Annotated in this window: 227 protein-coding genes, 8 tRNA genes, 2 pseudogenes and 1 riboswitch (1 of these 238 cut by a window edge); of the genes and pseudogenes, 115 read left to right on the top strand and 122 right to left on the bottom strand. The window is 31.7% G+C overall.

Annotated features, from left to right (window positions below; genetic code table 11):
• From D6200_RS01185 to D6200_RS01150, 8 genes are all read left to right on the top strand, one after another.
• Window positions 1-955, top strand: the 3' portion of a protein-coding gene (locus tag D6200_RS01185; protein WP_073181195.1) for an ankyrin repeat domain-containing protein. It extends 539 nt beyond the left edge of the window; only the last 955 of its 1494 coding nucleotides appear in the window; its start codon lies beyond the left edge, outside the window; it ends in the stop codon at window positions 953-955.
• A gap of 109 nt (window positions 956-1064) precedes the next feature.
• Complete coding sequence (locus D6200_RS01180) at window positions 1065-1496, top strand: DUF2271 domain-containing protein (protein ID WP_394364652.1); 432 nt, start codon at window positions 1065-1067, stop codon at window positions 1494-1496.
• Between the two features lie 27 nt (window positions 1497-1523).
• On the top strand, window positions 1524-3701 hold the full coding sequence (locus D6200_RS01175; protein ID WP_206337264.1) for a PepSY domain-containing protein: 2178 nt from the start codon (window positions 1524-1526) through the stop codon (window positions 3699-3701).
• Window positions 3702-3914: 213 nt separating this feature from the next.
• A complete protein-coding gene (locus tag D6200_RS01170) occupies window positions 3915-4130 on the top strand; it encodes a hypothetical protein (protein WP_047789227.1) in 216 nt (71 codons plus the stop codon).
• Between the two features lie 32 nt (window positions 4131-4162).
• On the top strand, window positions 4163-5257 hold the full coding sequence (locus tag D6200_RS01165) for a hypothetical protein (protein ID WP_073181199.1): 1095 nt from the start codon (window positions 4163-4165) through the stop codon (window positions 5255-5257).
• A 146-nt stretch (window positions 5258-5403) separates the two neighbouring features.
• A complete protein-coding gene (locus D6200_RS01160) occupies window positions 5404-7434 on the top strand; it encodes a sensor histidine kinase (protein WP_164505154.1) in 2031 nt (676 codons plus the stop codon).
• 3 nt (window positions 7435-7437) lie between these two features.
• A complete protein-coding gene (locus tag D6200_RS01155) occupies window positions 7438-8187 on the top strand; it encodes a LytR/AlgR family response regulator transcription factor (protein ID WP_047789230.1) in 750 nt (249 codons plus the stop codon).
• 85 nt (window positions 8188-8272) lie between these two features.
• Window positions 8273-8830, top strand: a complete 558-nt coding sequence (locus D6200_RS01150) for a YqgE/AlgH family protein (RefSeq protein ID WP_073181203.1) — start codon at window positions 8273-8275, stop codon at window positions 8828-8830.
• A gap of 2 nt (window positions 8831-8832) precedes the next feature.
• On the opposite strand, the gene D6200_RS01145 is transcribed toward D6200_RS01150, so the two are convergent.
• The gene (locus tag D6200_RS01145) at window positions 8833-9663 is read right to left on the bottom strand and encodes an aminotransferase class IV (protein WP_073181205.1); all 831 of its coding nucleotides are present in this window, start codon (window positions 9661-9663) and stop codon (window positions 8833-8835) included.
• A 103-nt stretch (window positions 9664-9766) separates the two neighbouring features.
• On the bottom strand, window positions 9767-10150 hold the full coding sequence (locus D6200_RS01140) for an START-like domain-containing protein (RefSeq protein ID WP_047789233.1): 384 nt from the start codon (window positions 10148-10150) through the stop codon (window positions 9767-9769).
• Between the two features lie 104 nt (window positions 10151-10254).
• Between D6200_RS01140 and D6200_RS01135 the strand changes: the two genes are divergently transcribed.
• Window positions 10255-10328: transfer RNA gene (locus tag D6200_RS01135), tRNA-Met, on the top strand.
• Between the two features lie 36 nt (window positions 10329-10364).
• On the opposite strand, the gene D6200_RS01130 is transcribed toward D6200_RS01135, so the two are convergent.
• Window positions 10365-10796, bottom strand: a complete 432-nt coding sequence (locus D6200_RS01130; RefSeq protein ID WP_047789234.1) for a GNAT family N-acetyltransferase — start codon at window positions 10794-10796, stop codon at window positions 10365-10367.
• Window positions 10797-10825: 29 nt separating this feature from the next.
• Here D6200_RS01130 and D6200_RS01125 point away from each other — a divergent pair, with 29 nt between their 5' ends.
• Window positions 10826-11272, top strand: a complete 447-nt coding sequence (locus tag D6200_RS01125) for a GNAT family N-acetyltransferase (protein WP_047789235.1) — start codon at window positions 10826-10828, stop codon at window positions 11270-11272.
• 599 nt (window positions 11273-11871) lie between these two features.
• Here the strand turns inward: D6200_RS01125 and D6200_RS01120 are convergent.
• The 6 genes from D6200_RS01120 to D6200_RS01100 form a co-directional block, all read right to left on the bottom strand.
• On the bottom strand, window positions 11872-12888 hold the full coding sequence (locus D6200_RS01120; RefSeq protein WP_073181208.1) for a helix-turn-helix domain-containing protein: 1017 nt from the start codon (window positions 12886-12888) through the stop codon (window positions 11872-11874).
• Between the two features lie 40 nt (window positions 12889-12928).
• Window positions 12929-13051, bottom strand: a complete 123-nt coding sequence (locus D6200_RS15480; protein WP_255724871.1) for a hypothetical protein — start codon at window positions 13049-13051, stop codon at window positions 12929-12931.
• Window positions 13052-13240: 189 nt separating this feature from the next.
• Window positions 13241-13612 (bottom strand): hypothetical protein, encoded by a 372-nt coding sequence (locus D6200_RS01115; protein WP_073181210.1) that lies wholly within the window; start codon window positions 13610-13612, stop codon window positions 13241-13243.
• A 111-nt stretch (window positions 13613-13723) separates the two neighbouring features.
• Window positions 13724-15874, bottom strand: coding sequence for a sensor histidine kinase (locus D6200_RS01110; protein WP_073181212.1), 2151 nt, complete (start codon window positions 15872-15874; stop codon window positions 13724-13726).
• A gap of 2 nt (window positions 15875-15876) precedes the next feature.
• On the bottom strand, window positions 15877-16323 hold the full coding sequence (locus tag D6200_RS01105; protein WP_047789238.1) for a response regulator: 447 nt from the start codon (window positions 16321-16323) through the stop codon (window positions 15877-15879).
• 17 nt (window positions 16324-16340) lie between these two features.
• A complete protein-coding gene (locus D6200_RS01100) occupies window positions 16341-16883 on the bottom strand; it encodes a helix-turn-helix domain-containing protein (RefSeq protein ID WP_047789239.1) in 543 nt (180 codons plus the stop codon).
• 270 nt (window positions 16884-17153) lie between these two features.
• On the opposite strand from D6200_RS01100, the gene D6200_RS01095 reads away from it, so the two are divergent.
• The gene (locus D6200_RS01095; protein WP_073181214.1) at window positions 17154-17576 is read left to right on the top strand and encodes a pyridoxamine 5'-phosphate oxidase family protein; all 423 of its coding nucleotides are present in this window, start codon (window positions 17154-17156) and stop codon (window positions 17574-17576) included.
• Window positions 17577-17658: 82 nt separating this feature from the next.
• Here D6200_RS01095 and D6200_RS01090 read toward each other — a convergent pair whose 3' ends face one another.
• The gene (locus tag D6200_RS01090; RefSeq protein ID WP_073181217.1) at window positions 17659-18138 is read right to left on the bottom strand and encodes a sll1863 family stress response protein; all 480 of its coding nucleotides are present in this window, start codon (window positions 18136-18138) and stop codon (window positions 17659-17661) included.
• Between the two features lie 31 nt (window positions 18139-18169).
• Window positions 18170-18508 carry an arsenate reductase family protein gene (locus tag D6200_RS01085; protein ID WP_125064358.1) on the bottom strand — a complete coding sequence of 113 codons (339 nt, stop codon included), beginning with the start codon at window positions 18506-18508 and terminating at the stop codon, window positions 18170-18172.
• A gap of 215 nt (window positions 18509-18723) precedes the next feature.
• Between D6200_RS01085 and D6200_RS01080 the strand changes: the two genes are divergently transcribed.
• The 4 genes from D6200_RS01080 to D6200_RS01065 all read left to right on the top strand — a co-directional run bounded on the left by D6200_RS01080 (window position 18724) and on the right by D6200_RS01065 (window position 19443).
• A complete protein-coding gene (locus D6200_RS01080) occupies window positions 18724-19035 on the top strand; it encodes a hypothetical protein (protein ID WP_047789242.1) in 312 nt (103 codons plus the stop codon).
• Window positions 19036-19140: 105 nt separating this feature from the next.
• Window positions 19141-19213 (top strand) — tRNA-Gly (locus D6200_RS01075).
• A gap of 43 nt (window positions 19214-19256) precedes the next feature.
• Window positions 19257-19329, top strand: a tRNA-Gly gene (locus tag D6200_RS01070).
• A 41-nt stretch (window positions 19330-19370) separates the two neighbouring features.
• Window positions 19371-19443: transfer RNA gene (locus D6200_RS01065), tRNA-Gly, on the top strand.
• A gap of 33 nt (window positions 19444-19476) precedes the next feature.
• Here the strand turns inward: D6200_RS01065 and D6200_RS01060 are convergent.
• Window positions 19477-20118 carry a rhomboid family intramembrane serine protease gene (locus tag D6200_RS01060; RefSeq protein WP_047789243.1) on the bottom strand — a complete coding sequence of 214 codons (642 nt, stop codon included), beginning with the start codon at window positions 20116-20118 and terminating at the stop codon, window positions 19477-19479.
• 87 nt (window positions 20119-20205) lie between these two features.
• On the opposite strand from D6200_RS01060, the gene D6200_RS01055 reads away from it, so the two are divergent.
• On the top strand, window positions 20206-21114 hold the full coding sequence (locus D6200_RS01055; RefSeq protein ID WP_073181221.1) for a lysophospholipid acyltransferase family protein: 909 nt from the start codon (window positions 20206-20208) through the stop codon (window positions 21112-21114).
• Window positions 21115-21195: 81 nt separating this feature from the next.
• Here the strand turns inward: D6200_RS01055 and D6200_RS01050 are convergent.
• The 3 genes from D6200_RS01050 to D6200_RS01040 all read right to left on the bottom strand — a co-directional run bounded on the left by D6200_RS01050 (window position 21196) and on the right by D6200_RS01040 (window position 23516).
• Window positions 21196-21271: transfer RNA gene (locus D6200_RS01050), tRNA-His, on the bottom strand.
• A 55-nt stretch (window positions 21272-21326) separates the two neighbouring features.
• Window positions 21327-22043 carry a bacillithiol biosynthesis deacetylase BshB1 gene (gene bshB1 / locus D6200_RS01045; protein WP_047789245.1) on the bottom strand — a complete coding sequence of 239 codons (717 nt, stop codon included), beginning with the start codon at window positions 22041-22043 and terminating at the stop codon, window positions 21327-21329.
• A 63-nt stretch (window positions 22044-22106) separates the two neighbouring features.
• Window positions 22107-23516, bottom strand: a complete 1410-nt coding sequence (locus D6200_RS01040; RefSeq protein ID WP_047789246.1) for an MATE family efflux transporter — start codon at window positions 23514-23516, stop codon at window positions 22107-22109.
• A 152-nt stretch (window positions 23517-23668) separates the two neighbouring features.
• Between D6200_RS01040 and D6200_RS01035 the strand changes: the two genes are divergently transcribed.
• The 11 genes from D6200_RS01035 (at window position 23669) to D6200_RS00985 (ending at window position 36171) form a co-directional block, all read left to right on the top strand.
• Window positions 23669-24427: a Rossmann-like and DUF2520 domain-containing protein gene (locus D6200_RS01035; RefSeq protein WP_073181223.1), complete on the top strand. Its 759-nt coding sequence runs from the start codon at window positions 23669-23671 to the stop codon at window positions 24425-24427.
• Window positions 24411-24938 (top strand): KdsC family phosphatase, encoded by a 528-nt coding sequence (locus tag D6200_RS01030; protein ID WP_047789248.1) that lies wholly within the window; start codon window positions 24411-24413, stop codon window positions 24936-24938. The genes D6200_RS01035 and D6200_RS01030 overlap by 17 nt, the downstream gene beginning before the upstream one ends.
• Window positions 24939-24988: 50 nt before the next feature.
• Window positions 24989-25414 (top strand): DUF2147 domain-containing protein, encoded by a 426-nt coding sequence (locus D6200_RS01025; protein ID WP_073181225.1) that lies wholly within the window; start codon window positions 24989-24991, stop codon window positions 25412-25414.
• A 112-nt stretch (window positions 25415-25526) separates the two neighbouring features.
• The gene (locus tag D6200_RS01020; RefSeq protein ID WP_073181227.1) at window positions 25527-25967 is read left to right on the top strand and encodes an RrF2 family transcriptional regulator; all 441 of its coding nucleotides are present in this window, start codon (window positions 25527-25529) and stop codon (window positions 25965-25967) included.
• Window positions 25968-26034: 67 nt separating this feature from the next.
• Window positions 26035-26754, top strand: a complete 720-nt coding sequence (gene ric / locus D6200_RS01015; protein WP_073181229.1) for an iron-sulfur cluster repair di-iron protein — start codon at window positions 26035-26037, stop codon at window positions 26752-26754.
• A gap of 10 nt (window positions 26755-26764) precedes the next feature.
• Window positions 26765-28984, top strand: a complete 2220-nt coding sequence (locus tag D6200_RS01010) for a nitric-oxide reductase large subunit (RefSeq protein ID WP_073181231.1) — start codon at window positions 26765-26767, stop codon at window positions 28982-28984.
• 326 nt (window positions 28985-29310) lie between these two features.
• A complete protein-coding gene (locus D6200_RS01005; RefSeq protein WP_073181233.1) occupies window positions 29311-31449 on the top strand; it encodes an amino acid permease in 2139 nt (712 codons plus the stop codon).
• Between the two features lie 111 nt (window positions 31450-31560).
• On the top strand, window positions 31561-32376 hold the full coding sequence (locus tag D6200_RS01000; protein WP_073181235.1) for an AraC family transcriptional regulator: 816 nt from the start codon (window positions 31561-31563) through the stop codon (window positions 32374-32376).
• Window positions 32377-32576: 200 nt separating this feature from the next.
• Window positions 32577-32945, top strand: coding sequence for a VOC family protein (locus D6200_RS00995; protein ID WP_240627191.1), 369 nt, complete (start codon window positions 32577-32579; stop codon window positions 32943-32945).
• A gap of 226 nt (window positions 32946-33171) precedes the next feature.
• A complete protein-coding gene (locus D6200_RS00990) occupies window positions 33172-35013 on the top strand; it encodes a PLP-dependent aminotransferase family protein (protein ID WP_073181240.1) in 1842 nt (613 codons plus the stop codon).
• 159 nt (window positions 35014-35172) lie between these two features.
• Window positions 35173-36171, top strand: a complete 999-nt coding sequence (locus D6200_RS00985; RefSeq protein WP_073181242.1) for a glycosyltransferase family 2 protein — start codon at window positions 35173-35175, stop codon at window positions 36169-36171.
• Here the strand turns inward: D6200_RS00985 and D6200_RS00980 are convergent.
• The 3 genes from D6200_RS00980 to D6200_RS00970 all read right to left on the bottom strand — a co-directional run bounded on the left by D6200_RS00980 (window position 36163) and on the right by D6200_RS00970 (window position 38040).
• The gene (locus tag D6200_RS00980; RefSeq protein ID WP_073181244.1) at window positions 36163-36831 is read right to left on the bottom strand and encodes a ceramidase domain-containing protein; all 669 of its coding nucleotides are present in this window, start codon (window positions 36829-36831) and stop codon (window positions 36163-36165) included. The two genes, D6200_RS00985 and D6200_RS00980, sit on opposite strands and share 9 nt — an antisense overlap.
• 84 nt (window positions 36832-36915) lie before the next feature.
• Window positions 36916-37536: an L-threonylcarbamoyladenylate synthase gene (locus tag D6200_RS00975; protein WP_073181246.1), complete on the bottom strand. Its 621-nt coding sequence runs from the start codon at window positions 37534-37536 to the stop codon at window positions 36916-36918.
• A gap of 3 nt (window positions 37537-37539) precedes the next feature.
• Window positions 37540-38040 (bottom strand): IS1096 element passenger TnpR family protein, encoded by a 501-nt coding sequence (locus D6200_RS00970; protein WP_047789379.1) that lies wholly within the window; start codon window positions 38038-38040, stop codon window positions 37540-37542.
• Between the two features lie 58 nt (window positions 38041-38098).
• Between D6200_RS00970 and D6200_RS00965 the strand changes: the two genes are divergently transcribed.
• From D6200_RS00965 to D6200_RS00955, 3 genes are read left to right on the top strand one after another with little or no spacing between them, the layout of a single operon-like run.
• Entirely contained in the window at window positions 38099-38515 is a 417-nt protein-coding gene (locus tag D6200_RS00965; protein WP_073181248.1) for a PaaI family thioesterase, read from the top strand.
• A 1-nt stretch (window position 38516) separates the two neighbouring features.
• Window positions 38517-39368 (top strand): alpha/beta fold hydrolase, encoded by an 852-nt coding sequence (locus D6200_RS00960; RefSeq protein ID WP_073181250.1) that lies wholly within the window; start codon window positions 38517-38519, stop codon window positions 39366-39368.
• Window positions 39365-40402 carry a chorismate-binding protein gene (locus D6200_RS00955; protein ID WP_073181252.1) on the top strand — a complete coding sequence of 346 codons (1038 nt, stop codon included), beginning with the start codon at window positions 39365-39367 and terminating at the stop codon, window positions 40400-40402. Before D6200_RS00960 ends, D6200_RS00955 begins: the two co-directional genes overlap by 4 nt.
• A gap of 380 nt (window positions 40403-40782) precedes the next feature.
• On the opposite strand, the gene D6200_RS00950 is transcribed toward D6200_RS00955, so the two are convergent.
• Window positions 40783-41145 carry a PUR family DNA/RNA-binding protein gene (locus D6200_RS00950; RefSeq protein ID WP_047789260.1) on the bottom strand — a complete coding sequence of 121 codons (363 nt, stop codon included), beginning with the start codon at window positions 41143-41145 and terminating at the stop codon, window positions 40783-40785.
• A gap of 82 nt (window positions 41146-41227) precedes the next feature.
• Window positions 41228-42982, bottom strand: a complete 1755-nt coding sequence (locus D6200_RS00945; RefSeq protein ID WP_073181254.1) for an ABC transporter ATP-binding protein — start codon at window positions 42980-42982, stop codon at window positions 41228-41230.
• Window positions 42983-43137: 155 nt separating this feature from the next.
• Here D6200_RS00945 and D6200_RS00940 point away from each other — a divergent pair, with 155 nt between their 5' ends.
• The 8 genes from D6200_RS00940 (at window position 43138) to D6200_RS00905 (ending at window position 50069) form a co-directional block, all read left to right on the top strand.
• On the top strand, window positions 43138-44238 hold the full coding sequence (locus D6200_RS00940) for a Glu/Leu/Phe/Val family dehydrogenase (RefSeq protein ID WP_047789262.1): 1101 nt from the start codon (window positions 43138-43140) through the stop codon (window positions 44236-44238).
• Between the two features lie 77 nt (window positions 44239-44315).
• A complete protein-coding gene (gene nusB / locus D6200_RS00935) occupies window positions 44316-45254 on the top strand; it encodes a transcription antitermination factor NusB (protein ID WP_047789263.1) in 939 nt (312 codons plus the stop codon).
• A gap of 39 nt (window positions 45255-45293) precedes the next feature.
• Window positions 45294-45761, top strand: a complete 468-nt coding sequence (locus D6200_RS00930) for a DUF1573 domain-containing protein (protein WP_047789264.1) — start codon at window positions 45294-45296, stop codon at window positions 45759-45761.
• Complete coding sequence (gene yajC / locus D6200_RS00925; RefSeq protein WP_047789265.1) at window positions 45761-46081, top strand: preprotein translocase subunit YajC; 321 nt, start codon at window positions 45761-45763, stop codon at window positions 46079-46081. The genes D6200_RS00930 and yajC overlap by 1 nt, the downstream gene beginning before the upstream one ends.
• An 81-nt stretch (window positions 46082-46162) precedes the next feature.
• Window positions 46163-47092: a YbbR-like domain-containing protein gene (locus D6200_RS00920; protein WP_047789266.1), complete on the top strand. Its 930-nt coding sequence runs from the start codon at window positions 46163-46165 to the stop codon at window positions 47090-47092.
• A 1-nt stretch (window position 47093) separates the two neighbouring features.
• Entirely contained in the window at window positions 47094-47684 is a 591-nt protein-coding gene (gene coaE, locus D6200_RS00915) for a dephospho-CoA kinase (protein WP_073181256.1), read from the top strand.
• Between the two features lie 109 nt (window positions 47685-47793).
• Window positions 47794-49359, top strand: coding sequence for a sensor histidine kinase (locus tag D6200_RS00910; protein ID WP_047789268.1), 1566 nt, complete (start codon window positions 47794-47796; stop codon window positions 49357-49359).
• An 11-nt stretch (window positions 49360-49370) separates the two neighbouring features.
• Complete coding sequence (locus tag D6200_RS00905; protein ID WP_047789269.1) at window positions 49371-50069, top strand: response regulator transcription factor; 699 nt, start codon at window positions 49371-49373, stop codon at window positions 50067-50069.
• A gap of 67 nt (window positions 50070-50136) precedes the next feature.
• On the opposite strand, the gene D6200_RS00900 is transcribed toward D6200_RS00905, so the two are convergent.
• Entirely contained in the window at window positions 50137-50670 is a 534-nt protein-coding gene (locus D6200_RS00900; protein WP_073181258.1) for a hypothetical protein, read from the bottom strand.
• A 192-nt stretch (window positions 50671-50862) separates the two neighbouring features.
• On the opposite strand from D6200_RS00900, the gene D6200_RS00895 reads away from it, so the two are divergent.
• The 6 genes from D6200_RS00895 (at window position 50863) to uvrB (ending at window position 62964) form a co-directional block, all read left to right on the top strand.
• Window positions 50863-51759: an ABC transporter ATP-binding protein gene (locus tag D6200_RS00895; RefSeq protein ID WP_073181260.1), complete on the top strand. Its 897-nt coding sequence runs from the start codon at window positions 50863-50865 to the stop codon at window positions 51757-51759.
• Window positions 51760-51768: 9 nt separating this feature from the next.
• On the top strand, window positions 51769-52617 hold the full coding sequence (locus D6200_RS00890) for an ABC transporter permease (RefSeq protein WP_073181262.1): 849 nt from the start codon (window positions 51769-51771) through the stop codon (window positions 52615-52617).
• A gap of 50 nt (window positions 52618-52667) precedes the next feature.
• A complete protein-coding gene (locus D6200_RS00885; RefSeq protein ID WP_073181264.1) occupies window positions 52668-55517 on the top strand; it encodes a T9SS type B sorting domain-containing protein in 2850 nt (949 codons plus the stop codon).
• 11 nt (window positions 55518-55528) lie between these two features.
• On the top strand, window positions 55529-58141 hold the full coding sequence (locus tag D6200_RS00880) for a T9SS type B sorting domain-containing protein (protein WP_073181266.1): 2613 nt from the start codon (window positions 55529-55531) through the stop codon (window positions 58139-58141).
• Between the two features lie 70 nt (window positions 58142-58211).
• Window positions 58212-60938 (top strand): T9SS type B sorting domain-containing protein, encoded by a 2727-nt coding sequence (locus D6200_RS00875; RefSeq protein WP_073181268.1) that lies wholly within the window; start codon window positions 58212-58214, stop codon window positions 60936-60938.
• Between the two features lie 37 nt (window positions 60939-60975).
• Window positions 60976-62964 (top strand): excinuclease ABC subunit UvrB, encoded by a 1989-nt coding sequence (gene uvrB / locus D6200_RS00870; RefSeq protein WP_073181270.1) that lies wholly within the window; start codon window positions 60976-60978, stop codon window positions 62962-62964.
• A 58-nt stretch (window positions 62965-63022) separates the two neighbouring features.
• Here uvrB and D6200_RS00865 read toward each other — a convergent pair whose 3' ends face one another.
• Window positions 63023-63745: a hypothetical protein gene (locus tag D6200_RS00865; RefSeq protein WP_053056684.1), complete on the bottom strand. Its 723-nt coding sequence runs from the start codon at window positions 63743-63745 to the stop codon at window positions 63023-63025.
• A gap of 385 nt (window positions 63746-64130) precedes the next feature.
• On the opposite strand from D6200_RS00865, the gene hglS reads away from it, so the two are divergent.
• From hglS to D6200_RS00845, 4 genes are all read left to right on the top strand, one after another.
• Entirely contained in the window at window positions 64131-65561 is a 1431-nt protein-coding gene (hglS, locus tag D6200_RS00860) for a 2-oxoadipate dioxygenase/decarboxylase HglS (protein WP_073181272.1), read from the top strand.
• Between the two features lie 124 nt (window positions 65562-65685).
• Entirely contained in the window at window positions 65686-66144 is a 459-nt protein-coding gene (locus tag D6200_RS00855) for an Lrp/AsnC family transcriptional regulator (RefSeq protein ID WP_047789278.1), read from the top strand.
• A gap of 36 nt (window positions 66145-66180) precedes the next feature.
• On the top strand, window positions 66181-69078 hold the full coding sequence (locus D6200_RS00850) for an FAD-binding and (Fe-S)-binding domain-containing protein (RefSeq protein WP_073181274.1): 2898 nt from the start codon (window positions 66181-66183) through the stop codon (window positions 69076-69078).
• A gap of 63 nt (window positions 69079-69141) precedes the next feature.
• Window positions 69142-69594: a hypothetical protein gene (locus D6200_RS00845; RefSeq protein ID WP_047789280.1), complete on the top strand. Its 453-nt coding sequence runs from the start codon at window positions 69142-69144 to the stop codon at window positions 69592-69594.
• On the opposite strand, the gene ctlX is transcribed toward D6200_RS00845, so the two are convergent.
• Entirely contained in the window at window positions 69591-70526 is a 936-nt protein-coding gene (gene ctlX / locus D6200_RS00840; RefSeq protein ID WP_073181276.1) for a citrulline utilization hydrolase CtlX, read from the bottom strand. The genes D6200_RS00845 and ctlX overlap by 4 nt on opposite strands.
• A gap of 331 nt (window positions 70527-70857) precedes the next feature.
• Between ctlX and D6200_RS00835 the strand changes: the two genes are divergently transcribed.
• The 6 genes from D6200_RS00835 to D6200_RS00810 all read left to right on the top strand — a co-directional run bounded on the left by D6200_RS00835 (window position 70858) and on the right by D6200_RS00810 (window position 76524).
• Window positions 70858-71577 (top strand): DUF4272 domain-containing protein, encoded by a 720-nt coding sequence (locus tag D6200_RS00835; RefSeq protein ID WP_073181278.1) that lies wholly within the window; start codon window positions 70858-70860, stop codon window positions 71575-71577.
• Between the two features lie 326 nt (window positions 71578-71903).
• Complete coding sequence (locus tag D6200_RS00830) at window positions 71904-72458, top strand: GNAT family N-acetyltransferase (RefSeq protein WP_047789283.1); 555 nt, start codon at window positions 71904-71906, stop codon at window positions 72456-72458.
• Window positions 72459-73051: 593 nt separating this feature from the next.
• Window positions 73052-74068, top strand: coding sequence for a TQO small subunit DoxD (locus D6200_RS00825; protein WP_073181280.1), 1017 nt, complete (start codon window positions 73052-73054; stop codon window positions 74066-74068).
• A 198-nt stretch (window positions 74069-74266) separates the two neighbouring features.
• Window positions 74267-74710, top strand: a complete 444-nt coding sequence (locus D6200_RS00820) for a DUF6892 domain-containing protein (protein WP_073181282.1) — start codon at window positions 74267-74269, stop codon at window positions 74708-74710.
• Window positions 74711-74746: 36 nt separating this feature from the next.
• Window positions 74747-76009 (top strand): YncE family protein, encoded by a 1263-nt coding sequence (locus tag D6200_RS00815; RefSeq protein WP_073181284.1) that lies wholly within the window; start codon window positions 74747-74749, stop codon window positions 76007-76009.
• Window positions 75976-76524, top strand: a complete 549-nt coding sequence (locus D6200_RS00810; RefSeq protein WP_240627190.1) for a M23 family metallopeptidase — start codon at window positions 75976-75978, stop codon at window positions 76522-76524. Before D6200_RS00815 ends, D6200_RS00810 begins: the two co-directional genes overlap by 34 nt.
• A gap of 3 nt (window positions 76525-76527) precedes the next feature.
• On the opposite strand, the gene D6200_RS00805 is transcribed toward D6200_RS00810, so the two are convergent.
• Window positions 76528-76752, bottom strand: coding sequence for a hypothetical protein (locus D6200_RS00805; protein WP_073181286.1), 225 nt, complete (start codon window positions 76750-76752; stop codon window positions 76528-76530).
• Window positions 76739-78127, bottom strand: a complete 1389-nt coding sequence (locus tag D6200_RS00800; RefSeq protein WP_073181288.1) for an MATE family efflux transporter — start codon at window positions 78125-78127, stop codon at window positions 76739-76741. Before D6200_RS00800 ends, D6200_RS00805 begins: the two co-directional genes overlap by 14 nt.
• 114 nt (window positions 78128-78241) lie before the next feature.
• Between D6200_RS00800 and tpx the strand changes: the two genes are divergently transcribed.
• The 6 genes from tpx to ribB all read left to right on the top strand — a co-directional run bounded on the left by tpx (window position 78242) and on the right by ribB (window position 85000).
• The gene (tpx, locus tag D6200_RS00795; RefSeq protein WP_047789290.1) at window positions 78242-78739 is read left to right on the top strand and encodes a thiol peroxidase; all 498 of its coding nucleotides are present in this window, start codon (window positions 78242-78244) and stop codon (window positions 78737-78739) included.
• A gap of 6 nt (window positions 78740-78745) precedes the next feature.
• Entirely contained in the window at window positions 78746-79126 is a 381-nt protein-coding gene (locus tag D6200_RS00790; RefSeq protein WP_047789291.1) for a diacylglycerol kinase family protein, read from the top strand.
• A gap of 27 nt (window positions 79127-79153) precedes the next feature.
• Complete coding sequence (locus D6200_RS00785; protein WP_047789292.1) at window positions 79154-81622, top strand: DNA translocase FtsK; 2469 nt, start codon at window positions 79154-79156, stop codon at window positions 81620-81622.
• Between the two features lie 39 nt (window positions 81623-81661).
• Window positions 81662-82315: a LolA family protein gene (locus D6200_RS00780; protein WP_047789293.1), complete on the top strand. Its 654-nt coding sequence runs from the start codon at window positions 81662-81664 to the stop codon at window positions 82313-82315.
• A gap of 92 nt (window positions 82316-82407) precedes the next feature.
• Window positions 82408-83880 carry an LptF/LptG family permease gene (locus D6200_RS00775; protein WP_073181290.1) on the top strand — a complete coding sequence of 491 codons (1473 nt, stop codon included), beginning with the start codon at window positions 82408-82410 and terminating at the stop codon, window positions 83878-83880.
• Entirely contained in the window at window positions 83858-85000 is a 1143-nt protein-coding gene (ribB, locus tag D6200_RS00770; protein WP_073181292.1) for a 3,4-dihydroxy-2-butanone-4-phosphate synthase, read from the top strand. The genes D6200_RS00775 and ribB overlap by 23 nt, the downstream gene beginning before the upstream one ends.
• Here ribB and D6200_RS00765 read toward each other — a convergent pair.
• From D6200_RS00765 to D6200_RS00745, 5 genes are all read right to left on the bottom strand, one after another.
• Entirely contained in the window at window positions 84997-85959 is a 963-nt protein-coding gene (locus D6200_RS00765) for a TIGR03571 family LLM class oxidoreductase (protein WP_073181294.1), read from the bottom strand. The genes ribB and D6200_RS00765 overlap by 4 nt on opposite strands.
• A gap of 74 nt (window positions 85960-86033) precedes the next feature.
• Window positions 86034-86972 carry an aldo/keto reductase gene (locus D6200_RS00760; RefSeq protein ID WP_073181297.1) on the bottom strand — a complete coding sequence of 313 codons (939 nt, stop codon included), beginning with the start codon at window positions 86970-86972 and terminating at the stop codon, window positions 86034-86036.
• Window positions 86973-86976: 4 nt separating this feature from the next.
• On the bottom strand, window positions 86977-88182 hold the full coding sequence (locus D6200_RS00755; protein WP_083574745.1) for an MFS transporter: 1206 nt from the start codon (window positions 88180-88182) through the stop codon (window positions 86977-86979).
• A gap of 2 nt (window positions 88183-88184) precedes the next feature.
• Window positions 88185-88937 carry a type 1 glutamine amidotransferase domain-containing protein gene (locus D6200_RS00750; RefSeq protein WP_083574746.1) on the bottom strand — a complete coding sequence of 251 codons (753 nt, stop codon included), beginning with the start codon at window positions 88935-88937 and terminating at the stop codon, window positions 88185-88187.
• 122 nt (window positions 88938-89059) lie between these two features.
• A complete protein-coding gene (locus D6200_RS00745; RefSeq protein ID WP_073181299.1) occupies window positions 89060-89632 on the bottom strand; it encodes a Crp/Fnr family transcriptional regulator in 573 nt (190 codons plus the stop codon).
• Window positions 89633-89795: 163 nt separating this feature from the next.
• On the opposite strand from D6200_RS00745, the gene D6200_RS00740 reads away from it, so the two are divergent.
• The 16 genes from D6200_RS00740 to D6200_RS00665 all read left to right on the top strand — a co-directional run bounded on the left by D6200_RS00740 (window position 89796) and on the right by D6200_RS00665 (window position 103268).
• On the top strand, window positions 89796-90308 hold the full coding sequence (locus D6200_RS00740) for a VOC family protein (RefSeq protein ID WP_073181301.1): 513 nt from the start codon (window positions 89796-89798) through the stop codon (window positions 90306-90308).
• Between the two features lie 11 nt (window positions 90309-90319).
• Window positions 90320-91405 carry an L-dopachrome tautomerase-related protein gene (locus D6200_RS00735; protein WP_073181303.1) on the top strand — a complete coding sequence of 362 codons (1086 nt, stop codon included), beginning with the start codon at window positions 90320-90322 and terminating at the stop codon, window positions 91403-91405.
• A 430-nt stretch (window positions 91406-91835) separates the two neighbouring features.
• A complete protein-coding gene (locus tag D6200_RS00730) occupies window positions 91836-92756 on the top strand; it encodes a helix-turn-helix domain-containing protein (protein ID WP_073181305.1) in 921 nt (306 codons plus the stop codon).
• A 77-nt stretch (window positions 92757-92833) separates the two neighbouring features.
• The gene (locus D6200_RS15235; protein ID WP_083574747.1) at window positions 92834-93766 is read left to right on the top strand and encodes a nuclear transport factor 2 family protein; all 933 of its coding nucleotides are present in this window, start codon (window positions 92834-92836) and stop codon (window positions 93764-93766) included.
• Window positions 93767-93768: 2 nt separating this feature from the next.
• Window positions 93769-94791: an alpha/beta hydrolase gene (locus tag D6200_RS00720; protein ID WP_073181307.1), complete on the top strand. Its 1023-nt coding sequence runs from the start codon at window positions 93769-93771 to the stop codon at window positions 94789-94791.
• Window positions 94792-94900: 109 nt separating this feature from the next.
• Complete coding sequence (locus D6200_RS00715; protein WP_073181308.1) at window positions 94901-95338, top strand: MarR family transcriptional regulator; 438 nt, start codon at window positions 94901-94903, stop codon at window positions 95336-95338.
• Between the two features lie 69 nt (window positions 95339-95407).
• Window positions 95408-95887: a hypothetical protein gene (locus tag D6200_RS00710; protein ID WP_125064357.1), complete on the top strand. Its 480-nt coding sequence runs from the start codon at window positions 95408-95410 to the stop codon at window positions 95885-95887.
• The gene (locus tag D6200_RS00705; protein ID WP_073181309.1) at window positions 95884-96822 is read left to right on the top strand and encodes an NAD(P)H-dependent oxidoreductase; all 939 of its coding nucleotides are present in this window, start codon (window positions 95884-95886) and stop codon (window positions 96820-96822) included. Before D6200_RS00710 ends, D6200_RS00705 begins: the two co-directional genes overlap by 4 nt.
• Before the next feature lie 2 nt (window positions 96823-96824).
• Window positions 96825-97421 (top strand): short chain dehydrogenase, encoded by a 597-nt coding sequence (locus D6200_RS00700; protein ID WP_073181310.1) that lies wholly within the window; start codon window positions 96825-96827, stop codon window positions 97419-97421.
• A 10-nt stretch (window positions 97422-97431) separates the two neighbouring features.
• Window positions 97432-98502, top strand: a complete 1071-nt coding sequence (locus tag D6200_RS00695) for an ankyrin repeat domain-containing protein (protein WP_073181311.1) — start codon at window positions 97432-97434, stop codon at window positions 98500-98502.
• 114 nt (window positions 98503-98616) lie between these two features.
• Complete coding sequence (locus tag D6200_RS00690; protein ID WP_073181312.1) at window positions 98617-98934, top strand: hypothetical protein; 318 nt, start codon at window positions 98617-98619, stop codon at window positions 98932-98934.
• Complete coding sequence (locus tag D6200_RS00685; RefSeq protein WP_159432104.1) at window positions 98909-99844, top strand: FAD:protein FMN transferase; 936 nt, start codon at window positions 98909-98911, stop codon at window positions 99842-99844. The genes D6200_RS00690 and D6200_RS00685 overlap by 26 nt, the downstream gene beginning before the upstream one ends.
• Window positions 99841-101097, top strand: a complete 1257-nt coding sequence (rsxC, locus tag D6200_RS00680) for an electron transport complex subunit RsxC (RefSeq protein ID WP_073181313.1) — start codon at window positions 99841-99843, stop codon at window positions 101095-101097. Before D6200_RS00685 ends, rsxC begins: the two co-directional genes overlap by 4 nt.
• Window positions 101094-102185 (top strand): RnfABCDGE type electron transport complex subunit D, encoded by a 1092-nt coding sequence (locus D6200_RS00675; protein WP_073181314.1) that lies wholly within the window; start codon window positions 101094-101096, stop codon window positions 102183-102185. Before rsxC ends, D6200_RS00675 begins: the two co-directional genes overlap by 4 nt.
• A gap of 5 nt (window positions 102186-102190) precedes the next feature.
• Complete coding sequence (locus tag D6200_RS00670; RefSeq protein ID WP_073181315.1) at window positions 102191-102838, top strand: nitroreductase family protein; 648 nt, start codon at window positions 102191-102193, stop codon at window positions 102836-102838.
• 154 nt (window positions 102839-102992) lie between these two features.
• Window positions 102993-103268, top strand: coding sequence for a hypothetical protein (locus tag D6200_RS00665; protein WP_073181316.1), 276 nt, complete (start codon window positions 102993-102995; stop codon window positions 103266-103268).
• Window positions 103269-103334: 66 nt separating this feature from the next.
• Here D6200_RS00665 and D6200_RS00660 read toward each other — a convergent pair whose 3' ends face one another.
• From D6200_RS00660 to D6200_RS00650, 3 genes are all read right to left on the bottom strand, one after another.
• Complete coding sequence (locus D6200_RS00660; protein WP_073181317.1) at window positions 103335-104258, bottom strand: AraC family transcriptional regulator; 924 nt, start codon at window positions 104256-104258, stop codon at window positions 103335-103337.
• Window positions 104259-104657: 399 nt separating this feature from the next.
• Window positions 104658-104966, bottom strand: coding sequence for a hypothetical protein (locus D6200_RS00655; RefSeq protein ID WP_047789311.1), 309 nt, complete (start codon window positions 104964-104966; stop codon window positions 104658-104660).
• Window positions 104953-106266, bottom strand: a complete 1314-nt coding sequence (locus D6200_RS00650) for an NAD(P)/FAD-dependent oxidoreductase (RefSeq protein ID WP_073181318.1) — start codon at window positions 106264-106266, stop codon at window positions 104953-104955. The genes D6200_RS00655 and D6200_RS00650 overlap by 14 nt, the downstream gene beginning before the upstream one ends.
• Window positions 106267-106379: 113 nt before the next feature.
• On the opposite strand from D6200_RS00650, the gene D6200_RS00645 reads away from it, so the two are divergent.
• Window positions 106380-106814, top strand: coding sequence for a DUF7738 domain-containing protein (locus D6200_RS00645; RefSeq protein WP_047789313.1), 435 nt, complete (start codon window positions 106380-106382; stop codon window positions 106812-106814).
• Here the strand turns inward: D6200_RS00645 and D6200_RS00640 are convergent.
• The 8 genes from D6200_RS00640 to D6200_RS00605 all read right to left on the bottom strand — a co-directional run bounded on the left by D6200_RS00640 (window position 106809) and on the right by D6200_RS00605 (window position 118019).
• A complete protein-coding gene (locus D6200_RS00640; protein ID WP_073181319.1) occupies window positions 106809-107336 on the bottom strand; it encodes a hypothetical protein in 528 nt (175 codons plus the stop codon). The two genes, D6200_RS00645 and D6200_RS00640, sit on opposite strands and share 6 nt — an antisense overlap.
• Window positions 107337-107759, bottom strand: a complete 423-nt coding sequence (locus D6200_RS00635; protein WP_047789315.1) for a secondary thiamine-phosphate synthase enzyme YjbQ — start codon at window positions 107757-107759, stop codon at window positions 107337-107339.
• A gap of 9 nt (window positions 107760-107768) precedes the next feature.
• On the bottom strand, window positions 107769-108518 hold the full coding sequence (locus D6200_RS00630) for a LytR/AlgR family response regulator transcription factor (protein ID WP_047789316.1): 750 nt from the start codon (window positions 108516-108518) through the stop codon (window positions 107769-107771).
• A 2-nt stretch (window positions 108519-108520) separates the two neighbouring features.
• The gene (locus D6200_RS00625) at window positions 108521-111436 is read right to left on the bottom strand and encodes a sensor histidine kinase (RefSeq protein WP_073181320.1); all 2916 of its coding nucleotides are present in this window, start codon (window positions 111434-111436) and stop codon (window positions 108521-108523) included.
• 89 nt (window positions 111437-111525) lie between these two features.
• Window positions 111526-112851 (bottom strand): hypothetical protein, encoded by a 1326-nt coding sequence (locus D6200_RS00620; protein WP_047789318.1) that lies wholly within the window; start codon window positions 112849-112851, stop codon window positions 111526-111528.
• Between the two features lie 89 nt (window positions 112852-112940).
• Window positions 112941-115103: a choice-of-anchor D domain-containing protein gene (locus D6200_RS00615; RefSeq protein WP_082118647.1), complete on the bottom strand. Its 2163-nt coding sequence runs from the start codon at window positions 115101-115103 to the stop codon at window positions 112941-112943.
• 266 nt (window positions 115104-115369) lie between these two features.
• Window positions 115370-117277: a molecular chaperone DnaK gene (dnaK, locus tag D6200_RS00610; protein ID WP_047789320.1), complete on the bottom strand. Its 1908-nt coding sequence runs from the start codon at window positions 117275-117277 to the stop codon at window positions 115370-115372.
• A gap of 136 nt (window positions 117278-117413) precedes the next feature.
• Entirely contained in the window at window positions 117414-118019 is a 606-nt protein-coding gene (locus D6200_RS00605) for an NUDIX hydrolase (protein WP_073182644.1), read from the bottom strand.
• 7 nt (window positions 118020-118026) lie between these two features.
• Between D6200_RS00605 and pyrE the strand changes: the two genes are divergently transcribed.
• Both pyrE and D6200_RS00595 read left to right on the top strand, forming a co-directional pair.
• Complete coding sequence (gene pyrE / locus D6200_RS00600; protein WP_047789321.1) at window positions 118027-118677, top strand: orotate phosphoribosyltransferase; 651 nt, start codon at window positions 118027-118029, stop codon at window positions 118675-118677.
• 10 nt (window positions 118678-118687) lie between these two features.
• Window positions 118688-119077: an orotate phosphoribosyltransferase gene (locus tag D6200_RS00595; protein WP_047789390.1), complete on the top strand. Its 390-nt coding sequence runs from the start codon at window positions 118688-118690 to the stop codon at window positions 119075-119077.
• On the opposite strand, the gene D6200_RS00590 is transcribed toward D6200_RS00595, so the two are convergent.
• On the bottom strand, window positions 119072-119809 hold the full coding sequence (locus D6200_RS00590) for a biotin--[acetyl-CoA-carboxylase] ligase (RefSeq protein WP_073181325.1): 738 nt from the start codon (window positions 119807-119809) through the stop codon (window positions 119072-119074). The genes D6200_RS00595 and D6200_RS00590 overlap by 6 nt on opposite strands.
• 86 nt (window positions 119810-119895) lie before the next feature.
• Here D6200_RS00590 and rsfS point away from each other — a divergent pair, with 86 nt between their 5' ends.
• The 6 genes from rsfS to D6200_RS00560 are packed head-to-tail and all read left to right on the top strand — an operon-like array spanning window position 119896 to window position 124537.
• Window positions 119896-120264, top strand: a complete 369-nt coding sequence (gene rsfS, locus D6200_RS00585) for a ribosome silencing factor (protein ID WP_047789323.1) — start codon at window positions 119896-119898, stop codon at window positions 120262-120264.
• 25 nt (window positions 120265-120289) lie between these two features.
• The gene (ftsH, locus tag D6200_RS00580) at window positions 120290-122215 is read left to right on the top strand and encodes an ATP-dependent zinc metalloprotease FtsH (protein ID WP_047789324.1); all 1926 of its coding nucleotides are present in this window, start codon (window positions 120290-120292) and stop codon (window positions 122213-122215) included.
• Window positions 122216-122226: 11 nt separating this feature from the next.
• Window positions 122227-122817, top strand: a complete 591-nt coding sequence (locus tag D6200_RS00575) for a hypothetical protein (RefSeq protein WP_073181327.1) — start codon at window positions 122227-122229, stop codon at window positions 122815-122817.
• Between the two features lie 3 nt (window positions 122818-122820).
• Window positions 122821-123615, top strand: a complete 795-nt coding sequence (locus tag D6200_RS00570) for a phosphatidate cytidylyltransferase (RefSeq protein WP_047789326.1) — start codon at window positions 122821-122823, stop codon at window positions 123613-123615.
• A 26-nt stretch (window positions 123616-123641) separates the two neighbouring features.
• On the top strand, window positions 123642-123899 hold the full coding sequence (locus D6200_RS00565) for an acyl-CoA-binding protein (RefSeq protein WP_073181329.1): 258 nt from the start codon (window positions 123642-123644) through the stop codon (window positions 123897-123899).
• 5 nt (window positions 123900-123904) lie between these two features.
• Window positions 123905-124537, top strand: a complete 633-nt coding sequence (locus D6200_RS00560) for a YceI family protein (RefSeq protein WP_073181331.1) — start codon at window positions 123905-123907, stop codon at window positions 124535-124537.
• A gap of 57 nt (window positions 124538-124594) precedes the next feature.
• Here the strand turns inward: D6200_RS00560 and D6200_RS00555 are convergent, their stop codons facing one another.
• The gene (locus D6200_RS00555; RefSeq protein WP_125064356.1) at window positions 124595-126133 is read right to left on the bottom strand and encodes a peptide MFS transporter; all 1539 of its coding nucleotides are present in this window, start codon (window positions 126131-126133) and stop codon (window positions 124595-124597) included.
• 187 nt (window positions 126134-126320) lie between these two features.
• Between D6200_RS00555 and D6200_RS00550 the strand changes: the two genes are divergently transcribed.
• The 4 genes from D6200_RS00550 (at window position 126321) to D6200_RS00535 (ending at window position 131493) form a co-directional block, all read left to right on the top strand.
• Window positions 126321-127007: a TetR/AcrR family transcriptional regulator gene (locus D6200_RS00550; RefSeq protein ID WP_047789330.1), complete on the top strand. Its 687-nt coding sequence runs from the start codon at window positions 126321-126323 to the stop codon at window positions 127005-127007.
• Entirely contained in the window at window positions 126991-128661 is a 1671-nt protein-coding gene (locus tag D6200_RS00545; protein ID WP_073181333.1) for a peptidase domain-containing ABC transporter, read from the top strand. The genes D6200_RS00550 and D6200_RS00545 overlap by 17 nt, the downstream gene beginning before the upstream one ends.
• Before the next feature lie 6 nt (window positions 128662-128667).
• Window positions 128668-130029 carry an HlyD family secretion protein gene (locus tag D6200_RS00540; protein WP_047789332.1) on the top strand — a complete coding sequence of 454 codons (1362 nt, stop codon included), beginning with the start codon at window positions 128668-128670 and terminating at the stop codon, window positions 130027-130029.
• 66 nt (window positions 130030-130095) lie between these two features.
• The gene (locus D6200_RS00535; protein ID WP_073181335.1) at window positions 130096-131493 is read left to right on the top strand and encodes a TolC family protein; all 1398 of its coding nucleotides are present in this window, start codon (window positions 130096-130098) and stop codon (window positions 131491-131493) included.
• Here the strand turns inward: D6200_RS00535 and D6200_RS00530 are convergent.
• From D6200_RS00530 to D6200_RS00470, 13 genes are all read right to left on the bottom strand, one after another.
• Window positions 131488-132591, bottom strand: coding sequence for a hypothetical protein (locus tag D6200_RS00530; RefSeq protein ID WP_047789334.1), 1104 nt, complete (start codon window positions 132589-132591; stop codon window positions 131488-131490). The genes D6200_RS00535 and D6200_RS00530 overlap by 6 nt on opposite strands.
• Window positions 132592-133677: an amidohydrolase family protein gene (locus D6200_RS00525; protein ID WP_073181337.1), complete on the bottom strand. Its 1086-nt coding sequence runs from the start codon at window positions 133675-133677 to the stop codon at window positions 132592-132594. It abuts the gene before it with no gap.
• A gap of 20 nt (window positions 133678-133697) precedes the next feature.
• Window positions 133698-134225 (bottom strand): 3-hydroxyanthranilate 3,4-dioxygenase, encoded by a 528-nt coding sequence (locus tag D6200_RS00520; RefSeq protein WP_047789336.1) that lies wholly within the window; start codon window positions 134223-134225, stop codon window positions 133698-133700.
• Between the two features lie 97 nt (window positions 134226-134322).
• On the bottom strand, window positions 134323-135099 hold the full coding sequence (locus D6200_RS00515) for an SDR family oxidoreductase (RefSeq protein ID WP_073181338.1): 777 nt from the start codon (window positions 135097-135099) through the stop codon (window positions 134323-134325).
• A 2-nt stretch (window positions 135100-135101) separates the two neighbouring features.
• Entirely contained in the window at window positions 135102-135320 is a 219-nt protein-coding gene (locus D6200_RS00510; RefSeq protein ID WP_073181339.1) for a DUF6500 family protein, read from the bottom strand.
• The gene (locus D6200_RS00505; protein WP_073181340.1) at window positions 135313-136755 is read right to left on the bottom strand and encodes an aldehyde dehydrogenase; all 1443 of its coding nucleotides are present in this window, start codon (window positions 136753-136755) and stop codon (window positions 135313-135315) included. The genes D6200_RS00510 and D6200_RS00505 overlap by 8 nt, the downstream gene beginning before the upstream one ends.
• Window positions 136756-136823: 68 nt before the next feature.
• Window positions 136824-137237 (bottom strand): RidA family protein, encoded by a 414-nt coding sequence (locus tag D6200_RS00500; protein WP_047789340.1) that lies wholly within the window; start codon window positions 137235-137237, stop codon window positions 136824-136826.
• A 64-nt stretch (window positions 137238-137301) separates the two neighbouring features.
• The gene (locus tag D6200_RS00495; RefSeq protein ID WP_073181342.1) at window positions 137302-137820 is read right to left on the bottom strand and encodes a DUF1697 domain-containing protein; all 519 of its coding nucleotides are present in this window, start codon (window positions 137818-137820) and stop codon (window positions 137302-137304) included.
• A 1-nt stretch (window position 137821) separates the two neighbouring features.
• Window positions 137822-142660, bottom strand: a complete 4839-nt coding sequence (locus D6200_RS00490; protein ID WP_073181344.1) for a DNA repair ATPase — start codon at window positions 142658-142660, stop codon at window positions 137822-137824.
• A gap of 87 nt (window positions 142661-142747) precedes the next feature.
• On the bottom strand, window positions 142748-144817 hold the full coding sequence (locus D6200_RS00485; protein ID WP_047789343.1) for a Band 7 family protein: 2070 nt from the start codon (window positions 144815-144817) through the stop codon (window positions 142748-142750).
• A 27-nt stretch (window positions 144818-144844) separates the two neighbouring features.
• Window positions 144845-145555: a hypothetical protein gene (locus D6200_RS00480; protein ID WP_073181345.1), complete on the bottom strand. Its 711-nt coding sequence runs from the start codon at window positions 145553-145555 to the stop codon at window positions 144845-144847.
• A 2-nt stretch (window positions 145556-145557) separates the two neighbouring features.
• Window positions 145558-146271, bottom strand: a complete 714-nt coding sequence (locus tag D6200_RS00475) for a PspA/IM30 family protein (RefSeq protein ID WP_073181346.1) — start codon at window positions 146269-146271, stop codon at window positions 145558-145560.
• Between the two features lie 11 nt (window positions 146272-146282).
• Window positions 146283-146678 carry a type III secretion system chaperone family protein gene (locus tag D6200_RS00470; RefSeq protein WP_047789346.1) on the bottom strand — a complete coding sequence of 132 codons (396 nt, stop codon included), beginning with the start codon at window positions 146676-146678 and terminating at the stop codon, window positions 146283-146285.
• A gap of 242 nt (window positions 146679-146920) precedes the next feature.
• Here D6200_RS00470 and D6200_RS00465 point away from each other — a divergent pair, with 242 nt between their 5' ends.
• On the top strand, window positions 146921-147679 hold the full coding sequence (locus D6200_RS00465; RefSeq protein WP_047789347.1) for a helix-turn-helix domain-containing protein: 759 nt from the start codon (window positions 146921-146923) through the stop codon (window positions 147677-147679).
• Window positions 147680-147683: 4 nt separating this feature from the next.
• Here D6200_RS00465 and D6200_RS00460 read toward each other — a convergent pair whose 3' ends face one another.
• The 3 genes from D6200_RS00460 to kynU are packed head-to-tail and all read right to left on the bottom strand — an operon-like array spanning window position 147684 to window position 151533.
• A complete protein-coding gene (locus D6200_RS00460) occupies window positions 147684-149081 on the bottom strand; it encodes an FAD-dependent oxidoreductase (protein ID WP_073181347.1) in 1398 nt (465 codons plus the stop codon).
• Window positions 149074-150273: a S41 family peptidase gene (locus D6200_RS00455; protein ID WP_073181348.1), complete on the bottom strand. Its 1200-nt coding sequence runs from the start codon at window positions 150271-150273 to the stop codon at window positions 149074-149076. Before D6200_RS00455 ends, D6200_RS00460 begins: the two co-directional genes overlap by 8 nt.
• Entirely contained in the window at window positions 150274-151533 is a 1260-nt protein-coding gene (gene kynU, locus D6200_RS00450; protein WP_073181349.1) for a kynureninase, read from the bottom strand.
• Window positions 151534-151680: 147 nt separating this feature from the next.
• Between kynU and D6200_RS00445 the strand changes: the two genes are divergently transcribed.
• Genes D6200_RS00445 through D6200_RS00435 form a run of 3 tightly spaced genes read left to right on the top strand, consistent with a single transcriptional unit; the run spans window position 151681 to window position 153540 of the window.
• Complete coding sequence (locus D6200_RS00445; RefSeq protein ID WP_073181356.1) at window positions 151681-152457, top strand: IclR family transcriptional regulator; 777 nt, start codon at window positions 151681-151683, stop codon at window positions 152455-152457.
• A 4-nt stretch (window positions 152458-152461) separates the two neighbouring features.
• Window positions 152462-153028: a Crp/Fnr family transcriptional regulator gene (locus D6200_RS00440; protein WP_073181362.1), complete on the top strand. Its 567-nt coding sequence runs from the start codon at window positions 152462-152464 to the stop codon at window positions 153026-153028.
• Between the two features lie 59 nt (window positions 153029-153087).
• The gene (locus D6200_RS00435) at window positions 153088-153540 is read left to right on the top strand and encodes a DoxX family protein (RefSeq protein ID WP_073181363.1); all 453 of its coding nucleotides are present in this window, start codon (window positions 153088-153090) and stop codon (window positions 153538-153540) included.
• A 69-nt stretch (window positions 153541-153609) separates the two neighbouring features.
• On the opposite strand, the gene serA is transcribed toward D6200_RS00435, so the two are convergent.
• Together serA and D6200_RS00425 are read right to left on the bottom strand one after the other, a co-directional pair.
• Window positions 153610-155502 carry a phosphoglycerate dehydrogenase gene (serA, locus tag D6200_RS00430; protein ID WP_073181364.1) on the bottom strand — a complete coding sequence of 631 codons (1893 nt, stop codon included), beginning with the start codon at window positions 155500-155502 and terminating at the stop codon, window positions 153610-153612.
• Between the two features lie 169 nt (window positions 155503-155671).
• A complete protein-coding gene (locus D6200_RS00425) occupies window positions 155672-156481 on the bottom strand; it encodes a UbiA prenyltransferase family protein (RefSeq protein ID WP_073181365.1) in 810 nt (269 codons plus the stop codon).
• 131 nt (window positions 156482-156612) lie between these two features.
• Between D6200_RS00425 and gcvP the strand changes: the two genes are divergently transcribed.
• Window positions 156613-159468: an aminomethyl-transferring glycine dehydrogenase gene (gcvP, locus tag D6200_RS00420; protein ID WP_073181366.1), complete on the top strand. Its 2856-nt coding sequence runs from the start codon at window positions 156613-156615 to the stop codon at window positions 159466-159468.
• A gap of 50 nt (window positions 159469-159518) precedes the next feature.
• On the opposite strand, the gene D6200_RS00415 is transcribed toward gcvP, so the two are convergent.
• Window positions 159519-159806, bottom strand: a complete 288-nt coding sequence (locus D6200_RS00415; protein WP_047789357.1) for a hypothetical protein — start codon at window positions 159804-159806, stop codon at window positions 159519-159521.
• 647 nt (window positions 159807-160453) lie between these two features.
• Here D6200_RS00415 and D6200_RS00410 point away from each other — a divergent pair.
• On the top strand, window positions 160454-161323 hold the full coding sequence (locus tag D6200_RS00410; protein WP_073181367.1) for a M90 family metallopeptidase: 870 nt from the start codon (window positions 160454-160456) through the stop codon (window positions 161321-161323).
• Between the two features lie 313 nt (window positions 161324-161636).
• On the opposite strand, the gene D6200_RS00405 is transcribed toward D6200_RS00410, so the two are convergent.
• Window positions 161637-163268 carry an ABC-F family ATP-binding cassette domain-containing protein gene (locus D6200_RS00405; protein WP_073181369.1) on the bottom strand — a complete coding sequence of 544 codons (1632 nt, stop codon included), beginning with the start codon at window positions 163266-163268 and terminating at the stop codon, window positions 161637-161639.
• Between the two features lie 1147 nt (window positions 163269-164415).
• Here D6200_RS00405 and D6200_RS00395 point away from each other — a divergent pair.
• The 6 genes and pseudogenes from D6200_RS00395 (at window position 164416) to D6200_RS00370 (ending at window position 169864) form a co-directional block, all read left to right on the top strand.
• On the top strand, window positions 164416-164904 hold the full coding sequence (locus tag D6200_RS00395; protein WP_073181372.1) for a hypothetical protein: 489 nt from the start codon (window positions 164416-164418) through the stop codon (window positions 164902-164904).
• A gap of 129 nt (window positions 164905-165033) precedes the next feature.
• Window positions 165034-166275, top strand: coding sequence for a hypothetical protein (locus D6200_RS00390; protein WP_073181373.1), 1242 nt, complete (start codon window positions 165034-165036; stop codon window positions 166273-166275).
• Between the two features lie 324 nt (window positions 166276-166599).
• Window positions 166600-167202 (top strand): annotated as a pseudogene (locus D6200_RS00385) (YwqG family protein); the annotation flags it as partial.
• A gap of 216 nt (window positions 167203-167418) precedes the next feature.
• Entirely contained in the window at window positions 167419-168279 is an 861-nt protein-coding gene (locus tag D6200_RS00380; RefSeq protein WP_047789361.1) for a helix-turn-helix domain-containing protein, read from the top strand.
• An 80-nt stretch (window positions 168280-168359) separates the two neighbouring features.
• Window positions 168360-169250, top strand: coding sequence for a DMT family transporter (locus D6200_RS00375; protein ID WP_073181374.1), 891 nt, complete (start codon window positions 168360-168362; stop codon window positions 169248-169250).
• Between the two features lie 101 nt (window positions 169251-169351).
• Complete coding sequence (locus D6200_RS00370; RefSeq protein ID WP_073181375.1) at window positions 169352-169864, top strand: hypothetical protein; 513 nt, start codon at window positions 169352-169354, stop codon at window positions 169862-169864.
• Window positions 169865-169948: 84 nt separating this feature from the next.
• Here the strand turns inward: D6200_RS00370 and tssD are convergent, their stop codons facing one another.
• From tssD to D6200_RS00345, 5 genes are all read right to left on the bottom strand, one after another.
• The gene (gene tssD / locus D6200_RS00365) at window positions 169949-170206 is read right to left on the bottom strand and encodes a type VI secretion system tube protein TssD (protein WP_073181376.1); all 258 of its coding nucleotides are present in this window, start codon (window positions 170204-170206) and stop codon (window positions 169949-169951) included.
• A gap of 216 nt (window positions 170207-170422) precedes the next feature.
• A tRNA-Arg gene (locus tag D6200_RS00360) sits at window positions 170423-170496 on the bottom strand.
• Between the two features lie 8 nt (window positions 170497-170504).
• A tRNA-Pro gene (locus D6200_RS00355) sits at window positions 170505-170579 on the bottom strand.
• A gap of 24 nt (window positions 170580-170603) precedes the next feature.
• Window positions 170604-170685, bottom strand: a tRNA-Ser gene (locus tag D6200_RS00350).
• 91 nt (window positions 170686-170776) lie between these two features.
• On the bottom strand, window positions 170777-172819 hold the full coding sequence (locus D6200_RS00345) for an HD family phosphohydrolase (protein WP_073181377.1): 2043 nt from the start codon (window positions 172817-172819) through the stop codon (window positions 170777-170779).
• A gap of 207 nt (window positions 172820-173026) precedes the next feature.
• Between D6200_RS00345 and D6200_RS00340 the strand changes: the two genes are divergently transcribed.
• Both D6200_RS00340 and D6200_RS00335 read left to right on the top strand, forming a co-directional pair.
• Window positions 173027-174202 (top strand): acetyl-CoA C-acyltransferase, encoded by a 1176-nt coding sequence (locus tag D6200_RS00340; protein WP_073181378.1) that lies wholly within the window; start codon window positions 173027-173029, stop codon window positions 174200-174202.
• Between the two features lie 25 nt (window positions 174203-174227).
• Entirely contained in the window at window positions 174228-175001 is a 774-nt protein-coding gene (locus D6200_RS00335; RefSeq protein WP_073181379.1) for a C40 family peptidase, read from the top strand.
• Window positions 175002-175090: 89 nt separating this feature from the next.
• On the opposite strand, the gene D6200_RS00330 is transcribed toward D6200_RS00335, so the two are convergent.
• Complete coding sequence (locus tag D6200_RS00330) at window positions 175091-176329, bottom strand: tetratricopeptide repeat protein (RefSeq protein ID WP_073181380.1); 1239 nt, start codon at window positions 176327-176329, stop codon at window positions 175091-175093.
• 16 nt (window positions 176330-176345) lie between these two features.
• A complete protein-coding gene (gene gyrA / locus D6200_RS00325) occupies window positions 176346-178847 on the bottom strand; it encodes a DNA gyrase subunit A (protein ID WP_047789770.1) in 2502 nt (833 codons plus the stop codon).
• Between the two features lie 308 nt (window positions 178848-179155).
• Here gyrA and D6200_RS00320 point away from each other — a divergent pair, with 308 nt between their 5' ends.
• The 7 genes from D6200_RS00320 (at window position 179156) to D6200_RS00290 (ending at window position 189735) form a co-directional block, all read left to right on the top strand.
• A complete protein-coding gene (locus D6200_RS00320) occupies window positions 179156-181717 on the top strand; it encodes an ATP-dependent Clp protease ATP-binding subunit (RefSeq protein WP_073181381.1) in 2562 nt (853 codons plus the stop codon).
• Window positions 181718-181874: 157 nt separating this feature from the next.
• The gene (locus D6200_RS00315) at window positions 181875-182435 is read left to right on the top strand and encodes a helix-turn-helix domain-containing protein (RefSeq protein WP_047789772.1); all 561 of its coding nucleotides are present in this window, start codon (window positions 181875-181877) and stop codon (window positions 182433-182435) included.
• Between the two features lie 86 nt (window positions 182436-182521).
• Window positions 182522-184942, top strand: a complete 2421-nt coding sequence (locus D6200_RS00310; protein ID WP_073181382.1) for a heavy metal translocating P-type ATPase — start codon at window positions 182522-182524, stop codon at window positions 184940-184942.
• Between the two features lie 157 nt (window positions 184943-185099).
• A complete protein-coding gene (locus tag D6200_RS00305) occupies window positions 185100-185321 on the top strand; it encodes a heavy-metal-associated domain-containing protein (RefSeq protein ID WP_073181383.1) in 222 nt (73 codons plus the stop codon).
• Window positions 185322-186052: 731 nt separating this feature from the next.
• Complete coding sequence (locus D6200_RS00300; RefSeq protein WP_073181384.1) at window positions 186053-187546, top strand: RNA-directed DNA polymerase; 1494 nt, start codon at window positions 186053-186055, stop codon at window positions 187544-187546.
• Between the two features lie 181 nt (window positions 187547-187727).
• A complete protein-coding gene (locus tag D6200_RS00295) occupies window positions 187728-188255 on the top strand; it encodes a hypothetical protein (RefSeq protein ID WP_047789778.1) in 528 nt (175 codons plus the stop codon).
• Between the two features lie 673 nt (window positions 188256-188928).
• Window positions 188929-189735, top strand: coding sequence for a toxin-antitoxin system YwqK family antitoxin (locus tag D6200_RS00290; RefSeq protein WP_073181385.1), 807 nt, complete (start codon window positions 188929-188931; stop codon window positions 189733-189735).
• A 44-nt stretch (window positions 189736-189779) separates the two neighbouring features.
• On the opposite strand, the pseudogene D6200_RS15590 reads toward D6200_RS00290, so the two are convergent.
• Window positions 189780-189887: pseudogene (locus D6200_RS15590) on the bottom strand (IS110 family transposase); the annotation flags it as partial.
• A 51-nt stretch (window positions 189888-189938) separates the two neighbouring features.
• On the opposite strand from D6200_RS15590, the gene rlmH reads away from it, so the two are divergent.
• Both rlmH and D6200_RS00275 read left to right on the top strand, forming a co-directional pair.
• Window positions 189939-190412 (top strand): 23S rRNA (pseudouridine(1915)-N(3))-methyltransferase RlmH, encoded by a 474-nt coding sequence (gene rlmH, locus D6200_RS00280; RefSeq protein ID WP_073181387.1) that lies wholly within the window; start codon window positions 189939-189941, stop codon window positions 190410-190412.
• 168 nt (window positions 190413-190580) lie between these two features.
• Window positions 190581-191447: a coiled-coil domain-containing protein gene (locus tag D6200_RS00275; RefSeq protein WP_047789781.1), complete on the top strand. Its 867-nt coding sequence runs from the start codon at window positions 190581-190583 to the stop codon at window positions 191445-191447.
• A 58-nt stretch (window positions 191448-191505) separates the two neighbouring features.
• Here the strand turns inward: D6200_RS00275 and lgt are convergent, their stop codons facing one another.
• The 6 genes from lgt to D6200_RS00245 form a co-directional block, all read right to left on the bottom strand.
• The gene (gene lgt / locus D6200_RS00270; RefSeq protein ID WP_047789782.1) at window positions 191506-192366 is read right to left on the bottom strand and encodes a prolipoprotein diacylglyceryl transferase; all 861 of its coding nucleotides are present in this window, start codon (window positions 192364-192366) and stop codon (window positions 191506-191508) included.
• Window positions 192367-192477: 111 nt separating this feature from the next.
• A complete protein-coding gene (yidD, locus tag D6200_RS00265) occupies window positions 192478-192714 on the bottom strand; it encodes a membrane protein insertion efficiency factor YidD (protein WP_073181389.1) in 237 nt (78 codons plus the stop codon).
• Window positions 192715-194196, bottom strand: a complete 1482-nt coding sequence (gene cysS / locus D6200_RS00260; protein ID WP_073181391.1) for a cysteine--tRNA ligase — start codon at window positions 194194-194196, stop codon at window positions 192715-192717. It abuts the gene before it with no gap.
• Window positions 194197-194304: 108 nt separating this feature from the next.
• Window positions 194305-195762 (bottom strand): hypothetical protein, encoded by a 1458-nt coding sequence (locus D6200_RS00255; RefSeq protein WP_073181393.1) that lies wholly within the window; start codon window positions 195760-195762, stop codon window positions 194305-194307.
• Window positions 195743-196309, bottom strand: a complete 567-nt coding sequence (locus D6200_RS00250; RefSeq protein ID WP_073181398.1) for a hypothetical protein — start codon at window positions 196307-196309, stop codon at window positions 195743-195745. The genes D6200_RS00255 and D6200_RS00250 overlap by 20 nt, the downstream gene beginning before the upstream one ends.
• Window positions 196302-196850: an RNA polymerase sigma factor gene (locus tag D6200_RS00245; RefSeq protein WP_073181400.1), complete on the bottom strand. Its 549-nt coding sequence runs from the start codon at window positions 196848-196850 to the stop codon at window positions 196302-196304. Before D6200_RS00245 ends, D6200_RS00250 begins: the two co-directional genes overlap by 8 nt.
• Window positions 196851-196950: 100 nt before the next feature.
• Here D6200_RS00245 and meaB point away from each other — a divergent pair, with 100 nt between their 5' ends.
• Together meaB and D6200_RS00235 are read left to right on the top strand one after the other, a co-directional pair.
• Window positions 196951-198024, top strand: coding sequence for a methylmalonyl Co-A mutase-associated GTPase MeaB (gene meaB / locus D6200_RS00240; RefSeq protein WP_073181402.1), 1074 nt, complete (start codon window positions 196951-196953; stop codon window positions 198022-198024).
• Between the two features lie 82 nt (window positions 198025-198106).
• A complete protein-coding gene (locus D6200_RS00235; RefSeq protein ID WP_073181404.1) occupies window positions 198107-198448 on the top strand; it encodes a tRNA-binding protein in 342 nt (113 codons plus the stop codon).
• A 79-nt stretch (window positions 198449-198527) separates the two neighbouring features.
• Here the strand turns inward: D6200_RS00235 and moeB are convergent, their stop codons facing one another.
• From moeB to D6200_RS00180, 11 genes are all read right to left on the bottom strand, one after another.
• A complete protein-coding gene (moeB, locus tag D6200_RS00230) occupies window positions 198528-199580 on the bottom strand; it encodes a HesA/MoeB/ThiF family protein (protein WP_073181406.1) in 1053 nt (350 codons plus the stop codon).
• Between the two features lie 186 nt (window positions 199581-199766).
• Window positions 199767-199982: a four helix bundle protein gene (locus D6200_RS15585; RefSeq protein WP_431197051.1), complete on the bottom strand. Its 216-nt coding sequence runs from the start codon at window positions 199980-199982 to the stop codon at window positions 199767-199769.
• Window positions 199983-200052: 70 nt separating this feature from the next.
• The gene (gene thiH / locus D6200_RS00220) at window positions 200053-201225 is read right to left on the bottom strand and encodes a 2-iminoacetate synthase ThiH (RefSeq protein WP_083574751.1); all 1173 of its coding nucleotides are present in this window, start codon (window positions 201223-201225) and stop codon (window positions 200053-200055) included.
• A 42-nt stretch (window positions 201226-201267) separates the two neighbouring features.
• The gene (locus D6200_RS00215) at window positions 201268-202038 is read right to left on the bottom strand and encodes a thiazole synthase (RefSeq protein ID WP_073181409.1); all 771 of its coding nucleotides are present in this window, start codon (window positions 202036-202038) and stop codon (window positions 201268-201270) included.
• 10 nt (window positions 202039-202048) lie between these two features.
• Window positions 202049-202696 carry a thiamine phosphate synthase gene (gene thiE / locus D6200_RS00210; RefSeq protein ID WP_073181411.1) on the bottom strand — a complete coding sequence of 216 codons (648 nt, stop codon included), beginning with the start codon at window positions 202694-202696 and terminating at the stop codon, window positions 202049-202051.
• Window positions 202693-203448: a hydroxymethylpyrimidine/phosphomethylpyrimidine kinase gene (locus D6200_RS00205; protein WP_073181413.1), complete on the bottom strand. Its 756-nt coding sequence runs from the start codon at window positions 203446-203448 to the stop codon at window positions 202693-202695. The genes thiE and D6200_RS00205 overlap by 4 nt, the downstream gene beginning before the upstream one ends.
• A 33-nt stretch (window positions 203449-203481) precedes the next feature.
• Window positions 203482-204084, bottom strand: a complete 603-nt coding sequence (locus tag D6200_RS00200; protein WP_073181415.1) for a thiamine phosphate synthase — start codon at window positions 204082-204084, stop codon at window positions 203482-203484.
• A gap of 73 nt (window positions 204085-204157) precedes the next feature.
• Window positions 204158-206017 carry a phosphomethylpyrimidine synthase ThiC gene (gene thiC / locus D6200_RS00195; protein ID WP_073181417.1) on the bottom strand — a complete coding sequence of 620 codons (1860 nt, stop codon included), beginning with the start codon at window positions 206015-206017 and terminating at the stop codon, window positions 204158-204160.
• A 45-nt stretch (window positions 206018-206062) separates the two neighbouring features.
• Window positions 206063-206266, bottom strand: a complete 204-nt coding sequence (gene thiS / locus D6200_RS00190; protein WP_047789808.1) for a sulfur carrier protein ThiS — start codon at window positions 206264-206266, stop codon at window positions 206063-206065.
• Window positions 206267-206333: 67 nt separating this feature from the next.
• A riboswitch (TPP riboswitch) is annotated at window positions 206334-206428 on the bottom strand.
• Between the two features lie 97 nt (window positions 206429-206525).
• Window positions 206526-207479, bottom strand: a complete 954-nt coding sequence (locus D6200_RS00185) for an arginase (protein WP_231128385.1) — start codon at window positions 207477-207479, stop codon at window positions 206526-206528.
• A 62-nt stretch (window positions 207480-207541) separates the two neighbouring features.
• Window positions 207542-208828: a citrate synthase gene (locus D6200_RS00180; protein ID WP_073181419.1), complete on the bottom strand. Its 1287-nt coding sequence runs from the start codon at window positions 208826-208828 to the stop codon at window positions 207542-207544.
• A 384-nt stretch (window positions 208829-209212) separates the two neighbouring features.
• Between D6200_RS00180 and D6200_RS00175 the strand changes: the two genes are divergently transcribed.
• The gene (locus D6200_RS00175) at window positions 209213-210067 is read left to right on the top strand and encodes a neutral zinc metallopeptidase (RefSeq protein ID WP_073181421.1); all 855 of its coding nucleotides are present in this window, start codon (window positions 209213-209215) and stop codon (window positions 210065-210067) included.
• An 81-nt stretch (window positions 210068-210148) separates the two neighbouring features.
• On the opposite strand, the gene D6200_RS00170 is transcribed toward D6200_RS00175, so the two are convergent.
• From D6200_RS00170 to fusA, 34 genes are all read right to left on the bottom strand, one after another.
• Window positions 210149-210742, bottom strand: a complete 594-nt coding sequence (locus D6200_RS00170) for a hypothetical protein (RefSeq protein ID WP_125064355.1) — start codon at window positions 210740-210742, stop codon at window positions 210149-210151.
• A gap of 4 nt (window positions 210743-210746) precedes the next feature.
• Window positions 210747-211289 carry a hypothetical protein gene (locus tag D6200_RS00165; RefSeq protein WP_073181425.1) on the bottom strand — a complete coding sequence of 181 codons (543 nt, stop codon included), beginning with the start codon at window positions 211287-211289 and terminating at the stop codon, window positions 210747-210749.
• 154 nt (window positions 211290-211443) lie between these two features.
• A complete protein-coding gene (gene eno, locus D6200_RS00160) occupies window positions 211444-212733 on the bottom strand; it encodes a phosphopyruvate hydratase (RefSeq protein WP_073181426.1) in 1290 nt (429 codons plus the stop codon).
• A 72-nt stretch (window positions 212734-212805) separates the two neighbouring features.
• Entirely contained in the window at window positions 212806-213915 is a 1110-nt protein-coding gene (gene carA / locus D6200_RS00155) for a glutamine-hydrolyzing carbamoyl-phosphate synthase small subunit (protein WP_073181428.1), read from the bottom strand.
• A 97-nt stretch (window positions 213916-214012) separates the two neighbouring features.
• On the bottom strand, window positions 214013-214489 hold the full coding sequence (gene rplQ / locus D6200_RS00150) for a 50S ribosomal protein L17 (RefSeq protein ID WP_047789815.1): 477 nt from the start codon (window positions 214487-214489) through the stop codon (window positions 214013-214015).
• 62 nt (window positions 214490-214551) lie between these two features.
• Window positions 214552-215544 (bottom strand): DNA-directed RNA polymerase subunit alpha, encoded by a 993-nt coding sequence (locus tag D6200_RS00145; protein WP_047789816.1) that lies wholly within the window; start codon window positions 215542-215544, stop codon window positions 214552-214554.
• A gap of 99 nt (window positions 215545-215643) precedes the next feature.
• Window positions 215644-216249 (bottom strand): 30S ribosomal protein S4, encoded by a 606-nt coding sequence (gene rpsD / locus D6200_RS00140; protein ID WP_047789817.1) that lies wholly within the window; start codon window positions 216247-216249, stop codon window positions 215644-215646.
• A 136-nt stretch (window positions 216250-216385) separates the two neighbouring features.
• Window positions 216386-216772: a 30S ribosomal protein S11 gene (gene rpsK, locus D6200_RS00135; RefSeq protein ID WP_047789818.1), complete on the bottom strand. Its 387-nt coding sequence runs from the start codon at window positions 216770-216772 to the stop codon at window positions 216386-216388.
• Window positions 216773-216805: 33 nt separating this feature from the next.
• Window positions 216806-217171 (bottom strand): 30S ribosomal protein S13, encoded by a 366-nt coding sequence (gene rpsM, locus D6200_RS00130; RefSeq protein ID WP_047789819.1) that lies wholly within the window; start codon window positions 217169-217171, stop codon window positions 216806-216808.
• 2 nt (window positions 217172-217173) lie between these two features.
• Complete coding sequence (gene ykgO, locus D6200_RS00125; RefSeq protein ID WP_010181906.1) at window positions 217174-217290, bottom strand: type B 50S ribosomal protein L36; 117 nt, start codon at window positions 217288-217290, stop codon at window positions 217174-217176.
• 12 nt (window positions 217291-217302) lie between these two features.
• Window positions 217303-217518 (bottom strand): translation initiation factor IF-1, encoded by a 216-nt coding sequence (infA, locus tag D6200_RS00120; RefSeq protein WP_024740627.1) that lies wholly within the window; start codon window positions 217516-217518, stop codon window positions 217303-217305.
• A gap of 1 nt (window position 217519) precedes the next feature.
• On the bottom strand, window positions 217520-218839 hold the full coding sequence (secY, locus tag D6200_RS00115) for a preprotein translocase subunit SecY (RefSeq protein ID WP_047789820.1): 1320 nt from the start codon (window positions 218837-218839) through the stop codon (window positions 217520-217522).
• A gap of 12 nt (window positions 218840-218851) precedes the next feature.
• A complete protein-coding gene (gene rplO, locus D6200_RS00110; RefSeq protein ID WP_047789821.1) occupies window positions 218852-219301 on the bottom strand; it encodes a 50S ribosomal protein L15 in 450 nt (149 codons plus the stop codon).
• A gap of 12 nt (window positions 219302-219313) precedes the next feature.
• A complete protein-coding gene (gene rpmD / locus D6200_RS00105) occupies window positions 219314-219496 on the bottom strand; it encodes a 50S ribosomal protein L30 (protein ID WP_047789822.1) in 183 nt (60 codons plus the stop codon).
• An 11-nt stretch (window positions 219497-219507) separates the two neighbouring features.
• Entirely contained in the window at window positions 219508-220032 is a 525-nt protein-coding gene (rpsE, locus tag D6200_RS00100; protein ID WP_125064354.1) for a 30S ribosomal protein S5, read from the bottom strand.
• An 8-nt stretch (window positions 220033-220040) separates the two neighbouring features.
• On the bottom strand, window positions 220041-220391 hold the full coding sequence (gene rplR / locus D6200_RS00095) for a 50S ribosomal protein L18 (RefSeq protein WP_047789824.1): 351 nt from the start codon (window positions 220389-220391) through the stop codon (window positions 220041-220043).
• Between the two features lie 18 nt (window positions 220392-220409).
• The gene (gene rplF / locus D6200_RS00090; RefSeq protein ID WP_047789825.1) at window positions 220410-220955 is read right to left on the bottom strand and encodes a 50S ribosomal protein L6; all 546 of its coding nucleotides are present in this window, start codon (window positions 220953-220955) and stop codon (window positions 220410-220412) included.
• 15 nt (window positions 220956-220970) lie between these two features.
• Window positions 220971-221369 carry a 30S ribosomal protein S8 gene (gene rpsH, locus D6200_RS00085; RefSeq protein WP_047789826.1) on the bottom strand — a complete coding sequence of 133 codons (399 nt, stop codon included), beginning with the start codon at window positions 221367-221369 and terminating at the stop codon, window positions 220971-220973.
• Window positions 221370-221736: 367 nt separating this feature from the next.
• Complete coding sequence (gene rpsN, locus D6200_RS00080; protein WP_028890738.1) at window positions 221737-222006, bottom strand: 30S ribosomal protein S14; 270 nt, start codon at window positions 222004-222006, stop codon at window positions 221737-221739.
• A 4-nt stretch (window positions 222007-222010) separates the two neighbouring features.
• A complete protein-coding gene (gene rplE, locus D6200_RS00075) occupies window positions 222011-222562 on the bottom strand; it encodes a 50S ribosomal protein L5 (RefSeq protein WP_047789827.1) in 552 nt (183 codons plus the stop codon).
• Window positions 222563-222564: 2 nt separating this feature from the next.
• Complete coding sequence (gene rplX, locus D6200_RS00070) at window positions 222565-222879, bottom strand: 50S ribosomal protein L24 (protein ID WP_047789828.1); 315 nt, start codon at window positions 222877-222879, stop codon at window positions 222565-222567.
• A gap of 14 nt (window positions 222880-222893) precedes the next feature.
• On the bottom strand, window positions 222894-223262 hold the full coding sequence (gene rplN / locus D6200_RS00065) for a 50S ribosomal protein L14 (protein WP_047789829.1): 369 nt from the start codon (window positions 223260-223262) through the stop codon (window positions 222894-222896).
• 1 nt (window position 223263) lies between these two features.
• Entirely contained in the window at window positions 223264-223521 is a 258-nt protein-coding gene (gene rpsQ, locus D6200_RS00060) for a 30S ribosomal protein S17 (RefSeq protein ID WP_028890734.1), read from the bottom strand.
• 18 nt (window positions 223522-223539) lie between these two features.
• Window positions 223540-223731, bottom strand: a complete 192-nt coding sequence (gene rpmC, locus D6200_RS00055; RefSeq protein ID WP_028890733.1) for a 50S ribosomal protein L29 — start codon at window positions 223729-223731, stop codon at window positions 223540-223542.
• A gap of 12 nt (window positions 223732-223743) precedes the next feature.
• On the bottom strand, window positions 223744-224175 hold the full coding sequence (gene rplP, locus D6200_RS00050) for a 50S ribosomal protein L16 (RefSeq protein WP_047789830.1): 432 nt from the start codon (window positions 224173-224175) through the stop codon (window positions 223744-223746).
• A gap of 19 nt (window positions 224176-224194) precedes the next feature.
• Window positions 224195-224911 carry a 30S ribosomal protein S3 gene (gene rpsC / locus D6200_RS00045; RefSeq protein ID WP_047789831.1) on the bottom strand — a complete coding sequence of 239 codons (717 nt, stop codon included), beginning with the start codon at window positions 224909-224911 and terminating at the stop codon, window positions 224195-224197.
• Between the two features lie 11 nt (window positions 224912-224922).
• Complete coding sequence (rplV, locus tag D6200_RS00040; protein ID WP_028890730.1) at window positions 224923-225327, bottom strand: 50S ribosomal protein L22; 405 nt, start codon at window positions 225325-225327, stop codon at window positions 224923-224925.
• Window positions 225328-225336: 9 nt separating this feature from the next.
• Window positions 225337-225615: a 30S ribosomal protein S19 gene (rpsS, locus tag D6200_RS00035; RefSeq protein ID WP_028890729.1), complete on the bottom strand. Its 279-nt coding sequence runs from the start codon at window positions 225613-225615 to the stop codon at window positions 225337-225339.
• A 6-nt stretch (window positions 225616-225621) separates the two neighbouring features.
• On the bottom strand, window positions 225622-226446 hold the full coding sequence (rplB, locus tag D6200_RS00030; RefSeq protein WP_047789832.1) for a 50S ribosomal protein L2: 825 nt from the start codon (window positions 226444-226446) through the stop codon (window positions 225622-225624).
• An 11-nt stretch (window positions 226447-226457) separates the two neighbouring features.
• The gene (rplW, locus tag D6200_RS00025) at window positions 226458-226748 is read right to left on the bottom strand and encodes a 50S ribosomal protein L23 (RefSeq protein WP_047789833.1); all 291 of its coding nucleotides are present in this window, start codon (window positions 226746-226748) and stop codon (window positions 226458-226460) included.
• A gap of 8 nt (window positions 226749-226756) precedes the next feature.
• Complete coding sequence (rplD, locus tag D6200_RS00020) at window positions 226757-227386, bottom strand: 50S ribosomal protein L4 (RefSeq protein ID WP_047789834.1); 630 nt, start codon at window positions 227384-227386, stop codon at window positions 226757-226759.
• On the bottom strand, window positions 227386-228003 hold the full coding sequence (gene rplC, locus D6200_RS00015; RefSeq protein WP_047789835.1) for a 50S ribosomal protein L3: 618 nt from the start codon (window positions 228001-228003) through the stop codon (window positions 227386-227388). The genes rplD and rplC overlap by 1 nt, the downstream gene beginning before the upstream one ends.
• Window positions 228004-228293: 290 nt before the next feature.
• Window positions 228294-228599 carry a 30S ribosomal protein S10 gene (gene rpsJ, locus D6200_RS00010; protein WP_024740605.1) on the bottom strand — a complete coding sequence of 102 codons (306 nt, stop codon included), beginning with the start codon at window positions 228597-228599 and terminating at the stop codon, window positions 228294-228296.
• 5 nt (window positions 228600-228604) lie between these two features.
• Window positions 228605-230686 carry an elongation factor G gene (gene fusA / locus D6200_RS00005; RefSeq protein WP_240627188.1) on the bottom strand — a complete coding sequence of 694 codons (2082 nt, stop codon included), beginning with the start codon at window positions 230684-230686 and terminating at the stop codon, window positions 228605-228607.

The raw sequence follows: 230686 nt of genomic DNA, 5'->3' as shown, positions 1-230686 counted from the left end.
CCTTACTTCAAAAGGGTTGAGCGTACATAATGTTGACAAAGATGGGAATGGTGCTTTTAACTACGCTGCTAAAAAAGGTAATAAAGAAATTTTAACTCTTTTAATAAAAAAAGGATTGCCTTATAAAAACCTAAATAAAAAAGGAGGTAATGCTATGTTATTAGCTACTCAAGGTTCTCGTAGCGGTTATAATTCTTTGGAGTTTTTTAAATATTTAGAAAGTTTAGGTATCAAACCAAACATAACTAATAATGATGGAAAAACGCCACTTCATAATTTATCTCGTGGTAACAAAGATTTAAATACCTTTAACTACTTCCTTGATAAAGGTGTAAATACTAATCAAATTGACGATAACGGTAACACTCCTTTAATTATCGCATCTAGTAGAAACTCTTTAGAAATTGTTCAGTTATTATCAGAAAAAACAAAGAATATTAATCACACTAATAAAAAAGGACATTCAGCACTTACGTATGCTGTTGAATACGACTCAGAAGCTGTGGTAGATTATTTAGTAAAAAACGAGGCTGATATTCAAGTAAAAGATGATAAAGGAAACTCTTTAGCTTATTATTTAGTTAAAAGTTATCATCCTAAAAAAGTGAACGATTTTAATGAAAAAATGAGTCTTTTAGCCAATAACGGATTAAACTTAACACAACTTCAAGCCAATAAAAACACATTGTTTCATATTGCTGTAGAAAAAAACAACATCGATTTACTTAAAAAAATCAACACTTTAAAAATTGATGTGAATGCAAAAAACAATGAAGGTTTAACCCCACTACATTTAGCTGTTATGCAAGCTAATAATACTGATGTAATTAAATATTTATTAAGTATTGGAGCTAAAAAATCAATTACTACTGATTTTGATGAAACGGTACACGATTTAGCTAAGGAAAATGAAATTTTAAACAGGAAAAATATAGATATTAACTTTTTAAAATAAACTTATGTACCAAGTCGTGTGTAAATACAATTACACACGATTTGGTATTAAAATAAATCAATAAAAAATGAAAAAAATCATAGCTCTTTTTATTACTGTATTCACAATAATGGCTTTTAACATAAATGATAGTGCCACATATAAATGTATGATTCAGATGAAAAATTATACTGGTGAAGGTGCATATATTGCTATTTCATTATTAAACCCTAATGGAGAATACGAACAAACATTATACGTTCAAGGTGATGATGAAGAATGGTACTCTGACATTACCGAATGGTGGAAGTTCCAAGGAAAAGTTCGTACAGATATTGACGCTATCACAGGAGCGACAATTAGTGGAGGTAACAGAGCGATTACCGTATTAAAAATTGACAATGATAAAATTGACAAAGGGTATAAAATTAGATTTGAATCAGCTGTAGAAGATCAAGAATACTACAAAGACGATGTAGAATTTGAATTAACTACCAACAACCTTAAAGGTAAATTTGAAGGAAATGGATTTATTCGTTACATCCGTTTAATGCCTCAGTAATTTTATCAATAGAAATAGCTAACAAAAATGACCACTTCTATATGGAGATATAGCCACTTAACATTGGCTATATCTTCTTTTCTTTTTTTACTTGTTGCTTCATTAACAGGTATTATTTTAGCTTTTGAACCTATTTCAAAACAGCTTTCAGACTATAATATTTCTAACACAAAAGAAATTACACTTGCTCAAACAATTTCTGTACTGCAAAAACAATATGACGAAGTAATTTCTATCACTATTGATGAGAATGATTTTGTATCAGCTTCGGTAGTTACCAAAGAAGGAAAAAGTGACACATTTTATGTAAACCCAAACACAGGTGAAAAATTAGGTGATATCGAAAAAAAGAAACCAATTTTTCAGTTTGCCACGAGCTTACACAGATCTTTATTTTTGAAGTCTACAGGAAGATTTATTGTTAGCTTTATTTCTTTTTTACTTTGCTTAATTGCTATCACAGGACTCATTCTAATTACTAAACGACAAGGAGGCTTTAAAAAGCTTTTTTCTAAAATTGTAAAGGAAAATTTTGAACAGTATTACCATATTATTATTGGTCGTTACACGCTTATCCCTATCATTATCATTACATTAACAGGTGTATATTTATCGTTAGATAGGTTTTCTGTTTTACCTGTGGAAAAAATTAATCACTCTTATGATTTTTCTTTAGCTTCTTCAAAAGAAAAAATAACACTTCTTGAATTTCCAGTATTTAAAAACACTACTTTGAATGAAGTAAAAAGTGTTGAGTTCCCTTTTTCTGAAGATGAGGAGGATTACTTTTTTGTGAAACTAACCGATAGTGAACTAATCATTCATCAATATACAGGAACCATCATTAGTAAAGAAAATCTTTCGTTAACCAGCATACTTTTAAATTGGAGTTTGTTATTACATACAGGAAACGGAACTATTGTATGGTCAATTATATTGTTACTTTCTTCAATATCTATCCTGTTTTTTATCTATTCAGGCTTTGCAATGACTTTCAGCAGAACACAAAAAAGATCGTTACCTAAAAATAAAACTAAGAAAGACAATGCTGAAATTATCATATTAGTAGGCTCAGAAACAAACAACACCTACCCTTTTGCTTCCTCTTTACACAATGCTTTAATCAAAAAAAGCATCCCAGTTTTTATCGATATCTTAAACAATTACACTTCGTACAAAAATGCGAAACATCTAATTATATTAACTTCAACTTACGGAGAAGGTGAAGCTCCTTCTAACGCTTCTAAATTTTTACAACTATTTCAACAAACAGCTATTCAAAATAAGATTAACTATTCAATAGTTGGTTTTGGCTCCAGAGCATATCCTCATTTTTGTCAATTTGCTATTGATATAAATAGTAAACTACAACAACTCCCAGAGTTTACACCTCTGTTACCTGTTTATAAAATTAACAACCAGTCTTTTCAAGATTTTAAAACTTGGGGACATTTATGGAGTAAAAAAACTAACATACAGTTTGAACTAACACAAGAGGTAAAAAAGCATAAAAAACAACAAACTTTCACCACAGTTTCTAAAACTGATCTAAACAACGACGATTCTTTTTTAATCCGTTTACAGCCAACAAAAAAACTTCGTTTTAACTCGGGTGACTTGTTAGCTATAACTCCTAAAGAAGACAATATTGAACGTTTATATTCTGTTGGAAAAATAGATAATGACATCATACTAAGTATTAAAAAACATGACCTTGGAGTGTGCTCTAACTTACTTTATCAACTAGAGGAAAACGAAATAATTCAAGCAAGCATTCAACAAAATAAAGACTTCTATTTTCCTAGGAAAAAGAAAGAAGTAGTCTTAATTGCTAACGGAACAGGTATCGCCCCTTTTTTAGGAATGCTGCAACATAAAAACGGCACAAAAGCGCATCTATTCTGGGGTGGTAGAACTAAAGAGTCGCTAAGAATGTACGCTCCTTTGTTAAAAAACATAGAGAAAAATAACATTCATATTGCTTATTCTCAGGAAAAAGAAAAAGAATATGTGCAAGATTTATTACTAAAAAAAGAAACTACAATTACTACTGTTTTAAAAAACGGAGGAACTATCATGATTTGTGGTTCTATCAAAATGCTAAAAGGCGTTGAGAAGGTATTAGAACAAATAACTTCAACTAAACTAAACACATCTTTAGACTACTTTAAAAAGAAGAATCAAATTAAAACAGATTGTTATTAATAGATAAAAAACAGCTTCTCTGTTGGAATACAACCAAGATATTTAAATTACCCAATTATCAGGTTACTACTGGATAATTGGGTATATTTTTTCTACATTTAATTGCCTTTCCTATAAAAATCAACGAATTCTAATTTATCTACTACGAATTCTAATTTACTCCAAATCTACCTGTACTTCTGTGGTAATTTTGATCATATAAAAACAACAATTATGTGGTCAAACAACAATTATTCATCAGTATTAAAAATGTATTTAGAAAAATACACAAGTTTAAAATTACAAATAAACACAAGCGGATTAATCGCTTCCGTTGAAAAACAAGAAAACGGTCAGTGGATTAACGACCGAAACCTTCCTAACATCTTAAACAAACTATCAACTAGTATAAATTTAGGAAAGGATGTAACCATCATTCTACAACAATAACAGTAACTATATTAACCTTAAAACAAAAAACTATGAAACAAAACATTTTAAAAGTAGGTACAGTAATGGGATTACTACTACTAATCGGAGTATTTTCTAGTTGTGATAACACAAAAAATGACAACAAAAATCAAGAACAGGGAAACATTGCTACCACAGAGGAAACTATTGAAAAACTAGCTGTGGAATACAGAAAACCCATAGTATTTATTACAGGAAATGACAAAGGAAACAGCCATTTTTACGATAGTGCCAGAGTATATTTCAAAGAAAAAAACTACGAAATAATTAATGGCAAATATTCAGTAGAAGAAATTATTTCTTGGATGAACAACAACACTACTGAAAATCCTTACGGAGAAGTTCATATCGTAAATAACAACAACCCTTTTAGAGCAATGAACTTAGAAACTGTAGTTAATGGAGATAAAGTAACTGCTGAAACGTTACAAAAAACAATTACTAAAGGTGCATTACCTTCTGTAAAAAGTGAAGCTATTACTGATGACACTAGAATTATTTTTCATACCAATCAATTGGCAGAAAACACTGATTTAATAAACACTTTAAAAAGTGCTTTTATAACTGAAAACAAAATTCCTCAAGTAGTTGCATCACCATACTACAATGTTTTTGGAGGAGAGTTTTCTAACCATTATTTAGCTCAACCGTACTATGTATTTTATCCAACAGCAAACTCTCCTGGTAAAGTAGATTTATCAAAAGAAATCGCTAAAAAATATCCAGAAGAAAAAGAAATTGCTTGGTATGACGCTTTAAATAATGAAAGAGAGCGTTATGTGGGAGAGCCTTATACTATTCAGTATACCATTCCTGTAAATCTAGAGTTAGATTACCATAACTCTGATAACGAAATTCCTCACTTTGTAATGCAAGAAGAAATTATGGATTTTATTGCAAGCGAAGAAGCTTTAATGAAAGAAGTTGAAAAAACAAATATTCCTGTAGAGAAATTTAGATGGACCTATATTGTAAAAAACAGTCAGTTAATTATAAAAGGTAAATCTTCTGCTCTATGTGTTTTAAAACCTTTAACGAAACCTTATGGAGAGTTAGAACATGTAAAACCAGATACTAATAATAAGCGTTTATACGCTATGAAATAACTAATAATTGTTGAACAAACGTCATTACGAACCTAGGAAAACCTCATAATAAAAGTAATTACTTCAACCTCCTTCCCTTCGTAATGACGTTTTATTTAAGTACTTTTGTTATGATGAAAACCCAATATCATATTACAAAAACAGCTATGAGAAACAATTTTGTATTGAGTACTCAAAAACACTCAGTACAAAATTTTGTTTTTTTACTACTTTGCTGTTTTATCTGTGGTCTGATAAATGTTTCTGCCCAAAACCAACCTTTAAAAACCTATACAAAAAATAATGGGTTACCTAGTCTACATATAAATAGTGGCGCTCAAGATAAAACTGGTTATGTATGGTTAGCTTCTAACAACGGACTAATTCAATTTAACGGAAATGAGTTTACTACTTTTACTACAAAAAATGGATTAATTTCTAACAACGTTAATATCATTTCTTCAAAAGGAAATACTCTTTTTATAGGTACCGATAAAGGTTTAAGTATAAAAAAACATCATGGATTTACTAATTTTGAAGGCAACAATGTTAACTGCATTTTAACCGTTAAAAACCGTACTTTTTTAGGTACTAATAAAGGGATTGTTAGAGTTCGTGAAAACTATCTCTCTCCTCTTCGTACCAACTTTCAAATTGATTTAAATCAGATAAACGATATGTTATTTGATGGAAAGTTTTACTGGATAGCTACTAATAAATCTTTGTGGAAGCTTGATAAGCTTATCAATCCTAAAGTTTTAAAAAGAATTGATGTAAATAATTACACTTCTCTTTTAATTAACGAAAAAGCGATAATTGCAACCACTTATAACAAAGGCCTTAAATTCATTAAAAACAACGAAGTTGAAACACAAACCATCACTGCGCAAAATGTTATTGAAATTAAAAAAATTAATAATCAATTTTGGATTATCTCTGAGGATAATGGTATTGAAGTACTAGATGCTAATTTTAATTTCGTTAAAAATATTAATAAATATAACAGCTTAACTACCAATAAAATTACCAGTACCTTTCAAGACAACGAAAATAACACTTGGGTTTCTACAAAAGATAAAGGAGTTTACTTTATTAAAAGTGACAAACCAATACAAAAAAAGCCTTCCATTTCTTTTGAAAATATTGAGGTAGTTTTTACTCCTATAGATAGCATTAACATCAATAACTACGCTAAAACTCTAAAACTCCCTGCAGATAAAAACCATATCTCTTTTTATTACAAAACAATAAATATTAGTAACTCTAATAAATTGGAGTATCGCTATACGCTCAACAATCAAACCAGTCCTTGGAGTACTAAAAGCGCTATTGACTTAGCTTATCTTTCTCCAGGAAATTATACTTTTTCAGCTCAATCAAGAATTGGAAAAATAGAAAGCACTCCTATTGAGTTTAATTTTTATATTGATACTCCTATCTATAAAAAAAGTTGGTTTATTTGGTCTACCATTGGAGTAGCCAGCATAATTTTAACACTCATTGTTTGGTCATATATCAGAAGAATTCAAGCTAAAAATAAAGCTAAAGTTGCAAAGTTAAAACTGGAAAATCATTTGATATCTCTAGAGCAAAAAGCCTTACAACTTCAAATGAATCCGCATTTTATTTTTAATGTTTTAAATGGAATTAAGGCATTGGGTAACTCAGGAAAATCAGTTGAATTAAATACAACCATTAGTAAATTTGCTACACTTTTACGTGGTGTTTTACACAATTCTAGACAAGAAGAAATTAGCTTAGCTGAAGAAATTACCACACTAAAAAATTATATTGAGCTAGAACAGCAAATAAACTCAAATACCTTTGAATATTCAATAACCACAAATCTTTCTATTGAACCTGAAGAAGTTCTAATTCCACCAATGCTAATACAACCTTTTGTTGAAAACAGTATAAAACACGGAATCTCTTCTGTTGAAAATGGAAAAATTAGGATCAGTTTTTCTATAAAAAATAATCTTTTACATTGTGAAATAATAGATAACGGTATTGGTATTCATCAATCAAAAGAATTGAAAAAAATAAGCTCACATAAATCGGTAGCATTAAAAGTTACGCAAGAACGAATTCGAAACCTGTCAAAAAAGGGAGCTTTTTCCATTATTGAATTATATAATGAAGGAAAAGTAACAGGAACTAAGGTACTATTTGAAATTCCTTTAAAAACTGATTTTTAAAACATGAAAAAACTTTCTGCAATTTTAGTAGACGATATGTCAACAGCTTTAGAAATGTTACAAAACGATCTCATTAAATTTCATCCAGAAATTGAAATTATTGGTACTGCTAAAAGTGTGGTTGAAGCTTCAAAAGTTTTACGAAAGCAACAACCAGATATTTTATTTTTAGATATTATGCTGGGAGACGGTACTGGTTTTGATGTTTTAGAAATTCATCCAAACCTATCCTCAAAAATTATTTTTGTTACTGCAAGCGACGAGTATGCCATTAAAGCTTTTAAATTTGCTGCTATTGATTATGTATTAAAACCATATTCAAACGAAGATTTAGCAAGCGCAATTAATAAAGCAAAAAATCAAATTAAACCCGATAAAGAACAGCTAACAGTACTACAGCAATCCATTTCAAAACCAAATCAACGTCCTAAAAAGATCTCATTAAACACTTCTGACAAAATTATGGTGGTAAATTTAGACGATATTGTTCGTTGTCAGTCCGATAATAATTACACAGAGTTTTTTATGAATGATGGACAAAAAATATTAGTTGGAAAAACCTTAAAGCACTTTGCTGACATGTTGAAGGAATACGATTTTTTACGAGTTCACCAAAGTCATCTAATTAATATTCAATTCATTAAGGAATTCATAAAATCTGATGGAGGATATTTAGTTTTAAAAAACAAAACAACTGTTCCTGTTTCAGTTCGTAAAAAAAATGAAGTCATTAATGTTTTAGAAAGAATGTAGCCCTTATTTTTTTATGGTTTTTTAACACTTTTGTTAAAGTTTTATTAAAATTTTATTTACCTTAGTGTTTATAAACTATAAAAATATGGTTGCATTTAAGCCGAAAAAAGGTAGGTTATTAATTGCTGAACCAGCAATTTTAAATGATAGCTCTTTTAAAAGAACTATTGTATTACTTACTGAACATAATGAAAAAAGCTCTGTGGGTTTTATTTTAAACAGACCTTTAGACTATGTACTTAGCGATTTAGTTTCTGAAATAGACTGTGACTTTACAGTGTACCAAGGTGGACCTGTAGAACAGGATAATTTATATTTTATCCACAAAGCTCCACATTTACTACCTAACAGTATTGAGGTCGCAAACGGTATTTATTGGGGAGGAAATTTTGACCTGTTAAAAGAGTTATTAAATAATAAACAATTAAAATCTACTGATATTCGTTTCTTTTTAGGTTATTCTGGTTGGGGAGCAAACCAATTGGAAGAGGAACTATTAATGAACTCTTGGTTTATAGCAGAGAATGACTATGAAAATATTTTAACTGCGAACGATAGAGACTTTTGGAAAAACAAGTTACTACAAAGAGGAGGCAAATATAAAATTTGGGCTAACGCTCCTAGCGACATTCAAATGAACTAACCTTAGCTAGTTACTATGGCTAGTTTTAAGCTACTTTTAATTTTATTAGTTATCACTGTTGAAAACTCTTTTTTACGATAATTGGTAACTGGCTGAATTCCTACAATAGCATTGGTTATAAAAACCTCGTCTGCTTTTTGAATCTCAAAAGGAGAAATAGTTGTTTCATCTATTGTGTATTCTCCGTGTTTCTCAATAATTTCAATTACTTTTTTTCTAATAATTCCTTTGATACAGCCTTCAGTTAAGGCAGGAGTTTTTATTGTGTTTCCTTTTACTACAAAGATGTTTCCATTAATAGTTTCAACGACTCCCTTACGCTCATTTAGTAAAATACAGTTATCTAAATCGTTTTCTTCTGCAAAAACGGCTGCTAATGTATTTAACATTCTATTTGTTGTTTTTATTGTTGAAAGCAATCCTGAATAGTTATAAAAATCTTTAAAAACATCCATTCTATAAGTCTCTTTCTCTACATTTTCTATTGGAGCTCCTTCAATAATATAATCTATTTCATTTGTAACGGGTGCATATAAGCCACCATCTTTTCTAAAAACAGTTAATCGTACCCTATAAGTAGAAAATTCAGGTAATTGTTTTGTTACTTTAAGGATTTCTTCTTGTAAAAACTCAAGGGTAAACCTCATAGGTATCTTCATACGAAGCATTCTCATTGATGCCATTAATCTAAAGTAGTGATCTTCTACAAAAACAACTTTACCATTTAATACTTTAATTGTTTCAAAAATAGCATCGCCATACTTAAAAGCCCTATTCTTTGTTGAAATTTGCACTTCGTTATCAGAAACCAAAGTTCCACTAAAGTTTACCATTTCCTAAAATTTTAATTGCAAACTTACAATTTAGGTAAATATTAGCCATAAAAAACTCGACAAAATTGCCGAGTTTTTTTAAATACTTATTAATTATAATATGCTAAGCTCCTATTGTATGTTTTAACTCTTCTATTTGGTTTTGCCAAAGCATTTTTGCTTCCTCTACATCATCTTCATCATCTGCAAAATCTGTAACAATTACAGCAACATCTTTTGTTAATGGGTCTACTTGAATTCTGAATTCAAAATAACTATCATCACCCTCACTTTCAGTCCATTTAAACTTAATACGTTCATCTGCTTTTTTTGTTATTATTTTTGCTTCTTCTTCAGAATCATCCCAAATAAAGGTAATCAGTTTTCCTCGTGAATTAACTCTATCTGCAAACCACTCTTCTAATCCTGCTGGTGTTGCGAAGTATTGATATAACATACTTGGAGATGCATGAATAGGAAACTCTAATTCAAATTTAACTTTGCTCATTTATTTTTTTGTTTGAGTGCCAATATAGATAATTATTTTTTAAAAAAAAATTTAAATGTTTGTTGCTTAAAACCAAAAAGTAATTATATTTGCACCCGCAATCAGGCGAGGTAGCTCAGTTGGTTAGAGCGCAGGATTCATAACCCTGAGGTCGGCAGTTCAAATCTGCTCCTCGCTACAAAACCCAAATCTTTTGATTTGGGTTTTTTTTTATTTATACTTTACTGTACATTTTAAAATGAACACCTACCTTTTGCACCTTAAACTTCTCACCTATAATTACGAAATCTAAATTTTCATAAAACCCTACTGCTTCTTCTCTTGCATTACACCACAGAACGTCTATGCTTTTAGTCTTTAAAATGCTTTTTGCCTCTTCTAGTAGCAACTTTCCCGCCCCCATACCTCTAACTTCTGGCAAAGTAGCCATTCCTCTTAATTGATATTGCAATCCTTTAATAGCTTCTGTTTTATTTTGAATAAAAGAAGCTACACCTACCAACTTAGTTTTGTAAAAAGCTCCTAAATGAAATGTACTTCCATACTCATCTTCTTTAAACTTATAAGGTAAATCTATATTATTACGCAAAACCGTTAATCTAATATTATAAGTTTCTTGAGCTGATATATTTTTTATTTTTATCATCTAAAATTTCTTTAATCCAAAAATACAGAATGAATATAAAATTTAACCTCATTAGTAAAGAAGATATTCTTATTATCCTTCCTCTTTTACATAAAGTTAACACCACAACACCACATGATATTTTAAAAAACAGAGTGATAGAAATGGTAGCATACCCTAACTACGAATGTATAGGTGTTTATGACAACAACAAGCTTATAGGTATTTGCGGGCTTTGGTATAGTACTAGGCACTATATTGGTAAAAGTGTAGAGCCAGATCATGTAGTTATACATGAAACTTATAGAGGTAAAAGTGTTGGAAAACAGCTTTTCAAGTGGATATACAATTACACTAAATCTAAAGGGTGCGAGGCAGTTGAATTAAACACGTACACTGCTAATAGGAAGTCTCATAAATTTTATTACAACGAAGGTTTTGAAATTTATGGTTTCCATTTTTTAAAAGTTTTACGAGATGATAAAAACTTTTATTAAAGCCACAAAAATTACAATTTCTTATTTTTTAAAAGTATTATTCTTTTTATTCTATTATTCATTAAATTCTAAATATCTTTGTAATACTTAAGAGACGTCTTAAGTTCTTTTTCATAGCAATTTTCCCACTCAATATTTTGAGTGGGTTCTTTTTTATAATTTATACTACAATTTTATTTTTCTCTATTTTTAATAATTTTGCTCACATGTATAAAGTTTTAATAGATACATTATTCTTAATATTCTCTTTCTTTTTTATCAGAAAAGGTTCAAGTTTTCTTATAAATAGATCAAGAAACTTCCATAAAAAACATAAAACAACTCTAGCTGATAAAGACAAATTATTTAATTTTTTCCAATTCTTTTTCTATATCCTTTCATGGGGTACTATTATTTTAATCTTTATTATTTGGGTCAAGTTTCTTTATTCTTAATAATCTATAAATTTTAAACACAGTATAATCGATATTCTATTTATTATTTATTAACCCCCAACATGAACTATCTTTTAAAATAAAAGATAGTTCACTTAAAAGTTTGAGTATAAAAACAAAAAGAGGCTACATGTAGCCTCTTTTTGTCAAAAAAAATGAAATATATTATGCTGTTGCAGCTAACTTAATTCTAGATTTGTATTCTGTAGGAGTGCAATTGTATTTTTGTTTAAATATCTTACAAAAGTAACTTCTACTAGAAAATCCTACAGAATAAACTATTTGTGATATGTTTAAATCACTATTTTTTATTAATTCTTCTGATTTTTTTACTCTTTCTGTCCTTATAAAATCATTCACAGTTGTATTATGCATTAATTTAAATCCTTCTTGAAGCTTTGAGGAAGTTACTCCTGTTTTTTTACATAAATCTTCTATAGTAGTTGCTCTTTCTGGATAATTTTTTATGTACGTAGAAATTTCTTTTATCTCTTGCATTTCTCTTAACGTTAAACTCCCTGTAGGTTGTTTAGAATTCTTCAAATCCCTTTTGTACTGTTGTATTTCTAGAGCTAAAACCATATGTACTATACCTTCAATTAGTAAACTACGCATTACCCCATCTTCTTTTATCTTCGTTACTTGCTCTATTTTTTCTGCTATTTTTAAATTATGAGAACTAATAAAAACATTATTTTCTTTTTTATTTTTTACAAAAGTTTCAAACAACTCTTGATGAACTGTATTTTTTTTAACTGAAGCTGTTAATTCGTAAGCTGTTATAAGAGTAACAATTACATTTGTTTCTTTTTTAAAGTAAATGGTATTCTTAGACGATGTTATGTTTGACATAAAACCTATCTGAAACGGCTCTAATGTTGTTTTTTTGTTTTTCTTAGTAAACTGATGCGCTATTTTACCTTTACTACAATAAGCTATATTTACTGCTTTACTAATATTTGTATTTATATTTAGGTCTATATCTTCATTAAAAGTAACATTAAACTCTAAATATGAAATGTTATTTTTTAGTAAAACACCTCTCACTTCACCATAACCAATTTCATTATCAAAGGTTAAGCAATGCTCTTTGAAACATTTTTTATATGAAGCTGATAATTGCTCTTTCAATTGACCAAACGTTTTTACTATTGAACTGCTATTTATGTGAAGTGTTTTCATGTCTACTCTTTTTAGGTTAATAAATTAGTTTTTCTTTATTCTAACATTTTTTCTTTTTTGGTGTTTTTGCTTGTGAAGCTAAGTTTTGTAAATATTCTGTTTTAGCTACTATCTTACCTACTTTAGCATTTAACCCTTGCTTATCATATACTCTAGTCTTCATTATATTTCGTTATTAATTACATTACAAAAATGCAACCAATACACGCATTCTTCGTTACATAATTTTTGCTTTGTTTTATATAATTTTTAGAAACAATTAAAACACGTGTAATCATTGATGTTAAGATTGTTTTTAACAAAAAAAAAGATCTCTATGTAGAGATCTTTTTTTATCATTATTTATAATTTATTATCGTTTACAGTTTGCACTCCACGACTTCCCATCTTTGGCCATCTTTATATTTAAAGAACTTTCATCTATTACAATAAGACTAGCCTCATCCCAATCTAACTCAAACTTATTTTCACCTTTTTCTATTTCTAAACCACTAATTGATGGTATGTCGTCAGAAAAAATAAAATTGTATGTATCTCCTGTTTTAGCTACTGTAACACTTCCATTTTCTGCCGAAATTGAGTTTTCTCCATTATCATAAGAAACACTTCCTTCATATGTACCTACAAATAAATCATTATCTTTTGGATCATCACTTTCACTACATGCTATAACTGTTAATAAAACTACTCCTAAAATGCTTAATAATTTGATTAAATTCTTCATGTTTTTCTTGTTTTTAAATTATACTACAAAGATGCAGTGTATCTAAGAACCGTGTGTTATATAATTTTTACTTTGTGTTATATAATCTTTAGAATTCATTAAAAACTTAAACTATGCTGGTAAATATATTGTAAACACAGCACCACTACCCTTTATTCCTGTAGCTTGAATGTATCCTTGATGTTTTAATACAATTTTTTTACAAATAGCTAATCCTATACCTGTTCCAGAATATTCATGCTTTAGATGTAAACGTTGGAACATTTCAAAGATTTTATCTCTCATATTATTGTCAAAACCTATACCATTATCTATTACTTTAATTAAATAATATGTTTGATGATTTTTCACGAAAGGCTCATCAATATCAATAGCTTCAATTTTTTTAGAAGTTATGGTTACTTTTAGATCCTTTTCTTTATTACGATACTTAATTGCATTAGATATTAAATTGTTAAATAACTGATTTAACTGAAATTCTATCCCTTTTACAGCAGGCAATTCTGTATACTCTAAAACAGCATTAGCTTCTTCTATAGTTAATGACAAGTCATCTATTACATCTTGTAGTACATTATTTAAATTTACTAATGACAAATCGTCTTCTTTTCTATTTATTCTAGAAAAAGACAATAAATTATTTATTAATGTACGCATTCTTAAACTAGCGCTATTAGCCCTTTCAATATACTGTTTGTTTTTTTCTGATAACTCATCATCATTTGTGAGCCTTGACAGGTACATTTGTACTTTTCTTAATGGTTCTTGTAAATCATGACTTGCAATACGATTAAAAGATTCTAACTCTACGTTTTGATGTACTAATTCAGCATTTTTTTGTTGCAACTGCAATTCTGTTTCTACCTGTTTAGTTACATCTTGAATTATCCCAATCATCGTTATTTTGTTGTCATGTTCATTAAATGCTCCGTTTGTATACAAATGTTTTATTACATTTTCTTTCGTTATTACTCTAAAAATAAATTCAACCGCCTGCTCTTTTTGATAAGCTTCGTTTATATTCTTATCATAAAGCTCTAAATCATCTGGATGTACAAACTCCCTAAACTTTACAGAAGAAGAAGCGAACTCTTGTGGTTTATATCCTAAAATCCTATAAACATTATCTGACAAAATAGTATGGTCTACTTTCATAAACCATATATAACTCCCCATCTCAGCTATTTTCTCTGCTTCTTTTAATAAATCATTACTTAATTTTAATTCATGATTTAATTTAGATAAGTCTTTCTCATATTTTCTTGATTTTGATATATCTGATATAATCACTTTTATATCATCTTGAGAAGGGAAAAAACGTCTTAAATATGTTGTTTTTTCTTCATCTACATCAATTTCAGAAACTTCTTCTATTGATTTCTGTAAGGAAAAGGAATCTATTAATTTTTGTAATTCTCCTGATACTTTTAACTCAGGATAAACTTCAGTAACCAGCCTACCCAACAGTTCTTTACTATTGTAACCATATATTTCTTTCGCACTACTTGCATATTCAATTTTAAAGTCTATTACCTCTTTATTATTATCATAAACAGGAGTATAAACTCTAACTATATCAGTAGAAGCATTTAAAATACTTTTTAAAAGTGAGTTTGTTTTAAAGTACAACTTACGACTCACAAACAATCTATATAAAGAAAATAATAATAAAAGTAATGCAAAAGCAGACGATATAACCATCATCCTAATAACTGATTCATTCTTCTCTTCACGATAAGTTACTAGTTTAGAAATATCTTCTTTCTGTTGTTCTAAAATATGTTTTTTTATAGAGTCTATTTTATGTAAAGAAGAGTTTATTCCTAAAATTTTCTTCTTTTTTATACTATTTCTTAAAGAACTAAAGGTAGTATCTAACTCTACTAAATTACCAAATAGTTTATTTTGTTCTTCCGCTATTTTATTAATACGCTCTAACTGTTTAGGCTTATTTCTAAAATCAAATAACAAACCTTGAATACTTATATATATATCGTTATTTATAGTATACCATTTATCTGGGTCTAATTTTCTTCTTAAAATAGCCGCTTCTAAATGCTCGGTTTGCATTAATTTATATTTTTTTGAAAGCTCCTCTAGCTTTATATATTCATCATAATTAATTTTTGAAGAGTCTGTAGCATTTTGAAAGTCTTGAAAAAAAACATAAGACACTATAAAGACTACAAGTAACATACCTATAGCTATAGATGAAGTAACAACATAAGCTTTATTTGATTGAGTAAAACTATTTTCAAACATAGCTAAATTCTTAATAAAAAGTTATCTTTATTTAAATTTGAAGTTTGGTACTGCCAATTAATTTGCAGCACTTTTTTTATAACTTTCTTTAATTCTTTAAAAGATGTAGGTTTGTTTATGTATATATTAGCTCCATTAACAAACGCCTCTTCAATATCTTCTTCTGAAGAAGATGTTGAGTATATAGCTACTATTATACTTTGTAATTTTGGAGTTTTACGAATATCTATTAAGCATTCCATACCATTTTTAATAGGCATATTCAAGTCTAAAAAAATTAAATTAGGAAGCTCTTTACAATCATTACACAAATAACTCATTAAATCTTGTCCATGGTTAAATGTTTTTAGCTCTGAGGCAATATTTATCTCCTCAATAGCATCTTCAAAAAACATACGATCATCTATATCATCGTCTGTTAAAATAATTTTTAATTTATCTTTAGCCATAATTAACTAATACCTGATTATTGGTTACGTTTTTCCACTATACGTTTAAAAGTAGAAGTGGTAAGTCCAGTTACTTTTTTAAACTGCCCTGACAAATGAGCGACACTACTATAGTTTAATCTATAGGCTATTTCAGTTAATGTTAAATTACTATTTAACAATAATTCTTTAACTACATCTACTTTTCTTAAAATTATGTAGTTTTCTATTGAGGTGTGGTTTGATTCAGAAAACAAGTTAGATAAATAAGCATACGAATAATTTAACTTATCAGACAAATAATCAGAAGCATTCATCCTTGCTGCTGCTTCATCTTTCAACATCTCATCAATAATTATTTTTATTCGCTGAACAACATCTAACTTTTCATCGTTAGTAATATCTATTTTAAAAGGAGCTAATAATTCTTTTATTTTTTCTTTTTCATTTAAAGAAAGTTCCTTTTCAAAAACTACTTCTTGAGAGCTTGTTACATAAAAGGGCAAGCTTAACTCTTTTAAATGATACGTTAAAAAAGATTTTAAAGCTGTGTTAGCATCAAATTTTAAATAAATTTTCATGTCAATTTACATTATTAAATACTACTCTTCCCTCCAAACAATCAAAAGTAGTTTTTTTTAAACTTTTACAAAGCCTCTTAAATGATTATTTTACTTTTTATTTTTTAATGTAAAGTTAAAATGAACTTAAAAAACAATTTAAATTAATAAAGTATCTACTAAAAAACACTTAACATAATATTATATAAGCTCTTTTTTTTTCTTTTTGAGTTAAAAAAAAACTATACTTTCCTCAACTTTGTACATAATAATTTTATAAAGATTAGACAGATGAAAAAAAATGATTTAGTAGATAAAAATGCTATTGAAAGAATTCAGTCTATCCTAATAAACACCCCAACATGCATGTTAATTAGTTCGTTAAGTAAACCAAACCCTTCGATTTGCCCTATGACTGTTAAAACAATTGACAATGATGGAGCTTTGTGGTTTTTATCAGATAAAGAATCTGAACACTATAAAAACATTGAAAAAGATAATGACTTACTCTTAACTTTTACTAATAACACAGACAAACAATATTTATCAATCAGAGGTAAGGGCATTCATTACGAATCAAAAGGAATTATAGATAAGTTACTCTCACAACAAGACTTAAAAAATAACAACCTTCACACCATTATTATCCTTAAAGTTATTATAAACAGTGCATACTACTGGGATGTAAATTTGAAAAAATCTGTAACCATTTAAAAAGTTTTTATAATTATCACAAATAAAAAAAGCAGTTCGTTGTGAACTGCTTTTTTAGGATGGATCATTTGTAAAATGTATATTAACTATTTAATTCATCAGCTAATTTATCAAAAGCATTCTCTACATCATCATAAGCTTTCTCAAACCCTTTTTTCACATCATCCCAAGTATCTTCAGAACTATTCTTTAATTTTTCCATGCTTGCTTTAAGTTTTGTTCTTTTATTTTTTAAAGAAGCTAACAATTCTTGACGCTCTTTCTTTACACTTTCACTTGCATCATTATAACTATCACTTACATTTTTCTCTAATTTATCAATCTCAGCATCTAATTTATCTATTCCTTTGTTAATTGATTTTGTCACCTCACTTTTCTTTTCAAAAGTATAATCACCTAGGTCAGAAAAACTCTCTTCAATTTCATCCATTCCTTCTTCTACGCTCGCTTCCACTTCATCCATTTTTTCTTTTACCTGTTCTTTTTTTTCTTTTTTGTTTTCACAAGAAATCATTACAACTGCTGTTAATAATGTTGCTAAAATTAATTTTGATATTTTCATAATTATTCAGTTTAAATTTATACCTACTCTCTTAAAGGGTTTTCGGCTTACTCCCTAAAATTATTTTATAATTATCTAACACATTCATCATATCAGTTTTTTCTTTAATTCTCAAAGCTTTATCTGCATTAACAACAATAGGAACCTGTAACAAACTAGGTTTGCTATTTATTAATTTCAACCAGTCTGTCTCATCAAAGCTCGTTACATCTCCTACATTCTCAGCATTTGAGTGCTTAGGTGAAAACAACTCTCCTAATGTTACATTTAACATAGCAGCTATTTCTAACCATATTGTATCTGAAATTTTTTCTTTACAAATATTTATAATCTGTAGCTTTTTATCTACGGCAGAAGCATAAGCTAACATTTCTTTACTAAAACTGGATTCACAGGAGTAAATAAATAATAATTGCCTTTTATGTTTTGCTAACACAGTCATTAATTTAGTTTATTAATTTATTACAAAATTAGTTTCATATGGTTTTATAAATTAACTTAAATAGATTAATATTTAACTCATATAAGTTAATCTTGTTCTTTTTGATTCTATACTTTTGAATGTAACTTTAATACTCATACACTATGAATAACAATTCTAAACATGAAATAAATAAGATTGAATATTATAAAAACAAAGGATACACTGCTAGTTATCATCTTATTAATAATAAATTAATTGACGTAGATACTAAAAAAGAATATACCGTTAAAGACGTTACTATTGATGAAGAGTATAGGTATGAAGGTTATTCTAACCCTGCTGATTTAAGTATTCTTTATATATTAACAATGCACGACGGAACAAAAGGCACTATTTTAGCTGCTTATGGCCCAAGTGCTAATATTGAATTAACTTCTTTTTTAAATAAGTGTTCTTCTAAAAAAAATACTTAACTCATTATCTGATACTTATAAAAAGTGTGCTTTTTTTTTCATTTTTTTTTACAAAAAAGTCTTTGTAAATAACAAAAGCAGTATTATATTTGCAACCGCTTTACTGCGGGAGTAGCTCAGTTGGTAGAGCGTCAGCCTTCCAAGCTGAATGTCGCCAGTTCGAACCTGGTCTCCCGCTCAAATTTTTACATAATTGTAAGAAATTACAAAAAGTCTTTACCGCGGGAGTAGCTCAGTTGGTAGAGCGTCAGCCTTCCAAGCTGAATGTCGCCAGTTCGAACCTGGTCTCCCGCTCAAATTTTACATAATTGTAAGAAATTACAAAAGTCTTTACCGCGGGAGTAGCTCAGTTGGTAGAGCGTCAGCCTTCCAAGCTGAATGTCGCCAGTTCGAACCTGGTCTCCCGCTCAAAAAAAACCGAAACATTAGTTTCGGTTTTTTTTATTTATTTAGCTTATCTCCAAATAAAAACAATCCTAGAATAATTACTCCCATAATACCAACCATTATTGTATGATTTGTTATCACACCTGGTCGCAACACTAATGTTATCAAATATCCACCAATAGCACCTCCTAAATGAGCGGAATGACCGATATTACCTACTTGGTTTTTCATTCCGTAAATAGAATACAATAAATATCCTACACCAAAAACATATCCTGGAATTGGTATTGGTATTGGCAACATAACCAACTCCATACTTGGATATAACATTATAGAAGAAAATATTACTCCAGACACAGCTCCTGATGCACCAACTGCACTATAATAAGGCATTTTTTTATGTTGATACAACGAATACATACTTCCCGATATTAAACTTACAAAATAGATTAAAATAAAATTGAATGTACCAAAACTTGAGTCAACTACTTTTCCAAATAAATACAAAGCATACATATTAAATCCTAAATGCAACCAATCTACATGCAAAAAACCTGAAGTTAACATTCGTATTTTTTCTCCCCCTAATATTCTTTGAACTTGAAATTTATAACGATCAAAAAAAGCTGCATCACTAAATCCTTTTAAAGATACCAACACATTAGCTACAATTAGTATAATAATAATTTGACTCATAATTTATGTTTATCCACAAAAATAAACAAAAGTTAACAAAACAAATCATTCAGTAATTAATACGATATTTGTCAAAAATATCATTTAATGAAACTATTCTTATTTATTATTGTTTATCCACTAATATGGATGCTATCAATTTTACCCATGAGATTATTATATATAATTTCTGACTTTTTCCGTCTTATTATATTCAACCTTATAGGATACCGTAAAAAAGTGGTTGTAGAAAATCTAAAAAAAGTTTTTCCAGATAAAAGCGACAAGGAAATAAAAAACATTGCAAGAAAGTTTTACAAACACTTTGTCGATTTAATTTTTGAAAGCATTAAGTCTTTTACCATTAGTAAAAAAGAAATACATAAACGCTACAAATACAAAAACCCTGAACTAGTAAACAAACTAACTAAAGAAGGTAAAAGCATTGCTTTAGTAGGAGCACATCAAGCTAACTGGGAATGGTCTTTTGGACTTCCTTTAGTTTTGAACGGAGAAGTTTTTGGTGCCTATACAAGGCTTGCCAACAAATACTTTGAAAAAGCTGTAAAAACTTCAAGAACTAAATTCGGAATTATTGGTTTAAAAACTTCTGAAACAGTCAAAGGAATTCACAAAAATTACAAAAATAAAACACAAGGAATATACATATTATTAAGCGATCAATCTCCTCAAATACACAAAACTCATTATTGGGCTAAATTCTTAGGTATTAAGGTTCCAGTACATACTGGAGCTGAAATACTTTCAAAAAAATATAACTTTGCTGTAGTCAACTATGTTGCAAAAAAAGTTAAGAGAGGTTATTTTGAAGTTGAATTTGAACTGATAACAGAAAATCCAAAAGATTTCGAAAACTATCAAATAACAGACAAGTATTTAGAAATTACCGAAAAAAATATCAAAGCACAACCAGAGTTTTATTTATGGACACACAAACGCTTTAAACATAAAGACAAATACGCGCAATGGCTAGAAAACAGAAAAGCTTCTCAATAAACTGAGAGGCTTTTTTATTCAACACTAATTTTAAAAGTAAATTTAAAACACAAAAAAACCTTCTCAAATTGAGAAGGTTTTGGGTGAAAGACCGGGTTCGAACCGGCGACCTCCGGAACCACAATCCGGCGCTCTAACCAGCTGAGCTACAATCACCATGTAACTTGCGGGTGCAAATATACATTCTTTTTACATTGTGGCAAAACTTTTTTTTAAATTAATTTACTTAAATTTTCTACTGCCACGTAACGTTCTGATGTAAAGCCTTCTGCAAAATCAACTCCTATTAATCTACCCAAATCTCTTGCCCTATACTCTATACTATCGGTAAAGTTTTTACTAGTTATAGGCGTTTCTGGCTCATTACTTTTCGGATCAAAAAACTGTGATGAATACGCCATAACTGAACTTATTTTTTTGTCCATAAAACCAGTAACATCTACCACAAAGTCAGGTTCAATATTTTTCCATTGTATATAGTGATAAACTTGTTTCGGTCTCCATTTTTCTTGTTGAGCTCCATCTAACTCAGTTACTATTTTAAGCAAACCACTTAAAAAACAAGCATCAGACACTAACTGACTTCCTTTAGAATGATCAATATGGCGATCATCAATAGCATTACACAACACTATTTCTGGTTGATACTTACGTATCATTTTTATAACCTCTAGTTGATGTTCTTTATCATTTTTAAAAAAACCATCTGCAAAACCTAGGTTTTCTCGTATTGATACTCCTAAAATATCAGCGGCTATTGATGCTTCTTTATCACGCAATTCGGCAGAACCTCTTGTTCCTAACTCTCCACGAGTTAAATCAACTATCCCAACTTTTTTCCCTTCTGAAATTTCTTTAGATAAGGTCGCTGCACATCCTAATTCAACATCGTCAGGGTGCGCTCCAAAAGCTAATATATCTAGTTTCATTTATTGTATTGTTTTATATAGTACTTCCTTTAAAATAATTATAGCTAATTTACTAAATGAAGTTTACACTTTAACTGTTTTCCATTTTCCTTTTTTAAACATCCAAATACCAACAACAGCTATTAAAATTTCTGCTAAAGTTATTGCTAAAAAGACTCCTACAGGACCAAAATCTAACGTAATAGCCATTATGTATGCAAACGGTAATTGAAATAACCAGAAGCACACAAAGTTGATATAGGTTGGTGTTTTGGTATCTCCTGAACCATTAAAAGATTGAATTACAACCATTCCATAAGCATATGCTATGTATCCAGCTGCCATAATTTGCAAACACAAAGCTCCATTTTCAACAACTTCAGTCTTTTCAGAAAACCATCCTAAAAAAGTTGGAGCAAAGAATATATAAATCAATGAGACTGCTCCCATAAAAATTGCACAATATTTACTCGTTATCCAAACAGACTTCTCTGCTCTCTCTGGTTGTTCTGCTCCTAAATTTTGACCTACCAATGTTGCTGCTGCATTACTCATTCCCCAAGCAGGCATCAAGGTAAACATCATTATCCGAATGGCAATTGTATATCCTGCTAGCACTTCACTACCAAATTCGGACATAATTCGCATTAAAAATACCCAACTTGAAGTTCCGATAATAAACTGCCCTATTCCTCCTAATGATACTTTTATTAAGTTTATCATTACAGAAACTCTAACCACTAAATCTTTAAACGCTATTTTTATTTTACCTGCTCCAAAAAACAATACTCCTAATTGCGCTATAACTGCCGTCCCTCTTCCAATCGTTGTTGCAATAGCCGCTCCCTCTACTCCATATGCAGGTATTGGACCTAACCCAAAAATAAAAATAGGATCAAGTATAATATTTAATCCGTTTGATAAAATCAGCGTCCACATTGCAATGGATGCATTTCCCGCTCCTCTAAAAACAGCATTGATTAAAAACAATAACATTACTGTTATGTTTCCACCCAATAATACACGAGTATATCCGTAACCTTCAGCAATTAAATCAGGCTCGCCTCCCATAAGTGCTAATATTTCCTTCGGATATACAATTCCAACAATACTAATAAGGATAGAAATAAAAACTCCTAAAAATATAACTTGCACTGCTGTTTGATTTACTCCTTCTAAATCCTTCTCCCCTGTTCTTCTAGCGACTAAAGCTGTTGCTGCCATACTTAACCCTATGGCTACAGCATACACTAACGTAAGTACAGACTCTGTTAACCCTACAGTAGCTACAGCATTTACGCTTACTCTAGATACATAAATAATATCTACCAAGGCAAAAATAGATTCCATCAGCATTTCCAAAATCATCGGAATTGCTAATACAAAAATTGCTTTACCAATACTTCCTGTCGTAAAATCTTGCTGTCTTCCTAAAACAGCATCTTTAAAAAGTGAGAATATAGTTTGTTTTGATGTTTGATTGTTTTCAGTCATTATAAAGTTTTATAAATACATAAAATTGTCTTAAAAGAAATAAGACATAACTATTTGTTGCTCAAGCAACACAACTATTTGAGGTGACTTATACAATCATAATGGTACAAATATGCGAAAATAATTTTAATTAATTTCAATATCTTCGTGCTATGATTAAGGTTGCCATTATAGGAGGCGGTAATGTAGCTACACATTTAGCCAATGCTTTTAGTAAAACAAACGAAGTATCGTTAGTACAAATGTATGCTCGAAATATAGAGCAAATAGAGCATTTAAAAGAAGTTACTCCTATTACAAATAGTATAGAACTTTTAACAGAAGCCGATGTGTATATCATTGCGGTTTCTGATGATGCTATTGGTGATGTTTCTCGTAAAATTGAACAAAAAAACGGCTTAGTTGTACACACTTCTGGTAGTGTAGCTATGCAATCGTTACAAAACATTGGACGCAAGGGTATTTTTTATCTATTACAAAGCTTTTCTAAAGACAAAGATGTAAACTTTGATGAAATTCCTTTTTGTTTAGAAGCTGAAAACGAAGAAGATTTGCAGTTATTAGAGACCCTTGCTAAATCTATTGGAAAAAAGGTATATCGAATCAACTCGGAGCAACGTAAACGATTACATGTTTCTGCCGTTTTTGTAAACAATTTCACTAATCACATGTATAAAATTGGTGCTGATATTTGCAACGAATATCAAGTTCCTTTTGAAGTATTACTACCTCTAATTCAGGAGACAGCTCAAAAAATAACCGAATTGAGTCCTAAGGCAGCACAAACAGGTCCTGCCAAAAGAAATGACCAAAAAACTATTCAAAACCATTTAGCATTATTAAATGCTGAACAACAAGAAATTTATAAACTTATTACAAAATCAATCCAACAAAATGGAAAAGAGTTATAAAGAATACTTACCTCAAATAGATACCTTTATTTTTGATGTAGACGGAGTATTAACTAACGGAATCGTAACCGTTTTTCCTGACGGACAGCTTGTACGTCAAATGAATATTAAAGATGGATACGCCTTAAAAGCAGCTGTAAAAGCTGGTTATAAGGTTTGTATTATCTCTGGTGGAAAAAACGAAGGAGTGCGTACACGTTTAGAAGGCTTAGGTATTACCGATATTTATTTAGGAGCTCATGATAAGATTCAACAGTTTAATGAATTGGTTAAAAAATACAAACTAAACCCAGAAAACATAGTGTACATGGGAGATGACATCCCTGATTACCCTGTAATGAAACTCGTTGGTATGCCCTCTTGCCCTAACGATGCTGCTCGTGAAATACAACAAATTTCAAGATACATTTCTGATAAAACTGGAGGTAATGGTTGTGCTAGAGATATTATAGAACAAGTATTACGTGTACAAGGAAAATGGGATAGTAACTTTGATGCACAATACGATTAATTAATTGGAATACTTTTTGAGAATTAAAATACTATTAAAACTTTTAAATTATGAAAAAAATACTTTTTGCTTTATTATTTACAACCGTTAGCTTATCCATGAGCGCACAAACTATTTTCGGAAAATGGGAAAATCGTGACGAAGAAACCAACAAAGTTGACTCTGTAATAGAAGTATATAAAAAAGATGGAAAGGCTTACGCTAAAATTATTGAGATTACAGACAAAAATCGTCAAGAAGCTGTTTGTGATAAGTGTAGTGGAAAGCGTAAAAATAACCCTATTTTAGGAATGAATATTTTAACAGGTCTAAAAAAAGATGGTGATGAATGGAGTGGTGGAAAAATTTTAGATCCTAAAAACGGAAAAGAATATAAATGTTATATTAAACTTGAAAACGACAACAAGTTAAAGATTAGAGGCTACATAGGTTTTGCTGCCTTTGGTAGAACCGCTTACTGGTACCGAAAAAACTAAGTCTTAAAAGCATTCAAAAGCATCATTTTTTTATGATGCTTTTTTTATAAAAAATAAAAGACTTTAGTGTCTTTTATAAAAAAACTAATATCTTTGTAACATATTATTTTATATGTTTTCAAAATCTTGTGAATACGGTTTAAGAGCAACTATTTTTGTTGCAGAACAATCTAGCTTAGATAATAAAGTTGGTGTAAAAACTATTGCTGCCGCTATTGATTCTCCTGAAGCTTTCACAGGGAAAATATTACAAATTTTAACAAAAAATAATATCATTGATTCTATTAAAGGTCCTTATGGCGGATTTGTAATTAATAAAGCTGACCTTAAAAAAATTCGCTTAAGCGATGTGGTTCGTGTATTAGATGGTGATAGTATTTATACGGGTTGCGGATTGGGTTTAAAACAATGTGATGATAGCTCTCCCTGCCCTCTTCACTTTAAATTTGTAGAGATTAGAAATAACTTGAGAAAAATGTTAGAAGGAAACACCCTACATGATGTATTATACACCAACGACAAGAAAAATACTTTTTGGCTAAAACGAGAATAAAAAAATTTAGAATAATAAAAGATAAAAAGGTCTTTTTATAATTTATATAACATTAAATAAAAACAAAATGAAGATAAATAACAACTCAATAGTAGCAGACATAGTTGCAAATAACTATAAAACAGCTACAATTTTTAAACTATACGGAATTGATTTTTGCTGCAACGGTAACAGAACTATTCAAGAGGTTGCTAAAAAAAAGAACATTGCTCCTGATATATTAATCAATAAACTAACTCGCATTGATAAAGGTTCTAAATCTACTAACGATTATCAAAGCTGGTCCTTAGATTTTTTGTGTGATTATATCTACCAAAATCACCATACCTATGTGGAAAAACAAATTCCTGAAATTTTAGAATATTTAACCAGACTAGCTAAAGTACATGGTAACAACCATCCTGAGCTACACGAGGTTTTACAACTCTTTAAAAAAAGTGCTGGGGAACTTACTACACATATGAAAAAAGAGGAACTTATTTTATTTCCTTTTATTAAAAAGTTAGTTGAAGCAAGTAACTCAAACACTCCCCTTTCTCCTCCTCCATTTGGTACGGTAGAAAATCCTATAAACATGATGCACACAGAGCATGATAATGAAGGCAATAGATTTAGAATAATTGCAAAACTTACCAATAATTACACTCCACCTGAAGACGCTTGTAACACTTATAAAGTTGCTTTAGCAATGCTACAAGAATTTGAAGAAGACTTACACAAACACATTCATTTAGAAAACAATATTCTATTTAAAAAAGCAATCAAATTAGAAAATCAATTAAATTAAATAACTAATAATGAGAAAAATTTGGACTGGATTTATTGCAGTAGTGGTATTATCATTTATTGCATTAATATGGGTAGGTACAGAAATTTATCAAACCCAACCCCCTATACCTGAAACAGTAAAAGTTAACGGAAGTAATGAAACTATATACACTAAAAAAGACATACAAGATGGACAAAATGTTTGGGAATCTATCGGAGGAATGGAAGTCGGTTCTATTTGGGGTCATGGAAGTTATGTAGCCCCTGACTGGACAGCTGATTGGATTCATAAAGAAGCTGTTTACTTATTAAACTACTGGGCTAAAAAAGACTTTAACACCAACTATGATGCTTTAGATGAAGAAAACAAAGCTGCTTTAAAAGCTCGTTTGGTAAAAGATATTAGAACCAATACCTTTAATGAAAAAGACCAATCAATAACAATTTCTAAAGAGCGAAAAGAAGCCATTGAAGCAAACTCAGCGTATTATGCAAACATTTTTTCAAAAGGTCATGAACAATATGCCATTCCAGAAGGAGCTTTAACTGATACTGAAAAACTAGCTAAGCTTAACGCCTTTTTATTCTGGACTTCTTGGGCTGCCAGTACAGAAAGACCCAATCAAGACTATACCTATACTTCTAACTGGCCTCATGAACCGTTAATTAACAATACAATTACTCCCGATTCACAACTCTGGTCAGGGTTCTCAATAATTTTATTGTTACTATTTATTGGAGTGTTGACCTATTACTACATTCGAAATCATGAAAAAGGAGAAGCAGTAACAAACCCAAACAACGATCCTTTATTAGACTTAAAGTTAGTCAGCTCTCAAAAAGCAGTATTAAAATACTTTTTAGTCATCTCACTTCTTATTGTATTACAAGTTGTATTGGGTATTGTTACTGTGCACTATACGGTAGAGGGTCAAGCTTTCTTTGGTTTTAATTTATCAGAATATCTTCCGTATTCTATCTCTAGAACCTGGCATACACAACTTGCTGTATTTTGGATTGCCGCTACATGGTTAGCAACAGGATTATTCTTAGCTCCAATTATTAGTGGTAAAGAAATGAAGTTCCAAGTTTTCGGAATCAATTTCTTGTTTATCGCCTTGTTAATTATTGTTTTGGGTTCTATGTTGGGAGAATGGTTAGGTGTGCACCAATTTTTGGATTTAACTACTAACTTCTTCTTTGGTCACCAAGGATATGAATACATGGATTTAGGTAGATTCTGGCAAATATTCTTAGGTATTGGTTTAATATTATGGGTAGTTATGGTTGGTAGACACGTACTGTACGGTATCCGTAAAAAAGACGACTCAAAACATTTGCTTTCTATCCTATTAATAGCTGTAGTTGCTATTGGTATGTTCTTTTTCTCAGGATTAATGTATGGAGAAAACAGTTCACTACCTGTAATTAATTATTGGAGATGGTGGCTCGTACATCTATGGGTAGAAGGATTCTTTGAGGTATTTGCTACGGTGATTATTGCCTATATTTTCTCTCGTATGAAAATTATTTCTACCAAAACAGCAGGAAAAACAGCGATAGCCTCAGCTACCATTTTCTTAGCAGGTGGTATCATTGGTACCTTACACCATTTATATTATTCAGGAACTCCAGTACAAGCCATTGCCTTAGGAGCTACGTTTAGTGCTTTAGAAGTGGTACCATTAACGTTAATGGGCTTTGAAATTAGAGAAAACTGGAATTTATTGAAAAAGAATGCTTGGATTCAACGTTACAAATGGCCTATCTTTTTCTTTATTGCTGTTGCCTTTTGGAACATGGTAGGTGCTGGTGTTTTCGGGTTCTTAATCAACCCTCCTATTGCTCTATATTACATTCAAGGATTAAACACAACTGCTGTACACGCACATACCGCACTATTTGGAGTATATGGAATGTTAGGTATGGGCTTTATTTTAATCTGCCTACGCTTGTATTCAAACATTGCTTGGAACGAAAAGCTCGTAAAAAATGCATTTTGGTTTTTAAATGGTGGGTTAGTTTTAATGGTTGTATTAAGCTTACTACCTGTTGGTATAATTCAAGCTTACACTTCTATTACCAAAGGATATTCTTTTGCCAGAGATCCTGAATTATTATACAATCCAACAGTACAAACTTTAAAATGGATGCGAATGATAGGAGATATTGTATTCTCTTTAGGTATCGTATGTTTCTGCTGGTTTGTGGTAAGAACAACGATTAATGCAATAAAACAAAAATCGTAACCCCTCCTTATTTTTATAAAAAACCTGTGTAAAATAATTACACAGGTTTTTTTACCTCCAAAAAGATACTGTTTAAAACATCTTAAAAAAAGTCTGTTAGATTAATAACTAGCTACTAACTCTAAAAAAACTAATTAATTTGTTTACAAAACCTCTATATATTAAATATAGGTCTTTTGAATCTAATTCAATTCTATTTTCCTAAATATTGATTTTTGGTTAGTAGATATAAAACAAGTAAAGAGCCTCCAAACCTAAAAAGTGTAATTTTTTTCATATCTTCTCATGGTCTAACCACTTAATAATAAGCCTTAAACACAAAAGCCATGAGGAATAAACTAAAAAAAGACTTAGGATTATTTGATGTTTTTGCCATAAGTACTGGAGCCATGTTTAGCTCTGGTTTCTTTTTACTACCAGGAATCGCCTCACATTATACAGGCCCTTCTGTATTTTTAGCTTACTTACTTGCAGGTGTATTAATACTACCTACCATGTTTAGTATTGCTGAAATATCAACAGCTTTACCACGATCAGGAGGTGCTTACTTTTTTTTAGACAGAAGCTTAGGTCCACTCATGGGAACCATCGGCGGACTAGGTACATATTTCGCTTTAATGCTTAAAACTGCCTTTGCTATTATTGGTATTGGTGCTTATGCCGCTATATTTTGGGAAGTTCCTACCAAGGTAGTAGCTATTGTAGCCACCCTTTTTTTTATGGCACTAAACTTAGTAGGCGCTAAAAAAACCTCCGCCTTTCAAAAGGTGTTTGTCATATTCCTATTAGTCATTTTAATTGGTTTTATTGCAGATGGTCTTTTTTCTATATTCACCTCAGATACTATCACCAATGAATCTATTAACAAACAATTTACCCCCTTCTTTTCAAACGGATTTGGAGGGATGTTTACTACCATAGGTTTTGTTTTTGTGTCCTACCTAGGACTCACTCAAATAGTAAGCGTTGCAGAAGAAATTAAAAACCCTGAAAGAAATATTCCTTTAGGAATGATACTTTCATTAGTCGTTACAGGATTAATTTATAGTTTGGGTGTTTTTATTATGGTAACTCTTATTGAGCCTACTGCCTTTGCCAACGAATTAGCACCAGCTGCTACAGCTGCAGAACAACTTTTTAAATGGCTACCCGATAATGTGGGAGTCTTATTAATGTCGGTAGCAGCACTTGCTGCTTTTGCTTCTACAGGGAACGCAGGACTATTATCTGCATCGCGATACCCGTTTGCTATGGGACGCGATAAATTGTTTCCTGCTATTCTAGCTAGAATTGGTAAAAAAGGAAGTCCTATAGTCGCTATATTTTTAACTACAGCATTAATTATTGTATTCATTCTACTATTATCAGAAGAAGGTATTGTAAAGCTTGCGAGTACCTTCCAATTATTGATTTTTATCTTTATTAACTTCTCTGTTATTGTTTTTAGAAAAAGTAAAATAGAATCGTACGACCCAGGCTATTTATCTCCATTATATCCGTTTATGCAAGTTGTCGGAATTATTATTTCATTCATCCTTATTATTTATTTAGGATGGATGCCCGTACTTTTTACCTCTGGTATTATTGTTATTGGCTTACTTTGGTATCATTTCTATTCCAAAGGAAAAGTAAAACGAGAAGGAGCTATTTTTCATTGGTTTGCGCTTTTAGGAAGGCATCAATATGATGAATTGGAAAATGAATTAATGACCATTTTAAAAGAAAAAGGACTTCGTGAAGGGGATCCGTTTGATGAAACCGTAATTACATCGAAAATAAAAATACTTAAGGATACCACTAACTTTGACAAGGTTTTAAATATCGCTTCCGATTACTTTTGTAGAGAGTTAGACCTCAACAAAGAAGGAGTGCTCCACAAGTTTTTTCAGTCGATACCCGATGAATCTGTCATCACTTTACCAGGTATTTTGGTTTTTCATGCCAAGTTTAAGAGTGTTTCACATCCTTCCATGAAAATTGTGATTTCTAAAAAACCAATTGAAGGAACACTTCCCTCTGAAGACTATGAGTTTAAAAAGCCCTTACAAATCTGTGCTTTTCTAATTAATTCTGATGAAAACCCAAAACAGCAACTACGTATGCTATCGAGACTTCTTGATATTTTAGAACGAGAGCAAATCGTAAAAACCTTGCTTAAAATGAACAGTCACAGAGAAATTAAGGAGTTTTTACTACAAAACGAACGATTTGTAAGCATCAAACTACTCGAAGGAACTCCGCAAGACACCATGATAGGAAAACAGCTAAAGGATATTCAGTTACCAAAAGACGTTTTAGTGGCTTTAGTTGAAAGAAATGATAAAACGTTTACCCCTAACGGTTCAACTGTTTTACTAACAGATGATGTACTCACCATACTTGGAGAAACCAAATCTATCGCGAAACTGTATAAGGAATATATGAGTTATGAAATAGATAAACTGGATACTGAAGAGACTTCTTAACTTTTGGTTTGGTTATTTATTTTTATTGAACTTAGTTATCAATTTATATTTCTGATAGAAGTTATATCTTTGGTAAACCATATCTCATGCTGAAAAAGATTAAACGACAAAATGGACTACCAAACATACGAACCACATACAAATTTAAAGTCAATTATTAGTTGTTATTGGACGTTGGAAGTACCTATACATTCCGAACCACAAAAACAACGAATTGTACCAGATGGTTGTATAGAAATGGCATTTATTCTTGGAGACGATATCAAACGGTACACTTCCGAAAATAACTTTATACTTCAACCACGGGCAATGGTATTAGGGCAAATAATTGAACCTTTCTACATTGAACCAACAGGTTATGTCAATACTTTTGCCATTAGGTTTTATCCTTATGGATTTGCTAATTTTATCTCTGAACCAATCAACAACTTAGCAAACACAGAAACACCCTTGAATCTCCTTTTTGACAAGGAAACCGCAGATGGTTTGCAACAAAAAATAATCAACGCTAAAAATACGATACAACGTATAGAAATCATCGAAAAGTTTCTTTTGGATACGTTTAACGACCAAAAAACAATTCATAAAATTGTAAAAAGCACTGTTGATGCCCTTCTAACTACAAACGGAAGTGTTTCTATAAACTCAATCCTCGAAAACAACCTATCTAAACGAAGACAGCTTGAAAGAAACTTTAAAAAACAAATTGGAGTAAGCCCCAAACAGTTAGGAAAAGTAATTCGATTGCAAACAGCTTTAAAATTGATGCTTAACCAAAAGTCTAAAAACCTAACTGATGTTGCCTATAAAAGCGACTATTTCGATCAAGCTCACTTCATCAAAGACTTTAGAGAATTTACAGGAATAAACCCCAAAGAGTTTCTTACTGACGAAAGCTTGAAGCTTTCTACCCTTTTTTACAAATAAACTAAGGTGTCGCATTTTTACAATTTCAACTAATTTTCTGCTCTTAGTTTTGCATCAATAATACTAAGCCGAAAATGAAAAATAACACACTTATTACCATTATTACCCTATTTTTTTGCCTTGTGTCTTGCAAAAACAAAGGCACTTCAATCTCTAAAACAACACAATCTAAAGAATCAATCACTAAAAGTATACAACAGATGAAAAGTTATGTCTCAATTTTTGAAATTCCTGCAACCAACATTACACGAGCCGTTAATTTTTACAAAGAAATTTTAGGTATAGAAATTGAAAGATTCTATTTTCCAGAAATGGAAATGGGGGTATTTCCTTACGAAGGTCAAATGGTTACAGGAGTAATTATACAAGGCGAAGGTTATGAACCTTCTGCAAGTGGGGTTACTATTTACCTCAATGGTGGAGACAATCTGCAAACTATTATTGATAAAGTAGAAGAACATGGTGGTAAAGTTATGATACCTAAAACACCTCACGCTGACGAAAACGGGTACTTTGCCATTTTTCTCGACTCAGAAGGAAATAAAATTGGACTTCATTCGCCAAATTAAAAAAACAAACTTCTAACAATAAAGGGAAATAATAATGGTTTGGGTACTAACTCAAACCGTTATTTCTTTTTATTAAAGTGTCTTGAAAACCAATCCATAAATTTATAAAGTCAGCTACAGCTCATACATAAAACGAAAGTAAAACTCCCTGTATAAAACCATTCTCTCCCCCTTTCTAAAAAAATCTAATTAACGTATCTTGCAGTCTTATTAAAAGACACCTATAATGCAAGACAAAAACTTACATACTTATATAAAAAATGTTGTTGAAAATATGCCAGCAGATTGGTTAAACCTAACCACGCACCGTCTGGATATTTATGTAGAAAAACTAGCCAAAACCCAGTTTTTAGAGCAGTTTGAAGATTTGTATAAAAACAACAATGCTACTGCTTCAGCGTTAAGCGAGTTACCAACTGCATACGATTATATTCGTTTAGGGCATCCGCTATCATCTATATTAGAGTGGACGATTGCCAAACTATACAACACTAAAGCAGCAAATGTAATTAGTTTTTCATCACAAACGGTTCCTGTTTTGGCTGTGTTAAGAGCGAATTTATTTGCTAATAAAAACACGCAAATAGTGTATACCAATGAAATTCCTAGCTTTTTTGATGCTGAAGTAATTAAAAATGTATACGGATATCAATTTGAACTAAAAAAAGTGGATAGTGTTGAAGCTATTCCTGAATTTGATGGTAGTACCGTATTGATTGTTGAACAAGAAGCTATTTGCAACTTTACGATTGTACCAAACGTTGATTTTTACATCAACACACACACAGAATTAGGAAGCTTTTTATTAGTTAACGGTGAGCAAAACGATTCTTATATTTCAGACATTCAACATGTAAGAAGAAGAGAAACTATTGCCATGACTCCTGCTAATTCGTTAAAAGCATTAAAAAGTCTTATCGATGAGCCGTATGAGGTTACAGTAACTGACGTAGCACAAAACAAAGCGAAGGTTGAAAAACTCATCAATGAAATTACCAACACCAGTACAAAAGCGTTAGTAGCTTCAAGTGGACTTTCAATACAATATGCCATTTTAATGGGATTGATTGACGATGCTATTGAAAACCATAAGGGAAAAGCGATTAAAATTGTAGTACCTCCAAACTGTTACGGTGGTACAAACGACCAAGCAAGACGTGTTGCTGCTTGTTTAAACAACGTAGACATTGTTGATTTACCTGTTGATGGAGACAACGACATGGTAGAGAGCATTGATACCGTATTAGCCAACATTGCAGCACAAGATGCGGTTCCGTATATCATTGCAGAAATTCCGACCAACCCAAGAGTAGAAGTACCTAACCTTACCGATTTAAGAGATGTTTTAAGTAAAAAACGTACGACTCCAACGGGTGAAACAGCCGTTGATCCTGTGTTTATTTTAGACCAAACTTTCTGTCCGAATGTTCACTTTTTAGGAGATACAGACATGTTAGCCAATATTAGAACTATTTCGTTTGCAAGTGGATCTAAATTCCCTAGTGGTGGAAAATGTACTGCTGGATACTGTGTTGGAAATAAAACAACCAACGCGTTAATCAAAAAAATAGAAAAGCACTTACACATTTGCGATAACGAGGCTACACCGCTTCAATACGAAATATTAGCTGCACAAATGCCTTCGATGACGCAACGAATTAGTGATGCTTATAAAAATACACGTGAATTTGTAAACTTTATTCATGAAGTATTACCTGGTGCTAAAATCAATTTTGTTTCAGAAGAACTAGCTGCGCAAGGATTTACACCATCAGTATTTTCGTTAGACCTTCCTACCAAAGGGAATACTGCGGAAGAAAAAGAAGCCTATAAAAGAGCCTTAAACTTAAAGCTTATCAATTTAATGATTACTAAAATTCCGAATGAAAGTAAGTATTGTGTAAGCTACGGACAGTTAAAAGGTTGTTACTGGACAATTCCTGCAACCTCAACACAAGGAACTACTAAAGAAGGTGATAAAGATTATATTGCTCGTGTAGCACTTTCTCCTAATATGGATTTAGCGCTTCATAAAAAAGTTTTCCTTGATTTTGTAAAAAGTATCTAAGAACTACAAAACGTCATTTCAACCGTAGGGAGAAATCAAAAAAATTCAGCATAGCTAAATCTTAACGATTGGAATTTCTCTATTAATAAATTTCTCCCTTCGGTCGAGATGATTCTTTTTGATCTACAAAATTCATTTATAAACTGTAAATTTACCGTCTTGAAAATAGCTATCGTCATATTAAACTGGAACGGAAAAAAGTTGCTTGAGCAATTTTTACCTTCTGTCATAACTTTTAGTTCAGAAGAAGCTGAAGTGTATGTTGCAGACAATGCTTCTACAGATGATTCTATTGCATTTGTAAAGCAACATTTTCCTACTGTAAAAATTGTACAGAACTCAGAAAATGGTGGTTATGCAAAAGGTTACAACGATGCGTTACAACATATTGATGCAGATGTATATTGTTTGGTAAATTCTGACATTGAGGTTACCGACAACTGGTTAACTCCCATTATTGGTACTTTTAAAAAGGAACCTAACACTGCTATTATCCAACCGAAGATTTTAGACTTTAAAGATAAATCGAAGTTTGAATATGCAGGTGCTGGTGGTGGCTTTATTGATGCTTTTGGATATCCGTATTGTCGTGGTCGTTTGTTTAGTGACTTAGAAACTGATAACGGACAATTTAACGATACTACTGAAATATTTTGGGCGTCTGGAGCTTGTTTTTTTATCCGCTCTGAAGTTTTTCATCAACTACAAGGTTTTGATGAAGATTTTTTTGCGCATCAAGAAGAGATTGATTTGTGTTGGCGCGTTAAAAATAGTGAGCATACTATAAAATATGTAGGAGCATCCATTGTATATCACGTAGGTGGGGCTACATTAGACACGTTAAACCCGAAGAAAACCTTTTTAAACTTCAGGAATAGTTTACTCAACCTAGTTAAAAACTTACCCTCTGCTAAATTATTCCCAATTATTCTTTCTCGTTTAATCTTAGACGGATTGGCTAGCTTTAAATTTTTATTGGAAGGGAAACCTAACCACTTATTTGCTATTTTAAAAGCTCATTTTAGTTTTTATATGCATCTTCCTAAATTCATAAAAAAGAGAAAAGAATCTCCTAAAAAACCAAATTACTACGAGCACACATCTGCGGTTTGGCAGTATTATGCTAAAGGAAGAAAAAAGTTTACCGAATTACGTTAATTTTTGCTCGTCCTTATAGATATAATAGAGTAAAAAGAAAACTGCTATTCCGCCGAAAGTATGCCATAACCAGTGCGTTCCCATGGGCAATACAACTACTTTATTATCTAATGTCCTAAATAGTAAAGCTATTCCAAAAACTGCTCCTCCATATACAATGTATTTTACATTTCTCCAACGGGTCTTATAAGCATACCATATTAACGGGGTTATTACAGCAAATGCTGTTACTGCATATCCAAACGATGTTCTATATCCTGAAGGTATTGGTAAAAATCGTGAAAAAATAGACACTAAAAGTATAGCTACAATTATCGCTAATCGTTCCCACCATTTCTTTTTAATTTTTCCTATGAAATAAATAATAGCTCCTAAACATACAATCATGATAGGAACCCAATCTAACAACAACCAAAATTCATGACTTCTTGTACCGTGAAACATGGTACCACCTATCCAACTGATGAATATTACTGGAATGGCAAACAAAAAAAATGGGTATTGTTTAGGGTTTTGATAAATTCTTCTTCCGAAGTAAATCAGTAGAACAATAAAAATTAAGTTGCTAAAAGTATTGAAAGGCTCAACAGGCAATCTGCCTGCTATGGTTTCTTGATATATTGGTCCGCTGTCGTTGGGGAATCTATCCAGTAAAAACATATATCCTTTTTCTATTCTGTACTAAGATAGGGATTGTGTTTTTAATTAAAAAGTGGTTTTGTAAAATTTCAACTAAACTTTTTATTACAAAATATCTAAGCTTCCTTTTCCTTCACGAATTACTTCTGGTTCATCAGTTGTTAAATCAATTACAGTAGATGCATGGTTATCTCCGTATCCTCCATCAACCACAACATCAACAATGTTCTGCCATTTCTCGAAAATTAATTCAGGATCGGTTGTATATTCTAATACTTCATCTTCATCATGAATAGATGTAGATACAATCGGGTTTCCTAAAGCTGCTACAATGGCTCTTGCTATATTATTATCGGGTACACGAATACCTACTGTTTTTCGTTTTTTATAAGCTTTTGGTAGTGAATTACTACCAGGTAATACAAAAGTATATGGACCTGGTAAAGCTCTTTTTAAAATTTTATAAGTTGCAGTATCTATTTGCTTTACGTAATCAGATAAATGGCTTAAGTCGTTACAAACAAACGAGAAGTTGGCTTTTTCTGGCTTTACTTTTTTTATTCTTGCTACTTTTTCTAGTGCTTTAGTATTGGTAATATCACAACCTAAACCATAAACAGTATCGGTTGGATATATAACTAACCCTCCATTTTGTAAAACTTTTACAATTTTTTCAATCTCTTTTGGATTGGGGTTGTCATTATACAGTTTTATAAATTGTGCCATAGCTTAGTAATTATCAAAGTCAAAATCGTCTAGGCTTTCAAAGTTATTAAATTCATCATCAATTTCATCATCTATATTTTTTGAAAGATCTTCTGCCTTAAATTCTTTTTCTGGAGCTTGATCTGGGATTTCTCCTACAGATAAGATCATTTTTGTTTCAGTAACTTCTTCATTTGACTGTTCTATTACCTCTACATAAAACGTCCACATTTGTAAGAAATCGTACACATAAATCAACTTATCGTGTTGGTTTGGTAAGGCTTCATGCAAAATACATGTTGCCATTGAAATTCCTTCTCCTGCTTCTGACATATTGAATAAAGGAATTTCTTCACCTTGATTCCAATCTTCATCAGTACGGTAAAAAGATGCCATTTCTTGTCCGTTAAAACCAAACGCTTTTGCAATATCAAAGTGTAGGTTTTCTAATGAAGCTTTTTCGTTTACTAACAGGGTTCGTATTACATCTTCTTTCGTATCTAAAATTACGCGTACTTTATACATTCTATCATTTTTTGTCAGTACAAAAATACGTATTTTTGGGTGATAATTTTTAGTTACCATGAATAAGCAAGCATCTCTTACAGTCTTAAACAGTTACAACAAAAACACCTTGATGGAAACTTTAGAAATAGAGTTTGTTGATGTAGGAGATGATTTTATTACAGCAAAAATGCCTGTGACATCTAAAGTACATCAACCCTATGGAATATTACATGGTGGTGCTACAGCTGCTTTAGCAGAATCGGTTGGTAGTTGTGCTTCTGCATTTTTTTTAAGAGACTCTAATAAAATTATCAAAGGAATTGAGCTGAGTATCAATCATGTAAAAAGTAAGAGAGAAGGACATGTTTTCGCTACTGCTAAGGCAATTCATAAAGGTAGAACTACACATTTGTGGGAAGTGAGAATTGTTGATGAGGATGACAATTTGATTTCACTTTGTAAGATTACCAATATTGTTTTAGATAAACAATAGCATGAAGTTGCTAAAAAAAATCTTAAAAACCGTTGGAATTGCTCTCTTTGTGCTTTTCCTTGTTTTATATTATTTATTCTGGAATTTTTCTGCTCCTAAATCTGATATAAAAGTACTTGAAAAATTTTCAGGAAGCTCTGCTATTCCCGTCCTTACTTATGAAAACTTTAAAGGGTTTGAGTACAGAAAGCTTTCAATCATAAAAGATACTACTTTACCTACACTGGTTTTTGTTCACGGAACGATAGGTTCTTCTACTGATTTTGTAAAATATATGAAGGATAGCGCATTGCTTAATAAAGCTAATATGATTTCATATGACAGAATTGGTTACAATTATCAAGACAAAAATCCGGTTCAAGAAAGTATTGCTTTTGAGCGTGACATGCTAAAGAATATTTTACATAATATTAACCCCGATAAAACGATTCTTGTAGGTTATTCTTATGGAGGACCTATTGCCTTAGCTATACAAGAAAAAGTTAGAAAAGTAATTTTGCTGGCTCCTGCTATATATAGTGAAGTAGAACCCATGCCATGGTCTTTAAATTTATATAAATGGAAAATTACTCGATGGTTGGTTCCTCCAATATGGCAAGAAGCGAGCAAAGAAAAGTTATCTCATAAACAAGATTTACAACTATTTGAAAACAACTGGAAATCTACCCCTAACAACATAGTAAGTATTCATGGAACTAATGATTGGATTGTACCTTTTGAAAACTCTTTATTTTTAAAAGAACAGTTTCCTGAAAATCAGTTTGAGTTAATTAGCGTTCCTGATGCTAGTCATGGATTTATTTGGAGTAAATTTGACACGATTAAAGAACATTTAATACAACAATTAGATTGAGTATTTTTTTAAACATAAAAGAAGCCTTCAACAAAGAATTACCTTTTGTTACTTACAGAAAGCCTAACAGTTCTATAATTAAAGGGTGGTTTCAACAAAACAACGATGTAATTACTTCTGAAAATTATAATGAGAGTGGATTTATTTTTGCTCCGTTTGACAGCAGAGAAAAAGCTATTTTAATTCCTAGAAATCAATCTACTTATGTTGAAGAAAAAGTTACTATTGACGATACTCAAACTAACAATAATAATCATGCTCCTGATACTGCTTCCGAAGAGAACCATATTCAACTGGTTGAAAAAGGAATAGCCGCTATTAAAAATCAGCAGTTTAAAAAAGTAGTTCTTTCCAGAAAAGAAAAAATTGAGTTATCAGATTTCAGCCTTATTAATACTTTTCAAAAACTTCTGAATAACTACCCAACAGCTTTTGTATATGTTTGGTATCATCCTAAAATTGGGTTATGGTTAGGAGCTACCCCAGAAACTTTAGTTAGTATTAAAGATAAAAATTTTACTACTATGGCTTTAGCGGGAACACAAGTTTACAATGGCACAACTAATGTTACTTGGCAGCCAAAAGAATTAGAAGAACAACAATTTGTAACTGACTACATCACTGATAGGTTATCTGATATTTCCTTAAACATTACAACATCTGGTATTGAAACTATAAAAGCGGGTAAATTACTCCATTTAAGAACCATTCTTAATGGAAAGTTAAAAACGAATACTGCTTCTTTAATCAAAAGCTTACATCCTACCCCTGCCGTTTGTGGAATGCCTTTAGAGGCTTCAAAACAATTTATTTTAAATAATGAAAACTATCACAGAAGCTTTTATACAGGTTTTTTAGGAGAATTAAATACCGACAATAAGGAAAGTCATTTATTTGTTAATCTTCGTTGTATGGAGGTTTCTAACAATACTGTGTATATTTATGTTGGAGGTGGAATTACAAACGACAGTAATACTATAAAAGAATGGCAAGAAACAGTAGCAAAAACTACTACTATGAAAAAAGTTTTATAGGAAAAACACCTACTCTACAAAATACTTTACCCCAAAACAAACATAACCTGCTGAAATTCAGTTTTTTTTTATTATATTTAGGTGAACTCAAAACTCGCTTTCCTATGAAACAAAAATTACTTAGGATTAACCAGCGTGAAGACAAACTTAATAGTAGAGTGGGTAGAACTTTAACTTATAAGCAGCTGGTTGAATTCGCATCAAAACTACCAAACAAAATAAAATCGCTTATGTAAAAAATAAAACCACCAATTGCTGTGCAACAATTGGCAGTTTTCTAAGTGTAAATTGAATTTGAATTGATTTTTTTCTGCACATTATCATCTCTAAACACAAGTAATATCACTTGTGTTTAGAGTTATGCATAACAGTTTCTTCTGTTAAATATCGTCGAAAGAAACGTCTGTAAAGCTTTCTGTAGAAGCTACTTCTGTAGTTACGTTTTCTTCTTTTTTATAGTCTTTTTGATGACGTTCACTTATAACTTCAGATCCTTTTTCGTTTACAATAAAGTCTGTTGCCTTGTTCAACATCTCTTTAAAATCACTAAAATCCTCTTTATATAAGTAAATTTTATGTTTTTGATAATGAAAAGAACCATCATCATGAGTAAACTTCTTACTCTCAGTCACTGTTAAATAATAATCATCTGCCTTTGTAGATCTAACATCAAAAAAATATGTTCTTCTTCCTGCTCTTAAAACCTGTGAAAAGATTTCCTCTTGTTCTACTCTCTCGCTCATAATTCGTTACTTAAAATAATAGTTGGTTATTTAAATTTTCTCAATAAATCTAACAAAATATTTGACTTGACAATACGAAATGCTATATTTCTTTTTCTAAAAGCTGTTGTTCGTATAAATCTTTATAATACCCTTTTTCTTTTACTAATTGATTGTGAACACCTTGCTGAATAATCTTTCCTTCATCTAATATTATTATTTTATCTGCATTTTTTGCAGATGATACCCTATGGCTTATTATTATCGTTGTTTTATCACTAGAAACTCTTTCTAAATTTGATAAAATTTTCTCTTCAGTCTCAGTATCTACAGCTGATAGACAATCGTCAAAAATTAAAATTTTAGGATCTTTTATAATGGCTCTTGCTATAGAAGTTCGTTGCTTTTGCCCTCCAGAAAGCGTAACACCACGCTCTCCTAAAATAGTTTTATAGCCTTGTTTAAAATCGATAATATTATCGTGTATAACCGCGTTTTTGGCTGCTTCTATAATTTCTTCTTCTGTAGCGTCTTCTTTTCCAAATTTTATATTGTTTTCAATGGTATCTGAAAACAAGAACGGTTCTTGCGGCACAAAACCAATTTGATTTCTTAGATCATATAAATTGCAGGTTTTAATATCTTTTCCGTCCATTAATACAGTCCCTCCTGTAGTATCATACAAACGTGAAACTAAGTTGATTATAGATGACTTACCACTTCCTGTTTTTCCTAATATTGCTAGTGTTTCTCCTTTTTCTACCTTAAAACTTACATCTTTTAACGCTGTGATATTTGTGTCTTCATAGGCTAAAGAAACATGATTAAACTCAATATCTCCTTCAATGATAGTTTCTCCTTCATTTGCATTTTCAATTTCAGGAACTTGTTCTAAAAATTCATTAATTCTTTCTTGAGAAGCTTCAGCCTGCTGCACCATTGAAGTTACCCAACCAACTACAGCTACTGGCCATGTTAAAATATTTACATACATAACAAAAGCACCAATGGCTCCTACTTTAATTTCTTCATTAATATATAAAGTACCACCAACATACAAAACAATGATATTACTAATTCCTATTAATAAAATCATTAATGGAAAAAATAACGCTTGTACTTTATATAGGTTTATATTTTTATCTTTACTAGCATCTGCCAACGTATCGAAGTTATTAATCACAGCGCTTTCTATTGCATATGATTTTACTACATTAATACCAGAGAAAAACTCCTGATTAAACGTTGTTAATTTTGAAAGGTATTGCTGAACTACTGTACTTCGTTTATTAATCTGCTTGCTTAAAATAAATACTGATACTGATAAAACAGGAAAAGGTATCATTGTATACAAGGTGAGCTTTGGTGATATTGCATACATTTGAGTAAAACCGACTGCAAAAGACACTAACATATTTAATGAATACATGATAGCTGGTCCAAAATACATACGAACTTTAGAAACATCTTCACTAATACGGTTCATTAAATCACCAGTTCTATTTTGTTTGTAAAAATTAAGTGACAGTCGTTGATATTGCTGATAAATTTCATTTTTTAAATCAAACTCTATTAATCGAGACATTACAATTATAGTTTGACGCATTAAGAATGTAAAGAAACCACCTAACAGTGTTACCCCTACTATAAGCAAAATATTTGTAAAAAGGATACTTTTAACTTCTGATATTTCAGTTATTTTACCTAATTGATAATCTTCCACAACATTTAAAGAAGTTAACACATAATTAGGCACTTTTAATGTAAATATTTTAGCTAATACAGTTATAAAAACTCCTAATAATAACCTCCATTTGTATTTAACAAAGTACTTGTTTAAGTATTGTAATGCTTTCAATTCTATTTTATTATAAAAATTAAACTTTATAAAAGGGTCTTGTTAAAGATACCTTAATTGAGACCTCTTTTTTTGCTTATGTTTTAACGATTTCTTACTTTTGTCATCTAATTTTTGAGATTACCCAAATCATCTCAAATAAAAAAACAAAACAAATGACATCAGAAATCATTGATACTAAAGATCTTAAGAATGACCCAGTGTTCGGTCAGTTATCTTTTGACAATCACGAGCAAATCGTTTTTTGCAACGACGAAGATACAGGTTTAAAAGCAATTATCGGTATCCACAATACAACTTTAGGGCCTGCTTTAGGAGGTACTAGAATGTGGCAATATAGAAGTGAATGGGAAGCTTTAAACGATGTGTTACGTTTGTCTCGTGGTATGACTTACAAATCTGCTGTTACTGGATTAAACCTTGGAGGTGGTAAAGCAGTTATTATTGGTGATGCTAAAACTCAAAAAAATGACGCTTTAATGCGTAAATTTGGTGAGTTTGTTAATTCTTTAAGTGGAAAATATATTACTGCTGAAGATGTAGGAATGGAAACCCGTGACATGGATATAATCCGTGAAGTTACTCCACATGTAACAGGTGTTTCTGAAAGTATTGGAGGCTCTGGAAACCCTTCTCCTGTAACAGCTTATGGTGTTTACATGGGAATGAAAGCTGCAGCTAAATACAAGTTTGGAACTGATAACTTAGACGGTAAAAAAGTATTAGTTCAAGGTGTTGGTCATGTTGGAGAAACTTTAGTTAAACACATTACCGACGAAGGAGCTCAAGTTATTTTAAACGATATTAACGAGGCTCGTTTAGAAGAATTAAGTAAAAAATATGGTGCAAACGTAGTGTTAGGAAATGACATTTTTGGATTAGATGTTGATATTTACGCTCCATGTGCTTTAGGTGCTACTATTAATGATGAAAGTATCGCTCAATTAAAAGCTAAGGTAATTGCAGGTGCTGCTAACAACCAATTAGCAAATGAATTAAAACACGGTACAATGTTAAAAGAAAAGGGAATTGCTTATGCTCCTGATTTCTTAATTAACGCTGGTGGAATTATTAATGTATATGCTGAAGTTGTTGGTTACGATAAAGCTGAGAGCTTAAAAAGAACTGAAAACATTTACAATACTACATTAGAAATTTTTAATTTATCAGAAAAAGAGAATATCACTACACATCAAGCTGCTTTCAATATTGCACAAGCAAGAATTGATGCTCGCAAAAAAGAGCAAAATAGCTAGATAAAAAATAAAAAAGTTTTACTTTTGCAGAGCGTTAGAAATAGTTTCTATCGCTCTTTTTTTTAAAGTTCTTTAGAATGATTAACAGAAGACATATTCGTGTTAAAGTAATGCAGTCGGTTTATGCGATGCAGCAATCGCATAGCGATGATTTAGTTAAGGAAGAAAAATTCTTAAAACACAGCATTCAAAAAATGTACGATTTGTACGTTTTAAACCTTCAATTATTAGTTGAAGTACAAAAATTAGCTCGTAAGAGAATAGAGCTTTCTAAAAAGAAAATACTAGCTACAAAAGAGGAACTCAACCCAAATACAAAATTTATAGACAATAAACTTTTAAACTCACTTAATGAAAGTGTAAGTTTAGAAGGGTATGTTGAGCTTAACAAGCTTAATTATTGGGATCTTGATGATGAGTATGTAAAAATCTTATTAGATGAATTACAAAGAAGTGACCTTTATAAAAAGTACATGGACACTGTTGAAAACTCTTACAACATAGATAAAGCCTTTGTCATTGACTTTTTTAGAGATATAGTAGCCCCTAATGAAAAGTTAGCTGATTATTTTGAAGATAAAATGATTTCTTGGGTTGATGATATTCCTTTTGTAAATACTTGGATTCTTAAATCTTTAAACAAACAAAAAGTAAATAAGCCTTTCATATTAGGTAGTTTGTATAAAGACAATGATGATAAAGTTTTTGTTTCTGATTTGTTTACAAAAACAATGTTACATCAACACAAATACGAAGAGGACATTAAAGAGAAAACTCCTAACTGGGAAGCTGATAGGATTGCTGATATTGATATGATTATTATTAAAATGGCTATTACAGAATTTTTACACTTCCCTTCAATTCCAAGTAGAGTTACCATAAATGAATATATTGAGTTAGCAAAAGATTATTCAACAAACAAAAGTGGTTACTTTATTAATGGAGTTTTAGATAAATTAGCCAAAGACTATCTAAGTTCAAATAAGATGGTTAAAATAGGTAGAGGTTTATTATAATAAATTAGTATTTTTACAACAAACTAAAAATATTTTAAAATGAAGAAAATAGCAGTAATGGTAGCATTTGTTGTTTCTGCAGGAATGTTAGTTTCGTGCGGACAGGGGAATGCTTCATCAAAAGTTAAAAAAGAAAATCTTGAAAAAGCAGAAAAAAGAGATAGCTCTATAGGTTTAGGAGCTCCTGTGATTTCTTTCGATAAAGAAGAATTTGACTTTGGTACTGTTAACGAAGGTGAAGTTGTTAAAACCACTTTCGTAGTAACAAATACTGGTAAGAGTGATTTAATTATTACAAATGCGCAGGCATCTTGTGGTTGTACTGTTCCTGAATGGCCAAAAGAAGCTATTGCTCCTGGTAAAACAGGAAATATTAAAGTTAGCTTCAATACCAATGGTAGAGTTAACAAACAATCTAAATCTATTACTTTAACTACCAACACAGAAAAAGGAAGAGAAATTATTAAAATTTCTGGAATGGTAACCCCAAAAAACAATAACTCATAATGTTCGAAACTATCTTCTTACAAGCTAGCTCTCAAGAAAGCTTAATGAATATGCTTCCTTTTGTAGCAATGATTGCTGTTTTTTACTTTTTAATTATTCGTCCACAAATGAGACGTCAAAAAAAAGAAAAACTATTTCAAGCAGAAATTAAAAAAGGAGCTAAAATAGTTACCACCAGTGGAATTCATGGTAAAATTGTAGAAATTAATGATACCGATAACACCGTTACTATTGAAACAGGAGCTGGTAAAATAAAGTTTGAACGTTCAGCCATTTCTATGGAAATGAGTAAAAAACATACTTCAGAAGCTAAAAAATAAAAGAGATTAATTTTATAAAAAAAGTGGGCTTAAGAGCCCACTTTTTTCTTTTTTTAGTAGATTGCACTAATAAACAATTTCTTGAAAACAAAATTTAACATACCTAAAACATTTTTTGGCTTTTTAACCGTATCTATATTTTTCTGGTTGCTTATTAATTTATCAAAGGAGTATAATACAACTATAGTATATGATATTGAATACACACAACTTCCGCAACAAAAAACATTAATAGAAACACCAATAAAAAAAATTCCTTTAAAATTAAAAAGTAGTGGATACAATCTTTTAATTACTAGTATTAACCATACCCCCATTAAACTAGACCTAAAAAAAGCTTCAAAAAAAAGGGGTACAAATTACTATTTTTTATCGAAAAACCTTTTTAATGAAATTCAAGAACAACTAAAATCAAATATTGAATTAATTAAAATAGAAAAAGACACCATTCCTTTAAAAATTGGTTTTCTCAGCTCAAAAAAAGTTCCCTTAAAACCAAATTTAAACATTTCTTTTCAGCTAGGATATGACTTTTCTAAACCCATAACAATTGTACCTGACAGTGTTTTAATCTCTGGTGATGAAGCCTATGTTACTGAGACTAATTTTTTAAATTTAAAAAACATTACATTAGAAAACTTATCTAAAAATACTAGTATCAACTCTTCTATTATTTTACCGAAAGACTTAAAGCTTAAATTGAGTCATTCTACTGCACAAATTAACATTGCTGTTGATAAATTTACAGAAGGTGAAATTGAAGTTCCTATTTTTGTTAAAAATGCACCCAAAGGAATTAATATATTCCCCAAAAAGGTTAAGGTTATATACAAAGTGGGCTTGCAAAACTTTAATGACATTACCTCCGATTTATTTATAGTTGAATGTGATTATTTACAATCTAAAAAAAAAGAAATAAACTATCTTATTCCTAAAATAAAAGACATCCCTAAAACGGTAGATTTAGTGAGAATAGTTCCAGAAAAAGTTGATTTTTTAATATACAAATAGCATGGTAATAGGTTTAACAGGAGGAATTGGTAGTGGAAAATCTACTGTAATTAATATCTTTTCAGAATTTGAAAATATTGCTATTTATATTGCTGATGATGAAGCCAAAAAGTTAATGAACACATCAAAAAGGATAAAAGAACAATTAATCACTGAATTTGGAGAGGAAGTATATATAAACCACAAACTAAATAGGCCTTATTTAGCCTCAATAGTTTTTAATAACAAGAAAAAGTTAGCTATTCTTAATGCTATTGTACACCCTGCTGTTAACAAACATTTGCAACAGTTCTTAAAAAAAAATAGTATTAAAGATTATATATTATACGAAAATGCAATTCTTTTCGAAAACGGAAGTGACTCTTTTTGTGATAAAATAATTACAATAACCGCTCCAGAGCATATAAGAATTGAACGCGTTATCAAAAGAGATAGGACTACAATACAAGAGGTAAAAAATAGAATTAAAAACCAATGGAGTGAAACAAAAAAAATACTACAATCTAATTATTTAATTAACAATATTTCACTATTAAAAACAAAAGATGAAGTATTAAAAATCCATAATTATTTAACAAAAAGTAGAAAATAATTTACGTTTCAATAACCTTTTATGTTAAAATTGTCTTAATTTTATAGTAAGTTTGTTAATCTAAGTTAAAAGATTATACGCCTAAAATTTATTAATTTATTTTTGAGTAATGGGCAAGAAAATTTTTATTCTCATTGTTGTTTTAATGAGTATTTCTCTAATAGGTATCATCTCCATTCAAGTATATTGGATAAATGATGCTATTAAAAATAAAAAGGAACAATTTAAAAATAATGTAAAAATTGCTTTAGCTCGTACCTCCGAAAATATTAAGGAAAGAGAGTATTTAGAATTTAAGCAAAATTATAAAGATTATTTTGAAAACAATAAACTCAGAACAGACGCAGAAATAACAACTTTTCTTTTCCAACAAGTTGATACTGTAAGTAAAAAAAAGTTTTCATTTGGTAGTACTATTTTAGAAGAAAGTATTAAAATGCCTAACGAGTTTGTTGATAATGATTCTATCATTATAAAACGTTACTCAGGAAAAGAAGATATTTATTTTTCACAAATAATAAAATCTGAAAACAAAGATTTTAAACCTTTTTTAGACGAAAATCGTTATTCTTCTTTCAGAACATATAACACATGGAATGATGAAGTTATGGAACATGCTTTTAGAAGAAGTAAAGCTGTGTTTCCTATTAATCAAAGAATAAGTAATAAGGAGCTAAGTAATACTTTAGAGGAAGAGTTTGCTAAAATGAATATTACACAAGATTTTAAATATGTTGTTTATGAAGATGGTTTAGCTACTCAATTAAAATCTGGGTATTTTAATATACAACCAGAGGATATTAATTACCCTTTACTAGAAGATGAAGACGGAAATAGCAATTATAAGCTATATGTTAAGTTTCCTAATGAAAAAAAGAACCTGTTATCAGGTATGATGAAAATATTGATACTATCTTTATTTTTTATAGGAATTATTATTGCTGCTTTTTCCACCTCATTGTATCAGTTAATTCGCCAAAAAAAGATTTCTGAAATAAAAACAGATTTCATTAACAATATGACACATGAGTTTAAAACACCTATTGCTACCATAAACTTGGCTTTAGATGCTATTAAAAACCCAAGAATTATATCAGATGAAGAAAAGGTGAAACGGTATGTTCAAATGATTCGTGATGAAAACAAACGAATGCACGGGCAGGTAGAAAATGTATTACGAATTTCAAGGTTAGAAAAAAATCAAATAGAAATTAGTAAGGATGCAGTAGACATGCACGATATAATTGAAGAAGCTGTTGAACATATACAACTATTAACTGATGATAAAAAAGGAAGTGTTACAACGCACCTCAAAGCTATTTCTTCTGAAGTACTTGGTAATCAGTTTCATCTAACAAATGTAGTTGTTAACATGTTGGAAAATGCTTTAAAATATTCTGAAAGTGCACCTAAAATAGATGTATTTTCTGAAAACACAAATAAATACTTTATCTTTAAGATTAAAGACGAAGGTATAGGAATGAGCAGAAATGCTCAAAAGTATGTGTTCGATAAATTTTACAGAGAACATAAAGGGAATATACACAATGTAAAAGGTCATGGATTAGGTTTAGCTTATGTAAAAGAAATCATAGACAGTCACCAAGGTACCGTTTACGTTGAAAGTGAAAAAGGGAAAGGAAGCACATTTACAGTTAAATTACCATTAATATAAAATATTAAGAAATGGGGAGTAAAAAAATATTATTAGTAGAAGACGATCCTAATTTTGGAACAGTTCTTAAAGATTATTTAGCATTAAATGATTACAATGTTACACATGCTAAAGACGGAATAGATGGTTTAATTATGTTTAAAAATGCAGAATATGACTTATGTATTTTAGATGTAATGATGCCACGTAAAGATGGTTTTTCTTTAGCTGAAGACATTCGTTCAACTAACAAAGAAATTCCTATTATCTTCTTAACTGCAAAAACATTAAAAGAAGATGTTTTAAAAGGGTATCAAGTTGGTGCAGACGATTACTTAAATAAACCTTTTGATTCTGAAGTTTTATTACATAAAATTAAAGCAATTTTACAACGTAAAGAAACAGAAAAGACAAACGACAGTGATGAATTTGAGTTTAAAATTGGGTCTTTTGATTTTAACTCTAAACTACGTCATTTAATATATAAAGGTGGAGAACCTCAAAAGTTATCACCTAAAGAAAGTAAACTTTTACGAATGTTAGCTGTGCATAAAAATGACTTAATGCCACGTGAATTGGCGTTGACAAAGATTTGGCGAGATGACAACTATTTTACTTCTCGTAGTATGGATGTATACATTGCTAAACTTCGTAAATACCTGAAGAATGATGAAAATGTAGAAATTTTAAATATACATGGTGAAGGATTTAGGTTAATTGATAACAAATAATGTCATTTTAAATAAGAAAAGCTTAGGGTTTACCTAAGCTTTTTTTATTATCTATCCTATTTGTTTTCTAACTACGCTCTAATGATTTATCAACAGTACTGTACTTTCCGTTATAACTCCCTGTTACTACACTTCCATTAGCCTTTTTAACTTTGAATTCTAATGAAATATTAGTTTCATTAATTGAATTTATAGTTAAAGTAACTTCATCTCCTGTTTCATACTCCATTAACAATTGCTCATTATCATACTCTCCTAAAAACTCTCCATCCGTCATAAATTCATACCATAAACTGTCTGTTGTATAAGTTTTTGAAGTTAAGCCTTTATCACGAACAGTAATTGTAAATAAATCCACCTCAGTTAAAGCTGTACCAGAGTTTCGAGCAGCTTCTATATATTCTTCAGTAACATTCAATAAGTGTAAGAATACAGAAGGCGTATCTCCTTTCATGAATTTCTCTACCAAAATTGATTCTATCGAATAATTTTCACCTTCAATTATAAATTGATTTGGTGTTTCTTGAACATCATCAGATGAACAGCTTACATAAAAAACAGTTGTTAAAATAATTGCTAATAAGTAGTTTATTTTTTTCATAATTGTATAATTTGACATGCAAAACTACCTTAGTTTTAAAGCATCTAGTTAAATTTACTTCTGAATATATCATGTATTTTTCTAAAAAGCTAAACTTTCCTTTTAAACTATTTTCTACTACTTTTTTTATACATTGTAACAATAATTTACATCAATCGTCAAATACATATAATCAACAAAAACCAAAATAGCTTGGAAACAATTTTATCTATTCGAAACCTCGATAAAAAATACGGAAAAGTTCATGCCGTAAACAATCTTTCCTTCGATATACAAAAAGGCACAGTGTACGGAATTTTAGGACCTAACGGAAGTGGTAAATCTACTACTTTAGGTATTATTTTAAATGTAGTAAACAAAACCTCAGGGAGTTTTAGCTGGTTCAATGGAAACTTATCTACACATGAAGCATTAAAAAAAGTAGGAGCTATCATTGAACGCCCTAATTTTTACCCGTACATGAGCGCCGTTCAAAACTTGCAGTTAATTTGTAAAATTAAAGGAGTTTCGTACGATAAAATTGAAGAAAAACTCAAGATTGTTAATCTTTTTGAACGTAGAAATAGTAAGTTTAAAACTTACTCTTTAGGAATGAAACAGCGCTTAGCTATCGCTTCTGCCCTATTAAATGATCCAGAAATTTTGATTTTGGACGAACCTACAAACGGACTTGACCCACAAGGAATTCACGAGATTCGTCAAATAATTAAAGAAATTGCTAAAAATGGTACTACAATTTTACTAGCCTCTCACTTACTCGATGAAGTTGAAAAAGTATGTTCTCATGTAGTCGTAATAAGAAATGGTATAAAATTATATAGCGGTAGAGTTGATGAGATGACTGCTTCCAATGGATTTTTTGAACTTCAAGCAGATAATCAAGAAATACTTACTCAGCTTTTAGAAAATCATCCAGCAATAGGAAACATCAAAGAAGAAAATGGAATTTTAATAGCTAGTCTAGCTTCAGAATTATCTGCTTCAGAAATTAATACATTTTTATTTGACAAAGGAATTTCTCTTTCTCACTTAGTGAAACGTAAACCTAGTTTAGAGCAACAATTCTTAGACCTTACCAACAACCAATAAACTTACACCATGTTACGACTTTTAAATATAGAAATTCATAAATTAAAATATAACAGAGCTAGTAAAGTTCTTTCAATTATCTATTTCGCATTATTAACCTCTATTGCTTTAATTGCAGCAATAAAGTTTGATATTGGCCCCATTAAATTTCATTTAGCTGAACAAGGAATTTTTAATTTTCCATATATCTGGCACTTTAACACATATATGGCTGCCATATTTAAATTCTTTTTACTACTAGTTATTGTTTCCATGATGGCGAACGAGTACAGTTATAAAACGTTAAAACAAAACTTAATAGACGGTTTAAGTAAAAAGGAATTTATTCTATCAAAATTTTATACCGTTATAGCTTTTGCTTTTATTTCAACCATCTTTGTTTTTATTGTCTCTTTAATTCTTGGAGCTATCTATTCTGATTTTAATGAAATAGCCATCATATTTTCAGACTTAGATTATTTATTCGCTTTCTTTGTAAAATTATTAGGCTTTTTCTCCTTTGGGTTGTTTTTAGGTGTCTTGATTAAACGCTCTGCATTTGCTGTTGCTGCCATGATTGTTTGGCTAATTATAGAAAGTTTAATTAAAGGGTATTTATACTGGAATTTTAGAAATGTAAAAACGGGGGTTGAGGAAGCTGTAAACTCAATCATGCAATTTTTCCCGCTAGAGTCTATGGCTAATTTAATTAAAGAACCATTTACAAGATTAGGTGCAGTAAAATCAGTAGCTAATCAAATAGGAGAAAATTTCACTAAAGACTATTCTGTTAGCCTTTTCAATATAGCTATTGTATTAATTTGGACTGCTATTTTTATTTACTCATCATATGCTTTGTTAAAAAAACGAGATTTATAGAGGGTTTTATGTAGTTTAGTTGTTTTATTTATATAATCAAATTCATTTTGATGAAAAAACAACTACTTCTAGCATTTTTTATTATTGTCTCTATATCCCTTTATAGCCAAAAAGAAGCAAATGTTTGGTACTTTGGAAATAATGCAGGGCTCGATTTTAACTCAGGAAGTCCAATAGCTTTAAATGATGGATTATTGAAAACTGATGAAGGTTGTTCATCTATTTCTGACGAAAATGGGAACCTATTATTTTATTCAGATGGTATTAATATTTGGACGAAAAACCATGAACTAATGCGTTACTCTAACGGTAATTTAGCTGATGACCTGCAAGGTAACCCTTCAAGTTCACAGTCTGGTTTAATTATTCCAAACCCAGAAGATAAAAACCTTTACTATATTTTTACAGTGGGGACAGATTTTATTGGAAATCTTCCTTACCCTGACAATCCAGGGTTTAGGTTTTACACCATAGATATTTCTAAAGGAAATGGAGGAGAAATTATTTCTGGCCCTGTTAACCTTTCTAATGGTCGAGATAGAGAATGGTCTGAAAAAGTTACAGCCGTTCAAGGAAAAGACTGTAGAGAAATATGGATTTTATCTATCGTACAAGATACTTTTTACGCCTATAAAATTGATAAAAACGGAGTGGACTCTACAAACCCTATTACCTCATCTTCATCTTACTATTTAAGAGATAAAAGAGGATATTTAAAAACATCTCCAGATGGAAGTAAAGTAGCACTTGCTGACTTTACAAATGATGGAAGTGGAAAATTAGTTTTATACGATTTTGATAACGCAACAGGTAAAGTAGCTTCTAACGGGCTAATTCTTACAAGTGGTCCAACTGATGGTTCTCCTTATGGTGTTGAGTTTTCTCAAGAATCTACAAAACTATACTCTTCTTTATATCATGAAAACAGTAACTCTTTCAGAGTTTTTCAATATAATTTATTAGATGCTAACATCGCACAAACTAAAACTCAAGTCCATCAAGAGCAAGGTTATAGAGGTGCTTTACAATTAGCTCCAAACGGAAAGATATATGCTTCCATTCCAGATAGATCCTATTTGGGAGTTATAGAGAATCCAGAAGATAATGCTACTGATATTCAATATACTTCAAACGCTATAAACTTGGGTGGCGCCATGTCTTCACAAGGATTACCTCCTTTTATTCAGTCGTTTTTTGCACCTGTAAAATTAATCAATCTAGCTAATAATGAGGTTTTAAACAATAGCAACCAAGTTTTTTGTATTGGAGAAAGTTATCAAATTCAACCAGAAAAAAACAACCCTAGCGATACATATACATGGTTTAAAGATGGAAAAGAAATAGCCAAAACAAGAATATTAACTGTTGATAACACTAATTTTGGAAGTGGTTTATATGAAATAAAAATAGAATCTAATTCTTACTGTAAAAAAACATTCACTGGTAAAGTCCAAATAACATTTGAACCAAAACCTACAATTAACCCAATTCAACCTTATATACAATGTGATTTCGACAGTAATCCTATTGATGGTTTTACAACTTTTAACCTAGAAATATTAGAAAATGCTTTAGTAAATAACCTTACTGAAGTTACAATTGATTTTTTTGAAACATCTGATACTAGTTTTTCATCACCAATTAACAAAAATAATTACACTAATTTAATAGTAATAAACCACTCCATAACTGTAAAAGTTACAAATAACACTACTCAATGTTATCAAACGGATATTATTAATTTACAAGTAAACCCAACGGGATTAACTTCTTATAGCAATGAGTACATCCATGAATTAGATCAAAATGCATCTAATTCTGATGCTAAATTTAGCGTTGGCACTAACAACGGTTTTCTTGACTTCTCTTTGAAGACGCAACAAATAATTAATAATTCAGGAGGGTCCCTATCAGAAAATACTCACGATTTTCAATACTATAGAACAGCAGAAGATGCTTCCTTACAAATAAATCAAATTATCCCCCCATACGAAGATGACTTATTTACCAACAATTCTGATATATATATTAGAATTTCAAATAAAGGAGCTACATCTTGTGAAGCAGTTGGTAATTTTAAAATTTTTGTAGAAAAAATCCCTATCCCTAAAGGTAATTTAAATAACATTATCCTATGTGTTGATAACCCAAGGCTAAGCCCTCAACCACATACAGTTGAATTAAATGCCGATACAGGTAATGCTACAGACACATACAAATGGTATCTAGATGGTAAATTACTCTCTGGAGAAACATCAGCTGTATACAATGCTAATGCTTCAGGAGAATATAAAGTTGAAGCCTATAGAACTCACCCAAACATCACTTCCCCTTTTATGGGATATAATACATTCTTTGTAAAAGAGTCTAACCTAGCATTAATAGTAAATATTAAATCAGTAGACGATCAAGACAATCCTGATAGTAATAAAATAGAAATTACTGTAGATGGAATTGGTAATTATGAGTTTGCTTTAAATAGCACAGATCTTAGTGATTTTGCTAAAGGAGACGAAAACCTTACTTATACATTTACTAATATTCCTCCCGGACTTAACTCTATTTTTATTAGAGATCGTAACGGATGTGGAATTACTACATCTAATCAGGTTTCAACTATCTATTTTCAACGTCATTTCACCCCAAATAATGACGGACATTTTGATACATGGAAAGTTTTAGGTGTCGATAATGATTACTATGATGTTGTTAAAGTTCAAATTTTTAATCGCTTTGGAAAATTAATTAATGAAATTACTGATAAAAATAGTCAGGGTTGGGATGGTATATACAACGGTACTATTCTTCCTTCAAATGATTATTGGTACAATGCTGAGTTAATTGATAAAAGTGGAAGAACCCGAAAAAAGACAGGGCATTTCTCTTTACTGAGGAAATAATTTACACATTTATGAAAAAGACATTTTTTTTTAGTTTATTTTTTATTTGCTTACACGTATTTGCTCAAAATGATTGCTCAGATGCAATCGTAGTTTGTGGTAATAGTGGTTTTCAAAACTTAAATGCTACCGGTGTAGGTATTCAAGAGCTTTCAGGTTCAAATACATGTTCAAGCCAAGAAAATAATAGTTTATGGATTAAAATTAAAATTAATAAAGGAGGAACATTAGGTTTTACACTTACTCCTACCAACTCAAATGGTAGTCATAATACAGACATCAATATCGATTTTGATTTTTTTATCTTTGGACCAAATGTAAATTGTGGAAACATCGGTCAAGCCATACGCTGTTCTACTACAAACCCAGCAGCAAGTAACGAAGGAAATAACCTAACAGGTATTAGAGCATCTGAAACAGATATCTCTGAAGGTCCAGGTGAACTAGGTAATAGTTTTGTAAGTTCTTTAAACGTTAATGATAATGATTCTTATTTTCTTGTTATTGATAGACCTATAGGTAATAGTAGCTTTAAAATTGATTGGACTGGTACTGCTACTTTTAATAATCCTCCTGCAATTAATCCGCCAACTTATGGTCAGTCGTACGATATAGAAGAATGTGATAGTGATGGTGTTTTTGATAATAGTACACACTTTGATCTAACCAATAACAGCAATTCAATACTAAATGGACAAACAGATGTAAAAATTAGTTACCATCTAAGTAATAATGATGCTCAAACCAACAAAAACCCTATAGCAACTCCAAATACCTTTAAAAACACAAGCAATCCTCAAAAAATATTTATACGGTTAACAAACATAAAATCAGAATGTTTCTCTGTAACCGATTATAATATTATTGTAAACAACAATATTAATGTTACTCCTCCATCAGATTATATTGTATGTGATGATACTGATAGTGGAAGCAATACCGATGGTTTATATAGTTCTTTTTTACTCTCTTCAAAAGATAATGAAATTTTAGGTATGTTAGACCCAAATACACATACCATAAACTACTATCATAGTCTTTCAGATGCACAAAACAACTTAAACCCTATTAACAAAAACTCTCTTTATACTAATTTTTCAAAAAATACTCAAACTGTTTTTGTTAGAGTTGAGAATAATGTTGGATGCTTAAATACTTCAACTAGTTTTAATCTAATTATAAATCCTGTTCCCTCATTTATTATGTTACCTCCTTATCAGCAATGTGATTTTGACAACAATCCTGCTGATGGTTTTACTACATTTAACTTACAGAGTAAAGAAGCAGAGTTATCAAATAACGATACAAATATGACTGTTCTCTTTTTTAACGATCAAACTGATTTTGACAATAACAGACCAATAACATCACCACAAAATTACACTAACACTTCATCTTTCAACCAAACACTACTTGTAAAAATTATAAATAATACAACACAGTGCTTCAATACAGGAAGCTTAGATTTAGTTGTTAACTCATCTGGTCTAGATACTTTTGACGACATGTATTCTTGTGAACTAGACATTAATGCTTCTAACCCTAATGCTACTCAAAGTATAGGTAGTCAAAACACATTCTTTAATTTTGATATAAAAAAGAATGATATTATTACAAAATCAAATGGCGCGTTAACAAGTAACACCCATTCTATTGAGTTTTATAGAACAGCAAACGATGCCTCATTACAAACAAACAAAATTCTACCTCCATATGATGATGATTTATTTACTAATAACACAGAAGTATTTGTAAGAATTATATCAAAAAATAACAACGCTTGCGAAAGTGTCGGTAAGTTTACCCTACATGTTATAGATTTGCCTGTTCCTCAAGGAAACCCTGATAATATTATTCTTTGCGTTGATAACCCTAGGCTCCCCTCTCAACCTTATACAGTTCCCTTAAATGCTGGTACTGGAAATCCAACAGATACTTACAAGTGGTATTTAAATGGTAGTTTGCTCTCTGGAGAAACATCTACTATCCATAACGCTAACACTGAAGGGGAATATAAAGTTGAAGCTTATAGAAGTCATCCTAACATTTCGGAAAATTGTATGGGATATAATACATTCTTTGTAAAAGAATCCAATCAAGCCTTAGTCATAAATATTAAATCAATTGACGATCAAGATAATCCAGATAATAATAAAATAGAAATTACTGTGGACGGAATTGGTGATTATGAATTTGCTTTAAATAGTACAAATCTTAGTGACTTTGTTAAAGGAGATGAAAATCTCTCATACACATTTACCAATATTCCTCCTGGGCTAAATTCTATTTCAATTAGAGATCGTAACGGATGTGGAATTACTACATCTAACAAAATTTCAACTATCTATTTTCAGCGTCATTTCACCCCAAATAATGACGGACACTTTGACACATGGAAAGTTTTGGGTGTCGATAATGATTATTATAATCTTGTTAAAGTTCAAATTTTTAATCGCTTTGGAAAATTAATTAATGAAATTACGGATAAAAACAGTCAAGGTTGGAATGGCTTATACAATGGCGCCATTCTTCCTTCAAACGACTATTGGTACAATGCTGAGTTAATAGATTCTAATGGAAAAGTTAGAAAAAAAACTGGGCATTTCTCTTTACTGAGGAAATAAGCAATAAAATGATTATAAATACGGAAAGTTATTTTTTTGTAAATTAGCTTCTTACTAAAATTAACTAGCTATGACCAAGCTAATATTTGTTTGTTTATTTATTTTTTCTATTTCATGTTTTTCTCAAAGAGAAACTGATAATTGGTTCTTTGGAGATAAAGCAGGAATAGTTTTTAACAATGGTAATCTTAGTATTTCTAATAAAGGGCAAATAGTTACCGAAACTGGTTCATCTTCTATTTCAAGTAATCAAGGGAATTTATTATTCTATACTAACGGAGCAACTATTTGGAATAGAAACCACAAAATAATGGAAAACGGAGAGGGTTTAATAGGGGAGTCTGAAGCGTCTCAACCTTCAATAATCATACCTAAACCTAATAGTAATAGTATTTATTATGTGTTTACCACTAGAAAGACTAAAACAGAAAACCCTTCTTTGTTTCCTGGTATTTACTTTTCTGAAGTTGAAATATCAAATAAATACCCTTTAGGTAAAGTAACTCAGAAGAATATAAGACTTGAAAATTCTACTGCTCAAAGAATTACCGCAGTACATCATAAAAACGGAAAAGATATTTGGGTTATAACATATGGAAGTAATTCTTACAATGGTCCAGATGAAATTTTCTTTGCATTTAGAGTAACTGATAAAGGTGTTAATTTTCGTCCTGTAAAAACTAAACTAAACGAAATAAAAAGCTCCTTATCCAAAGGAGAAATAAAAGCCTCTCCAGATGGAAGTAAAGTTGCTCTTTCAACTGGCTCTAATTTATACATTTATAACTTTGATAATGAAACAGGGGTGTTTTCACGTTTTAAATTATTAAATTTACGACTAAACTTTACTGATGGGTATACATGTAATGGACTAACTTTCTCTTCAAACTCTAAGATTCTTTATTATTCTTCTTTTTACTATGAAAGAGGAAATAACGACAGTTATAATATTATGCAATTAGATCTTGACAATACAGATCAATTCTTTTTTGGTGAATCTATTTTTACAACTACACCAGACAGAGCAAGTGCCTCTGCCCAATTAGCCTCTGATGGAAAAATCTATATTGCTCAAATAAACTCTGAAAGACTTTTTGATTATGGTGGACAACCTATCGGCTTTGATTTAACCCCTTTCAATACCTTGGGCGTTATCAACGATCCAAATAAACTAGGTGTTGCATGTAATTATGAACACGATGCAGTTAACTTAGAGGATGGTTTGTCTTATTTTGGCTTACCTAATTTCATTCAATCTTACTTTAGAAACAGAATAACGACAGAAAACCAATGTGTTTTTGATACATTCACTTTTTCTCTTGATTCTTATGCCCCTATAAAGAGTGTCGTTTGGGATTTTGGAGATGGAAATAAAAGTAATGATATAACTCCTAAACACACATATACATCCGCAGGCGAATATAATGTTACTGCCGTAATCAATATTAATAACCAAGATATTCCTCTCTATAAAAAAATCACTATTTATCCACTACCAAATTTATCTCCTAATCAAGAAATTATTCAGTGTGATGACAACAATGATGGTATCAGTTTATTTAACTTGAACAATATTGCTAATAAAATCTCAACCGATAATACCCTTACCTATAAGTTTTATAAAAACTTATCTGATGCTGAAAATAACGTAAATGAAATTTTAGATCCTGAAAACTTTTATAATGAAAGTAATCCACAAACCATTTATACGAAAGCAACTAGTATATATGGATGTTCTGATATTGAAAATTTTTCTATTAGAACTTTATTTAAACCAACCCTTACTATTCCTTCTATAACAGTTTGTGAAAATTCTAACAATAAAGGTATCTTTAACCTAGAAAGCAAAAAAGCAGAAATCATAAATACTTTTGGTTTAAACACTCTTGATAAAATTTCTTTCTTCTCTTCATTAGAAGATGCTCAAAGAACAATTACCCCCCTACCTCCTGAATTCCTTTCTCCATCCTCAACCATTTGGGTAAAAATAGAAAATGAAAAAGGTTGCTTTGGTATATCTCCAATTGACTTAATCGTAAATTCTCCTCAAATTAACTTAAAGGACAGCTACACTATTTGCGTTAGCCCTTCTGATCATCCCCCTATTACATTAACAGCTGACTCTTCTAATAATCGTTTCGAATGGAAAGATGAAAATAACAATACCATTAGCACCAGTAACAGTTTTCCTTTAACTAGAGAAGGTGAGTTTTCTTTAACCGTTTACAAAACAATAAATGGTATAGAATGTTCAAACTCTAAAAACTTTACAGTTAAGTACCCTCCTCCTCCTGATGTTTTAAATATTGAAGTAAATATTCAAAGCGAAACCGACAACAGTGTTTACATAAGTATTGATGGAGATAGTAGCTATGAGTTTTCCCTAGATGATACTAATTATGTTGGAAATGGAACCTCCCACTCTTTTAACAATGTACAACCTGGTATTGCCACTATTTATATAAGAGATATTAATAAATGTGAAAGCCCTACTAAAACCTCAGCAAGTATAATTGGTTACCCTAAATTTTTAACCCCAAACGATGATGGATTTAATGACTACTGGAAAGTTTACGGAGCAAATACTAATTTCTTTAAAGAAATTAATATCAAAATATTTAATCGTTTTGGTAAAATCTTATATGTTATAAATGATAAAAACATAGAGCTTGGTTGGGACGGAACTTACAATAATATAAAATTACCTTCTAATGACTACTGGTTTCATGCTAAATTAACTGATATTAATGACAATAAAATAGACAAAAAAGGGCATTTTACTCTCAAAAGAAATTAAAATTCATCACATAAATAACTATCCGTATTTTTGTTGAATGAACTTTGAATTAAACTCAGAATTTAAACCTACAGGAGATCAACCTCTAGCTATTGAACAACTTTCAAATGGTATTTTAGCTGATGAAAAGTACCAAACACTTTTAGGTGTTACTGGTTCAGGAAAAACATTTTCTGTTGCCAACGTAGTTGCAGAAGTAAATCGACCAACACTTGTTTTAGCCCATAACAAAACCTTAGCTGCTCAATTATACTCTGAGTTCAAGCAGTTCTTTCCTAACAATGCTGTGGAGTACTTTGTTTCATACTATGATTACTACCAACCCGAAGCTTATATTCCTGTTACGGGAACGTACATTGAGAAAGATCTGTCTATCAATGATGAAATAGAACGCTTGCGAATTAGTACTTCCTCTTCCCTTCTTTCAGGACGTCGAGATGTATTGGTGGTAGCCTCGGTATCTTGTTTGTATGGTATTGGGAATCCTACTGAATTTAAAAAGAATGTGATTACGATTGAAGTTGATCAACAAATTTCTCGCACCAAATTTTTACATCGCTTAGTAACCAGTTTATATGCCCGTACAGAAATTGAAATAAAAAGTGGAACTTTCAAAGTGAAAGGTGATGTGGTTACCATTTATCCGTCGTATGGAGATAATGGGTATAAAATTCATTTTTTTGGTGATGAAATCGAAGAAATTGAGACCTTTGACATAGAAACTAATGAAATTATTACACGTTTAGAAAAACTCAATATTTATCCTGCCAATTTATTTGTAACTTCTCCAGATATACTACAAAATGCCATTCATCAAATTCAGGAAGATATGGTAAAACAAGTAGATTACTTTAAAGAAATCGGTAAACATCTAGAAGCAAAACGTTTACAAGAGCGCACCGAATTTGACTTAGAAATGATTCGTGAACTGGGATATTGTTCAGGAATTGAAAATTATTCTCGTTATTTAGACGGTCGAGAAGCAGGTACACGACCTTTCTGTTTGTTAGATTATTTTCCTGATGATTATTTGATGGTGATTGATGAAAGTCACGTAACTGTACCACAAGTTCACGCTATGTACGGTGGAGATAGAAGTCGTAAAGAAAACTTGGTAGAATACGGATTCCGTTTACCTGCCGCCATGGATAACCGTCCATTAAAGTTTGAAGAATTTGAAGACTTGCAAAATCAAGTGATTTATGTTTCGGCAACTCCAGCTGATTACGAATTACAAAAAACCGAAGGTCTATTTGTAGAACAAGTGATTCGACCAACAGGACTGTTAGATCCTGAAATTGAAGTTCGACCGAGTTTAAATCAAATTGATGATTTAATTGAAGAAATTCAAATTCGTATAGAAAAAGACGAACGTACTTTGGTTACCACACTTACCAAACGTATGGCAGAAGAATTAGCCAAGTACTTAACTCGTATTCAAGTACGTTGTCGTTATATTCATTCTGATGTTGACACCTTAGAACGTGTAGAAATTATGCAAGACTTACGTAAAGGCTTGTTTGATGTACTCATCGGAGTAAACTTACTTCGTGAAGGATTAGATCTTCCAGAAGTCTCTTTAGTAGCTATTTTAGATGCTGACAAAGAAGGTTTTTTACGTTCACACCGTTCGTTAACACAAACCGTAGGGCGTGCTGCACGTAACGTAAATGGAAAAGCAATTATGTATGCAGATAAAATTACCAATAGCATGCAACTCACCATTGACGAGACCACTCGTAGACGCGAAAAACAAATTAATTACAACACAGCACATGGAATTACACCAAAGCAAATCAACAAAAGGATAGACAATACTTTATCTAAAAACGCGATTACTTCGTATCATTACGATAATGCCACACAAAAAGCTGCTGAGCAGGATTTAGAATACCTACCAAAACAAGAAATAGAAAAACGCATACGTAACAAACGTAAACAAATGGAAGAAGCTGCTAAAGCTTTAGACTTTTTAGTAGCAGCACAACTCCGAGATGAAATTGAGACCTTAAAAGAGAATTTATAACTAAAAACCCTGTAAAAATTATTTTCACAGGGTTTTTACATAGAATTAATTCTGAAGATTAATCATCTAATAACTCTGCTGTTTGTTTAAGCTTTTCTTTTAATTGATCAGCTAAATCTTTGTTTCCATCTACATCTTCTGGACTAATTTCTATAGTACCATCTCCATTACCATCAATAGCAGAAGATAAATCTACTTGACTTAGCATTGCATCTAGATCAAAGTTTATAGTAACCTCAGTTAAGCCTTCAGAAACAATAATATCAGTTGCTTCATTTTCAAAGTCTACTTCAATTTCTTCTTCAAAATCATGCCAAAAGATAAATGGTACAGTATTTATAGTACCTTTAACAACAACCGTTTTATTAAACATATCGCTAGACTCGTCTGTATTTTTATCAAATTCAAACTCAATCTCCTCATAATCAGCTTTTGGAAGTTCTAAAGTAGTAATATTTGATGTTCCAGTTAACAAATCTAACTGAAATGGTCCTCTTAACTCAATTTCATCATCAGAACTTATGATACTGTCATTCATAGCATCTTGGTATTTATCATCAAACTCTAACTCTATTTCTGTGATGTTTAGTTTAAATTCAGAAATGGTTACTTCTGCATTATTTACATTTTTTGAAGCTCGTTTGCTTTGATTAAATGTATTATTTGAAGATGCCTTAATTCTTAAATTTTCATTGTTTCCATCTTCACTAGTACAAGAAGTTCCTAATAACATTAATGAAGTTGCACTTAATAATAATACTGTTTTTTGTAATGTTTTCATAATTTTACTTTTTTCATTTATAACCTTAAGACAACCATATATCTCCTCTCCCTACCATAAAATTTATTTTTTTCAAGATAAAAACATTAACCACTAATAATGAGTCATTTGTAGTCAGAGTTTTTACAAAAAAATTAAAACAAAACTTATCGTTACCAACATCTAATAGAATTAAAACTCTGAAATATTTTATTAAGGCTTATTGAAACAAAGTCAAATTGACTTTTAAGAAACACTTTTTTAGTAAAAAATCGTCTTTTTGGTTTAAAAAAACGCACCTATAAAATCAAATAAACTCAAAATAAACATCAATAAAACAAAATTCATTTTTACATATGCTAAAAAAAATTAAATTCATTTAATTTGTAGTAAATCTCAATAAACTATGTCATCAAAAAATAAACTAGAAAGTTTTACTAATACAACTGAAGAATTTGTCTCTCCAGAGTACATTCGTAACCGCTTCTCTAAAATTATGTCTGATATGTACAAAAATGAGGTACCACTTTATGGTGAGTTACTTGATTTGGTTCATGATATCAATGATAATGTTCTTTCTGAGTCTAAAGAAATTGAAGAGCAGTTAGCACATACTGGCGAATTAACTCGACTAAATATGGAACGCCACGGAGCAATTCGTTTAGGCAAACCCTATGAGTTATTTACGATGAGACGTCTGTTTAAAGTAATGGGAATGTATTCTGTTGGCTACTACGATTTAGCCCCAGCTGGTGTTCCTGTTCATTCTACAGCATTTAGAGCTATTGAAAGCACCGCCCTTAACCAAGCTCCATTCAGAGTTTTTACCTCTTTATTACGTTTAGATTTAATTGATGATACTCAGCTTCGTAATAATGTTGAAACTATTTTAGAAAAACGTCAAATTTTTACAGAAAAAGTTTTACAACTCATTGATAAGTCTGAAAAAGAAGGAGGGTTAAATAAAGAAGAGGCCGAAACCTTTGTTCAAGAAGCATTAGAAACTTTTCGTTGGCACGATACTGCTACCGTAGATTATAAAATGTACGAAGCTTTACTAAATCAACACAGATTAATTGCTGATGTAGTTGCTTTCAAAGGGCCTCACATCAACCATTTAACTCCTAGAACTTTAGATATAGACAAGGTGCAAACAAGTATGGAAACTCGTAATATTCCACCAAAAGATAATATAGAAGGACCTCCTGCAAGAAAATGCCCTATTCTATTACGTCAAACAAGTTTTAAAGCATTGACCGAAAAAGTAACTTTTAAAAACAATGCTGAAAAAGAAGAAATAGGCGAACACAAAGCTCGCTTTGGTGAGATTGAACAACGTGGTGTAGCGTTAACTCAAAAAGGACTTGACTTGTATCACGAGTTATTAGGTAAAACACGTAAAGCTATTGGTGGATCACCAACTGCCGAAAATGCCTCAGAATACAATAAATTATTAGCAGAAAATTTTAAAGTTTTTCCTGATAACTATGAAGAGCTACACTCAAAAGAGTTGGCATATTTCCATTATTTCACTACCGATAAAGCAAAAACTTTATCTAAAGAAAAAGTGTATACAAAAGCAGATGTAAACCAATTATTAGAGGTTGGCTATTTAAGCATAGAACCTATGGTTTACGAAGATTTCTTACCTGTAAGTGCAGCAGGAATTTTTGCTTCAAACTTAGGAACAGATGATGCTAAACGCGAATATGAAGGCACTTCAAATCAATCATTATTTGAAAAAGATTTAGGTGAACCTGTTTATAAGTTAACAAAATGGTATGAAGACATGCAAGATGAAAGCATACAAAACTGCTTAGCAGTAATAAATGCTTAAGCATAAAATAGAATATTGAAAAAGTGTAGCCGTATATTTGCATTATCGGCTACACTTTTTTTTCGTTAAAAACGATTGTTTATCTTGTAGCTTATATTAAGTTTATTCTAACAAAATTATTCTTTTGGAAAATCAATTTGATTATATAGACAAACAAATACTTTCAAAATTACGTTTAGATGCTCGTAAAGCCTATTCGCAAATTGCGGAAGAATTAAAAGTTTCCAATTCCTTAATTCATCAACGCATTAAAAAACTAACCGCTGAAGGTGTGATTAAAAATGCGGAGTTTGTTTTAGAAGAAAAAAGCTTAGGCTATAAAACCAAATCATACACAGGTATTCGATTGCGTGAAGCTCGCTTTGCTAAAGAAGTAATGCACGAGTTGGAAAAAATACCCGAAATAACCGAATGTAACTTTGTTTCTGGTTACTACGCTATTTTTATTTTAATATTTGCTAGAGACAACGAACATTTACAAAAAATACTATACGATAACGTACATTTAATCAAAGGAGTAGCAGGAACCGATACTTTTATATGTTTCGATACCTGTTTTAAGCGTCACATTCCAATAGAATAATTAACAACACTACCCACATTTTAGGTATTTAAGATAATGGTACAAACAACACAACTAGAAACGTTCAAAAAATCATTAACTGGCGAACTATTTTTTGACGACCTACATAAAAACATTTACGCAACCGATGCTTCGGTATATCGTAAAATCCCACTAGCAGTTGCATATCCTAAGAACATAGAGGATATTCAGCTATTAATTGATTTTGCTACTAAAAATAACATCACCTTAATTCCGCGTACAGCAGGAACTTCATTAGCAGGACAGTGTGTGGGAGATGGAATTGTTGTAGACGTTTCTAAACACTTTACCAACATACTGGCTTTTGATGAGATTAACAAAACCATTACGGTAGAGCCAGGAATTATTCGTGACGATTTAAACCGCTTCCTAAAACCATTCGGGTTATTTTTTGGTCCGAATACCTCAACCTCTAACCGTTGTATGATTGGCGGAATGGTAGGTAATAACTCTTCAGGAAGTACTTCTATTCGTTATGGAGTAACTCGTGATAAAGTAATTGCTATTCAAGGCTTGTTAAGTGACGGTAGTGAAGTTACTTTTTCTGAAATTACTTCAGCTGAATTCAATCAAAAGAAAATAGAAAATTCGTTAGAAGGAAATATCTATCGTGCTATTTATACAGAACTTTCTCAAGAAGCTGTTCAGCAAGAAATAAAAAAAGAATTCCCAAAAGAAAGCATTCACCGAAGAAATACAGGATATGCTGTTGATGAATTTTTAACTTCCGATTTATTTGGTGGGGCAGAACCAACTATCAACCCTGCTAAATTTTTATCAGGAAGTGAAGGAACTTTAGTGTTTTCAACAGCTATTACAATTCAACTAGACGACCTACCTCCTACACAAAGTATTATGGTATGTCCGCATTTTACTAGTGTAAACGAAAGCTTAAAAGCTACTGTTACTACCATGAAGCATACACTCTATGCTTGTGAATTAATGGATAAAGTAATTTTAGATTGTACTAAAAATAACCGTGAACAAGCCAAAAACCGTTTCTTTTTACAAGGAGATCCAGAAGCTGTGTTAATGTTAGAAGTTTCGGCAGACACTATAGAAGAAGCTGAAATATTAGCCGATAAACTTATTGAAGATTTAAAAGCAAACAATTTTGGGTACCACTATCCTAAAGTATATGGCGAAGACATTGCTAAAGTACATCAACTACGAAAAGCAGGTTTAGGATTATTAGGAAATATTGTTGGAGACGATAAAGCGGTAGCTTGTATTGAAGATACTGCCGTAGCCTTGGAGGATTTACCTACTTATATTGAGGAATTCACCAAAATTATGGATAAATATCAGCAAAGAGCAGTGTATTATGCACATGCAGGAGCTGGTGAGCTACACTTACGTCCTATTTTGAATTTAAAGAAAAAGGAAGACGTAGTATTATTTAGAAAAATAACTACTGAAACTGCTGAGTTAGTTAAGAAGTATCAAGGATCGTTTAGTGGTGAACATGGTGATGGTATTGTGCGTGCGGAATTTATTCCGTTGATGATAGGTGACAAAAACTACCAATTATTACGAAGAATAAAAAAAGCATTTGATCCGAACAATGTGTTCAACAAAGGAAAAATTACGGATGCTTTTCCAATGGATCAAAGTTTGCGCTATGAAATTGACAGAAATGAACCTGAAATAGAAACCATTCAAGATTTTTCAGATAGTGAAGGTATTTTAAAACTAGCTGAAAAATGTAACGGTTCAGGTGATTGCCGTAAATCTCCCGAAGCTGGCGGGACTTTATGCCCTAGTTATCGAGCAACTCGAAACGAAAAAGAAACTACCCGTGCTAGAGCCAATACACTTCGTGAAGTTTTAACGAATAATACCGCTCAAAACAAGTTCAATTCTAAAGAATTAAAAGACATCCTAGACCTATGTTTGAGTTGTAAGGCTTGTGCTAGCGAATGTCCGAGTAATGTAGATATTGCTTCGATGAAAGCAGAATTCTTGCACCAATATCAAGAAACAAACGGATATTCTTTCCGCAGTAAATTATTTGCTAACAATGCTAAATACAATAAATTAGGAAGTAAGTTCCCTGTACTAACAAATTTCTTTACCAATACTACTCTAGCTAAAAAGGTTATGGGAGTTGCCACAGAACGTTCTGTTCCTAAGTTAGCAAAACAACCTTTAAGTACTTGGTTAGAAAACCATAAACCAATAGCTTCTAAAAAAACAGTGTATTTATTTAATGATGAGTTTACCAACTATTATGATGCAGAAATTGGAAAAGACGCAGTTGTTGTATTGGAAAAACTAGGATATGAAGTAAAAACCGTGAACCACGAAGAAAGTGGGCGTAGCTATATCTCAAAAGGTTTTTTAAAAGAAGCTAAAGAAATTGCTAATAAAAATGTAAACACTTTTAAAGAACTAATTTCTGAAGAAACTCCATTAATTGGATTAGAACCTTCGGCTATTTTAACCTTTAGAGATGAGTACTTACGTTTAGCAGATGATAAAACAACAGCCAAAAAGCTTTCTGAAAACTGTTACACTATTGAAGAATTTTTAGCTAAAGAACATACTAAAGGCTCTATAGACACCACTAAATTTAGCAATGAAACTAAAGAGCTTAAAATACATGGACATTGTCACCAAAAAGCTTTGTCTAGTACACACGCTTCTTTTTCTATTTTAAACATTCCTAAAAACTACAAGGTGACCATTATGAATACTGGTTGTTGTGGTATGGCAGGATCTTTTGGGTATGAAAAAGAACACTATAAAGTAAGTATGCAAGTGGGGGAAGATACGTTGTTTCCTAAGGTTAGAAACTGTTCGGTTGATACAGAAATAGTCGCTGCTGGTACTAGTTGTCGTCATCAAATTTATGACGGAACAAAGCGTTTAGCAAAACATCCTGTAACTATTTTAAAAGAAGCTTTGTTATAAATAATTGATTTTCATTTCTTTATTTTGTATTTTTAAGACGTTTAACTCTTAAAATGCATTATTATGTCGAGCAATAAAATCATCTTTAACAATGCAATGCTAATTTTTACGGGTATTGTTTGCTTTTTTTTAGTTATGAAAATTTTTGGATTAGAAGATATATCCGAACTACGTTTTTTAAACTTTGCTTTCGTTCTTTATGGTATTAACAGGGCTATAAAAACCAACATTGTTAAAAACCATGAGTCGTTATATTTCAGTAATTTTTTATTAGGAATTGGAACCTCAATAATTGCTGTAGCCTTAACTGTTTTTGGGCTAATTATATATGTAGATTTTATTGATGCTAGTTTTATGACAATACTTGAACAATCTTCTTTCTGGGGGCAAAATTTAAGTTTACCACTAGTTGTATTTGCATTAGCTATTGAAGGAATTGCTTCTTCAGTTATCTGTTCTTTTATTTTAATGCAGTATTATAAAAACTATAAAATTTCAAATACAATGGTTGCTTAGGCTTTTGGCAAAAAAACCTCAGCCATCATACAACGAGCACTTCCTCCACCACAGGTTTCTATAGTTTCTAGAGAGCTGTGCAGTATTTTACAGTGTTTTTCTATAGCTTTAATTTGATTTGGGTTTAATGATTTAAAGGCGGAAGAACTCATTACTAAGTAACGCTCGTCATTTACTCCTTTAACTTGTAACATATTTCCTGCAAATTGTGTTACTTGTTGCTCTGAGATGGCAATAACTTCTTTTCCATCCGACTTTAAGTGTTTTAATAAGTTTTTCTTTTCTTTTTTATCATCTATCGAATCTAAACATACCACTGAAAAACTTTCCGCAACACACATCATTACGTTTGTATGATAAATAGCTTCTCTCCTTCCTTTAACTGTTTGATTTGCTGTAAAAATTACAGGTGTGTATTCAAAATCTTCACAAAACTCAATAAACAATTCTTCATCTGCACGTGGTGATAAGGCACAATAGGCTTTTCTATTGTATCTATCTAAAATCATACTTCCTGTTCCTTCTAAAAAAATCCCTTCCTCTTCTGCTTCTGAATAGTCTACAACATTTTCAATTACAAAACCTTTCTCTTCTAGTTTTTCCAACACGTCTTCTCTACGTTCTAAACGCCTATTCTCTGCAAACATCGGGTAGATAGCTACGTCTCCGTTTTCATGAAAAGAAATCCAGTTATTTGGAAATAATGCATCTGGTGTATTAGGCTCTTTGGTATCTTCAGTAACTACTACACTAACTCCTACAGCTCGCAATTTTTCTACAAAAGCATCAAACTCTTCTTGTGCCTTAACATTGATTGATGCAGGTAACATTCCTGACAACTCTTGCTGGTAATAATTATTTACTGCTGTTTGCTCATTCATCCTAAAGTTTGCGGGACGGACCATTAAAATTGTATTTGTTGTTTGTTGCATACTGCGAAGGTAATAGATTTTTAAGTTTTTATTACAGCACAAAAACAACTAAGTTTTAGTTACGCTATGTTAATTTATCTTACCTATTCTAGGTCTACTACTAAAAAACGTTGAACACTTATTTATAACACATTAAATAAAAATTACTTAAACTTTATTTATTAAGATAATAATAATGTTACCAAACAGTTTAAACCTATGAAAAAAGTAGTAACATAAATTTCTTATCAATCTTTACTATATTTTAACAAATTCTATAACAACACCTATTACTATTATGAATATTTTCACCAAAAATAAGCTATAAACTTACAAACATAAAAAACAAACTATGGGATGGTTTAACAGAAAAAAAACTTCAACGAATAATACTCAAACAACTCAAAAAGATTCTTCAATAGTTAGATCTCAATCAATTACTACTTGTCTAAACGCCGGATTTCATCCTGCAAGTTCTCTCCCTACAATTAGAGAAACAAAGTTAAGACCTGCTGATGAAATTGCAGGAAGACTCCACGCTATAAAAGCTCTTGTTTTATGGCTTATGGTGCCTTCAGAAAATTTACCCGACGAAAAAATAATTAACTTCATTAATCAAAATAAACTTTCTGGTTACATGACCCTAGAGGAAAAAGAAATACTTGATGCTTCTAGAAATGATATTGAGTTAAGAAATTCTATTGGTTGGAAGTTTGAAAACGCATGGCCACTTGCTTGGTACTTTGGTTATGACGAGCCTGAAATTTCTGGTCAAATGATGACTGGTGAGCAAATGCAGGAAATCTTTATAAATTACACTTGTTCACTTGATACTTTAATTAGTGATTGGCTTCCTCAACAACACACTCTAGAAGAAGAAAAATTAGTAGAAAAAGAAGATTTATTTTACTGTTTGCATAATGCTGTAAGAAGTGCTCAACTAGGAGGAAACACTACTCCTGATGGCTTCGACCCTATTGCGAATGGAGGAGTTATACATGAACGTAGACATTCGTTAACATGGATGCTTTCTAACGGTACTGAATGGGAAGATACCGACCTCAGCACATAAACTTGAGAAATAAAGGAAAAGTTAATCATAGACTACATAAATTTGTAAAAATTGAATTTTTAAGAATTTGAGAATCTTTATACTAGTATTTTTACTACTTAGCTTGTGTTCATGTAAAAAAACAAACAATGACTCTACTTCTTTCTGGGGAAGTGAAGCTTATACTTTTTGAAACGTTACAATACTTAATAAAAATATTACTAGTTATAGTAGTTTTAAAAAAGGGAGTTCTATATCTAGAAACAAAGTAAAAATTATAACATATAAAAAGTCTTTCGGTATGAATGTTAAAATAGTTAGAAATAAAATTAATTAAAGAACTCACCATGATTATAAGAAAAGCCACTACTAAAGACACTAAAGAAATTGCTTCTTATATGTTATTAGCAATGGAAGACATTGTTTATAAATTTATAGGAGAAAGTTCTACAAAAAAAGCACTTGCCTTTTTAGAGGCATTAATTATTCAAAAAAACAACCAATACTCTTATGAAAACTGTTGGGTTATAGAAAGTGACAATAAAACTATTGCTGCAGCTAACATATATGATGGTGCAGATTTAAAAAAACTTAGAAAACCAGTAGCTGCATTAATAAAAACCATGTTTAATAAAGAACTAACATACGAATACGAAACCCAGCCTGGTGAGTATTATATTGATTGTATTGGTGTAAACCCTAGCTACCAAGGTAAAGGTGTTGGTTCTAAAATACTAACCTTTTTAATTGATGAATATGTTCATAAAAAGAGTGAAACATTAGGTCTTTTGGTTGATAAAGATAACCCTAATGCTAAAAAATTATATTTAAAGCTAGGTTTTAAAGTTATTGATCAAAAAACATTAGCCGATAAAGAAATGGAGCACTTACAAATACAGTAACTTTATTAAGAAAACTATAACACACAACACTCCGTTTATTTTATAAGTTTACAATGTGAGAAAACACAGTAAAATACCTAATGCATCATCCCTATTTCCAATAGTAGGGCTAGTATTTTTATTGCTATTTTCTCCCTGTAAGGTTAGAAACTTTATACAAGCAGAACTTAATGTTCCCCTTACAGAGGTTTCGAGTAAAAGTCAGACCACCACGAGCAATCTTAGTTGCTATAGTCGTGAGGTTACAGACATTTCTCTACTACAAACAATACCTTCTTCTATTAAGGTTTATCCTTTTTTTATAAATAGAGCTTTTAACCTTTCTTTTAGCTTTGGTGAAATTTTTCATTACAAAACAAGGATTGATTATCAAAAAAAGAGAAATGTAACAACTTCAGTTCCTCTTTATATTTTATTTAAAAACTTTAAGGTTTATCTTTAATACCACTTTCCACTTAATAGTTTACTTTAATAAAAAGTAGAATTTAACAACATCAAGTAAAACAATAACAACCTACATAAACAATGTTTATGTAACTCGTGGCTATGCCTTAAGTTTAAATAGCTAGCCTCACTTAACTTAAATAAAAAAAATGATTAACAACAATATAAAAAATGATTCTGGACTTTTAGTTCTTGCTATACGTTTAGTTATTGGCTGGACATATTTTTCTGCCTTTTGGAGAAGAACAATTTTAGCTAATAAACTTGATCCTGAAGTAGCTGGGTACATTGGAGAAAAATTCAATCATTTTCTCCCTAACGCTTTAGGCATTAAACCTCTTATTCAATATTTAGTAGAAAATCCTGACATCCTATGGTTAAACATGGTAATATTTACCATTATTGAAGGAATTGTAGGTCTATTCATCATATTTGGTTTATTTACCAGAATAATGAGTATAGGTGTATTTGGGTTAGCAATGGGAATTCTCCTTGGCTCTGGTTGGATAGGTACAACATGTCTTGACGAATGGCAAATTGGTGTACTTGGAATTGCAACAGGTTATGTACTTTTTTTAACAGGCAGCGGTAAATATTCAATAGATAACTACTTCATAAAAAACAATTTTTCCTTTACTAAAAAGAAATGGTTTGCATGGTTAGGATCAGGAGTTATACCAATTAAGAACCATATTTTTCCAAAATTTGTTTTAATAGGGTCCTTGGCTATTTTAGGAATGACTTTATTCACAAACCAAGTATTTCATGGCGGAATTTGGGGTACACTTCATAACAAATCAGTAAAACCTAAATTAGAAATAACAGAAGCTAAAATTAGCAACGATATACTTTCTTTTGACCTTTTTAGAACAGAGGGTGTTGATGTTTACGGTTCTTGGGTTATCTCTGTTGAATTATCAAACCAACAAAATAATACTGTTATTCAGTATTCTCAAAAAGACTTAGCTTCTTTAACTAATGAAAACATCTTAAATTATTATGTTGCTAAAATAAAACCAGGTAAACACAGCTTGGTTGTGCCTTTAGGTGCTAAAGCTAAAATGATTTTCAAAAATCAAGTTTTTTCTAATCTTTCTAACGGAACATATACATTAAAAATAACTGATATTAGTGGTGCTTTTTGGACACATCAAATAACTAAATAGACCTAAAAACGCAATAGTGATAGAAATACGCTATTGCGTTTCTTTCATAAACTTTAATCATCATTCACAAGCTAATCTTATATTTTTTTTAACAAATTTCGTGTCGATTGCCTTTGTTTTTATAAATAATTTCACCCAAAAAAGCTATTAAGTGTTTTCTACACTTAACCTCTTGCTAATTAAAACACAAAGTAGACTATGAGTAATCAATTAAATTTTAAAGAATTAAACTTTAAACTAGCAGTGATTAATGAATTAATGTATGTTCAAGAAGTATTAGAGCCTAAATTAGACGTTTATGAGTTTATAGAAAAACAGCGAAACTTATCCAGTTCAGAAGCCTATGATGTTATTGAAGAAGAAGGTTATGAAATTATTCCTGAAGTATTAGAACATTTTAAAAACTTAGAACTCACTTCTGAAATGGTTGAAAACATTGAAGAACTAGACATGGATGGTGGTGACGAAATCTATGGTCAAATTATCCCTTTTTGGGACGGTGAAGATGATGTATTTAGTGTAAACTCTGCTGTTGATGCTGAACTACTTCCTAACTTAAAAAACATTTCTCTTCTTTACAGCGAAAATGATTCACTTTTAGAAGAATTTCAAGAAAAAGGAATTGAAGCTGATTGGCTATAAAAAAGTAAAAACATATTTAAAAAGTAAAAGTATATAATGGAGACTAGTAAAGCAAACGACAAAGAAATACAACAAGAATGGTGTAAAATTGGCGAAACTTATGCTACTGAGGTTAACAAGATGGTTTCTTTTGGTGAAGAACATGGTTGGGAAAATTGGAAAGGTAAAGAACCAGAAGACAACCGTAACCATTTAGCTGATGTCGTGGTACAAAAGTTAAGAGAAGCCAATAAAACTGGACATATTGAAGAGTTCAGAAAACAATACCCACCTGCTCATACTCCATTAATAAAATATTTTAAAGAAAAAGGACAAAGTATTGAACAGCTATGCTTTATTGAAAATGAAAAAATCGTTTTTGTAACAGGTAGCGCCTATCAAAAAAGACAAGCCTATCTTCTAAACAACAGAACACTTATTAAATTAGATAATACCATTGATGCCATAGGAAAATCTCATCAAAACAACATTTTTGCAATTAAAACTCCAAAAACATTAATTACACGTAAAGAATGGGATGGAGAAATTATTGAAACTTTTGAGTTAGGCGATATAAATGAATTAGGTATTTCAAATATAACACCCTTCAACGATGGGAAAAAAGTACTTATTACTACTTCAGAAGGAATATTTTTAATATCTAAAAACAAGACACACATGATACATCCTTTGCCCGATTTAGAAGATGAAGAATGGGAACCATACATAGACATGGAAAACGCTGCTTTATCTAATGACAATAAATATATTGTAGTTGGTGATCAATCTTTTGATCATCGAGTATTAGATAATGAAGGAAATCAAATTGGAGAAATTGGTCCGCAATCTTCTTATCCTCATTTTTGCCTATTTTCTAAAGACGACAAACAACTTATTACAAACTCTTGTCATTTTTATAACGGAATTACCATAGGGGTTGATGCTAAGAACTTAAACGGATTAGAAGTTGAATCTTATGTAGATGAAGCAGATAATTTTAAGGTTATTGATGATGAAATGAGAGTGTATGTTGGTACAGCTACTAAAGACTATTACATTTTAGGTGATGCTTACGGATACATTAAAGCTTTTGATAAAAATGGGAACTGTATTTGGCGACATTATCTTGGCTCTACCATTAGCGGTATTACAATTTCTGACAACAATCAAACTTTATGGGTAAGTAACTATGCTGGAATTCTTCATAAATTAAAATTAGGTAAAGGGCACAGAGATACACATACCATTGGTAATGGAAATCATTATGAAGATTTCAGATTAATTCTTTGGAAAGAAGAAAAAAAAGAGCTTTGGTGGTAAAGGCTATTAAAATAAAAAGAAGAGTTCTTATTATTTTAGTGCTTCTATTTACAGGTTTTTTAATTCCTCAAAACTTAAAAATGCCTGTTAAGGGAGCTACCAAATCAGATTACAACCCAAAATCATTTTGGTATTACCCTTGGGGAAAATCAATTACTCACAAAGGGGTTGATATTTTTGCTAAGAAAAATACTAAAATCACTTCTTCTACTCTTGGAATAGTTTTATTTTCTGGAAAAACAAGTATGGGCGGAAATACAGTACTAGTTTTAGGTCCAAAATGGAGGCTACATTATTATGCACATTTAGAAAACGTAAAAACATCTTCTTTAACTTTTGTAAATAATAACTCAGTAATTGGTACTGTCGGAACTAGTGGGAATGCCGCTGGAAAAGCTCCACATTTACACTACTCTATACTTACTATAATACCTTATGTATGGAAGATTGATTCAGAAAGACAAGGGTGGAAAAAAATGTTTTATCTAAACCCTATTGAATTTTTAGAAGGCTAATTTTTAATCTAACCCTTCCATTTCTGCATCATAAAACAATCCTGCAGCTTCAATTAAGCTTTCTAACTCATTAGCTAAATCTTGTTCATTTTCATTTGATAAATCTTCAAACCATTCAACTTCATCGTCTTTTAAATTAATTAAAAAACGAGGATATTCAGTATGCAAAACGAAAATATCTTCTGGGTGTTTACTATTATCTGCTAATAAAAATTTAGGTAAGTTCATAGTGTTTTGTTTTAATAAGTTTGATAGTTAATTTGTTAAATCGTATAAATAATAAGATTGACGCTGTAGTTAATCCTGCTAGTAATCCTAACCAAATACCAAAGCTACCATACATATCTTTTGCTCCAAAGAAAAAGCTAATCGGAAAACCAACTATCCAATACGATATAAAAGTTATTAATGTAGGTATTTTAACATCTTGTAAACCACGTAAAGCACCTAACATTACAACTTGTATACTATCACTAATCTGAAAAATTGCGGCAGCAATTAATAAGTTTGCTGCTATACTCATTACCTCCATATTATCTGCATAATTTTCAGCATCGCTTAAATCAACATATAAATTTGGTAATGATTTATGAAAAACAAAGAAGAAAGTAGCAAATACAACCGCTAATATTGTTCCTAAGAAAAAGATTGAAAACGCTATTCTTCGTAATTCTTTATAATTTTTTAATCCTTTTTGATTCCCCACTCTAATCATAGATGCAACACTTAATCCGGTTGCTACCATAAATGTCATAGAAGATAAATTCAATGCTATTTGATTTGCTGCTTGAGGATTTTTACCTAACAATCCACTTAACCAAATTGCTGCCGTAAAAATAGCTACTTCAAAAAACATTTGCATAGCACTTGGTGTACCTAAATTTAATATTTTTCGAATCATCAAAGTATCTAAAACAAAAAACTTAATATTGGTTACCAAGCGTTTTGATCGTTCCTTTTTACTTAACAACCACCACAGATATACTACCATTACAAACCTTGAAAGTAATGTTCCATAAGCAGCTCCTACTATTCCTAACTCTGGAAAACCAAACTTTCCATAAATAAGTAAGTAATTAAGTAGCACGTTTAACACATTAGCTATTAATGTTGCATACATAGGGTAACGTGTCATCGACATTCCATCGCTAAACTGTTTAAATGCCTGAAAAATAATCATCGGAATTAATGAAAAGGCTACCAAATCTAAATATGGAATCGCTAACTCAACTACTTCTATAGGTTGTTTCATTAAATACATTAACGGCTTCGAAAAGAAAACAGCTAAAAACAGTACAAGCCCCATCATAGTGCATAAAAAAAGTCCATGCTTAAAAGTAGATTTTGCTTGTGTAAAATTATTTGAAGAATCTGCTTCAGCAATTAAAGGTGTTATTGCAGTAGAAAAACCAATACCTAACGACATAGCAATAAACATAAAACTATTACCTAATGAAACTGCTGCTAACTCAGCAGTTCCAAGTTGCCCCACCATAATATTATCTATAAAACTCACAAAAGTATGCCCCAACATACCCAACATCACTGGAGTAGCAAGTTTTAAATTATATTTAAACTCAGATGTATATTGTTGTAAATTCAATTTCTATCCATTTTTCAAGCTGCGAAGATAAGTTTTTTAAAGGTGCTCCAACTTTATCTTATTTATTTTTTAATTTATTTAACTACCTTTGATTTTTATTAAAACTGGAATAAAATGGCATCAATAACACTAAAAGGGAGCCCTATTGAAACAATAGGCAACCTACCTAAAATAGGAACTAAAGCAATTGATTTTTCATTAGTTGCAACTGATTTATCTATTAAAAAATTAGATAACTTTAATGGTACTAGATTAATTTTAAATATTTTCCCAAGTGTTGATACAGGTACTTGTGCTACCTCTGTTAGAGAATTCAACAAAAAAGCAGCCAATTTAGAAAACACTAAAGTTTTATGTATTTCTAGAGACTTACCTTTTGCTCAAGATCGTTTTTGTGGTGCTGAAGGTATTGAAAATGTAGTAATGTTATCTGATTTTGCTGCTGGTAGATTTGGCAAAGACTATGGATTGGAAATTGTTACAGGACCTTTAGCAGGCTTACATTCTCGCTCTATTGTTATTATTGATGAAAATGGTACTGTAACCTATACAGAACAAGTAAACGAAACTGTAGACGAACCTAATTATGAAGCTGCGTTAAAAGCTCTTTAAGAATATATGAAGAACCCGAATGACGGCTTTTTAAAGGGACGCATACGTAGTATTAAATTTGCAGTAAAGGGAATGTGGTTATTAATAACTACAGAAGATAGCATAAAGGCTCAACTTACATTTGCTTTAATTGCTGTTTTCCTAGGTTTTTACTTTAACATATCTGCAACCGAATGGATAGTTCAAGTGTTAGCTATAGGAGTTGTTTTAGTTGCTGAAGCTCTAAATACTGCCATAGAAAAAGTAGCTGATTTTATACATCCAAATTACCATAAAAAAATAGGTTTCATTAAAGATATTGCTGCTGGTGCTCCTGCATTTGCAGCTCTTGTATCGTTAATTATTGCTGGAGTAATTTACCTTCCTAAAATAATAGCTATATTGTAGCGTTCAATTTATTCCTAACAAAAATACATGGCAAAAAAAAAGACAACTGTTCAAAAAAAACAGCCAAAAACTTCTATCATTAAAAAGGCTAAAACCTTTTTTTCAAATAGACAAAACCAAACTATTCTAGGTTTTTTTCTATTACTGTTTTCTATATTTTTAACCGTTGCTTTTATTTCTTTTTTCTTCTCTTGGCAAGAAGATCAAAGCACACTTAGTCAATTTGCAGACAGAACAATTCCTACTAAAAATTTATTAGGAAAAATAGGTGCTAAACTCAGTAATTTTCTTGTATACGACGGTTTTGGTTTAGGGGCTTTTATTATACCTATAACATTGTTTTTAACAGGATCTAGAATTTTACTTCAAACCAATCTAAAAAGAATTATAACCTCTTGGAATTGGGCTATTCTTATTATGCTATGGTTTGCAATAACTCTGGGTTTTTTTGAAAAAAAACATGCCCTTTTATCAGGAGTTATCGGTTTTGAATTAAATGAATATTTACAAACTTTCATAGGTAAAACAGGGCTAGCTATTTTGCTTATTTTCTTTTTAGTTGCTTATTTAATTATACGCTTTAGTATTACTCCTGAAACAATTAGTGAAAAGGTAAAAGTTAATAAAGAGAAAAAAGCTAACGCTATAAAAGATACTCCTAAAGTTAACAGAGATGACTCTACAATTGTAAATGATACTGATGTTAACATCAATTCTGAAGAAGCTAAAACTGAAGAAGCAAAGAAAGATAAATCAGACTTTGAACTATCTCTAGAAAATTTACAACCAACCATTTCTAACTATTCTGGTGTTGATGAAACTTCAAATAACGAAAAGAAAGAAGAAATTTCTTTAGATATTACTCAAACTAACGAGCCTACGATAGATATATTAGAAGACAGTAAAAAAGAAGTAGAAGTTGCTATTGAAAAAATTGCAGAAGAAAAAAGTGTCTCTGAAAACTTATCAGATCAATTACTCAAAGATTTTGGCGAGTTTGACCCTACCTTAGAGCTAGGAAATTTTAAATTCCCTTCTTTTAACTTACTAAAAGAATACAACGAAAGCATTTCTGTTGACCCTACCGAACTTGAAGCTAAGAAAAATCAAATCGTAGAAACTTTAAAAAACTACAAAATTGGTATTGCACAAATAAAAGCAACTGTTGGCCCAACAATTACCTTATATGAAATTGTACCTGAAGCTGGAGTTCGTATTTCAAAAATTAAAAACCTAGAAGACGATATTGCTTTATCACTTTCAGCTTTAGGAATACGTATTATTGCTCCTATTCCAGGTAAAGGAACCATTGGTATTGAAGTACCTAATAAAAAAGCAACTATCGTGTCTATGCATTCGGTAATTGCTTCAAAAAAGTTTCAAGAATCACCTATGCAACTTCCTATTGCTTTAGGTAAAACTATTTCAAACGAAACCTTTGTTATCGATTTAGCTAAAATGCCTCACTTACTTATGGCAGGTGCTACAGGACAAGGTAAATCAGTAGGATTGAATGCTATTTTAACATCACTTCTATACAAAAAACATCCAGCTGAAGTAAAGTTTGTATTAGTTGATCCTAAAAAAGTAGAATTAACACTATTCAATAAAATAGAGCGTCATTACTTAGCGAAATTACCAGATGATTCTGATGCTATTATTACAGATACTACCAAAGTAGTTAACACTTTAAACTCTTTATGTATTGAAATGGATAATCGTTACGACTTGCTTAAAAATGCCATGGTTCGTAACATTAAAGAATACAACGCTAAGTTTAAGGCTCGTAAACTAAATCCTGAAAACGGACATCGCTTTTTACCTTATATTGTATTAGTAATTGACGAATTTGCTGATTTGATTATGACCGCTGGAAAAGAAGTAGAAACCCCTATTGCTCGTTTAGCTCAATTAGCACGTGCCATCGGTATTCATTTAATTGTGGCAACTCAGCGTCCATCGGTTAATGTAATTACAGGTATTATAAAAGCAAACTTCCCTTCTAGAATTGCTTTTAGAGTAACTTCAAAAATTGATTCGAGAACTATTTTAGATGCCCCAGGAGCAGACCAATTAATTGGTAGAGGTGACTTATTGTATTCTGGAGGAAATGATATTACTCGAATTCAGTGTGCTTTCGTAGATACACCTGAAGTAGAAAAAATCACCGATTTTATTGGTTCCCAACGTGCGTACCCAGAAGCTTATTTACTTCCAGAATATGTTGGCGAAGAAGGTGGCACAAATCTTGATGTTGATATTGCAGACAGAGATAAACTGTTCAAAGAAGCAGCTGAAGTTATTGTTACTGCACAACAAGGTTCGGCATCGTTATTGCAACGTAAATTGAAGTTAGGTTACAACCGAGCAGGTAGATTAATAGATCAATTAGAAGCCGCTGGTATTGTAGGTCCTTTCGAAGGTAGCAAAGCACGACAAGTACTTGTACCAGACTTAATTGCTTTAGAGCAATTATTAGAAAGTGAAAAGAATTAATAATTATAAACTATTCCGAAAGTGGAAATAAGAAAGACGATGAAAAAAATAGGATTATTATTTATTGGATTATGTATTAGCATTAGTGCTATGGGACAAACAGATTCTTCTGAAGCAAAAAAACTGTTAGATGAAGTTTCAAATAAAATGGGTACCTACAGAAACATGGTTATAGGTTTTAATTCTTCTTTAATTAACAAAGAAGCGGGTATCACAAATGACCCTCCAATAAGAGGAGAAATTACACTCTCTGGTGAAAAATATAACCTAGACTATCTTGGAAACACCTTTATTTTTGATGGAAAAAAATTAGTTGTTATTAACCAAGATGAAAAGGAGGTTAGTATTAACAATGGTAATTTAGATGAAGAAGATGGCTTTATTTACCCTTCTAAATTATTAACTTTTTACAAAGAAGGTTATAATTACCAAATGGGGGCATTAAAAAACAGTAATGGACGTAAAGTTCAGTACATAGACCTTACTCCTATTGATAGTAACTCTGATATTGTAAAAGTTCAATTAGGTATCGATGCTAAAACAAAACATATTTATAAACTTACCCAAATAGGCTCTAACGGAGCTGAAACTACTTTTACAATTACTAAATTTAAAAGCAACCAACCTATATCTGCTCAACTTTTTTCTTTTGATAGAACTAAGTATGCTAAGCAAGGATATTATATCGACTAAAAAATTACATAAAAGTTTTGTTACTGATTTGCTCAAAAATCATTAACAAAACTTTTGTGTTTATATGCCACTAACCTACTACCTTTGCATCTGTGAAAACATTAGACAGATATATATTAAAAAGCTTCTTAGTTCCTTTTTTAGCAACCTTCTTTATCATTTTGTTTGTATTAGTAATGCAAGTATTATGGTTAGCTTTTGATAATTTTGCTGGTAAAGGTATTAGCGCAGGAATTATTTTAAAATTCTTGTGGTACACAACTCTTATTGTCACCCCTCAAGCTTTACCTATTGGTGTTTTATTATCTTCTATTATGACACTGGGTAGTTTATCTGAAAATTATGAATTTGCTGCAGCAAAATCTGCAGGTGTGTCTTTACAGCGTATGGTACGCCCTATTGTTTTCTTAGCTATTTTTTTAAGTAGTATTAACTTTTTGTTTCTTAACTATGTATACCCATACGCAATGCTTAAGCAATTAAACATGAAGGTAAACATTAAAAAGAAACAACCTGCAATAGCGTTAGTTGCAGGAAGTTTTAACACTGAAATCCCTAATTTTCAAATAAAATTTAAAGAAAAGTACGGTAAAGATGATAACCTTTTAAAAGAAGTGATGATTTACGACTTATCTTCTAAAAAAGGAAACAATAAAATAATTACTGCAGAACGTGGTGAAATTCTTTCAGAAGAAGGTAGTCGTTATATGACATTGGTTTTAAAAAATGGACATTATTTTGAACATCATTTGAAAAACGGAGCTTCTTATAAAGAGCGAGAAAAAATGCCAGCTTCCTACGCAACTTTTAAAGAATATACTATTAACATTGATATCTCTTCATTTAATGATGATGGTTTGGAAGATGAAAAGTATAAAACAAATTACAATATGTTAAGTTTGGCTCAGTTAAAGGACACTTTGCCAACAATGAAACAAAATTATGATGCTTTTGTTAGTAGTAGAGCTAAAAACTTGTTTTTAAGTATTGATGTAGAAGATTTATACCAACACCCTGACTCATTAATAAACAAAAACCTTTCTCTAGACATTCTTGAAAACTTTGAATTAAAAGAAAAGCAAAATATTCTTTCGGTAGCTACCTCTAAATTAGAACGTACAATCAACAATAATAAATCCAACAAAGACATCTTAAAAAACAAACGAAAATATTTAAATTTATATGATATAGAGTTTTTTAATCGTATGGCCTTTTCTCTTTCTTGTTTATTACTTTTCTTTATTGGTGCTCCCTTAGGTTCTATTATTAGAAAAGGAGGAATGGGCTTACCTATGATTTTGGCAATTGCCATTTATGTACTATATTTTTTCTCCAATACCTTCGGAAGAAACTTAGCAGAAGAAAGCTCACTTACAGCTATTACTGGCTCTTGGCTAAGTGTATTTTTAATGCTACCTTTGGCTATTATTTTAACAGTTAGAGCTACCAAAGATAAAGGTCTTTTTGATATTAATAGCTTTTTTGCTCCAATACGAAACTTTGTAAAAAACTTATTCTCTAAAAAGAGAAAACCGCAACATAATGACAACACAAACACCAACTAATATTCAATTAAACACAATTGAAGAAGCTATTGAAGATATAAAAAACGGTAAAGTTATTATCGTAGTTGATGATGAAGATCGTGAAAATGAAGGTGACTTTTTAGCAGCTGCAGAAAAAATCACCCCAGAAATGATCAACTTTATGGCAACTCATGGTCGTGGGTTAATTTGTACCCCTCTTACTGAAACTCGTTGTAAAGAATTAGAGTTAGGAATGATGGTTAGTAACAATACCGACCCTATGGAAACTGCTTTTACTGTATCGGTTGACTTACGTGGAAATGGTGTTACTACAGGTATTTCTGCTTCTGATAGAGCTAAAACTGTACAAGCTTTAATTAATCCTAATACAAAACCTTTTGATTTAGCTAGACCAGGGCATATTTTTCCTTTAAAAGCTAAAAACGGAGGTGTATTACGTAGAACCGGTCATACAGAAGCTGCTATAGATTTTGCTCGTTTAGCTGGTTTAGAGCCTGCTGGCGTTATCGTTGAAATTATGAATGAAGACGGTACCATGGCACGCTTGCCTCAACTAATGAAAGTTGCTAAGAAATTTGATTTAAAAATTGTTTCTATTGAAGATTTAGTTGCTTATAGAATGGAGCACGACTCGTTAATTGAAAAGAAAGAAGATTTTAACATTCAAACTCGTTTTGGTGATTTCCGCCTTCGTGCATATAAACAAACTACTAATAACCAAGTACACATTGCCCTAACCAAAGGTACTTGGAGTAAAAATGAGCCTATTTTAACTCGTGTTAATTCTACTTTGGTTAACAATGATATCTTAGGAACCTTAACCAATAATGCTGACAAAAAATTAGATCAAATGTTCAAAGTTATTAATGATGAAGGTAGAGGCGCTATATTATTTATTAACCAACAAATGCAAGCATTAAACCTTTTAAATAGACTTCGCATTTTAAAAGAGAACCAAGCAAAAGGTGAAATGAAAGCTCCTAATGTAGTCATGGACAACAAAGACTTTGGTATTGGTGCACAAATTTTACACGATTTACACATTCATAAACTACGTTTGGTTTCTAATACTAAACAAACTAAACGTGTAGGTATGATTGGTTACGGGCTAGAAATTGTTGATTATGTAAATTATTAATAAAAATTAGGAAGAACTACTGTTTCAATTTTTGAAATCGCCTCACCTAAAGGTGTGTCTGACTTTCGTAAATGTAAGGCCATGTGGTTTACACCGGCGTCTTCGTAAGCTTTTAGTAATTCAGTTAAATGATTAATACCAACTGAACCACCAAAACGATGTGGTTTAAACATAGTATTATCATCTTGTAACAGATTTAAATGAAATGCCGAAATATAAGGTTTGCAGGCTTGATCTGTATCGTATAATGCTTCGCACCATCGTTTACGGTTTAAATAGGTTTCTTCAGGTGTTCTTGGATAATTAAACCAACCATTAGCATTTTTGGCAATCCACTCAAGACTTTGTCCGGAATGTCCAGCAACGACTAGCGGAATTTGATGTTTTGGCTTCGGGTATACCGCAACACCTTTATTTAAAAACGGATATATGGCCGATAAATCACTGTTGGTTTTCCAAGCTTCTTGCATAATATTTAGATGATCTCTAAACAATTTTGGTCGCTCTTGATAATCGATACCATACATTGGAAACTCAACAGGTCTATCACCCAAACCTAAGCCTAAAATAAGTCTGCTGTCACTTAGATGCTCTATCGTAGCGGTTGCTTTTGCTAGTTTTATAGGTTGATGTAATGGAGAAACTATTGCGGCTGTACCTAACAACACATTTTTAGTTGCGGCAGATAAATACCCTAAATAACTTAAGGTGTCAAATAACTGTGCGCCATCACCAAAATTAGGATCGTAAACAGGTACTTCTCTAATCCAAACTGCAGCAAAACCAGCCTTATCAATTTGTTTAACGTACTGTAAATGCTTACTGATATCTGGCACACCAAATGGTCTGCCATCTTCCTTTCGTTTTTTATCGCCTTCTAAAGACCAATCGTTATCTAAAGGAAATTCAATACCAAGCGTCATTTTACCTGGTTTGTATAGTTTATCAAAATTTTTCATAAAATTAAAAAAATTGAACTACATCAAACAGTTTAAAACTTAAATAAGTAAACATGTCTGATGTAGTTTTGTTCTTAGTCATTCCAGATACCCTCTGCTGTATACGGACCTTTTTCAACTTCCCAAAAAGTACCATCTATAAAACGATGATTTTTATCTAAAGCTTCAATACGTTTCATATCGTCTTCATTCAATTCAAAAGCAATAGTATTAAAGTTTTCTTGAAGGCGTTTTGGGTTAACCGATTTTGGTATGACCGAAACACCACGTTGTATATCCCAAGCTAAAAGTACCTGTGCTGCAGTCATGTTATTAGCAGTTGAAATATCGTTAATAGTCTTGTTTTTCAACAAATTTAAATCATCATCATCATTTGCACCAGAACCTATTGGTGCATAAGCTGTCATGTGAATGCGATGTGCTTTAGCGAATTCTAACAGTTCGTTTTGTTGTAAAAACGGATGCACTTCTACCTGAAGCATTTCTGGTAAATGTTTAGCATGATCAATAATATCTATTAAATCATTTTGGTTGAAATTACTCATCCCAATATGCTTAGCTAAGCCTTGTTCTAAAGCATCTTCCATACCTTTCCAAGTGTCTGTAAGTGGTTGGTCTTCAAGCGGAATAAATTCTTCTGCTGTTTTAGGAAACTCGACACCTTTTTTAAAGGCAATTGGCCAATGGATTAGGTATAAATCTAAATACTCTAACTGTAAATCGTTTAAGGTGTTTTGTAACGCAGGAATAACGTTTTCTCTTCCATGAGAATCGCTCCATAATTTTGAAGTAATCCATAGGTCTTCACGTGTAACAATACCTTCTTTAATGGCATCTGCGATAGCGTTTCCTACTTCTTTTTCGTTACCATATACTGATGCACAATCAATATGTCGGTAACCTATTTTAATAGCTTCGTATACCGACGTGTACACTTCGTTAGGTTCTGATCTAAAGGTACCAAGACCTAAAATTGGCATTTCGTCGTTATTTCTAAATTGTAAAGTTTTCATTGTTTTAAAGTTTTTCTTTTTTGTATAAAATCAAAGTGATTAAAAAGCCAACTATTACTAATATACTACCTACCCAAGGTGTTGCGCCAACACCAAGTGAAGATTCAATAATAAGTCCGCCAACATAGGCGCCAATTGCAATACCTACATTAAAGGCTGCTATATTTAAAGCTGATGAAACATCTTCGGTACCTGGCAAGTACTTTTCAGACATTTTTACCACATACAATTGTAATGCTGGCACGTTAGAAAAGGCTAATATGCCCATAAAAAATAGTGTAACCACTGACCATATTTGGCTAGATACTGTAAAATAAAGTATTAACAATACTATAGCTTGTAAGGCAAACATAACCATTAAGGCTTTCCCTGGTTTTTTATTAGATACTTTACCGCCTATTACATTACCTAATGCAATTGCAATACCGTAAACTAGTAATAAAATACTCGTCATATTTGCTGAAAAACCAGTAACTTCTTCTAATAAAGGAGCTAAATAGGTAAAGGTTACAAAAGTACCACCATAACCTAAAGCTGTGATAGAAAGTACCAGCAAAATAGAACGGTTTTTAAGTACTTTTAACTGATCTACAATACGAAGTGGTTTTGATGTTTTAATCGACGCTGGTACCAAAAAGTAACTTGCTACCGCACCAATAATTCCTAAGATAGCAACACCTATAAAGGTGGCACGCCATCCAAAGTTTTGTCCTATATAGGTTCCTAATGGTACACCAGTAACGATTGCTACAGTTAAACCTGCAAACATTATAGAAATGGCAGAAGCACGTTTATCTTCCGGCACTAAACTAGCTGCAATTGTTGAGCCTATTGAAAAAAACACACCATGTGCAAAACCTGTTAAGATTCTAGCTAAAATTAGTAAGATAAAACTAGGTGCAATAGCTGCCAATCCGTTACCAATTATAAATAATAGCATTATGGCTATTAGCAGTCGTTTTCTTGCAATTTGACTTGTTAATGCGGTTAATACTGGCGCACCAATTGCAACGCCAACGGCGTACAGACTTACTAATAAACCTGCAGAGGATATTGAGGTGTTTAAATCGTTTGCTACTGTTGGCAGTAAGCCAACAATAACAAATTCTGTAGTACCGATACCAAATGCACTTATGGTTAATGCCCATAATGCAGCTGGTAGGCTTTTACGTTTTGATTTTGCTTTTAAAGTTCCTATTTGCGTTTCCATTTTTAGTGTTTAGCCTTTAAAAGTTCTACAATTTTTTCTGCTACTAATTTTGCAGAAGCAGGATTTTGACCTGTTACTAAACGCTCATCTACGCTTACTTTTTCTTGCCATACAGTCGCTTTATCAACAGTTGCACCACGTTCAATAAGTTTGTTTTCTAATAAAAATGGCACAACGTTTTCCAATTTTACATTGGCTTCTTCTTCATTTGTAAATACACTTACCGTTTTACCATCGACTAAATAATTACCATTAGATAATTTAATATTTACTAAAGCCGAAGGACCATGACAAACAGCTGCTACAATACCATCATTTTCGTAAATTTTTGCAGCAATTTTTGCTAGTTTTTTATTGCTTGGGAAATCCCACATTGTTCCATGTCCACCAGCATAATAAATAGCGTCGTAATCTTTAGCTTTTACTTTTGAAGCTTTTAATGTGTTTTGAAGTTTGTTCTGAAATGTTGCATCATTCCAATATTTATTATTCACTTCATCCTTAAGATCAAAACCATCTACTGGCGGGTTTCCTCCTTTTGGACTAACTAGTGTTATCTCATAATTATTAGCTTCAAAAACCTCATAAGCATGCGTAACTTCACTTAAATAGTAGCCAGTTTCTTTTCCGGTTTTACCTAATTCTTGGTGACTAGATAGTACCATTAACACGCTTGGTTTGTTTTGTTTTTTTTGTGCTATTAATGCAGTGCTAAAAAATAAAGCAAGTATGAATGTATAAAATCTTGTTTTCATTGTTTTGTTTTTTGTTTAAATTTCTTAGACAAAATTCAATGAAAACCTTAGAATATACGAGGATGTATGTCACAATTTTAAAGTGATGTATCGCAATATAAAAATGTGATGTATATCATTTTTTAACCTTTAAAACGACTTAAAGTTTCTCTAGAAACTCCTAAGTAAGCTGCTATTAATTTTTTGGGTACGCGTTGTACTAGCTTAGGTAATTTAAATAATAGAGCATCATAACGTTCTTCAGCTGTTTGAGTTAATAAAGATAAAATTCGTTGCTGTAGGTTAATAAAACCGTAATTAGATTTAACCCTAAAAAAGTTTGCTATTGCAGGAATTTTTTCGCAGATAATTTCTCTTGATTCAAATGATAAACAGAAAAATTCTGAATCTTCAATACAATCTACTATAGTTGTCGCTAACTCTTTATGCTGAAATGCATAATAATCACTAACCCAATACTCTTCCATAGCAAATTGAAGAATATGCTCGTGCCCTTTTTCATCTATAATATATGATTTTATGAGCCCTTTAATAATCCAAAACTCACAATCTACTGGTTGTCCTGTTTGTATTAAAAACTGGTGCTTTTTAAGTTTTTTAAATTGAAAATGAGGTTTTATAATATTCCATTCCTCATCTGTAACCTTAACAATTTCTTCAAAATGCCTCCTCAGTAATTCATATTTATCTTGCATTCGACAAATTTAAATAATAATTTCAATAGAGTTTATTTACAAAAAACAACACATTAATTATATAAACAAAGTGTTTAATAACTTTTCACAGAACTTTAATATAATTTATACTAAAAAGAAAATAATTTTGTCCTTTGCAATTAACTTTATAAATTATAAAACTATGAAAACATATCCTAAACGATTTTCTCATATTGGAATTACAGTACCTGATATTAATAAAGCTGCTAAGTTTTATTCAGAAGTAATGGGCTGGTATACTATTATGCCTCCATCTCTAGTAAAAAAAGAAACTGATACAGCCATAGGGCAAATGTGTATTGATGTATTTGGTGACGATTGGGAAACCTTTGAAATTGCCCATTTAGCAACCTCTGACGGAATAGGTGTTGAGCTTTTTAGTTTTCCTCACGGCAAAAAAGAAGCTCCAAAATTTACCCCATTCAATACAGGGTTGTTTCATTTTTGCATCCAAGATCCTAATATTGAAGGCTTAATTGAAAAAATAGTTGCAGCTGGAGGAAAACAACGTATGCCTATTAGAGAATATTATCCGAACGACAAACCCTATAAAATGTGTTATGTAGAAGACCCTTTTGGAATTGTTTTCGAAATTTACACACACAGCTACGAGTTAACATATTCTTCTGGTGCTTATGCTAATGAAGAAAAGTAAAATATTTTAAAATGAAAAAAATACTCATACTATCGCTATCTATTTTCTCTCTTATTACTTGTAAAAACGAAACTAAAAGAGAAACTAAAAAACCTGAAAACAAGCAATCTATTTCAGAAAACAAATCAAACATTACAGAGATTGCTAGCTTTAAAGGGCAGCAAGTTACAGGAGTTACTGTAACTCAAGACGGTCGTGTATTTGCTAATTTTCCTAGATGGCGAGATTCAGTAAAGTATTCAGTAGTCGAAGTGTTTAAAAATGGTTCGTATAAACCTTACCCAAACGAGGTTTGGAATCTTTGGCAACTAGAGGAACACCCAAAAGAAGATCTATTTCTTGCTGTACAATCTGTTGTTGCTTTTGAAGATAAACTATACATTTTAGACACGAGAAACCCAAAGTTTAATGGTGTTGTAGATGCTCCTAGAGTGTTTATGTTCAACTTGAATACTAATATTTTAGAGCAAACGTATAAATTAGAAAAGGACAGCTATCATACCGATTCTTACATTAACGATTTACGTGTAGATAAGACCAATAACAAACTATATCTTACAGATTCTAACCACGCAGGATTAGTCGCTTTAAATTTAAACACAGGAAAAAGTACCCGTATTTTAGATAATCATAAAAGTACCATGGCTGAAGTATCTGAACTTACGTTTGACAACACAGTTTGGAAAAACGTTGTGTATTCCGATGGAATTGCGTTTGACCAAAAAAATCAACGTTTATTTTACCATGCACTTTCAGGTTATAGCTTGTACTCTATTCCAGTAAATAGTTTCAATTTAAAAGACAAATCTAAAATAGAAGCTTCTGTAAAATTTGAAGCTAAAACGTCTGCGCCAGATGGAATGATTTTTGACCAAAAAGGTAATCTTTATTATGGCGATTTAGAGCACAACAAAATTAATTATATTACTCCAAATGGTACTATTAAAACTTTAATAGAAGGTGAAAAAGTAAAATGGGCAGATACTTTTAGTATATACGATGGAGATTTGTATTATACCAATTCTAGAATTAATGAAGCCTCAGGCGATATCAGTAACCTAAATTTTACCATTAATAAAATTGCATTGCCAAAATAATGTAATATCAATACATCTTTATTAAAGCATTATCGTCTACTAAGTGAATATGAAAAATAATTCACCTATGAAAATAGACAAACATTGTAATCGTTAAAACAAAAAATCGGCTTAAGTTTTTTGAAATTTTAAGCCGATTTTTTATACTGAGACATTACTACAAAGTCCATTTGAGACATCTATACACTAAACACTTTTTTAATAAATAAAAGTATTGTAAATTATATTTATAAGTAAAAAATAAAGTTGAAATAAATGACTTTTAGATAGCAAACGCTTCTAATATTTATTAATACATTGAAAAAAATGGAAAATAATAGTTATTTAGTTGATAAACTTCAAGATAAAATGACTGTAAAATATAAAAATAATCAACGTCTTAATTATATACTTTTGTAAAGTCTATTGTTTTGTTTCGTCTTTAAATAGTATGCAACACTTTAAAAATATAGCCGCTTATTGTAAGGCAATTAATATTTCACCACCAAAGCATCCCGATTTTGACATCAGAAGCTTTAAAGACAATATGCCTACAATAGTTAGTCAAATGCCCGCTTTTAGGCATGAGTTTTATGCTATTGCTATAAAGGTTGAAGGTAGTGGCATTGCTATTACAGGTCATTTTAAAGATTTTCCAGACGGTTCTGTTATTTTTTTTAACTCGCCTTTTCAACTTATTTCCTGGGATATTATTCCAGATTGGAATGGTTATTATTTGATGTTTTCTAAAGATTTTATCGCTAAATCTAATTTTCTTCAAGATATTTTAAGTCACTTCTCGTTTTTAAAAATTGAAAAAAGCACGCCTTTTGAGGTTAGTAAAGATGATGTGACTAAAATACTGTCTGTATATAATGCTATTTACAATGAATACCACAGCGATAACGTTGACAAGTTTCAACTTATCGAATCGTATTTATTACTATTACTAAATGTGGTAAAACGGTACTTTCACAAAAACATTAGCAATACAAATGCTGCTGCCGAAATACGTAAAACCGATTTAAAAATTCTATCTCGTTTTCAATCACAAATTGAAATAAGCTTTTACCCTAACTCAATTATTTCTAATAAAACCAATCCGCACACCACACGATTTTATGCCGAATTATTAAATATTCATCCTAATCATCTAAATGCTGTAGTAAAGCTAATTACTGGTCAAACTGCAAAACAAACTATACAAAAACACGTCTTGCATTTGGCTAAATCACGTTTAATACATTCAGAAGCCAGTATTAAAGAAATTGCTTATGGTTTGCATTTCGATTCGCCAAACAGTTTTAGCAGCTTCTTTAAAAAACACACGCAAAAAACACCTGCTAGTTATCGTAAAATAGCTAATCTTTGATTTTTATACCTCTTGCTTTGATTCTGTAAATTTTTCTTCGCTGTTCTGTAGCATCTTTGTACTGTAATACAAGCACTATGAAATATTTATTAACAATTGCTACGCTTTTAACAGCAATTACAATACAAGGCAAAACAATGACATTACCAAAAGACATCGTTTTAAAGTTATTTAAAGCATCTGATGAAAGGGATTGGTCTCAAGTAGAAGACTGTTTTAACACCGAAGTTGTATTAGATTATTCCTCTATGGGAAGTCCAGCAACGACCTTAAAACCATCAGAAATTACTAGCACTTGGAAAACCATTTTACCAGGTTTTACCTACACTCATCATCAAATAAGCAACCTTACGGAAACCATAAATGGGGAAACTGCCAAAGTGTTTGCTTATGGCACGGCAACCCATTATTTAGAAGACGACAAAGGACATGTTTGGACGGTAGTTGGCACTTATAATTTAGACTTAAAACTAATAAATAAACAATGGAAAATCACTAAAATGATATTTAATTTTAAATATCAAGATGGTAACCTTTCCTTACCGCAAAAAGCTATCAATAATGTTACAGGGCATGTAAAAGAATTATCAACTTCAGAAAAAAACATCCGTACGGTTAAAGCATTCTTTAAAGCACTTGAAGATGAAAATGCAGGAACTGTAGCCAATCTTTTTGCAGAAGATGGTAAGCAAATTAATCCATACCATTCAGACCTTTTTCCTAAAGGAGCGCAAGGACAAGCAGGAATAAAAGCCTATTGGGAACCTGTTTTTCCAAATTTTGATGGAATGACATTTAACATTGAAGACATTTTTGCAATGGAAAATACTGCAATGGTATATGCAAAATACACAGGACACATAAAACTAAAACATAATGCAGGCATATACAGTAACAACTATTATTCAACTTTTAAATTCAATACTGAAGGTAAAATTACCGAATATGTCGAAATTTTCAACCCAATAGTAGCCGCAAGAGGTTTTGGCTTAATCGATAAAATCAAATAAACATGAAAATATTAACAATAGCACTTACAGCATTTATAGCAATTACTGGCTATAAAGCCATCACAAAAAACAGCCCACAAAAACTAACAAAGACAAAAGAAATAACACATAAAAAGATGAAAAAAGTAACATTTAAAAGCGATGGATTAAACTTAGTAGGGCATTTATATTACCCAGCAAATTATAGAGAAGGAAACACGTATCCTGCAGTAGTCGTTTCAGGAAGTTGGACAACCGTTAAAGAACAAATGGCTGGTTTATATGCTCAAAAACTAGCGGAAAAAGGATTAATTACATTAGCTTTTGATTTTAGAAATTATGGTGAAAGTGAAGGTGAACCACGTTTTTACGAAAGCCCAAATCTTAAGAAAGAAGATATAAAAAATGCAGTCTCTTTTTTAGAAAGTTTAAAAGAAGTAGATAATTCAAAAATTGGTGCATTTGGTGTTTGCGCAGGTGCAATGTATACCTTAATAGCTTCTTCAGAAGACAACCGCATTAAATCTGTAGTCACTACAGCATCTTGGTTACACGATGCAGAAGCTGTAAAATTATTTTATGGAGGTAAAGAAGGTGTGCAGGCAAAAATTAAGGCAGCACAACAGGCAAAAAAAATGTATGGAGAAACAGGGGAAGTAGCTTATATTCCAACCATTTCAAAAACAGACTCAACTGCCGCAATGTACGGACCATACGATTATTATTTAAATAAAGATCGTGGTGCTGTAAAACAATGGAGTAACGATAAATTTGCTGTAGCAAGTTGGGAAGATTGGTTAACAGTAGATCCAATGCCAACTGCAAAAAAATTAAATAAACCTGTATTAATGATACATTCAGACGGTGCTGTGCTACCAGCATATACCAAAAAATATTTTAATAACATTGCAGCAACCGACAAAGAATTGTATTGGATGGATACAGAGTTAGAATCACCATTTCATCAATTCGCATACTACGACCAAGATGCCGAAGTTATTGAAGCTGTAAAAAAAGCAAGTAACTGGTTTGTTAATAAAATGTAAAAAAGAAATAGGTTATAATAGTGATTTAAATCACTATTATAATTTTAAGTTAAAAAATTGTATGTACAACTAATTACATATAACTTTGTCTCATAATTTTAATAAAAAAATGAGTACACCTTTAAAGTCTTTTCAGGAATGCTGTTTGTATTTTACTACAAACACTCTATCAAGGTATATAGGTAAACTAGCAGAAGATGCCTTCAGAGTTACTAGTCTAGCACCATCTTATGCTCATTTAATGTTATTAATAATTGATGAACCTAATTTAAGTCAAAACGAATTAAGTAAGCGTATAAATGTAAAAGCATCTACAATGACTCGTTTTATAGATAAATTAGTTCTGATGCAATTAGTAGAACGAACTCACGAAGGTAGAAACACACTTATTATTCCTACTGAAAAAGGTAAGAACCTAAAACCTTCATTAGACGAAGCACTGGGTAACTTATATAAAGCTTACTGTAATTTATTAGGAGAAGAATTTGCTGTAAAACTAACTGCTGACATGCATTTAGCTAATACAAAACTTAACGAAGTAGAATAAAAGTCTATCAATACTTTGATAAATGAAAGACTCTAAATTAAATTGTATGTACAACTAATTTAAATACTAATGAATACAAAAACTATAGAGTATGAACAACTAATGCATACTTTTCGAAATAGAAAATTTACTAAAAATGATATTAAAAGCTTTGTTTACAAAATATTTTCTATGTATGAACGGGCTACTTGTAATAACGAACATGTACCTGCAGAAGCTTTCAATAAATTAATTGCAGATGATATTTTCGTAGACTTTCCAGCTTACAAAAATATACATTCAAAATCTGAATTTTTGGAATGGCATAGATGGATACATGATTTACTCATTTCTGATGATCATGACATCGAAAAAATAGATGTAAGTTACCTTAGTAACGGTAAGTATATGGCTCAATTTATTGTACACTGGCGGGCTCTTTTTAAAGACAACACTTACTCTGATCTCCGTGTAGATCAACAATGGATAATGCGAGAAGATACCAATGAACCATTACCTATTATAGAACGCTATTTGGTAACTGACGCCACAAATTTTAAACAAAAATGAAAACATTAATGATTTTAGCGCATCCAAATCTTAAAGATTCGGTAGCCAATAAACATATATCAACAGAAATTGCTGCACAATTTAATCATTTTGAGATCAGTGATATCTTCAACCAATATCCCGATTTTAAAATAGATGTAGAAGCCGAACAAGCCAAACTACTTGCTGCAGATACGATTATTTTTCAATTTCCATTTTTTTGGTACAATATGCCAGCCATTTTAAAACAATGGTTTGATGAAGTGTTTAGTTTCAACTTTGCATATGGTTCAAAGGGTGATAAATTAAGAGGTAAAAACTTTTTGTTAAGCATTACCGTTGGCGGACCAGAAGAGGCATACACGCCAATAGGTTACAATCATTTTGCCATAGAAGAACTAATCAGACCTTTACAACAAACGGCATATTTAAGTCAAATGAATTATCTAAAACCGGTTTACACACATGGTTTAACTTATGTTCCGGGTGTGTATAATACCAAAGAGGTTGTTTTGCAACGTGCCGATAATCATATTAAAAAATTAGCTGCTGTTTTAGAGGGAATAACCAATACTAGTGCAGAAGTGCGTATTGAGCGCTTTGTAAAAGATTGGTTTGCCAAATTTGATGTTTTGGCAGATGCATCTTCATTTACGCCTTATATAAATAACGATACGAAATTTCAATTTGTTGAGGGAGAATTTACTGGTATTAAAGGGTTTGAAACTTGGTACACCAACATTAAAAATATCTTAAAACCCAATAATGAACATCGTATTGAGTCCATAATCATTCAAGAAGAAAACAATGCTTTTGATGTGTATTTAACAATTAAGCTAAAAGCAGAAAAAGTATCTAGTGAATTATTACAGCTCAATGTTAAAGAACATTGGAAGCTAGTCCTAACAACTAATGGTCAAATACAAATTAAAGAATATATAGTAAACGAATTATAAAAATGAAAAAAGTAATTATAGTTGGTGCAACAGGCATCATTGGTTCAAAAGTACAAGATATTTTATGTAAAGATTATGAAATTATTACTATTAATCGTACAAGTGGCGATTATAAATTAGACATGGCAAATGCAGAAGCAGTAGATACTACGCTTAAAAGCATTGGTGGTTTTGATGCACTAATAGCAACAAGCGGTTATGGTAAATGGGGAAACATAGACGAACATAGTATTCAAGATTTTCACGATGGTTTGCAAAGTAAGTTAATGGGGCAAATAAACTTAGTTATGCTGGGTAGAAAGTATGCCAATCCAGGTGCGACTTTTGTATTATCTTCTGGTATCTTAGCACAACAACCAATGGTTGGTGGTTTATCTTTAAGCGTTATCAATGCAGGTGTAGAAGCGTTTGTAAAAGCAGCTACCGTAGAAAGCAAAGAATTTAAAATTAATGCGGTAAGCCCATCTTTTGCAAAAGAAACTATGCAACAAATGGGAATGGATTCTACCTATGGTGTACCAGCAATTGAGTTTGCCAAATTGTATAAACAAGCCATAGAAGATGATAAAACAGGTATAATCTATCACATAAACCAATAAACATATTAGTATGAAAAAAAAACAGTTTTTAATGGTCATTTTTACAGCCTTAATGCTGTTAAATTGCACCCAAAATCAAACAAAATCTTTAGAAAAAAAAGAAATTAAAACCATGGAACAAACAGCTACAGGTTTACCACAGCTCCATCAAGCTATTATAGATAATGATGAAATTAAAGTACACGAACTAATTGCCAATGGTGCCGATGTTAATCAATTAGATAGTCGTATGGGTAATGCTCCATTACATATTGCTTCGCAGACCGATAATCCAAAAATGATTGATATTTTAATTAAAAACGGTGCTTTTGTAAACCAAATTACACCACGTGCTGGGCACTCACCTTTAATGGTTGCTGCTTGGTACAGTAAAGGTGAAAATATAAAAGCTCTTTTAAAAGCAAAAGATATTAATATTTATGTAAAAAGCCCTAACGGTGGCATTATGGCTAGAGATATGATTGGTGGCTGGGATTCTTCTCCAAACGATAATGACCAGAAGAGGTATGATTCTCTTCGCAAGATAATTGATGATTATGAGGTGGATTTGAAAGAAAAAATAGCTGAGCAAAAAATATATCAGGTAGTAATAAACAAACAGCTAACCGAAGACCAAAAGCTTGAAAAAGTAACTGCTTTAATAGCAGCAGGAGAGCCTGTAAATACTGAATCGTATATAACAGGAACAGGTAACGATAAACATTCTCCGCTATTAGTAGCTTCTAGGAATAATTATCCTAAACTTGTTAATGTATTACTGAATGCTGGTGCAAACATTGGTCAGCGTGGTTACCCAATGAATGCAATTGCGTTTCATAAAGGTGGTTATAAAGGCAATCCAGAAGTTTTAGAGTTATTGGTAGCGCACAAAGACGCCCAAAAATATATAGACGATCAAGGATTGAATAATGGCTACACACCTTTGCATGATGCTATTTGGCACAACAATCCAAAAGCGGCACAAGTGCTAATAGATGCAGGAGCGCGGTTAGATCTAAAAACTTATGAAAGCGATACGCCTTTAGATTTAGCGAAACGTTATAACTATACTGAAATAATTAAGGTTATTGAAGCAAAATAGAAATAAACTTAAGACAAAAGTCATTAAGTTTATTTACTCTTTAACGAACCATTAACTACTATATTATTTATTTGTAACACGATTGATGTTACCTTTGGAGTTTACATATAATCTATGAATTTTAAGCATATAATACTTTACCTTCTTGGCATTAGTTTATTACTTTTTGGTAATCGTAATTTATGGGATAAGTGGCAAGAATCTCGAGAAAAATATAAACGAGAAAAAGCACTTGCTACTGTTAATGACAATGTTGAAAAACGTTTTGAAACTCAAAAAATCACCTACGACACCATTACAAAAACATGGAAAAATTCTAATTTTTATTTTCAAACAATAAATTTAGGAAATGTAAACTTCAAAGCTTTACGAAAAAAAGGACGAACAACTATAGAATTGGATGGAGATGAAAATGCCTCAAGTAGCCAGTAAAGCCTATATTACACAAACCCGGTTTCTATTTCATTGTCATATTAAAATTAAAATTCCTGCAAATTATCCAGAAACTTTGTTAGAGGATTGTTTCTCTTTATTAGAAACAGTAGATAGCACCTACAATTCGTATCAAAAAGGTTCTTATTTTAATCAAATTAATACCAATGCAGGTTATTGGGTTACGGTTGATAATGTTACAATTAATTTACTAAAGCAAACCATAAAAATAGCAGAAATAACAAATGGAAGTTATGATATTTCTGCTATGCCCTTAATACGTTTATGGGGATTTTATAAGGAAAAACCTACTCAACCCCCTACAGAAACAGCCATAGTAAGATGTTTAAAACAAGTAAATTATAAAAACATTCAAATACATGGTAATCATGTAAAAATAGCACCACAACAAGAGTTAATTACGGGATCGTTTATAAAAGCCTATGCTGTAGATCAACTTGTAGCCTTTTTAAAAAACAAAGGTGTTACAGATGCTATTATAAATGCTGGTGGTAGTACTATTTATGGCTTATCAGATAACACACACCCACAATGGTATATTAAAATACCACATCCTAATTTAGATAATAACTTTAAACGCTTGTCGATACAAAATACTTGCTTTTCATTATCATCTACTCAAACTCAGTTTTTAGAAATTAATGGTAAAAAATATAGTCATATTATAAATGCACAAACCGGATTTCCCTCGCAAAACTTACAAGTTGGTTTATGTTCAAAATCGGCATGTTTAGGCGATATGATTTCTACAGCCTTATTTGGGGCAGACATATCTCAATTTAAAACTATAGTGTCTCAACTTCAAAAAGTATTTGATTTTGAAGTCTATATTATAGACCACCAAATGCAACTACATTCGCAATATTTTAAACCCTTTTTAAGCTTATGATGCATATTCCATCATTAAAATCGAAAACAAAATCAAAAACAATAAAAACACTTGCTACTCCAAAATACTTATATATGCCTTTACAAGCTTACCGAGGTAGTTTGAAGCCGTTGGTAGGTATAGGTGACAATATTTTGAAACATCAAAAAATCGCTAGTTCCGAAGGTATTTTTGCGTCATCAATACATGCACCAGTATCAGGCACTGTGATAGACATAATAAGCAATGATGGTTCATCTTATATTAAAATTGAAAATAATTTTAGGGAAGAAGAAGTTTCTAAAAAACCAATTAATATTGAAGCTTTAACAAAGGAACAAATTCTTACGTTTATAAAAGAATATGGTATTGAAGGTAGTGGTGGCGCGCGTTTTCCTTCTGCAACAAAATATCAAACCAATACGCAATCTATATCGTATTTTTTAATTAATGGTGCCGAGTGCGAACCTTATTTGAGTGCAGATTATGCGGTTATGCAACAAGACGCAGAAGCATTAATTAAAGCCATTAAAGTTGTACAAAAAGTAATTAAAGCTAAACACATTATTTTTGGTATTGAAAAACAACACAAAGAATTAAAATCTCATTTGCAAAATGTAGCCTCTAGATTAGGCATTACAATTCAAGTAAAATTATTACCTAACACTTATCCTCAAGGTGGTGAATTACAGCTTATAAAATCATTAACTAAAAAAGAAATACCAAAAGGTAGTATTCCTGCAAATCATGGTATTATGGTTAATAATGTTGGTACTTTATGGGCATTGTACCAAGCATTTTATAAACAACAACCTTATACCGAACGTATTGTTACAATTTCTGGTGAGAAGGCTATAAACCATGGTAATTATAGAGTAGCTATTGGTACACCTTTAAATCATATTTTAGAAACATTAGGTCAACCATGGGATAACGATATGCAAACGGTTATTTTGGGAGGTCCCATGATGGGAAAGGCTGTACACCATCCAGAAACACCTATAAACAAAGGTAGTGGAGGCTTATTGACTATGCCAAACCCTAAGAACAAACGTTATAACTGTATCCAATGCGGATATTGTACCGATGTTTGTCCGCAGCGTTTAATGCCAATGGAGTTTGCGCGTCATGCTGCAAATAAAGATACTCAAAAGTTAAACGATTTTAACTTAATGGACTGTATAGAATGTGGTGCTTGTGCGTATATATGTCCTAGTGATGTGCCTTTAATGCAAAGTATTTTTTCTGGTAAAACCTTAATACAACAAGCATGAGTTTAAACCCATATATAAAACCAAAATTTGGTAGTACTTCTGCTGTGATGTTAGATGTTATTATTGCATTATTACCTTTATCCATTATTAGTATCATTGCGTTTGGTATGCTTGCTTTAAGCTTACTGTTAGTGGCCACAGGAACTGCTTTATTAACAGAACTTGTTTGCGCGTTCTTATACACAAAAAATTATAAAAGTATTTTAGATGGCTCTGCTATTGTAACTGCTTTGTTAATGTGTTTTACAATTTCGCCAATAACACCTTGGTATATCGTTGCTTTTGGTGCTGCTGCTGCGATTATTTTTGGTAAAGTAGTTTGGGGCGGATTAGGAAAAAATAGATTTAATCCTGCATTAGTAGGACGAGAATTTATGACTACTTTCTATCCTGTAATTATGACCTCGGCAAGTATTTGGGCAACCAAAAGCTTTGTTAACACACCAAGTATTAACTTATTCTCGGGTTTAGAACATCCATTTTTGTCTCAATATTTAAACCAACTAGTTTATAATACTAGTGGAGCTATGGGAGAATATTCAATATTGGCTATTAGCTTAGGTGGACTATATTTATTATTTAAAAATAGAATATCTTGGCATATTCCGCTAGCGTTATTAGCTGTATTTTTTCTTGGGTTTTGGTTAATAGATGGTGGTGAAAATTATCACTTTTCTTTAGCAGGCGTATTATTAGGTACTATTTTTATGGCTACCGATATGCCTTCTAGCCCTACCAATACCAATGGTAAACTGTATTACGGCGCTATGATTGGACTTGTAGCTTTTTTATTGCTTTTAGGCAACGTTAGTTACGAGTATATGTCTTTTTCAATTTTAATCCTTAATGGGTTTTCATACTTAATTTCACAAGCATTTAAACCTAAAGTTTGGGGTAAAAGCATAAATAGAAAAATACAAATAGAACAGCTGTTTTTTCTTACGCTAGCTATTATAGGTGTTACTTTATCTGTTATTACCCTTAACTATTATCATTTAACCGCTTACGTTGTATATCTATACATTATATATATTATTTTAAAATTTAATTTTTCATTTAGTAAAAAAATATTCAATCCAATACAGTAGTAATTATGAAGAAGTTTTTGTTTTTAGCTCTTAGTATAGCTTTATTTTCTTGTGAAGAAAAGCCCGTAGAAAAAACAACCTATTCTGGGTCACAACGCGAAGCCATTATAGACAATATTTTAACACGCCGATCTATTAGAAAATATACAGATCAACAGGTTAGTAAAGCCCAATTAGATACAGTTATGAAAAGCGCTTTATTTGCGCCAAGTGCATTGAATAAACAACCTTGGGAAGTACGCGTTATTCAGAATCAAGAATTATTAATCGAAATTAATAATCGTTTTTTAAATTACGCACAAGGCAAAGAGTTTCAAGGTAGTGCCGCACGTTATAGAGAACCTGGTTTTAGCATTTTTCATAGCGCCCCAACGCTTATTGTTATAGCTAGAAATAAAAGTAGTAATATTAGCTATTTAGATAGTGGTATTATTTTACAAAACATTTTATTAAGTGCGCATGCTATAGATTTAGGCACGTGCCCATTAGGGACTTTAGTACCAATTTTAAATCTAGAAGAAAATAAAGACATTTTAGAACTACTAAACATTCCTGAAGGTTTTGAAGTCGCTATTAATGTTGCTTTGGGGTACCCTGACGAACAACCTGTAGCACCAAAACGTTACCCAGATCGAATTAAAATTATAGAATAGATTAAAATATTTTTTATATTTGGTGTTCTCAAAATTGCTATATATTTCTTCATTATATTTTTTAGTTGTCAGTAAGATTTGTTAGCAATTTTATTAAACTCATAAGTATTTTATGAATAAAAATGAAAAGAAAAATTTAATCAAAAATTAAAATATGATAGAAATATTAGCATTAGTTTTTTTAGGTAAGAAAATAGCTGAATTAGCAGGAGAAAAAGGAGAAAGCTCTAATAAATGGAGAGGTATAATGATTGGCTCTTGGTTTGGAGCAGAAATTTTGGGAATTGTAATATTTGCCTCTACAATTGGAATAGGTGATGATACTATTTTTCCTGCTGCAATGGTAGGGCTAGTTTGTGGCTTAACTAGTTATTTTGTTGTAAGAAGCATATTGACTTCTAAACCTGATGCTGTAAAGGAGTTATCTTAACAATAAAGTATAATAAAAAGGCATAACATTCTAAAGAATGTCATGCCTTTTATGTTTTACAATATTTTAGTCAACAGGTATACAAATATCTACAATACATTTTCCTTCGGGGTGTTCATTAGGGTTGTTATAAAAAATTTCATATGGATCTTGGTCAGCTTTCTTGAAACCATGTTCACTCATCCACACAAAACTACTTTCCCATGCTTGTTGAAATTCTGACGGAGTAATTTCTAAACGAGATACTATACATTTTAATTCAGGTATTTCTTTTACACTTACTTCTCCTTCAGTTTTTACCTCTGAATTTAAAGTTAAACAAACACTCATTCTTATTTTGTCTTCATCAGTAATTTTAGGACTGTCGTGATATACCGTTAACATTCTTAAATTTTCCTGCTGCATTAACCCTTTAGGATAAGCCCACTCCATTAGCTTATGGTAAGCATTTTCTACTGCATCCATTTTTCCTTGATGTGTTAAATAGGCTACTTTTAAGGTTGGCATTTTTTTTACTTCGGTTTTAGCTTTCATTTGCATCCATTTTAAGTTTGTATTTATATTACAAATGTATTGCTCAAACTGTGTTTCTATTTTTCCATTCTTGCTTTCTGTTTTACAAATCTTGCTATATTTAGATGGACTTTCTTTTTTAAATTCAGCAGGACTCATTCCGTAAAACTTTTTAAAAGCTCTTGAAAATGATGACAAGGTTACAAAACCTACTATTTCGGATACTTCTGTAACTGTTTTATTTTTTTTATTTAGTAAAAAAGAAGCTGACTTTTCTACTCTCTTTCTCGTTATAAAATCATTAACCGTTTCTTTGGTTACGGCTTTAAAAAGCCTATGAAAATGATATGGAGAGAAGTATGCCTTTTCTGCTATTTCTTCTAAAACAAGTTTGTTATCCAAATTTCTTTCAATAAAATCAATAGCATTACTTATACGGATTACTGTTTTATTGGGTATTTTTTTAGTTGAGTTCATAACTACTTCTTATTTAGAAACACCTACTTATCAAGAATTAATTTCCTTTTCTTGCAAAATTAAAAATACAAAACCTCCAATAAAATATAAAATAACATCAAATATGTCCGCTGTATATCTTTCCATATATTTCGGTATTATAAACTCAAAAAAAAATGAATATAATACACATATATAAACCATTACCCCTAATGGTATTTGATAATGTTTATTATTCTTACTCCATCTTAAAATATAAAGGCATATAGTTAATATTATAGGAATTATTAAAAAATCGTTTACATAATTATTAACTAATGTAGGTAGTTTTATAATTAACTTTTGTGCTATATAAATTAGACTCCCTATTAGTATTGAAATAGCAAAATAATATGTAAGTATCTTTTGTTTCACGCTACCCTACCCTGCTGCTACCATTGCTATAAACCATGCTATTAAAGCTCCAATAGCACTCACCAATAAATATGCTGAATATAAAACCCAACCAACAATACGGTACAGCCAAAACGAATGTTTTTTTAATCGTTCTGCTAAATTAGGATTTTCTATTTCATGCTTCGCTTTTTTGAGTTCTTCTTGCTTATAAGCTGTAACTTTTTCTTCTTGTTTTTTTTCAAAAGAAATTAATGTATTACAGTTTTTACAGTAATCTCTATTTTTATTGAAAACTCCACAGTTAGGACACTTAATATTTCTAGTGATTGCCATTTTCTTGTTCTTTAAAGCTATACTTATTTTTCTTTTTATAAGGGCGAATAATTAACCTTGTTTCTCTATCAAAACGTATGTAGTTATATACCCAATTCATAAACACTACCGCTTTATTTCTAAATCCGATGAGTGAAAATAGATGTACAAACATCCATATAAACCATGCAAAAACTCCTTGAAATTTCCAACGAGATAAATCTACTACCGCTTTATTTCTTCCAATGGTTGCCATAGATCCTTTGCTGTTGTACACAAATGATTTTTGTTTTTTGCTTTTTATTTTGGCTAAGATATTTTTACCTAATAATCGTCCTTGTTGAATCGCTGGTTGCGCCATCATTGGATGCCCTCTTTTATAAGTTTTAGTTTCCATACATGCTACATCTCCAATAGCATAAATATTATTGTAGCCTATTACTTTGTTGTATTCATCTACTTTAAATCGATTAGCTCTTTCAACTACACATTCTTCATTTAAACCATTAACAGCAGCTCCTTTTACTCCTGCTGCCCAAATAACCGTTTGTGCTTTAAAATGATCTTCTCCGTTTGTAGTAACAGTTTCTCCATCATAATCAAGTACACGAAGATTTTTCCACACATCTACTCCTAATTTTATTAAAAAATCTTCCGCTTTTTTAGAAGCTCCATTACTCATTCCTTTTAATAGCTCTCCTGAGCTTTGAATGAGATTAATTTTCATCTGCCGAATATCTAAGTCTGGGTAGTCTTTAGGTAAAATTCCTTTTTTCATTTCTGCCAAAGCTCCTGCCAACTCTACTCCTGTTGGTCCACCTCCTACAATAACAAAATTCATTAACGCTCTTCGCTTTTCTAAATCTGTTACCAATAATGCTTCTTCAAAGTTTTCTAATACCAAACTACGAATATTTAATGCTTGTGGAACCGATTTCATTTCCATAGCATACTTTTGAATATTTGTATTTCCAAAAAAGTTTGTTGTTGAACCTGTGGCTATAATCAACTCATCATACTCTAAATTTCCTATCGTAGTTTCTATATAGTTTTTCTCGGCATGTATTTGGGTTACTTTTGCTAATCTGAAGAAAAAGTTTTCTACATCATTAAATCTTTTTCTCAAAGGGAACGCTATACTGTCAGGCTCCAATCCTCCTGTGGCTACTTGATATAGTAAAGGTTGAAAAGTATGGTAATTGTGCTTATCTATTAATACTACTTGTAAATCTTGGTTTTCTAGAGCTCTTGCTACTGCCAATCCTGCAAACCCACCTCCTATAATTATTATTCGAGGAAAACTTGTTTGAGGTATGTTCATTGTTTATTAGGATTTTAAATCTAATTAGCAAATTTAACTAAAAGAGAAAGGAGTTAGTTAAAATTTATTTTTTAGTTTTACGCTCGCCCCCGTTAATCAAATCAATAACTGTCATGTTTAATTTTTTTAAAAAGAAAAAAGTAACGAGTTTAACTATTATATGTGATACTAACATTATACATGTTAATAATAAACCTCTTACATTTCCTACTAATTATAATACTTTAATTGATGTTTTAGGCAAACCTAGTAGAGAATTAAAAAAAAGTAATAATTATATTATTTGGGATACACATGGTATTTTTTGCGGTTATACTGATAGAGATAATATTTTATCCATAAATGTTTATCAAAATAAAAAAGATAGAAGTGAGTATAACACCCAAAAGCAGTTTAAAGGAAAGCTTTTTTTAAATAATGAAGAAATTACTAATAATGAGTTTGGTAAAATTCCATTAGGTAAAGTAGCTATTCACAGACTTGGTAGAGAGAGTGACACCCGTTTTGGATTTAGTCTTGGCGTTAATAGAGATTATAAAGATTTATAACTCTAATTTAACTTGCTGTAAGGTTTTGTTTGTTGTGATGAGTTTGTCAATTATTTTTCTTCTTAAAGTTTCAATATCCTCTTCATAATAACGTGCCCACTTGTATTCTTTAAACAGAGTTTGAATTTGTTTTAAACGCTGATGTGCAAACTCTGAAGTCATTAAAAAATGAGCTTCTTCTGAATTATTTTGAACTCTTTTAATATTCACTTTATGCACTGTATAATCTACTTCTAAATAGAATACTTTATCAGTACTATTTAGTGGATAAAAATCAGACCAATTTGCGTACCCTACATAATAATTTTGATTTTTATAGTTTTCTATTCCCTGAATCTTCCAACGACAATTGGCAACCCTACCCCAGTGATTTGAATAACGAAAAACACCCTCGGCTGTGTAATAGTAATAACTACCTGATTTACTTTGAAAATGTGCCTTCATATCATCAAAGAAATTGACATTTTGCATTTCAAACTCACAGTACGTACTTCTGTAAAAATTGAATTTATGATACTTCATTTAATTTCCAAAAGCGGTTAGTACTATTTTTCTTTTACCTCCATAATTTCTGTGCTCACCTAAGTATATTCCTTGCCAAGTTCCTAAGTTGAGATTTCCATTGGTAATTGGAATTTGTACCTGACATCCTAACATAGAACTTTTAATATGTGCTGGCATATCATCGGCACCTTCATAATCGTGTTTATAGTATGGCATATTTTCAGGAACCATTTTATTGATATGCGATTCGAAATCTATTCGAACGGTAGGATCTGCATTTTCATTAATGGTTAAACTAGCAGAAGTATGCTTTATAAATACCTGTAACTGTCCTATTTGAATATTTTCAAGTTCTGGAAGTGCTTCTAACAAAACATCTGTAATTAAGTGATAGCCTCTATTAAATGCTGGTAATTGAATTTCTTTTTGGTAAAATTGCATTTTACAAATCTAAAATACTTCTTTTATAATTTTTAGAAATTCTTGCTTTTTTGTTTTTGAAATAGGAATTGTTGTTTGATTTTGCATTAATAAAAAATCTCCGTCTTTTTTAACAAATTTTTCTAAATAATGAAGGTTTATTAAGTAAGACCTATGACATCTAAAAAATAAGTTGTTTCCCTGAAGTTGATTTTCAAAATATGCTAGTGGTTTACAAATTAATTCTCTTTCTCTATTTGCTAAATGTACTTTTGTATACATTCCATCTGCTTCTAAGTATAAAATATCTTCATGCGAAACAAAAATAATTTCTCCTGGTACTTCTAAAGCGATTTTATGTGATGATAATGATTGAATGGCTTTTTTTAACTCTGAAAATTGTGCTGTTACCTTTTTTTGGTTAATATTAACTTTTGCTTTATTTATAGCTACTCGTAACTCTTCTCTGTCAATTGGTTTAACCAAATAATCTATTGCAGATAATTTTAGTGCTTCTAATGCGTATTGTTGATATGCTGTTGTAAAAATTAATTGAAACTCTATAGGCTCTGAAATAAAATCTAATATTTCTAAACCTGAGTACTCAGGCATTTCAATATCTAAAAAAACAATGTCTGGATTGTTTTCTTTAATTGACTTTACTCCATCTACTAAGTTATCTGCTGTAATAACATTTTTTATTTCAGGAAAAAACTCTGTAAGCATCGTTTTCATTACACTACGTGCTTTTGCCTCATCATCAATTATTAAAGCTTTCATTATTAAATTCTTTTTATTTTTAGTGTTACTATCGTTCCTGTAGCATTATTGTTTTCATCTACTTTATCCGTAAAATCTACTGAAATATCAAATAACTTTTCTTTCTTATACAACGAAACTCGCTCTTGGGTAGCGTTTACAGCAAAAGACTTATGCCCTTTTCTTTTCTTATTAATTTCTGAAGATTTTTTTCGTCCAACACCATCATCTTTTATCGTTATAATTAAAACCTTGTTAATATTTTCTTCTATTGTTATCCATAAATTCCCTCGGTCTTTCTTATGAACAAGTCCGTGTTTTATAGCATTTTCTACAAAAGGTTGTATAAACAACGGCGGAACTTCAATTTGATCTTTATTTATGTTTTTATCTACTAAGAAGTGAACCTTAAATTTATTTTCAAATCGTAATTGCTCTAATGATATATAAATCTCGAGTGAACTAAGTTCTTCTTTGAGTAGTATTACATTTACTCTACTATGATTTAAATACATTCTTATTAAACGAGAAAATTTAACTAAGTAATCACTTGCTAAATATTTCTCATTCTTCATTACATAATCTTGAATAGCTCCTAAGGAATTAAAAATAAAATGAGGGTTCATTTGTGAGCGTAAGTTTTCTAGCCTTAACTTACTTATTCTACTATCTAAAATTACCCTTTCTAGTTCTCGTTCTCCTTCCTCTTCTTTCCATTTTAATTTAATTCGGTAATATATTATTATTCCTAAAACAGATATTATAAATATTGTCACAATAAACCACCAACTTTCCCAAAAAGGCTTTTGTACAATTATTTTAACTCCTTTACTTTCTTTTCCTATACTTCCATCTAAACTTTTGGTTCTAAGTAAAAACTTATATCTTCCTGATGGAATTCCAATATATCTTACTACATCATCGTTTAACTCAGATGTTTGCCATTCTGTATTAAAACCTAAAAGTTTATATTGAAAAACATTTTTACTACTAGATTTAAATCCATTAGCATTAAAGTTAAATGTAATGTCGTTAGTTTTGTAAGGCAGTTTGTATTTTGTTTTTATTTCTTGTTCTATTCCTCCAATTTTAACATTACTTATGTAGGCTAACGGAGCTAATTTTGGTTCTATTAACTCTGGAACAGATGTGTTTATTCTACATAAAAAATTGTTACCAGGTATCCATAAATAATTATTTTGTATTACTGGAGTTTTAAATTTTATAGCACTTTTATCAGTTAAGTTTATTGTATTTATTATTTTTTTATCTGTATCGTATCGCTGTATTCCTTTTTCAGTAACAATCCATAGAAAATTGTCCTTCCCTAAAATTCCTTTTATTTGAGATTTTAACAATCCGTTTAAACAGGTTATGCTATCAGTTACTTTTCCTGCCTCTAAAGCTAAAATTTTATCTCTTGTAGTTGCCCATATTTTACCGTTAGTAGTTTGAGTGTATTCAGAAAAAATAATAGGTTTATTTTGATGATGTACTGGAATAGTTTGTAATTTATTGTTATAGGCTACTGTTCCATCAATATAAGTAACGTAAATAAGTTTGTTTTTTGAATCGTAATGAGTACTAATAGGTCTTTTGTTTTCTAAAACTATATAATCTTTATTTCTAGAAAGTTGAGTATAAATAATAGCACGTCGATATGATAGATACACCAATGAATCTTTATTTATTTTCGTAAAACCTTTAGCTGTGGTAAACTGATTTCCTACATTAGTAATTTTCAACTTTTTTATATCATATGTATAGCTACTGGTTCCGTTTGTGCTTATATATGCTTTTTGTAGGTTTTTATTATATTTTATTCTATTAACAGGTCGTTGATTAGATAAACTGATAATTTTATAATAATTATCTTCTGTATTGTAATCTATTAAGTTACCATTTTGAGTTCCTAATAATAATCTATTATTACCAATGGTTTCTATTGAGATAATATCTTCTTTTATTTCCACAAAACTTTTCTTCGTTATTTCTAAACTTGGCACAACGAAAATTCCATTTTGCAGTGTTGCAAGCCAATAATTATTCTCATTATCTTTTAGAACATCAGTTATATGATAATCTTTAAAAATTTGTTTAGTATTATTTACTTTGTTTTTGTTTAAAGTTATATAAATACCTTTTGATGTTAACAACCAGTTTTCTTTAAACTTTTTGGTATTATAAACTTGTGCTTTTTTAAGAGCTTCAGGAAGTTTTGTGGTAGTTATTTTTCTCGTATGTATATTAACTGAAAATATCTTTGAGTTCTCCTTTTCTACTTTAACAACAACATCATCAAACCATTCAAACATTTGAAGCTTTCCTTCATTTAAAAAGTTTTTTTCTATATCAAAGTTTATTTTTTTAAAAACTGCTTGCCCACTTTCTTCATAAACTTGAGTTATAGTATTAGTTTCTTTTAAATTGTAGTAAAAAAAACCATTTTTTGTTTTTGCTATTTTAGAAATATTGGCATTTAGGTCTTTTTTTATCGACGCAGTTTTTTTATCTATTTGGTAACTTTTTCTTTGTGATATAAAGAACACATCATCATTAAAAACAATTAAGCTTGCAAATGCTCCTTTCAATTCATTTGAAAAATCTTTAAATAATTGTAGTTCTTTATTTACTACTTTATAAATATGTCCTGAAATGGTCGAACACCAAATTTGTCCTTCCTTATCTATTTGTAAGTTAAAAATACTTTTTGTGGTAGAAATAGTATTTTTAACTTGCCTAAATCTTTTACCGTTGTAATAAAACAAACCTTGCTCCCCTCCAACCCAAACTAGGTTATTTTTATCTTGTATAATATTATAATTTGCTAAAGATACTAATCCATCATCAGATGTAAATTGTGTATAAAAAGGCTCCTGTGAAAATACATTTTCAAAGAGAAAAGAAATAAAGATTAGTATATAAAAAGTTTTTTTCACAAATTTAATTTTATTACAAAAAAAGGTGGTTATGCAATAATACGCAAAACACCACCTTTTAGAACTATTCTTAACTTAAAGTCTGTATTTTAGTTTTTAGGTTTAGCATCACATTTTACATACCCTCCATAAGGAGCTCTAATACTTCCTCTGTTAATTCCATTAAAAAAAGGACTCCCATATTTTCCTCCACCTATATAATCTTTTCTTACTATAAACTGTTGCAACATACATTGCCCATCTGAATTTTTCTGTACAACAGCTCCTACAGCCCATTGATATAAAGGTACCCCTGTTACCTTATGTTTTACAGTTGACCATTTATCAGATGTCATGTATTGATATATATTTTTCATACTCATTTTACCATAATATTTATTCAATCCACTTACAGCTGCATTTTTAATTGCTGAGTTTTTATCAAAACTCCCTTTTGCTGGCATTGTTACACTATTTAACTTTGCTCCTAACCAATCTTTACGTAAGTTATCAAACTTAGCAAAAGTTGTTTGAGATGTTAATTCAGGATTTTTATAATACTTCTTAATTTTTTCTGGATTTTTTGCAGCTATTACAAACTGCTTTGGTTGAGCATTATTCATCCACTTATGACCAACGTTATCGTTTTTATGATATACCTCTGCTCCAATTAATAATACTCCTGGTTCCAATAAGAGAACATTAGCATTAGTCCATTCTGGTCCGCCTCCCATTCCAAATTGGAACTGAATATTACCTTTATCGGCAGATTTTCTATATTTTTCAGGAACCACACCATAACGTTTTTGGTTTGGTGAAAAATATGCATTTAACTGATATGATGTTGGATCATATTCAATAGAAAAGCCTTCGTAAATATCACCTGGATTGCTATCAAAATGACTTGAAGGATTTCTAACAAAGTATTGTGATAAATGGTAGTAACCAGACAGTTCCATCTTATCAGAAAAACCACCATCATAAGCAGGCATTTTTTTAAATTTCGTTCTGTTTAATACATAAATTTGATTGTCTTTAAATTTATCATTTTCACTACTTTCTATAGGTGAAGGAATTTCGCTCACAACTGTTCCTTTACTATTTTCTTTAGCTAATAAGGCTTCTTTTTCCGCTACTTGTTTTTGTTGATATTCTTTATACTTTTTAAAATAAAAATCTTGCTTTTCTTTATCGTTGGGATACTTTTTAGCTAACTCTTTCTTAAACTCTTCATCTGAATACTCATTTGTATTAGACGTTGAATTAGTATCTGAACTTGTAGTTGATTTTTCTATTGATGAAGAAGCTTTCTCTTCTATTTTTTTTGTTACTTTTTGCTTAGCTTTTTTTAACATATTACCAAACTGAGCATTGGCTGTTTGATGAAACAAAAAACTAGCTAAGAATAAACAAACTAATATTGTATATTTTTTCATTTCTATTATTGTTTTTATGCTATTAGAAGCTACCTGCTTTTTACACAGGTAACTTTCTTTCTTGAATTACTATTTAAAGGGAATGTTTTTTATTGACATGCGACTGTATTCCAAGAAGCTCCAGATGGCTTAACCCATTGGTTTGCTTGTGTATTTGGTGGATTCAAAGGATCAAAACCAGCATCATGTTGAATACATGTTAAGTTATCATTTCCATCTGCAATCATATAAATGAAATTTACATTATTACCATTTGCTACGTTTAAACTTGTTAAATTATTATTTCTTAAATGCAATGAAATTACTCTTGAATTATTAGAAATATCCATGCTTGATAAGTTGTTATTATAAGCAACAAGTGTTCTTAAATCTGGATACATAGAAACATCTAACGTACTAATTTGATTCTGTTCTAAATATAAAGTTCTTAAACCGTTTGCAATAGTAGGTAACACTAACGTAGAAATATTGTTACCTCCACATTGAAAATTCACTAAGCTAGAATGATTTGTTAAATCTATTGTACTAATACTATTTTGCTGAATTAATATTGTTTGTAAAGCTGTATTAGCTGAAAGATCTAATGAAGTTAAGTTATTGTTTTTTAACGACAAATGTGTTATTGCTGTGTTTTGGCTTAAATCTATACTTGTTAAAGAGTTGTTCATTGCATGAAATTGTGAAATATTTTCAAAAACCTCTAAACCAGTAACATCTGAAATACTAAGACCATCTACACGAATGACACCTGTGTAAGCTTGTGCTTCTGAAACCTGAATTTCACCATCTCCATTTGTATTTATCGATGAATCCCCTACCAATGCTGACTTAAAGTTGGCATCTGGTATGTTTACAATATTACCTGTAGCAGCTTGCAACCCCTTTCCACTAATAATAATAGCATAACTCGGTTTTGTAGGATCATTACTTTCTACAACTATCATTGCCTGCTTTTGTCCTTCAGATTGTGGTGTAAAACGTGCTGTTACCTCATAAAAGCTATTAGGAGCAATCGTTTGTGGTGCAGATACATTTACCAAAGTAAAGTTATTAGCATTGGCTCCGCTCATTCTAATATTACTTACCTCTAAATTTCCTTGACCATTATTCTGAATAGCAAAAGTTAAATCATTTCCAGAGTTCCCTACAGTAACATCACCAAAGTTTAATCCTGTTTCACTAAAAGCAATTGCAGGTTGTGCTGGCGCTGTTCCTGTTCCATTCATTGGTAAAAACACTTCATTTTCACTAGAGTTATTAAAAAATCTAATAGATGCTGAAGCAAATCCTTGTGAACTTGGCGTGAACTTAACTTCAAAAGTATATGTATCACCTGGAGCAATAGTTCTTATTAATGAACTTGTTCCTCCTATTACTGTAAAAGATGATGATGAACTACCTCCTATAATATTCACATTAGTAATCTCTAAATCTGTATTTCCTGTATTAGAAACTATAATATTTTTAGATAAGTCTTCACCTACTTCAACATTCCCAAAACTTATAGGTGATTCACTAAACTCTATAACTGACATAGGTGTTGCTGTAGCTTTACCGCTTAAGGCAATGGCTTTAACACCTGCATTAGTTGTCACCTCTAAACTTGCTGTTTTTTCTCCTACATTGGTTGGCTCAAATACTACCGTAATGGTTTTAGTTTCTCCTGCAGCTAAAGTTTCTGTTGTTGCTGAAGTTGAAAAGTTAGCAGCATTGGTCCCTTTTATTTCAAAGCCTGTAATTTCTAAGTCTGCATCTCCACTATTAGTTATAGTAAACGTAGCGTCTTTTGTTTGATTAATCTCTACGTTTCCAAAAACCAAAGCCGTTTCACTTAAATCAACACCTGGTAATGGTTTTGGTTTTGCAATTCCTGTTACTTTTACTTCTTTTTTCCCAATATTAGTCGTAATTTCTAAGATAGCCTTTTTTTCTCCTTCTGTTAAAGGAGCAAAGGTAATTTCAAAAGTATACGATTCTTCCTTTTTAATTACTTTTGGTACTGCACTAGTTGAAAAATCAGCAGCATTTGTTCCTTTTAATACAAATTCATCTATTTCTAAATCTGAACCTCCCTCATTTGTTACTTTAAACGAATAGTTAATAGTTTGTTCTACTTCTACTGCTCCAAAATCCTTTTCTATATCAGTAATAGAAAACTCTGCTGGAATAATTTCTTCATCCTTATCACAACTTGTGATACTTACAAGTACAAAAAGAATAGCACTTGCATACATGTTAATTTTTTTTCTCATGTGTGTTTATTTTTCTGATTTATTTTTTGTGCTTCCTTATAGTTATAAAGCACTTCTCCCTTATATTGGAAGTAAAATTACACACAGGACACCTCTTACAGTGAAAAAACTGCTGAAGTGATTTTATCTTTTTCTAAAACACTTTTTTTTTTTTCTAAAACACCTAATATCTATTTAAAAGCAAAAAAGCCCGTCAAATGACGAGCTTTTTTACATCTACAGTCCTAATAAAACTTGTAATGCTTTTTAGGATAATACAATCAAATTTATTTTACTTCTTCAAAATCTACATCTTCTACATTATCTCCTCCTTCAGCTGAAGCTCCTGCATCTGCACTTCCTTGCGCACCAGCTCCATTTGCTTGTGCATCTTGTTGTGCTTTATACATCTCTTCAGAAGCAACTTTCCAAGCTTCGTTAATCTTTTCCATTGCAGCATCGATAGCAGCAAGGTCTTTAGATTCGTGTGCTTTCTTTAACTCTTCTAAAGCAGCCTCGATTGGTTCTTTCTTATCTGCTGATAATTTATCACCAAACTCTTTTAATTGCTTTTCAGTTTGGAAAATCATGGAATCTGCTCCGTTAATTTTATCTGCAGTTTCTTTAGCCTTTGCATCTGCATCTGCATTTGCTTCTGCATCTGCTTTCATCTTTTGAATTTCTTCATCTGTTAATCCAGAAGAAGCTTCGATACGGATGTTTTGAGATTTACCTGTTGCTTTATCCGCTGCAGATACGTTGATGATTCCGTTTGCATCAATATCAAAAGTTACTTCAATTTGAGGAACTCCTCTTGGTGCTGGTGGAATATCTGTTAATTGGAAACGACCAATTGTTTTATTGTCTGCTGCCATCGCTCTTTCACCTTGTAATACGTGAATATCTACTGATGGTTGGTTATCTACTGCTGTAGAGAATACTTGCGACTTTTTAGTTGGAATGGTTGTATTTGCATCGATTAACTTTGTAAATACATTACCCATTGTTTCAATTCCTAATGATAATGGTGTTACATCTAATAATAATACGTCTTTTACATCACCAGTTAACACTCCTCCTTGAATTGCTGCTCCTAACGATACAACTTCGTCTGGATTTACTCCTTTACTTGGCGCTTTTCCGAAGAACTTCTCAACTGCTTCTTGAATTGCAGGAATACGAGTTGAACCTCCTACTAAGATAATCTCATCGATATCAGAAGTTGATAAATCAGCATTTTTTAACGCTGTTTGACAAGGCTCGATAGTTCTTTTTACTAAATCGTCAATTAATTGCTCAAACTTAGCTCTACTTAACGTTCTTACCAAGTGCTTTGGTCCACTAGCTGTAGCAGTGATATATGGTAAGTTAATTTCTGTAGAAGTTGTGCTTGATAATTCTATCTTCGCTTTTTCAGCAGCTTCTTTTAAACGTTGTAATGCCATAGGATCTTTACGTAAATCCATATTTTCTTCAGCATTAAACTCATCTGCTAACCAGTTAATGATTTTTTCATCTACATCATCGCCTCCTAAGTGCGTATCTCCATCAGTAGCTAATACTTCAAATACTCCATCTCCTAATTCTAGGATAGAAACATCATGTGTACCTCCACCAAAGTCAAATACTACAATTTTCTTATCATCATTTGCTTTATCTAATCCATAAGCTAAAGCTGCAGCTGTAGGCTCGTTAATAATACGACGAACTTTTAATCCTGCAATCTCTCCTGCTTCTTTAGTTGCCTGACGTTGAGCATCGTTAAAGTATGCTGGCACAGTAATTACAGCTTCAGAAACTCCTTGACCTAAGTAATCTTCAGCAGTTTTCTTCATTTTCTGTAATATCATTGCAGAAATTTCCTGAGGTGTATACATACGATCATCAATTTTAACTCTTGGTGTATCGTTATCACCTTTTGCTACCTCATAAGGAACTCTTTCTGCTTCTCTTTGAGACTCAGAATATTTATTCCCCATAAAACGTTTAATAGAATAAACTGTTTTAGTTGGGTTTGTTACTGCTTGACGCTTTGCAGGATCTCCTACTTTACGTTCACCTCCTTCTACAAATGCAACTATAGAAGGGGTTGTTCTTTTTCCTTCTGCATTTGGAATTACTACAGGCTCATTACCTTCCATCACAGACACACATGAGTTCGTAGTACCTAAATCTATACCTATAATTTTACTCATAATCTTTATTTATCTTTTTTTAAGTTTTAAATTCAATTTTACGAGTAGTATTAGTCAAAGTGTATGCCATTGGTTTTTTATTTGTATTTTGACAGAAAAAGACACAAAACCAATCATTTTTTATGACAGAGTGTCATTAATCGATGTTATCTAAATAAGATTCATAGACCATTACTATATTAGCAAATGTATTCTGTAATGCTTCAATTGTTTCTTTTTTATTTTTAAACTCTGCTTTTGTAATACCTTCTTCTAATTGAGGGGTTAAACTTCCTTCATAATTAGAAAACATTAAATACCAGTGTGTTTCTTTTAATCGATATTCATTTTGTTGTATAAACAAATGGTATGTAATAAGGAGTTCTTTATTAATAATTAGTTTTTCAATACCACATTCTTCTTCCACTTCTCTTATTGCTGCTTCCATTAAGTTCTCTCCTTCCTCAATACGTCCTTTGGGTAAATCCCATTTATTTCCTCTGTAAATAAACAATACTTTTTTACTTCCGTTTAAAACCAAACCTCCAGCAGCAATTATTACTTTAAATTTAACCTTAAAATCTTTCCAATCTTCTATTAAATTATTAGAATAGATATAAAAACCGTTTAACTTACCTACTTTTAACTTATAAATAAGTTCTTGAATAATTGTATTTTTGTAAATATAAACTGGAAAATCTTCTTCATTTTTAAATGAAGTTGTAAAGATTATTGGTTTATCATTAACAAAAACTTTATACATTTGCGCTATGGATTTTAACAAAGATACAGCAAAAAAAACTGCCGAGCTTCTTTTGCAAATTAAGGCTATAAAATTAAGTCCCCAAGAACCTTTCACATGGGCTTCTGGCTGGAAATCACCTATTTACTGTGACAATAGAATCACGCTATCATACCCTCCTGTTAGAAACTTTTTAAAACAAGAAATTGCTAAACTGGTAGAAGAAAAACACGGTAAACCTGATGTTATTGCAGGTGTTGCTACTGGTGCTATTGCTATTGGTATATTAGTTGCTCAAGAACTTGGAGTACCTTTTGTGTACGTTAGACCAGAACCCAAAAAACATGGTAGACAAAATCAAATTGAAGGACATATAGAAAGTGGTCAAAACGTTGTAGTGATTGAGGATTTAATTAGTACAGGAAAAAGTAGTTTAAATGCTGTAAAAGCACTTAAAGAAGCACATACCAATGTAAAAGGAATGATAGCTATTTTTTCTTACGGATTTAATATTGCCACTGAGAATTTTAAAAATGATAAAGTAGAACTTACTACTTTGAGTAATTATGAACATTTATTAGAACAAGCCTTAGATAGTAAATATATTACTAGTGAAGAACTTCGAACATTAGAAGATTGGAGAATTGCCCCTAGTGAATGGAATCAAAACAATAAATAACAGCACAACAATGAATATAGAAGGAAATACAGTTACTGTAAAAAAATCATCTAAAGATTTATTTGAATTTCTAACTAAATTAGAAAACTTTGAACAACTAATGCCTGAAAACACTCAAAAATTTGAGGTTGATGGTGACAGCTTTATTTTTGGTTTAAAAGGTATGCCAGAAATTCGCTTAATCATGAAAGAAAAAACAGAATATTCTAATGTTACTTTAGGCGCTGCAAGCAGTAAACTACCTTTTACATTAGCTGCTGATATTAATGAAATTAACGATAGTGAAAGTAAAGTTACTTTAAAGTTTAATGGCGAATTTAATGCTATGATGGCTATGATGGTTAAAGCTCCTTTAACAAAGTTTATAGGTACATTAACTGAAAATTTAGAAAAGTTATAAAGTAGCAAACGAAACTTCTTTCAAACCAAATTCTTGAATCGTTTCGTTTTCTAATTCTATTTGGAGGTTTCCACTTTTTGAAACTCCAATAATTTTCCCCATAAATAAAGTGTTCTGACTATTTTTAAACATTGTTGGAACATTTTTTTTATACAATACTTTTAAGTAAGCCTTTTCTAGTAAGTCATATTCTTTTTTTTCTAAGAGATTAAAATAATCTTTTAGCTTCATTAAAATGCTTTCTAGCAACGTTTCTAAATCAAACTCTTTTCCTAGAATCATTTTTATAGAAGACGCATTTGGTAAATTTTCGGGAAATGATGCTTGATTTACATTGACCCCTATACCAATTACAGAAGACACTAAATCATTCCCTTTAAGAGTATTTTCAATTAATATACCCACTATTTTTTTATTTCCTGACAGAATGTCGTTTGGCCATTTTACCGACAAGTTTGGTATTCTTAATGCTTTTAAAGCTTGAAAAACACTTAATGAAACACTAAAATTTAAGTACTTGTGCTCTCGAATATTTAACCCTACAAACCTTGAAAACACACTAAAAGTAAGGTTTTTCCCCTCTTCAACAACCCATTCAGAATTGATTTGACCTCTACCTTTAGTTTGTGTTTTTGCGACTACCACCGTAAAATCATCAACTACCACTTTTGACACCATATTCTTTAAAAAACTGTTGGTAGAGTCGATGGCATTAAGTTTGATTATTTTCATATGAATTTAGCGTGTAAAACAAGTATCAATATTACATAAATTACTCGCAAAAAAATAATAACTTTGCTAAAACTTAATTTTTTTTAATGACAATAAAACAAACAAACACAGACGATCTTTTAGCTGTGATTATTAAAGGGATTGATGATGTAAAAGGAGAAGATATCCAATTACTAGATCTAAGAGAGATAGAAAACACTGTTTGTGATTATTTTGTAGTTTGTTCTGCTAATTCGAACACACAAGTTAATGCCATTTCCGGCTCTGTACAAAAAATAGTAAGTAAAGAACTAAAAGATAAACCTTGGCACATTGAAGGGCAAGGAAACTCTGAATGGGTTCTTATGGATTACGTAAATGTTGTTGTACACATCTTTCAAAAACAAGTTCGTGAATTTTACGATATTGAAAGCCTTTGGGGAGATGCAAAAATTACAGAAATCAACCCAGCATAATTGCTAACATTTTATACACCTTTTTATGAGTGATAATAAAAAAAATGCGCCAAAATTTAGTTTTAATTCATTTTGGCTATACATACCAATAATAGTTATCCTACTAGGATTAAGCTTTTTTAATTCTGGTAATTTAGGTTCTCGTAATATTACAAAAAACGAGTTTACCAAAATTCTTCAAGCAAACGATATTAAAGAAATCGTTGTAGAAAACAATAATGTTGCTCAAATATTTTTAAAGCCTGAAGCTGAGAAAAAAGAAGAGCATAAAAAACTAGCAGATTCTCCATTTTACAGAAAAGGATCTCCTCTTTACACTTACAACTTTGGTGATTTACAAAATTTTGAAAATGAAATTAACAAAGAAAAAGAGGATAAAAATCTTGACTTCGATAAAGTTAATGTTGAAAGGACTAGCATGATGGATACCATTATTAGCTTCCTTCCTTTTATTTTATTGATTGTTATTTGGCTTTTCTTTATGAGAAGAATGTCTGGTGCTGCTGGAGGCGGTGGTGCTGGAGGGCAAATTTTTAACATTGGTAAATCTAAAGCTAAGCTTTTTGACGAAAACACTAAAGTTAAAACTACCTTTAAAAATGTAGCTGGCTTAGAAGGTGCTAAAGAAGAAGTTCAAGAAATTGTAGACTTCTTAAAGAGCCCTGAAAAATACACCAAATTAGGAGGTAAAATTCCTAAAGGAGCTTTATTAGTAGGACCTCCTGGTACAGGTAAAACCTTATTAGCAAAAGCTGTTGCTGGTGAAGCTGGAGTTCCTTTTTTCTCTTTATCTGGTTCAGATTTTGTTGAAATGTTTGTTGGTGTTGGTGCCTCACGTGTACGTGACTTATTTAAACAAGCACAACAAAAATCTCCTTCAATCATTTTTATTGATGAAATTGATGCTATTGGACGTGCTAGAGGTAAGAACAGTATGACTGGTGGTAATGACGAACGTGAGAATACCTTAAACCAATTATTAACTGAAATGGATGGTTTTGGTACTGATACTAATGTAATTGTATTAGCTGCTACCAACCGCGCTGATGTATTAGACAAAGCTTTGATGCGTGCTGGTCGTTTTGATCGTCAAATTTATGTTGACTTACCAGACCTACACGAACGTAGAGAAATTTTTGAGGTTCACATTAAACCTTTGAAATTAGCTGCTAATGCCGATTTAGAATTTTTAGCACAACAAACACCTGGATTCTCAGGTGCAGATATCGCTAACTTGTGTAATGAAGCCGCTTTAATTGCTGCTAGAAAAGGTAAAGAAGCTATTGAACATCAAGACTTTTTAGATGCTGTTGATAGAATCGTAGGTGGATTAGAAAAGAAAAATAAGGTTATTACTCCTAAAGAAAAGAAAGTAATTGCTTTTCATGAAGCTGGTCACGCAACTGTTAGTTGGATGTTAGAACATGCTGCCCCTTTAGTAAAAGTAACTATTGTTCCTCGTGGTCAATCGTTAGGAGCTGCTTGGTACCTTCCTGAAGAGAGAAAAATTGTTCAAACAGAACAAATGCTTGATGAGATGTGTGCTACTATGGGAGGTAGAGCAGCTGAAAAACTAATTTTTAATAAAATCTCAACTGGAGCGTTAAGTGATTTAGAAAAGGTTACTAAACAAGCTCGAGCTATGGTTACTGTTTATGGCTTAAATGATAAAGTAGGAAACGTTACTTACTATGATTCTTCAGGTAATGATTCATTTGTAAAACCATACAGTGAAGCAACTGCACAAAAAATTGATGAAGAAATCTCTGAAATAATAGAGAATCAATACAAAAGAGCTGTTGACATACTAGATCAAAACAGAGATAAATTAACTGAATTAGCTGATTTATTACTTGAAAAAGAAGTTATATTTAAAGACGATTTAGTAAAAATATTTGGAGACAGACCTTTTGGAAAAGAAGAAAAACCTCAAATTACAACAGAAGAATAGTTTTTATTTTAATGAATTTTTTCAAAAAAATATTTAAAATATATCAAGAATCATCTAAAGAAAAAAAAGCCAACGAACAAGAAGTTTATTTGTCTTTAGATGATTCTTTTGTTCATCATTTTATTAATAAAGGAGGAAAATTTTTATACTGTACATCAATAAACGAAGTAAGTAATAATTTAAAGAACATCTTACAAGAAAACAATTGGCGCAAAATTACTTGTACCGATTTTGATTTATTAAAGATTACTGAAAAAATTGATATTTCTGTACAAAACTATTCCTCAGAATCTGTACCTTTTTTTACTTCTTGTGAACATTTAATTGCCGATAAAGGAGAAATTTTATTTTCATCCAATCAATTAGGCAGTCATAAAATAGCTTCTCTTTCTAAACATTTTATAGTTTATGCAACTACGAGCCAGCTTGTAAAAAACACTGGAGAAGGATTAACAGGTATTAAAACACATTTTAGCGGTAATATTCCAACAAATATCAGTTCTGTTAAGAATTATAAATTTGAAGTTGAGGATGATAATTTTTTGAGTTATGGTAATAATAACACAAAAGATTTATATTTGCTGCTCTTTGAAGACCTTTAAAATATGTCTAACCTTTTTGTAAGAAGTCTTTCCGCACTTGTTTATGCTATTCTATTTATTTCTGCTATTCTTTTTTCTGCAGAAACATACATAGGATTACTTGCTTTGTTTGCTACTGTTTGTATTTGGGAACTTTCTAAAATTATACAAACAAAAAATATAATTCCATATATACTTTTAGCTAGTGTTGTTTATTTAACTTTTAAGAATACAACTTTTAAGTACACTGATTTTTTATTTGGCATTACTATAGTTGGATCTACTGCTTTGATTTATTTACTTATTAGCTCCAAACTAATTAAAACAGATACTTTAGCTAAAAAACTTTTTTTACAAGTTATATATTTAGTATTACCATTTTACTTCTTAATGAACCTTCCTTTCATTAATGGTTCTTATCATCCAAACATAGTTATTTATATAATATTTATTATTTGGACTAATGATAGTTTTGCCTTTTTAGTGGGTAAAAATTTTGGAAAACGAAAATTATTTGAAAAAGTATCTCCTAAAAAAACAATTGAAGGGTTTATAGGCGGTTTATTATTTTCAATAATTGCAGGTTTTGCTATTGGTCAATACTCTGGAATTTTTTCTATCTTAAACTGGATAGTCATTGCTATCATAGTTGCTATTTTTGGTTCTTTAGGGGATTTAGTAGAATCTAAGTTTAAAAGACAAGCTAACGTGAAAGATAGTGGTACAATTATGCCAGGTCATGGAGGCTTATTAGATAGGCTAGACAGCTTGTTTTTCCTTGCTCCCTTCGTATATTTGTACATTCATTACATAATGTAAACTATCTATAGGCACAAACCTCAATTATGAAAGATGATTTAGATTTAAAGTTTAAAGAAGCTTATCAAAAAGCATCTAAACTAGAGGAAAAGCTTCCTCCTGATGTTATGCTACGTTTATATGCTTACTATAAACAAGCTGTAAAAGGAGACAGGTTTACATTTAATGATAATAGTGACTTACGAAATGCCTTTAAATTTAATGCTTGGATGCAGCTTAGAGGTATGAGTGAGCCAGAAGCAAAAAAAGAATATATTAAACTAGTAAACTCAATTATAAAATAAACCTCATGAAAAAAATCGTTTATTCTTTAGTTATTTGTTTTACAGCTTTTCAAATGACATCTTGTAAATCTGAAGCAAAAAAAGAAACAAAAACTACAAATAAGGAAATTAAAGTAGAAAACAAGGCTGCATTCGTATTACAAGATGCTGACAATGTTATAAACTGGACAGCTTACAAAACTACTGAGAAAACACCAGTGAATGGAGAATTTAAAAAAGTAAACATTACCGCTGGTGGTGAAGCTAACACAGCTAAAGACGCTATAAATAATGCTGAATTCTCTATTCCTGTAAGTAGTATTTTCACAAAAGACACTAGTAGAGACTTTAAAATTAAAAAGTTTTTCTTTGGAGTAATGGATAAAACTGAATTACTTTCTGGAAAATTAGTTCTAGAAAATGACTCTATTGGTTATGCTAATATTACCATGAATGGTGTTAGTAAAAAACTTCCTTTTAACTACACATTAAACGGAAAAAAGTTTAGTTTAAATGCAACTATGAAAATTACAGACTGGCAAGCTAATAAAGCATTAGAGTCTTTAAATACTGCATGTAAAGACTTACATAAAGGTGCTGATGGTGTTTCTAAAACTTGGGATGAAGTTGCTTTAAATATTACATCTGTTTTTAAATAAAAACCGATTAAACATATATTTGAAAGCCTCAGAATAATTTCTGAGGCTTTTTTAGTTTTAATGTACTTCAAACATCCATTTTTTTACAGGCTTATAAAAAGCAATGACTAATAAACCTATTATTACTGATATTACTCCTAGGTTGGCATACACAGAAACATATGAGTACAATTGGTGAAAAACCTCAGGTTGCCCCATAACGGTTGTGGATGATAAACCGGTTAATAATTCAGTTACTTTTCCAAAAAAGCCCTTAGAAAATACTCCTAAACTACCGTTAACAACTGTTGTTAAATTGGCTATTTTACCTGCAAAAAAATGACCATAAAAGTTTGCTGAAAACCATACGCCCATTATAAAAGCAATGTACTTTACTGGAGATAACTCTGTCATTTTAGATAATCCAATAGGAGATAAAAACAGTTCTCCTGTTGTTAGTATAAAGTACCCTAAAATCAAATACATCATTGGAGTTTTAGCTAATTCATCAACTTGATAACCTGACAAGCTAAAAGTTATAAAACCTACCCCTAAAAACAATAATCCTAATCCAAATTTTATAACAGAGTTTGGATTCTTATGTATTTTATGCAAATACCCCCAAAGCATTGAAAATGGGACTGCCATTAGAATTATAAAAGTAGAATTAATACTATTTGTTTGAGCTGCATTTATTCCTACTAAGTTGACATTTCTATCTGCAAATAAAGTCAGTGAACTACCTGCTTGTTCAAAAATTGCTGCAAACAATGTATACAAAACGGTAAAAAATATAGCTACAGAAAGTTTTTTACGTTCTTTTGAAGTTACAGTTCGTAAAATCTTAATTAAAAACAATATCAGAAATAACGAAACAATCCAAACTAAGTAATGCTCAAACTCATGGTAATAAACTATCAATGCAAATACAGGAACAGACAAAAGTGCTGCAATTGTTATTAAGTTTCCTTTTTTTACTCCAAATTGTTTCTCATCAAATAATTCTTGATTTGGTACTAAGCCTTTATCTTCAAAAACATTTTTCTTAAGTCCACCTTTAAAAACTAACAAGCCTAACAACATTCCTATTCCAGCCAAAACAAACCCATAATGCCAACCATATAATTCAGCTAACCAAGCACATAATAATGGAGCTACTGCTCCACCAATATTAATTCCCATATAAAATATGGTAAATCCTGCATCTCTCCTATTATCCCCATCAGCATATAACTTTCCAACAAACGAAGATATATTGGGTTTAAAAAAACCGTTTCCAACGATAATTAAAGATAACGAACCATAAAAAAATATCGGATGTTCAAATGTCAAAAAGAAATGTCCTAACGCCATTAACACACCTCCTAAAACAATTGCTTTTCTAAATCCTAATATTTTATCAGCAAGCATACCTCCTATCATAGGAGTCACATACACTAACGACATATATGCTGCATACACACCAAAAGACATTTCATCAGAAAAAAGCAAATGTTTTGTCATATACAACACCAATAAAGCTCGCATTCCATAAAAAGAAAAGCGTTCCCATAATTCAGCAAAAAATAAGTATAAAAGTCCCCTTGGATGCCCTAAAACATCAGTTCTTGAATTCATATATTCCATAAATTTTAAGTTTATACGAATATATTTTTCGACATCTAAAACCTAAAGGTATGTAGTTAATTGTAGTAAAAAATAAGCTTTTGTAAGTTTTTGTAACCCAAAAATTAACATCTTATTAATATCTACAAACGCTTATTTAATAGTTTTACTATTATATTTGCACTATTAATTTTTATTTATGAAGAATTTACTATCAAATTTAAAAATAGAGATCCCTTCAGGAATATACATCAAAGACCCTGAAACCTCTGATTTGGGTAAAAGAATAATAGAGAACAGTATTATACTTATTGAAGAAATTGGTTTTGAGAATTTTAATTTTAAAAAACTAGGAAAGTTAATAGGCTCTAACGAAAGTTCTATTTATCGTTACTTTGAAAGTAAACATAAACTCTTAGTTTACTTAACTTCTTGGTATTGGGGGTGGATTCAATATTTATTGGTAATCGAAACTTACAGTATTAGTAACCCAAAAGAGAAATTAATTAAAGCCATAGAAGTTCTAGCTAGAAAAGCTGAGAAAGACAATAATTTTTCACATATTAATGAGGCATTACTTAACTTAATTGTAATTAACGAGAACTCAAAATCATACTCTACTAAAGAAGTAGATACAGAAAATAAAGAAGGTTTTTTTAAATTGTACAAAGAAGTAGTAAAACGTTTTGCTGAAATAATTAGTAATTATAACAATAATTATAAACATCCATTAACACTTGCAAGTACTATAATTGAAGGTATATTACATCAGCAATTTGTAAAATCTCATTTTAAATCACTAACTAATTGTGATAAAAGTACAACTACCACTTCCTTTTTTATTGAACTAACTTTAAACGTACTTTCTAATGAAAGAGAAAAATAAACTAACTCCATGGCAGCGATTTCTAGGATTAATAAATCTAGAAAAAAAAGACACCTTACAAATAGCATATTATGCCATTTTTGAAGGAATTGTTGCACTATCATTACCCTTGGGAGTACAAGCCATTATAAACTTGTTACAAGCGGCACAAGTATCAGCTTCCTGGATTGTTTTAGTCATCTTAGTTACTTCTGGCGTTGTTTTTAGTGGAATATTAAAACTAATGCAATTTAGAATTATTGAAACCATACAACAAAGAATTTTTACAAGAGCATCCATAGAGCTTAGTTATCGTTTTCCTAAAATTAAAATGATAGAATTAAGAAACTACTATCCACCTGAACTTGCCAATCGTTTTTTTGATACGCTAACCATTCAAAAAGGTATTTCTAAAATATTGATTGATGCTCCATCAGCCATATTACAAATTGTTTTTGCTTTATTACTATTATCTTTTTATCATCCATTTTTTATTGTTTTTGGATTTTTAGTTATGTTACTAATTTATGTTGTATTTAAATACACAGCACAAAAAGGTTTAGATACTAGTTTAAAAGAATCTAAAAACAAGTATAAAGTTGCTCATTGGTTACAAGAAATAGCTAGAACTATAATAAGTTTCAAATTATCAGGAAAGACAAGGTTAGCCCTTGAAAAAAGCGATATTTTAGTAGATAATTATTTAAAATCTAGAGAAAGTCATTTTAAAGTGCTTGTTATGCAATATATTCAAATGATTAGTTTTAAAGTTATTATTACTGCTGGGTTACTTCTTATAGGTGGTTTTTTGGTTCTTACTCAACAAATGAATATTGGTCAATTTGTTGCTGCAGAAATTATTATAATTTTAATTATGAATTCTGTAGAGAAACTAATACTTGGACTCGAATCTTTTTATGATGTACTTACATCTATAGAAAAGCTTGGGGAAGTTATTGACAAACCTATAGAACCACAAAAAGGCAGTAACATTAATAAAGATAAGCCTTTTAAAATTGAACTTCAAGATGTTTCCTACATTGTAAATAATAGACAAAAACCTGTCATAAATAAAATTTCATTTGAAATTAATCCACAAGATAGAATTTTAATTCAAGGAAGTAGCAACTCAGGAAAATCTAGTTTAATTCAACTTATCTCTGGTTTAATAGAGCCTACTTCTGGTAATATATTTGTAAATGATTTATCTTTAAAGGGCATTTTTATTAATAATTACAGATCTAACTTAGGCTTGTCTCTTTCTGAAGAAACTCCTTTTAAAGGAACTATTAGAGAAAATATAACTTTTGGTGACTCTTCAATAACTGATGAAGAAATATATAGCATCTTTAAAGTTGTGGGATTAACAGAATTTTTAAAGCAGCAACCTAAAGGTTTAGATACTTATTTAAAACCTGAAGGAAAACTTATTGCCTATACTGTAGCAAAAAAAATCATCCTTTCAAGGGCTATTATTAAAAGACCTAAACTACTTATTTTAGAAGACCCTCTAGACCAATTTGAAAAAAATGAAGCTAAGAAAATTATCGATTTTATTACTAATGTTTCTCAACCATGGAGCTTAATTATCGTTAGCCGTAATGAACATTGGAAAGAAAAATGTAATAAACAAATTACCCTTGAAAAAGGCAGTATTACTAACTTTAAATCGTAAGTAATCATGTTAAATATATCAAAAAATACAGTTTCGGACCAAATAGATATTACGAAATTCAAATCTGGAAAAGAAATTTTTAACAAAGAGTATCATAAGTTATTTAAAAGCTTTTTATTAGTTTTTTCTGTAATTTTAATAATCATTTTATTTCTACCCTGGACACAAAATGTATCTAGCGAAGGGCTTGTTACTACGTTAAAACCTAACCAAAGACCACAAACATTACAATCTCAAATACCTGGGCGTATAGAAGAATGGTTTGTACAAGAAGGTGATTTTGTTAAAAAAGGAGATACTATTTTAAGAATTTCTGAGATAAAAAGTGGTTATTTTGATACTAAGCTTGCCGAAAGAACTGGTAAACAGTTAAACTCTAAAACACTTTCTGCTAAAGCATATAACAATAAGATTAGTGCCTTGCAAAATCAGATTATAGCTATTAAAAGAGAACGTAAATTAAAACTAGAGCAAGCAAAAAACAAATTAAAACAAGCCTACTTAAAAGCTAAAAGTGATAGTATTGATTTTGAAGCTATTAAAATTAAGCAAAAAATAGCTCAAACTCAATTTGATAGAACTGTTACCTTAGAAAAAGAAGGTTTAAAAGCTGTAAAGGATGTTGAAGAAAAAAGAGCAAAACTTCAAGAGTTATCCGCTAAATTAATTTCTCAAGAAAACAAATTCTTTACTTCTAAAAACAATATTATTAATGCACAATTAGCTATTAGTAGTACACAAGCTTCTTATGCTGATAAATTATCTAAAACAGAAAGCAGCTTGTATAGTGCACAATCTGGTGCTTATGAAGCTGATGTTCAAGTTTCAAAACTTGAAACTAGCTTAGCTAATTACAACAAGCGAAGCTCTTTATTATTTATTACTGCTCCACAAGACGGTTACATTAATAAAGCTATAAAATCTGGTATTGGTGAAACTTTTAAAGAAGGTGAAAAATTAGTAAACATTATGCCTGCAAATTACGATTTAGCTGTTGAAATGTATATACAACCTATAGATTTACCTCTAATTCATATTGGTGAAGAGGTACGTGTTGAGTTTGATGGTTGGCCCGCAATGGTTTTTAGTGGCTGGCCTAATGTATCATACGGAACTTATGGTGCTAAAATTGTAGCTATTGAAAACTTTATTAGTAGCAATGGAAAATACCGTGTTCTAATTGTTCCTAATGAAAAAGAAGAACCTTGGCCGAAAGCCATTAGAGTAGGTTCAGGTGCAAAAACTATTGCTTTATTAGAAAATGTACCTATTTGGTTTGAGTTATGGAGACAAATTAATAGCTTTCCTCCCAACTTTTATCAACCAGATAACAAAGGAGGTGATAAAAAAGCTAAAAAAGAGGAATAATAAACTTCTTAGTAGATTAAAGCAAGTTAAAACATCACTCTAACTAACAATTAAAAAGACAACTAAATGAAAAGGCTATACATCCTTTTTTTGTTACTAAGCTTTATAGCTACAGCACAAGATAATTTAAGTACTCAACTTAGTTTAGAAGAGTATTTAGGTTATGTAAAGAAACACCATCCCGTTATTAAACAAGCGGAACTTATTACAAGTACCAATGAGGCTAAATTATTAAAAGCTAGAGGTGGTTTTGACCCTAAAATAGAAGTAGATTACGACAGAAAAGAGTTTAAAGGTAAAGACTATTACAAAAAGTTAAACTCAACCTTTAAAATTCCGACTTGGTATGGAATAGAACTAAAAGGTAGTTATGAGAATAATTCTGGTCAATATTTAAACCCTGAACACAATACTCCAGAAAAAGGACTATATAATGTTGGTGTATCGGTTTCTTTAGCAAAAAACTTATTCATTAATAAAAGAATGGCTACTTTAAAACAAGCTAAACTCTACACACAGCAAGGTAAACTAGAACAACAGTTACTCGTTAACGATATTTTATTTGAAGCCATCAACACCTATTTAAACTGGTTACAGTACTACCAAAGTTATAATATTTATAAAGATTATTATGCCAATGCTGATATCAGACTAAAGAACATAAAAAAAAGTTTTACAGCAGGTGATAAACCAGCTATTGATACTTTAGAAGCTAACATCAATTTAAAAAACAGAAAGTTAGACCTAGAAAAAGCAAATATTAAATACATTAAATCTAAGTTAGAGCTTTCTAATTATTTATGGATAGGCAATAATATTCCTATGGAAATAAAAGAGGAAATAATTCCTGATAGTAGCACTTTTTCTAATATTGATATTATTCTAAATACTTCTGTAACCACCTTATTTGATAATGAGTTTGAAAACCATCCTAAGTTAAAGTTACTAGAGTTAAAGAAAAGAAACCTAGAAATAAATAAGCAACTAAAAGTAAACAACCTATTACCTAAAGTAGATTTTCAGTATAACTTCCTTGCTTCAAAAGTGGATAATTTTGATGCTTTTAGCACCGCTAATTATAAAAATTCTCTTCAAGTTAGCATTCCTCTATTCTTGCGTAAATCTAGAGGAGATTTAAAACTTGCTAAGCTAAAACTACAAGATATCGACTTTGAAATTGCATCAACTAAAGTTTCTTTACAAAACAAAATAACGGCTACCAAGCAAAAAATTACATCATACAAAAAACAAAATGATATTTTAAAAAACCTTGTGAAAGACTATCATACAATTGTAAAGAGTGAAGAACGTAAATTTTCTTTAGGAGAAAGCTCTATTTTTTTAATTAACTATAGAGAAGTAAAATTAATAGAAAGTAAATTGAAAGAAATTAAAAACCAGTACGAATACGCTAAAACTAAAGGAAAACTCATAAAGCTTATAGGAGAGCTAAATAATTTATAATTGTTGTTTGTACTCTTCTAACAATGCTTCATCAATAATTATATGCTCAGGAAGAATTCGCAAACGATATTTACTTTCACCTACAAACGTAATTAGATCTTTACGATCTAATTTTTCTTCTTCTAGGTTTAAAATTGAATTTATATTATCTATAATTCGTGTAACGTAGGTTTGACTTTTTATATCACCTCCTGAATTAACTATAATTGATTGTTTTTCCGCCTCTAAAAACTTTCTTCTATAAGCAAATGTTAGTAGGTTTTTATACTGTGTTGTTTTTGAGCCAAAATCTACTTTAGCATTGACTATTCCTTTAGATGGAATGGTAAGCTTTATCAGTGACCAGTCTAAAAACTGAATTTTCATTTCATTAGGTTTTGGTGTATGAGCCAGTTGTATTACCCAACTTGTTGCCAATACTAAAAAAACCGATACTAACGATGTTTTTGCTACAACCCTAATTAATTGATTTGCAAATTCATTATCAAAACCAATAAAAATGTCCGACAATTGGGAAACGAACAACAAAAAGATTACTATAACTGATATAAAAGCTACCAACTTTAAGTCTCGATGCATAAAAGTCTTGTAAAAAGAAACTCCCATTAAAAAACATAAAAAAGTTGTTAGTAAAACATCTGGAAGTGCTGCTATTTTTATTCCGTAATAAAAATCATTACCATATAAAAAAGAAAATGATAAAGTTATGGAAGCCACAATAACAATTATAATCGCTATAATTTTTACATTCTTTTCATTTCTATAAATAAATTGGGGGGCATCGTGCACATAATATAATGCCATTAACCAAAATAAGTTATTTATTGTAGACAGAATGTTTATTCCTACTTGATGAATTGTTGTTTTTTCAAAAGTAAAATAACTTGCAGAAAGTGCCCAAATACCAGAAACCACCCAAACCAACATTCCAAAGCTAAAATACAACAAGCCTTTATCAACTCTTTTAATTGAATTTCCTTCTTCTAAAACTTCTTTAAATCGCTTTGTAATATTATAGTAGATTGCTAATAATAACACAGCTCCAATAAAAGAAATACACGTATGTAATAGGTTATGAAACTGTGTTACTTCAGCCATTTATTGTAAAATTTTAGATACTAAATCTTTTTTCGCTTTTTTATCATCTCCAAACAACCACTGTAATACATTATCTTCCCACATTTCGTCTTTCTCTTGCTCATTAATAATCTTTCTATCAATAGCTAAATCTAAAATTTTCCCTGGATATGATGATTGAATTTCACTCTCCATCTCTCCTAGTGGATATGGATCATCCAGCCCTATTAATACTTGTTTAGATCCTTGATTTTTAATCAACAAATCCAAAGAACCAGTATCATGAACCAATGTATCAAAGAAGATGTTTTTATGTCCTACAGCTTTACGAGGGTGTTGTTTTCCTTCAAACAAATCAGGTCTTCCATCAAATCCTTGAATACGACGCCCTAAATTCATTTGTGCTAACTGACCTCCATGCGCAAAACAAACTCGCATATTAGGATATTTTTCATAATATCCATTTAACGTTAAAAAGTGATAGGCATCTGCGCATTGTGCCAACATCCAAATTAAGTGAAAACGCCAACTTGTATTTTGTAGTTTGATGAACTTCTCTCCATCATACGGATGAATTTCAACTGCTAAATTATACTTATCTGCTAGCTCAAAAATAGGTTCGTTTTCTTCATCAAAAATACAACGCCAAGTACCGATGGTGTCCATATAGTGTGTAGGTAAACATAATAAACGCATTCCTAACACCTCAACACAACGTTCTATCTCCCATAAAGCACCACGAACAAACCCTGGATGTACTACAAAACCTGTTGTGAATTTCGACGGATTTTCATGTTGTACACGCGCATTAAAATCGTTTTGAAAACGTAAGGCCTGTTTCATCTCTTCTAAGCGCAAACCATTTCCGTATAATTGAGACAGATTTAATACCACAGCATGATCAATTTTAAAATGTTCCATCCATGCTAGTTTTTCATCTAAAAAGAAACTAGAATCCGTCACGGGACGACTCCAGTCTTTTTGTAACATGAATTTTCTATCCTTATCTACCCAAAAAATCCCTTTGTCTTTCATAAACTGCGGAATTTGCTCTGGATAAGGCAATAAATGCGAATGTCCGTTTATTCTTAATTTGCGTTTTTTCATTTTAGTTTCTATTGCAAAATTTATGCTTTGTTTGGTGCTTCCATCACAGTACCACATTTATCACAAGTACATTTCTCTTTGTCAGAATAGTACTTATCAAAAATTATTGGCATATCAGTTTCAATATTATCTAAAGCAAATTCTTCTCGGTATAATTGATGTCCACAATTTTCACAATACCATTCCAAGGCATCCATCATTCCTTCATCACGTGGATATTCAATAACTAAACCTACTGTATTCGCTTTACGTTGTGGTGAGTGTGGCACCTTCCCTGGTAACAAATAAATATCTCCTTCATTAATTTCAACATCAATCATTTCACCCTTATCATCAATAATTTTCAGTACCATATCTCCTTCTAACTGATAGAAAAATTCTGGAGTTTCATTGTAGTGATAATCTTTACGATTGTTAGGTCCTCCAACAACCATTACGATATACTCCCCATTATCCCAAACTTGTTTATTTCCAACTGGTGGTTTTAATAAATGACGATTTTCATCAATCCACTTTTTAAAATTTAAAGGTTGTACTAACTTGCTCATTTTATTTAGATTTTTAGACTTTTAAACACAAGAGTTAAGATTGTTTTAAAGATACTTAAATAGTCTTATTTCAAAAAGTCTTTATTTTTGATCTCTTTTATAAAGATTTTGTTCTTCCTCCATCAACAGGAACATTAATTCCGTTGATAAAACTTGCTCTTTCACTTGCTAAAAATACAATAGCATTAGCTACTTCTTCAGGTTTTGCAAAACGTTTTGCTGGTGATGCATTTTTCATCATTTCTGCTACCTCTTCTATCGATTTACCTGTTTTAGCGGCTTTATTATTGATAATTTCTGTCAAACGTTCTGTCGCTGTTGCCCCAGGTAATACATTATTTACAGTAACTCCGAACTGTCCTAACTCATTCGCTAATGTTTTACTCCAATTGGCAACTGCGCCACGTATGGTATTTGAAACTCCTAAACCATCTAACGGTTGTTTTACTGATGTAGAGATCACATTAATTACTCTACCATAACCTTCCTCTTTCATAAAAGGAACTACCGCTTGCACCAACACATGATTGCATTTTAAATGCATGGTAAAAGCACGTTCAAACTCTTCTAACTTGGCATTAAATACTGGACCTCCTGCAGGTCCTCCTGTATTATTCACCAAAATATGAAACTGTAAGTTAATCGCTTCTAATTTCTCTTTTAAATCTACTGGATTGGTGAAATCAGCAACTAAATACCCATGATTTTGTTTATTGTTTGGTAATTCTGTCAACACAGCTTTCAGCTTTTCTTCACTACGAGCCACTAAGGTTACATTTACTCCTTCTTGGGCTAATTGTATTGCTGCTGCTTTTCCTATTCCTTGCGTACTACCACATACTAAGGCATTTTTATGTTGTATCTCTAAATTCATCTCTATTCGTTATTCTGAATCATTTGTTTAATCTTAACTGCTTTCTCAAAATGATCTAATTGATGCGTTTGAATCCACCAAGTAGCCACTTCCATTAATATTTTCGGATTGTCATTTTTATTTTTGAAAAATGCATAAAACGAAAGCCCTACATTTTCTCCTTTTTTAGCAATCTTCTCTTCACATACAGCAATTATTTTTTCCTTTATTTCTTTATTCATATTTTATACATACATTTTTGGGTTCTGTAAAAAAGCGTAATGCTTCAAAACCTCCTTCACGCCCTACTCCACTCGCTTTTTGACCTCCAAAAGGTGTTCTTAAATCACGTAATAACCAAGTATTCACCCAAACAATTCCTGTATGTAATTCTTTAGACATACGCATGGTTCTTGTCAAATTGTTTGTCCATAGTGTTGATGACAATCCATACACCACGTCATTAGCTAACTGTAAAGCTTCTTCTTCTGTTTTAAAAGACATTAAAGTAACTACAGGCCCAAAAATCTCTTCTTGATTTAACCTACACTTATTACTTGAAACTTCAATAATCGTCGGTTGTAAATAGTAACCGTTCTCACAATTCTTAACAGTGACTCTGTCACCTCCGTATAAAATCTTCCCTCCTTCTTGTTCCGCAATATCTATGTATGATTTTACCTTTTCTAAATGTGGTTTCGATACCAAGGCTCCAATATTTGTATCTTGATCAAAAGGATTTCCTATTTTTAATTGCGATACTTTTTGAACAAAATCTTTTTTGAATTGCTCGTAAATACTTTCCTCTACAAAAATTCTACTTCCGCACAAACAAACCTGACCTTGATTTGCAAATGAAGAGCGAACTGTAGTCACTAACATATTCTCATAATCGCAATCTGCGAAAATGATGTTCGGATTTTTACCTCCTAGTTCTAACGATAATTTCTTAAACATTGGTGCTGCTGTACGAGCGATATGTGCTCCTGTGGCGGTTCCTCCTGTAAATGAAATCGCCCTGATATCTGGATGTTCAATAATGGCTTGTCCTGTGGTGGTTCCTAATCCGTGAACTATATTCAACACCCCTTTAGGTAAACCTGCTTCATTACAAATTTCTCCTAGTAAATAGGCTGTCATTGGTGTAACTTCACTCGGTTTTGCTACGACACAATTTCCTGCTGCTATGGCCGGAGCAATCTTCCATGTGAATAAATACAATGGTAAATTCCATGGAGAAATACATGCCACTACGCCAATAGGTTGACGTAACGTAAAGTTCATCGCTCCTAAACCTACACTTTCGTGAGCTTCGGATGAAAATTGTGTAATTGCATCTGCAAAATATTGAAAATTAGATGAAGCTCTCGGAATATCAATCGCTGTAGCTAAACTTAAAGGCTTTCCATTATCCTTAGCCTCAGCTTTTGCCAATTCAGGTAACCTTTGCTGAATTAACTGTGCTATTTTAGAAAGAATATCCCTACGTTCGTTTAAGGTAGTGTTTGACCAAGACGGAAAAGCTTTCTTAGCTGCTTTATATGCTAACGCTACATCTTCTTTAGTAGAATTAGGAATTTGACCATACACTTCTCCAATAGATGGATTATAATTATCAATATAATTATTTGCTACCGGTATAACGAATTCTCCGTTTATATAATTTTTAATAGTCATTTCATTCACAGATTAAAGAAACCAAGAGAGGAAAAAGTCTCTTTTCTTTTCTAATGGTTCTTTGTTCTTTATTCTTGCTTTTTGTACGCTACCACTTTAATTTCAATCAATAAATGAGGATGTGGTAATTGATGTACAGCAACGGTAGTTCTCGTTGGTCCGTTATAATCAAAATATTCAGCATATACTTCATTATAGCCTCCAAAATCATTCATATTCACCAAAAATGAAGTTACATCTACAATATCTGATAAGTCTGCTCCTACTTCTTGTAAAATATCACGAATGTTTTCTATTACCGCTCGGGTTTGCTTTTTAATATCTAAGTTGGTCGTTCCAAATTTATCTACGGCAACACCTTCAAAAGAATTATCAGGTCTACGTGAACTGGTTCCAGATACATAAATAAAATCTCCTACTTGTTTTACATGCGGAAACTTTCCTCTTGGTATTGCTTTTCCTTTGATTACTTTACTATCCATGTTTTATATTTTTTAATTTCAAATGCATTTTTCATGAGATTTCTCCCTTTGATAGAAATGACATTTACGAACTGGCTAACTCTATTAATTTATTCGTGGTTTTAAAGTTACGAGTAGTTGCTGAAACTTTTAACTTTCTTTCAAAAAAATTATTCGTCAATTTTGTTTTCCCATACCCTCCAGCTGCATTTACATAAACCACATCTTTTAAGATGGTGTATTCATCTTCTTTCGCATCTACTTCTACCTCTTTTATTGTAGTTTCATTGAATAAGAAAGTAAAATATATTTGTTTTTCGTTTAAATTACTATAAGGGTTGTTTTGAAGAATCTCTTTTATTTCTTTTACTTCTTTTGCTAGAACAAGAACATCATAATCATATTTTTCTTTAATTTTTGTATGAATATTCTTTTCTACCTCTTTTGAGTCTTCTCTAGTTTTTAACACAATATTGCCACTTTGGATATAGGTCTTTATAGTATTATATCCCAGTTCTTCTAACAGTGTTTTTAATTCTTGCATCGGAATTTTATTTTTCCCTGAAACATTAATCCCTCTTAACAAAATAATTATTGTGTTCATTTTATCCTTGCAATCCTTTTCTTAAAACTTCTTTAATTCCTTCTAAATTATCTGAAAATGACATCATTTGGTTTAATATTTGAGCCATTTCATTTTTATTCCCCAAACCTTTTAGCTTATTATTCTTAACAAAAATTTCTTTTATATCATTCCATCGGTTTGCTTCGTTTTCTGATATATCTCCTATTAATTCTTTATACTTCAATAAATTTGCTTCAGCAGAAGATGTTAATGTTTGAGATTCACTTTCATAATGAGACAATACCAGTCTTTTTAACTCATTATCATTCATTATTGGTACTACTTTAGCTACTAACTTATTCATGTCTCGATATGAACCTTGTAACTTAAAAGAGGGTTCTGTTCTATATTCATCTTCCTTTGCAGCCGACTCAATATATGCTTTATTTACTTTTAAGATGGTATTCCTTATAGTTATTACTTTTTCTAATACCGAAATATAATCTTGAATCTCTTGCTTTGTATGATTTCCTTTCAACTCCCCTTCTTCAGTATTATTTTCAACTCTATTTATCAAAGCATAAACATCTTCAAAATATTTACTACTTAACTGGTGTAGTATAGGATTTGATGTTAATGAGTTTTCTATTAAACTAAGTTTAAATAAATGATCTGTATCTCCTATAATATCTCCTAAGTTATATATATCAGCTCGGTTAGCCAACATATCAGGTATTTGAAACTTATCTCCACTTTCAGTATATGGATTTCCAGCCATAATTACACAAAACTTCTTTCCTCTTAAATCATATGTTTTTGGCTTTCCGTTATATACTCCTTCTATTTTTCTTGTTCCATCTGAAAGAGAAATGAATTTTTGTAAAAACTCAGGATTACAATGCTGAATATCATCTAAATACAACATTACGTTATCTCCCATTTCAAAAGCTAAATTTAACTTTTTGAGTTCTTCTCTAGAAGCTGAATTTGTTGCTGCTTCCGGGTCGACTGAGGTTACCTCATGACCAATGGCAGGTCCATTAATTTTCATAAAGATTAATCCTAACCTATTGGCTAGGTACTCCATCAAAGTAGTTTTTCCATAACCTGGGGGTGATATTAAAAGTAACATCCCCATTCTGTCTGTACGTTTATTATCTCCAACCGTTCCTAACTGCTTAGATAAGTTATCTCCTATCAAGGGAAAGTAAACTTCATCTATTAGCTTATTTCGAACAAAGGAAGATAATACTCTTGGCTTAAATTCATTTAACTTTAATGTCTCTTTTAAATTTTCTACCAATAGGTGTTTCGCCTCTTTGTATGCTAAAAAATTAGGTACGTCTTCTTTTGAAAAAACCTCTAATCTTTCAATGAAACTATGATAATTAAATTCAAAACTTCCTTCAATAATAGTATCGTGTTCTCCTCTTAACTCTTTAATGGTTTCTTCAGGGTTTGCATGTAAAACAGCATTAGGCTCATGGTGAAATAATAATAAAGAAATTACTTCATCTGTGTAATTTTCATTTCCTTCAATAAAAGCTATAAATGAGCTTACCCATTGTTTAGTCAATTGGATTTTTGCTTTATAATTTGTAGTCTTTTCAAGACTGCTTTTAAACACATGTAATGCATCTTGTTTTGTTAGGTACTTTATAAAGTCTTCTTTTATTCCCAATGCAATAGCACTAATTACAAATGAATTAGTACTTTTTAATTGGTTAAATAAATAACTAGCTATTGTTTTTCCTAACTCTTTAGAAAACAATAAAGTTTCTTCTGAAAAAGTAGTTATTTCTTTTTGTAACTTATTTATTAAAAAATCGTACTCTTTACTTTCAGGAAAGAATCGTAAGACATCTCCATATGCTTTTATTGAAAAATTATAGTAATCTTGACTCTCTTTAGGTAAAGAGTTCCAAAAATATTGAGCGTATGCTCTAGTGTTTGAAGCGTATGTTAATAAACCTAATTCGTGATGTTTATGGACTAGTGTATATAATATTTTAAACGCATCAACATCGTGCACACCTTTTACATATCCTTCTGCAAACAAGCTTCCACTTTCATTTTGAACTAACGCTAATAAACCTTGTTCGTTTAGCTTTAATAATTCATCTGTTGAATACGAAGTAAATAATTTATACGCCAGATAAGAAGATCTATACACTAAATCGTTCTCAGAAACTAGTTCTTGATTCCAATATTTTTCAGATTTAAGTAAAATTTCATTTTCAACTTCTTGATAGAAATTGGTTCCTGTTAAATGATAATGTAACGTTTGATCTTTGTAAACTATTGATAAATCCAACGGTTGTTTATTAACTCCAAACTTGTGTTTTCCTAAGCGAATTATATTCTCACCATCTTCATATAACTCTTGTTTATCTTTTAATTTTCTTAATGCATCTTCTTTAGCTACTTTAAGTTGTGTTTCTATAGCTTCAGCTTTACCAACTGACTCTAAATCTTTTAATTGATTAACAATATCTCTAACTTTGTTAATCATTAAATCAGCAGCAAAATATCCGTTAATATCTTCAACTGAGGGGTAACTTTGTGCCTTTTTTGCTATACTTTTTAAAATTCTTTCAGAAGCAGCGCTTAATGCTTCTATTTTCTTATTTCTTTTTTCGAGTATTGTACTCTTTCGGGCATCAAAAGCATTATGAACTTCTTCTCTCTTCTCTATAATTAAGGAAATAAATTCTTCAAAATCGGCAAACTTACCTTCAATTTCCTCTAACTGAATTGCTATTTTTGTGAGGAACTCATCACATTTTTCTGGCGTAGTAGCCATATCAATGTAATTAATAATACTTTGATCTATAAGTTTTAATTGAGCAGAAAAATCTGCCTTAGCTTCTTTACTTCCTAAAGTTTTAATTGTATTTTTAATTCCTGCTTTTAATTGATTTAATGTAGCAAAGATTAAAGAGATATTATCAATAATTCTAGTCGATTGAGAAGTATCTTCTATTTCTAAATTTGTTACAATTTCAATTAAAAGTTCTAAATCTGTTGTTATTTGATCTACTTCTTTTTCAAGTTTTTTAGCTTCTACTACCTTTTTTATAGATGTTAAATCATCTTGCCTTTCTTGAACGCGTTTATGGTAGGGTTTTAGAGCTTGATCATTCAACAAAAATTCTACACATCTTTTTGATATTATTGTGTTTTGTTCTTCAATTGAGTTTTCAATTTCTTCTAATATATCAATTGCTATATAACGAACATCTTTCAAGCTTATGACCTGCCCTCTTAATACTCGTAGTTGATTTAATAAGTCAACAAAATCTTCTATGGTCTTAAAAGAAGTACTTTTGATCTTACTTAAAAGTTCATTAGATTTTTCTTGAATAATCTTGCCTTCTTTAGCTGCTTGTTGCTTTAATTGAGTTACCTTTTCAAATTCATCAATAGCAGCATTTGCTGCATCGTTAATTTCTGCAACAGGTACACTTAACTGTTCTGTTTCGGGCTCATTTATCCAGTAATAACTACTATTAATATCATTAGATTTCTTAGCTATATCACTATATAAACCAGCATAACTATCTTCTTTATTTAAAAGTGTTATTAATTCATGGCACTCTGCCATTGCTTTTACAATATCTTTATTACCAATCTTATAAAGTAAGGTATCTTCATGTAATGATGGAATACTGTCTGTTTTTACATAAGGTGTTTGCCAAATTTGAACAACATGGTGTTTTGTTTGCTCATTTTCAGTTTTGAAGTAACACAATTCTCCATTCTCTAAAATTGTAAAACCATTGCAAACAATAGGTGTTTTTACCTCTTGCTCAATAATGTTATAAGACATTAATATATATAGCCCTCTTATTGTAGCATAAAACACATATAAAAAGTCTTCTCCGTTGGGAGAAACTATTTTCTCTTGGAACTTAACGTCTTTAGCGTTATTTTCAAAAAGTTTATACTGCCCTGTTTGTAAATAATATCCATCAGGAAAAATAAGACCTTGATCGTCTGGTAATAATACAGCACAGTCTTTAACACTATTTACTTTTTGAACTTCTTGTAACTTATGATTATAAATAAAATAACGAGCTTCTTCCTGAAATGGTTTTATCTCTAATAAAATAAGGTTTCCTAAATCGGCATAACGAAACTGACCATCATCTAATGTTTGATCAACATGTTCTACTGGCTCTTCAAGAATTCCTTTTCCTTCATCAGTGTTATCTTCTATCTTAATAGTTAAATCACCTCCGATAGTTTCGACAAAAACTTTATCTAAAATAGAAATATGAGAGTAAGTACCATAACGGTGCATATCTCGGGTTACTTCTTGCCAATTAAATTCATGTTGCTTTGGAAACCTGTATTCATGCTCACTTCTATTATCAACATATACTAATTCATTTTCCTTTATTAACCACTTAAAAGTTTTCACATCGGTTTTACTCTCACTTAACTGGAAAACCATGTGAAGATAATTATCTATAATTGCAAATTTTGCAAAAATAGTATTTCGATAATACTTGTATAGGTTAGTAAAGTCAGTTATGAAAGTTTCATTATGAAGAAAATCTAATGATTTTGGCTGAAAACGATTGTCTTTAAACTCATAAGCGCTGAAAACATCCGATAACTTAATATCTGTTCTTAGTCCAAAATGAACATTATATCCAAAGATTGAAGTGTTTCCTAGAGATACAATATCTCTAGCTATACAGTTGTTTTCTGTGTTAATTCTATCATTTGCTATAAGCTTTGTTTCAATTGTACCAAACACATGCTTTCTAGCATCATTTAATCTTTGTAACCTATTTAGTAGCTCTTTTTTTTGTTTTTGAAGACGGCTCTGAATAATCTCATAAGTTCCGCCATCAAGTTGTTGATTATCCATATAAAATTACGAGTTAAAATTAATTTTAAAACACCTATTAAAAGAAATCCCGAGTATTGAAAAATCAATACTCGGGCAAGTGTTATTCTAACTCATTTTTTTATTAGATATATCTAAACCTTTTGCTAAGCTAAAAAGGTTTCCTAAAAGCGTTTGATCGTCATCAGATGTTGCTCTTTCTTTAAGAGTCATTAATAAGTTAGCAATTGTTAGGTTTTTAATATCATCAGAAGAAATTCCGTATTTTACAGCAAAATCTCTAACGCGTTCCATTAAGTTTCCTTTCACATCATCACTACTTAAAATAGCATCCTTTACCTCTTGTAAATTACTACTATTTTCAATCATCTTATCTAGTCCTTTAGCCTTAGTAATTTGTCCCATTATTTGCTCAAAGAACATAGTCTCTCCTCCTACTATATCAATTTTAGCAGATTTTAATGCTTGTCCAATAACATCAGCTTGTGCATCTGCAATATCTTTTTGTATGTTGATGTGCGCTAAATCTACTTTTAAATCTTTTTCTAGACGCAGTTTAAACTCTTCGTGTTCTTTACCTACACCATCTAATTTTTTCATTGCTGCTGCTTTTTCTTCAATTCCAGCTGCATCTGCTAAGGCTTTTTCTCTTATAATTTCCGCTTCAGCCATTCCTTCTTTTCTTAGTGCTTCAGCTTTTGCTTCAATACCTACAGCCTCTGCTTTTGCTTTCTTCTCAATAATAAGTGCCTCCATTGTACCAAATCGTTCACTAGCATCTGCTTTGGCATGCATTACTTGAGCTTCTGACATTCCTAAAGTAGCTTCTTCTTTTGCTTTTGCATCTGCTAATGTCTTACGAGCATCAGCTTCTTTTTCACTTGCTTCTTTATGTGCCTGCGCTTCAATGTTTATTTCTTCTGCTTTTTGTTTTGCAGCTTCTTTTTGAGCCTCAGCTTCTTTAATTGTTTTAATTAAATCTTCTTGAGCTTTTGCTTCAGCTAACGTAATGGTAACTTGCTTTTCTCTTTCTGCTGTTTTAAACGCCTGAATATCTTTCATATTCTCTTGTTCTTCAACAACTCCTTTTTCTAAAGTAACACGATCACGAATAACATCTTGTATGTTTTTCTTCTCTACTTCAACTACCTTTTCTTTTTCAATCTGAGCCAATGTAACTATTCGCTCACGTTCAGTAGCTTCTAACATTCTATCTTTTTCTACTCTTTCAGTTTCAACAACATCTGTACGTAATTTATTCTTAGCCGCTACAATAACTTGTCGTTGTTTATTTTCTTCTGCTACTTGTACTTTTTCCTCTGTTGCTATTCTTGCTGATTCTGATTTTAATAGCTCTTCTTGATTAACTTTTAAGATTTCAGCTTCTTCTCTTGCTTTAACGTTGGCTATTTCTCTTTTTTGTTGTTCTTCTTTTTCCGCTAATTGTTTATCTAATTCTAAAATAGCTTCACGAGCTTCTACATCTTGCTTTCGAATAGTTTTCTCTTCATCTCTTTTTATCAAGTTTGCTTTAATATTTTGTGCAGCTGTTAATTCAGTAATTTTTTTAATTCCTTCTGCATCTAAAATATTATCTGCTTTTAAATAAGATACTGATGTTTGCTCTAAGTAATCAATTGCACAGTCTTCCAGCGTGTATCCATTTAAGTCAGTTCCTATTATATCAACTATTTCATCTCTAAACTCTCTACGAGCTTCATACAACTCTGTGAAGTCAAATTTTTTCCCTACCGTTTTTAAAGCTTCAGAAAACTTAGCTTCAAATAAATCTTCTAGAGTTGAAATGTCTGATGCTCTATCGCAACCTATAGTTTGTGCTACTTTTTTAATAAATTCTACTTCATTGTTTACTCTTACAAAAAAGGCAACTTTAATATCTGCTCGCATGTTATCCTTACAAAGCAATCCATCATTACCTAAACGTTCTATTTGGATTTTCTTTACAGAAATATCCATAATTTCTACTCTGTGAAATACAGGTATTACATACATTCCTTTATCTGTTGCTACTTTAGTTCCTCCGAAACCTGTACGTATCAATGCTTGCCCTTGCGGTACTTTTTTGTAAAACATTGCTATTATAGCAAAGTATAGAATAATAAGGAATAGAATTAAACCTACACCTACTCCAATAACCTGTAATAAACTGTTTGTCATAGTTCTTTTTTTTAAAATAATTTGTTTTTAATTTATATATGATTGTGCGTAATAAAAAGACTTATCTTGGCTTTGTTTTATAATCAAGATTTGCTCTCTAAATTGTATAGGACTCCCATCTAACGATTTAATATTTATTGATAAGTGAGTCCCTTCAGCTTTTACTTCAGCTGAACCTAATTTTTTTTCTTTGATGTTCGATAAAGAAACTCCTACTCTACCTACTATATCTATCGGTAAATCTCCGTGTTGATTTAAGTTCTTAAAAAAACTTTTAAAAGGTGTTGTAAAAATTTTATTGATAAACAACGAGGGTAAAAAACCTATTAACATTAATGCAAAACCAAAGCTATTGTTTATACTTCCTGTTAAAACAGTAGAAAATGCCGTACAAATCCACCAAATAAAAATCCAACAGGTAAACGTAAACATAAAAGGTAACCCTACAAAATTGAAGTAAATCAGAAAAAATTGCCACCATTTTAATGGTTTTCTTCTCTTGCCTAGTACATCTTCTTTATTTACTTCTGCATTTGAAACATCATGAAAATCTGCATTCCCTCCTTCTATTCCTGAATCTGTATCAATATCAAAATCTACATCGATATCTACGTCTATATCTAAATCGAAATCAACTCCTGAAATCATTGTCACTATCCAATACAACAAAAGTATAATTACCAGTATTGTAAGTGGCAAGTTAACAGATGAAAATATAATATCAGTAAAAGTGTTCAATTTTATTCTTCTTTACTATTTAACCCTAATTTTTCTTTTAATTTTGACAGACTTTCTTCTGCCGAAGTTTCAGTTACATCTGCTGCCTCTGACAGTTCCTGATCTATTGATTTAGACGATTTCGCTATTTCTCCATAAGCTTCAGCCAAAGCTTCTTCTTGTTTCACTTTCTCCTTCATACGCTCTAACATAGCAACAGTACTAGCACTATCAATATCAGCCATTTGTTTATTCAAGTTCTTAGTTGCCTTAGAAACTTTAACTCTTGCTTTTAATGTTTTTAATTCATTTTCCCATTTACTAATATTCTGTTTAATCTCTTGAATATTGTGCTCTAATTTACTTACTGAGTCATTAAACTGAGCTTCTTCTTTTTTTACCATTCCTATTTTATGGTTTGTCTCTTCTTTTTTCATTAGAGCTTCTTTTGCTAATCGATCTGCTTCAGATACTTCTATATCACCATTTTGTCCTTTCTTTAAAATCAACACAGCTTTTTGCTCATAATCTTGACTCTTATATGTTAATTCTTCTACATCATTTTTAGCTCTAATAGCCAACGCCTTTACTTGCGCTAAGGATTCTAAACTCTTCTCTAAATTCAGTTTTAAGTCTCTAATTCCTTGTTCTGTCATTTTAATAGGATCCTCCATTTTATCTATCGCAGAATTTGCTTCTGATTGCCCTATTTTAAAAAGTCTTTTAAAAAAATTCATATCTATTTTTTTTAATATTTTGAAAAATTAATAATGTGATCTGAGTATTCACTTAAGAGTAAGCTAAGTGAGTTTAAACTCGCTTCAAACTCATTAGCATCTAAATTCTCTAATTGAAGTGTATCTCTAAAAATAACACGCTCTCCACTTTCATCTAAGACAAAAGCTCCGTGGATTATATCTCTATTCTTTTGCAGTAAACTCCTAAAAACTTCTTGATTAGGCTCTTTAATTTTAAAGATATATTGTTCAAAAATTATAATTGGATTTGCAACTCCTATAATTAAGTTTTTAATTCCTTCGTTTTCTTTCTCAACAACAAAAATACCTTCTTCTTGATTTTCTTTTATTATATTGAAATTTAACCCAAGTAAAAACTCCTTTACCTTACTAAAATGTGTATTCATTTTTAAGCAGTTTGATTAGTTAATATAGCATTCTTTTTAAGCGATAATATTACAAAAAGTTTCTAAAATCAAAGACACTTAACATAATATTATTAGCAATATAGATTCAAAAAAATTAATTTTAAACATCCCCCTACTAATTTTTAAACTAAGAAAATTAGCAAAAACAAAAATAATTAGCTAATATTGTTTGCTCAAATATACAAAAATAAAACCATTTAGCAAATAAAATTAGCAAAAACATGTCGTTCTTTGGTAAAAACATAAAAAAAATCAGAAGTGTTAAACGTTTAAGCCAGCAAGCTTTTGCAGAACTCTTTAACCTTAAGAGAGCTACACTGGGCGCTTATGAAGAAGGCAGAAGCGAACCAAAAATTGATACCATTATAAAAATTGCTAATTATTTTAGCATTCCTATAGACAATTTATTAACTTCAGAACTCACAGTTAATAATTTACTTCAGTTTAAAGAGGATTTAACCCTAGAAACTGAAAAACTATCAAAAGAAACCTTCACCATTATACCCTGCATAACCGAAAAGACAATTACAGAATACATAAAACACCACAACAAAACTTCTTTTATTGATGATTTATCCAAAATTCAACTCCCTATTAACTCTCAAAAAAAACTCAGAGCTTATACTGTTTCTAATTTAGAAATGGCTAATCACAATAATGGATTATACCCTAACGACATAGTAATAGGCCAGTTTACACCAAACAACACTATAAAGAACTTAAAAAATGGAGAGCTCACACTAACTCTTGTTAAAAATGAATTGATTCTACGCAAACTATACATTGAAAACGATTCTGTAACTCTACGTGCAAACCATAAAAACATCCCCGATAAAACATTTTCTATTACAGATATTAAAGAATTGTGGAAAATACAATATGTATTTTTCAATAGAATTCCTGACCTTAACACCTCTATAGAAAACAAACTTTCTTTTTTAGAACAAGAACTTTTGAAACTAAAAAGAGAACTACAATAAACAACTATCTAAATCCAGCAATTTTATCTTCTTCTAAAATTTCGTTGGTTTCTTCTTGCACCTTTTTTAATACCTCATTCAAATCGGTGATTGCATCTAAATCATGATGAGCCACCATATTTAACAGAGCTTTATCTTGCGCACGTCCTTTTTTCATCGCTTCTGCATACGGAATCTCTTCATTAAAAGTTACCATAGAATACTTTGAAAAATATTCTGTTGGAAACGTCTTCTCTAAGTCCATTTCTAACTTCCTCTTTTGCTTAAATAATGGATTTGCTACATGATCACGCATTTCGTAAAAATTATCGATAGCTAAATCAGCAATCGCATCAGTATCTTCTTTACGTGCTTTTTCATACGCTTTAAAAGTAGCTTGCCAATCTCCTTCGTGCGTATCTAGAATCGTATCAAATACCGTTACATCTTCAAACGATGCATTCATTCCTTGTCCATAAAACGGAACAATCGCATGTGCTGCATCTCCCATTAACAAAGTTTTGTTTTGATAATGCCAAGGCGAGCATTTTACCGTTCCTAAAGCTCCTGTTGGATTGTTTAAAAACTCATCTTTAATACTTGGTATCAACGCTAAGGCATCTGAAAATTCTTTTTCAAAAAACTCAGTTATCTTTTCTTCGGAAGTTAAGTTGTTGAAATTGTATTCTCCTTCGTCGTAACTTAAAAACAAGGTTACCGTAAAACTTCCATCTAAATTTGGCAACGCAATTAACATATACTCTCCACGAGGCCAAATATGTAAATGATCTTTACTTATTTGGTGTTTTCCTGACTTGTCTGCAGGAATTTCTAATTCCTTGTATCCATGTGTCAAGAAATTCTGCGAATAGCTAAACAAGAATTTTCTTTCTAAATAGTAGCTTTTCCTCAATGCAGATCCTGCACCATCTGTTCCAAAAATCACATCTCCATCTACTGAAAACTCTTCCTTCGTATTGTAGTTTTTAAAATGCGCCACGGTATTTTCAATATCAACCGAAGTACACTCTGTATTAAAATGAATGCTTACATTTTCGTGTGCTTCCGCTTCGTTTAATAAGATTCCGTTTAAGTCTCCTCTCGAAATAGAGTTGATATATTCTCCTTCTCTACCTGAATAATTAGAAGCAAACGTATTCCCTTCTCTATCGTGCATTAAACGTCCGTACATCGGAATACAAATTTCACGCGCTTTTTCTTCTACACCACATAAACGAAGTGCTTTAAAACCGCGATCAGATAATGCTAAGTTGATAGAACGTCCTGCTGAAATATCGGTAACTCGTAAATCTGGACGACTTTCATACATTGCTACCTTATAGCCTCTTTGTGCTAAACGAAGTGCTAATAAACTTCCGCATAAACCAGCACCTATAATTACTATGTTATCTTTTTTACTCATTTATTATTTGAATCGCTTTTTTATATGTTTCTTCACTTGTTTTCGTGTGAATTTCAGGAATAAATTTTTCTCTTGGCGTACCGCTTGCATGAAACAGTTTTTCAACAGGAAAACATAAATTGATCTTAGTATTTGGTAATCTATCACATTCAATAGCTCCTAACAATTTTGCCATCTCAGTCCCCACTACTGTTGCCGATTTTATGTTATCAAAACCTTGTGCTATTGCTTCTCCTACACTTCCTGTCCACCTTCCTGCTAATACAATAACTGGTTTTTTATATGGATTTTTTAAAGGTGTTAATAACTCAATCCAACTTCTTTTTATACCAAACTCTCTTTCTAAACTTACTTTTTCATGTTTTTGATATGGAATTGTTTCCGATATAAACTTTCCCATAATACTTTTAGCTACTTCTGCATTACCTCCACTTGGTGTATCTCTTAAATCTACAATTATCGCTTTGGTATCTCTAAACTCATCTACCTTTTTAGGAAAAGCTTTAATTACCTCATTGTTTCCTAAAGAATTATTTAGTTTTATGTACCCTATATTTCCTTTTATAACTCTTGAACTTAAAGTTCCGTTTTCTTTTTTTGAAGCTGTAGGTTTGTTTAATTTATATTGTTTTTCTTTTCCATTTTCTAGCACTAGAACCACTCTTTCTTCATTATGCTTTCCAGCAAACCATAAATTGGCAAAAAACTCTTTTACATCGCCTTTTGGGTTTTTAAAAGATTTTGGCAGTACTTCTTCTACTAAATCTTCAATTTTACGATTGTTAATACGAAGTAATTCATCTCCAACCTTTAATCCTGTTTCTTCAATTTCAAAACCCGATCTAATGTCAGCTATGTAATATTTTCCATCCTTTATTTTTACCCATGCATCAGTTGATGTTGGAATTAGTCGAAATGAAGATTTTAAATTTCGATTAATCCCCGTATGAGGGTCGTATAGTTCGTACGTTATATTCTCTATTAACCTAATAAACTGAGAATCATCCGAAACATTTTCTACCTCTTTTTGATAAATCTTTTTTACCTCATCCCAATTTGTTTGTTTTTGATCAAAGTAAGCGTAGAATCCATCAAACATACTCCACAAATAATCAAAATCTTTTTGATACTTAGTTTGAGCTATACTACTAAAGCTACATAAAACTAAAAAAACAACAACTACTTTTTTCATTTATAGCAATGTTTTTAAAATTTCAACCATTCTGTATACATCTTCAAAACTATTATACATTGGCACTGGTGCACAACGAATTACATCAGGTTCTCTCCAGTCGGTTATAATATTATTTTCGGTTAGTTTTTTGTGTAAACTTTTGTCTGCATTCTTTACTTGGATAGATAATTGACACCCTCTTTCTTTCGGATTGGATGGCGTAATTATTTTAATTCTATCGGTATCAATCTGATTAATTAGATATTCAAAATAGCCCGTTAATTTTTCCGATTTAGCTCTTAACGCTTCCATTCCTACCTCTTCAAACATATCTAATGAAGCTCTAATTGCTGCCATTGATAAAATAGGAGGATTACTCAACTGCCAACCTTCTCCTCCCTCCATTACATCAAATGGTTGACGCATGTTAAAACGAGTTTCTTTGTTATGGTTCCACCATCCTGCAAAACGCGGTAAGTCTTTATTGTGTGCATGTTTTTCATGTACAAATAGGCCTCCTAAACTTCCAGGACCCGAATTTAAATACTTATAGGTACACCAAGCCGCGAAATCAACTCCGCTATCGTGCAATTTTGGAGAAATATTTCCTGCACCATGAGCTAAATCTATACCTACCATACAGTTTTTAGCATGTCCTATTTCTGCAATACGTTTGATATCTAAATACTGTCCTGTATAATAGTTCACTCCTCCAATCAACAACAAGGCTATTTCATCACCTTGTTCATCTACTATTTTCTCAAGATCTTCAATACGTAATAATTCTTCTCCTTCACGAGGTTTCCATTCTATCAATCCTTCTTCTGTATCAAATCCATGGAATTTTAATTGCGATTGTACCGCGTACCTATCCGAAGGAAAAGCATCACTCTCTATAACAATTTTATACTTTGTTTTAGTTGGTTGATAAAACGACACCATTAACAAATGTAAGTTGGTCGTTAACGTATTCATCACTACCACTTCTAATGGTTTAGCTCCCACTATTTTTGCCATCGAATTTGTCAAAAATTCGTGATATGGCATCCATGGATTTCGAGCTTCAAAATGCCCTTCTACTCCATATTTTGCCCAATCGTCTAATTCTTGTTGAATGTATTGTTGTGTTTGTTTTGGTTGCAACCCAAGAGAGTTTCCTGTAAAATACAACCAATCATTCCCTTTTGCATCTTTAGGAATATGAAATTGTGCTCTTAAGTGTGCTAATTTATCTTCTTTATCTTGTTGCTGTGCGTAATCAAGTGTTGGTTTGTACATACTTATCTTTATTTCTAAAAACCATTTCAAAACACTAAAGATACTTTATTTTAATCTCAAAATAAAACTTAAAGCGTTTCACATGTTAAAACGGTGTTTTATAAACTTACCCATTTTTATTATATTAGTCAATATTTTTTTAAGAAAATGAATACAGGTTCTAAAAATTTAAACCAATCTATCATCAAAGCGTTTGCTGTTTTAGATGCTTTTAGCAATGACAAAAAAGAATGGGGCGTTAGAGAACTGGCTGCTAAAACTGGCTATAACAAGAGTACGGTATACCGATTACTAAGTACTTTAGTTTCGTTGAATGTTGTACTGCAAAACGAGAATGAAAAATACCAGCTAGGGAGCAAGTTATTTGAGTTGGGCAATCGTGTTTCTATATATAAATCACTAAGAAATTTAACTAATGAACCTATACAAAAGGTAGCTTTAGAAATTCAAGAAACGGTTTTATTGGGCATTTTAAAAGAACAGCAAGTGCTACACATTAATAAAGCTGATAGTTTACAAGGACTAAAAATAAGTACTTCTATAGGTTCTTATGCTCCCATTAATGGAAGTGCTATTGGAAAATTATTACTAGCTTTTGCTTCACCAGAAGCACAAGAATACTTTCTAGATTCGGTTACTCTAAGACCTTTTACCAAAAACACCATCACCTCTATTTCAAAATTCAAAGAAGAATTACTACTAATTCAACAACAAAAATTTGCATTAGACATAGAAGAATCAGAATTAGGCTTGGTATGTATTGCTATTCCAATTTATAATAACAAAGGAAAAGTGATTGCTGGAATCAGTGCTTCTGGACCTTTAAGTAGGTTTAAAATGGAGAACGTAACAAGTTATATTCAAATTTTACAGAAAGGAGCCAATATCATAGAACAGAATTTAAGTGACTTTGATAGTTTATAAAATTATGGAACAAATAAAAACACTCTTGCAATCTTTTGCTGACATCTCTGAAAAGGATTCAAACTATTTTTGCTCTAAACTCCAAAAAGTGACACTTCAGAAGAAAGAAATTGTATTAACCAAAGGAACCACTGAAAACTATCTTTCTTTTGTTGAAACAGGAATTTTAAGGTTATTCATTCCTAAAATTGAAAATGATGTAACATTTGGTTTTGTTTTTAAAAACAGCTTTATCAGTGCTTATGACTCTTTTTTAGCACAAACTCCTTCTGAATATAGTATTGAAACGTTAACCCCTACTATTTTATGGAGATTATCTTTTAATGATTTAGAAGACATTTATCAAAACACCTCCATTGGCAATGAAGTAGGAAGGAAAAACGCGGAGAATTTATTTTTACTAAAATCGAAACGAGAACTTTCTCTTTTAAACAATACACCTGAAGAAAGATACCTCAACCTTTTTCAAGAAAGGCCTGAATTAATCCAACACATTCCATTAAAATACATAGCATCTTATATTGGAATAACTCCACAAGCACTGAGTAGAATTAGAAAACGAATTTATTAACCCAAGTTCATTGACTCCTTCTTAAAGTTTCTTCAATTTTGGATAAAACTTTTTAGGCAATGAAACCATTATTTATTTTACTTCTAACTTTTATAGTTTCTATAGGAATACAAAGACTTATTTCAAAAAACATTAACTACCTGATTTCTGCCAGAATAGCCATGTGCACTATGCTATTGTTTACTGCATTAGGGCATTTTCTATTTACTGATGGCATGAGTAAAATGATTCCAAACTTTATTCCTTTAAAGCCAACTTTAGTATTAGCAACAGGAATTTTAGAAATTATATTAGCTATAGGCTTATTATTACCTGTTTACCAGAAAACAACTGCTTGGATTCTTATCTTTTTCTTACTACTTATGGTCCCTGCAAACATAAAAGCTAGTTTAGAAAACTTGAATTATCAAACGGGAACTTATAACGGAAAAGGACTTTCTTATTTGTGGTTTAGAATCCCATTACAACTCTTTTTTATTGCTTGGGTTTACTTTTCCACCTTAAAGAAATAACTATAAACAAAAACAAGGTCTACATTTTACTGCAAACCTCGAATAGTAAAAATTACATAGAATACGTTTTTAATACAGTACTCTAAATTTAATTGTTCCTTCAACTTTTTTAAGCTTTGTTATTACTTCTTGATTATATTCTTTATCAACATCAGTAATTACATACCCTACTTTTTCATCTGTAGAAAGATATTGTCCTGTAATATTCAATTCATATTTTGCTAATACCTTATTAATCTTTGCCATTATTCCAGGTACATTTTTATGAATATGTAAAAAACGATGTGCATTTTTATGCTTAGGTAAACGAATATTTGGGAAATTAACCGCATCAACCGTATTCCCTGAATTGATATACGCCATAATTTTGTTCGGAACAAAATCAGCAATATCTCTTTGAGCTTCTTCTGTACTACCTCCCACATGTGGAGTTAAAATCACATTATCTAATCCTTTTAACTCAGTATAAAACTCACCATTTTTTCTTGGCTCTTCAGGATACACATCTACAGCAGCACCTGCAAGTTTACCTGATTTCAACGCATCCACCAATGCTTCAATATCTACTACAAATCCGCGAGAAAGGTTTACCAAATGCGCTCCATCTTTCATTTCAGCTAACTCTTCCTTTCCTATATAGTTTTTGTTTGCTGAATTATCATCTACATGCAAGGTTACCACATCAGAAATATTCAACAACTCTTTTAATGTATCTAATCTTGTTGCGTTCCCTAAAGCTAATTTATCTTCAACATCATAATAGTACACGTCCATTCCTAAAGCTTCTGCCAATACAGATAATTGTTTTCCTATGTTTCCGTATCCAACAATTCCTAACTTTTTACCACGCACCTCTCTTGAACCTTGTGCTGTTTTATTCCATTGACCGTTGTGAATTTCTGTACTTCTTTGAAACACACTACGCATCAACATAATGATTTCTCCAATTGCTAATTCTACTACCGAACGAGTGTTACTATATGGTGCATTAAAAACTACTACTCCATTTTCTTTACATGCTTCTAAATCGATTTGCTTCGTTCCAATACAAAAAGCAGAAACCACCATTAACTTTTCAGCAGCTTCAATTACTTTACGAGTTACTTGTGTTTTAGAACGGATTCCTAACACATGAACATCTTTTAATTTTTCAATCAATTCATCTTCCGATAAACTTCTTGAAACAGTTTCTACAGAAAATCCATCACCTGTCAACTTTGTAAAAGCATCAGGGTGCACGTTTTCTAATAATAATATTTTAATTCTGTTCTTTGGGTATGATAGGTTTCTAGGCAATTTGTTAACGTATAAAAATTCATCTAAATTTGGGGTAATATGGTCGGCATTTGCGATTGTCTTATCTCTCGACACATTTTCTGTATAAGCAAAAAAAGTATCAGCAACACCAGCTTCTTTAGTTACAGCATCACTATAGCCATCTCCAATTACTTGTACTTCACCTTCTAAATTTAAGGATTTTAAACAATCTATCTTTCCGTTGTGCTTAGATAATGGATTTTGGGTATCAAATCCAACAATAACTCCATCTTTGTCAAACTCAAAAGTATTTGCGAATACTCTTTCCGACGGAATGTTATACTCGGCAACGATTGGGTCGATAAATTCTTTAAAGCCTGCTGAAATCACATAAATATCATCAGAAAAACTTTCAAAAAACTCTTTATTTCTCTCTATAGAAGGAGATACTTTTTGCTTTAGCTCCTCTATTAATAAAGGTAAATCAGACTTTTTTGCACTTAATAACTGAATACGTTTTTCTAAGGACTCAGTAAAAGAAATATCTCCATCAACTCCTTGATTAGTGATATGGATTACCTCTTGAATAATCTCATCTTTTTTCGGACTCCCATTTAAGGTGATTTCGGCTAAAACATCTAATGCTTCCACACTGGTAAGTGTACTATCGAAATCGAAAACGAAATTTCGTTTTACTAAATTCATGTTACTTAATTTGTGTTTTTGTTGTTGTGTTGTTAAGCCAACGAATGTACAAAGGTTTTCTTAAAAACACATATTACAAAACCCTTTAGTTTCAGTTTTTAACTATAAAAAACACGCTGCTTACAAGCTATTACTTTTCAAGTTTCAATACCTGCTAAAAGCTTCAATCTTAAACTAACAAAAATAACAACCAAAAAATGGGAATTGCCTCAACCCAAAAAGAACTGTAGTATTTAGACTGATTTACTCTTGCTCTCATCAATAAAATTAACAATACGGAAAACACCAATAAAAAAGCTGTACGGTATTGAGTATTCGGACTAATCATAAACTCCAACACCAAACACACCCCAAGCAAAACAACCCCAAACTTTTTAGTGTTTTCTAAACCTATTTTTTTAGGAATTGTTTGTAAAGAAATAGCATCGTATTGCACATCTCTAATATCAAAAGGAAGGATTAATATTATTACCAACAAAAAACGCTGTATTACACACAAGTAAACCTCAGTTGTGAAAGAAATTTCACTAGCATATATTGGCAATAACACCGTAGTTACTGCCCATACCAAGGCCACTACTATTATTTTTAAATAGCCAACACTTCGTAAGTTTTTTTGAAATCCACTTAAAAAAGGTACTGCATATAAAAAAGTTAAAACCCCTAAAGGCACGAAAAACAATAAAGTTCTTAAAGGTAGTAACCATGCATAATAACACATTAGCAAGAAACAAATCAACGAAAATATTTGAATGATTTGCAAGTTTTTAGTCAAACTTCGATGATGGAGTTTCGCTACTCCTGCATATTTAACAAAATTATACCCAGTAATTGTGGCAAAAAACACAAAAAAACCGAGTGATTCATCATACGAAAAACCAAAGTATAATTCCGTAATTATAAACAAAGAAATCACCGATAAGGCTACATGGATACTAGAATTTATATAAAAATCAAGTACTTTTTTAAAAAGGTTCATCTAACAAAAATAACTTTTCTGTTTATAACCAGCTGTTTTGGTTAATAAAATATTGTTTTTAACAAAAAAATATGTAGTATCAAATCAACCAATTTCACTATTTTTGAGGCACGAAAAACAACAACACAATAATGAACACAAATTCATTTCAACTTAGGCATATAGGTCCTCGTGTTAAAGATCAGGATCAAATGCTTCAAACAATTGGCATTGAGAATTTAGACCAATTGATTTATGAAACTATTCCCGACGATATTCGTTTACAAAAAGAGCTTGATTTAGCCCCTGCAATGAGCGAATATGAATACCTAAATCACATTAACGAATTAGGTGCAAAAAACAAAGTTTTTAAAAGCTATATAGGTTTAGGATATCACGAAGCTATTTTACCTAGTGTTATCCAACGTAATATTTTAGAAAACCCAGGATGGTATACTGCGTATACCCCTTACCAAGCTGAAATAGCACAAGGACGTTTAGAAGCCTTGTTAAATTACCAAACTATGATTTGTGATTTAACAGGAATGGAATTAGCTAACGCTTCATTATTAGATGAAAGTACTGCAGCTGCAGAAGCCATGGCTTTATTATTTGATGTTCGTGAAAGAGCACAAAAAAAAGCAAGCGTAAACAAGTTCTTTGTTTCAGAAGAAATTTTACCACAAACCTTATCGGTATTACAAACACGTGCTATTCCTATCGGAATTGAATTAGTTGTTGGTAACCACGAAGAATTTGATTTTTCAGAAGAGTTCTTTGGCGCTATCGTACAATATCCTGGTAAGCACGGACAAGTATATGATTATACCGATTTCGTTGCTAACTGTAACGCAAATAATATCAAAGTAGCGGTTGCTGCTGATATTTTATCATTAGTAAAGTTAAAAGCTCCTGCTGAATTTGGTGCTGACGTTGTCGTAGGTACTACACAACGTTTTGGTATTCCTTTAGGATATGGAGGACCTCACGCTGGATATTTTGCTACTAAAGAAGCTTACAAGCGTAGTATACCTGGTCGTATTATTGGAGTTACCAAAGATGTTGATGGTGGTCGTGCGTTACGTATGGCATTACAAACGCGTGAGCAACACATTAAACGTGAAAAAGCAACTTCAAACATTTGTACTGCACAGGTATTATTAGCGGTTATGGCTGGTATGTATGCTGTATACCACGGTAAAGATGGTTTGCAATACATTGCAGATCGTGTACACACAAGCACTACAACCCTAGCAAAAGCCTTAAACGATTTAGGTTTCAAACAAAAAAACAGTGCTTATTTCGATACTATTTTAGTGGAAGTTGAAGCTGACAAGTTACGTCCAGTAGCAGAAGCAAACGGAATCAACTTTAACTACATCGATGCAGAGCATGTTTCAATCTCTGTAAACGAAACAGTAGGTTTAAAGGAAATCAATGAAATTGTTGATTGTTTTGAACAAGCATTCAATATCAAAGATATTTTAGTTACTGAATTTACTTCAACAGATGTAATTCCTGCAGACGTAAAAAGAGCTACTTCTTTCTTAGATAACGAAATATTTAACACGTATCAATCAGAAACTGATATGATGCGTTATATCAAAAAATTAGAACGTAAAGATTTAGCATTAAATCACTCAATGATTTCTTTAGGGTCTTGTACCATGAAGTTAAATGCTGCTTCTGAAATGTTACCATTGAGTAATCCTCAATGGGGAAATATTCACCCATTTGCTCCATTAAACCAAGCGGAAGGATACCAAATCATGTTAAGCAACCTTGAAAACCAATTAAATGTGATTACTGGTTTTGCAGGTACTTCTTTACAACCTAACTCTGGTGCGCAAGGTGAATTTGCCGGATTAATGACTATTAGAGCCTATCACGAAGCAAATGGAGATACCCACAGAAACATCTGTTTAATTCCTGCATCTGCTCACGGAACGAACCCTGCATCTGCTGTTATGGCGGGTATGAAAGTGGTGGTTACCAAAACTGACGAAAGAGGAAACATCGATGTAGAAGATTTACGTGCTAAAGCTGAAAAACACGCTGATAATTTAGCTGCTTTAATGGTAACCTACCCATCTACTCACGGAGTATTTGAAAAGGCTATTAAAGAAATTACGCAAATTATTCACGATAATGGTGGACAAGTATATATGGATGGTGCAAACATGAACGCACAGGTAGGATTAACAAATCCTGCAACTATTGGTGCCGATGTTTGTCACTTAAACCTACATAAAACATTTGCGATTCCTCACGGTGGTGGTGGACCAGGTGTTGGACCAATTTGTGTGGCTCCTCAATTAGTTCCATTTTTGCCTACCAACCCTGTAATAGCAACTGGTGGTAACAATGCCATTACGGCTATTTCAGCAGCTCCTTGGGGTTCTGCATTGGTATGTTTAATCTCTTACGGATACATTACCATGTTAGGTGCTGACGGGTTAACAAACTCTACTAAGAACGCTATTTTAAACGCAAACTATATTAAAGAGCGTTTAAGCGGACATTATAGCACTTTATATACTGGTGAAATGAACCGTGCTGCTCACGAAATGATTTTAGACTGTCGTGAGTTTAAACAAAACGGAATTGAAGTTACTGATATTGCGAAACGTTTAATGGACTACGGATTCCACGCGCCTACGGTATCTTTCCCTGTAGCGGGTACAATTATGGTAGAGCCAACCGAATCGGAAGGTGTCGCTGAATTAGACCGTTTTTGTGATGCGTTAATCTCTATTAGAAAAGAGATTGCCGAAGCGAGTAAAGAAAATCCTAACAACCCGCTTAAAAATGCACCACATACGCAAGAAATGTTAACTGCTGATGAGTGGGATTTACCATACTCTCGTAAACAAGCAGCATTTCCTTTAGATTATATTGCAGACAATAAGTTTTGGCCTTCAGTACGCCGTGTAGACGATGCTTTTGGTGACCGTAATTTAATTTGTTCTTGTAATCCTATTGAAGATTATATGGAAGCAGAAGCTTAATAAATATAACACCTATAAAAAAGACCTCGAAATTTCGAGGTCTTTTTTATTTATGCAACTCTTACAATTCTTTCTAATGGAATAATAGTAGATTCTTTTAAAATTACCGAGGCATCAGTAATACCCCAAACGGTTGTTTCTACTCTCTTTAAACCATCCACATCCATAAAAAATATTTTTACCTTTTCTCTTTCTAAATTTCCTAAAGACAAAGCCCGCTGTAAATCTAAAATACGATTTACTATTGCTTTCTTTTTGTTTAACACCTCTTCTTTTGGAAATTTTAAGAACTTGATCTGTTCTTTTGCTACAGTTATAAAACCTGTTTTTGTAGTCATATTATTGGGGAATTTAAGGTTACTACTTTATAAAATTAAGATTTAAGTTATAGAACTAAAATCTCATTGCCAATGTATACATTTCGAAATTCATTTACAAACAATACAACAAAACAATATAAAATTTAACATTTACACAAAATAAAGAGTTGATTTTTAACAAACACTCAATAAAATCAATATTAAACTACAAAACACTCAAAAACAGAAACTTAAATATTATTACTAAAGAAGATTGTTTCGTTTCCCTCACAATAATTATAAATAAAACGTCATTACGAAGGAGGTTACGACTGAAGTAATCTCTCCATCAACTAGCAGATTGCTTCGTTCTACTCGCAATGACGAAACATACCGTCATCTCGAACTGAAGCAACGCGGAATGTGAGAGATCTTGAGAATAGAAGTTACTCTCTTCATGAGATTCCTCACATCCGTTTGGAATGACGTTAAGTTAATTAGAATGACCATACCTAAACGTCATAGCGAGGAGGCTCATTGAGCGAAGTCGAAATGAACAACGTGGCTATCTTTTACTCGGTACACGATATACAGATTGCTTCATTCCATTCGCAATGACGCTTGTACTCTACCCTATTTTTATATATTTGAAAAAAAAATTACTAGTAGTCTCAATGCTATTTTAAATGACTTATTTATCTATAATTATACTCGTAGGTATTTTTCTTGTATTCAAAAAAAGCACCTCAACACCAAAGTGGAAACAACCTACAACTCCTTTTCCAAACAAATGGAAAGTTATTTTAACTAAAAAAGTCGCTTTTTACAACGCACTCACTCCTGATGAAAAAGAATTGTTTGAATTCAAAGTTTTTGAATTCATGTTAAATCATGAAGTTATTGGTGTTGATGTTACAGTTACGATTACGGACAAACTTCTGATAGCTTCTAGTGCTGTAATTCCTATTTTTAATTTTCCTGAATGGCGCTATCCTAACATCAAAGAAATCATTTTATATCCTGCTATGTTTAACGAGCATTTTGAAACCGAAGGAGACAACCGAAGAATTTTAGGAATGGTAGGTAACGGATATTTAGAAGGAAAAATGGTTTTATCGAAACCTGCTTTACATCTAGGTTTTGAAAATGAAACTGATAAAAAGAATACTGCCATCCATGAGTTTGTACATTTAATTGATAAACTAGATGGTAATATTGACGGAGTTCCGCATGTATTATTAGAAAAGCAATACAGTATTCCGTGGGTAGACTTAATCAACAAAAAGATTGAAGAAATATATAACGACGCTTCTGATATCAATCCGTATGGCGGAACTAACAAAGCAGAATTTTTCTCAGTAGCTAGTGAATACTTTTTTGAGCGTCCGAAGTTATTAGCTAGAAAACATCCTGAGCTTTATGCGTTGCTAGAGCAAATCTTTAAACAAGATATGGACGACATGAACCTGCATTTAAAACGCCTTGATATTTCCAGAAACGATCCTTGTCCTTGTGATAGTGGAGTGAAGTATAAAAAGTGTTGTGGAGTGAACTAACCGCTCCCTCTACTCGTCATTACGAAGGAGGTACGACTGAAGTAATCCCTCCATCGACTAACAGATTGCTTCGTTACACTCGCAATGACGATAACTTAGACGTCATTTCGACAGAGCGATTTTATGAGCGACGAGAAATCTCAACAATGGGAGTTACTCACATGAATAAGATTTCTCGTTATCACTCGAAATGACAGTAATCGAGACGTCATAGTAAGGAGGCTCATTGAGCGAAGTCGAAATGAACGACTTGGCTATCTTTTACTCGGTACACGATATACAGATTGCTTCGTTCCACTCGCAATGACGTTTTTTACAGGTCAATCTCCTTTAACGCTTTGATATTATTACGCTCTAAAAACGCATCAATCGTTTCAAAGTGTTCTATGACACGTTGGTCTTTAAACTCAAATACTTTTTGAGATAATCCTTGTAAGAAATCACGGTCGTGTGATACTAAAATCAACGTTCCGTCGAAGTGTAATAAGGCTTCTTTGATTACCTCTTTTGATTTTAAATCTAAGTGGTTTGTAGGTTCATCTAATATCAATACGTTTACCGGCTCTAACAACAACTTTACCATTGCTAAACGGGTTTTCTCTCCTCCAGAAAGTACTTTTACTTTCTTTTCTAAATCATCTCCCGAGAACATAAAACGTCCTAATATATTTTTGATTTGCGTTCGGATATCTCCTTCAGCAACCTCATCTACGGTTTGGAAAATTGTTAATTCAGGATCTAACAATGATGCTTGATTCTGTGCAAAATATCCCACTTTAGCATTGTGTCCTAACCCGCATTCACCTTCAAAATCAATTTCTCCCATAATTGCTTTAATCATGGTCGATTTTCCTTCTCCGTTTCTTCCTACAAACGATACTTTTTCTCCACGTGCTATGGAGAAACTTGCGTCTTTAAATACTGTTAAGTCTCCGTATTGCTTCGTCAATCCTTCCACTTTTACAGGATAATCTCCCGAACGTGGTGACGGTGGAAAACGTAATTTTAAGGCTGAAGTATCTACCTCATCTATTTCTACAGGAACTAATTTTTCTAACATTCGTTCACGTGAAGCTACTTGATTCGTTTTTGAATACGTTCCTTTAAAACGCTCTATAAACGCCTTGGTATCAGCAATAAACTTTTGTTGCTCTTGATAAGCTTTTAACTGATGTGCACGACGTTCTTTACGCAACTCTAAATAGTGCGAATAATTCGCTTTGTAATCGTGAATAGTCCCCATCGTTACCTCAATGGTACGGTTGGTAATATTATCGATAAACGCTTTATCGTGCGAAATTACTACTACTGCCTTGGCTTTGTTTAATAAAAAGTTTTCCAACCAAATTACTGATTCAATATCTACGTGGTTGGTAGGCTCATCTAACAAAATTAAGTCGGGTTTTTGCAGTAAGATTTTCGCCAGCTCTATACGCATACGCCAACCTCCACTAAACTCTGAGGTTGCTCTTTCAAAATCTTCTTGTTTAAATCCTAACCCTTTTAAAGCTTTTTCTACCTCTGCTTCGTAGTTTATTTCTTCTAACGCGTAGTACTTCTCCCCTAAATCCGATACACGCTCAATGATTTTCATATAATCATCCGATTCGTAATCGGTACGAGTTTCTAATTGTTTGTTGAGGTCGTCCATTTCGGCTTTCATGGCAAAAATAGATGCAAATGCTTTGGATGCTTCTTCTTTTACCGTGCAGTTGTCTTCCATTAACAAGTGCTGAGGTAAGTAAGCGATTACGGTATCTTTCGGACTACGAACGCCACCTTTAGTGGGTTTAGAAACTCCTGCTATAATTTTCATCATGGTGGATTTTCCAGCCCCATTTTTACCCATTAAAGCAATTTTATCGTTTTCGTTTATTACAAACGAAACGTCACTAAACAGGGTGTTACCACTAAACTCAACCGTTAATTGATCTACCGTAATCATATAAATAATTTTAAGCGGCGAAATTAGCAAAAATGGTCTATACCTTTGATAAAATTTTGGTCTAACCTGAGTTTTATAAATTAACTAAAATCAATAGGGTTTATGTCGATAGTATAAAGTATGAGTGATGAGACATCTCAACAATAGGAGTTACTCACTTTAATAAGATTCCTCTTTTCAATCGAGATGATACTTTCAAGTAATCTTTAATAGTAAAAACCAATACTGTTTACACCTGCTTACTCATACTACAACTAACAAAATTCTACTTTTAAGCATTGGTTTGTAGCTTTTTCTTAAGCTCTTTTAATGTTTTCTCCGAGAGCTTTTATGAAATCTGTTGGGATTTAAGGCTACGGCTAGCACCGCTGTCAGCTTTTTTACGAGTGCTATTAATTTATCTATTGCCGTAGTATTAGCGCTCCATGCCGTAGTGTTAACGGAGCACGCCGTGATATCAGCGACCCGTGCCGTGGTGTTAACGGAGCATGCCGTGATATTAGCGACCCGTGCCGTAGTGTCTTCGGAGCATGCCGTGATATCAGCGACCCATGCCGCGGTGTCTTCGGAGCATGCCGTGATATTAGCGACCCATGCCGTGGTGTCTGCGGAGCATGCCGTGATATTAGCGACCCGTGCCGTAGTGTCTGCGGAGCATGCCGTGATATTAGCGACCCTTGCCGTGGTGTCTTCGGAGCATGCCGTGATATCAGCGACCCATGCCGCGGTGTCTGCGGAGCACGCCGTGATGTCAGCGAACCGTGCCGCGGTATCTTCGGAGCATGCCGTGATATTAGCGAACCGTGCCGCGGTGTCTGCGGAGCATGCCGTGATATTAGCGAACCGTGCCGCGGTGTCTGCGGAGCATGCCGTGATATTAGCGAACCGTGCCGTGATATTAGCGACCCGTGTTATGGGAGTATTCAATAAAGTGTGTCAACTTGGTTAAAGTTCCTCCTATTACTCAAGAGGAAAGACACCCCTATTAGACTTCGTTTGTAATCCCGATAAAAAATTTGCACTTTTTTATCTTATTTCTTTATATTTGAAAGTGTTAATAAAATTGCTAAAAGTTCCGCATATCCTACCGTAAAAGGAATATATAAGTAATTTTATTACGCATATAAACTAGTTGTATGTAATTTCTATGAAAACACTATTTGAAAATTATATAACAAAAATTGCAGCAAATAGAATATTGAAAGACATATTTATTAACGCTATTATCTCAGCTGTAATATTTAGTTTATTAATATCTATTTTGACCTGGACAAAACCAAATATTAATCGAGTATTGATTTTTATATTAATCTTCGCGATATTAAAATTATTCCAATCTCTAAAACATAATTATAGAAACCACTTGGAGAGAATTTCTCTTGACCATGAGAATGGAAAAATTATTATAAGTCACATAAGACCTTCAATAAAAAAGACTGAGACTGTTATGAATTTTAAAGAATTCAGAGTTTCTAATATCAGATATATGCCTGTTCCTTGGTTTTCGCTTGAGAACTATTTTTGGATATCTGACAATTATTCGAAAATTAAAATCTCCTCTGCCGGACATGAGAATAAAGAAATTAATATCAATGAGATTCACTCTGAATTAAACAACATACAACAAGGTGTATAATTAATTGCGGCTGAATTTCCTCACCGGAAATTCAATCTTATTAATTATCTTTCCACAATAACGGAAAACGACTCGCGTCTTTTTCCCGCAAAAAATCATACACAAATACGTTAGCTGTAATACAAAACAATGCATCGAGGAAATAGAATAAAATTATACAGAGAGGGAAGCTTAAAGAACGTTTTTGGCAATTCAGCGCGCACAATTAAAAATCAAATAAATAAAAAATCAGAAGATTATATTTTAAATGTAAGTGAAATAGAATTTGCCGAATTTCTAATTCAAGACCATTTAATTGATTTTCCTGAATTGGATTTTGAAAATGTATATGTTGAGAGCTACGAAAAAAATATTCCTGCCGAAAGGTTTCCAGGTAACTATGATGTTTACAGTGGAAAAAAATATAAACGGGATGTCATCGTATATCACATTCCTTATACTGGTGATATTTACATTTTGGCAAATCAAGGTGTAAGCTCATTTTCAATTTCAGGTAGCATTGAAGTTGGTGTAACATCTGACAGTATAACAACTGAAATAATAAATTTCAATAACGACCCTGAAAAAATCAAAAAGGAATTTGAGGATAGCAAACGATATATATTGTCGGACTATAACATAGTAAAGAAAGACTGCGAAAATTTCAACAATGAAATTTTGGATTTCGCATTAGGGAAAATTAAAGAACGTAAACAAAAGCTACTCTCAAAAAATGATTTGCTCTCTTCTTTAGGTGTTCCACTAAAGAAAAAGGAAAATGTTGCAGAAACTTTTGTCGTACCCAAACCCGAATTAAGAAAGAAAATCCGAATAGAACCAAAAGTATACGAAAAAGAATTTAAGCCTGAATCTACTCTTTCAATTGAAAACTACGAGGAAATATTAAAAATAATATATGACGTAGGAAAGAACTTTGAGAGAATGACATCAACTTATGCGGGAAAAGGCGAAGAAGATTTAAGAGACCACATATTGTTGTTTCTTGACCCAAATTTCGAACTTGGAAGTGCAAGTGGAGAAACTTTTAATAAAACAGGAAAAACTGATATTTTAATTCGCTATGATAGTGATGTTGTTTTTGTGGCAGAATGCAAGTTTTGGGGTGGACAAAAACTTTATCTTGAGACTATTGACCAATTGTTAGGTTATCTGACATTTCGCAATTCTAAAACATCTGTAGTAATATTTGTAAAAAACAAAGATATGAGTAACGTGATATCAACGATTTCGGAAATAACCGAAACTCATCCAAATTACGTTCGAACTGAAAAGCAAAATGGTGAGACTTGGTGGAATTATATTTTTCACCTCAATGGAGATAGAAATAGAGAAATTAATTTAGGTGTTTTGGCATTCCATTTACCTGAATAAAAAAGTACTACAGCTAACAATGGCTATAATTCATTGTGGTTTTGTGCCACACCAAAATAAAAGTATAAATCAAACGGCTGGATTTCGGCGGAATAATCCAGCCGTTTGATTCCACAACGAAATCATAGCCGAGACCGTTGTGCACAATAAAAGAAACATCAATGATTCCTGACTTTATAAAGAAATTTGAGTTCGATTTAAAAAAGTACGAACGAGAATTCGTGCGCATAAATGCAAAGCCAAGAGAAGAAAAGCTTCTTGAAGATAATTTAGATTTGAAAGACAGCAAATTTCTAGGAAGTCCATTCTTCAAGAGATAAAGAATATCCAAAAGATGGAAATGGAAAACCTATGGTAATGGTTGCTCAACTGAATTTTGAACAAATTACACAAATTACACCTTTCCCTGCAAACGGAATTCTTCAACTATTCTTATCAGCAACGGATTGGTATGAAGAAGATTATGCTATCATTTATCATTCACTTGAAGAGCTAAGTAAAGAGCCTATAAGCGATTTTTCGTTCATTAACGAAAAGGATTATGATGAAATGCCTGTTTATAAACTTCATCAACTGTCATTTGAAAAAGGAATTGATAAAGGAGGTTCAGAGGATTCTCAATTCGATTATCTTTTTGATGGAGGTGACTATTGGGATTTTAATGAAAGTTTGAATGAGGAACAAGAGAAATTATTTGGAGAATATTTTAATGCAATGGGACATAAAATTGGAGGGTATGCGGAATTTACTCAGTCTGACCCAAGAGATTACAATGTTGACCAAAAAAATGATATACAAGTTTTACAAATAGATGTCGATGACCATATAATGTTTGGAGACAGTGGACTTGGACATGTTTTTATAAGCGAAGAGAATCTAATTAAAAAGAATTTTTCAAAAGCCTATTTTTACTGGGATTGCTGTTAAAAATTACTGTATACAACAGGGTGTATAAAACATACCTAACAAGTACTAAACCGAAAAGGTTGTGCTTATTTACTAAGACTCCAAAATTTTTAAATTTGGCTTTAAAAATAAAAAAGTAAGAAGTTTTGGCTAAGTGCTTAATCAAAAATTAATCGTTTTTCAATCCCGCACTAACCATAGCTGAGATCGTTGTGCACAATTATAAAAGATTATTTAATGATAAAAAAAGAGTTTGAAAAATTACTTAAAAAGTATGATAAAAAAATTATAATAGACAAAATTATTGATGGTAGATACCAAACCTTAAATAATGATGGAACATCATTACATCGACATATTTTTTATCAAATTGTCTGGATTGAAAGTGGTTCTGGAGTTCATGTAATAGAGGATAAAAAGTATATTTTTACAGGTGGAACTATTTTTCTTTTAGCACCTTATTATTTACACAAAATAACATATAACAAAGATGTTCAAGGTTATGTTGTTAGTTTTTGCGATAGTTTATTAGACCGTTTTCAGAATAAATCTACTCTACTGTTTCACAACATTAATCAAGCTTATGTCAAAATACCGAGTGAAGAAATTAAAATATTTAATAATGAATTCAATCTTTTAAATCATTATTTTAATAAGAACCAAAACAGTACTATCACAATTTTACAGGATTATTTACATATACTACTCACTAAAATAAAGGGATTTAAAAGCTTTACAGAAATAGAAGACTTGGATAATGATGTGAAAATATTAGAACAATTTGTACAATTGGTTAGAACACAATATAAAGAACAAAAAAAATTGGCTTTCTATATTAGGCAATTGGCTACTTCTCAAAAAAAACTGAATCAAATACTTAAAAAGAATACTGGGCTAACATCAGCTAAATTTCTAGAAACCTATATATTAAATGAAGCAGCAAGAATGTTACGTTACAGTAACTTAAGTGTTAAAGAAATTGTAGGAGAACTTGGTTACTCTGAAAGCTCTTATTTTATAAAAGCGTTTAAAAAACACTTTGAAAAAACACCTATAACTTATAGAAAATTTTCTAAATTAAATTTGAATTCCAAATAGTACCATACTAATCCTAAATAGTCCTATTAGATTATAATTAGAAAATAGAAGTTTGTGCACTCTAATAAAAGTAAACTTCTATGAATAAATCTTTCATCTATATTATAGTCTGTGTATTTTTATGGGCATTGATACCTGTTGTATCTAAATTAGGACAAAATGAATTAGATAACCATCAATTTCTTTTTTGGTCAAGTCTATCTTCTTTACTGTTTTTTTTTGGTATTACCCTTTATAAAAAAAGCCTTCAAAAACTATATTATATTGCAAAAATCAAATGGTTGCAAGCTATTTGTTTAGGTTTTTTAGGCACCTATCTGTATTATGTATTATTATATTTTGGTTATGCTAATGCACCAGGAATGGAGGTGTTAATTGTTCAATATTCTTGGCCTATTTTAATTGTTTTACTATCCCTCATTCTTTTGAAAGAAAAACTAACAATGTTTAAAACAATATCTATTCTCTTGGGGTTTATAGGTGTTTTCTTAGTTCTCACAAAAGGGGATTTTGAACAATTAAAATTTGAAAATATAAATATCGACTTAATAGTATTTACAGGAGCATTTGTTTTTGCATTGTTTTCTGTGTTAAGTAAAAAAATAAAAATGGATGATATACTATTATTAACCATTTACTTTTTAACAGCTAGTTTCGCTTCTTTTCTATCAATGAACCTTTATTCTGAATTTAAGATTCCTAATTTAAATACTGTTATACCAATTCTAATTAATGGGTTTTTAGTAAATGGTCTTTCGTATATATTTTGGATTAAAGCTCTTAAAATTGGAGAAGCTTCTCTTATAGCGCCATTTGTTTTTTTAACACCTGTTTTATCATCAATTTTTTTAATAATCTTTTTTAACGAGCCATTTTACATAGCATACTTAATTGGTATGTCTTGTGTTATACTTGGTGGTTTACTGAACTTAAAAAATAAAAATACTGTTCACAACAAAGAGCCGAGATAAAAACAATAAATTTTATACTTTTTGTTTTTAGTTTGACGTATACTTGCTTAATTTAATAGCTTCAAAGAAAAGAAAAACACCACTTAATATGACAAAACTATATGAAACAAATTATCTCTTTATTATTGATTTTAACGTTATTTAATTGCTCTTCAGTCAAGACAATTAAAACTGACATTGAAACACAGAATTGGATAAATAATCAGAACTTTACAATTGTTAAACCTAACAATTGGAGACCTATTAAACATCATGGTTATGTAGGTTATACCCCTCTTAAAAAAGGAGAAAATCATTTTAATAATTTAGTCTCTATTTTTCAATATCAACTAAAAGAAAAGCCGTCAACACTAAGTGAATTATTTTCTTTAATTCAAAAAAAAGAAACAAATACACCTCTTGAAGTAAGACTAGTTAAAAACAGTCAACTTGGTGATATCTATACTGTTATTACCGAATCAAATTGGAATGGACAAAACTATAAAAGATATAGTGTATATTTTGAACATAATAAGGAATATTATAATTACAATTATTCTTCTCTTAAAAATATTTATGACATTAATCTTAAAGAAGCTATGGCTATACTCCAAAGTATTAAATTTAAAAAGTAAAATACAACCAGGCACGATAAATTAACGCATAACAACCACTTAATAAACTATTTAAACACATAACAAACTCATGTTTTACTTACATTAATGAAGTTCCTTCTTCATTAACTTTAACAGTATTTGTCCCTTTTTTTCTGGTCTTTTATTATCTTTTCTATCGGCTATAATCCACTCAATAAAGGTATCATCATACATTTGTGATTCATAGGTAACTGTAAAAGCTCCTCCCATCAAGGCTGATGTAGGTTTACCGTTCCAATCAGTAAGTCTATTGTAATTTAAACTTGTAGAAAGTAATTCTCTTTCTTCATCACAAACAAAAAGTTTGGCTTTTATATACATTGATATTTTTTTTTTGGGGGGGGTAATACAATTTTTTTGCTGAAAAAATGGTACACCAAAAATAAAAAGTGGTACACCTAATTACACACCAAATTCACAAGATATAAGTATAATTATTAAAAGGAGTAAGTCTTTACTATTTTAAGAAAACAATCTGTATCTACTATAAAACCTACAAAAACAAAAAAGCCTTACTAAAACTAGTAAGGCTTATTGTGATCGCGACAGGATTCGAACCTGTGACCGTCTGCTTAGAAGGCAGATGCTCTATCCAGCTGAGCTACGCGACCATTGTTTGTCGGGGTGGCAGGATTCGAACCTGCGACCTCCTGCTCCCAAAGCAGGCGCGATGACCGGGCTACGCTACACCCCGATTAGTGTCATCTACAACTTTTTGCGGAGAGACCGGGATTCGAACCCGGGCATCCCGAAGGATGACAGCTTAGCAGGCTGCTGCATTACCACTCTGCCACCTCTCCTTAATTCTTGTCGAAACGTGAATTAAAAATTGCGAGTGCAAATGTATAACTATATATACGTTTCTACAAATTTTTTTACTAAAAAAATTACCTATTCTGGATACTCAACACGTAAGTGATAGATATTCATTAACTTATTCTTTATAATTTTTTTAATTTTTTCTATCTCTCTAAAAGTAATATCTGAATTTATGAACTGATTATCGTTTTTTTGCTTGTCTATAATCCTATCAATTAATACATCTATCGATTGTGCTGTCGGATTTTTTAAACTTTTAGAAGCAGCTTCTGCTGCATCACACATCATTAAAATAGCTGTTTCTTTTGAAAACGGAATTGGACCTTGGTATTGAAACTTCTGAATATTAACATCTGGATTATTTTCTTGTTCTTGTTTATAAAAGTAATAGGTAACGCTTGTTCCATGGTGTGTACGAATAAAGTCTATAATTCTATCCGGTAGTTTATATTTTTTTGCTATTTCTATTCCGTTAATTACATGATCTAAAATAATACGTGCACTATCTACTGGTAATAAATCATTATGTGGATTAACTCCCGTGGATTGATTTTCGGTAAAATACATTGGTTTTACCATTTTACCAATATCATGATACAAAGCTCCTGTTCTTACTAACATAGAGTTCGCTCCTATTTCATTCGCTGCTGCTTCAGCTAAATTAGCCACCTGCATTGAATGTTGGAACGTTCCTGGAGCTTTTTCATTTAAATCTCTTAATAGTTTTGAATTTGTATTAGAAAGCTCTAATAATGTTACATCAGAAACCAATCCGAAAAGCTTTTCATAAAAATAGATAAAAAACACTGCTAAGAACGACAACAATCCATTTGCTGCAAATAACCCAAAGTACATCCAATTTATCTTATCTGCATTCCCTTCTTTTAGAATAGAAAAGGCAAAATAAGTAACCATGTAAATTAGCGTAATTTGTCCAATAGACATAAATAAACTTGCTCTTTTATACAGTTCAGAAACCGTTAATATAGTTACAATCCCTGCAATAATGTGTAAGTAAATAAACTCAAAACTATTGGGTACAATAAATCCTAACAACAATACGGTAAGTACATGAGTAAATAAACCTAATCTGGCATCAAAAAAAGCTTTTAGTACAATTGGTAAAATACTTAACGGAACTACGTACAAATAACCAGAATTGTATTTTACCACCATAGTTTGTACAAAAATCATTAAAAAGATATTGAAGAAAATAAAGGTTACTTTATTGTTATCATTAAAAGTCTCAAACCTATATCTTTCTAAAAATAATAATAACATTAACAATGCCAAGGCTACTAAAATTGTGTATCCGAATACAATCCAATAATAATTAGATTTTGTCCAAATTCTAGAGCTTGACGCTACTTCATACGACTTTAAGACATTATATTTCCTTCCTTCAACAATGTCTCCTTTTAAAATAATTAATTCTCCTTTTGAAACCTTTCCTTTAGCATAAGAAATACCTTGAAAACGTTCATTTAACTCCTTTTCACTGTATTTATAATCATAGGTTACGTTAGGGCGCAAATTATTTGACAAATAGTTTATTAACAGGCGTTGTTTATAGTACTGAAGTCCCTCTGTATTTGTTCTTAAAAAGCTTAAAATATCTTTTGACTGTACTAACCTTGAAAACAGAACATCATCAATGGAGTTTCCTTTACGTAAAACAATCACGTCTTCTCTATCTGCTTTATCAATGCTTGCGTCATCTAAAAAACCATATACGTAAATTTTATTTATAAGCTTCTCTCCTTCTCTAATTAAGTCTCTAATTACGTTTGTTGATAATGAGTCAATACTCTTAACTTGGTTCGTAAATGAATGAGTTACCTCTTCTTTAATCGATGTATCAACTACAAAATATTTTTTTGAACTATTTTTAAGTTCGTTTTTTTCCTCTTCTATTTCTTCTGTAGTTTTTTGAATAGCAAAATCAAAAGGAGCATATAAATTGTCATATTGCCAAGGTTTTCCTTGTCTAAAATCGTACTTAAACTGTCCACCTTTAGGAAATAAATATACTATAGCAATTACCGTGATCAAAAACAATAATGCTTTGTAAATTACAGTATTATTTTTGTACAGTTTGTTAATTAAGTCGTTCATTTTTGATCTTTATAAAATGTAAATATAACCTTTCTCTATTATTTGAGTACTTGGCATAAAATGGTTATTTTCGCAAAACAAATCTTAATACAATTCACCCAATACATGAAATTAATAGCAGAAAATAATTATTAAGCGCTTAACAGCTTTGTTATTTTAGTCACTTTTGGTTATTGGGATAAATAAAAAATTAACAAATAGTAGCACATGAAAGAAGTAGTAATAGTATCGGTTGCAAGAACTCCAATTGGTAGTTTTTTAGGAACATTATCAACTACCCCTGCACCTAAATTAGGTGCTATAGCCATTAAAGGAGCTTTAGATAAAATTAACCTAAAACCAGAAATGGTTGAAGAAGTTTTTATGGGTAATGTTGTTTCTGCAGGTTTAGGACAAGCTCCAGCTCGTCAAGCGGCAATCTTTGCAGGAATACCAGATACTGTGCCTTGTACTACTGTAAATAAAGTTTGTTCATCAGGAATGAAGTCTATAATGTTAGCTGCACAAACTATCGCTTTAGGTGATGCCGAAATAGTTGTAGCTGGAGGTATGGAAAACATGAGTATGATTCCTCATTACCAACACGCCAGAACAGGTTCAAAATTTGGACCTATTAAAATGGAAGATGGAATGCAGAAAGATGGATTAGTGGATGCTTACGAACAAGTAGCTATGGGAGTTTGTGCTGATGAATGTGCTGTTGAATATAAATTTTCAAGAGAGGATCAAGATGCTTTTGCAGTTGAATCATATAACCGTTCTGCTAAAGCGTGGAGCGAAGGAAAATTTGCAGATGAGGTTGTTCCTGTTGAAATACCTCAACGTCGTGGTGAGCCTATTATCTTTTCTGAAGATGAAGAATACAAGAATGTAAAAATGGAAAAAATACCTGCTTTACGTCCTGCATTTACGAAAGAGGGTACAGTAACTGCTGCTAATGCATCAACTATTAATGATGGTGGAGCTGCTTTAGTATTAATGTCTGCTGATAAAGCTGCTGAATTAGGCTTAACTCCATTAGCAAAAATTAAAGGATATGCTGATGCTGCTCATGAACCAAAATGGTTTACAACAGCTCCTGCAAAAGCATTACCTAAAGCTTTAGCTAAAGCTGGAGTATCTATTGATGATGTTGATTATTTTGAATTAAACGAAGCATTCTCTGTAGTTGGATTAGCAAATATGAAAATCTTAGGGTTATCTGCTGATAAAGTAAATGTTAATGGTGGTGCCGTTTCATTAGGACATCCATTAGGAGTTTCTGGAGCTAGAATTATTATTGCTTTAACTTCAATTTTAAAACAAAATAACGCTAAAATTGGTGCTGCCGGTATTTGTAACGGTGGTGGTGGTGCTAGTGCAATGGTTATTGAAAGAGTATAATTTTTTTAAAAGCCCCAACCAGTAGATGTCTTTCGGAATTTGTAATTTAAGTATTGTACCTCTTCGATCAGAGCCTTCTGATGCTTCAGAAATGGTAAATCAAGTTGTTTTTGGTGAGCACTTTGAAGTTTTAGAAAAAACTAAAAAATGGAGTAAAATACGGTTAGCTTTTGATGGTTATCAAGGATATGTTGACAATAAACAATATGAAGAAATTTCAGTAGAGGTACACAGTCTTTTATTAAAAGAAAAAAAACACTATGCCGGTGAATTAATTGATTTTATTACTGATAATAATAGTAATTTAACTACTATTCCTATGGGAGCTCGACTTCCTTTATTTAAAGACAATAAAATTAACATTAATAATTCCTCATTTTTATATGAGGGCAAAGTATGCAATAGTAAACTAGCAAAATCTGCAATTGTAGAAACCGCTTTCTTATTCTTAAATGTTCCTTATTTATGGGGAGGTAAATCGCCTTTTGGCATTGATTGTTCTGGGTTTACTCAAACAGTATATAAATTATGTGGATACAACCTTCTACGTGATGCAAAGGAACAAGCAACTCAAGGTGAAGTTTTGAGTTTTATTGAGGAAAGTGAGCCTGGTGATTTAGCTTTTTTTGATAATGAAGAAGGTATTATTACCCATGTTGGGATTATTATGAATGATTACAACATTATACACGCTCATGGAAAAGTTCGTATTGACAAGTTGGATCATAGCGGTATTTATAATATTGATACACATCAACACACACACAAACTTAGAGTAATTAAGCGTTTAGTTGAATAAATAGTTTTACAGATTACTTTATAAAATAGTTATAAAAAAAACCGAAATTTTAAAATTTCGGTTTTTTTTATAACTATTTTTTTCTATTACTATTGCATTGATTTATATAAGTCTCTATATTCAGCTGCTTTATTACTCATTTCTAACACCTCATATAAATTCATTAAAGTTTTTACAGTATCTACATTTCTATTTAAACTATCTGCTTTTTCTAAAAATGGGATTGCTTCCTTATAAACTTCTTTTTGTTTAGCTGCTAACTCATCATATTTTTTAAAATTTGATAAGTTTTTATTCATTTCTTCTACAATAGCTTTTTCTTTATCTAAAACTACTACTGCTAAATTCATATAAGCATCTGCATAATCAGGTTTTAACTCAACTGCCTTCGTGTAATACTTCTTCGCATCATCCATTCTACCTTCATTGAAATTTACAACACCTAAATTATAATATAATGTTGGGTTTTCAGGGTCTAAAGCTACAGCTTCATTCATCAATTCTCCAAACTTATCCATTTTACCCATGTCAACATATAGTTGAGCTTCGTTTAAAATTAAATTTAAATCTTTTGGATTAGAAGCACGAGCATCTTTAAAAGCTGCAATAGCCTCATCTGTTTTTCCTTGCTCTTTTAAAATTAAAGCTACATTTTTAACAATTGTTGCTGATTTTGACTCTGAAGATTTTACGTCTGGTTTTACATAGTTTCCTGTTTTTACCATTAAGTCTCTTCTTGCCTTGTCATTTCCAAAACTTTCAACTTTTCCTGTAGTTTTATCTGTAGCTACATATTGCTTTTCAATACCTGTGTAACCTATTTTTTGTAATTCTCTATAGTACTCAATCGCTTTATCATAATCTTTAGCTTGGGTAGCAGCAACTGCAGCATTATAAGCAAAAGATGTATCTGTAGGACTTAACACATATGTCAAATAGAAGTCTTCAGCTGCATTTTTATAATCCTTTTTATTATTATATAAATCAACCGCTTTTTTAGAAACTTCTTGAATCATCTGATTTAAGATAGGCTTAGCTTCATCTGTATACTTGTTTTCTTTCATTGCTATTAAAGCATTGAAAGCTTCACCAGCATTCTTGTAATCTTTTTTTGCAGCTAATGCTTTACCTTTTAAGAAATAAAATTTAGATTTATATTTATCTTCTCCGTTCATCATTAAAGATCCTTCAATAGCATTTAAAGTATTTAATGCTGTTGTAAAATCTTGTTTTTTTATAGCTTTCTCAGCAGCTTTAAGTTCTGATTTTTGAGCAGATGCCCCTAACGACATTAATCCTAAAGAAAGGGCTAAGATTTGTTTTTTCATTTTTGTTATGATTTATTTATTGTTGTTCTTGACTATCATTTGTTTCATTTTCAATTTCCATGCCATCTTCTTCTTCATCTTTTTCATGCATTACTTTTGCTACAGCAGCAATATCATCATTATCTTTAATGTTAATCAGTTTAACTCCTTGAGTTGCTCTACCCATAACACGTAAATCTTCCACTGCCATTCTAATTGTTAGTCCTGATTTGTTGATAATCATTAAGTCGTTTGAATCATCTACATTCTTGATAGCGACTAAATTACCAGTTTTTTCTGATATATTCAACGTTTTAACTCCTTTACCTCCACGATTCGTTATACGGTAATCTTCTAATTTAGAACGCTTTCCATATCCTTTTTCTGAAACAACTAAGATATTACTTTCCATATCATTAACAGCAACCATACCAATTACCTCATCATTTTCATGCGATAATGTAATACCACGAACTCCCGAAGCTGTTCTTCCCATTGGACGTGTTTTAGCTTCTTCAAAACGAATTGCTTTCCCCGATTTAAGTGCTAGCATTACTTGGCTATCTCCAGTAGTTAACTTCGCCTCTAGTAACTCATCACCTTCTTTAATAGTTATTGCGTTAATACCATTAGCTCTTGGACGAGAATATTGTTCTAAAGGCGTCTTCTTAACCTGACCTCGTTTTGTTGCCATAATAACATAATGATTATTGATATAATCCTCATCTTTTAAATCACCTGTTACTAAGAACGCTTTTACCTTATCGTCTTGCTCGATATTTATTAAGTTTTGAATTGCTCTACCTTTTGTATTCTTTCCTCCTTCTGGAACTTCATATACACGCATCCAGAATACTTTTCCTTTTTGAGTAAAGAATAACATATATTGATGGTTAGTACCTACGAATAAATGTTCTAAGAAATCTTCATTACGAGTAGTTGCACCTTTTTGTCCACGCCCTCCTCTATTCTGAACCTTGTATTCATCTAAATTTGTACGCTTTACGTAACCTGCATGAGAAATAGTAACAACAACTTTAGAGTTAGGAATCATATCTTCGATACGCATATCTCCTCCTGCATACTCAATTACAGAACGACGATCATCACCATATTTCTCTTTGATATATAATAGTTCGTCTTTGATTATTTGATAACGTCTCGGCTCATTTGCAAGAATATCTTTTAAATCGGCAATAGTCTTAATAATTTCATCATACTCTGCTCGTAACTTATCTTGTTCTAGTCCTGTTAACTGACGTAAACGCATTTCAACAATAGCACGTGCTTGAATTTCTGTTAATTCAAAACGCTCTATCAATTTTTCACGTGCTTCATCTGCGTTAGAAGAACCTCTAATAATAGAAATTACCTCATCAATATTATCAGAAGCAATAATTAATCCTTCTAAAATATGTGCACGTGCTTCTGCTTTCTTTAATTCAAACTCAGTTCTACGAACAATTACTTCATGTCTATGCTCTACAAAATAATGGATTAACTCTTTTAAGTTTAACTGTTCAGGACGCCCTTTAACTAAAGCTATATTATTTACACTAAATGATGTTTGTAATTGTGTGTATTTAAATAGTTTATTTAAAACGATATTAGGAATTGCATCTCGTTTTAATATATAAACAATACGCATTCCTTTACGGTCAGATTCATCACGAATGCTTGCAATACCTTCCAGTTTCTTTTCATTAACCAAGTCAGCAGTTTTCTTAATCATTTCTGCTTTGTTAACTTGGTAAGGAATTTCAGTAACAACTATACATTCACGTCCCTTAACTTCTTCAATAGTTGCTTTAGCACGCATTACAATACGTCCACGACCTGTATGGAAAGCGTCTCTTACTCCATCATAACCATAAATAATCCCTCCTGTTGGAAAATCTGGCGCTTTGATGTGTTGCATTAACTCATCAATTTCAATGTCGCGATTATCAATATATGCTACAGTACCGTTAATAACTTCTGTTAAGTTATGCGGTGCCATGTTTGTTGCCATTCCTACTGCAATACCAGAAGCTCCATTTACTAATAAGTTAGGAATACGTGTAGGAAGTACTGTTGGTTCTTGTAACGTATCATCAAAGTTTAATTTATGATCTACAGTATCTTTTTCTATATCAGATAACATCTCTTCTGATATTTTCTGCATGCGCACCTCTGTATAACGCATTGCTGCAGGGCTATCACCATCAACAGAACCGAAGTTTCCTTGCCCATCAACCATCATATAACGTACACTCCAATCTTGAGCCATACGTACCATAGAATCGTAAACCGAGGTGTCTCCGTGTGGGTGATATTTACCCAATACCTCTCCTACAACTCTTGCAGATTTTTTATATGCTCCTGTGGATTTAATTCCTAATTCATGCATACCAAACAAAACTCTTCTATGCACTGGTTTTAAACCATCTCTTACATCTGGTAATGCTCTCGATACTATCACCGACATTGAATAATCGATGTATGCTGACTTCATTTGCTCTTCAATGTTGATAGGAATCAACTTTTCGCCATCTGTCATATATTTTCTTTTAAAATATTAGTATTTATTTTCGTCAAAAAAGTGAATTTTACACTTGATAAAACCCACTTTTTAAAATGCTTTCTAGTTCTCCGCATTTTCTAAAACATTGCAAGATACTACAACCCTCAGTTTTACACAAAAAATATACTAACTGTTTTACGTTTATTTATTAACAATTTTATATGTTATATTAAACAATAATTTCTTAATTTACTCGTCAGAATGTCAGTTAAAAACTATTGGCATCTTTTTTGTAATTTTTAAGAAAAAAACTTACTAACTTTACAGAGATAGAAAATAAATATATGGACGATAATTTTTCACCACAGGTTAGAGATGTAATTACTTTCAGTAAAGAAGAAGCCTTAAGACTAGGTCATGACTTTATTGGAACAGAACATCTTTTGTTGGGTTTGATTAGAAAAGGTGATGGAAAAGCCATTGAAATATTAACAACTTTTGATGTTGATTTAGATTTAGTGCGTAATAAACTAGAAAAACTAAATCCGACAACCCCATCTTTTTCAAGCCCTCAAAGAAAGAGTTTACACCTTACCAGACAAGCAGAAAAAGCTATAAAAACAACCTTTTTAGAAGCTAAACTATACCAAAGCAATGCAATAGATACTGCACATTTGTTACTATGTATTTTGCGTAACGAAAATGATCCTACTACTAAATTACTTCAAAAGTATGATGTAGACTATGAGCAGGCTAAAAACTTGTACAAAGAACTACACGTAGATGATGACTCGTTTATTTCTCCTATAGGGGAAACACCTTCTGATGATGAATTTGCTGACGAAAAATCAAACCCTTACGGGCAACAACCTCAAAAAGGAAAGCAAGTTAAAAAATCTAAAACTCCTGTTTTAGATAACTTTGGGCGTGATTTAACAGCCTTAGCTGTTTCAGGAAAGTTAGATCCTGTTGTAGGTCGTTTAAAAGAAATTGAGCGTGTTTCTCAGATTTTAAGTAGACGAAAAAAGAATAACCCAATGCTTATTGGAGAGCCAGGTGTTGGTAAATCTGCTATTGCAGAAGGATTAGCTTTACGTATTGTAGATAGAAAAGTATCACGAATTCTATTCGACAAACGCATCGTTTCTCTTGACTTAGCTAGCTTAGTTGCTGGTACAAAATACAGAGGTCAGTTTGAAGAACGCATGAAAGCTTTAATGAATGAGCTTGAAAAGAACGATGATATTATTCTTTTTATTGATGAAATTCACACCATCGTAGGTGCTGGTGGAGCCACTGGTTCGTTAGATGCTTCTAATATGTTAAAACCTGCTTTAGCCAGAGGAGAAATTCAATGTATTGGTGCAACTACTTTAGATGAATACAGAACAAATATTGAAAAAGATGGTGCTTTGGAGCGTCGTTTTCAAAAAGTAATTGTAGATCCTACTACCGTAGAAGAAACCATACAAATTTTACACAATATCAAAGGTAAATACGAATCGCATCATCATGTTTCTTTTACTGATGAAGCTATTGAAGCCTGTGTAAAATTAACCAACCGTTATATGACTGATCGCTTTTTACCAGATAAAGCTATTGATGCTTTAGATGAAGCTGGATCTAGAATTCATATTACAAACATTGTAGTTCCGCAACAAATTTTAGAATTAGAAGCGAAACTAGAAGAAATTAGAGGACGCAAAACTAAAGCGGTAAGCGGACAAAAGTACGAAGAAGCTGCAAAGCTTCGTGATGACGAAAAAAATATAGAAACAGCTTTAGAGTCTGCACAACAGCAGTGGGAAGAAGATTCTAAACTACATAGAGAAACTGTTACTGAAGATAATGTAGCTGAAGTAGTATCGATGATGACAGGAATTCCTGTAAATCGTGTTGCCGAAGCAGAAAGTAGTCGTTTAGCAGAATTACCTCAATTAATAAAAGGTAAAGTAATTGGTCAAGATGAAGCTGTTACCAAAGTAGTAAAAGCTATACAGCGTAACCGTGTTGGGTTAAAAGACCCTAACAAACCAATTGGTTCTTTTATCTTTCTAGGTTCAACGGGTGTAGGTAAAACACAGTTAGCAAAAGTATTAGCTCGTGAGTTATTTGACTCTGACGATTCTTTAATTAGAATTGATATGAGTGAGTACATGGAGAAGTTTGCTATTTCTCGTTTAATAGGTGCGCCCCCAGGATATGTTGGTTACGAAGAAGGTGGACAATTAACTGAAAAAGTACGTCGTAAACCTTATTCTGTAATCTTATTAGATGAGATTGAGAAAGCACACCCTGATGTATTTAATATGCTGCTACAAGTCTTAGATGACGGGCATATAACTGATAGTTTAGGTCGAAAAATAGATTTTAGAAACACCATTATTATCATGACTTCAAATATTGGAGTTCGTAAACTAAAAGATTTTGGTGGTGGTGTTGGTTTCGGAACTTCTTCTAAAAAAGAACAAGAAGACGCCCATGCCAAAAGTATTATTGAAGGTGCTTTAAAGAAATCTTTTGCTCCAGAATTTTTAAATCGTATTGATGATATTGTAATTTTTAACTCTCTTGAACGTGAAAACATTCATAAAATTATTGATATTGAATTAGATAAATTACTAAAACGTATTGATGATTTAGGTTATAAGCTTACGTTAAGCGATAAGGCTAAAGATTATATTGCTGATAAAGGTTTTGATAAACAATACGGAGCTCGTCCATTAAAAAGAGCCATTCAGAAGTATATTGAAGATGCACTAGCTGAAGAAATTGTTAACTCTAAACTAGATGAAGGTGACGCTATCTTTATGGATTTAAATGAGCCTGAGCAAAAACTCATTATTAAAATAGAAAAAGGTGAAAAACCTACTGAAACTCGTACTGAAATAGACGAGGATCAATAAAACAAAAATCCCGAGTAAAAAATACTCGGGATTTTTTTATCTCCTACCTTAGCAATACTATCGTAGTGTTTATAGTTATAAGATTGAAATAATTTTTGATTCATAGCAAGCACTTATCCTTATCTTTGTAAACCTAACAAACTATAATAAAAATACTATGACGCTCACTATTAAAAACATGGTTTGCAATCGCTGTATCCTAGTCATTCAAAATGAATTAGATAAATTAGGTGTTGGTGTAAAAAGCATTAAATTAGGTGAGGTTATACTAGAAAAAGAACTTACTTCAGATGAAAAAGAAAGTCTGGACAAGATTTTACTTGATTTAGGCTTCGAGATTATTGATGATAAAAAAAGTCGCATTATTGAAAAGATAAAAAACTTAATCATCAATTTGGTACACCATCAAGACAGTGAAACAAAAATCAATCTATCTGAACTATTAAGCAACGAACTACATCACGATTATAATTACTTATCCAATCTTTTTTCTGAAGTAGAAGGCACTACTATAGAAAAGTATTTTATTGCTCAAAAAATAGAAAAGGTAAAAGAACTACTTGTTTACGATGAATTATCATTAAGTGAAATTGCTTTCCGTTTACACTATTCAAGCGTGGCATATTTAAGCAATCAGTTTAAAAAAGTTACAGGATTAACGCCGAGTCACTTTAAAAAAATCCGTAAAGACAGAAGAAAACCATTAGACGAGGTGTAAATCTTATAAATCAATTCCAAAATTCCACAATAAATTTTCTCTAACTTAATGCCAACTTTGTATTGTACAATTAATACAGTAAAAAAATGGCAACAAATAACAATAAAGATATCATTTACCTACCTCTAGAAGGTGTGGAAAGTGAACACTGTGCTTTAATCGTTGAAAAAGGCTTAGCACATGTTGAAGGAATTGAAACCCATAAAGTAGAACTAAACAACCAAAGAGCTGCTATTACAGTTACCAACGAAGAAGTTCTTGCAAATGCCGTTACCGCTATAAAAGATTTGGGCTACGGTGTAACCACTGTTAAAAAAGTATTTCCAGTATTGGGTATGACTTGTGCCTCTTGTGCAGGAAGTGCTGAAAGTATTGTTAGCTACGAACCTGGTGTAGTAAATGCTTCGGTAAATTTTGCTAGTGGAAATTTAACGATAGAATATCTTCCAAACATGACCAATGCTACAAAACTGCAAAAAGCAGTACAAGGTGCGGGTTATGATTTACTAATTGAAGACGAAACCAAACAACAAGAAACCCTCGAAGCTATTCATGAAAAGAAGTTCAAGCAACTAAAAACCAAAACCATGTGGTCGGTACTCCTTTCGTTACCTGTAGTTGTTATTGGTATGTTTTTTATGAACATGCCTTACGCCAACCCTATTATGTGGGCCTTCTCTACCCCTGTATTATTATGGTTTGGTAAAGACTTTTTTATCAATGCATGGAAACAAGCCAAACATCGTTCTGCAAACATGGACACTTTGGTTGCTTTAAGTACAGGTATAGCGTATATTTTTAGTGTATTCAACATGTTGTTTCCTAAGTTTTGGGAGTCTAGAGGGTTAGAAGCACATGTATATTTTGAGGCAGCTTCAGTTATCATCGCATTTATTCTGTTAGGAAAACTATTAGAAGAAAAAGCCAAAGGAAACACCTCATCTGCTATTAAAAAATTGATGGGCTTACAACCTAAAACTGTGGTTGTGATACAACCTGACGGAACGGAAAAGCAAACCCCTATTGAAAATGTGAACGTAAATGATACAATTCTTGTTAAACCAGGAGAAAAAATTGCGGTAGATGGTATGGTTACTACAGGAAACTCGTATGTAGATGAAAGCATGTTAAGTGGTGAACCTGTTCCGGTACTAAAAGAAGAAAATGAAAAAGTGTTTGCAGGAACCATCAATCAAAAAGGAAGTTTTCAATTCAAAGCCGTTAAGGTTGGAAAAGAAACCATGTTGGCTCAAATTATTAAAATGGTACAAGATGCACAAGGCAGTAAAGCTCCTGTACAGAAATTGGTTGACAAAATTGCAGGTATTTTCGTTCCTGTAGTTATGAGTATTGCTGTGATTACATTTATTATATGGTTTATTTTAGGGGGTGATAACGGAGTGGTTCAAGGATTGTTAGCTGCCATCACCGTATTGGTTATTGCATGTCCTTGTGCTTTAGGTCTTGCCACTCCTACCGCTATTATGGTGGGCGTTGGTAAAGGTGCCGAAAAAGGTATTTTAATTAAAGATGCTGAAAGCCTTGAATCTGCTAAAAAAGTAAACGCTATTATTTTAGATAAAACAGGAACTATTACCGAAGGAAAACCAGAGGTTACTGGTATATCTTGGTTACAGAATAATGATACCGCTAAAAACATTCTTTTAAGTATTGAGAAAAAATCTGAACATCCATTAGCAGAAGCAGTTGTAAAGTTTTTAGGAGATACTGCCACTACCCCACTAACAAATTTCGACAGTATTACAGGTAAGGGTGCTAAGGCTGATTATAACGGAGAAACCTTTTTTGTGGGTAATAAAAAGTTATTGACTGAAAATAATAAGGTTACCATAGCGGACGAACTTTTAAAACAGGCGGACGAATGGAGCAAACAAGCAAAAACTGTTATTTGGTTTGCTAATAGTAAAGAAGCACTTTCTGTACTTGCTATTTCTGACAAAATAAAAGAAACCTCGGTACAAGCTATTAAGGAACTACAGACTATGGATATTGAACTATACATGCTTACGGGTGACAACGAAGCTACTGCAAAATCAATTGCTGAAGAAACAGGTATTCAACATTACAAAGCTGAAGTGTTACCACAACACAAAGCTGATTTTGTAAAAGAATTACAACAACAAGGAAAAACTGTTGCCATGGTGGGTGATGGTATTAACGACAGTACTGCCCTAGCTACTGCTGATGTGAGTATTGCCATGGGAAAAGGTAGTGATATTGCGATGGATGTTGCTAAAATGACCATTATATCATCTGACCTAAGTAAAATTCCGCAGGCTATAAAACTATCAAAACAAACGGTGGCTACCATTAAACAAAACCTATTTTGGGCATTTATTTATAACCTTATTGGTATTCCTATTGCAGCTGGTATTTTATACCCATTTAATGGTTTCTTATTAAACCCTATGATTGCTGGTGCAGCTATGGCTATGAGTAGTGTTAGTGTGGTTAGCAATAGCTTACGATTAAAGTGGAAAAAGTAACAAGTGTTTCGGTACTAGCAAGTGTCGGAACGTTTTAAATCTCACTTAATAAGTAAATCTGTAAATCTCACAAATCAATCTTAAAATTGTACAACAACAAACAACGGTGTTGTGCTGAAATTTGCAGTATTCAATAACAAATAAATTTTTAATATAAATGGAAAATAATAAAGAGTTAAAATTCAAAACAAACCTTAACTGCGGAGGATGTGTATCAAAAGTACAAACTGATTTAGACAATGCTAAAGGTATTTGCCATTGGAATGTAGATACTAATTTTGATGATAAAGTTCTTACCGTAAGTTCTAAAGGAATTACTGCGGATGAAGTAATTGCTATTGTAAAAAGCAAAGGTTTTAAAGCTGAGCCTTTAGTATAAAAAGTAAGTACACAATTCTCACTTACGGTACAAATTGAAACAAACAAAAACACCTGTGCTTTTGTAAGCTATTAAGTTAACTATTTATAAAACTTTACATTTAAATACACTCCTCTTTGGGGTGTATTTGTTTTTAAAAAGACTTCTTTATACTTCACAGCACCTAACAAACATTTTTCTACACAATACGAATATTTTACCTTTTTACTTGTTTGAAGTTGCTCCCCTTAGGCAGTGAATGACACTCCCCTTAGGCGGGGAGCATCGTTCCCCTTACCGAGGGAGTGTCACTCCCCTTAGGCAAGGAGTGTTGACCCGATTAAGCTTGGGGTGTCGACCCGATTAGGCTTGGGGTGTCGACCCGATTAGGCTTGGGGTGTCGACCCGATTAGGCTTGGGGTGTCGACCCGATTAGGCTTGGGGTGTCGACCCGATTAGGCTTGGGGTGTCGACCCGATTAGGCTTGGGGTGTCGACCCGATTAGGCTTGGGGTGTCGACCCGATTAGGCTTGGGGTGTCGACCCGATTAGGCTTGGGGTGTCGACCCGATTAGGCTTGGGGTGTCGACCCGATAAAAAAAGTTACACTTTTTTATCTTACTTTTTTTATATTTGAGAGTGTTAATAAAATTGCTAAAAGTTCCGTATACCCTACCGTAAAAGGAATATATAAGTAATTTTATTACGTATATAAACTAGTTATGCTTCATACCTAAAAACCAAGTAACATAAATGAAAGACATTTTAAAACTGACTAATGAAGAAGCTAAAACTTTACTTTTAAAACAAGAAAGTTATAGCAATATCAGTTTGCCAGAGTACTTTTCGTTTCAAGAATTACTTGACAAAATTGACAAAACTCTAAAAGGAAAAAATATTTCTGATTTTAGAGATAAAAGTCCTAGAGATTTAGAGAATGTAAATTACAAACTGCTGTCTAACAAAGATGGAAAGTTTGCTTGGAGACCATTTCAATTAATTAATCCAGCAATTTATGTTTCATTAGTAAACTCAATTACAAAAGAATCTAATTGGAAAATTTTAAAAGATAGGTTCGCTGTTTTCCAAGCAAACGATAAAATTGAATGTCATAGTTTACCAGCAATTTCTGAATCTGAAGCAAAAACTAATAAGACTGCACAAATTTTGAATTGGTGGCAAATGATTGAACAAAAATCACTCACGCTATCTTTGGACTTTAAATATGTTTTACACACAGATATTGCAGACTGTTATAGTTCTATTTATACGCATTCCATTCCTTGGGCAATTCACACGAAATTAAAAGCCAAAAAAAACAGAAAGAATTCATTACTTGGAAATACAATTGACAATCACTTGCAAGATATGTCCTATGGTCAAACAAACGGAATTCCTCAAGGTAGTGTATTAATGGACTTTATAGCTGAAATAGTTCTTGGCTATGTAGACTTGCTATTAACTGAAAAGCTAGATTCAAAAGAAGTTAAAGATTATCGAATTTTACGATTTAGAGATGATTACAGGATATTTACAAATAATTCTTTCCTAGCCGAACAAATTGCAAAAGAACTATCTGAAATTTTATCTAACATTGGTCTTAAACTTAATGCTGACAAAACAACAGCATCTAGTGACATTATTAAAAGCTCTTTGAAACCAGATAAAAAATATTGGATAAGTAATCAAGTCATTACAGGAAATAAGCAAAAGTGGTTGATTCAACTCTATCTACTTTCCGAGAGTTTTCCAAATTCAGGGACAATAGAAACACAGATACGTGATTTCTTGGTTGTGCTTGAAAAATCAAAGAAAAAGGACTACAACTTAGAGACTTTAATAAGTCTCGTTACCGAAATTGCTTTGAGAAACCCTAGAGTTGTTCCGACTTGTATCGCAATTTTGAGCATTTTCTTAAGTAGAATTAAAGACGATAAAGAGAAACTTGTATTAGCTGAAAAAATTAGAAACAAATTTAAAGAAGTTCCTAATTCATCGTTTATGATGGTTTGGTTTCAGAGATTGAATTTAAAAATAAATAAAGCTGAGACCTATACTGAACCTCTTTGTAAAAAGGTAACTGACAATACTGTTATAATTTGGAATATTGATTGGTTAAACGACAAATTGAAGGATATCTTTAACAAGACTTCAATTATAGAAGAAAAAACAATTACCAAGACAAAGAAAAAGGTGTCAAAAACGGAAATAAAGAAAATTATAGCGAAAGCATCATATTATGAATAAAGTACGAAAGCACAACAAAGAACTGAGGCAAAAAACAAGTGCATTTTATACTTTTTTAAACCAAAGTACTTTTATAGTTTGTACCTACCACACTATAAATCACTTTTCACAATAGCAAAAGCTTGTTTTAGTAACTTATTACACACCACTATTAAATTAAATAATCAGAAAAATAAAAAAGATGAAAAATTATACTGAAAAAGAACTTTTATATAAAATAGAAAATTTTAGACCAGAAAATGATGATTTTACACCTTTGGAAAATCTTTTTAATGAACTTTACGATAATTTTTTAAAAAAACATACATCAAACAAAGCTATGGTTACCTTATTTAAGGTATTAGAAAGATTCAGTGAGGTAAGTGAGCCTAATGTATTTTGGAATATCATGTATTCACTAGAAGACATGGATGGTTTTGAACAAGAATATGTAAATTCTTTAAAAAGAAAAGCTTCTGATATAACGATTATGAACCTAAATGCACTTTTTAACTCTAATGTTACTTATGTAGGAAATGAAAAAATGGAAGATCTTTTAGATTACATTATAAACAACCCAAATACATCGAGTTCTACAGTAAAGTATATAAAAGAGGAGTTTGTTAAGATTGAAGAAGAAAAGGTTAAAAATGAAATTGAATTGAAGGAAAAAACGTCAGACAAAAACATTAAAGAAAAAAATAAAAAATGGTGGGAACTCTGGAAGTAAAACTATCTACAATATTTATTATAATTAATAAAGGTTTAGTCTTAAAGTTTAATGTACTTTCATTATGTCTAACAGTTTTTTTGCTTTGTATTTTATTAGTATTTCTCCAAAATATGAAGCTAAAGTAATAACTACTATTACACATAAAGAAAAAGAATAAGAGTACAATATCCTACTTTTGAACTGATAAACAGCAAAGATAATACCTTTCGAGAAGGAAGTAATAAGGTGGTATTAGAAGAACCGTTTTTTTAAAAACTATAAACGTACAACAACGACTCCCATAAGTAATTGCTACTTATCAGCTATTAACAAAAAAAACCTCGCGGATTTTCTATTCGGTTTTTACTTGCTTAAAACATGTTACAAACAAATAGAGATCAGCAAACTACTGGAAATGAAGAGTAACTGAAAATTCTAAAGAGTAAGGAAACTTTTAAAAATGAAAAAACCGTAATAAATATATCTCCTGTTAGCAAAGAATCATTTCAGTCTGTATCAATAATATTATTCTTGCACTTGAACTTTAAATAGAATATCTACCTGTGCAACAAATATAAATAATTGCTTGTTTTATCTTATTTCTTAAAATCCTTTCAGTTTTTTAATTTTGTGTGCATTTGCTAAATTTAATAGCATCAAAACAAACAAAACCATTATAATCAATTAAATAATGAAACTCAAGAAAAAATATATAAGCTTTTTTTTAGTACTTTTTTTAGTATCAATAAATTCTATAAGTGCTCAAAATTACATTGATTATTATGACAATGGAAGTAAAAAATCTGAAGGTTTTAAAAATAGTGAAGGGATAGCGTATGGTAACTGGACATATTATAGGAAAGACGGCTCTATAAATTCTATGATTAATTTTGATAAAAATGGAAAACCTAAAGGTGCTTTTGTTCTTTATTATAAAAACGGACAAGTTCAAACTGCATGTAGTTACTCTGGTAAAGGGTTTTACGAAATGGATGGAAACTACGAGAGTTACTATAAAAACGGGCAGTTACAATCTACTGGGGTTTACAAAGAAAATAAGCCCGTTGGAAATTGGATAAATTATTGGAGCAATGGTCAAATTAAATCAAAAGAAGAATATACTGAAAAAGGCATAATTCAAAAGAATACTGAATACTATAAAAATAGTCAGTTACGACTTGATGCTAAATATAATGATGTAGGTGATTTTGTTGGCAAATTAATTATATACTATGATAACGGAACTATATATCAAGAAAAGGAATTTGATGAAAGAGGAAATAAGATAGGTACACATACTAGTTTTTATCCTAATGGAAATATTATGGAAACTGGTAGCTATTTAGGTACTGATTATTTTACAAAAGCTGGAGTTTGGCGAACTTATTATAAGAATGAAAAATTGAAATCAAAAATTGAATACAACCAAGAAGGGAGAATCATAAAAAAAACGCTTTATGATAAAAAAGGTAATAGAATAAATATTAATAAAAAGTAAAACAAAACTAACTACGATAAAAAACAAGTAAATTTTAAAAGATCTTATACTAAAACACTTTTATAGTTCATATTATACGGTAAACTTCTTTTTATAATTACAAAAATCTGTTTTAGTAGCTTATTACACACCGCTATTAAAGCTAGTTTTTTAACCTAAAAGCTATCTCTATAAAATTTGTCAAACATTCGTAATTTTGCCATATGAAAATAAAACTACTCGCCATAGGCAAAACTGACAATAAACAGTTGCAGCAATTAATTGACGAATACCAAAACCGCTTAAAACATTACGTAAAGTTTGAGTTGGAGATTATTCCAGATATTAAAAACGTTAAAAACCTAAGCGAGGCGCAACAAAAAGAAAAAGAAGGCGAGTTAATTCTATCTAAACTACAAGCTACAGACCAGTTAGTTTTGTTAGACGATAAAGGAAAACAACATACTTCTATGGAGTTTTCACAATACTTACAAAAGAAGATGAACTCTGGTATTAAGCAACTAGTGTTGGTTATTGGAGGTCCGTATGGATTTTCTGAGGCTGTATACAATAAAGCACAAGGAAAGTTATCGCTCTCTAAAATGACGTTTTCTCATCAAATGATTCGTTTATTTATTGTCGAACAAATTTATCGTGGGTTTACCATTCTTCGTAACGAGCCTTATCATCACGAATAAGTGTTGTTAAGCTATTTATTCATATCAAATTTTATGTGAGTCAAAACATTATGTTTTTAGTATCCTGAAAAACATGATAAAAAACATGATGAAAAGTTATTTTTTTTTCGCATTTAGCCATACTTTTGCGCCCCGAAAAAAACAAAAACTTAATACCATAAAATTAAAATGAAAACACTAAGATTCCTAGTCTCTTTAACTTTATTCTTAACGTTTACTTGCCAACAAGTAAATGCTCAAGATGACATTAAAACTTTAAAAGCTCAAGTAAAAAACAAGAAAAATCAAATTAGCGCTAATGAAGAAATTTTAGTTAGTGGGGTTGGTGCTTTAAAACGTGTAAAAGGAAATTTAGAGCGTTTTAAAACAAGTAAAAAGGCTACAAAACAAGAGGTAGAAAGAAAAGAAAAAATTGTTGCTAATATGCAACAAAGGTTAAGCAAGTTAAATAATCAAATTGATTTACATAAAAAAGACTTAGCGTCTCTTGAAAGAAAGTTAGCTAGAAAACTTAAAAAAGAAGAAGCTAAGAGAGCTGAGGAAAAAGAGGAAGCTAAAACTACTACTGTAAGTACTGGTCTTGTGGTATATGAAGATAACATAAGTGACGAACAGAAAGAAGTTCTTTTACAAAAACAAAAACTTGAAGAGGCCCGTAAGAAGTTAGACGAAGAAAGAAAAGCCAGAGAGCTTGCTTATTTAAAAGAACAAGAGGCTTTACGTTTAGAGGAAGAAAAATTGAAGCAATTAAGTAACCAAATTAAAGCTAAGGAGCAAAACATTAGTAAAGAGAAAAACACGTTAATAAGTGACCTTGAAGATGATATTAGCATTAACGAAGAAATTTTAATTAGTGGTAAGGAAGGTTTAGCTAAAATGAAATCTAAATTAGAAGAAGCTAAGCAAGATGCTTCTACTTCTAAAGAAAGTATTGAAAGAAAACAAGCTATTATCAGTAAGATTGAAAATCGCTTGTTAAAAATTGAAAATGAAATTAATGCTAAAAAGCAAGAGTTAGCAAAAATAAAAGCTTAAAACTTTTTTCTCATAAACAAAAAACTCCAAGAATAACCTTGGAGTTTTTTTATTGTTTTTATGTTGTTGCTTTAGTTTTTCTAAACATTAACCAAAAACCGATTAACACTAGTGGAATACTTAACACCTGACCTGTGTTTAATGTATTGAATACCCAATCTTCTCTTCCTTCTACTTGTGCCTCTTTTAAGAACTCTATTACAAAACGTAACGTCCATAACACAACCATAAACAGTCCAAATAAAAATCCTGTTTGGTTTTTCTTATCTGTTTTCCAATAGAAATGCCATAATGCAAAAAACAAAACTAAATAACTTAGTGCTTCGTATAATTGGGTTGGGTGACGTGGTACCGTCTCTCCTGCTCTTTTAAAGATGACACCAAAGCTGCTTCCTGTAGGTTTTCCATAAATTTCAGAATTAAAAAAGTTTCCAAAACGGATGAAAAATCCTGCCAAGGCTACCATAATTCCTAATCTATCTAAAATAAACAACCATGGTTTTTGTAAGTGTTTCTTTGCGTAAAAGTACATGGCTATTGGAATTGCTATTGCTGCTCCGTGACTTGCAAACCCTGTAAATCCTGTAAATTTCCATCCTTCTAACAATCCGAATAAAGCCGAAGCTCCTTCTTGTTTTTTAAATGGTAATATGATTTCTAGTAAATGATTTTGGTAATAATCCCAACTGTAAAAGAATACATCTCCTAAACGCATTCCTATCAACATAGAAACGAATACGTACATAAATAACGGATCTAGTTTTTCAACAGCAATGTTATCGTTGATGTAAATCTTTTTCATTAATCGAAGTCCTAAAATAAACGCTGCTACAAACATTAAACTGTACCAACGAATACCAAAACCTCCTAAATTTATTATTTCTGGGTTCCAATCCCACACTATGGATAAAAAATTCATCTACTTTAATTTAGTTTTTGTTTCATTGTGAACCTTTCGGCTGTCAATTAAGACAAGTTAAAATGAAATAATCTTAAGATTACTTCTTAATAAACTCCTCAATGACAATTATTATTTTTCTTTTTTCTCTGGAACAGGATCGTAACCGCTTCCTCCCCAAGGGTGACAACTGAAAATTCTTTTCAATGCCAACCAACCACCGTAAAACAATCCGTGTTTTTGTAACGCTTCAATTGTGTAGCTTGAACACGTTGGTGAATATCTACATGTTGCTGGTGTAAACGGAGATATGGCTGTTTGATAAAATCGAACTAGTAATATAAACGGATATGTTAGTATTTTTTTCAATTAGTTAACTGTAAACGTTGTTCCTTCTCTACCGTCTTTTAATTGAATACCTAATTCCAGTAATCTATCACGAATTTCATCAGATAATGCCCAATCTTTATTTTCACGTGCTTCTTTACGCATGCTAATTAACATTTCAACTACACCACTTAGTTTGTCTGAATTATTTCCTTCTGAAGTTTCATTCATTAATCCTAATACATCAAAAACAAACGCATTGATTGTATTTTTAAACACTTCTAAGTCATCGGTAGTTAAACTTGCCTTTCCTTCTTTTATTTGATTGATAACTTTTACTGCTTCAAATAAATGTGATATTAATATTGGTGTATTAAAATCATCATTCATGGCATCGTAGCAATCTTGTTTCCATTTTTGCACATCAAATGTAGAAGTAGTACCTGCTTCAATTTTACTTAAGAAATCTACAGCTTCCATTAATTTCGCATGTCCTTTTTCAGCAGCTTCTAACGCTTCTCCAGAAAAGTCTAAAATGCTTCTATAGTTAGCTTGCATATTGAAAAAACGAACCACACTTGCTGAAAAAGGTTTTCCTAAAATGTTATTTTCTCCCGTTAAAATTTCATTTGGTAAAATAAAGTTCCCTGTTGATTTTGCCATTTTTTGACTGTTCAACAATAACATATTGGTGTGCATCCAGTAATTTACTGGTTTTACACCGCTACACGTTTGCGATTGTGCAATTTCACACTCATGATGCGGGAATTTTAAATCCATTCCTCCACCATGAATATCAAACTGTTCACCTAAGTACTTTGTGCTCATTACTGAACATTCTAAATGCCAACCTGGGAAACCATCACTCCAAGGTGAAGGCCAACGCATGATATGACGATCATCGGCTTTTTTCCAAAGAGCAAAGTCTTGCGGATTTCTCTTATCTGACTGTCCGTCTAACGCTCTTGTGTTATGAATAGCATCTTCAAATTTTCTACCAGAAAGAATTCCATAGTTGCCTGTTTCGTTATATTTTAACACATCAAAATATACCGAACCGTTTACTTCATAAGCAAAACCTTTTTCCATGATTTCTTTAATCATTTCAATCTGCTCTACAATATGACCTGTAGCAGTAGGCTCTATACTTGGCGGTAAAAAATTATAGTTGTTTAATACATTATGGAAATCAACTGTATAACGTTGCACTACTTCCATCGGTTCAATTTCCTCTAGTCGTGCTTTCTTTGCAATTCTGTCTTCTCCTTCATCTGCATCGTTTTCTAAGTGACCAGCATCCGTAATGTTACGTACATAACGCACCTTGTATCCAAGGTGTAATAAATAACGATACACCACATCAAAAAACATAAAAGTTCGTACGTTTCCTAAATGGGCGTTGCTATATACTGTAGGACCACATACATACATTCCTACGCGTCCTTCTGTTACTGGTTTAAAAAGCTCTTTTGATTTGGTTAAAGAGTTATATATTTTAAGTTGATTTTCTTTGTATAATTCCATAGTAAAAATGACTATTTGCAATCGCTAATATAGGCACTTTATAAAGAATATAGAAAAAGAATTTGGCAGCAATTTTGTAGAAATAAAAAGTAATTTTGTTTGTATTTCTTATTGGTTTTTAACTTTTAATTGGCTGTATTTACCGTCTATTTCTATTTTCTTATCGTTTGAAATCAAAATAAACTCTCCATTATATTCTACACTTCCATCTTTTAGTTTCTTAATCTTATTACTCTGAATATCGAATTTTTTGTTTATCCCTGCTAAATCAACCCCAGCATCTGAATAACTTAAAAGTACTTTTAAATTATCATGACTAGGGTGTACTTTGGTTATGGTTAAGTTTCCAAACTTATTATTTACTTCAACATTGCTATAAACATTGTTTACCACCAATCCAGATGAATTAGAGTTTACGGTTGTATTGGTAACCGATGCTAATTGAGCATCGGTTACATTATTTAAGAACAACGTACAAGCGTTTAATGAATTTATGTTTACTGGTGAAAATGAAATATTTAATTTTCCACCGTCAAGTGCGTCAGCTTTAAAGGTTCCATAACTAACCTTTCCTGAAGCTTTAGTTTTTGGTAGTTTTACTTTACAGTGTCGTGTATTCAAGTCAAAGGTTGCCGATTTTGGAACTTTTATCGTAATCTTCTTTGTGATTTTTACTTTTTTCCCATTAATCATAAGGTTATTGCTGTCAGAAGAAAAAGAATAATTCCTGTGATTTTTTTTCATTTCTTCTCTAACCTTATGCATTTCCACTCTCGCTTTTGCTAATTGTTTTTGAATTTTTTCTCTGTCAATTTTTTTAAGCTCACTTTTAACTCTTTTTAGTTCGTCTCTTAATTTTTTTTCATTGAGAACTTGATGGTTTTTTGAGAAAAACATCTTTGTTTTAGAATTTTTATTATTCTTAAGATATTCTTTATATGCTTCCGTTTTCTTAAATTCCTCCCATTCTTCTTTTGAGGTTATATTTACATTATGTTTGCCATCTTTCCACTTAAACCTGACAAGCTCTTCGTTTTCAAACATTTCCTCTACATCAAAATCCACATCTTGAAATAACTTTTCAAAATTAATTTCTGGAATTTCAATTTCAGGCATTTCTGGCATCTCAGGCATTTCCGGGATACTTACCTCTGGTATTTCTGGTATTACTACAACCTCACTTTCTGTATCATACTCAAATACTCTTGGGTAATTATTGTCTGATGAATTGAAGAATACAATATTGTCTCTTCCTATTCTAAAACTATTTCTATTGGCATTAATTTGTACCTTACTTTTATTCCCTAAGGCTTCAAATTTCCAGTTGTCTAAATATTTTTGAGCTTCTTTTTTATCTAGCCCTTCAACTTCTACAACTGCTTCTACTGAAACTTCATTTTTATTCCATGTAGTTACATCTACATCTGCATTAGATGCATTGATATTAACTACTACGTCTTTACTTGTTTTAAAATTTTCACTAAACTTTTTATCGTATTTCTGTGCAGATACAACGCCAGTTACTAACAGTAAAAAAACACTGATTTTAAATTGTTTGAATGTCATTTTGAGTTGGATTTTTAAATTCTTGTAATTGTTTTTGCATACGTTTTAACAGCTGTAAACGTAATTGCAGGTTTCCAATCAATGCATTGATAGTATCATCGTTAATTCCTTTTGTATTGAGCTCTTCGGTTAACGATTTATATTCTTTGGTTAATTCTCCTATTTTAATTAAATAACCATCAAAAAGTTCTTTATTATCTTCAGTTAATTCTAACTGACTTAGTTCGTAATTAATGGTATTTACATAATAATCTTCCACCGTTTTTAACTCAGGAGATATGGTTCCTAAACTAATTTGATTTTGAGTTTCTTTTGGAAGCTCAGTTATTATTGGATTTACAGTATTAGTTGGGTAAAACTGAATTCCCAAACTCACCAACAACACAATGGATGCTGCTATATACAACCACTGATATGATTTTTTTGTTGATGGTGTTGAATGCAATTCATCCATCAACTTTTGTTGAAAACGCTGTCTGTGATTTGTTGATAACCTCTCGGTGTTTTCAACATTTTTTTTTAGTATTTCTCTAATATCTTTAGACATGGTGTACTGCTTTTAATTGTTCTTGCACTTGTCTTTTTCCTCTTAATAAATGTGTTCTCGAACTCACTTCCGAAATTCCTAATATTTGCGAAATCTCTCCATGATCATACCCTTCTAATAAAAACAGGGTTAACACAACTCTATACTTTTCTTTTAATTGTTGAATGCAGTTTACAATATCTTGATACGATATCCTAGCGGCTACATTCCAATTATCATCATCTGCTACTGTGGTAATCTCTTCGTTAATAGAAACCAGTTCTAATTTTCTCTTCTTTAAATAATCAATACTTTGATTGATAACGATTCTTTTTAACCAAGCACCAAACACTACTCCTTCTTTATATGAATCAATATTTTTAAATGCTTTTACAAATGCTTCTTGCATTACATCTTCCGCTATAAAAGAATCTTTTACATACCGTAACGCCACTGTATACATGGCATCACAATACAAATCATACAATTGCATTTGTGCTTTTGCATCATTGTTTTTACAGGCATCTATTACCGATTGATGTAACTGTTTGGTTGATTTCATTCTTGATTTCTTACCCTAAATACGAGACTTTTTCTACCGCGTTGCATTTTCCTGCATTTTTATTTCTAAATTTACGTTATTATTTTGTTTTACCTACATAATGACCGACAAAGACACATCTGCACTCTCTGAAAAAGACGGGGTTTCTCAGCCTGAAACCACCAGTAAATCATCTGCAGAAAAAATAAAACGTAACAGAAGAAAAACTACCTCAACTGAAGAATTTGTTACTCAAATAGTTGCTGGTAATATTCCTTTTTTAAGTAGAGCTATTACGTTAGTGGAAAGTACGAATCCAAAACACCAACAACAAGCCAATGAAATTTTAGAAGCTTGTTTACCGCATGCCAATAAATCGGTTAGAATTGGAATTACAGGTGTTCCAGGTGTAGGAAAAAGTACGTTTATTGAAGCTTTTGGTAAGCATTTAACTTCTTTAGGAAAAAAAGTAGCTGTTTTGGCGGTAGATCCAAGTAGTTCTATTAACAAAGGGAGTATTTTAGGTGATAAAACACGTATGGAGGAATTAGTAACTGATGAAAATGCTTTTATACGCCCTTCTCCTTCTGGAACTTCGTTAGGTGGCGTTGCTCAAAAAACACGTGAAAGTATTATTTTATGTGAAGCAGCTGGTTTTGATACTATTATTATTGAAACGGTAGGTGTTGGACAATCAGAAACGGCTGTACATTCTATGACTGATTTCTTTTTATTGTTGAAATTGGCAGGTGCTGGTGACGAATTACAAGGTATTAAACGTGGAATTATTGAAATGGCGGATGCGATTGTGATTAACAAAGCAGATAGCGGTAATGAAAAAAATGCTAAACTAGCGAAAGTAGAATTTAACAGAGCTTTACACTTATATCCTGCTAAGGAAAGTGATTGGCAACCTAAAGTTTTATTAGCTAGTGCATTGCATCATCAAGGAATTGATGCTATCTATGCTATGATTGAAGAGTACATGGGTTTAGTGAAAAAATCAGGCTACTTTCAACAGAAAAGAGATGATCAAAATAATTATTGGTTGTTAGAAACCATTAATCAGCAATTAAAAAGTAATTTTTATAACAATCCAAAAATTAAAGAATTATTGCAGCAGGAAATTGCAAAACTAGAAAATGGGAAAACGACACCGTTTACTGCAGCAAAACGATTGCTAGAAAATAACTAAATTATGGAGCTCATAATGGGCACTTAATAAAATTTTATTTTTAAACAACTATAAATACCTAACTGGTATAATTTACAGACATATGGAAGATAACACCCTCACTTGGAATGACTTTACAAAGGTAGAAATGCGTATTGGTACGATCATTTCTGCCGAGGTTTTTAAAGAGGTTAAAAATCCTGCCTATAAAATGCAGGTTGATTTTGGTGATTACGGAATTAAAAAAACCTCAGCACAAATCACTAAACTGTATCAGCCTGAAGATTTGATAGGAAAACAAGTGGTTGCTGTGGTAAACTTTCCTAAAAAACAAATTGCTAATATGATGAGTGAATGCCTTGTATTAGGTGGTTTAGGTGATGGTAAAGAGGTTACTTTGTTAACTACTGAACGTGCTGTTAAAAACGGGACAAAGATTGCGTAGCATTCTTTCCTGTTTTTTATCAAGTTTTATTTGTATTAAGAGAAATCAGCTTTTTGAACTTTTTAGCTTTAATAAATTACTACCCCAGTCCATTCTTTAAATTTAGAAAAGTAATGCTGTCAAATTGTTGCTCTAAAAAATCAATTGCTCGTTGACTACGTACTCCTGATTTACAATAAACAACCATAGGCTTTTCAGTATTTATTTCATCATATCGTTGAGCAAGCTCTCCTAAAGGTATATGTTGTCCTCCAATATGGTGCTGCTCTCGTTCCCAATCTTCACGAACATCTAATAAATTATAGGATGTTAGATTATTTTGTAACTCCTCTAGAGCTATCTCGTGAGTAGCTGTTTTTATTCCGCAAAAGAATTCATAATCGTTATCTAATTCAATAACCTCAGCTTTATCGGTCTTTTCAAACTTTAATATCATTTGACGCATGCTTAACGTATCATACATCAATAATTTATTAGCTAACACCTCTCCTATTCCACAAATAATTTTAATAGTTTCATTGGCTTGTAAGCTTCCTATGATTCCGGGTAATACACCTATCACACCAATTTCTGAACAATTGGGTGATTCTTCTGGTTTGGGTGGTGTTGGATATAAACATCGATACGTAGCACTTCCCTTATAATTAAAAACACTTACTTGTCCTTCAAACTTAAAAATAGCCCCATACACCAATGGCTTTTGTGTTAATACCGCTGCATCGTTGGTTAAATAACGAGTGGCAAAATTATCGCTACCATCTACAATTACATCATATTTTTCAAATAATGAAATAGCATTCTGATTAGTTAATTTTTCTTTATATACATGAAACTGAACAAAAGGGTTTAACTTTGACAAACGATTTACTGCTGTTTCTGCTTTAGACTTTCCTATATCGTCTATTGTATATAATATTTGACGCTGTAAGTTACTTTGGTCTACTACATCATCATCTATAATTCCAATCGTACCTACACCTGCTGCTGTTAAATATTGTAGTACAGGACACCCTAATCCACCGGCCCCTATCACTAATACCTTGGATTGTTTTAATTTTAATTGCCCCTCTTCTCCTACTTTATTGAGAATTAAATGACGGTTGTATTGTTTTTGTTCTTCTTTTGTTAGCATTTGGTTATTAGCTATTCGCTTTTGGCTATTAGTATTTATTTTACAACTTTATTTTCTTAACCTTGAGTATAATACATTTAACATTTTTCTTATTGAAATTATTTCTCTATTTAAATTTTCATGATCTTCGTACGACAAATAATTCAATTCACTTGTAAGCTCTAGAAGGTACTCAACATCAGCTGATTAACCTGATGCTATATTAACAAAATAAGCAAATTCTTTTTCTGTATTTCTACTAACTCCTTCAACAATATTCGTTGGAACTGATAATGAAGCTCTTCTTAATTGTGAAGTTATTCCATATATTTCTTCTTTAGGAAAGCCTTTAGTTAACTCGTACACTTTTAATGCTAGCTCATGTGATTTTTTCCACACTTCAAACTTTCGATAATTTCTCATAGCTTTTTTATTTGTTTTTCAATCTTAATCATTACCTCAAAAAACCAAGTGCTAACAGCTAAAAGCCAATCTATCCAAACTGCTCCCAATCTTTCCAAACCACTTCTAACCCTTGACCTTTTAGCATCTGTACAATTTCTTCTGTACTTCGTTCGTCTGAAATTTCAAATTGCTCTAACGATTGTGGTTCAACACTATATCCTCCAGGATTTGTCTTTGACTCTGCACTTATTGAGGTTGCCCCTAAATTAACAATATTATTCCTAAAAACTTCACTTTCTCGGGTAGACATTGACAGTTCTACATCTTCATCTAATAATCTAAACGCACAGATTAATTGTACCAAATCTGCATCCGTCATTTCTACTTTGGGTTCTAATCCTCCTGAATGTGGTCTCAAGCGTGGAAATGAAATAGAATACTTCGTTTTCCAGTAGGTTTTTTGTAAATATTTTAAGTGTAATGCTGTAAAAAAGCTATCAGCTCGCCAATCTTCCAGTCCAAATAAAGCTCCTAATCCTATTTTATGAACACCTGCTTTCCCCAATCTATCAGGGGTTTCTAAACGATACTCAAAGTTTGATTTTTTCCCTTTCGGATGATGTTTTTTATACTCTTGTTTATGATAGGTTTCTTGATATACCAATACGGCATACAACCCATTCTCAATTAACAATTCATATTCATCTTGATCTAAAGGTTGAACTTCAATAGTAATATTTGAAAATTGTGAACGAATGAGCTGAATCGCGTTTTTGATATAATCAACTCCCACTGTTCTGTTAGCTTCCCCAGTAACTAACAAAATATGATCGTAGCCTTTTTTCTTTAAAAAAGCAACTTCTTTTAATATTTCATCGTCGGTTAATGTTCTTCTCGGAATTTTGTTTGTAAAACTGAATCCGCAATACGTACATATATTCTGACACTCGTTACTCAAATACATTGGAGCATACATTTGAATGGTATTTCCAAATCGCTTTTTAGTAAGCATGCGACTCCTTTGCGCCATTTGCTCTAAAAATGGTTTTGCTGCAGGAGAAATGAGCGCTTTAAAATCTTCCAAATCGAGTTTATCCTTAGATAAAGCACTTTCAACATCAACGGATGTTTTATTGAAAATGCTTTGTAAAGTTTCATCCCAATTGTATCGGTTGAATATGGTTTTAAAGCTTTTGGCTGTTAGCTCTTGGCCATTAGCCTCTAGCTTTTCTATATTACTTTTTGTTTTGTTTACTAACATCGTATTAATTTTAAATAAGCTAATGACTAAATGCCAACAGCTTTAATTTAAAAAACTCGTTAACGGACTACTTGCTTCTGCTTGTTTTCTTTCGGGAGCTAATTTTGCTTCATAAGCCATTCTTCCTGCTTCAACTGCCATCTTAAAAGCTTGCGCCATCGCTACCGGATTTTGTGATACCGCAATAGCTGTGTTTACTAAAACAGCATCAGCTCCTAATTCCATAGCATATGCCGCATGCGAGGGTGCTCCAATACCAGCATCTACAACTACTGGAACATTAGATTGTTCTATAATGATTTCTAAAAACTCCAACGTCTTCAATCCTTTATTACTTCCAATGGGCGCTCCTAAAGGCATTACACATTGTGTTCCTACTTCTTCTAATCGCTTACATAAAACCGGATCTGCATGAATGTAAGGCATCACTACAAATCCTTCTTTTACTAATTCTTCAGCAGCTTTTAAGGTTTCGATAGGATCAGGTAATAAATATCTTGGGTCTGGATGTATTTCTAATTTTACCCAATTCGTTTCCAAAGCTTCTCTAGACAATTCAGCTGCAAACACTGCTTCTTTTGCTGTACGAACTCCCGAAGTGTTTGGTAATAAATTGATTCTTGAGTGGCTTAAATGTGATAAGATATCATCATCTTCATTTTGAACATCTACTCTTTTTAAAGCAACTGTTATCAATTCACTTTCTGATGCTAGTAAAGCCTCTTTCATTAATTGTGAGGAACTGAATTTTCCTGTTCCTGTAAATAATCGTGAGGTAAATGTTTTATCGGCTATTGTTAAGTTGGTATTCATTATTGCTAATTTATTGAGCTCCTATTTTGTACACTTGTTCATTGGTACTTGGAGCTTTTAAAATTTTATGAAATGTAGGAATCGAGTTGAAATTTTGTGTAATTGCTCCTGAAACAGCGACTCCATATACTCCTGTGTTTATAACTTCAGATACGTCTTCTATAGTAATTCCTCCAATGGCTATTATTGGAGTGGTTGTTTTCAACTCTTCTAATAGCACTTGATATCCAGTAGTTCCTAAAACTGGACTCAAATTCTTTTTAGTTTCAGTAAACTGATAAGGACCTAAACCAATATAATCTACTCCTTTTTCTAAGAGTTTTTTACAATCCTCCAAAGTATTGGCTGTTCCCCCTACGATATATAAATCACCTAAATACTCTTTTGCTTTTAACGGACACGTATCTGTTTTTCCTAAATGAACTCCATCTGCTTTAACTTCTTTAGCTACTCTGTAGTAATCGTTTATGATTAAACGAGTTTGAAAATGACTCGTAATTTCTCTCGCTTTTTGTGCTGTTTCTAAAATAGTTTTCGGATCCAGATTCTTTAATCGGAGTTGTACCCACTCTGCTCCAGAAGCACAAGCTCTTTGAACATTTTCTAAGTGTTCTTCTGGAGTTTTCCCTTGAGTTATATAGTGTAATTTACTTATCATGTATAGTTGTGCTCTCCTAAGAGCGTTTTATTAGAGTTTAAAAATTGTTCTGTATACCATTTGGCATTTGTACATGCATCTTCTAAAGAAAGTTGTTTGGCTATGTTTGAAGTTAAAGCTGAAGACAACACACAACCGCTTCCATGCTTTTCAAAAACGGATGTAGCTTTCGGTGGAATATTCAATTGTACTATCTTACTGTGATATACTTCATCCCATCCTTTTTTATCTTCTCTATGTCCTCCTTTTAAATAGATATTGGTCTTTTCTGAAATGAATTCAATGGTTTCTTCAATCGATTTATTAGAAAACAAAACTTTGATTTCATCATAATTTGGAGTGATAAAATCACAATGTTGCAATACTTCTTCAAACACCTTTATATTCTCTTCGGAATGAAAATCAAATCCAGCACTGGCTTTTAAAATAGGATCCAATACTATTTTTATGGATGAATTGTATTTTTTTAGTGTTTGAACAACCTCCAATAATACATTCCAAGATTGGATGATTCCTATTTTTGCTACTGATATTTCAAAGCGTTCAAATAAAGTTTCTATTTGACTGATGATGGTTTCTTTATCAATCCAAACACAGTCTTTAAAATCGATGTCATTTTGAACTGTAACTGCTGTACATACCGATAATCCATATAACCCATGTGCTTCAAAAGTTTTAATATCCGAAGTCAATCCTGCTCCACTTGACGGATCAAATCCTGCAATCGTTAGTATGTAAGCTTGTTGTTTCATTTTTTATTAATATGCTTTCTTTTGATAAAAAGATTACTTCTTCATATACTTCTCGTAATGACGCTTGATATTTTTAAAGCTTTCAACTGGGGTTTCTGTATTCCAAACTCCTCCTAACACACCTATTCCTTGAAAACCTAACTCTAAGGTTTTTTGAATGGTATCAGTATTAATTCCGCCCATACCTATAATGGTTTTATCAATATGATTTACATCAAAACCTCTTCCTTCGTATCCTTTCTTTGAAATAGAAGAGAAAACAGGACTTAATAAATGGTAATCAAATTCGATGTCGCAATTCGCTAGAACTGAAGGTTCATGAAAAGAGCTACTCATCGTTTTTCCTATCATGTTTAATCCTATAAAATATTCGCTTCCATTCTCTAAAGCATCAATTCTTTTTTGCTCTTGAAAATGAATTCCTTTTAGGTTGAATTCATTAATGAGTTTATGAAAATAATGAGTAACTATTCTATCATGATACTTTTCATCTATCTTATTCAAATAAGCTACATGCTCCTCGTAATTCTTATCAGGTTTTCTGAAATGATAATATTCCAATCCTTCTTTAAATAATTGTTGAAGGATTTCAATCTCATTTGGAATATCTTTTTCTGGAGCTATTAAAACAATCATATAGTGAATTTTAAATTATGAATTACGAATTTAGAAATTGTCAACTCGTAATTCATAATTCTAAGTTTAGGTTTTATAGATAAACTTCTGAACCTTTGTCTTTAAACTCTTTAGATTTTTCCTCCATTCCTTTTGCAAATACTTCGTCTCCTTCCACTTTATTTTCTGCTGCAAAGTCACGTACTTCCTGCGATATTTTCATAGAACAGAATTTTGGCCCACACATAGAGCAAAAATGTGCAATTTTAGCTCCTTCTGCTGGTAAGGTCTCATCGTGATATTCTCTAGCTAATTCTGGGTCCAATCCTAAATTGAATTGATCTTCCCAACGGAACTCAAAACGTGCTTTACTTAAAGCATCATCTCTGTGTTGCGCTCCCGGATGTCCTTTTGCTAAATCCGCTGCATGGGCTGCTAATTTATAAGTAACTACTCCTGTACGTACATCTTCTTTATTAGGTAACCCTAAATGTTCTTTTGGTGTTACATAACACAACATGGCACAACCAAACCAACCAATCATTGCCGCTCCAATTCCTGAAGTTATATGGTCGTATCCTGGAGCAATATCCGTAGTTAAAGGCCCTAAAGTATAAAACGGAGCTTCATCACAAGCTTCCAATTGCTTATCCATATTTGCTTTAATCATATGCATTGGCACGTGACCTGGACCTTCTATAAAGCATTGTACTTCATGTTTACGTGCTATTTTTGTTAGCTCCCCTAACGTTTCTAATTCAGCAAATTGCGCTTCATCATTCGCATCGGCAATACAACCTGGTCGTAAACCATCTCCTAACGAAAAAGCAACATCATAAGCCTTCATAATTTCACAAATTTCTTCGAAATGAGTATATAAAAAGCTCTCTTTATGGTGTGCTAAACACCATTTTGCCATGATAGAACCTCCTCTTGATACAATCCCTGTAATACGTTTTGCCGTCATAGGCACATAACGTAAACGAACTCCTGCGTGAATCGTAAAGTAATCTACTCCTTGCTCAGCTTGTTCAATTAAAGTATCTCTAAAAATTTCCCAAGTTAAGTCTTCAGCAATCCCATTTACTTTCTCTAAAGCTTGATAAATAGGTACGGTTCCTACAGGTACAGGTGAATTACGGATAATCCACTCTCTAGTTTCATGAATATTTTTACCTGTAGATAAATCCATAATATTATCAGCACCCCAACGACATGCCCAAACTGCTTTTTCTACTTCTTCTTCTATTGATGAGGTGGTAGCTGAATTTCCAATATTCGCATTGATTTTCACCAAGAAATTACGACCTAAAATCATAGGTTCTGCTTCTGGATGGTTGATGTTTGAAGGAATAACTGCGCGTCCTCTTGCTACTTCCTCTCGAACAAATTCAGGAGTAATTTTTGTAGGAATACTTGCTCCGAAATCTTCCCCTGGATGTTGTTTAGACAAACGTGTCATTTCATCTATTCGCTGGTTTTCACGAATGGCAATATATTCCATCTCGGGGGTAATAATTCCTTTTTTTGCATAATGTAACTGAGTTACATTTTGTCCTTTTTTAGCTCTCTTAGGTTTATGCTTTAAGTTAAATCGTAAATGGTCTAAACTTTTATCATTTAAACGTTCGTTACAATAATTCGAAGTAAATTCATTTAATTCTTCTACATCTCCTCTCTCTATAATCCATTCTTCTCGAATACGTTCTAATCCATTATGAATATTAATCTCTTTATTGGGGTCTGTATAAGGACCTGAAGTATCGTATACTGTAACTGGCTCATTAGGTGTTCTTTTTTTAGTCATCGAATCCACAGTATCACTCAATTCAATTTCGCGCATTGCTACTTTTATCTGTGGATGAATTTTTCCTTGAACATATATTTTTTTGGAGTTCGGAAATGGTTGTCTTGTTACACCATCTTGTTTTGGAGCTGTATCTTTTTTCTTCATTTTAAGGTTGTTTGTTTATAATTTGAATTTTGTTTGCTGAAAATATTATCCTCCTTGTGTAGATTTAATGATTAAAACTTCATCATTGTTTTGGAGTAGTTTTGAAGACCAATCTGTTTTTTTTACCACACTACTGTTAACAGCAATAGCAATTCCATTGGTTTTAATTTGTAGTTTATCTACTAATTCTTGCAATACTAATGGGCTTAAAAACTCTTGTTGATTATTGTTTACTTTTATCGTTATCATACTAACATATATTTAAAGTAAACTGTAGAAGAAATTCAGAATTGTTTTATTATGAACAATACCTAAATAAGATTTTATAACTTTTCCCTACGCTGGTGTTAACCATATCAGGTTCAAAGGATCTTTCTCAAACTAGCGAACTAGCTACTCCTAAAGTTTACTGCAACAAATATAAACGTTTATTTTTTCTAAAACGACCTCTATAAAAATAAAAAAGCGAACTTTTAAAAGTTCGCTTTTTACAAAAATTATTATAATACTATAAACTCTTTACCTTTTTAGTTACTTCTTCAAGAACTTCAAACGCCGTTTCAGCCATTTTATTTCCTTTAAAGTCTAGTAATGGGTTTACTTCAACAAACTCCAAACAAGCTACTTTATTACTTGCTAACAATCCGTTAATTATATCAATGATTTCATGTTGATCAAATCCTTTAGGTACTGGTGTTCCTGTACCATAAGATATCATATCACAATCCATTGAATCTACATCAAACGACACATATATTACATCACAAACAGATAATTTATCTAAAGCTTCGTTTACACAAACATCTAATCCACGGTAACGAACTTCAGCAACCATATAGTTTTTAATACCATATTTTTCCATTTGTTTGTCTTCTGGTTCTTCTGTATCACGAACACCAAAGAAAATGATGTCTTCAGGTAAAACTTTTTGCCCTGGAGTACCTATGTTTTTCATACGTTCCCACAACTCTGATGTTTCTCTGTCTACATCATTAATTTGGCAGTCTAAATTATCATCTGAAATAGCGGCAGATAAAGGCATTCCGTGAATATTTCCTGATGGTGATGTATAAGGAGAATGTAAATCTCCATGAGCATCAATCCAAACTACTCCTACTCTTTTATTAGGGTTAGCTGCTTTTATTCCACTGATAGTTCCTAACGCTGAAGAATGGTCTCCAGACAAAACTATAGGAAACTTCCCTTCTTGTAAATTTACTTTCACGTGGTTACTTAATCGTTTACATTGATTAAAAACGCTATCAATTCGTTTTGCAAACGAATTATTTACCTTGTTATAAATAGATTCGTTTTCAGTGATTACATCTTCAAAATCAAAAGAATCGAAATAATTACTTTTTTTATTTATCGCTGCAATTTCAATCGCATCTACTCCCATGTCAGACCCACGAGTTCCTGCTCCAATGTCTGATCTGTTTTTGATAATTTTAATTTCTTTCATCATGAGTTATTTTACATAAAAAAATGCCATTTAATTATTTTAAATGACACTTTTTAAATAGTTTATCTCTTGTCTAATTCTACGAATTCCCTTAAGTTCTCTCCAACGTAAACTTGACGTGGACGACCAATTGGTTCTTTGTTTAAACGCATTTCTCTCCATTGAGCAATCCATCCTGGCAAGCGCCCTAGAGCAAACATTACTGTAAACATTTCTACAGGAATTCCCATAGCTCTATATATTATTCCTGAGTAGAAATCTACATTTGGATATAGTTTTCTATCTACAAAATATGGGTCATTTAATGCTTCTTGCTCTAATCCTTTTGCTATATCTAAAATTGGGTCTTCAACTCCTAAGTCGTTTAACACTTCATCAGCAGCTTTTTTAATGATTCTTGCTCTCGGGTCGAAGTTTTTATATACACGATGTCCGAATCCCATTAAACGGAAAGGATCATTTTTATCTTTAGCTTTTGCCATGTACTTTTTAGTATCTCCCCCATCTTCTTTAATTGCTTCTAACATTTCAAGTACTGCTTGATTTGCTCCACCATGTAAAGGTCCCCATAAAGCTGAAATTCCTGCTGATAGCGATGCAAATAATCCTGCATGAGAAGAACCTACAATACGTACTGTAGATGTAGAACAGTTTTGTTCATGGTCTGCATGTAAGATTAATAACTTATCTAGGGCATCTTTAACTATTGGATTTAATTCATACTCGTCATTAGGTTTTTGAAACATCATTGTTAAAATATTCTCAACATAACCTAACTTACGTGAACCGTAATTTAATGGCAATCCTTGTTTCTTACGTAAAGTCCAAGCTACCAATACTGGGAATTTCCCCATTATTTTAACAATAGCTTTATACATATCTTCTTCTGAGTCAACATTAACAGAAGATGGATTAAAAGCTGTTAATGCAGACGTTAACGACGATAATACCCCCATTGGATGTGCATTCTTTGGAAAGGCATCAATAATTTTTTTGATGTCATCATCAACAATAGCTTCATCTAAGATGTCTCCATAAAATTTATCTAATTGTTCTTTAGTTGGTAATTCTCCAAAAATTAACGCATAAGCCACTTCTAAGAAATCTGCTTTTTCTGCCAATTCTTCAATTGAATATCCACGGTATCTTAAGATACCTTCTTCACCGTTTAAAAATGTTATAGCACTTTGGCATGAACCTGTATTCTTGTATCCTGGGTCAATAGTTATAACTCCACCCGTGGCTCCTCTTAAGGCTTTAATATCAATTGCAGTTTCATTTTCTGTTCCTTTTATTAAAGGAAACTCATACGTATTTTCGCCAATTTGTAATTTTGCTATATCTGACATTTTTTACTATAATTTTTTATGATTGAAGTGAGTTGCGAAGATACCATTTTTTGAATTATTTTAAAAGTTAGAATTGATAGATTTTTAATATGTAAAAATCAGTTTATTTTATTAAAAAAAACAAATCTAATCTTACTTATAATACAACGCCTTACCTAGAAGAAAGACACAATTAATTTCTTTTATAAAATTGATTTAATCTTAATTCTCTTATTTTTTCAGACCTTACAAACTTATTTAAGCATACCAAATTCCGTATTCTTTTAGAGTGTGTATTTTTTTCTTGATAACAAATTAAATACACAATATCTTTTATTTAACTCCGTTAACAAAACAACATATATTTTTAGAAAAAATTAATTCAATTCATAAAACCCTTTCACAATGAAAAAAATTAAATTTATTATTGCATTATTATGCATATCAATTCTTGCCGTACAATGTACCAAAGAAGACAATAATTTAACAAGCGACAACGCCCCTATGGGGATTAACTCTCCAAGCATGCTAGAAATTAACAATGCTGAGTGTTACACTGTTGACGGTTTTGGACCAAACTCTTATTGGGCTGATGTCATCGTTAATCAATCTACTACCAATTTTTTAAAGGCTGAACACAACGAAGCAGCTAGTTTTTTTGGAATGGGTAATGTACCTTTATACTTAGCAGGTGGAGACGGAACTTTCAATGCTCTTTCTTATTCTAATGGTTATGTAGTATGGGGAGAAGAATTGCTAGCTAGTGCTTTAAATTATGGTAATGTTGCTATTGCTTATGTTGCTGCTCATGAAATGGCACATCAAGTACAGTTTAGAGACAATACCATTCCTAGCGGCAATCATGTTAGTGCTACTGAATTAGAAGCTGATGGTTTTGGAGGATATTTTATCCGTAGAACTTATACTAGTGATTGGAATACTGCAGCGGGTGCTTACAACTTCTCACAAACATTAGCTGGTCCTAATGGAAGTTCTCATGGTACAGCTGCACAAAGAAGATCTGCTTTTAGGTTAGGTTACTTATTAGGAGATAACGGTACCTATTCTAACAGAAACTTTGATACAAACTTTTTTTACTACTATGACTATTATGTAAAAGATGGTAGATTAAAGTTAGAATTAGTTAAGCCTGCTACTATCGAACAAAGTCAGCACGAGCATATTGTAGCACACTTAGAAGAGTTACAAAAAATTGCTTCAGGAGAAATTTCTGAAGAAGAATTCTTAAACTTAAATTAAAATATAATCGACTAAAATAAACGAATTGAATTTAATTTCAAAGGCTGTCTTATATACAAGATAGCCTTTGTTTATTTTATACTACTTAACCTTGATTTGGTTTTTCTTGATCTTCTTCATAATTCTTTTCAAAGCACTATGAATAATGAGGGTTGAGTTTTTAGAAGGTGCATAATCATTATCTCTTTCAGAAACAACTAATTTACCAACTACTGTTTGACTGTATATTATTTTAAATATGTTTAAATCGTAGATACTAAGTGTCACCTCACCTATGTTTTTTGAAGGATCAGTTAGAAAGTTACTTGCCCCTAAAACACCTACTTCATTGGATATATTTTTAGTTCTAATATCAATAAAGTAATCATAACCTGTGCCGTATTTTATATCTTTTAAAATAGATTTATCAAGACTAGGTGAAATATTACTAGGAATTAATAGTCCTTTCATGTTGCTAACTACCAAAAGTCTATTACCTATAAGTTCAGAAAATCGTTCATTTGCCATTTCAGTTAAGCCATCTTTTCTAATGTTTTTAAAAGAAGTAACATCATTTAACAACCACTTTCCTTTTCTGAAATCTAATCGTGAATTTACATCTCCAGAATGAGTGTATTTTACCAAATTACAAGACGTAATTACAATAACAGCAAGTAATATGTATAAGTATTTCATATTTCTATAAATCAAACCCTAAATTTAGTTGTAACATTAAGGGGAAAAAACCATGACCTCCATTTACATCAAAATAATAAATAGGTCCCATATCAAATAAAAAGTGAAAGTTTTTACCATATTTACGTTGGATACCCCAAGTAGGTCCGACAGCAAAATCTAAATTATCAGTTACTACATCATCTCCAAAAAGAGTTTTACCTCTTGTTAAAATACGAGCTGATATAAAATTTGCTGAATTGTTGGTTATATTCAAACCTTTAGTTTTACGTTTATCAAAATTATAAAACCATCTCTGTTGCACATCTAAAAAAGGGTTTATGGCATATACTAACCCTGTATCTACATCAGAAGCTGAAGAGTGTGGATAACTTCCACTATATCCTATTCCTACCCCTATAGAAAGAGTTGAGTTATTTCCAATAGGCATTTCATATTCAATCCCTGGGTTTAAAAAATTTACTCTCCAAACACGCTGCGTTAGTTGTTCTTGAGAAAATACTGTTGCAACAAATAAGCTACAAATAAGCAGGAATGATTTTTTCATAATTATTTTTTTAGTTCATAAACAACTATATAAAAAGTTAGAAGTGTTTTACCCTACTTTTACTTCTTATATTTAAACTATTTATCAAAAAACAATACTATACTTAACTAAAAAAGCCCGTACTTAAGTACGGGCTTTAAAGTTTATTAAAAAATTATTTTATTTTAAACGCTTTTTCTTTCGGATAATAAGCTACATCTGCCAATTGTTCTTCAATACGTAATAATTGATTGTATTTTGCCATACGATCAGAACGTGAAGCAGAACCTGTTTTGATTTGTCCACAGTTTAATGCTACAGCTAAATCTGCAATGGTATTATCTTCAGTTTCTCCAGAACGATGACTCATTACAGAAGTATATCCTGCATTATGCGCCATGTTTACCGCTGCAATTGTTTCTGTTAATGTACCTATTTGATTTACTTTAATTAAGATTGAATTTGCAATTCCATTCTCAATTCCTTTTGATAAACGCTCAACGTTTGTTACAAATAAATCATCTCCAACTAACTGAACTCTATCTCCTACTTTTTCTGTTAACATCTTCCATCCATCCCAATCGTTCTCATCCATTCCATCTTCAATAGATATAATAGGGTATTTTTCACATAATTCAGCTAAATAAGTAGCTTGTTCTTCTGAAGTTCTTACAGCACCTTTATCTCCTTCAAACTTAGTATAATCATACTGTCCATCTATATAAAACTCAGCTGAAGCACAATCTAATGCAATCATCACTTCTTCTCCAAATTTGTATCCAGCATTCTTGGTTGCTAAGGCAATTGTTTCAATAGCATCTTCTGTTCCTTTTAAAGTTGGAGCAAACCCTCCTTCATCTCCTACTGCTGTAGATAAATTACGGTCATGCAATACTTTCTTTAAGTTATGGAAGATTTCAGACCCTACTTGCATTGCTTCTGTAAAGTTTTGAGCTTTTACTGGCATAACCATAAATTCTTGGAATGCAATTGGTGCATCTGAATGTGAACCTCCATTAATGATATTCATCATAGGAACAGGTAAAGTATTTGCTGAAACTCCGCCTACATAACGATATAATGGTAATCCTAATTCATTTGCTGCTGCTTTTGCTGCTGCTAAAGAAACACCTAAAATAGCATTCGCTCCTAAAACTGATTTGTTCGGAGTTCCATCTAAATCAATCATCAATTGATCGATCATGTTTTGCTCAAATACAGATACTCCTAATAACTCTTGGGCAATAACTGTGTTAACATTTTCAACCGCTTTTAAAACACCTTTACCCATATAATTGTCACCTCCATCACGTAATTCAACAGCTTCGTGTTCTCCTGTAGAAGCACCAGATGGTACTGCTGCTCTACCTACAATTCCATTTTCTGTAGTTACATCTACTTCCACTGTTGGATTTCCTCTTGAATCAAAAATTTGACGTGCATGAATGTTTATTATGATACTCATAGTTATTTGCTTTTAATATAGATTCCCGTGATTGTTAATTCACGGGAATTTATTTATTATACTTTTAAAAATTTATGCTTTTACTTTTTTGATGTTCTCAATAAACTGGTCAAATAAGTATTCAGCGTCATGTGGTCCAGGACTAGCTTCTGGATGGTATTGTACAGAAAATACATTTTTAGACTTCATTCTAATACCTGCTACAGTATTATCATTTAAGTGTACATGTGTTATTTCCACATCAGGATGCGCTTCTGTTTCTTCTCTATTGATAGCAAAACCATGGTTTTGAGAAGTAATTTCTCCTTTTCCTGTCAATAAGTTCTTTACCGGGTGATTAATTCCTCTGTGACCATTGTGCATTTTATAAGTAGAAATCCCGTTAGCTAACGCAATTACTTGGTGCCCCAAACATATTCCAAACAATGGTAAATCTTTTTCGATAATTTCTTTTGCTGTCTTTTGAGCTTCTACTAGAGGCTCAGGATCTCCAGGACCGTTAGAAATAAAATATCCATCAGGGTTAAAATCACTCATTTGTTCAAAACTCGCATTGTAAGGGTACACTTTAATATAAGCCCCTCTTTTTGCTAAGTTTCTTAAAATATTTTTCTTGATACCTATATCTAAAGCTGATATTTTTATTTGAGCATTTTCATCACCTACAAAATAAGGTTCTTTAGTTGATACCTTAGAAGCTAATTCTAATCCTTCCATATTAGGAATTTCAGCTAATTGCTTCTTTAATTCGTCTATTTTATCTACTTCAGTTGAAATAATAGCATTCATAGCTCCATTTTCTCTAATGTAAGATACTAACGCACGTGTATCTACGTCTGATATAGCTACTAAATTGTGTTTCACGAACCAGTCTAATAAATTTCCATCTGAATCTACACGAGAGTGTGTAAAACTAAAGTTACGACAAATTAATCCTGAAATTTTAATTCCTTCTGATTCTACTTCTTCATTATTAACTCCATAATTACCAATATGAGCATTGGTAGCTACCATTAATTGTCCAAAGTATGAAGGGTCTGTAAAAATTTCTTGGTACCCTGTCATTCCAGTATTAAAACAAATTTCTCCTGTTGCGGTTCCTTCTATTCCAATAGATTTTCCGTAGAAAATAGTTCCGTCTGCTAATAGAACTAATGCTTTTTTACGTGTTTGATATTTCATTTAGTGGTGTTGTGTAATTTGTTTGCAAAAATATATAAAAAAAGGGACAAACATTAAATGTTTATCCCTTTGATATAATTTATAAAAATTCTCATTTTTATTCTTCTTCTTGTGAAGTTTGAGTTTCAACAGCTGCAGCTTCAGTTTTCTTCGCTCCACCACGACGGCTACGACGAGTACTCTTTTTAGCTTTATTTCCTTTTGGATTGTATAACTCGTTGTAGTCAACTAATTCAACCATTGCCATAGGAGCATTATCTCCTTGACGGTTTCCTAACTTGATGATACGAACATATCCTCCTGGTCTGTCTGCTACTTTTACAGAAATTTCTTTGAATAATTCTGTAACAGCTTCCTTGCTACGTAAGTAACTAAATACTACACGACGGTTGTGAGTTGTATCGTCTTTAGATTTTGTAATTAAAGGCTCAACAAACTTACGTAAAGCTTTCGCTTTAGCTTCAGTAGTATTGATTCGCTTGTGCTCTATTAAAGAACAAGCCATGTTAGATAACATCGCTTTTCTGTGCGCTGTTTTTCTACCTAAGTGATTAAATTTCTTTCCGTGTCTCATGACATTTGGTTTTAGCTCTCATCTTGCTACTACTCTAATTTAGAGGAGCAAAATATGAAAGGTTAATCTTTATCTAATTTGTATTTGCTTAAATCCATTCCGAAATTTAAACCTTTGTTAGCCACTAACTCATCCAATTCTGTTAATGATTTTTTACCAAAGTTTCTGAACTTCATTAAATCGCTTTTGTTAAATGATACTAAGTCTCCTAAAGTATCTACTTCTGCAGCTTTTAAACAATTTAAAGCACGAACTGATAAATCCATATCAACTAGTTTCGTCTTTAATAACTGACGCATATGTAATGATTCTTCATCATAAGTTTCAGTTTGTGCAATTTCATCTGCCTCTAAAGTGATACGCTCATCAGAGAATAACATAAAGTGGTGGATTAAAATCTTAGCTGCTTCTGTTAAGGCATCTTTAGGATTGATAGATCCATCAGTATCGATATCGAAAACTAATTTTTCGTAATCGGTCTTTTGCTCTACACGGAAATTTTCAACAGCATATTTTACATTCTTTATTGGAGTGTAAATAGAATCTGTAAAAATTGTTCCTAAAGGCGCACCAGCCCTTTTATTTTCTTCTGCTGGTACAAAACCTCTACCTTTTTCAATGGTAATTTCAGCATTTAACGTTACTGATTTATCCATGTTACAAATTACTAAATCTGGATTTAGTACTTGAAAACCTGAAATGAACTTTTGTAAGTCACCAGCTGTTAATTGCTCTTGACCTGATATTGCAATAGAAACTGTTTCTCTATCTGATTCCTCAATCTGCTTCTTAAAACGTACTTGCTTTAAATTTAAGATAATTTCTGTTACATCTTCTACAACACCTTGAATAGTTGAAAACTCATGATCAACTCCGTCGATACGTAATGATGTAATAGCGAATCCTTCAAGAGATGATAATAATACTCTTCGTAATGCATTACCAACTGTTAATCCAAAACCTGGTTCAAGAGGTCTAAATTCGAATCTTCCTGAAAAATCAGTAGATTCAATCATTATTACTTTATCAGGCTTTTGAAAATTTAAAATTGCCATATTATTTTTCTTCGTTTTAATTGTTATTTAGTTGCGCGGTTTATAAGTGTGAAGAAATACGAATAAACCCTTTGGCTAAATACCAATATGATTAATTTATTACTTAGAGTATAATTCTACGATTAATTGCTCTTTAATGTTTTCAGGTATTTGTAATCTTTCTGGAGCTTTTACAAATGTTCCTGATTTTTGATCTGCATTCCAAGTTAACCACTCGTAAACATTGCTATTAGCTGCTAAAGCATTTTCAATAGCTTCTAACGACTTAGATTTTTCTCTTACTGCTACTACATCTCCCTCTTTTAATCTATAAGATGGAATGTTAACGATATCTCCGTTAACTGTAATGTGACGGTGAGATACTAACTGACGTGCAGCTCTACGTGAATTTGCAACACCTAAACGGTATACTACGTTATCTAAACGAGATTCACATAATTGTAATAAGATTTCACCTGTTACTCCTTGAGAAGCTGATGCTTTTTTGAAAAGGTTACGGAACTGACGTTCTAAAATACCATAGGTATATTTAGCCTTTTGCTTTTCCATTAACTGGATTGCATATTCAGATTTTTTACCTCTTCTTTTACCTACTCCATGTTGTCCTGGAGGGTAATTTCTTTTTTCGAAGTTTTTATCGTCTCCGAAAATTGCTTCGCCAAACTTACGAGCAATTTTAGTTTTTGGTCCTGTATATCTTGCCATTTCTAATTAGTTTAGTAGGGATTATGAATTAAGGCGTACTCCTTCGATAATCTTTTTAATCCTACTGTGTTAAAATACTTAATTTTTCACGCACAAAAGTACGCTAAATAAAGTATAAGTTGAAAATTAATTCAACTTATACTCTTCTTCTTTTAGGTGGACGACATCCGTTGTGAGGAATCGGAGTAACATCAATAATTTCTGTTACCTCAATACCTGAATTGTGAATAGATCTGATTGCAGATTCTCTACCGTTACCTGGTCCTTTAACATACACTTTTACTTTACGTAAACCTGCTTCTTTAGCAACGTTTGCACAATCTTCTGCTGCTAACTGAGCTGCGTAAGGAGTGTTCTTTTTAGAACCTCTGAAGCCCATTTTTCCTGCAGATGACCAAGAAATAACGTCACCTTTTTTGTTTGTTAAAGAAATAATAATATTGTTGAAAGATGCAGTTACGTGAGCTTCACCAACTGACTCTATTACAACTTTACGTTTTTTTGTTACTTTAGACTTTGCCATAATTCTTTACTATTAGTAAAAAATAATCAATGATTATTTTTTCTTGTTAGCTACAGTTTTTCTCTTACCTTTTCTTGTACGAGAGTTATTCTTTGTTCTTTGTCCACGTAATGGTAAACCAAGTCTGTGACGAATACCTCTTTGACATCCGATATCCATTAAACGTTTAATGCTTAATTGAACCTCAGAACGTAACTCACCTTCAATAGTGTAAGTTCCAACTTGCTCACGAATTGCTGCAATTTGATCATCAGTCCAATCTTGAACTTTGATACTTTCATCTATATTGGCAGCAGCTAAAACTTCTTTAGCTCTGCTTCTTCCTATACCAAAGATGTAAGTTAAAGCGATAACACCTCTTTTATTCTTTGGAATATCTATACCTGCGATTCTTGCCATAACTACCCTTGTCTTTGTTTAAATCTAGGATTCTTTTTGTTAATTACATATAATCTGCCTTTTCTGCGTACAATTTTGCAGTCGGCACTTCTTTTCTTTAATGATGCTCTTACTTTCATCAGTGTGTGTTTTTAATATCTGTAAGTAATTCTTGCCTTTGATAAATCATACGGACTCATTTCTAACTTTACCTTATCTCCTGGTAATAGTTTTATATAATGCATACGCATTTTTCCTGAAATGTGAGCCGTAACAATATGTCCGTTCTCTAATTCTACTCGAAACATTGCATTCGATAATGCTTCTGTAATAGTTCCGTCTTGTTGAATTGCTGGTTGTTTAGCCATATTATTTTAATGATTTTCTGTTACTGTTACCTGTTTTCATTAAACCATCATAACGACTGTTTAATAAATACGAGTTTATTTGCTGAATAGTGTCTATTGCAACTCCTACCATAATGATTAATGATGTTCCTCCATAAAACATTGCCCAGTTTTGAGTAACTCCAAACTTTACAATGATTGCTGGTAAAATAGATAAAGCTGCTAAGAAGATAGATCCTGGTAATGTAATTTTCGACAATACTGAATCTAAAAAGTTAGCTGTTTCTTCACCTGGTTTATAACCTGGAACAAAACCATTACTTCTCTTTAAGTCTTCTGCCATTTTATTCGTTGGAATAGTAATAGCAGTATAAAAGTAACTAAAGACAATAATTAATAAAGCAAATATAACGTTATACCATAAACCGTTAATATCAGTTAAACTGTTTAATGCTGGATATTTTTGACCTAATGCTATTGGTAAAAACATAATAGCCTGTGCAAAAATAATTGGCATTACTCCAGCTGCATTCAATTTTAAAGGAATGTACTGTCTTGCGCCATCAACATCTTTAATGTTTGTAACTGCTGTACGACGTGCGTATTGAACGGCTACTTTACGTACTGCTGTAACTAATAATACGGTTAACAAGATTACTACAAACCAAACTATTAATTCGATTAAAATCATCATAATTCCTCCAGCACCTGCAGTTTGCTTAGAAACTAATTCTTGAATAAATGCTGCTGGGAAATTTGCGATAATACCAACGGTAATTAATAATGAAATTCCATTACCAACTCCTTTATCAGTAATACGCTCTCCTAGCCACATTGCAAAAATTGTTCCTGCACTTAAAAGAATGATAGATGATACCCAAAATGTTGCTCCTGTTACTAAGAATGCTTCTTGCGGTAAACCCATTTGGTTTTGGATTACTCCAATGTAGGTTGGTGCTTGAAACAACGTAATAGCAATCGTAAGCCATCTTGTTATTTGCGTAATCTTCTTACGTCCACTTTCTCCATCTTTTTGTAATTTCTGTAAATACGGTACTGCAATACCCATTAACTGAACCACGATTGATGCAGAAATATAAGGCATTATACCAAGTGCCATAACTGACGCTCTAGCAAATGCCCCACCTGTAAATGCGTTTAATAAACCTAAAAGTCCACCGTCAGTACTGTCTTTTAATGCTGATAACTGAGTAGGGTCAATTCCTGGTAATGGAACTGCTGCCATAAAACGGTAAACAGCGATTAAACCTAAGGTTAAAAGTAATTTTTCTTTTAACTCTTCAATCTTCCAAATGTCTTTTAAAGTATTTATAAAATTCATCATTTACAATTCTTATAATGTTACTGCTTCACCTCCTGCTGCTTCAATAGCTGCTTTAGCTGATGCTGTAAATTTATGTACAGTTATATTTAATTTAGCTTTTAACTCTCCACCACCTAATATTTTAACTAAGTCGTTTTTACGAGCTAATCTGTTTTCTACTAAAACGTCTAAATTAACTGTATCTGTTATCTTTCCGTTATCTACTAATGATTGTAACTTGTCTAAATTTACACCAACATATTCTTTACGATTAATGTTAGTGAAACCAAATTTAGGTACACGTCTTTGAAGTGGCATTTGCCCTCCTTCAAATCCTATTTTACGAGAATAACCAGAACGAGATTTAGCTCCTTTATGTCCTCTTGTAGAGGTACCTCCGTGACCAGAACCTTCTCCACGAGCGATTCTTTTACCGCTTTTTGTAGATCCTGCTGCTGGTTTTAAGTTGTGTAAACTCATCTTTATATTGTCTTATTTAATTTCTTCTACAGAAACTAAGTGTGAAACTTTACTTACCATACCCAAAATTGTAGCTGATGCTTCATGCTCTACAGTTTGGTTCATTTTACGTAAACCTAACGCCTCTAACGTTCTTTTTTGATTTTTAAGGCGACCGATTTGACTTTTTACTTGTGTAACTCTAATTTTACTCATCGTCTTAAATTTTAACCGTTAAAAACTTTCTCTAAAGATATACCTCTTTGCTTAGCAATTGTAGCAGCACTACGTAATTGTAATAAAGCATCAAAAGTTGCTTTTACTACGTTGTGAGGGTTTGATGATCCTTGAGATTTTGATAATACGTCTTTAATACCTACAGCTTCTAATACTAAACGTACAGCACCTCCGGCAATAACCCCGGTACCATGTGAAGCAGGCTTGATGAATACTTTTGCACCACCAAATTTACCTTTTTGTTCGTGTGGTAATGTTCCATCTAAAATAGGAATACGTACTAAATTTTTCTTTGCATCTTCAACTGCTTTTGCAATTGCAGAAGAAACATCTTTAGATTTCCCTAATCCGTGACCTACAACTCCATTACCATCTCCAACTACTACGATTGCAGAGAAACCAAATGCTCTACCTCCTTTAGTTACTTTGGTAACACGTTGTACACCAACTAATTTATCTACAAGCTCTAATCCGCTTGGTTTTACTCTTTCTACGTTTTTATATCCTAACATAATATAATTTCTTAAAATTTTAAACCAGCTTCTCTTGCAGCGTCTGCTAATACTTTAACTCTTCCGTGGTATAAATATCCGTTACGGTCAAAAGCAACAGTATCAACACCAGCCTTTACAGCTTTTTCAGCAATAGCTTTACCTACAGCTGTAGCCGCTTCTGCTTTAGAACTAGATGTAATTTCTTTATCTCTTGATGATGCAGATGCTAATGTAACACCAGCAACGTCATCAATTAACTGAGCATAGATTTCTTTGTTACTTCTAAAAACTGATAACCTTGGTTTTTCAGCTGTACCTGTAACAATCTTTCTAATTCTATGCTTAATTCGTTGTCTTCTTTCAAGCTTTGATAATGCCATAATAATTTCTCTTATTTATTATGCAGATTTACCTGCTTTTCTTCTTAATACTTCTCCTACAAACTTAATTCCTTTTCCTTTGTAAGGTTCTGGCTTACGGAATGAACGAATTTTTGCTGCAACTTGACCAACTAATTGCTTGTCATGTGAAGTTAATTTTACGATTGGGTTCTTACCTTTTTCAGATACTGTTTCAACCTTAACTTCTGGAGCTAAATCTATTACAATATTGTGAGAGAAACCTAAGGCTAAATCTAATTTTTGTCCTTGGTTAGATGCTCTATAACCAACACCTACTAACTCTAACTCTTTAGTAAATCCTTTGCTAACACCTTCAACCATATTATTGATTAAAGCACGGTATAAACCATGTGCTGCTCTATGATCTTTACTTTCTGATGGTCTTTCTAAAGTAATGGTACCATCTTCAACTTTTACAGTAATATCAGACTTAATTTCTTGAGTTAACTCTCCTAATTTCCCTTTTACTGTAACCACATTTCCGTCTACTTTTACTTCAACACCTTGTGGCAATGCGATTGGATTCTTTCCTATTCTACTCATCTTACAAAATGTTTTTTAGTAAACGTAACATAATACTTCACCACCAACGTTCTCTTGTCTTGCTTTTTTGTTTGTCATTACACCTTTTGATGTAGAAACAATAGCAATACCTAATCCGTTCAATACTCTTGGCATTTCTTTAGCGCCAACGTATCTACGTAAACCTGGTGTTGAAATTCTTTGAATCTTTCTGATTACTGATTCTTTCGTGTCACGATCGTATTTTAAAGCTATCTTAATCGTTCCTTGAACCTTATCGTCATTGAACTGATAACTTAAAATGTAACCTTGATCGAACAAAATCTTCGTCATTTCCTTCTTCAACTTTGAAGCAGGAACTTCAACTACTCTGTGATTTGCTGCAATAGCATTTCTCACTCGAGTAAGAAAATCCGCGATTGGATCTGTATACATAGTTAATTAATTTTCGGTTTTGGTTTTTAGCATTATTATCTTATCAACGCAAATACTAAACCTGAAACCAGTTAATACTTATTTATTTGTTTTTTGAGTAAAATCTCATAAGCATTATACCATTTAAGTGGTATTTACTTACAAGGCGTAATTTACCCCATAAAAACAGAGTGCAAATATACATAAACTTTTTGAAAATCAAACCTTTTTGATGATTATCATTTTTAGTATCAAAATATTACGTTTTTGTAAGAGTATTTTTATTTTAAAATGAAATTAAAGTATGTATTAATTACACCCTTTTGTTAAGCAAAAAGGTGTACAACTTTGTTTAGTTATACACCTTTATTTTGTATGGAAGAGCTTCTTACCAGCTTGCTTTCTTTACTCCTGGAATTAATCCTTGGTTAGCCATTTCACGGAAAGTAACACGTGAAATTCCGAACTGACGCATATATCCTTTTGGACGTCCAGTTAGTTTACAACGATTGTGCATTCTAATTGGTGATGCGTTTTTTGGCAACTTTTGTAATGCTTCATAGTCTCCAGCTTCTTTTAAGGCTTTTCTCTTTTCTGCATATTTAGCAACCATTTTAGCTCTTTTGCGCTCACGCGCTTTCATTGATTCTTTAGCCATCTTATTAATTCTTTTTAAATGGTAATCCTAATTCTCCTAATAATGATTTAGCTTCCTTATCAGTGCTTGCTGATGTTACAAAAGTAATATCCATACCACTAATTTTTTTCACTTGATCAATATTAATCTCTGGGTAGATGATTTGCTCAGTAATTCCTAAATTGTAATTACCTCTACCATCAAAACCATTTGCTTTGATACCGTTAAAGTCTCTTACACGTGGTAAAGAAGCTGTAACTAATCTATCTAAAAATTCGTACATTTTATCTCCTCTTAACGTAACTTTTGCTCCAATAGGCATTCCTTTACGTAATTTGAAGTTTGCAACGTCTTTCTTAGAAATTGTAGGTACTGCTTTTTGACCAGTAATAGTAGTTAACTCATCAATAGCGTATTCTATTAATTTCTTATCTGCTATAGCTGCACCAACACCTTTACTTACAACTATCTTTTGTAATTTAGGCACTTGCATTACATTGCTATAACCAAATTCATCAGTAAGAGCTTTGATAACTCTGCTCTTGTACTCTTCTCTTAATCTTGGTACGTAACTCATTGTTATATTGCTTTATCTGATTTTTTTGAAACTCTGAACTTTTTTCCACTTTCCTTATCAAAATCATACCCTACTCTAACAGCTTCACCGTTTTCGATTAAGGCTACATTCGATATATGTAATGGAGCTTCCTTTTTTACAATTCCTCCTTGAGGGTTAGCAGCACTAGGTTTAGTGTGTTTAGACACCATATTTACACCTTCTACTACTACTCTATCCTTATCTTTAAGGATTTGTAAAACTTTTCCTTCAGATCCTTTATGATCCCCTGCTATAACTTTAACAGTATCTCCTGATTTAATTTTAAATTTTTTCATTTTAAAATCTGATTTTATAACACCTCAGGTGCTAATGATACTATTTTCATAAATTGTTTCTCACGTAATTCACGAGCCACAGGTCCGAATACACGAGTACCTCTCATTTCCTCTGAAGGATTTAAAAGTACACAAGCATTATCATCAAATCTGATATATGATCCGTCTTTACGTCTAACTTCTTTCTTAGTACGAACAACAACTGCACGAGATACTTGACCTTTCTTTACAGTTCCGTTTGGAGTTGCAGATTTTACTGAAACTACAATTTTATCTCCAACGCTAGCGTAACGCTTTTTTGTTCCTCCTAAAACTCTAATCACTAAAACTTCTTTTGCTCCAGTGTTATCTGCGACTTTTAATCTTGATTCTGTCTGTAACATATTATTTAGCTCTTTCTAGGATTTCTACTAATCTCCAACGCTTAGATTTACTCATAGGACGTGTTTCCATGATCCTTACAGTATCACCTTCGTTGCAATCGTTATTCTCGTCATGTGCAACGTACTTCTTAGTCTTCAATACGAACTTTCCGTACATTGGGTGCTTTACTCTTTTTACCTCGCTAACTACGATAGATTTCTCCATTTTGTTGCTAGATACTACACCGATTCTCTCTTTTCTAAGATTTCTTTTTTCCATCTTTAAAACTGACTAGAATTATTGTAATTCTCTTTTAGTTAACTCTGTAGCAATTCTTGCTACAGTTTTTCTTAAGCTACGTAACTCTAATGGGTTTTCCAATGGAGTTATGGCGTGAGCCATCTTAAGATCAGTATAATTTTTCTTCAACGCCCCTAGCTTTTCTTGTAAGTCAGCTGTTGATAATTCTTTAATTTCTGATTGTTTCATGATCTAATAGAATTAAGCGTTATAATCAAAATCTCTTGCTATTACAAACTTCGTTTTTACAGGAAGTTTTTGCGCTGCTAAACGTAAAGCTTCTTTTGCTACTTCCATTGGTACTCCACCAATTTCGAACAAAATTCTACCTGGTTTTACAACTGCTACAAAGTGATCTGGTGCACCTTTACCTTTACCCATACGTACCTCTAACGGTTTCTTTGTTATTGGTTTATCTGGGAAAATCTTAATCCAAAGTTGCCCCTCTCTTTTCATATAACGAGTTGCCGCAATACGAGCTGCCTCAATTTGACGAGAGGTAAGTAAGTTCTGGTCTAATGATTTGATACCAAACATTCCGTTAGAAAGTTGAGTACCTCTACCAGAGTTACCTTTCATATTTCCTTTCGCCTTCTGTACCTTACGGTATTTTACTCTTTTTGGCTGTAACATTGTTAATTTCTTTTAAAAATTATTTTCTTCTGCGAGGTTGACGTTTACCACCTCCTTTGTTTCCACTACCTTTTTGCTTAGATAGTCCAACTAATGGAGATAATTCACGTTTTCCATAAACCTCACCTTTCATAATCCATACTTTCACACCGATTCTTCCGTATGTAGTATGTGATTCAACAAGTGCATAATCGATGTCTGCTCTAAAGGTAGAAAGAGGAATTCTTCCTTCTTTGTAATGCTCAGAACGTGCCATTTCAGCTCCGTTTAAACGGCCTGATAATTGAACTTTAATTCCTTCTGCATTCATTCTCATTGCAGCAGCGATTGCCATTTTAGTAGCTCGCTTGTAAGAAATTCTATTTTCAATTTGACGTGCAATACTAGCAGCAACTAATTTTGCATCTAATTCTGGACGCTTAATTTCGAAAATATTAATTTGAACTTCTTTACCAGTAATTTTCTTAAGCTCTTCTTTTAACTTGTCTACCTCTTGACCTCCTTTACCAATAATGATACCTGGACGTGCAGTAGTGATAGTAACGGTTACAAGTTTTAAGGTACGCTCAATAATAATTCTTGATACACTTGCTTTAGATAATCTAGCATATAAATACTTTCTTATCTTATCATCTTCAGCAATCTTATCTCCGTAGTCATTTCCACCATACCAGTTAGATTCCCATCCTCTGATAATTCCTAAACGATTTCCTATTGGATTTGTCTTTTGTCCCATTTCTACTTTGATTAATTACTATTATTTTTAGTTCCTAACTCTAAAGTTACGTGATTAGAACGCTTACGAATTCTATGTGCACGACCTTGCGGAGCTGGTCTTAACCTTTTTAACATACCTGCGCTATCAACACAAATTGATTTTACGTATAATCCAGCATCTTCAATGCTTGCATCTTCATTTTTAGCTTGCCAGTTAGCAATAGCTGATAATAATAACTTTTCTAAGTTACGTGATGCTTCTTTTGGACTGAACTTTAAGATTTGTAAAGCTTTTTCAACTTCTACTCCTCTTACTAAATCTGCTACCAAGCGCATTTTCCTTGGTGATGTAGGACAATTAGTTAATTTAGCGAAAGCTCTAGACTTTCTAGCTTCTTTTAACTGTGTTGCCATGTTATGTTTACGACTTCCCATAATTTCCTACTATTTTTTACCTTTATTTTTTGCACCAGCATGTCCTCTAAATGAGCGTGTTGGTGAAAATTCGCCTAATTTATGACCTACCATGTTTTCAGTAACGTAAACTGGTACAAACTGACGTCCGTTGTGAACTGCAATTGTTTGTCCTACGAAATCAGGAGTAATCATACTTGCTCTAGACCAAGTTTTGATAACTGACTTACTACCTGCTTCTACGTTAGCTAACACTTTTTTCTCTAACTTATAGTGAACGTAAGGTCCTTTTTTTAATGATCTTGCCATGGTTTATTATTTCTTTCTACGTTCTACGATATACTTATTACTAGCTTTGGTCTTTGATCTAGTCTTAAATCCTTTAGCAGGAATACCGTTTCTAGATCTTGGATGCCCTCCAGAAGAACGTCCTTCACCACCTCCCATTGGGTGATCAACTGGGTTCATTCTTACTGCATTTGTTCTTGGTCTTCTTCCTAACCATCTACTTCTACCTGCTTTACCTGAAACTAATAATTGGTGGTCTGAGTTAGACACTACTCCAATTGTAGCCATACAAGTTAATAAGATAAATCTTGTTTCTCCAGAAGGTAATTTAACAGTTGCATATTTACCTTCTTTTGCAACTAACTGAGCAAAAGCTCCAGCAGAACGAGCCATAACAGCTCCTTGACCTGGGTGTAACTCAATACAAGAAATTGTAGTTCCTAAAGGAATTTCACTTAAATACATAGCGTTACCTACTTCTGGAGCTACTTCCTTTCCTGAAATGATTGTTTGACCTACTTTTAATCCGTTTTGTGCAATCACATAACGTTTTTCACCATCAGCATAACTAACTAATGCAATAAATGCAGTACGGTTTGGATCGTACTCAATAGTTTTTACTGTTGCAGGAATACCTTGCTTATCTCTTTTAAAATCGATAATACGGTATTTTTGTTTATGACCTCCACCGATGTTACGTGTAGTCATTCTACCCTGGTTGTTTCGACCTCCAGATCGTTTTTTCGGAGCTAATAAAGATTTCTCCGGCTTATCAGTAGTAATGGTGTCGAACCCATTTACAACTCTAAAACGCTGACCTGGTGTTATTGGTTTTAATTTTCTAACTGACATTCTGTCTTTTCTTAAAGATTGTTATAAAAATCAATAGTTTCTCCTTCAGCTAACTGAACGATTGCCTTTTTGTATCCACCTGTTAATCCAGTAACTAAACCTTTTTTAGTGTATTTAGTTTTTCTTTGTGCTGGATAATTCATTGTTTTTACAGATTCAATCGCTACACCATAAGCAGCTTCTACAGCTCCTTTGATTTCTAATTTGTTAGCTTTTTTATTTACAACAAATGTATAACGGTTGTTTAACTCGCTATCATTTGTAGCTTTTTCTGTAATAATAGGTTTAATTAAAATACTCATCTTGTTCCCTATTTACTTAAATTAGACTCAATTCCTTCTAGAGAGCTTTCTGAAATAACCACTTTATTAGCATTTAAAACGCTATACGTGTTAATACCTGAAGCATCTACTACTTTAGAACCTTTTAAGTTACGAGATGATAAGTAAACATTCTTACTTTCTTCACCTAATACGAATAAAGACTTTTTAGCGTCTAATTCTAAAGCTTTTAATACATTGATAAACTCTTTAGTTTTTGGAGCTTCAAAATTGAAATCTTCAACAACCACTAAATTGTTTTCTTTTGCTTGAATACTTAAAGCTGACTTACGTGCTAAACGCTTTAAGTTTTTATTTAACTTAAAAGAATAGTTTCTAGGTCTTGGACCAAACATACGTCCACCACCTCTAAAAACACCAGACTTGATACTACCCGCACGAGCTGTACCAGTTCCTTTTTGTTTTTTTATCTTTCTTGTACTACCAGCAATCTCAGCTCTTTCTTTCGATTTATGAGTACCTTGTCTTTGATTAGCCAAATACTGCTTTACATCTAAATAAATTGCATGATCATTTGGCTCAATTCCGAATACCTCGTTAGAAAGTTCAACTTTTCTACCAGTATCTTTTCCTGTAATATCTAATACTGCTACTTTCATTATTTCTCGATAGTTACATAAGAGTTTTTGTGACCAGGAATTGCTCCTTTTACAACGATAAGATTCTTATCTGCAACCACTTTTAAAACTCTTAAATTTTGAACTTTTACTTTGTCTCCACCCATACGACCTGCCATACGCATTCCTTTGAATACTCTTGCAGGGTATGATGCTGCACCAATTGAACCTGGAGCTCTTAAACGGTTATGTTGACCGTGAGTTGCTTGTCCAACCCCGCCAAAACCATGACGTTTAACAACACCTTGAAAACCTTTACCTTTAGAAACTCCTGATACATCAACGAATTCTCCTTCAGCAAAGTGTTCAACAGTAATTGAGTCACCTAATTTATACTCACCTTCGAATCCTTGGAACTCAACGACCTTTCTTTTAGCAGATGTACCAGCTTTTTTAAAGTGACCATCTAAAGCCTTGTTAGAGCTTTTTGCTTTTTTGTCATCGAAACCAAGTTGTAACGCGTTATAGCCGTCAACCTCTTCGGTTCTGACTTGGGTAACAACGCAAGGACCTGCTTCGATTACAGTACAAGGAATATTTTTCCCGTTTTCATCGAATAAGCTGGTCATTCCTACTTTTCTTCCTATTAACCCAGACATATTTGTTAATTTTCAGACGATAGATTTTAATTTATCCAGCGCGTCTATTAATAAAATAATTTTTTGAAACAAATGTTTCTTGTTTTCCTTCGAATTTCTCAAAAAAAAAGAGCGAAAAACATCTTCACTCTTTGAATTTGTTTTACCGTTTTTCCTTCGCGAAACCCTCAGGACATGTCATTTCTGAATACTTTTCAGAAATTTCCACACTCCGAAAACTAAAATTTCGGTGTGCAAAAGTATAAAAAACTTTCGGCTTAACAAAATTAAACCGAAAGTTATTGATTTACTTATACTTTGATCTCAACTTCAACTCCACTTGGTAACTCAAGTTTCATTAGCGCATCAATAGTTTTTGAAGAAGAACTATAAATGTCTAATAATCTTTTGTAAGCAGATAATTGAAATTGTTCTCTTGATTTTTTGTTTACGTGTGGTGAACGTAACACTGTAAAAATCTTTTTATTTGTTGGTAAAGGAATTGGTCCGTTTACCACAGCACCAGTACTCTTTACTGTTTTTACGATTTTCTCAGCAGACTTGTCTACTAAATTATAATCGTAAGATTTTAACTTTATTCTAATTTTTTGACTCATCTTAATTAACCTTTAGCGTTTGCGATTACTTCTTCTGAAATGTTACTTGGAGTTTCTGCATAGTGAGAGAATTCCATAGTAGAAGTTGCTCTACCTGAAGATAATGTTCTTAAAGAAGTAACATATCCAAACATTTCTGATAAAGGAACGATTGCTTTTACTACTTTAGATCCAGCACGATCGCTCATATCGTTTACTTGTCCTCTTCTTCTGTTTAAGTCTCCAACGATATCTCCCATGTTCTCCTCTGGAGTTAACACTTCTAATTTCATCATTGGTTCCATGATTACAGCTCTTGCAGCTTTTGCAGCAGCTTTATAACCTAACTTAGCAGCTAATTCGAATGATAATTGATCAGAATCTACAGGGTGGAAAGATCCATCCTTTAAAGTAATCTTCATCGAATCCATTTCGTAACCAGCTAAAGGACCATTCTTCATTGCCTCTTTGAATCCTTTCTCTACAGAAGGTACAAATTCCTTAGGAACGTTACCTCCTTTAATAATAGACTCAAATTGTAACCCTGTAACACCTTCATCAGCAGGCTCCATAGTAAATACAATATCAGCAAACTTACCACGTCCACCAGATTGTTTCTTATAAACCTCTCTGTGATCTGCAGTAGCTGTTAAAGCTTCTTTGTACTCTACTTGTGGTTGTCCTTGATTTACTTCAACCTTAAACTCACGCTTTAAACGATCAACAATAATATCTAAGTGTAACTCACCCATTCCTGAAATTACAGTTTGACCTGAAGCATCATCTGTTTTTACAGTAAATGTTGGATCTTCCTCTGCTAATTTACCTAAAGCCATACCTAACTTATCAACGTCAGCCTTAGTTTTTGGTTCAACAGCAATACCGATTACTGGATCTGGGAAATCCATTGATTCTAAAACAATTGGATTCTTTTCATCAGATAAGGTATCTCCTGTTTTAATATCTTTAAATCCTACAGCAGCTCCAATATCTCCAGCTTCAATAAAGTCGATAGCATTTTGCTTGTTAGAGTGCATTTGGTAAATACGTGAAATACGTTCTTTTTTACCTGAACGGTTGTTCAACACATAAGAACCTGCATCTAAACGACCAGAATAAGCGCGGAAGAATGCTAAACGTCCTACGAAAGGATCGGTAGCAATTTTAAATGCTAAAGCTGAAAATGGCGCTTTTGCGTCTGGCTTACGTGTTTCCTCCTCACCAGTATCAGGATTAGTTCCTACGATATTATCTCTATCTACTGGAGAAGGTAAATAACGACATACAGCATCTAATAAAAACTGAACACCTTTATTTTTGAATGATGAACCACATACCATTGGAATAATAGACATATCCATTACAGCAGCTCTTAATGCAGCGTGCACTTCTTCTTCTGTAATTGAATCTTCATCTTCCATGTACTTCTCTAATAAGTTTTCGTCATAAGCAGCAACCTCTTCGATTAACTTACCACGTAACTCACGAGCTTCTTCTTTTAATTCTTCTGGAATTTCTACAACATCGAAAGTTGACCCGTAGTTGTCATCATGCCATACAATAGCACGGTTTTTAACTAAATCAACAATTCCTTTAAAATCTGCTTCATCACCAATGTTTAATACGATTGGCACTGCATTAGACTTTAACATGTCTTTTACTTGCTGACATACAGCTAAGAAGTTTGCTCCTTGACGGTCCATTTTGTTAACGAAACCGATACGTGGCACTTTATAGTTATCAGCTAAACGCCAGTTAGTTTCAGATTGTGGCTCAACTCCGTCTACTGCAGAGAATAAGAACACTAACCCGTCTAATACACGTAACGAACGGTTTACCTCTACGGTAAAATCAACGTGACCTGGAGTATCAATAATATTAAAATGGTATCCCTTAGCATCAGCTGTAGGCTGTCCATTTTCGGTTGGAAATTGCCAAGTACAAGTAGTAGCTGCAGAAGTAATTGTAATACCTCTTTCAGCTTCTTGCTCCATCCAGTCCATTGTAGAAGCACCATCGTGAACCTCTCCAATTTTGTGAGACACCCCTGTATAGAAAAGGATACGCTCAGTTGTTGTTGTTTTACCAGCATCAATATGAGCAGCAAT

It is taken from the genome of Tenacibaculum mesophilum (assembly GCF_003867075.1).
Classification (GTDB): domain Bacteria; phylum Bacteroidota; class Bacteroidia; order Flavobacteriales; family Flavobacteriaceae; genus Polaribacter; species Polaribacter mesophilus.
The sequence above is the reverse complement of the archived record's forward strand: the minus strand, read 5'-3'. Positions and strand labels throughout refer to the sequence as shown.

Coding starts and splice junctions, on each gene's coding strand:
- ric (WP_073181229.1), top strand. CDS start 26,035: ATGAAGATAAATAACAACTCAATAGTAGCAGACATAGTTGCAAATAAC.
- rpsK (WP_047789818.1), bottom strand. CDS start 216,772: ATGGCAAAGTCTAAAGTAACAAAAAAACGTAAAGTTGTAATAGAGTCA.
- D6200_RS00305 (WP_073181383.1), top strand. CDS start 185,100: ATGGAAAATAATAAAGAGTTAAAATTCAAAACAAACCTTAACTGCGGA.
- D6200_RS00805 (WP_073181286.1), bottom strand. CDS start 76,752: ATGAACTTACCTAAATTTTTATTAGCAGATAATAGTAAACACCCAGAA.
- D6200_RS00885 (WP_073181264.1), top strand. CDS start 52,668: ATGAAAAAACAACTACTTCTAGCATTTTTTATTATTGTCTCTATATCC.
- D6200_RS00590 (WP_073181325.1), bottom strand. CDS start 119,809: ATGAAAATAATCAAACTTAATGCCATCGACTCTACCAACAGTTTTTTA.
- D6200_RS00510 (WP_073181339.1), bottom strand. CDS start 135,320: ATGAATAAAGAAATAAAGGAAAAAATAATTGCTGTATGTGAAGAGAAG.
- tssD (WP_073181376.1), bottom strand. CDS start 170,206: ATGTATATAAAAGCCAAACTTTTTGTTTGTGATGAAGAAAGAGAATTA.
- D6200_RS00730 (WP_073181305.1), top strand. CDS start 91,836: ATGCAACACTTTAAAAATATAGCCGCTTATTGTAAGGCAATTAATATT.
- D6200_RS00300 (WP_073181384.1), top strand. CDS start 186,053: ATGAAAGACATTTTAAAACTGACTAATGAAGAAGCTAAAACTTTACTT.
- rplC (WP_047789835.1), bottom strand. CDS start 228,003: ATGTCTGGGTTAATAGGAAGAAAAGTAGGAATGACCAGCTTATTCGAT.
- D6200_RS00850 (WP_073181274.1), top strand. CDS start 66,181: ATGGTACAAACAACACAACTAGAAACGTTCAAAAAATCATTAACTGGC.
- D6200_RS00390 (WP_073181373.1), top strand. CDS start 165,034: ATGCATCGAGGAAATAGAATAAAATTATACAGAGAGGGAAGCTTAAAG.
- D6200_RS00825 (WP_073181280.1), top strand. CDS start 73,052: ATGATTAACAACAATATAAAAAATGATTCTGGACTTTTAGTTCTTGCT.
- D6200_RS01035 (WP_073181223.1), top strand. CDS start 23,669: ATGATTAAGGTTGCCATTATAGGAGGCGGTAATGTAGCTACACATTTA.
- D6200_RS01120 (WP_073181208.1), bottom strand. CDS start 12,888: ATGAAAACACTTCACATAAATAGCAGTTCAATAGTAAAAACGTTTGGT.
- D6200_RS00560 (WP_073181331.1), top strand. CDS start 123,905: ATGAAAAAAATCGTTTATTCTTTAGTTATTTGTTTTACAGCTTTTCAA.
- rpmD (WP_047789822.1), bottom strand. CDS start 219,496: ATGAGTAAAATTAGAGTTACACAAGTAAAAAGTCAAATCGGTCGCCTT.
- D6200_RS00235 (WP_073181404.1), top strand. CDS start 198,107: ATGGAAGATAACACCCTCACTTGGAATGACTTTACAAAGGTAGAAATG.
- D6200_RS01010 (WP_073181231.1), top strand. CDS start 26,765: ATGAGAAAAATTTGGACTGGATTTATTGCAGTAGTGGTATTATCATTT.
- bshB1 (WP_047789245.1), bottom strand. CDS start 22,043: ATGAAACTAGATATATTAGCTTTTGGAGCGCACCCTGACGATGTTGAA.
- D6200_RS00455 (WP_073181348.1), bottom strand. CDS start 150,273: ATGAAAAAAGTAGTTGTTGTTTTTTTAGTTTTATGTAGCTTTAGTAGT.
- D6200_RS00605 (WP_073182644.1), bottom strand. CDS start 118,019: ATGTATAAAGTTTTTGTTAATGATAAACCAATAATCTTTACAACTTCA.
- D6200_RS15235 (WP_083574747.1), top strand. CDS start 92,834: ATGAAATATTTATTAACAATTGCTACGCTTTTAACAGCAATTACAATA.
- D6200_RS00565 (WP_073181329.1), top strand. CDS start 123,642: ATGAAAGATGATTTAGATTTAAAGTTTAAAGAAGCTTATCAAAAAGCA.
- D6200_RS00405 (WP_073181369.1), bottom strand. CDS start 163,268: ATGATTACGGTAGATCAATTAACGGTTGAGTTTAGTGGTAACACCCTG.
- rplW (WP_047789833.1), bottom strand. CDS start 226,748: ATGAGTATTTTAATTAAACCTATTATTACAGAAAAAGCTACAAATGAT.
- D6200_RS00370 (WP_073181375.1), top strand. CDS start 169,352: ATGAAACAAATTATCTCTTTATTATTGATTTTAACGTTATTTAATTGC.
- D6200_RS00695 (WP_073181311.1), top strand. CDS start 97,432: ATGAAAAAAAAACAGTTTTTAATGGTCATTTTTACAGCCTTAATGCTG.
- gyrA (WP_047789770.1), bottom strand. CDS start 178,847: ATGACAGATGGCGAAAAGTTGATTCCTATCAACATTGAAGAGCAAATG.
- D6200_RS00310 (WP_073181382.1), top strand. CDS start 182,522: ATGGCAACAAATAACAATAAAGATATCATTTACCTACCTCTAGAAGGT.
- D6200_RS00535 (WP_073181335.1), top strand. CDS start 130,096: ATGAAAAGGCTATACATCCTTTTTTTGTTACTAAGCTTTATAGCTACA.
- D6200_RS00375 (WP_073181374.1), top strand. CDS start 168,360: ATGAATAAATCTTTCATCTATATTATAGTCTGTGTATTTTTATGGGCA.
- gcvP (WP_073181366.1), top strand. CDS start 156,613: ATGAACACAAATTCATTTCAACTTAGGCATATAGGTCCTCGTGTTAAA.
- D6200_RS00665 (WP_073181316.1), top strand. CDS start 102,993: ATGATAGAAATATTAGCATTAGTTTTTTTAGGTAAGAAAATAGCTGAA.
- ykgO (WP_010181906.1), bottom strand. CDS start 217,290: ATGAAAGTAAGAGCATCATTAAAGAAAAGAAGTGCCGACTGCAAAATT.
- rplQ (WP_047789815.1), bottom strand. CDS start 214,489: ATGAGACACGGAAAGAAATTTAATCACTTAGGTAGAAAAACAGCGCAC.
- D6200_RS15480 (WP_255724871.1), bottom strand. CDS start 13,051: ATGAAGACTAGAGTATATGATAAGCAAGGGTTAAATGCTAAAGTAGGT.
- D6200_RS00505 (WP_073181340.1), bottom strand. CDS start 136,755: ATGACTATTAAAAATTATATAAACGGAGAATTCGTTATACCGGTAGCA.
- rlmH (WP_073181387.1), top strand. CDS start 189,939: ATGAAAATAAAACTACTCGCCATAGGCAAAACTGACAATAAACAGTTG.
- thiC (WP_073181417.1), bottom strand. CDS start 206,017: ATGAAGAAAAAAGATACAGCTCCAAAACAAGATGGTGTAACAAGACAA.
- D6200_RS01145 (WP_073181205.1), bottom strand. CDS start 9,663: ATGGTAAACTTTAGTGGAACTTTGGTTTCTGATAACGAAGTGCAAATT.
- D6200_RS00180 (WP_073181419.1), bottom strand. CDS start 208,828: ATGTCAGATATAGCAAAATTACAAATTGGCGAAAATACGTATGAGTTT.
- D6200_RS00700 (WP_073181310.1), top strand. CDS start 96,825: ATGAAAAAAGTAATTATAGTTGGTGCAACAGGCATCATTGGTTCAAAA.
- thiH (WP_083574751.1), bottom strand. CDS start 201,225: ATGTTAGTAAACAAAACAAAAAGTAATATAGAAAAGCTAGAGGCTAAT.
- D6200_RS00655 (WP_047789311.1), bottom strand. CDS start 104,966: ATGGCAATCACTAGAAATATTAAGTGTCCTAACTGTGGAGTTTTCAAT.
- D6200_RS00315 (WP_047789772.1), top strand. CDS start 181,875: ATGACGCTCACTATTAAAAACATGGTTTGCAATCGCTGTATCCTAGTC.
- D6200_RS00670 (WP_073181315.1), top strand. CDS start 102,191: ATGAAGAAGTTTTTGTTTTTAGCTCTTAGTATAGCTTTATTTTCTTGT.
- nusB (WP_047789263.1), top strand. CDS start 44,316: ATGATTAACAGAAGACATATTCGTGTTAAAGTAATGCAGTCGGTTTAT.
- D6200_RS01085 (WP_125064358.1), bottom strand. CDS start 18,508: ATGTTAGCTTATGCTTCTGCCGTAGATAAAAAGCTACAGATTATAAAT.
- rplP (WP_047789830.1), bottom strand. CDS start 224,175: ATGTTACAGCCAAAAAGAGTAAAATACCGTAAGGTACAGAAGGCGAAA.
- D6200_RS01090 (WP_073181217.1), bottom strand. CDS start 18,138: ATGAAAATATCAAAATTAATTTTAGCAACATTATTAACAGCAGTTGTA.
- D6200_RS00215 (WP_073181409.1), bottom strand. CDS start 202,038: ATGAATACCAACTTAACAATAGCCGATAAAACATTTACCTCACGATTA.
- D6200_RS00475 (WP_073181346.1), bottom strand. CDS start 146,271: ATGAATTTTTTTAAAAGACTTTTTAAAATAGGGCAATCAGAAGCAAAT.
- thiS (WP_047789808.1), bottom strand. CDS start 206,266: ATGATAACGATAAAAGTAAACAATAATCAACAAGAGTTTTTAAGCCCA.
- D6200_RS01030 (WP_047789248.1), top strand. CDS start 24,411: ATGGAAAAGAGTTATAAAGAATACTTACCTCAAATAGATACCTTTATT.
- D6200_RS00570 (WP_047789326.1), top strand. CDS start 122,821: ATGTCTAACCTTTTTGTAAGAAGTCTTTCCGCACTTGTTTATGCTATT.
- D6200_RS01105 (WP_047789238.1), bottom strand. CDS start 16,323: ATGGCTAAAGATAAATTAAAAATTATTTTAACAGACGATGATATAGAT.
- rplF (WP_047789825.1), bottom strand. CDS start 220,955: ATGAGTAGAATAGGAAAGAATCCAATCGCATTGCCACAAGGTGTTGAA.
- D6200_RS00470 (WP_047789346.1), bottom strand. CDS start 146,678: ATGAATACACATTTTAGTAAGGTAAAGGAGTTTTTACTTGGGTTAAAT.
- D6200_RS00330 (WP_073181380.1), bottom strand. CDS start 176,329: ATGAAAAAACAAATCTTAGCCCTTTCTTTAGGATTAATGTCGTTAGGG.
- D6200_RS01025 (WP_073181225.1), top strand. CDS start 24,989: ATGAAAAAAATACTTTTTGCTTTATTATTTACAACCGTTAGCTTATCC.
- D6200_RS00790 (WP_047789291.1), top strand. CDS start 78,746: ATGAAGAACCCGAATGACGGCTTTTTAAAGGGACGCATACGTAGTATT.
- D6200_RS01115 (WP_073181210.1), bottom strand. CDS start 13,612: ATGAAGAATTTAATCAAATTATTAAGCATTTTAGGAGTAGTTTTATTA.
- D6200_RS00345 (WP_073181377.1), bottom strand. CDS start 172,819: ATGAACGACTTAATTAACAAACTGTACAAAAATAATACTGTAATTTAC.
- D6200_RS00880 (WP_073181266.1), top strand. CDS start 55,529: ATGAAAAAGACATTTTTTTTTAGTTTATTTTTTATTTGCTTACACGTA.
- rpsS (WP_028890729.1), bottom strand. CDS start 225,615: ATGGCAAGATCATTAAAAAAAGGACCTTACGTTCACTATAAGTTAGAG.
- infA (WP_024740627.1), bottom strand. CDS start 217,518: ATGGCTAAACAACCAGCAATTCAACAAGACGGAACTATTACAGAAGCA.
- D6200_RS00780 (WP_047789293.1), top strand. CDS start 81,662: ATGAAAAAAATAGGATTATTATTTATTGGATTATGTATTAGCATTAGT.
- D6200_RS00960 (WP_073181250.1), top strand. CDS start 38,517: ATGAAGTTGCTAAAAAAAATCTTAAAAACCGTTGGAATTGCTCTCTTT.
- D6200_RS00550 (WP_047789330.1), top strand. CDS start 126,321: ATGAAGAATTTACTATCAAATTTAAAAATAGAGATCCCTTCAGGAATA.
- D6200_RS00435 (WP_073181363.1), top strand. CDS start 153,088: ATGAAACCATTATTTATTTTACTTCTAACTTTTATAGTTTCTATAGGA.
- pyrE (WP_047789321.1), top strand. CDS start 118,027: ATGGATTTTAACAAAGATACAGCAAAAAAAACTGCCGAGCTTCTTTTG.
- D6200_RS00500 (WP_047789340.1), bottom strand. CDS start 137,237: ATGGATAGTAAAGTAATCAAAGGAAAAGCAATACCAAGAGGAAAGTTT.
- D6200_RS00685 (WP_159432104.1), top strand. CDS start 98,909: ATGAAAATGCCTCAAGTAGCCAGTAAAGCCTATATTACACAAACCCGG.
- lgt (WP_047789782.1), bottom strand. CDS start 192,366: ATGAATTTTTTATCCATAGTGTGGGATTGGAACCCAGAAATAATAAAT.
- rpsM (WP_047789819.1), bottom strand. CDS start 217,171: ATGGCAAGAATCGCAGGTATAGATATTCCAAAGAATAAAAGAGGTGTT.
- rpsQ (WP_028890734.1), bottom strand. CDS start 223,521: ATGGAAAAAAGAAATCTTAGAAAAGAGAGAATCGGTGTAGTATCTAGC.
- uvrB (WP_073181270.1), top strand. CDS start 60,976: ATGAACTTTGAATTAAACTCAGAATTTAAACCTACAGGAGATCAACCT.
- rplO (WP_047789821.1), bottom strand. CDS start 219,301: ATGAGTTTACACAACTTAAAACCAGCAGCAGGATCTACAAAAAGCGGT.
- D6200_RS00705 (WP_073181309.1), top strand. CDS start 95,884: ATGAAAACATTAATGATTTTAGCGCATCCAAATCTTAAAGATTCGGTA.
- D6200_RS00175 (WP_073181421.1), top strand. CDS start 209,213: ATGAAAAAAATTAAATTTATTATTGCATTATTATGCATATCAATTCTT.
- D6200_RS00900 (WP_073181258.1), bottom strand. CDS start 50,670: ATGAAAAAAATAAACTACTTATTAGCAATTATTTTAACAACTGTTTTT.
- D6200_RS00910 (WP_047789268.1), top strand. CDS start 47,794: ATGGGCAAGAAAATTTTTATTCTCATTGTTGTTTTAATGAGTATTTCT.
- D6200_RS00755 (WP_083574745.1), bottom strand. CDS start 88,182: ATGGAAACGCAAATAGGAACTTTAAAAGCAAAATCAAAACGTAAAAGC.
- ftsH (WP_047789324.1), top strand. CDS start 120,290: ATGAGTGATAATAAAAAAAATGCGCCAAAATTTAGTTTTAATTCATTT.
- D6200_RS00380 (WP_047789361.1), top strand. CDS start 167,419: ATGATAAAAAAAGAGTTTGAAAAATTACTTAAAAAGTATGATAAAAAA.
- D6200_RS00485 (WP_047789343.1), bottom strand. CDS start 144,817: ATGACAAACAGTTTATTACAGGTTATTGGAGTAGGTGTAGGTTTAATT.
- rsfS (WP_047789323.1), top strand. CDS start 119,896: ATGACAATAAAACAAACAAACACAGACGATCTTTTAGCTGTGATTATT.
- secY (WP_047789820.1), bottom strand. CDS start 218,839: ATGAATTTTATAAATACTTTAAAAGACATTTGGAAGATTGAAGAGTTA.
- D6200_RS00205 (WP_073181413.1), bottom strand. CDS start 203,448: ATGAAACAACAAGCTTACATACTAACGATTGCAGGATTTGATCCGTCA.
- carA (WP_073181428.1), bottom strand. CDS start 213,915: ATGAAATATCAAACACGTAAAAAAGCATTAGTTCTATTAGCAGACGGA.
- meaB (WP_073181402.1), top strand. CDS start 196,951: ATGACCGACAAAGACACATCTGCACTCTCTGAAAAAGACGGGGTTTCT.
- thiE (WP_073181411.1), bottom strand. CDS start 202,696: ATGATAAGTAAATTACACTATATAACTCAAGGGAAAACTCCAGAAGAA.
- D6200_RS00200 (WP_073181415.1), bottom strand. CDS start 204,084: ATGATTGTTTTAATAGCTCCAGAAAAAGATATTCCAAATGAGATTGAA.
- D6200_RS01020 (WP_073181227.1), top strand. CDS start 25,527: ATGTTTTCAAAATCTTGTGAATACGGTTTAAGAGCAACTATTTTTGTT.
- D6200_RS01155 (WP_047789230.1), top strand. CDS start 7,438: ATGAAAAAACTTTCTGCAATTTTAGTAGACGATATGTCAACAGCTTTA.
- rpsJ (WP_024740605.1), bottom strand. CDS start 228,599: ATGAGTCAAAAAATTAGAATAAAGTTAAAATCTTACGATTATAATTTA.
- moeB (WP_073181406.1), bottom strand. CDS start 199,580: ATGCTAACAAAAGAAGAACAAAAACAATACAACCGTCATTTAATTCTC.
- D6200_RS00675 (WP_073181314.1), top strand. CDS start 101,094: ATGAGTTTAAACCCATATATAAAACCAAAATTTGGTAGTACTTCTGCT.
- D6200_RS01125 (WP_047789235.1), top strand. CDS start 10,826: ATGAATATAAAATTTAACCTCATTAGTAAAGAAGATATTCTTATTATC.
- ctlX (WP_073181276.1), bottom strand. CDS start 70,526: ATGCAACAAACAACAAATACAATTTTAATGGTCCGTCCCGCAAACTTT.
- yajC (WP_047789265.1), top strand. CDS start 45,761: ATGTTCGAAACTATCTTCTTACAAGCTAGCTCTCAAGAAAGCTTAATG.
- D6200_RS01095 (WP_073181214.1), top strand. CDS start 17,154: ATGAAAAAAAATGATTTAGTAGATAAAAATGCTATTGAAAGAATTCAG.
- ribB (WP_073181292.1), top strand. CDS start 83,858: ATGACAACACAAACACCAACTAATATTCAATTAAACACAATTGAAGAA.
- rplN (WP_047789829.1), bottom strand. CDS start 223,262: ATGTTACAGACAGAATCAAGATTAAAAGTCGCAGATAACACTGGAGCA.
- D6200_RS00830 (WP_047789283.1), top strand. CDS start 71,904: ATGATTATAAGAAAAGCCACTACTAAAGACACTAAAGAAATTGCTTCT.
- D6200_RS00490 (WP_073181344.1), bottom strand. CDS start 142,660: ATGGATAATCAACAACTTGATGGCGGAACTTATGAGATTATTCAGAGC.
- D6200_RS00760 (WP_073181297.1), bottom strand. CDS start 86,972: ATGAAAACTTTACAATTTAGAAATAACGACGAAATGCCAATTTTAGGT.
- rpsH (WP_047789826.1), bottom strand. CDS start 221,369: ATGTATACAGATCCAATCGCGGATTTTCTTACTCGAGTGAGAAATGCT.
- D6200_RS01165 (WP_073181199.1), top strand. CDS start 4,163: ATGAAACAAAACATTTTAAAAGTAGGTACAGTAATGGGATTACTACTA.
- D6200_RS00715 (WP_073181308.1), top strand. CDS start 94,901: ATGAGTACACCTTTAAAGTCTTTTCAGGAATGCTGTTTGTATTTTACT.
- D6200_RS00425 (WP_073181365.1), bottom strand. CDS start 156,481: ATGAACCTTTTTAAAAAAGTACTTGATTTTTATATAAATTCTAGTATC.
- rplB (WP_047789832.1), bottom strand. CDS start 226,446: ATGTCAGTTAGAAAATTAAAACCAATAACACCAGGTCAGCGTTTTAGA.
- D6200_RS00735 (WP_073181303.1), top strand. CDS start 90,320: ATGAAAAAAATACTCATACTATCGCTATCTATTTTCTCTCTTATTACT.
- rpsN (WP_028890738.1), bottom strand. CDS start 222,006: ATGGCTAAAGAATCAATGAAAGCGCGTGAGCGCAAAAGAGCTAAAATG.
- D6200_RS00660 (WP_073181317.1), bottom strand. CDS start 104,258: ATGAACTCAACTAAAAAAATACCCAATAAAACAGTAATCCGTATAAGT.
- D6200_RS00785 (WP_047789292.1), top strand. CDS start 79,154: ATGGCAAAAAAAAAGACAACTGTTCAAAAAAAACAGCCAAAAACTTCT.
- D6200_RS15585 (WP_431197051.1), bottom strand. CDS start 199,982: ATGAGAAATTATCGAAAGTTTGAAGTGTGGAAAAAATCACATGAGCTA.
- D6200_RS00710 (WP_125064357.1), top strand. CDS start 95,408: ATGAATACAAAAACTATAGAGTATGAACAACTAATGCATACTTTTCGA.
- D6200_RS00965 (WP_073181248.1), top strand. CDS start 38,099: ATGAATAAGCAAGCATCTCTTACAGTCTTAAACAGTTACAACAAAAAC.
- D6200_RS00995 (WP_240627191.1), top strand. CDS start 32,577: ATGAAAAGTTATGTCTCAATTTTTGAAATTCCTGCAACCAACATTACA.
- D6200_RS00255 (WP_073181393.1), bottom strand. CDS start 195,762: ATGACATTCAAACAATTTAAAATCAGTGTTTTTTTACTGTTAGTAACT.
- D6200_RS01130 (WP_047789234.1), bottom strand. CDS start 10,796: ATGATAAAAATAAAAAATATATCAGCTCAAGAAACTTATAATATTAGA.
- D6200_RS00320 (WP_073181381.1), top strand. CDS start 179,156: ATGGACGATAATTTTTCACCACAGGTTAGAGATGTAATTACTTTCAGT.
- D6200_RS00495 (WP_073181342.1), bottom strand. CDS start 137,820: ATGAACACAATAATTATTTTGTTAAGAGGGATTAATGTTTCAGGGAAA.
- D6200_RS00275 (WP_047789781.1), top strand. CDS start 190,581: ATGAAAACACTAAGATTCCTAGTCTCTTTAACTTTATTCTTAACGTTT.
- D6200_RS00930 (WP_047789264.1), top strand. CDS start 45,294: ATGAAGAAAATAGCAGTAATGGTAGCATTTGTTGTTTCTGCAGGAATG.
- D6200_RS00845 (WP_047789280.1), top strand. CDS start 69,142: ATGTCGAGCAATAAAATCATCTTTAACAATGCAATGCTAATTTTTACG.
- rpsD (WP_047789817.1), bottom strand. CDS start 216,249: ATGGCAAGATATACAGGACCAAAAACTAAAATTGCTCGTAAGTTTGGC.
- rpmC (WP_028890733.1), bottom strand. CDS start 223,731: ATGAAACAATCAGAAATTAAAGAATTATCAACAGCTGACTTACAAGAA.
- D6200_RS00460 (WP_073181347.1), bottom strand. CDS start 149,081: ATGAGTAAAAAAGATAACATAGTAATTATAGGTGCTGGTTTATGCGGA.
- D6200_RS00245 (WP_073181400.1), bottom strand. CDS start 196,850: ATGAAATCAACCAAACAGTTACATCAATCGGTAATAGATGCCTGTAAA.
- rpsC (WP_047789831.1), bottom strand. CDS start 224,911: ATGGGACAAAAGACAAATCCAATAGGAAATCGTTTAGGAATTATCAGA.
- D6200_RS00650 (WP_073181318.1), bottom strand. CDS start 106,266: ATGAACATACCTCAAACAAGTTTTCCTCGAATAATAATTATAGGAGGT.
- D6200_RS00530 (WP_047789334.1), bottom strand. CDS start 132,591: ATGGCTGAAGTAACACAGTTTCATAACCTATTACATACGTGTATTTCT.
- D6200_RS00335 (WP_073181379.1), top strand. CDS start 174,228: ATGTCTTTCGGAATTTGTAATTTAAGTATTGTACCTCTTCGATCAGAG.
- D6200_RS00950 (WP_047789260.1), bottom strand. CDS start 41,145: ATGAGCGAGAGAGTAGAACAAGAGGAAATCTTTTCACAGGTTTTAAGA.
- D6200_RS00690 (WP_073181312.1), top strand. CDS start 98,617: ATGAATTTTAAGCATATAATACTTTACCTTCTTGGCATTAGTTTATTA.
- D6200_RS00865 (WP_053056684.1), bottom strand. CDS start 63,745: ATGAAAACATTACAAAAAACAGTATTATTATTAAGTGCAACTTCATTA.
- rplX (WP_047789828.1), bottom strand. CDS start 222,879: ATGAAAAAATTTAAAATTAAATCAGGAGATACTGTTAAAGTTATAGCA.
- D6200_RS01110 (WP_073181212.1), bottom strand. CDS start 15,874: ATGTTTGAAAATAGTTTTACTCAATCAAATAAAGCTTATGTTGTTACT.
- D6200_RS00340 (WP_073181378.1), top strand. CDS start 173,027: ATGAAAGAAGTAGTAATAGTATCGGTTGCAAGAACTCCAATTGGTAGT.
- D6200_RS01140 (WP_047789233.1), bottom strand. CDS start 10,150: ATGAGCAAAGTTAAATTTGAATTAGAGTTTCCTATTCATGCATCTCCA.
- serA (WP_073181364.1), bottom strand. CDS start 155,502: ATGAATTTAGTAAAACGAAATTTCGTTTTCGATTTCGATAGTACACTT.
- D6200_RS01055 (WP_073181221.1), top strand. CDS start 20,206: ATGAAACTATTCTTATTTATTATTGTTTATCCACTAATATGGATGCTA.
- D6200_RS00595 (WP_047789390.1), top strand. CDS start 118,688: ATGAATATAGAAGGAAATACAGTTACTGTAAAAAAATCATCTAAAGAT.
- rplR (WP_047789824.1), bottom strand. CDS start 220,391: ATGGCATTATCAAAGCTTGAAAGAAGACAACGAATTAAGCATAGAATT.
- D6200_RS00290 (WP_073181385.1), top strand. CDS start 188,929: ATGAAACTCAAGAAAAAATATATAAGCTTTTTTTTAGTACTTTTTTTA.
- D6200_RS01160 (WP_164505154.1), top strand. CDS start 5,404: ATGAGAAACAATTTTGTATTGAGTACTCAAAAACACTCAGTACAAAAT.
- kynU (WP_073181349.1), bottom strand. CDS start 151,533: ATGTACAAACCAACACTTGATTACGCACAGCAACAAGATAAAGAAGAT.
- D6200_RS00440 (WP_073181362.1), top strand. CDS start 152,462: ATGGAACAAATAAAAACACTCTTGCAATCTTTTGCTGACATCTCTGAA.
- D6200_RS00980 (WP_073181244.1), bottom strand. CDS start 36,831: ATGTTTTTACTGGATAGATTCCCCAACGACAGCGGACCAATATATCAA.
- D6200_RS01080 (WP_047789242.1), top strand. CDS start 18,724: ATGAATAACAATTCTAAACATGAAATAAATAAGATTGAATATTATAAA.
- D6200_RS01005 (WP_073181233.1), top strand. CDS start 29,311: ATGAGGAATAAACTAAAAAAAGACTTAGGATTATTTGATGTTTTTGCC.
- D6200_RS00185 (WP_231128385.1), bottom strand. CDS start 207,479: ATGAAAGAAATTAAAATTATCAAAAACAGATCAGACATTGGAGCAGGA.
- D6200_RS00750 (WP_083574746.1), bottom strand. CDS start 88,937: ATGAAAACAAGATTTTATACATTCATACTTGCTTTATTTTTTAGCACT.
- D6200_RS00525 (WP_073181337.1), bottom strand. CDS start 133,677: ATGAAAAAACGCAAATTAAGAATAAACGGACATTCGCATTTATTGCCT.
- rplE (WP_047789827.1), bottom strand. CDS start 222,562: ATGAGTTACGTACCAAGATTAAGAGAAGAGTACAAGAGCAGAGTTATC.
- D6200_RS00555 (WP_125064356.1), bottom strand. CDS start 126,133: ATGAATTCAAGAACTGATGTTTTAGGGCATCCAAGGGGACTTTTATAC.
- D6200_RS00165 (WP_073181425.1), bottom strand. CDS start 211,289: ATGAAAAAATCATTCCTGCTTATTTGTAGCTTATTTGTTGCAACAGTA.
- D6200_RS00990 (WP_073181240.1), top strand. CDS start 33,172: ATGCAAGACAAAAACTTACATACTTATATAAAAAATGTTGTTGAAAAT.
- rplD (WP_047789834.1), bottom strand. CDS start 227,386: ATGAAAGTAGCAGTATTAGATATTACAGGAAAAGATACTGGTAGAAAA.
- D6200_RS00745 (WP_073181299.1), bottom strand. CDS start 89,632: ATGCAAGATAAATATGAATTACTGAGGAGGCATTTTGAAGAAATTGTT.
- D6200_RS00740 (WP_073181301.1), top strand. CDS start 89,796: ATGAAAACATATCCTAAACGATTTTCTCATATTGGAATTACAGTACCT.
- D6200_RS00815 (WP_073181284.1), top strand. CDS start 74,747: ATGGAGACTAGTAAAGCAAACGACAAAGAAATACAACAAGAATGGTGT.
- D6200_RS00970 (WP_047789379.1), bottom strand. CDS start 38,040: ATGTATAAAGTACGCGTAATTTTAGATACGAAAGAAGATGTAATACGA.
- eno (WP_073181426.1), bottom strand. CDS start 212,733: ATGAGTATCATAATAAACATTCATGCACGTCAAATTTTTGATTCAAGA.
- D6200_RS00540 (WP_047789332.1), top strand. CDS start 128,668: ATGTTAAATATATCAAAAAATACAGTTTCGGACCAAATAGATATTACG.
- D6200_RS00820 (WP_073181282.1), top strand. CDS start 74,267: ATGAGTAATCAATTAAATTTTAAAGAATTAAACTTTAAACTAGCAGTG.
- D6200_RS00295 (WP_047789778.1), top strand. CDS start 187,728: ATGAAAAATTATACTGAAAAAGAACTTTTATATAAAATAGAAAATTTT.
- D6200_RS00465 (WP_047789347.1), top strand. CDS start 146,921: ATGTCGTTCTTTGGTAAAAACATAAAAAAAATCAGAAGTGTTAAACGT.
- D6200_RS00445 (WP_073181356.1), top strand. CDS start 151,681: ATGAATACAGGTTCTAAAAATTTAAACCAATCTATCATCAAAGCGTTT.
- D6200_RS01170 (WP_047789227.1), top strand. CDS start 3,915: ATGTGGTCAAACAACAATTATTCATCAGTATTAAAAATGTATTTAGAA.
- hglS (WP_073181272.1), top strand. CDS start 64,131: ATGTCATCAAAAAATAAACTAGAAAGTTTTACTAATACAACTGAAGAA.
- D6200_RS00720 (WP_073181307.1), top strand. CDS start 93,769: ATGAAAATATTAACAATAGCACTTACAGCATTTATAGCAATTACTGGC.
- cysS (WP_073181391.1), bottom strand. CDS start 194,196: ATGGAATTATACAAAGAAAATCAACTTAAAATATATAACTCTTTAACC.
- D6200_RS00410 (WP_073181367.1), top strand. CDS start 160,454: ATGACTTATTTATCTATAATTATACTCGTAGGTATTTTTCTTGTATTC.
- D6200_RS00635 (WP_047789315.1), bottom strand. CDS start 107,759: ATGCAATTTTACCAAAAAGAAATTCAATTACCAGCATTTAATAGAGGC.
- rsxC (WP_073181313.1), top strand. CDS start 99,841: ATGATGCATATTCCATCATTAAAATCGAAAACAAAATCAAAAACAATA.
- D6200_RS00940 (WP_047789262.1), top strand. CDS start 43,138: ATGACATCAGAAATCATTGATACTAAAGATCTTAAGAATGACCCAGTG.
- rplV (WP_028890730.1), bottom strand. CDS start 225,327: ATGGGAAGTCGTAAACATAACATGGCAACACAGTTAAAAGAAGCTAGA.
- D6200_RS00835 (WP_073181278.1), top strand. CDS start 70,858: ATGGGATGGTTTAACAGAAAAAAAACTTCAACGAATAATACTCAAACA.
- D6200_RS00615 (WP_082118647.1), bottom strand. CDS start 115,103: ATGAGAAAAAAAATTAACATGTATGCAAGTGCTATTCTTTTTGTACTT.
- D6200_RS00515 (WP_073181338.1), bottom strand. CDS start 135,099: ATGAATTTAGAGATACAACATAAAAATGCCTTAGTATGTGGTAGTACG.
- D6200_RS00645 (WP_047789313.1), top strand. CDS start 106,380: ATGTTTAATTTTTTTAAAAAGAAAAAAGTAACGAGTTTAACTATTATA.
- D6200_RS01180 (WP_394364652.1), top strand. CDS start 1,065: ATGGCTTTTAACATAAATGATAGTGCCACATATAAATGTATGATTCAG.
- D6200_RS00415 (WP_047789357.1), bottom strand. CDS start 159,806: ATGACTACAAAAACAGGTTTTATAACTGTAGCAAAAGAACAGATCAAG.
- D6200_RS00620 (WP_047789318.1), bottom strand. CDS start 112,851: ATGAAAAAATATACAATATTAGTTTGTTTATTCTTAGCTAGTTTTTTG.
- D6200_RS00170 (WP_125064355.1), bottom strand. CDS start 210,742: ATGAAATACTTATACATATTACTTGCTGTTATTGTAATTACGTCTTGT.
- D6200_RS00890 (WP_073181262.1), top strand. CDS start 51,769: ATGTTACGACTTTTAAATATAGAAATTCATAAATTAAAATATAACAGA.
- D6200_RS01060 (WP_047789243.1), bottom strand. CDS start 20,118: ATGAGTCAAATTATTATTATACTAATTGTAGCTAATGTGTTGGTATCT.
- dnaK (WP_047789320.1), bottom strand. CDS start 117,277: ATGAGTAAAATTATAGGTATAGATTTAGGTACTACGAACTCATGTGTG.
- D6200_RS00520 (WP_047789336.1), bottom strand. CDS start 134,225: ATGAGCAAGTTAGTACAACCTTTAAATTTTAAAAAGTGGATTGATGAA.
- D6200_RS01150 (WP_073181203.1), top strand. CDS start 8,273: ATGGTTGCATTTAAGCCGAAAAAAGGTAGGTTATTAATTGCTGAACCA.
- D6200_RS00395 (WP_073181372.1), top strand. CDS start 164,416: ATGAAAACACTATTTGAAAATTATATAACAAAAATTGCAGCAAATAGA.
- D6200_RS00875 (WP_073181268.1), top strand. CDS start 58,212: ATGACCAAGCTAATATTTGTTTGTTTATTTATTTTTTCTATTTCATGT.
- D6200_RS00630 (WP_047789316.1), bottom strand. CDS start 108,518: ATGAAAGCTTTAATAATTGATGATGAGGCAAAAGCACGTAGTGTAATG.
- D6200_RS01175 (WP_206337264.1), top strand. CDS start 1,524: ATGACCACTTCTATATGGAGATATAGCCACTTAACATTGGCTATATCT.
- D6200_RS01040 (WP_047789246.1), bottom strand. CDS start 23,516: ATGACTGAAAACAATCAAACATCAAAACAAACTATATTCTCACTTTTT.
- D6200_RS00975 (WP_073181246.1), bottom strand. CDS start 37,536: ATGGCACAATTTATAAAACTGTATAATGACAACCCCAATCCAAAAGAG.
- D6200_RS00145 (WP_047789816.1), bottom strand. CDS start 215,544: ATGGCAATTTTAAATTTTCAAAAGCCTGATAAAGTAATAATGATTGAA.
- tpx (WP_047789290.1), top strand. CDS start 78,242: ATGGCATCAATAACACTAAAAGGGAGCCCTATTGAAACAATAGGCAAC.
- D6200_RS00905 (WP_047789269.1), top strand. CDS start 49,371: ATGGGGAGTAAAAAAATATTATTAGTAGAAGACGATCCTAATTTTGGA.
- D6200_RS00640 (WP_073181319.1), bottom strand. CDS start 107,336: ATGAAGTATCATAAATTCAATTTTTACAGAAGTACGTACTGTGAGTTT.
- D6200_RS00545 (WP_073181333.1), top strand. CDS start 126,991: ATGAAAGAGAAAAATAAACTAACTCCATGGCAGCGATTTCTAGGATTA.
- D6200_RS00575 (WP_073181327.1), top strand. CDS start 122,227: ATGAATTTTTTCAAAAAAATATTTAAAATATATCAAGAATCATCTAAA.
- D6200_RS01000 (WP_073181235.1), top strand. CDS start 31,561: ATGGACTACCAAACATACGAACCACATACAAATTTAAAGTCAATTATT.
- D6200_RS00765 (WP_073181294.1), bottom strand. CDS start 85,959: ATGAAAAATTTTGATAAACTATACAAACCAGGTAAAATGACGCTTGGT.
- D6200_RS01100 (WP_047789239.1), bottom strand. CDS start 16,883: ATGAAAATTTATTTAAAATTTGATGCTAACACAGCTTTAAAATCTTTT.
- coaE (WP_073181256.1), top strand. CDS start 47,094: ATGGTAATAGGTTTAACAGGAGGAATTGGTAGTGGAAAATCTACTGTA.
- D6200_RS00250 (WP_073181398.1), bottom strand. CDS start 196,309: ATGTCTAAAGATATTAGAGAAATACTAAAAAAAAATGTTGAAAACACC.